This window comes from Kitasatospora sp. NPDC101157, from assembly GCF_044768255.1.
Taxonomy (GTDB): Bacteria; Actinomycetota; Actinomycetes; order Streptomycetales; family Streptomycetaceae; genus Kitasatospora.
The window spans coordinates 65,849-258,654 of record NZ_JBIWPL010000001.1 but is presented as its reverse complement, the minus strand read 5'-3'; the positions used below and the strand labels follow the sequence as shown (position 1 = coordinate 258,654).

The 192,806-nt window shown below is 72.7% G+C and carries 172 protein-coding genes and 4 tRNA genes; 59 read left to right on the top strand and 117 right to left on the bottom strand.

Annotation, left to right across the window (positions count from 1 at the left end):
- Nucleotides 1-118: 118 nt before the first annotated feature.
- The 8 genes from ACIRVF_RS01200 to ACIRVF_RS01165 all read right to left on the bottom strand — a co-directional run bounded on the left by ACIRVF_RS01200 (nt 119) and on the right by ACIRVF_RS01165 (nt 6,443).
- Entirely contained in the window at nt 119-904 is a 786-nt protein-coding gene (locus ACIRVF_RS01200; RefSeq protein ID WP_402812001.1) for a hypothetical protein, read from the bottom strand.
- Entirely contained in the window at nt 894-1,415 is a 522-nt protein-coding gene (locus ACIRVF_RS01195) for a SigE family RNA polymerase sigma factor (RefSeq protein ID WP_402811998.1), read from the bottom strand. The genes ACIRVF_RS01200 and ACIRVF_RS01195 overlap by 11 nt, the downstream gene beginning before the upstream one ends.
- 94 nt (nt 1,416-1,509) lie before the next feature.
- Nucleotides 1,510-1,833, bottom strand: coding sequence for a hypothetical protein (locus ACIRVF_RS01190; protein WP_402811995.1), 324 nt, complete (start codon nt 1,831-1,833; stop codon nt 1,510-1,512).
- A 139-nt stretch (nt 1,834-1,972) separates the two neighbouring features.
- On the bottom strand, nt 1,973-2,551 hold the full coding sequence (pth, locus tag ACIRVF_RS01185) for an aminoacyl-tRNA hydrolase (protein WP_402811993.1): 579 nt from the start codon (nt 2,549-2,551) through the stop codon (nt 1,973-1,975).
- A gap of 123 nt (nt 2,552-2,674) precedes the next feature.
- Complete coding sequence (locus ACIRVF_RS01180; protein WP_402811990.1) at nt 2,675-3,262, bottom strand: 50S ribosomal protein L25/general stress protein Ctc; 588 nt, start codon at nt 3,260-3,262, stop codon at nt 2,675-2,677.
- A 322-nt stretch (nt 3,263-3,584) separates the two neighbouring features.
- The gene (locus ACIRVF_RS01175) at nt 3,585-4,562 is read right to left on the bottom strand and encodes a ribose-phosphate diphosphokinase (protein WP_402811988.1); all 978 of its coding nucleotides are present in this window, start codon (nt 4,560-4,562) and stop codon (nt 3,585-3,587) included.
- A gap of 201 nt (nt 4,563-4,763) precedes the next feature.
- Nucleotides 4,764-6,218, bottom strand: a complete 1,455-nt coding sequence (gene glmU / locus ACIRVF_RS01170; protein WP_402811985.1) for a bifunctional UDP-N-acetylglucosamine diphosphorylase/glucosamine-1-phosphate N-acetyltransferase GlmU — start codon at nt 6,216-6,218, stop codon at nt 4,764-4,766.
- A gap of 154 nt (nt 6,219-6,372) precedes the next feature.
- A tRNA-Gln gene (locus ACIRVF_RS01165) sits at nt 6,373-6,443 on the bottom strand.
- Between the two features lie 266 nt (nt 6,444-6,709).
- Here ACIRVF_RS01165 and ACIRVF_RS01160 point away from each other — a divergent pair.
- Together ACIRVF_RS01160 and ACIRVF_RS01155 are read left to right on the top strand one after the other, a co-directional pair.
- The gene (locus ACIRVF_RS01160) at nt 6,710-7,702 is read left to right on the top strand and encodes an acyl-CoA desaturase (RefSeq protein ID WP_402811983.1); all 993 of its coding nucleotides are present in this window, start codon (nt 6,710-6,712) and stop codon (nt 7,700-7,702) included.
- A 218-nt stretch (nt 7,703-7,920) separates the two neighbouring features.
- Entirely contained in the window at nt 7,921-8,523 is a 603-nt protein-coding gene (locus ACIRVF_RS01155) for a TetR/AcrR family transcriptional regulator (RefSeq protein ID WP_270151038.1), read from the top strand.
- A 109-nt stretch (nt 8,524-8,632) separates the two neighbouring features.
- Here the strand turns inward: ACIRVF_RS01155 and ACIRVF_RS01150 are convergent, their stop codons facing one another.
- Nucleotides 8,633-9,424 (bottom strand): methyltransferase domain-containing protein, encoded by a 792-nt coding sequence (locus ACIRVF_RS01150; protein WP_402811979.1) that lies wholly within the window; start codon nt 9,422-9,424, stop codon nt 8,633-8,635.
- A 110-nt stretch (nt 9,425-9,534) separates the two neighbouring features.
- Between ACIRVF_RS01150 and ACIRVF_RS01145 the strand changes: the two genes are divergently transcribed.
- Nucleotides 9,535-10,032, top strand: a complete 498-nt coding sequence (locus ACIRVF_RS01145; protein ID WP_402811976.1) for a MarR family winged helix-turn-helix transcriptional regulator — start codon at nt 9,535-9,537, stop codon at nt 10,030-10,032.
- Between the two features lie 15 nt (nt 10,033-10,047).
- Here the strand turns inward: ACIRVF_RS01145 and ACIRVF_RS01140 are convergent, their stop codons facing one another.
- From ACIRVF_RS01140 to ACIRVF_RS01120, 5 genes are all read right to left on the bottom strand, one after another.
- Entirely contained in the window at nt 10,048-11,010 is a 963-nt protein-coding gene (locus tag ACIRVF_RS01140; RefSeq protein WP_402811973.1) for a LuxR C-terminal-related transcriptional regulator, read from the bottom strand.
- Nucleotides 11,011-11,301: 291 nt separating this feature from the next.
- Nucleotides 11,302-12,264, bottom strand: coding sequence for a UDP-glucose 4-epimerase GalE (gene galE, locus ACIRVF_RS01135; RefSeq protein ID WP_402811970.1), 963 nt, complete (start codon nt 12,262-12,264; stop codon nt 11,302-11,304).
- Nucleotides 12,265-12,454: 190 nt separating this feature from the next.
- Nucleotides 12,455-13,123, bottom strand: a complete 669-nt coding sequence (locus ACIRVF_RS01130; protein WP_402811967.1) for a LuxR C-terminal-related transcriptional regulator — start codon at nt 13,121-13,123, stop codon at nt 12,455-12,457.
- A gap of 178 nt (nt 13,124-13,301) precedes the next feature.
- Nucleotides 13,302-13,377 (bottom strand) — tRNA-Thr (locus tag ACIRVF_RS01125).
- Nucleotides 13,378-13,579: 202 nt separating this feature from the next.
- Nucleotides 13,580-14,002, bottom strand: coding sequence for a winged helix-turn-helix transcriptional regulator (locus ACIRVF_RS01120; protein WP_402811964.1), 423 nt, complete (start codon nt 14,000-14,002; stop codon nt 13,580-13,582).
- 154 nt (nt 14,003-14,156) lie between these two features.
- On the opposite strand from ACIRVF_RS01120, the gene ACIRVF_RS01115 reads away from it, so the two are divergent.
- Nucleotides 14,157-14,753 (top strand): flavodoxin family protein, encoded by a 597-nt coding sequence (locus ACIRVF_RS01115; RefSeq protein WP_402811961.1) that lies wholly within the window; start codon nt 14,157-14,159, stop codon nt 14,751-14,753.
- Nucleotides 14,754-14,773: 20 nt separating this feature from the next.
- Here the strand turns inward: ACIRVF_RS01115 and ACIRVF_RS01110 are convergent, their stop codons facing one another.
- The 7 genes from ACIRVF_RS01110 to ACIRVF_RS01080 all read right to left on the bottom strand — a co-directional run bounded on the left by ACIRVF_RS01110 (nt 14,774) and on the right by ACIRVF_RS01080 (nt 24,385).
- Complete coding sequence (locus ACIRVF_RS01110) at nt 14,774-16,108, bottom strand: MFS transporter (protein WP_402811958.1); 1,335 nt, start codon at nt 16,106-16,108, stop codon at nt 14,774-14,776.
- Nucleotides 16,109-16,211: 103 nt separating this feature from the next.
- Complete coding sequence (gene mycP / locus ACIRVF_RS01105) at nt 16,212-17,378, bottom strand: type VII secretion-associated serine protease mycosin (RefSeq protein ID WP_402811955.1); 1,167 nt, start codon at nt 17,376-17,378, stop codon at nt 16,212-16,214.
- A gap of 283 nt (nt 17,379-17,661) precedes the next feature.
- Nucleotides 17,662-18,885: a S8 family serine peptidase gene (locus tag ACIRVF_RS01100; protein WP_402811952.1), complete on the bottom strand. Its 1,224-nt coding sequence runs from the start codon at nt 18,883-18,885 to the stop codon at nt 17,662-17,664.
- A gap of 292 nt (nt 18,886-19,177) precedes the next feature.
- Entirely contained in the window at nt 19,178-20,455 is a 1,278-nt protein-coding gene (locus ACIRVF_RS01095) for a S8 family serine peptidase (RefSeq protein ID WP_402811949.1), read from the bottom strand.
- 191 nt (nt 20,456-20,646) lie between these two features.
- On the bottom strand, nt 20,647-21,996 hold the full coding sequence (locus tag ACIRVF_RS01090; protein WP_402811946.1) for a S8 family serine peptidase: 1,350 nt from the start codon (nt 21,994-21,996) through the stop codon (nt 20,647-20,649).
- Between the two features lie 99 nt (nt 21,997-22,095).
- Nucleotides 22,096-23,766: a WXG100 family type VII secretion target gene (locus ACIRVF_RS01085; protein ID WP_402811944.1), complete on the bottom strand. Its 1,671-nt coding sequence runs from the start codon at nt 23,764-23,766 to the stop codon at nt 22,096-22,098.
- A 40-nt stretch (nt 23,767-23,806) separates the two neighbouring features.
- Nucleotides 23,807-24,385 carry a hypothetical protein gene (locus ACIRVF_RS01080; RefSeq protein ID WP_402811941.1) on the bottom strand — a complete coding sequence of 193 codons (579 nt, stop codon included), beginning with the start codon at nt 24,383-24,385 and terminating at the stop codon, nt 23,807-23,809.
- A gap of 318 nt (nt 24,386-24,703) precedes the next feature.
- Between ACIRVF_RS01080 and ACIRVF_RS01075 the strand changes: the two genes are divergently transcribed.
- On the top strand, nt 24,704-26,593 hold the full coding sequence (locus tag ACIRVF_RS01075; protein WP_402811939.1) for an FUSC family protein: 1,890 nt from the start codon (nt 24,704-24,706) through the stop codon (nt 26,591-26,593).
- Between the two features lie 22 nt (nt 26,594-26,615).
- On the opposite strand, the gene ACIRVF_RS01070 is transcribed toward ACIRVF_RS01075, so the two are convergent.
- The 7 genes from ACIRVF_RS01070 to rsmI form a co-directional block, all read right to left on the bottom strand.
- Entirely contained in the window at nt 26,616-28,430 is a 1,815-nt protein-coding gene (locus ACIRVF_RS01070) for an ABC-F family ATP-binding cassette domain-containing protein (protein WP_402811937.1), read from the bottom strand.
- Nucleotides 28,431-28,550: 120 nt separating this feature from the next.
- Nucleotides 28,551-29,468, bottom strand: coding sequence for a 4-(cytidine 5'-diphospho)-2-C-methyl-D-erythritol kinase (locus ACIRVF_RS01065; RefSeq protein ID WP_402811934.1), 918 nt, complete (start codon nt 29,466-29,468; stop codon nt 28,551-28,553).
- Nucleotides 29,465-30,346: a 16S rRNA (adenine(1518)-N(6)/adenine(1519)-N(6))-dimethyltransferase RsmA gene (rsmA, locus tag ACIRVF_RS01060; protein ID WP_402811931.1), complete on the bottom strand. Its 882-nt coding sequence runs from the start codon at nt 30,344-30,346 to the stop codon at nt 29,465-29,467. Before rsmA ends, ACIRVF_RS01065 begins: the two co-directional genes overlap by 4 nt.
- A gap of 59 nt (nt 30,347-30,405) precedes the next feature.
- The gene (locus ACIRVF_RS01055) at nt 30,406-31,284 is read right to left on the bottom strand and encodes a TatD family hydrolase (protein ID WP_402811929.1); all 879 of its coding nucleotides are present in this window, start codon (nt 31,282-31,284) and stop codon (nt 30,406-30,408) included.
- Nucleotides 31,284-32,903: a methionine--tRNA ligase gene (metG, locus tag ACIRVF_RS01050; RefSeq protein ID WP_402811927.1), complete on the bottom strand. Its 1,620-nt coding sequence runs from the start codon at nt 32,901-32,903 to the stop codon at nt 31,284-31,286. Before metG ends, ACIRVF_RS01055 begins: the two co-directional genes overlap by 1 nt.
- A 122-nt stretch (nt 32,904-33,025) precedes the next feature.
- Nucleotides 33,026-33,460: a hypothetical protein gene (locus ACIRVF_RS01045; protein WP_402811924.1), complete on the bottom strand. Its 435-nt coding sequence runs from the start codon at nt 33,458-33,460 to the stop codon at nt 33,026-33,028.
- Between the two features lie 236 nt (nt 33,461-33,696).
- Nucleotides 33,697-34,566 (bottom strand): 16S rRNA (cytidine(1402)-2'-O)-methyltransferase, encoded by an 870-nt coding sequence (rsmI, locus tag ACIRVF_RS01040; protein WP_402811922.1) that lies wholly within the window; start codon nt 34,564-34,566, stop codon nt 33,697-33,699.
- Nucleotides 34,567-34,671: 105 nt separating this feature from the next.
- On the opposite strand from rsmI, the gene ACIRVF_RS01035 reads away from it, so the two are divergent.
- Both ACIRVF_RS01035 and ACIRVF_RS01030 read left to right on the top strand, forming a co-directional pair.
- Nucleotides 34,672-36,456 carry a dolichyl-phosphate-mannose--protein mannosyltransferase gene (locus tag ACIRVF_RS01035; RefSeq protein ID WP_402811919.1) on the top strand — a complete coding sequence of 595 codons (1,785 nt, stop codon included), beginning with the start codon at nt 34,672-34,674 and terminating at the stop codon, nt 36,454-36,456.
- 199 nt (nt 36,457-36,655) lie between these two features.
- Nucleotides 36,656-38,407: a penicillin-binding transpeptidase domain-containing protein gene (locus ACIRVF_RS01030; RefSeq protein WP_402811917.1), complete on the top strand. Its 1,752-nt coding sequence runs from the start codon at nt 36,656-36,658 to the stop codon at nt 38,405-38,407.
- A gap of 117 nt (nt 38,408-38,524) precedes the next feature.
- Here ACIRVF_RS01030 and ACIRVF_RS01025 read toward each other — a convergent pair whose 3' ends face one another.
- From ACIRVF_RS01025 to ACIRVF_RS01000, 6 genes are all read right to left on the bottom strand, one after another.
- Nucleotides 38,525-39,931, bottom strand: a complete 1,407-nt coding sequence (locus ACIRVF_RS01025; protein WP_402811914.1) for a glycosyltransferase 87 family protein — start codon at nt 39,929-39,931, stop codon at nt 38,525-38,527.
- A 128-nt stretch (nt 39,932-40,059) separates the two neighbouring features.
- The gene (locus tag ACIRVF_RS01020) at nt 40,060-41,544 is read right to left on the bottom strand and encodes an amino acid permease (RefSeq protein ID WP_402811911.1); all 1,485 of its coding nucleotides are present in this window, start codon (nt 41,542-41,544) and stop codon (nt 40,060-40,062) included.
- Nucleotides 41,545-41,794: 250 nt separating this feature from the next.
- Nucleotides 41,795-43,303, bottom strand: a complete 1,509-nt coding sequence (locus ACIRVF_RS01015; protein WP_402811909.1) for a penicillin-binding transpeptidase domain-containing protein — start codon at nt 43,301-43,303, stop codon at nt 41,795-41,797.
- Entirely contained in the window at nt 43,303-44,640 is a 1,338-nt protein-coding gene (locus ACIRVF_RS01010; RefSeq protein ID WP_402811906.1) for an FtsW/RodA/SpoVE family cell cycle protein, read from the bottom strand. Before ACIRVF_RS01010 ends, ACIRVF_RS01015 begins: the two co-directional genes overlap by 1 nt.
- Nucleotides 44,641-44,795: 155 nt before the next feature.
- The gene (locus tag ACIRVF_RS01005; protein WP_402811903.1) at nt 44,796-45,479 is read right to left on the bottom strand and encodes an ABC transporter; all 684 of its coding nucleotides are present in this window, start codon (nt 45,477-45,479) and stop codon (nt 44,796-44,798) included.
- On the bottom strand, nt 45,476-46,333 hold the full coding sequence (locus ACIRVF_RS01000; protein WP_402811901.1) for an ATP-binding cassette domain-containing protein: 858 nt from the start codon (nt 46,331-46,333) through the stop codon (nt 45,476-45,478). The genes ACIRVF_RS01005 and ACIRVF_RS01000 overlap by 4 nt, the downstream gene beginning before the upstream one ends.
- A gap of 169 nt (nt 46,334-46,502) precedes the next feature.
- On the opposite strand from ACIRVF_RS01000, the gene ACIRVF_RS00995 reads away from it, so the two are divergent.
- The 3 genes from ACIRVF_RS00995 (at nt 46,503) to ACIRVF_RS00985 (ending at nt 49,247) form a co-directional block, all read left to right on the top strand.
- Entirely contained in the window at nt 46,503-47,831 is a 1,329-nt protein-coding gene (locus ACIRVF_RS00995; RefSeq protein WP_402811899.1) for a VWA domain-containing protein, read from the top strand.
- A 2-nt stretch (nt 47,832-47,833) separates the two neighbouring features.
- Complete coding sequence (locus ACIRVF_RS00990) at nt 47,834-48,700, top strand: peptidase (protein ID WP_402811896.1); 867 nt, start codon at nt 47,834-47,836, stop codon at nt 48,698-48,700.
- A gap of 112 nt (nt 48,701-48,812) precedes the next feature.
- Nucleotides 48,813-49,247, top strand: coding sequence for a universal stress protein (locus ACIRVF_RS00985; protein WP_402811893.1), 435 nt, complete (start codon nt 48,813-48,815; stop codon nt 49,245-49,247).
- On the opposite strand, the gene ACIRVF_RS00980 is transcribed toward ACIRVF_RS00985, so the two are convergent.
- The 10 genes from ACIRVF_RS00980 to ACIRVF_RS00935 all read right to left on the bottom strand — a co-directional run bounded on the left by ACIRVF_RS00980 (nt 49,237) and on the right by ACIRVF_RS00935 (nt 58,815).
- A complete protein-coding gene (locus ACIRVF_RS00980) occupies nt 49,237-50,856 on the bottom strand; it encodes a DUF2079 domain-containing protein (protein WP_402811890.1) in 1,620 nt (539 codons plus the stop codon). The genes ACIRVF_RS00985 and ACIRVF_RS00980 overlap by 11 nt on opposite strands.
- 26 nt (nt 50,857-50,882) lie before the next feature.
- Nucleotides 50,883-52,241: a glycosyltransferase 87 family protein gene (locus ACIRVF_RS00975; RefSeq protein WP_402811887.1), complete on the bottom strand. Its 1,359-nt coding sequence runs from the start codon at nt 52,239-52,241 to the stop codon at nt 50,883-50,885.
- Nucleotides 52,242-52,485: 244 nt separating this feature from the next.
- Nucleotides 52,486-52,559 (bottom strand) — tRNA-Ala (locus ACIRVF_RS00970).
- 70 nt (nt 52,560-52,629) lie between these two features.
- On the bottom strand, nt 52,630-53,631 hold the full coding sequence (locus tag ACIRVF_RS00965) for a hypothetical protein (protein WP_402811884.1): 1,002 nt from the start codon (nt 53,629-53,631) through the stop codon (nt 52,630-52,632).
- Nucleotides 53,632-53,793: 162 nt separating this feature from the next.
- Nucleotides 53,794-54,366 carry a GNAT family N-acetyltransferase gene (locus ACIRVF_RS00960; protein ID WP_402811881.1) on the bottom strand — a complete coding sequence of 191 codons (573 nt, stop codon included), beginning with the start codon at nt 54,364-54,366 and terminating at the stop codon, nt 53,794-53,796.
- Between the two features lie 38 nt (nt 54,367-54,404).
- Nucleotides 54,405-54,908, bottom strand: coding sequence for a molybdenum cofactor biosynthesis protein B (locus ACIRVF_RS00955; RefSeq protein ID WP_402811879.1), 504 nt, complete (start codon nt 54,906-54,908; stop codon nt 54,405-54,407).
- Nucleotides 54,905-55,345 (bottom strand): cyclic pyranopterin monophosphate synthase MoaC, encoded by a 441-nt coding sequence (gene moaC, locus ACIRVF_RS00950; RefSeq protein WP_402812930.1) that lies wholly within the window; start codon nt 55,343-55,345, stop codon nt 54,905-54,907. Before moaC ends, ACIRVF_RS00955 begins: the two co-directional genes overlap by 4 nt.
- A gap of 224 nt (nt 55,346-55,569) precedes the next feature.
- Nucleotides 55,570-56,907, bottom strand: a complete 1,338-nt coding sequence (gene glp, locus ACIRVF_RS00945) for a gephyrin-like molybdotransferase Glp (RefSeq protein ID WP_402811877.1) — start codon at nt 56,905-56,907, stop codon at nt 55,570-55,572.
- Nucleotides 56,908-56,934: 27 nt separating this feature from the next.
- Nucleotides 56,935-57,855, bottom strand: coding sequence for a UTP--glucose-1-phosphate uridylyltransferase GalU (gene galU, locus ACIRVF_RS00940; protein ID WP_402811874.1), 921 nt, complete (start codon nt 57,853-57,855; stop codon nt 56,935-56,937).
- A 51-nt stretch (nt 57,856-57,906) separates the two neighbouring features.
- Nucleotides 57,907-58,815 (bottom strand): GGDEF domain-containing protein, encoded by a 909-nt coding sequence (locus ACIRVF_RS00935; RefSeq protein ID WP_402811872.1) that lies wholly within the window; start codon nt 58,813-58,815, stop codon nt 57,907-57,909.
- Nucleotides 58,816-58,876: 61 nt separating this feature from the next.
- On the opposite strand from ACIRVF_RS00935, the gene ACIRVF_RS00930 reads away from it, so the two are divergent.
- Nucleotides 58,877-59,452, top strand: coding sequence for a 5-formyltetrahydrofolate cyclo-ligase (locus tag ACIRVF_RS00930; RefSeq protein WP_402811870.1), 576 nt, complete (start codon nt 58,877-58,879; stop codon nt 59,450-59,452).
- Nucleotides 59,453-59,514: 62 nt separating this feature from the next.
- Here the strand turns inward: ACIRVF_RS00930 and ACIRVF_RS00925 are convergent, their stop codons facing one another.
- Nucleotides 59,515-62,235: a penicillin acylase family protein gene (locus tag ACIRVF_RS00925; protein WP_402811867.1), complete on the bottom strand. Its 2,721-nt coding sequence runs from the start codon at nt 62,233-62,235 to the stop codon at nt 59,515-59,517.
- A 327-nt stretch (nt 62,236-62,562) separates the two neighbouring features.
- Between ACIRVF_RS00925 and ACIRVF_RS00920 the strand changes: the two genes are divergently transcribed.
- The 5 genes from ACIRVF_RS00920 to mscL all read left to right on the top strand — a co-directional run bounded on the left by ACIRVF_RS00920 (nt 62,563) and on the right by mscL (nt 67,288).
- Complete coding sequence (locus tag ACIRVF_RS00920; RefSeq protein ID WP_402811865.1) at nt 62,563-64,047, top strand: potassium/proton antiporter; 1,485 nt, start codon at nt 62,563-62,565, stop codon at nt 64,045-64,047.
- Nucleotides 64,048-64,435: 388 nt separating this feature from the next.
- Nucleotides 64,436-65,788, top strand: a complete 1,353-nt coding sequence (locus ACIRVF_RS00915) for an MFS transporter (RefSeq protein ID WP_402812928.1) — start codon at nt 64,436-64,438, stop codon at nt 65,786-65,788.
- Nucleotides 65,789-65,913: 125 nt separating this feature from the next.
- Entirely contained in the window at nt 65,914-66,243 is a 330-nt protein-coding gene (locus tag ACIRVF_RS00910; protein ID WP_402811863.1) for an FmdB family zinc ribbon protein, read from the top strand.
- A 325-nt stretch (nt 66,244-66,568) separates the two neighbouring features.
- Entirely contained in the window at nt 66,569-66,841 is a 273-nt protein-coding gene (locus ACIRVF_RS00905; RefSeq protein WP_402811861.1) for a hypothetical protein, read from the top strand.
- Between the two features lie 30 nt (nt 66,842-66,871).
- Nucleotides 66,872-67,288 (top strand): large conductance mechanosensitive channel protein MscL, encoded by a 417-nt coding sequence (gene mscL / locus ACIRVF_RS00900; RefSeq protein WP_402811858.1) that lies wholly within the window; start codon nt 66,872-66,874, stop codon nt 67,286-67,288.
- Nucleotides 67,289-67,341: 53 nt separating this feature from the next.
- Here the strand turns inward: mscL and ACIRVF_RS00895 are convergent, their stop codons facing one another.
- Both ACIRVF_RS00895 and ACIRVF_RS00890 read right to left on the bottom strand, forming a co-directional pair.
- Entirely contained in the window at nt 67,342-67,611 is a 270-nt protein-coding gene (locus ACIRVF_RS00895; RefSeq protein ID WP_402811856.1) for a hypothetical protein, read from the bottom strand.
- A gap of 146 nt (nt 67,612-67,757) precedes the next feature.
- Nucleotides 67,758-68,729, bottom strand: coding sequence for a sigma-70 family RNA polymerase sigma factor (locus ACIRVF_RS00890; RefSeq protein WP_402811853.1), 972 nt, complete (start codon nt 68,727-68,729; stop codon nt 67,758-67,760).
- A 423-nt stretch (nt 68,730-69,152) separates the two neighbouring features.
- On the opposite strand from ACIRVF_RS00890, the gene ACIRVF_RS00885 reads away from it, so the two are divergent.
- Nucleotides 69,153-70,190, top strand: a complete 1,038-nt coding sequence (locus ACIRVF_RS00885) for a phosphatase PAP2 family protein (protein ID WP_402811850.1) — start codon at nt 69,153-69,155, stop codon at nt 70,188-70,190.
- A 10-nt stretch (nt 70,191-70,200) separates the two neighbouring features.
- Here ACIRVF_RS00885 and ACIRVF_RS00880 read toward each other — a convergent pair whose 3' ends face one another.
- From ACIRVF_RS00880 to ACIRVF_RS00870, 3 genes are all read right to left on the bottom strand, one after another.
- Nucleotides 70,201-70,404 carry a hypothetical protein gene (locus tag ACIRVF_RS00880; RefSeq protein WP_402811847.1) on the bottom strand — a complete coding sequence of 68 codons (204 nt, stop codon included), beginning with the start codon at nt 70,402-70,404 and terminating at the stop codon, nt 70,201-70,203.
- A 324-nt stretch (nt 70,405-70,728) separates the two neighbouring features.
- A tRNA-Arg gene (locus ACIRVF_RS00875) sits at nt 70,729-70,801 on the bottom strand.
- A 117-nt stretch (nt 70,802-70,918) separates the two neighbouring features.
- Nucleotides 70,919-73,321: a serine hydrolase gene (locus tag ACIRVF_RS00870; RefSeq protein WP_402811845.1), complete on the bottom strand. Its 2,403-nt coding sequence runs from the start codon at nt 73,319-73,321 to the stop codon at nt 70,919-70,921.
- 298 nt (nt 73,322-73,619) lie between these two features.
- Here ACIRVF_RS00870 and ACIRVF_RS00865 point away from each other — a divergent pair, with 298 nt between their 5' ends.
- From ACIRVF_RS00865 to ACIRVF_RS00855, 3 genes are all read left to right on the top strand, one after another.
- Complete coding sequence (locus ACIRVF_RS00865; protein ID WP_402811842.1) at nt 73,620-74,360, top strand: GPP34 family phosphoprotein; 741 nt, start codon at nt 73,620-73,622, stop codon at nt 74,358-74,360.
- A gap of 533 nt (nt 74,361-74,893) precedes the next feature.
- The gene (locus ACIRVF_RS00860; protein ID WP_402811840.1) at nt 74,894-75,757 is read left to right on the top strand and encodes a helix-turn-helix domain-containing protein; all 864 of its coding nucleotides are present in this window, start codon (nt 74,894-74,896) and stop codon (nt 75,755-75,757) included.
- Nucleotides 75,754-75,963, top strand: a complete 210-nt coding sequence (locus ACIRVF_RS00855; protein ID WP_402811838.1) for a DUF397 domain-containing protein — start codon at nt 75,754-75,756, stop codon at nt 75,961-75,963. The genes ACIRVF_RS00860 and ACIRVF_RS00855 overlap by 4 nt, the downstream gene beginning before the upstream one ends.
- Before the next feature lie 143 nt (nt 75,964-76,106).
- On the opposite strand, the gene ACIRVF_RS00850 is transcribed toward ACIRVF_RS00855, so the two are convergent.
- A complete protein-coding gene (locus tag ACIRVF_RS00850) occupies nt 76,107-77,222 on the bottom strand; it encodes an ADP-ribosylglycohydrolase family protein (RefSeq protein WP_402812925.1) in 1,116 nt (371 codons plus the stop codon).
- 180 nt (nt 77,223-77,402) lie between these two features.
- Complete coding sequence (locus tag ACIRVF_RS00845; protein ID WP_402811836.1) at nt 77,403-79,976, bottom strand: bifunctional FO biosynthesis protein CofGH; 2,574 nt, start codon at nt 79,974-79,976, stop codon at nt 77,403-77,405.
- A gap of 196 nt (nt 79,977-80,172) precedes the next feature.
- Between ACIRVF_RS00845 and ACIRVF_RS00840 the strand changes: the two genes are divergently transcribed.
- Genes ACIRVF_RS00840 through ACIRVF_RS00830 form a run of 3 tightly spaced genes read left to right on the top strand, consistent with a single transcriptional unit; the run spans nt 80,173 to nt 83,389 of the window.
- Nucleotides 80,173-81,432, top strand: coding sequence for an outer membrane lipoprotein carrier protein LolA (locus ACIRVF_RS00840; RefSeq protein ID WP_402811834.1), 1,260 nt, complete (start codon nt 80,173-80,175; stop codon nt 81,430-81,432).
- A gap of 3 nt (nt 81,433-81,435) precedes the next feature.
- Nucleotides 81,436-82,527 carry an ABC transporter ATP-binding protein gene (locus ACIRVF_RS00835; RefSeq protein WP_402811831.1) on the top strand — a complete coding sequence of 364 codons (1,092 nt, stop codon included), beginning with the start codon at nt 81,436-81,438 and terminating at the stop codon, nt 82,525-82,527.
- Nucleotides 82,514-83,389, top strand: coding sequence for an ABC transporter permease (locus ACIRVF_RS00830; protein WP_402811828.1), 876 nt, complete (start codon nt 82,514-82,516; stop codon nt 83,387-83,389). Before ACIRVF_RS00835 ends, ACIRVF_RS00830 begins: the two co-directional genes overlap by 14 nt.
- A 23-nt stretch (nt 83,390-83,412) precedes the next feature.
- Here ACIRVF_RS00830 and rarD read toward each other — a convergent pair whose 3' ends face one another.
- Complete coding sequence (gene rarD, locus ACIRVF_RS00825) at nt 83,413-84,405, bottom strand: EamA family transporter RarD (protein WP_402811826.1); 993 nt, start codon at nt 84,403-84,405, stop codon at nt 83,413-83,415.
- Between the two features lie 144 nt (nt 84,406-84,549).
- Nucleotides 84,550-85,398: an SDR family oxidoreductase gene (locus tag ACIRVF_RS00820; RefSeq protein WP_402811824.1), complete on the bottom strand. Its 849-nt coding sequence runs from the start codon at nt 85,396-85,398 to the stop codon at nt 84,550-84,552.
- Nucleotides 85,399-85,496: 98 nt separating this feature from the next.
- Here ACIRVF_RS00820 and ACIRVF_RS00815 point away from each other — a divergent pair, with 98 nt between their 5' ends.
- Nucleotides 85,497-85,895, top strand: coding sequence for a winged helix-turn-helix transcriptional regulator (locus ACIRVF_RS00815; RefSeq protein WP_402811822.1), 399 nt, complete (start codon nt 85,497-85,499; stop codon nt 85,893-85,895).
- Between the two features lie 10 nt (nt 85,896-85,905).
- Here the strand turns inward: ACIRVF_RS00815 and ACIRVF_RS00810 are convergent, their stop codons facing one another.
- Entirely contained in the window at nt 85,906-86,673 is a 768-nt protein-coding gene (locus tag ACIRVF_RS00810; protein ID WP_402811818.1) for a TetR/AcrR family transcriptional regulator, read from the bottom strand.
- A gap of 42 nt (nt 86,674-86,715) precedes the next feature.
- On the opposite strand from ACIRVF_RS00810, the gene ACIRVF_RS00805 reads away from it, so the two are divergent.
- Nucleotides 86,716-86,907 carry a DUF6011 domain-containing protein gene (locus ACIRVF_RS00805; protein WP_402811815.1) on the top strand — a complete coding sequence of 64 codons (192 nt, stop codon included), beginning with the start codon at nt 86,716-86,718 and terminating at the stop codon, nt 86,905-86,907.
- Between the two features lie 23 nt (nt 86,908-86,930).
- On the opposite strand, the gene ACIRVF_RS00800 is transcribed toward ACIRVF_RS00805, so the two are convergent.
- On the bottom strand, nt 86,931-88,991 hold the full coding sequence (locus ACIRVF_RS00800) for a hypothetical protein (RefSeq protein WP_402811812.1): 2,061 nt from the start codon (nt 88,989-88,991) through the stop codon (nt 86,931-86,933).
- Between the two features lie 237 nt (nt 88,992-89,228).
- Between ACIRVF_RS00800 and ACIRVF_RS00795 the strand changes: the two genes are divergently transcribed.
- Nucleotides 89,229-89,951, top strand: coding sequence for a chitinase (locus ACIRVF_RS00795; protein ID WP_402811809.1), 723 nt, complete (start codon nt 89,229-89,231; stop codon nt 89,949-89,951).
- A gap of 194 nt (nt 89,952-90,145) precedes the next feature.
- Entirely contained in the window at nt 90,146-90,646 is a 501-nt protein-coding gene (locus ACIRVF_RS00790; RefSeq protein WP_402811806.1) for a hypothetical protein, read from the top strand.
- A gap of 6 nt (nt 90,647-90,652) precedes the next feature.
- On the opposite strand, the gene ACIRVF_RS00785 is transcribed toward ACIRVF_RS00790, so the two are convergent.
- Entirely contained in the window at nt 90,653-91,621 is a 969-nt protein-coding gene (locus ACIRVF_RS00785; protein WP_402811804.1) for an oxidoreductase, read from the bottom strand.
- A gap of 228 nt (nt 91,622-91,849) precedes the next feature.
- On the opposite strand from ACIRVF_RS00785, the gene ACIRVF_RS00780 reads away from it, so the two are divergent.
- Both ACIRVF_RS00780 and ACIRVF_RS00775 read left to right on the top strand, forming a co-directional pair.
- Complete coding sequence (locus ACIRVF_RS00780; protein ID WP_402811801.1) at nt 91,850-92,398, top strand: GNAT family N-acetyltransferase; 549 nt, start codon at nt 91,850-91,852, stop codon at nt 92,396-92,398.
- Between the two features lie 93 nt (nt 92,399-92,491).
- Nucleotides 92,492-93,208, top strand: a complete 717-nt coding sequence (locus ACIRVF_RS00775; protein WP_402811798.1) for a DsbA family oxidoreductase — start codon at nt 92,492-92,494, stop codon at nt 93,206-93,208.
- Between the two features lie 3 nt (nt 93,209-93,211).
- On the opposite strand, the gene ACIRVF_RS00770 is transcribed toward ACIRVF_RS00775, so the two are convergent.
- On the bottom strand, nt 93,212-94,327 hold the full coding sequence (locus ACIRVF_RS00770; protein WP_402811795.1) for an alpha/beta hydrolase: 1,116 nt from the start codon (nt 94,325-94,327) through the stop codon (nt 93,212-93,214).
- 173 nt (nt 94,328-94,500) lie between these two features.
- On the opposite strand from ACIRVF_RS00770, the gene ACIRVF_RS00765 reads away from it, so the two are divergent.
- Nucleotides 94,501-95,043: a hypothetical protein gene (locus tag ACIRVF_RS00765; protein ID WP_402811792.1), complete on the top strand. Its 543-nt coding sequence runs from the start codon at nt 94,501-94,503 to the stop codon at nt 95,041-95,043.
- 10 nt (nt 95,044-95,053) lie between these two features.
- Here ACIRVF_RS00765 and ACIRVF_RS00760 read toward each other — a convergent pair whose 3' ends face one another.
- Nucleotides 95,054-95,503 (bottom strand): hypothetical protein, encoded by a 450-nt coding sequence (locus ACIRVF_RS00760; protein ID WP_402811790.1) that lies wholly within the window; start codon nt 95,501-95,503, stop codon nt 95,054-95,056.
- 205 nt (nt 95,504-95,708) lie between these two features.
- Between ACIRVF_RS00760 and ACIRVF_RS00755 the strand changes: the two genes are divergently transcribed.
- Nucleotides 95,709-96,539 carry a GNAT family N-acetyltransferase gene (locus ACIRVF_RS00755; protein ID WP_402811787.1) on the top strand — a complete coding sequence of 277 codons (831 nt, stop codon included), beginning with the start codon at nt 95,709-95,711 and terminating at the stop codon, nt 96,537-96,539.
- Between the two features lie 120 nt (nt 96,540-96,659).
- On the opposite strand, the gene ACIRVF_RS00750 is transcribed toward ACIRVF_RS00755, so the two are convergent.
- Nucleotides 96,660-97,301, bottom strand: a complete 642-nt coding sequence (locus ACIRVF_RS00750; protein WP_402811784.1) for a TetR/AcrR family transcriptional regulator — start codon at nt 97,299-97,301, stop codon at nt 96,660-96,662.
- 420 nt (nt 97,302-97,721) lie between these two features.
- Here ACIRVF_RS00750 and ACIRVF_RS00745 point away from each other — a divergent pair, with 420 nt between their 5' ends.
- The 3 genes from ACIRVF_RS00745 (at nt 97,722) to ACIRVF_RS00735 (ending at nt 100,259) form a co-directional block, all read left to right on the top strand.
- Nucleotides 97,722-98,069: a DUF6542 domain-containing protein gene (locus ACIRVF_RS00745; protein WP_402811782.1), complete on the top strand. Its 348-nt coding sequence runs from the start codon at nt 97,722-97,724 to the stop codon at nt 98,067-98,069.
- Entirely contained in the window at nt 98,062-99,723 is a 1,662-nt protein-coding gene (locus ACIRVF_RS00740; protein ID WP_402811779.1) for an LCP family protein, read from the top strand. Before ACIRVF_RS00745 ends, ACIRVF_RS00740 begins: the two co-directional genes overlap by 8 nt.
- A gap of 155 nt (nt 99,724-99,878) precedes the next feature.
- Nucleotides 99,879-100,259, top strand: a complete 381-nt coding sequence (locus ACIRVF_RS00735; RefSeq protein WP_402811777.1) for a VOC family protein — start codon at nt 99,879-99,881, stop codon at nt 100,257-100,259.
- 146 nt (nt 100,260-100,405) lie between these two features.
- Here the strand turns inward: ACIRVF_RS00735 and ACIRVF_RS00730 are convergent, their stop codons facing one another.
- The 20 genes from ACIRVF_RS00730 to ACIRVF_RS00635 all read right to left on the bottom strand — a co-directional run bounded on the left by ACIRVF_RS00730 (nt 100,406) and on the right by ACIRVF_RS00635 (nt 124,725).
- Nucleotides 100,406-101,512 (bottom strand): 2-oxoacid:ferredoxin oxidoreductase subunit beta, encoded by a 1,107-nt coding sequence (locus ACIRVF_RS00730; RefSeq protein WP_402811774.1) that lies wholly within the window; start codon nt 101,510-101,512, stop codon nt 100,406-100,408.
- A complete protein-coding gene (locus tag ACIRVF_RS00725; RefSeq protein WP_402811771.1) occupies nt 101,509-103,506 on the bottom strand; it encodes a 2-oxoacid:acceptor oxidoreductase subunit alpha in 1,998 nt (665 codons plus the stop codon). The genes ACIRVF_RS00730 and ACIRVF_RS00725 overlap by 4 nt, the downstream gene beginning before the upstream one ends.
- A gap of 259 nt (nt 103,507-103,765) precedes the next feature.
- Entirely contained in the window at nt 103,766-104,428 is a 663-nt protein-coding gene (locus ACIRVF_RS00720) for a response regulator (RefSeq protein WP_380411650.1), read from the bottom strand.
- 71 nt (nt 104,429-104,499) lie between these two features.
- Nucleotides 104,500-105,510 (bottom strand): polyprenyl synthetase family protein, encoded by a 1,011-nt coding sequence (locus ACIRVF_RS00715; protein ID WP_402811769.1) that lies wholly within the window; start codon nt 105,508-105,510, stop codon nt 104,500-104,502.
- Between the two features lie 251 nt (nt 105,511-105,761).
- Nucleotides 105,762-107,399, bottom strand: a complete 1,638-nt coding sequence (gene nuoN, locus ACIRVF_RS00710) for an NADH-quinone oxidoreductase subunit NuoN (protein WP_402811767.1) — start codon at nt 107,397-107,399, stop codon at nt 105,762-105,764.
- On the bottom strand, nt 107,396-109,030 hold the full coding sequence (locus tag ACIRVF_RS00705; protein ID WP_402811765.1) for an NADH-quinone oxidoreductase subunit M: 1,635 nt from the start codon (nt 109,028-109,030) through the stop codon (nt 107,396-107,398). Before ACIRVF_RS00705 ends, nuoN begins: the two co-directional genes overlap by 4 nt.
- A gap of 34 nt (nt 109,031-109,064) precedes the next feature.
- Nucleotides 109,065-110,960 carry an NADH-quinone oxidoreductase subunit L gene (gene nuoL / locus ACIRVF_RS00700; RefSeq protein WP_402811763.1) on the bottom strand — a complete coding sequence of 632 codons (1,896 nt, stop codon included), beginning with the start codon at nt 110,958-110,960 and terminating at the stop codon, nt 109,065-109,067.
- 14 nt (nt 110,961-110,974) lie between these two features.
- Nucleotides 110,975-111,274 (bottom strand): NADH-quinone oxidoreductase subunit NuoK, encoded by a 300-nt coding sequence (gene nuoK / locus ACIRVF_RS00695; RefSeq protein WP_030235394.1) that lies wholly within the window; start codon nt 111,272-111,274, stop codon nt 110,975-110,977.
- Nucleotides 111,271-112,155, bottom strand: a complete 885-nt coding sequence (locus ACIRVF_RS00690; RefSeq protein WP_402812922.1) for an NADH-quinone oxidoreductase subunit J — start codon at nt 112,153-112,155, stop codon at nt 111,271-111,273. Before ACIRVF_RS00690 ends, nuoK begins: the two co-directional genes overlap by 4 nt.
- Nucleotides 112,155-112,757 (bottom strand): NADH-quinone oxidoreductase subunit NuoI, encoded by a 603-nt coding sequence (nuoI, locus tag ACIRVF_RS00685; protein ID WP_402811760.1) that lies wholly within the window; start codon nt 112,755-112,757, stop codon nt 112,155-112,157. The genes ACIRVF_RS00690 and nuoI overlap by 1 nt, the downstream gene beginning before the upstream one ends.
- A gap of 6 nt (nt 112,758-112,763) precedes the next feature.
- Nucleotides 112,764-114,104 (bottom strand): NADH-quinone oxidoreductase subunit NuoH, encoded by a 1,341-nt coding sequence (gene nuoH, locus ACIRVF_RS00680; RefSeq protein WP_402811757.1) that lies wholly within the window; start codon nt 114,102-114,104, stop codon nt 112,764-112,766.
- Complete coding sequence (locus ACIRVF_RS00675) at nt 114,101-116,689, bottom strand: NADH-quinone oxidoreductase subunit G (protein WP_402811755.1); 2,589 nt, start codon at nt 116,687-116,689, stop codon at nt 114,101-114,103. The genes nuoH and ACIRVF_RS00675 overlap by 4 nt, the downstream gene beginning before the upstream one ends.
- A complete protein-coding gene (gene nuoF, locus ACIRVF_RS00670; protein WP_402811752.1) occupies nt 116,686-118,047 on the bottom strand; it encodes an NADH-quinone oxidoreductase subunit NuoF in 1,362 nt (453 codons plus the stop codon). The genes ACIRVF_RS00675 and nuoF overlap by 4 nt, the downstream gene beginning before the upstream one ends.
- Entirely contained in the window at nt 118,047-118,946 is a 900-nt protein-coding gene (gene nuoE / locus ACIRVF_RS00665; RefSeq protein ID WP_402811749.1) for an NADH-quinone oxidoreductase subunit NuoE, read from the bottom strand. Before nuoE ends, nuoF begins: the two co-directional genes overlap by 1 nt.
- A complete protein-coding gene (locus ACIRVF_RS00660) occupies nt 118,943-120,274 on the bottom strand; it encodes an NADH-quinone oxidoreductase subunit D (protein ID WP_402811747.1) in 1,332 nt (443 codons plus the stop codon). Before ACIRVF_RS00660 ends, nuoE begins: the two co-directional genes overlap by 4 nt.
- Complete coding sequence (locus ACIRVF_RS00655) at nt 120,274-120,987, bottom strand: NADH-quinone oxidoreductase subunit C (protein ID WP_402811744.1); 714 nt, start codon at nt 120,985-120,987, stop codon at nt 120,274-120,276. Before ACIRVF_RS00655 ends, ACIRVF_RS00660 begins: the two co-directional genes overlap by 1 nt.
- On the bottom strand, nt 120,984-121,538 hold the full coding sequence (locus ACIRVF_RS00650) for an NADH-quinone oxidoreductase subunit B family protein (RefSeq protein ID WP_030286559.1): 555 nt from the start codon (nt 121,536-121,538) through the stop codon (nt 120,984-120,986). The genes ACIRVF_RS00655 and ACIRVF_RS00650 overlap by 4 nt, the downstream gene beginning before the upstream one ends.
- A gap of 187 nt (nt 121,539-121,725) precedes the next feature.
- Entirely contained in the window at nt 121,726-122,085 is a 360-nt protein-coding gene (locus ACIRVF_RS00645; protein WP_030060100.1) for an NADH-quinone oxidoreductase subunit A, read from the bottom strand.
- An 835-nt stretch (nt 122,086-122,920) separates the two neighbouring features.
- Nucleotides 122,921-123,616, bottom strand: coding sequence for a response regulator (locus ACIRVF_RS00640; protein WP_402811740.1), 696 nt, complete (start codon nt 123,614-123,616; stop codon nt 122,921-122,923).
- Nucleotides 123,613-124,725: a sensor histidine kinase gene (locus ACIRVF_RS00635; RefSeq protein ID WP_402811738.1), complete on the bottom strand. Its 1,113-nt coding sequence runs from the start codon at nt 124,723-124,725 to the stop codon at nt 123,613-123,615. Before ACIRVF_RS00635 ends, ACIRVF_RS00640 begins: the two co-directional genes overlap by 4 nt.
- A gap of 198 nt (nt 124,726-124,923) precedes the next feature.
- Here ACIRVF_RS00635 and ACIRVF_RS00630 point away from each other — a divergent pair, with 198 nt between their 5' ends.
- A complete protein-coding gene (locus ACIRVF_RS00630; protein WP_402811736.1) occupies nt 124,924-125,511 on the top strand; it encodes a hypothetical protein in 588 nt (195 codons plus the stop codon).
- Between the two features lie 13 nt (nt 125,512-125,524).
- Here the strand turns inward: ACIRVF_RS00630 and ACIRVF_RS00625 are convergent, their stop codons facing one another.
- Both ACIRVF_RS00625 and ACIRVF_RS00620 read right to left on the bottom strand, forming a co-directional pair.
- Entirely contained in the window at nt 125,525-126,502 is a 978-nt protein-coding gene (locus ACIRVF_RS00625; RefSeq protein ID WP_402811734.1) for a DMT family transporter, read from the bottom strand.
- 176 nt (nt 126,503-126,678) lie between these two features.
- Complete coding sequence (locus tag ACIRVF_RS00620) at nt 126,679-127,344, bottom strand: CatB-related O-acetyltransferase (protein WP_402811731.1); 666 nt, start codon at nt 127,342-127,344, stop codon at nt 126,679-126,681.
- A gap of 93 nt (nt 127,345-127,437) precedes the next feature.
- Between ACIRVF_RS00620 and ACIRVF_RS00615 the strand changes: the two genes are divergently transcribed.
- From ACIRVF_RS00615 to ACIRVF_RS00605, 3 genes are all read left to right on the top strand, one after another.
- Nucleotides 127,438-128,112 carry a TetR/AcrR family transcriptional regulator gene (locus ACIRVF_RS00615; RefSeq protein ID WP_402811729.1) on the top strand — a complete coding sequence of 225 codons (675 nt, stop codon included), beginning with the start codon at nt 127,438-127,440 and terminating at the stop codon, nt 128,110-128,112.
- A gap of 224 nt (nt 128,113-128,336) precedes the next feature.
- Complete coding sequence (locus ACIRVF_RS00610; protein ID WP_402811727.1) at nt 128,337-129,047, top strand: peptidylprolyl isomerase; 711 nt, start codon at nt 128,337-128,339, stop codon at nt 129,045-129,047.
- 106 nt (nt 129,048-129,153) lie between these two features.
- Nucleotides 129,154-129,597 (top strand): MazG-like family protein, encoded by a 444-nt coding sequence (locus ACIRVF_RS00605; RefSeq protein WP_402811724.1) that lies wholly within the window; start codon nt 129,154-129,156, stop codon nt 129,595-129,597.
- Nucleotides 129,598-129,630: 33 nt separating this feature from the next.
- Here the strand turns inward: ACIRVF_RS00605 and ACIRVF_RS00600 are convergent, their stop codons facing one another.
- The 7 genes from ACIRVF_RS00600 to ACIRVF_RS00570 all read right to left on the bottom strand — a co-directional run bounded on the left by ACIRVF_RS00600 (nt 129,631) and on the right by ACIRVF_RS00570 (nt 138,169).
- Complete coding sequence (locus ACIRVF_RS00600; RefSeq protein WP_402812919.1) at nt 129,631-130,920, bottom strand: geranylgeranyl reductase family protein; 1,290 nt, start codon at nt 130,918-130,920, stop codon at nt 129,631-129,633.
- 274 nt (nt 130,921-131,194) lie between these two features.
- Entirely contained in the window at nt 131,195-131,890 is a 696-nt protein-coding gene (locus ACIRVF_RS00595) for a demethylmenaquinone methyltransferase (protein ID WP_402811721.1), read from the bottom strand.
- Nucleotides 131,891-132,037: 147 nt separating this feature from the next.
- Nucleotides 132,038-132,634, bottom strand: coding sequence for a hypothetical protein (locus tag ACIRVF_RS00590; protein WP_402811718.1), 597 nt, complete (start codon nt 132,632-132,634; stop codon nt 132,038-132,040).
- A gap of 309 nt (nt 132,635-132,943) precedes the next feature.
- Nucleotides 132,944-133,675 (bottom strand): imidazolonepropionase-like domain-containing protein, encoded by a 732-nt coding sequence (locus ACIRVF_RS00585; protein ID WP_402811715.1) that lies wholly within the window; start codon nt 133,673-133,675, stop codon nt 132,944-132,946.
- A 74-nt stretch (nt 133,676-133,749) separates the two neighbouring features.
- A complete protein-coding gene (gene mqnC, locus ACIRVF_RS00580; protein WP_380411597.1) occupies nt 133,750-134,970 on the bottom strand; it encodes a cyclic dehypoxanthinyl futalosine synthase in 1,221 nt (406 codons plus the stop codon).
- Between the two features lie 194 nt (nt 134,971-135,164).
- On the bottom strand, nt 135,165-136,883 hold the full coding sequence (locus ACIRVF_RS00575) for a serine/threonine-protein kinase (RefSeq protein ID WP_402811711.1): 1,719 nt from the start codon (nt 136,881-136,883) through the stop codon (nt 135,165-135,167).
- A gap of 371 nt (nt 136,884-137,254) precedes the next feature.
- Nucleotides 137,255-138,169, bottom strand: coding sequence for a menaquinone biosynthetic enzyme MqnA/MqnD family protein (locus ACIRVF_RS00570; protein ID WP_402811708.1), 915 nt, complete (start codon nt 138,167-138,169; stop codon nt 137,255-137,257).
- 420 nt (nt 138,170-138,589) lie between these two features.
- Here ACIRVF_RS00570 and ACIRVF_RS00565 point away from each other — a divergent pair, with 420 nt between their 5' ends.
- Nucleotides 138,590-138,793 (top strand): cold-shock protein, encoded by a 204-nt coding sequence (locus tag ACIRVF_RS00565; protein WP_030287184.1) that lies wholly within the window; start codon nt 138,590-138,592, stop codon nt 138,791-138,793.
- Nucleotides 138,794-139,141: 348 nt separating this feature from the next.
- Here the strand turns inward: ACIRVF_RS00565 and ACIRVF_RS00560 are convergent, their stop codons facing one another.
- Nucleotides 139,142-140,491: a dicarboxylate/amino acid:cation symporter gene (locus ACIRVF_RS00560; RefSeq protein WP_402811705.1), complete on the bottom strand. Its 1,350-nt coding sequence runs from the start codon at nt 140,489-140,491 to the stop codon at nt 139,142-139,144.
- A 476-nt stretch (nt 140,492-140,967) separates the two neighbouring features.
- Between ACIRVF_RS00560 and ACIRVF_RS00555 the strand changes: the two genes are divergently transcribed.
- Nucleotides 140,968-142,197: an MFS transporter gene (locus tag ACIRVF_RS00555; RefSeq protein ID WP_402811702.1), complete on the top strand. Its 1,230-nt coding sequence runs from the start codon at nt 140,968-140,970 to the stop codon at nt 142,195-142,197.
- Nucleotides 142,198-142,339: 142 nt separating this feature from the next.
- Here the strand turns inward: ACIRVF_RS00555 and ACIRVF_RS00550 are convergent, their stop codons facing one another.
- The 4 genes from ACIRVF_RS00550 to ACIRVF_RS00535 all read right to left on the bottom strand — a co-directional run bounded on the left by ACIRVF_RS00550 (nt 142,340) and on the right by ACIRVF_RS00535 (nt 145,874).
- Entirely contained in the window at nt 142,340-143,335 is a 996-nt protein-coding gene (locus tag ACIRVF_RS00550) for a LacI family DNA-binding transcriptional regulator (RefSeq protein ID WP_402811699.1), read from the bottom strand.
- A gap of 162 nt (nt 143,336-143,497) precedes the next feature.
- Nucleotides 143,498-143,842, bottom strand: coding sequence for a DUF4229 domain-containing protein (locus tag ACIRVF_RS00545; RefSeq protein WP_402811696.1), 345 nt, complete (start codon nt 143,840-143,842; stop codon nt 143,498-143,500).
- Between the two features lie 134 nt (nt 143,843-143,976).
- Nucleotides 143,977-144,504 carry a GNAT family N-acetyltransferase gene (locus ACIRVF_RS00540; RefSeq protein WP_402811693.1) on the bottom strand — a complete coding sequence of 176 codons (528 nt, stop codon included), beginning with the start codon at nt 144,502-144,504 and terminating at the stop codon, nt 143,977-143,979.
- A 32-nt stretch (nt 144,505-144,536) separates the two neighbouring features.
- The gene (locus ACIRVF_RS00535; RefSeq protein WP_402811690.1) at nt 144,537-145,874 is read right to left on the bottom strand and encodes an MFS transporter; all 1,338 of its coding nucleotides are present in this window, start codon (nt 145,872-145,874) and stop codon (nt 144,537-144,539) included.
- 134 nt (nt 145,875-146,008) lie between these two features.
- Between ACIRVF_RS00535 and ACIRVF_RS00530 the strand changes: the two genes are divergently transcribed.
- Nucleotides 146,009-146,992 (top strand): GlxA family transcriptional regulator, encoded by a 984-nt coding sequence (locus ACIRVF_RS00530; protein WP_402811687.1) that lies wholly within the window; start codon nt 146,009-146,011, stop codon nt 146,990-146,992.
- A 522-nt stretch (nt 146,993-147,514) separates the two neighbouring features.
- Here ACIRVF_RS00530 and ACIRVF_RS00525 read toward each other — a convergent pair.
- A complete protein-coding gene (locus tag ACIRVF_RS00525; RefSeq protein ID WP_402811684.1) occupies nt 147,515-147,988 on the bottom strand; it encodes an ATP-binding protein in 474 nt (157 codons plus the stop codon).
- Nucleotides 147,989-148,673: 685 nt separating this feature from the next.
- Here ACIRVF_RS00525 and ACIRVF_RS00520 point away from each other — a divergent pair.
- Together ACIRVF_RS00520 and ACIRVF_RS00515 are read left to right on the top strand one after the other, a co-directional pair.
- Entirely contained in the window at nt 148,674-149,369 is a 696-nt protein-coding gene (locus ACIRVF_RS00520; protein WP_402811681.1) for a sigma-70 family RNA polymerase sigma factor, read from the top strand.
- The gene (locus ACIRVF_RS00515) at nt 149,366-150,565 is read left to right on the top strand and encodes a zf-HC2 domain-containing protein (protein ID WP_402812916.1); all 1,200 of its coding nucleotides are present in this window, start codon (nt 149,366-149,368) and stop codon (nt 150,563-150,565) included. The genes ACIRVF_RS00520 and ACIRVF_RS00515 overlap by 4 nt, the downstream gene beginning before the upstream one ends.
- A 107-nt stretch (nt 150,566-150,672) precedes the next feature.
- Here ACIRVF_RS00515 and purU read toward each other — a convergent pair whose 3' ends face one another.
- Together purU and ACIRVF_RS00505 are read right to left on the bottom strand one after the other, a co-directional pair.
- Nucleotides 150,673-151,539 carry a formyltetrahydrofolate deformylase gene (gene purU / locus ACIRVF_RS00510; RefSeq protein WP_402811679.1) on the bottom strand — a complete coding sequence of 289 codons (867 nt, stop codon included), beginning with the start codon at nt 151,537-151,539 and terminating at the stop codon, nt 150,673-150,675.
- 116 nt (nt 151,540-151,655) lie between these two features.
- Nucleotides 151,656-152,171, bottom strand: coding sequence for a hypothetical protein (locus tag ACIRVF_RS00505; protein WP_072654783.1), 516 nt, complete (start codon nt 152,169-152,171; stop codon nt 151,656-151,658).
- A 173-nt stretch (nt 152,172-152,344) separates the two neighbouring features.
- Between ACIRVF_RS00505 and ACIRVF_RS00500 the strand changes: the two genes are divergently transcribed.
- Entirely contained in the window at nt 152,345-153,646 is a 1,302-nt protein-coding gene (locus ACIRVF_RS00500; protein WP_402811676.1) for an ABC transporter substrate-binding protein, read from the top strand.
- Nucleotides 153,647-153,698: 52 nt separating this feature from the next.
- Here the strand turns inward: ACIRVF_RS00500 and ACIRVF_RS00495 are convergent, their stop codons facing one another.
- Complete coding sequence (locus ACIRVF_RS00495; RefSeq protein WP_402811673.1) at nt 153,699-154,871, bottom strand: hypothetical protein; 1,173 nt, start codon at nt 154,869-154,871, stop codon at nt 153,699-153,701.
- A gap of 172 nt (nt 154,872-155,043) precedes the next feature.
- The gene (locus tag ACIRVF_RS00490) at nt 155,044-156,420 is read right to left on the bottom strand and encodes a transcriptional regulator (RefSeq protein ID WP_402811670.1); all 1,377 of its coding nucleotides are present in this window, start codon (nt 156,418-156,420) and stop codon (nt 155,044-155,046) included.
- 305 nt (nt 156,421-156,725) lie between these two features.
- Between ACIRVF_RS00490 and ACIRVF_RS00485 the strand changes: the two genes are divergently transcribed.
- Nucleotides 156,726-157,430, top strand: a complete 705-nt coding sequence (locus ACIRVF_RS00485) for a bifunctional DNA primase/polymerase (RefSeq protein WP_402811667.1) — start codon at nt 156,726-156,728, stop codon at nt 157,428-157,430.
- Between the two features lie 409 nt (nt 157,431-157,839).
- Here the strand turns inward: ACIRVF_RS00485 and ACIRVF_RS00480 are convergent, their stop codons facing one another.
- Complete coding sequence (locus tag ACIRVF_RS00480; protein ID WP_402811665.1) at nt 157,840-158,532, bottom strand: metal-dependent transcriptional regulator; 693 nt, start codon at nt 158,530-158,532, stop codon at nt 157,840-157,842.
- A gap of 221 nt (nt 158,533-158,753) precedes the next feature.
- Here ACIRVF_RS00480 and ACIRVF_RS00475 point away from each other — a divergent pair, with 221 nt between their 5' ends.
- The 3 genes from ACIRVF_RS00475 (at nt 158,754) to ACIRVF_RS00465 (ending at nt 161,512) form a co-directional block, all read left to right on the top strand.
- Complete coding sequence (locus ACIRVF_RS00475; RefSeq protein ID WP_402811662.1) at nt 158,754-159,518, top strand: sugar isomerase domain-containing protein; 765 nt, start codon at nt 158,754-158,756, stop codon at nt 159,516-159,518.
- Between the two features lie 208 nt (nt 159,519-159,726).
- Nucleotides 159,727-160,635: a DUF4231 domain-containing protein gene (locus ACIRVF_RS00470; RefSeq protein WP_402811659.1), complete on the top strand. Its 909-nt coding sequence runs from the start codon at nt 159,727-159,729 to the stop codon at nt 160,633-160,635.
- A gap of 22 nt (nt 160,636-160,657) precedes the next feature.
- A complete protein-coding gene (locus tag ACIRVF_RS00465; RefSeq protein WP_402812913.1) occupies nt 160,658-161,512 on the top strand; it encodes an alpha/beta fold hydrolase in 855 nt (284 codons plus the stop codon).
- Between the two features lie 4 nt (nt 161,513-161,516).
- Here the strand turns inward: ACIRVF_RS00465 and ACIRVF_RS00460 are convergent, their stop codons facing one another.
- Genes ACIRVF_RS00460 through ACIRVF_RS00450 form a run of 3 tightly spaced genes read right to left on the bottom strand, consistent with a single transcriptional unit; the run spans nt 161,517 to nt 168,028 of the window.
- Nucleotides 161,517-162,479 (bottom strand): 2-hydroxyacid dehydrogenase, encoded by a 963-nt coding sequence (locus ACIRVF_RS00460; protein WP_402811656.1) that lies wholly within the window; start codon nt 162,477-162,479, stop codon nt 161,517-161,519.
- 30 nt (nt 162,480-162,509) lie between these two features.
- Nucleotides 162,510-166,508: an FxSxx-COOH system tetratricopeptide repeat protein gene (fxsT, locus tag ACIRVF_RS00455; RefSeq protein WP_402811654.1), complete on the bottom strand. Its 3,999-nt coding sequence runs from the start codon at nt 166,506-166,508 to the stop codon at nt 162,510-162,512.
- A complete protein-coding gene (locus ACIRVF_RS00450; protein WP_402811651.1) occupies nt 166,505-168,028 on the bottom strand; it encodes a TIR-like protein FxsC in 1,524 nt (507 codons plus the stop codon). The genes fxsT (ACIRVF_RS00455) and ACIRVF_RS00450 overlap by 4 nt, the downstream gene beginning before the upstream one ends.
- Before the next feature lie 198 nt (nt 168,029-168,226).
- Between ACIRVF_RS00450 and ACIRVF_RS00445 the strand changes: the two genes are divergently transcribed.
- Complete coding sequence (locus ACIRVF_RS00445; RefSeq protein ID WP_402811648.1) at nt 168,227-168,424, top strand: DUF397 domain-containing protein; 198 nt, start codon at nt 168,227-168,229, stop codon at nt 168,422-168,424.
- A gap of 2 nt (nt 168,425-168,426) precedes the next feature.
- Here the strand turns inward: ACIRVF_RS00445 and ACIRVF_RS00440 are convergent, their stop codons facing one another.
- The gene (locus tag ACIRVF_RS00440; protein ID WP_402811646.1) at nt 168,427-169,356 is read right to left on the bottom strand and encodes a helix-turn-helix transcriptional regulator; all 930 of its coding nucleotides are present in this window, start codon (nt 169,354-169,356) and stop codon (nt 168,427-168,429) included.
- 56 nt (nt 169,357-169,412) lie between these two features.
- Here ACIRVF_RS00440 and ACIRVF_RS00435 point away from each other — a divergent pair, with 56 nt between their 5' ends.
- On the top strand, nt 169,413-169,889 hold the full coding sequence (locus tag ACIRVF_RS00435) for a hypothetical protein (RefSeq protein ID WP_402811643.1): 477 nt from the start codon (nt 169,413-169,415) through the stop codon (nt 169,887-169,889).
- Nucleotides 169,886-170,440: an NIPSNAP family protein gene (locus tag ACIRVF_RS00430; protein WP_402811641.1), complete on the top strand. Its 555-nt coding sequence runs from the start codon at nt 169,886-169,888 to the stop codon at nt 170,438-170,440. Before ACIRVF_RS00435 ends, ACIRVF_RS00430 begins: the two co-directional genes overlap by 4 nt.
- Before the next feature lie 158 nt (nt 170,441-170,598).
- On the opposite strand, the gene ACIRVF_RS00425 is transcribed toward ACIRVF_RS00430, so the two are convergent.
- The 3 genes from ACIRVF_RS00425 to ACIRVF_RS00415 form a co-directional block, all read right to left on the bottom strand.
- Entirely contained in the window at nt 170,599-171,126 is a 528-nt protein-coding gene (locus ACIRVF_RS00425) for a hypothetical protein (RefSeq protein ID WP_402811639.1), read from the bottom strand.
- A 161-nt stretch (nt 171,127-171,287) separates the two neighbouring features.
- Nucleotides 171,288-171,539: a hypothetical protein gene (locus ACIRVF_RS00420; protein ID WP_402811636.1), complete on the bottom strand. Its 252-nt coding sequence runs from the start codon at nt 171,537-171,539 to the stop codon at nt 171,288-171,290.
- Nucleotides 171,536-171,907: an ATP-binding protein gene (locus tag ACIRVF_RS00415; RefSeq protein WP_402811633.1), complete on the bottom strand. Its 372-nt coding sequence runs from the start codon at nt 171,905-171,907 to the stop codon at nt 171,536-171,538. Before ACIRVF_RS00415 ends, ACIRVF_RS00420 begins: the two co-directional genes overlap by 4 nt.
- Before the next feature lie 153 nt (nt 171,908-172,060).
- On the opposite strand from ACIRVF_RS00415, the gene ACIRVF_RS00410 reads away from it, so the two are divergent.
- The 5 genes from ACIRVF_RS00410 (at nt 172,061) to ACIRVF_RS00390 (ending at nt 174,739) form a co-directional block, all read left to right on the top strand.
- Nucleotides 172,061-172,930, top strand: coding sequence for a helix-turn-helix domain-containing protein (locus ACIRVF_RS00410; protein WP_402811631.1), 870 nt, complete (start codon nt 172,061-172,063; stop codon nt 172,928-172,930).
- 2 nt (nt 172,931-172,932) lie between these two features.
- Complete coding sequence (locus tag ACIRVF_RS00405; protein WP_402811628.1) at nt 172,933-173,127, top strand: DUF397 domain-containing protein; 195 nt, start codon at nt 172,933-172,935, stop codon at nt 173,125-173,127.
- Between the two features lie 80 nt (nt 173,128-173,207).
- Nucleotides 173,208-173,768, top strand: coding sequence for a GNAT family N-acetyltransferase (locus tag ACIRVF_RS00400; RefSeq protein WP_402811625.1), 561 nt, complete (start codon nt 173,208-173,210; stop codon nt 173,766-173,768).
- A 59-nt stretch (nt 173,769-173,827) separates the two neighbouring features.
- The gene (locus tag ACIRVF_RS00395) at nt 173,828-174,265 is read left to right on the top strand and encodes a DUF3574 domain-containing protein (protein ID WP_402811622.1); all 438 of its coding nucleotides are present in this window, start codon (nt 173,828-173,830) and stop codon (nt 174,263-174,265) included.
- 75 nt (nt 174,266-174,340) lie between these two features.
- Entirely contained in the window at nt 174,341-174,739 is a 399-nt protein-coding gene (locus ACIRVF_RS00390; protein ID WP_402811619.1) for a hypothetical protein, read from the top strand.
- Nucleotides 174,740-174,908: 169 nt separating this feature from the next.
- Here the strand turns inward: ACIRVF_RS00390 and ACIRVF_RS00385 are convergent, their stop codons facing one another.
- The 8 genes from ACIRVF_RS00385 to pdxH form a co-directional block, all read right to left on the bottom strand.
- A complete protein-coding gene (locus tag ACIRVF_RS00385; RefSeq protein WP_402811616.1) occupies nt 174,909-176,006 on the bottom strand; it encodes a serine hydrolase domain-containing protein in 1,098 nt (365 codons plus the stop codon).
- Nucleotides 176,007-176,109: 103 nt separating this feature from the next.
- Nucleotides 176,110-176,778 carry a DUF4097 family beta strand repeat-containing protein gene (locus ACIRVF_RS00380; protein ID WP_402811614.1) on the bottom strand — a complete coding sequence of 223 codons (669 nt, stop codon included), beginning with the start codon at nt 176,776-176,778 and terminating at the stop codon, nt 176,110-176,112.
- Between the two features lie 240 nt (nt 176,779-177,018).
- Entirely contained in the window at nt 177,019-177,792 is a 774-nt protein-coding gene (locus tag ACIRVF_RS00375; protein ID WP_402811611.1) for an aminoglycoside N(3)-acetyltransferase, read from the bottom strand.
- A gap of 135 nt (nt 177,793-177,927) precedes the next feature.
- The gene (locus tag ACIRVF_RS00370) at nt 177,928-180,336 is read right to left on the bottom strand and encodes an FxsB family cyclophane-forming radical SAM/SPASM peptide maturase (protein ID WP_402811609.1); all 2,409 of its coding nucleotides are present in this window, start codon (nt 180,334-180,336) and stop codon (nt 177,928-177,930) included.
- Between the two features lie 46 nt (nt 180,337-180,382).
- Nucleotides 180,383-180,580: a hypothetical protein gene (locus tag ACIRVF_RS00365; protein WP_402811606.1), complete on the bottom strand. Its 198-nt coding sequence runs from the start codon at nt 180,578-180,580 to the stop codon at nt 180,383-180,385.
- A 255-nt stretch (nt 180,581-180,835) separates the two neighbouring features.
- Nucleotides 180,836-184,729, bottom strand: a complete 3,894-nt coding sequence (fxsT, locus tag ACIRVF_RS00360; protein WP_402811603.1) for an FxSxx-COOH system tetratricopeptide repeat protein — start codon at nt 184,727-184,729, stop codon at nt 180,836-180,838.
- On the bottom strand, nt 184,726-186,144 hold the full coding sequence (locus ACIRVF_RS00355; RefSeq protein WP_402811601.1) for a TIR-like protein FxsC: 1,419 nt from the start codon (nt 186,142-186,144) through the stop codon (nt 184,726-184,728). Before ACIRVF_RS00355 ends, fxsT (ACIRVF_RS00360) begins: the two co-directional genes overlap by 4 nt.
- Before the next feature lie 90 nt (nt 186,145-186,234).
- The gene (gene pdxH, locus ACIRVF_RS00350; protein WP_402812910.1) at nt 186,235-186,867 is read right to left on the bottom strand and encodes a pyridoxamine 5'-phosphate oxidase; all 633 of its coding nucleotides are present in this window, start codon (nt 186,865-186,867) and stop codon (nt 186,235-186,237) included.
- Nucleotides 186,868-187,284: 417 nt separating this feature from the next.
- Between pdxH and ACIRVF_RS00345 the strand changes: the two genes are divergently transcribed.
- Complete coding sequence (locus tag ACIRVF_RS00345) at nt 187,285-188,385, top strand: citrate synthase 2 (RefSeq protein WP_402811598.1); 1,101 nt, start codon at nt 187,285-187,287, stop codon at nt 188,383-188,385.
- 162 nt (nt 188,386-188,547) lie between these two features.
- Nucleotides 188,548-189,666 (top strand): phosphoserine transaminase, encoded by a 1,119-nt coding sequence (gene serC, locus ACIRVF_RS00340; protein ID WP_402811595.1) that lies wholly within the window; start codon nt 188,548-188,550, stop codon nt 189,664-189,666.
- Nucleotides 189,667-189,927: 261 nt separating this feature from the next.
- On the opposite strand, the gene thpR is transcribed toward serC, so the two are convergent.
- Nucleotides 189,928-190,515 carry an RNA 2',3'-cyclic phosphodiesterase gene (gene thpR, locus ACIRVF_RS00335; RefSeq protein ID WP_402811593.1) on the bottom strand — a complete coding sequence of 196 codons (588 nt, stop codon included), beginning with the start codon at nt 190,513-190,515 and terminating at the stop codon, nt 189,928-189,930.
- Between the two features lie 46 nt (nt 190,516-190,561).
- Between thpR and ACIRVF_RS00330 the strand changes: the two genes are divergently transcribed.
- The gene (locus ACIRVF_RS00330; RefSeq protein WP_402811591.1) at nt 190,562-191,080 is read left to right on the top strand and encodes a GNAT family N-acetyltransferase; all 519 of its coding nucleotides are present in this window, start codon (nt 190,562-190,564) and stop codon (nt 191,078-191,080) included.
- Nucleotides 191,081-191,182: 102 nt separating this feature from the next.
- Here the strand turns inward: ACIRVF_RS00330 and ACIRVF_RS00325 are convergent, their stop codons facing one another.
- The gene (locus ACIRVF_RS00325) at nt 191,183-192,472 is read right to left on the bottom strand and encodes an MFS transporter (protein ID WP_402812907.1); all 1,290 of its coding nucleotides are present in this window, start codon (nt 192,470-192,472) and stop codon (nt 191,183-191,185) included.
- Nucleotides 192,473-192,806: the final 334 nt, after the last annotated feature.

Below are 192,806 nucleotides of genomic sequence, written 5' to 3'. Positions count from 1 at the left end.
GGGGTGGGCGGGGCGGCCCGCCACGGGCACCCCGGCCGCCCCCGCCCCCTGCGGCCCCCCCCCCCGGGCTGGGGGGCGGGGGGGGCCCCCCGGGGGCCCCCCCCCCCCCGACGCCGTTTCAGGGACCGACCGAGACCAGGTGTCCGTACTCCCGGACGATCTCCGCCCGGGCGGTCTCCGCCTGCGGGGTGTGGACGATCACCCCCTTGCCGTCCAGGCCGATCTCCACCCACGCGATGTGCACGCCCCTCGTCGCCGCCCAGTCCCCGGCCTCCGCGCGGATCTCCTTGGCGAGCGTCAGCTGCGAGGGGTACGAGGGCGCGGCGACGAACCGCAGCTGCACCGCGGGCCACTCGGCCACGACCTGCGACACGGCGGCGTCCAGGCCCGTCGGGCCCGGGTTGCGCATCACCACCAGCGTGCCCGCGGCCGTGTCCAGGCAGGTTGCGAAGTAGTGGTCCCCGTACTCCTGCCGCGCCATCCGCTCGACCGCCTGGCCCGCCGCCACCAGGTCCGTCCTCCCCGGCCGGTCCGACGCCGGTGCCGAGGACGGCCCGCCCTTGCAGCTCAGGACGGCCTTCACCCGCTCGTCGGTCTCCGCCCCCCGCAACGGCATCCCGTTCCCGGTCGGGGACGCGGTCGGGGACGCGACCGCGAGCGCCGCCGGCCCGGTGACCGCACCGCCACCCCCACCGCCCCCACCGCCCAGCTGGGTCAGCGCCCCCCCACCGGCCGCCAGCACCGCCAGCACCCCCGCCGCCACCCCCCGCAGCGCCCGCTGCCGCCGGGCCCGCCGCCGCCCCGCCTCGCGCAGTTCGGCCAGCGGCGGGCTGCCGCCGATCCCCGCCGCACGCGCCCCGAGCCGGATCGACAGCTCGCCCTCGAACTCGTCCTCAGCGGCCACGTCCCACCAACTCCCTCGCCGGTTCCAGTTCCTGCCGAAGCGCCTTGATGCCGCGCGCCAGGTGGGTCTTCGCCGTGGTCACCGAGCACCCCAGCTCCACCGCCACCTGGGCGACGGGCAGGTCGAGGTAGTAGCGCAGCACCACCGCCGCCCGCTGGCGTCGCGGCAGCCCGGCCAGCGCCGCCGCCAACTGCCCGTCCCGCTCGGCCTCCTGGGCCGCCGGACCGTCCGGCGGGGTGGACGTCAGCACCTCGCGTCTGGTCCGCCGCCACCGTGAGACGTGGGTGCGGACCATCGTCCTGCGGACGTACCCCTCGGCCGCCCCGGGCTCCCGGATCGCCGACCGCTTCGGGTACACCCGTGCCAGGGCGTCGTGCAAAAGGTCCCGGGCGTCGTGGACGTCCCCGGTGATCAGGTACGCCCCCCGCAGGAGGGCCTGGTACCGCGCCGCGACGAACTCGTCGAACGGGTCGGATCCGGAACCCCCCGGGCGCATCGATTCGCGCTTCATACCCTCACGACGCACCGGCCGCCGGAAACGGATGACAGGGACGACGAAGGGCCGGTGCCCACTTCCGTGGACACCGGCCCCTCACCTCACGTTGCTACTCCGCGGGCTCGCCCGCGCGCCGGCGCTTCAGCCACAGCGCCGCTCCGCCGGCCGCGACCACCAGGCCGCCGCCGACCGCCAGCAACCCGGCGTCGGGGCCGACCGAATCGCCCAGCACCGGGCTGAACTGCGCCGCCGCGGGCTCCGGCGTGACCGCCGGATCCGGCTCGGCCACCGGATCGGCGTGCGCCACCGCACCGCTGGACAGCAGCATCCCCGCCGCCCCCAGCGCACCGGCGGTGCCCATCCGTCGTCCGAGCTGCTTCAGCCGGACCACCCGGAGCCGTCGAAGTCGGCGGACCGGACGCAATCTCCGCATCGAGAACTCCCCAGGACCCGTTCGCGTACCAGGGCGACGGTATCCGATCCCGCACAGGCTTCTCACACGGATTCAGGTTTGGCGGGGCAAGCGTTGTACGACTGTTGTGTACCCGGCACATCGTGCACATGACGGACCGTCAGGAGTTGTACGTGCCCTGCGCCCGCTCCAGCCCCTCGGACAGCAGCGCCTCCACCGCGTCCGCCGAGCGGTCCACGAACCACTCCAGCTCCTTGCGCTCGGTCGAGGAGAAGTCCTTCAGCACGAAGTCCGCGACCTCCATCCGGCCCGGCGGGCGGCCGATCCCGCAGCGCACCCGGTGGTAGTCCGGGCCCAGCGACTTGGTGATCGACTTCAGCCCGTTGTGGCCGTTGTCCCCGCCGCCCAGCTTCAGCCGCAGCGCCGCGTAGTCGATGTCCAGCTCGTCGTGGACGGCGATCAGCGCCGAGGCCGGCACCTTGTAGAAGTCCCGCAGCGCCGTCACCGGCCCGCCGGAGAGGTTCATGAAGGACATCGGCTTGGCCAGCACCACCCGCCTGCCCGCCAACCGCCCCTCGGCGACCTGCGCCCGGCTCTTGTGCGCCTTGAACTTGGCGCCCATCCGCTGTGCCAGCAGGTCCACCACCATGAAGCCGATGTTGTGCCGGTTCCTGGCGTACTGCTCCCCCGGGTTGCCCAGCCCGACCACCAGCCAGGGCCCGTCGTAATCCTCCGCCATGCCTCTCTTCTCTCCCTCGCGCTCGACTCCGCGCTCGACGTCATCATCCCGGACACACCGCTGCCCCGGCCGCTCCAGAGGAGCGACCGGGGCAGCGGTCAACAGCAGTGGGGACTACGAGGCTCAGGCCTCGGCGCCCTCGGCCTCGGCGGCCTCGTCCTCGACCGGGGCGGCCTGGGCGGCGATGACCTGCAGCACGACGGCGTCGGCGTCGACGGCCAGCGAGACGTTGGCCGGCAGGGCGATGTCCTTGGCGTGGATGGAGGCACCGGCCTCCAGGCCCTCGACCGAGACGGTGACGGCCTCGGGCAGGTGGGTGGCCTCGGCCTCGATCGGCAGGGCCTGCAGGACGTGCTCCAGCAGGTTGCCGCCGGGGGCGAGCTCGCCCTCGGTGTGGACCGGAACCTCGACGGTGACCTTCTCGCCACGCTTGACCAGCAGCAGGTCGACGTGCTCGATGGTGCGCTTGATGGCCTCGCGCTGGACGGCCTTCGGCAGGACGTACTCGTCCTTGCCCTCGATCGGAACGACCAGCAGGGCGTTCGGGGTCTTGAGGGCCATCATCAGGTCGTGGCCGGGCAGGTTCAGGTGAACCGGGGCGTGGCCGTGGCCGTAGACGACACCGGGGACGAAGCCGGCGCGGCGGGCGCGACGGGCGGCACCCTTGCCGAACTCGGTACGGGTCTCGGCGGCAAGGCGGATCTCGGACACGACTGCACTCCTCGTGAAGACTGGCGCGGGGGTGCAGGCAACGCGAAAAACCGCCGGGACCACACCCTCAGTACGTTCGGGGGTCACTCGGCGGAAACGGCCTCTGCCGGCGGACGGAATCCGCTACCGGCAGCGCGTCGATCACGGTGTCGGTGCCCGTCGAGCAGGCACACGGCATCCCTCGCCGAGCAGTTTCACGAGTCTAACCGCACCGACCCCCTGCCGCGAAATCGGCTCCCTCCCGGGGGAACGGCGGCGGCCCCGGACCGTGGGTGGTCCGGGGCCGCCTGCGCGGGGCTTCGTCAGTGCACGCCCTCGAAGGTCAGTGCACGCCCTCGAAGAGGCTGGTGACCGAGCCCTCCTCGAACACCTCGCGGATCGCGGCGGCGATCGACGGGGCGATGGACAGCGTGGTGATCTTGTCCAGCTGGAGCTGCGCCGGGGTGGGCAGCGTGTTGGTGAACACGAACTCGCTCACCCGCGAGTTCTTCAGCCGGTCGGCGGCCGGGCCGGAGAGCACGCCGTGGGTGGCGGCGACCAGGACGTCCGCGGCACCGTTCTCGAACAGCGCGTCGGCCGCGGCGCAGATCGTGCCGGCGGTGTCGATCATGTCGTCGACCAGGACGCAGACCCGGTCCTTGACGTCACCGACGACCTCGGCCGACAGGATGGTGTTGGCCTGGGTCATGTCGCGGCGCTTGTGGATGATCGCCAGCGGGGCGTCCAGCCGGTCGCACCACTGGTCGGCGACCTTGACCCGGCCGGCGTCCGGCGAGACGACGGTCAGCTTCGAGCGGTCCACCTTCCCGCCGATGTAGTCGGCCAGCAGCGGCAGCGCGAACAGGTGGTCCACCGGGCCGTCGAAGAAGCCCTGGATCTGAGCGGTGTGCAGGTCCACGGCCATCAGGCGGTCGGCACCGGCCTGGCGCAGCAGGTCGGCGACCAGGCGGGCCGAGATCGGCTCGCGGCCCAGGTGCTTCTTGTCCTGACGGGCGTAACCGTAGAACGGCAGGATCGCGGTGATGCTCTTGGCGGAGGCCCGCTTCAGAGCATCGATCATGATCAGCTGTTCCATGATCCACTGGTTGATGGGAGCCGTGTGGCTCTGCATCACGAAGCAGTCCGCACCGCGGGCCGACTCCAGGAAGCGGACGTAGATCTCGCCGTTGGCGAAGTCGAGGGCCTTGGTCGGGACCAGCTCGGTCCCCAGCGCCTCGGCAACCTCCTTCGCCAGTTCCGGGTGGGCACGGCCGGAGAAGAGCTTGAGCTTCTTCTCACCCGACGTCGTGATCCCGCTCACTGCACCGTCTCCTCGCGTTGCGGACGCTGAATCCCACTCCCGAGGAGGGCAGGCGCAGCCCGCACCCACGGGGGATCAGGGAATTGTCGGTACGCCTGGACACGGGCGGTAGGCCCAGTGGCGCACGTATGTCCCCAAGGTTACGCGCCCGCGCAGAAACCGTCCGCCCCGGGACCGTCCGGCCGGCCCCGGGCCCGCCGGTCAGGCCTCGCCGGCGCCGTCCACCGCGGCCTTCGCGGCCTGGGCGGACACCGTCCCGGGGCGCTTGCGCTCGACCCAGCCCTCGATGTTGCGCTGCTGCGCGCGGTTCACGCCGAGTGCGCCGGGCGGAACGTCGGTGGTGATCACCGAGCCCGCGCCGGTGTAAGCGCCGTCACCGACGGTGACCGGCGCGATGAACATGTTGTCCGAGCCGGTGCGGCAGTGCGCGCCGATGACCGTGCGGTGCTTGTTGACCCCGTCGTAGTTCACGGTGACCGAGGCCGCGCCGACGTTGGTGCCCTCGCCGATCGTGGCGTCGCCGATGTAGGAGAGGTGCGGCACCTTGGCGCCCTCGCCCAGCTCGGAGTTCTTGATCTCGACGTAGGTGCCGACCTTCGCCTTGCGGGCCAGCTTGGCGCCCGGACGCAGGTAGGCGTACGGGCCGGCGGCGGCCAGCTCGCCGATCTCCGCGCGGTCGGCCGTGGTGTTGCTCACACGGGCGCCGGCGCCGACCAGGGTGTCCTTCAGGGTGGAGTTCGGTCCCACCTCGCAGCCCTCGCCCAGGTGGGTGGCGCCCTGCAGCTGGGTGTTCGGCAGCACGACGGCGTCCGGCTCGTACGTCACCTGGACGTCGACCCAGGTGGTGGCCGGGTCGACCACGGTGACGCCGGCGCGCATCGCCCGCTCCAGCAGGCGGTCGTTCAGCAGCCGGCGGGCCTGCGCCAGCTGGACCCGGTCGTTGATGCCGAGGATGTCCCGGTGGTCCTCGGCGACCACGGCACCGACCCGGTGACCGGCCTTGCGCAGGATCTCCAGGGTGTCGGTCAGGTACTCCTCGCCCTGCGAGTTGTCCGTGGTGAGCTCGGCCAGCGCCTCGGTGAGCAGCTTGGCGTCGAAGGCGAAGACGCCCGAGTTGATCTCGGCGATCGCGCGCTGGGTGGCGGTGGCGTCCCGCTCCTCGACGATCGCGGCGACCGTGCCGTTCTCGTCGCGCAGGATCCGGCCGTAGCCGAAGGGCTCCGGGACGACGGCGGTCAGCACGGTGACGCCGTTCTGCTGCGCCTCGTGCGACTTCGCCAGCCGGCGCAGGGTGTCCCCGGTCAGCAGCGGGGAGTCCCCGGCGGTGACGATCACCGTGCCGTCCAGCGTGACGCCGTCGGCGGCCAGCGCCTCCAGCGCGGTGCGGACCGCGTGACCGGTGCCGTTCTGCTCCTCCTGCACCACCGGGCGCACGCCCGGGTAGTGCGCCGCCAGGTGCTCCTCGACCTGCTCGCGCTGGTGCCCGACGACCACGACGAGCTGTCCCGGTGTCAGTTCCCCGGCCGCCGAAACCGCGTGACCCACCAGCGAGCGCCCGCACACCTCGTGCAGCACCTTGGGCAGCTTGTTCGACTTCATCCGGGTCCCGCCACCGGCGGCGAGCACGACAACGGCGGCAAGCGAATTGGCACCCATGCGGGGAGGCTCCTCATTAGGTTCACAGAGAGGGCAGAGCAGGCCAGAACGCGGGTCCGCACATGTGCTCTGGCAGTTCGAGGATAGTGCGGGGCAGCCGACCGGAATGCCAGCGGCCCGGCCCGCGCATGCCCGCCCGCGGCCGTACTCAGTGCTCCCGGAGGAGGATTCGAACCCCCATAAGCTGGACCAAAACCAGCTGTCCTGCCCTTAGACGATCCGGGACCGGAGCGCCCGCCGCCGGAGCCCCGACGGCGCGCTGGGCCAAGACTACGGGGTAGCGCGCCTCACATCTACCACCCGTGCCGACCGTCCGGGCCCGCCCCGTCCCGGCACGGCGGCGGTCCGGGGTTCATCCATCCAGTCGGGTGAATTCACCCGAGCGCCGCGCGGCCGTGTGTTCCGCCGACCACGGAGTGCAACCTACGATGCCGTAAGTTACGCCAACGTAGGTTCCGCTGTCCCGTTCCCGGGACGCCGAAGGGATGCCCATGACCATCCAGGCCGGCGAGGAGCGCGCGGGGGCCGCCGCGCTTCCCGATGCCCCCTCCGATCCCTCCGCCGACGCCGCCACCCGGCTGTCCGCCACCCGCGGCGGGGAGAAGCAGGGTCTCGCCGAGCGGATCGCGCTCGCCCTGTTCATCCTGGTGCCGTTCGCCGCCCTGGTCGCCGCCGTACCGGTGGCCTGGGGGTGGGGACTCGGCTGGACGGACGCGGCGGTCACCGTCGCCATGTACTTCCTCACCTGTCACGGCATCACCATCGGCTACCACCGGTACTTCACCCACGGCGCCTTCAAGGCCTCCCGCCCGATGCGGCTGGTCCTGGCGGTCGTCGGCAGCCTGGCGGTCGAGGGCCCGCTGGTGCGCTGGGTGGCCGACCACCGCAAGCACCACCGGTTCAGCGACAAGGACGGCGACCCGCACTCGCCGTGGCGCTACGGGGAGAGCGTCCCGGCGCTGGTCAAGGGCCTGTGGTGGGCGCACATGGGCTGGATGTTCGACGAGGAGCAGACCCCGCAGCTCAAGTACGCGCCCGACCTGATCGGCGACCCGGCCATGCGGCGGATCTCCCGGCTGTTCTGGCTCTGGACCACCATCTCGCTGCTGCTGCCCGCCCTGGTCGGCGGCCTGGTGAGCCTCTCCTGGCAGGGCGCGCTGTCCGCCTTCTTCTGGGGTTCGCTGGTCCGGGTCGCGCTGCTGCACCACGTCACCTGGTCGATCAACTCGATCTGCCACGCGGTCGGCCGGCGCCCGTTCCGCTCCCGGGACCGCTCCGGCAACGTCTGGTGGCTCGCGGTGCTCTCTTGCGGCGAGTCCTGGCACAACCTGCACCATGCCGACCCGACCTCGGCCCGGCACGGGGTGCTGCGCGGGCAGATCGACTCCTCGGCCCGGCTGATCCGCTGGTTCGAGCTGGCCGGCTGGGTCCGGGACGTCCGCTGGCCGGACCCGCAGCGGATCGCCGCCCGCCGCGCGGCATGAGGCGGCGCTTCCAGCATGATGTAGGGGTGAACGGGAGCAGCGCAGACAGCACAGGCGGTCACCACAGCACGCGGACGGACGCGGCGCCCGGAACGGCGCCGGCCCGTCCGCGGGCCGCCGCTGCGGCGGGCGCGGCCCCCGACGGCGGCGCCGAGAGCGCCGCGGACCCGGGGCCAGGTACGGCGCCCGCCCCGCGCCGACGGGGCGGGCGGGTCCGGATGACCGGCAAGCAGCGCCGGGAGCAGCTGCTGGAGATCGGCCGCACGGTCTTCGCCGAGCGCGGCTACGACGGCACCTCCGTGGAGGAGATCGCCGAGCGCGCGGGCGTCTCCAAGCCCGTGGTGTACGAGCACTTCGGGGGCAAGGAGGGGCTCTACGCGGTGGTGGTGGACCGCGAGATGCAGCTGCTGCTGGACATGGTGACCGGGGCGCTCACCGGCGGGCACTCGCGCGAGCTCCTGGAGCAGGCGGCGTTCGCGCTGATGGACTACATCGACACCTCGACGGATGGCTTCCGGATCCTGGTCCGGGACTCGCCGGTGGCCCAGTCGACCGGCACCTTCGCCTCGCTGATCAGCGACATCGCGACCCAGGTGGAGGACATCCTCGGCCTGGAGTTCAAGTCCCGGGGCTTCGACGCCCGGCTGGCCCCGATGTACTCGCAGATGCTGGTTGGGATGGTCGCGCTGACCGGCCAGTGGTGGCTGGAGGTCCGCAAGCCGGACAAGGCGACGGTGGCGGCGCACCTGGTGAACCTGGCCTGGCACGGGCTGGAGGGTCTGGAGCGCCACCCGAAGCTGGTCGGCGACCGCAGGGCCTGAGGCCCGGCCGCCCCGCTGTTCGCCCGTCGCCCGCCCCGCTTTCCGCCGCCCGCTTTTCGCCGCTCCGCTACCCCACCGCTCCGCCGCCCCACCGCCCGCCACTCCGCCGTTACCGCTTCACTCCGACCGCGAAGATCCGCCGGAACGGGAAGACCGTCCCGTGCGGCCCGGCCGGGTAGGCCTCGCGCAGCAGCCGCCCGTACTCGGCGAGGAAGGCGGCGCGGTCGGCCGGGTCGGTGAGCCGGCCGAGCACCGGGCGCAGCGCGGTCCCCTTGACCCACTCCAGCACCGGGTCCGGCCCCGGCAGCAGGGTGCTGTAGGTGGTCTCCCAGACGTCGACGGCGCAGCCGGCCCCGGCGAGGGCGTCGAGGTACCGCTCCGGCCGGTGGACGCCGGTGCGGACGGCGTCGGTGCCGAGGGTGTCGCGCCAGCGGGGGCTGCGGCGCAGTTCGGCGAGCAGGGTGTGGCTGGGGGCATCGAAGTTGCCGGGCACCTGGAAGGCGACGACCCCGCCGGGCTTGAGGGCGTGCGCCCAGCGGGCCAGCACCGCCAGGTGCCCGTCCACCCACTGGAGGGTCGCGTTGGAGGCGATCAGGTCCGGTCCGGCCGGGGCCGGGTCGTAGTCGCGGGCGTCGGCGAGCAGGTACTCGGCGGTGGGCTCGCCCTCGGTGCGGGCGGTCTCCAGCATCGGGGCGGAGTTGTCGACTCCGGTGATCCGGGCCCGCGGCCAGCGTTCGCGCAGGACGGCGGTGGAGTTGCCGGGACCGCAGCCGATGTCGAGGACCGTCGCGGCGGGCTCGTTCGGCAGGGCGGGGACCCGGGCGAGCAGGTCGCGCAGCGGGCGGGTGCGTTCGTCGGCGAAGCGCAGGTACTGCGCCGGGTCCCAGACGGGGCTGGTCATGGCTCACCTCGCAGGTATCTCGATATCAAGATATCCCTCGTAGCCTCGCTGCCACATTTCTCGATGTCAAGAGACTTCACATCGACACATCCACCGATACACTGATCGTCATGGAGGACGAGGTCGACAGGCTGGTCGCAGCGTGGCGCCGGGAGCGCCCCGACCTCGACGTGGGGCCGCTGGAGGTGCTCAGCCGGGTCAGCCGGCTCGCCCGCCACCTCGACCGTGCCCGCCGCACCGCCTTCGCCGAGCACGGCCTGGAGCCCTGGGAGTTCGACGTCCTGACCGCCCTGCGGCGGGCCGGCTCCCCGTACCAGCTCTCCCCCGGCCAGCTGCTCACCCAGACCCTGGTCACCTCCGGCACCATGACCAACCGGATCGACCGCCTCACCGGCAAGGGCCTGGTCAAGCGCCTGCCCGACCCGGACGACCGCCGCGGCGTGCTCGTCCGGCTCACCGACGACGGCCGCGACCGCGCCGACCAGGCGCTGGCCGGCCTGCTGGCGCACGAGCGCGAACTGCTCGCCCAGCTCAGCTCCGGCCAGCAGGGCGAACTCGCCGCCCTGCTGCGACTGCTGGTCGCACCGTTCGACAACATCCCGGGCTGAGTAGCGCCGGCCCCGCTACGGGGCCGAGGCGACGGACGGCGGCACCGCCGACTCCGCGGGACCGACCCCGGCCCGGCGGGCCACCGCGACGGCGGCCAGCGTGGAGTGCACTCCCAGCTTCCCCAGCACGTTCTGCATGTGGGTGCGGACGGTGTGCGGCGACAGGTAGAGCCGCTCCGCGACCGCCTGCCGGCCCAGGCCCGCCACCATGCAGCGCAGGATCTGCTTCTCCCGCGGCGTCAGGGTGTCGACCAGCCGCTCGCTCTCGGTGCGGTCCCGCCGGGCGGTGGTGAGCTCGCGGATCACCCCGGTGAGCAGCGCGGGCGGCAGGTGCGTCTCGTCCCGCAGCACCCCCCGGACCACCGCCAGCAGCCGGGCCAGCGAACTCTCCTTCGCCACCCAGCCGGTGGCGCCCGCGTGCAGCGCCCGGGCGGCGCGGTGCGGGTCGTCGGCGGTGGCCAGCACCACGGCGCGCAGCCCGGGGTGGGCCCGGCGGAGCCGGCCGAGCAGGGCGATGCCGTCCGGCGGCGGGGCGGCGGGCCTGAGCTGGTCGGCGCGGGCCTGGTCGGCGCGGGCCTGCTCCGTGCGCAACTGTTCCGTGCGCAGTTGCTCCGCCGGGCGGGCGAGGACTCCCGGGACCGCGGGCGCGGCGACCGGGCGGCGCGGCGGCGGTACGGCTTGGGGCGGTACGGCCTGGGGCGGTACGGCCGGGGGCGGACGGCGCCGGGCCTCCTCGGCCGGTTCCCCGCCGGTCCTGGCCCGGCCGCCCGGCCCGGTGGCCTCGGCCCCCAGGTCGGCGTCGATCAGCGCCACGTCGTACGGCCGCCCCTCGGCGGCGGCCCGCTCCAGCGCCCGCTCGGCGGCGGCCGCGCTGCCGGCCGCGCCCACCTCCACGTCGGGCTCGGCGGCCAGGGCCGCGGCCAGCGCCTCGGCGAAGATCCGGTGGCCGTCGACCACCAGGACCCGGATCCGCCCCATCGTCACTACCCCCTGCTCAGAGCGCCCGAGCCCGGGAGCGGGGGACCGGTCCGGCGCCCGCGTTCCGGACCCTCCGCTCCGCCCGCCCACCGGTGGCCGGTGCGGCCGAAAGGGCGCCGGCCCCCACCGGTACCGCACTCAGCGTACGGGCCGGGAAACGCTCCCGTGGCGATTCGGTGAGGTTTTGTCAGGAGTGGCGTGAGCGGCCCGGCCGGCCGGCCGGACGGCTCGCGCGAGCTGTCCAACTGACCGGCCGGTACGGGTGGTTGGCCCTCGCGGGACCGACCGCCGTCAGCTGCCGTTCTTCTCCAGGGTGAACTTCCAGGCGTCGGCGACGATGTCGTCCAGGTTCGGGCGGCGCGGCGTCCAGCCCAGCGCCTCGTGGGCGCGCTCGGCGGAGGCCACCAGCACGGCCGGGTCGCCGGCCCGGCGGCCCGCGACCTGCACCGGGATCTCCCGGCCGGTGACGCGCTTGACCGACTCGATCACCTCGCGCACCGAGAAGCCGCTGCCGTTGCCCAGGTTGCAGATCAGGTGCTCGCCCGGCTTGGCGGCGTCCAGCGCCAGCAGGTGGGCGTCGGCCAGGTCCGCGACGTGGATGTAGTCGCGGATGCAGGTGCCGTCCGGGGTCGGGTAGTCGTCGCCGTACACCGCGATGTGCGGGCGCTGACCGAGCGCGGCCTGGAAGACCAGCGGGATCAGGTGCGACTCGGGGTCGTGGCGCTCGCCGTAGGCGCCGTACGCGCCGGCCACGTTGAAGTAGCGCAGCGAGACGGCGGCCAGGCCGTGCGCGACGGCCTCGCTGGTGATCATGTGGTCCATGGCGAGCTTGCTGGCGCCGTAGGTGTTGGTCGGCGAGGTACGGGCGGTCTCGGCGATCGGCACGGCCTCCGGCTCGCCGTACACGGCGGCGGTGGAGGAGAACACCAGCTTGCGCACACCCGCCGCGCGCATCGCGGTGATCAGCTCCAGCGAACCGGCCACGTTGTTGCGCCAGTACTTCTCCGGGTCCACGACCGACTCGCCGACCTGCGAGGAGGCGGCGAAGTGCAGCACGCCGTCGAAGGAGCCGTCCAGCACCTCACCGGCCTCCTGGATCCGGCCCTCGACGAACTCGGCACCCGCCGGAACGCCCTCGCGGAAACCGGTCGAGAGGTCGTCCAGGACGGTCACCTGGTGCCCCGCCTCCAGCAGGTGGGCGGCCACCACGCTGCCGACGTAGCCGGCGCCACCCGTGACCAGGTACTTACTCATGATGAGACCTCCAGCGGGCGATGGTCCGCCCGGTCGGCGGCGCCATCGAAGGAATGCGAACGACTGGGGTCAATTGTCCCTGCCCGGCGGGGTGCCCCCGACCACCGGGGTGGCCGCTCCCGCGCATTCTCACCCAGTCCTCAGCCGGCCTCCACGGACGGCTCCGGCCGCCTCCGACGGCCTCCTCCGCTCAGCCGTCGGCCATCCGCTCCAGCAGGCCGGTCCGCGCGGCCACCGCGGCCGCCTCCAGCCGGGTGCGCGCCCCCAGCTTCATCAGCACGCGCTGGACGTGGGTACGGGCGGTGCTCGCGGCGATCCGCATCCCGGCGGCGATCGCCGCCGTGTCCTCTCCGTCCGCGATCCGGGCCAGCACCTGCACCTCACGGCGGGTCAGCAGCCGCAGCAGCCGGACCGACTCGTCGTCCGGCTCGGCCACCGGGCGCAGCAGTTGGTCGAAGGCCCCGCGCAGGACGTCCACCGCCACCGCGGCCTCGCCCGCCCGGGCCCGTCCGATCGCCCGCTCGACCACCTCGATCCGCTCGTCGCTCGGCACGTACCCCGCCGCTCCGGCCGCGAACGCGCAGGCCACACCGCGGAGTTCACCGACCGGCCCGAGCACGATCACGGCCACCTCGGGTCGCTCCCGGCAGATCCGGCGCAGCCCGTCGAAGGCGCCCGGCTCACCCGGCGCGGACACCCCCAGCAGGCACACCTCGGGCCGCCGCCCGGCGACCAGGTCGGCGGCGACACCGGCCGGGGAGCCGACCGCGAGCACCCGGTGGCCGCGCAGCTGGAGCGCGGTGGCCAGCGCCTCGGCCAGCAGCCGGTGGTCGTCGACCACCACGAGTCGAACACCCATGACGCCCTCCCGGTCGGGGCCCGGCTCGCGCCCGCACCCCCTCGGGCGGGCGGCCGATGACGCACCATCACAGCGCATTCCGTACCCGACCCGCTAGGCCACCGCGTGTCGCCGGGACCGGGGCGCGCCCGGGCCGGGGAACGCGAAAGACCCCCGCCGTGAGGCGAGGGTCTTTCAGTGGAGCCCCCATGCGGAATCGAACCGCAGACCTTCTCCTTACCATGGAGACGCTCTACCGACTGAGCTATAGGGGCTTGCCGGGTTTGTTTTCCCGGGCCGGTCGAACAAGGAAGACATTACACGGCCGTCGACCCGAAAGGGAAATCGGCTCCGGTCCGCCCCCGTGACCGCCGTCCGGTCGGTCCGGGTCGCCCGGCCTGCCCGACCTGCGCGGCCTGCCCGGCCCGCGCCGCCCGCCCGGTCGGCCCGGTCGGCCCGGTCGGCCCGGTCGGCCCGCTAACGGGACCCTTCGGGGTGCGCCGCGTCGAACTCCTCGCGGGCCGCGAGCATCTGCAGAGCGCGCCGCTCCGTCCACTGGCCGAGCGGGGTGACCAGCTCGGCCAGCTCCCGGCCGAGCGGCCGCAGGTCGTAGACCACCCGCGGCGGAGTCTCCGGGAAGACGGTGCGGAGCACCAGGCCGCTGCGTTCCAGGTTGCGCAGCGACTGGGTGAGCATCTTGCGGCTGACCCCGCCGACCCCACGCTGGAGCTCGGAGAAGCGCTGGGGCCCGCAGGCGGAGAGGCTCATCAGGATCAGCAACGACCACTTGTCGGCGAGCTCGGCGAACATCTCGCGGCTGGGGCAGAGCTGGGCGAAGACGTCGAGCTCCTGCTCCCCCTGCGGTCCGGCCCCGGTGCGGGCTGTTTCCTCCGTCGTCATGCGGTCCAGGGTAGTCCCGCGGTCTCCGATCCGAACCTGGTCTCCCATCCACCCTTGGTCTCCGATGGAGACCTGGTCTATATTGGAGACCGTTCGACCGGCCGTAGCCCGCCCGGACCCGCATCCGTCCCTCCGCCGCACAGGAGTGCCCCGCATGACCGCCATCCGCCCGACCGTCGCCCTCGCCTACCACTCCGGCTACGGCCACACCGCCGTGATCGCCGAGGCCGTCGCCCGCGGCGCCGCCGCCGCCGGGGCCGAGGTCGTCTCGATCGCCGTCGACACCATCACCGAGGAGCAGTGGGCCCAGCTGGACGCCGCCGACGCGATCGTCTTCGGCTCCCCCACCTACATGGGCACCGCCTCCGGCGCCTTCCACGTCTTCGCCGAGGCCACCAGCAAGCGCTGGTTCACCGACGCCTGGAAGGACAAGGTCGCGGCCGGCTTCACCAACTCCGCCTCCAAGAGCGGCGACAAGGCCAGCACCCTCGGCTACTTCCAGACCCTCGCCGCCCAGCACGGCATGAACTGGGTCAACCTCGGCCTCAAGCCGGGCTGGAACGCCACCACCGCCAGCGAGAACGACCTCAACCGCCTCGGCTTCTCCAACGGTGCCGCCGCCGCCTCGCCGTCCGACGCCGGCGCCGAGGCCGTCCACAAGGCCGACATCGCCACCGCCGAGCACCTGGGCGAGCGGGTCGCCCGGCACACCGCGATCGTGCTGGCCGGCCGCGCCGCCCTGGCCGGCTGACCGCGCCGCCCCTCGTACGGCTACGCCGCCGGGTCCGCCCCCAGAACGGGCGCCCGGCGGCGTCCGCCGTCCACCGCCGACAGCTCCGCACCGGTCGTGTCCGGCAGCGCCCACAGACAGCCCAGGGCCAGCATCCCCAGGACAGCCAGGTACCAGCCGGCCGGCTGCGCCGTCCCGTACGCCGCCGTCAGCCTGGTCGCCACCAGCGGCGTCGTCGCCCCGCCGACCACCCCGCCCAGGTTGTACGTCAACGCGGCCCCCGTGTAGCGCACCCGGGTCGGGAACAGCTCCGGCAGGAACGCCGCCAACGGGCCCAGCAGACCGCCCAGCACCACCATCGCCCCGGCCAGCGCCAGGAACATCAGCGGCCGGCGCACCGTCTCCAGCAGCGGGAACAGCACCAGCGACCACCCGGCCGCCAGGCCCGTCGCCCACCGCAACGTCCGCCGCCGGCCCCAGCGGTCACTGAGCGAGGCGCTCAACCACACCGTCACGGCGCCACCCACCGCCCCGGCCAGCAGCATCGCCAGCACCACCGTGCTCGCCACCCCGAGGCCGGACGTCGCGTACGCCAGCGCGTAGGTGGTGGTCAGGTAGAACAGCGCGTACCCGACCGTGATCGCCCCGCAGCCCGCCAACACCGGCCGCCAGTGCTCGCGCAGCACCTCCACCACCGGCGGACGGTCCCGCGGCACGTCCGCCCGGAACAGCGGCGACTCCACCAGCCGCAACCGCACGAACAGCCCCACCGCCACCAACGCCAGCGAGGCCAGGAACGGCACCCGCCAGCCCCACGCCCGGAACGACCCCTCGTCCAGCGCCAGTTGGAGCGCCAGGAACCCGCCGTTCGCCAGCACGAACCCGGCCGACGGCCCCAGCTGCAGGAACCCCCCGTACCGCCCGCGCCGCCCGGCCGGCGCGTTCTCCGCGATCAGCAGCGCCGCCCCGCCCCACTCCCCGCCCAACCCGACGCCCTGGCACACCCGCAGCACCACCAGCAGCACCGGCGACCACCACCCCCACACCGCGAAGCCCGGCAACAACCCCACCGCCGCCGTCGCCAACCCCATCAGCAGCAACGACACCACCAGCATCGCCTTCCGGCCCACCCGGTCCCCGAAGTGCCCGAACACCACCGCCCCCAGCGGCCGGGCCAGGAACGCCACCGCGTACACCGAGAACGCCGCCAACAGCGCCCCCACCGTGCCCAGTCCGGGAAAGAACACCGGCCCGAACACCAACGCGGCCGCCGTCCCGTACAGGAAGAAGTCGTAGAACTCGATCGCCGTCCCGATCAACGCCGCAGCCGCCGCCCGCCGCAACTGCCCGACCCGCCGAGCACCCTCCGCATCCATACCACCCACCCTCGCCACCACCCGGTCCCCCGACCAGCCCCCACCCGAGTGACCCCAGCGCACACCCCAACCCCCCGCGCCCCACCCCGCGCACCGCGCGCCGCTACCTCGCGCCCCGCAGCACCACGATCAGCCGCCGGACCAGCAGAGCCACGATCACACCCGCCGCAACAACCACCACCACGATCACCGCAATGGCCACCGGCCAACTGAGGCCGGAGTTCGCACCGCCGGTGTCCACCGCGGCCACTGCGTCCGACGAAGAGCCGCCCGTCGGCGACGCGACCGTCGGCGACGGACCGGCAGGGGTCGCGGTCGGCAACGGCGAGGCCAGGAGTGCGGACGACGGAGTCGGCACAGGCACGTCGCCCGGAAGCGGCGACACATCCGCCGGTCCGGGATCGCCGGGATTCGTCAGCGCGATCCTCGGCCGGACCGCGCCCCACCCTGCGCTGTCCGTACGGCTGTTGCCACCATTTGGTCTGCCGGCCGTGTTGATAAGCACTCGAAGGACCTGATTCGCGGTCCACTCCTTGTGAACCGCCCAGACCAGTGCCGCCGAAGCGGACACCAGAGCCGCAGCAGCAGACGTTCCATGGCGCTTGCAGTAGCCGGTGGAGCCCGTGCAGGCGTCGACCACATCTATGCCGGGGGCCACGAACGCGACATGCGGCCCCGTCTGGGACTCCTCCGTCACTGTGCCGTTCCGGTCAACGGCTCCGACGCCGACGACGTTGGGCAGCGCAGCCGGATACATGACGAGGTTCCCGTCCTTCGCGGAGTTCCCGACACTTGCGACCACGAGCACCCCCTTCGCCCTCGCGGCCGCAAGAATGCGATTCAACTTGGCAACGTTCTCCGGAGTGGCGTTGACCGCCGCGCTCTCCTCCGAAATGCTGATGACCTTCGCGCCCTGGTCAACCGCATAGTTCACGGCCTGACCGACCTCATCGAGGAAGTCGGACGAGATGGAAGCCCCCAGGGACCGGTCCGATCCGTCATTCATCTTCAGGGGAAGAATCTTGGCCCCCGGCGCCAATCCGTAGGCACCCGTCCCGCCGCTGCTCCTGCCGGTTCCGGCGATCAGACTCGCCATCTCGGTGCCATGCCCGTCCACGTAGGACCCCACGCCGCCGGGGCTACCGCTGAAGTCCTTACCCGGAAGGAACTGCCCCGCCAGATCCGGATGATCGAGTTTGAACCCGCCGTCGATCACCGCAACGGTGATCCCCTCCCCCTTCGAGGTCTTCCACATCTCCGGGGCATGCATAGCCTCCAGGTGCCACTGATCCTCACGGATCGAGTCACTTGCGCATGCCGGCGCCGCGACGGGGCCCCCCACGATTCCTGCCGCCAAAAGCGCCGAAGCGGCAACCCGCCAGCACCGTCGCCCGTTCGTCCGCCCCATCACAACTCCCTGCCAATCCCTCCGCCAATGGCGAAGCGTGCCCCCAACAGATCTGCCCGGCCACTGGGTGCGCCCAGTGGCCGGGACGGCACAGACGATGCCGCGCGAAGTACCGCAGGCCCGCGACGTCAGATCCGACGACCGGCTACCGCGCGTACGGGTTGTCCTCCGGCGGCATCGACGACTGGTGCGCCGGCGGAGACGGCAGAGTCGCCGCGCCCACCGGCTGCTGCGGAGGCACCAGCGGCACAGCCGCCTTTCGCCGCCTCACCACAGCGAACACCACCCCGGCCACCACCAACAGCCCGGCCACCACGCCACCCACGATCAGGAGTGCGCTGCTCGACCCGGACGGCGCCTCAGCCTTCGACTGGGCAGGCGGCGCACCCGCCGCCACATCGCTTGGGCTTCCAATAGAGCCCGGTGTCGATGAAGTGGGAGCGGACGAACTCGCCGACGAAGACGGGCTCGCCGTCGCCACCGGAGTTGCCGTCGGAACCGGAGACACATCCGCCGGGCCAGGATCCCCCGGATCCGTCAACGCAACCCGGGGGCGTACAGAGCCGTAGCCGCCGAGATCGTTACGAACAGACCCGTCATGCGGCGTTCCCGCAGTGTTGACAAGAACCCGCAAGACCTGATTCGCAGTCCACTCCCTGTGAACCGACCACACCAACGCAGCCGACGCAGAAACCAGAGCAGCCGCATCGGATGTGCCGTGGCTCTTGCAATATCCGGTATCAGCAGCACAGGCTGCGACAATATCCATGCCCGGAGCGGTGAGAACCACCTGCGGACCCTGCTCGGATTCCGCGGTCACTACAGCATCGTGATCGAGAGCTCCGACACCAACGACGTTTGGCAGGCCTCCCGGATAGGAGACAGGGTTTCCTGACTGCGCCTGGTTCCCGACACTTGCCACGACCAGCGCCCCCTTGGCCCTCGCCTGCGCGAGGATGCCAGTCAGCTTTACCACATCATCCGAAGTGAACCTGACCGCATCCATGCCTTGCGAGATATTGATGACCTTTACACCGTGATCGACCGCGTAATTCACCGCCTGGCCAATCTGGTCAAGGAAGTCGCTTGGGGAGACCCCAGAGAATGAACCATTATTGATCTTAAGTGGAAGAATCTTGGCACCAGGCGCCAGGCCGTAAGCTCCCGTCCCTCCGACACTTTCGCCAGTCCCGGCGATCAGGCTCGACATTTCCGTACCGTGCCCGTCACCGTAGGACCCTACGCCACCGGAGCCGCCGCTGAAATCTTTGCCCGGCAGGAACTGCCCCACCAGGTCTGGATGGTCCAACTTGAAGCCACCATCGATCACCGCAACAGTGATCCCTTGCCCCTTGGAGATCTTCCACATCTCCGACGCATGCATGGCGTCCAGGTGCCACTGCTTCTCTCGAATCGATCCGTCCGCAGCCGCTGACCCTGCAATCGGGCCGACTACGACTCCCGCCGCCAGAACCGCCGCGATTGCAGCCCGCCAACGCATTCGCACGTTCGTCCACCCCATCACAACTCCTCGTCGTCTCCCCCTGCGCCCAGGGACGCATGCCCGAATAGGTCTGCCCGGCCACTGGGCGAACCCAGTGGCCGGGCAGACGATGCCGCGCGAAGTACCGCAGGCCCGCGGCGTCAGATCCGACGACCGGCTACCGCGCGTACGGGTTGTCCTCGGGCTGCACCGACGGCTGCTGCGACGGCGGAGGCGGCACGGCCACCGCGCCCCCCGGCGACACAGCCGCCTTCCGCCGCCTCACCACAGCGAACACCACCCCGGCCACCACCAACAACCCGGCCACCACGCCACCCACGACCGGCAGCGCCCTGCCCGACCCGGACGACGCCTCAGCCTTCGGCTGCCCAGAGGGTGCGCCCACCGCCACATCACTCGAGCTTCCGGCTGGACTCGGCATCCTCGACGCCGGAGCCGACGAACCGGCGGACGCAGACGCGCCCGCCGCTGACACGGGGTCCGTAACCGGAACCGGTGACACATCCGCCGGACCGGGATCCCCCGGATCCGTCAGCGCGATCCGAGGCCGAACGACCCCGTATCCGACATCGTTGTTGCGAACCGACCCGTCGGTGGGCTTTCCTGCGGTATTGATGAGAACTCGGAGGACCTGATTCGCGCTCCAGTCCTTGTGCACCGACCAGATCAAGGCCGCTGATGCAGACACCAAGGCCGAGGAATCCGAAGTTCCGTGGCTCTTACAGTAACCAGTCTTGCCGGTACAAGCCTCGATCATGTCCACGCCTGGCGCAGCAAGGATTACCTGCGGCCCCTGCTGGGACTCCGAAGTCGCAACGACATTGCGATCGACCGCACCCACTCCAACAACGTTGGGCAGTGCGCTCGGATACTCAGCCAGGTTCCCCGACTGGGCGGAATTGCCGACACTGGATACGACCAGCGAGCCCTTCTGTCGCGCCCAAGCCAAAGTTTTGTCCAGTTTTTCCACGTCGCCGGGCGAGGCGGACGCCGCAGAAATCCCTTGCGAGACGTTGATAACCTTGGCGCCCTGTTCGACCGCGTACGTAATGGCCTGCCCGATCTGACCGAGGAATTCAGTCGATACCACCGGCCCGACAGTCCCGTTGTTGATTTTTAGCGGAAGAATTTTGGCTCCGGGAGAAAGTCCGTACGCACCTGTACCGCCGTTGGACTTTCCGGTCCCGGCGATGAGACTGGCCATCTGAGTGCCATGCCCATCACCGTATGTACCAACATCACCGGAGCCACCGCTGAAGTCTTTGCCGGGCAGGAACTGCCCCTCCAGGTCTGGGTGGTCCAGCTTGAAACCTCCGTCGACCACGGCAACGGTGATTCCGTCCCCCTTCGAGGTCTTCCACATCTCCGAGGCGTGCATGGCATCCAAATGCCACTGATCGGGACGAATCAGGCCATCAGCAGTCGCGGGGGTCACGACGGGGCCGACCACGATTCCAGCTGCCGCAAGCGCCGCTGCCAAGACCCGCAGACCCGCTCGCGTATTCGTCCGCCCCATCACAACTCCTCGTCAGTCTCCCCGCAGACCGGGAAAGCGTGTCCGAACGGGTCTGCCCGGCCACTGGGTCAGCCCAGCGGCCGGGCAGATGTTGTCGTACGACCGACCGCCTACCTCACGTACGGATTGTCCTCCGGCGGCACCGACGGCTGCTCCGACGGAGGAGGCGGCAGAATCACCGAGTTCATCGGCGGCACAGCATCCTTCCGCCGCCTCAACACCGCGAACACCACCCCAGCCACCACCAACAACCCGGCCACCACGCCACCCACGACCGGCAACACGCTGCCCGACCCGGACGACGCCTCAGCCTTCGGCTGTGACGTCGGCACACCCACCGCCACCTCGGACGGGCCGTCGCCCGGACTCGACGACGACGCAGGAGCTGGCGAAGTCGCAGATGCAGATGGACTCGCCGTGGGCACGGGCGCGACCGGAATCGGCGACACATCCGCCGGGCCGGGATCCCCCGGATCTGTCAACGCGACCCGGGGGCGCACGGAGCCGTAGCCGCCGAGATCATTTCGAACACTCCCGTCATGCGGTTTGCCCGCCGTATTGATGAGAACCCGCAAAACCTGGTTCGCTGACCAGTCCTTGTGCACCGACCAAACCAGCGCTGCCGATGCAGAAACCAATGCAGCAGCATCAGACGTGCCATGGCTCTTGCAATAGCCCGTAGGGGAAGTACAGGCGGCAATCATGTCCAGGCCGGGCGCGGCGAGTGCAACCTGCGGGCCTTGTTCGGACTCAGACGTGACGGATGCGTCGTGATCGAGCGCCGCTACACCCACGACGCCAGGAAGGGCTCCCGGATATTCAACCGGATTCCCCTTCTGCGCTTCATTCCCAACGCTAGAAACTATCAGGACACCCTTCGCCCTAGCTGCAGCGATGATGCTGTTCAGCTTAGCCACGTCCTCCGGCACGGTAGTTCCCGCTTCCATGCCCTGGGAGATATTGATGACCTTTGCGCCCTGCTCGACTGCGTAGTTGATGGCCTGTCCGATCTGCCGCAGAAAGTCCGAGGAGACCAGCGCGCCGACAGAGCCGTTGTTAATCTTCAGCGGAAGAATTTTGACGCCGGGGGCCAGGCCCTGGGCGCCTGTTCCTCCCATGCCCTTTCCAGTTCCAGCGATAAGGCTGGCCATGGCTGTGCCGTGTCCATCGCCGAAGGACCCCACACCTCCAGGGCTGCCACTGAAGTCCTTACCTGGAAGGAACTGACCCTCCAGGTCCGGATGATCAAGCTTGAAGCCGCCATCGATCACCGCAACGGTGATGCCCTGTCCCTTGGACGTCTTCCACATCTCCGGGGCGTGCATGGCTTCCAGGTGCCACTGCTGCTGACGGATGGTGTCCTCAGCAACGGCCGGTGCGACCGGGCCAACTACGACTCCCGCAGCCAGTAGCGCCACAGCAGCAGCCCGCCAACGCACTTGCGCCTCCGTCCGCCCCATCACAACTCCTCGTCAGCCTCCCCGCAGGCCGGGAAGCGTGCTCCGAACAGGTCTGCCCGGCCACTGGGTGAGCCCAGTGGCCGGGCAGACATTGCGGTCCTACTCAATCACGTCCGGGTTGCTGTGCGGCGTACCGCTGGTCCAGGTCTCCTCGTCCTCGTGGAGGTAGTCCGCGCGGTTGCGGCGGTCGCGGTCCTTCTTGCCGCCGTGGCCGCCGGCGCCCGGGGCCATCATGCCGTTCTGCCCGGATCGGGACCCGCCCTCGGCGGCGCCCGCTGCACCTGCACGGTTGCGCAGGCCGGTACCGCCCGGGGTGAACTCCCCACCGGCGGCAGGCCCCTTGCGGCCGCCGACCGTTCCGCCGGCGGTCGAGGTCAGGCCCCGACCGCGCGAGCCGCCGACACCGCCGGCACCGACACCATGGCCGCCGCCCATGCCGGGGTGCATGCCCATCCCGCTGCCCATGGACGATCCGCCGACCCGGCCGCCGCTCGCTGCACCCTCGCGGCCGAAGACCGTTCCGCTGGGCAGGCCCGGGGTGCCGGCCTTGCCGGGAACCGAGCCGCCGTTGAACGGGCCGGTGCGGAGGGGCACCGAGCCGCCGCCCTTGCCCGGGACGCTGCCGATGCCCTTGGTTGGAACGGAACCACCGCTGGTTCCGCCTGGGAAGCCGCCGATGGGCCCGCCGCCCGGCAGGCCGGGCAGACTGCCGGGGCCACCGGGGCCACCCGGGTAGGCGGGAGTTCCGCTGGGGCCGCTCGGCAGGACGGGGCCACTACCGGGACCGACCGGGGAGGTCTGGTCCGGCAGGGTCGGGAGGCTGTCGAGGCCCGTGCCCGGGCGGGTGATCGGGTCCGACGGGTGGAACGGCGGGATCGAGGAGCCCGGGTCCTGCGGTGGCGGAGGCAACTGGCCGCCGCCGTGCGGAGGAACCGGTCCGGTGGGCCCTGACCTACTGGTGTCCCAGGTGCCCGTTCCGGTCTCGTGGTAGGTGGCAGGGTTGGATCCACCGCTGTAGCCACCGCTAGCCGGGCGAACGCTCCCACCTGTGCTGCCAGCGCTTGTTCGTGGACTGCGAATGGCGCCTCCGGAACCGGCATAGCCGCCGCTGGCACCCGAGGCAGTGGTGGAGTCGTCCTTGTTGCTGCTCGAATCAGGCGTCCCCGGAAGCACCACGTTGTCGCCGAGTCCGTTCAGCGTCGTCGTAGCCGCCGCATATGCCTGCGCCAGGTTCTCCATCTGATGGACGGCTTCCTGGTGCGCCTGGTAGACCCGCTGTGACGCGGCCTGGAACTCGGCTTGGGTAACCCAGCCCGGCTTACGCTTCTGCATGATCGAATCGAGGTTCGCGGGGGTTGCCCCCTCGGGCATGAAGCCGGCCGTCGTGTAGGCCGCTTGGTCAACCGTCTGACCCGCGTGCCTGCTGACCGTGTCCATGTCGGTCGTAGGCACCGCTGGCATGGCGACCTTTGCAGTGCTGAGTGCTTCGCCTGCTTGGTGCATGGCATTGCCCGCGCCGGTGGAGTAGGCACCCAACTTCTCCGCGGACTGCTGCAGATTCCCGGCCCACGTCTTGAAGTTCTCTGCAGCCTGACCTTCCCAGTTGACGTTACTGAGATGCGACTTGAGCGCAGCGCTGAGTTCTGTCAGAACACGTCCAGCTGCCTGCAGCTGGGTGCCGCGACTAAGCACCGTCTGGGGGCTGGTGCCGTTTACCATGCCATGAAGGACGGAATGGTCCAGACCTTCAAAATTCGTTTCGCCTGCCACTACTTCCTCCCCGTTCCCCGTGAACCGTCTGCGCCCGCCATCAGAAGTCGTACTTGCCGGCAGGTCCGTTCGTCCCCGTAACACCAGCGCTGCGCGCGACCGCGTTCTGGGCGGCGGTCGCACTGTCTTCGTTGGTCCGGTAGTTGCCTTCTGTGGTCGTGACCGCCTTCTGCATGGCAGTGATCTGCGACACGAAGTCCTTGTGCAGCTTGACGAGCTGGGCGTGAACCTTGCCGTAGGTGCTGGACAGGGAGACCGCTTCCGGGAAGCTGTCAGGGGTGCTGCCACTGACGAAGCTCTGCTGAGTCAAGGTCTGTGCTTCGAGTTTGTACGGCGCTGCCTCCGAACCCTCCATCGCTGCGAGCAGAGCCTCGATCTTCTTCGCGAACACGGTAAGGGTGTCGATCTCGACCTTGACGTCCTGCTTGCCGAAGGCCGCCACCAAGTCGCTGGCGCTGACGCTCGTCTGCGCGGCGCTGACGACGGGGGCGATGTTGAAACCGTGCCCCCAGGGCAGCGGGATCGTCGGCCCGTCCAGCATGAACGGCGTTGCGTCCGGCGTGGCCGGCGGGGTTGTCCCCGCGTTCGCCCCCGCGGTCGGCGTACTCGGATCCGTCACAGCAATCCACCTCTCCCCCGTACGGCCAGGTCCCCGGGCGACTCCCGGGCGCTCCCCGCCGCAACACACCGTCAACTTCTCCTGGTCTTACCGTCTTGGTCGGTTCGACCGCCCGCCCTGAGGGCGGTCCTCCGCCTCAGCCATCGTAGCCACCGCCCCTGTCGGACCGGCAGGGACCTTGCCCTGCCCGGGCTCGATCGGTACGAACTTGACACGTACAACCCGCTTCCGGCCGCTGGGTAGACTGGCCCGGTACGCCCCATCTGCCGCGCAATGTCGCACAGCAGCGACCCGAGGCCGCAGAACGGACGTGACGGCATGCCTGCGCACGAGCAGATCCCGACCCCCTGGTGGGCCCGTGCCGTGCGGCCGGAGCGGCCGCCGGTGCCGGTGGTGCTGATGGTGCGGGCGGCGGTCGGGTTGCTGGTGCCGCTGGCGGCGGGGTTGTGGGCGCACCGGCTGGACCTGGGGGTGTTCGCCGCGCTGGGGGCGATGCACGCGACGATGAACGACCGGGACGAGCCGACGCTGCTGCGGGCGGGTCGGATCGGGTCGGCGGTGGCGGCTTCGGCGCTGGGGATGCTGGTCGGTACGGCGTTGCAGCACGCGCACGTGGGCGCGGCCGGGCTGGGTGCGGGGCTGACGCTGACGGCGTTCGTGTCGGGTGCGTCGAGTGCGACCGGCCCGCGCGGGTCGGCGGCGGGGATGCTGCTGCTGGTGTCGGCCGCGTTGGGCAGTGGGATGCCGTTGCCGTCGCCGTGGTGGGCGGCGGCGCCGATGATGCCGGCCGGTGCCGCTCTGGTCGTGCTGTTGGGCCTGCCGGCCACCGCGCACCGCCGGCCCGCCGCCGATCCGCGCAACCGGGCGCTGGCCGCCGTGTACGAGGCGCTCGGCCGCACCCTCGCCGATCTGGGTACCGCGCGGGGCGCGGAGTCCCGCCGGGTGCTGACGGCCCGGCTGAACCGGTTGCAGGACCTGCTGCCGAACCACGGCCGGGCGGAACGCGCCGGCCTGCGCCCGATGTACGAGGCGGCCCTGGCCGCGACGGAGGCGGCGACCGGCCTGCTGTGGGCCTGGCGGCCCGTGCCGGCGGAGGTGGCCGCGGTGCCGGGGCGGCTGGCGGAGGCGGTGCGGCGGGGCGGCGGCGAGGTGGAGGTGCCGGACTGGCGGCCGGACACCCCGGCCCGGCAGGCGCTGGACGAGGCGCTGCGGGCCGCCGCCGAGGCCGTGGCGGGCCGCCCGGCGCGGATCGGCACCGCTGCGGCGCCCCCGCCGGATCCGTGGCGGCTGCGGGCCGGGCTGCTGTCAGGACCGTCGGTCCGGTACGGCCTGCGGGTGGCGCTGTGCATCGCGGCGGGTTCGGTGGTGACGGCCGACTTCCCGCTGAGCAAGAGCTACTGGGTGCCGATGACGATCGCCTTCGTGCTGAAGCCGGATCTCGGTTCGGTGTTCCTGCGCGCGGTGAGCCGTGCGGTCGGCACGGTGCTCGGTGTGGTGGTGACGGCGGCGCTGCTGTCGCTGACCACCGAGGAGTGGGCGCTGACGGCGATGGCGGCGCTCTGCGTCGCGCTGCTGCCGTACGCCACGGCGGTGCACTACGGGCTGAACACCGTGGTGATGACGCCGATGGCGCTGGTGCTGCTGCAACTCGGCGGGCAGAGCAGCGCGGCCGAGTTCTGGCCCCGGGTGCTGGACAGCGTGCTGGCGAGCGCGGTGGTGCTGCTGTTCGGCTACCTGCTGTGGCCGGAGCGCCCCCGCCACCGGATCGAGCCCCGGCTGGTCACCGCGACGACCGCGCTGCGCGCCTACCTGGACGCGGTGACCGACCACCGGAGGACGGGCGAGGTGTGGCTGCGCCGTACGGCCTACCGGTCGTTGGCGGACGCCCGGGAGGAGGTGCGGCAGGGCCTGGCCGAACCCCCGCCGACCGGCCGGCTGGCCGAGCAGTGGCTGCCGGCCACGGCCGCGCTGGAGCGGCTCGGCGGCGCGGTGGCGGCGTTCGCCGCGCAGATCCGGTACGGCGGACGGGTGCCGGATCCGGCCGAGACGGAGCGGGTCCGCCGGGCGCTGGACCAACTGACCGCGGCGGCCCGGGCGCACCGGCCGCCGACCAGGCCCGCGGCCCGGCCGAGTGCGCCGCACGACCCGGCGCTCAGTGCGCTGGGCCGTGCGGCGGACGAACTCGAACTGCTGCTCAGGAAGCGGTAGTTCGGGCGCGGAAGGCGGCGGTTCAGACCTGCTCGGCCAGCTCCAGCCAGCTCATCTCCAGCTCCTCCTTCTCCTCCCGGACGGCGCGCAGCTGCCCGTCCAGTTCGGCGACCTTGGAGAAGTCGGCGGCGTGCTCGGCGAGTTGGGCGTGCAGCTTGGACTCCTTCTCGTCCAGCTTGGCGATCTGCCGCTCCAGCTTCTGCATCTCCTTCTTCGCGGCGCGCAGGTCCCCGCCGGACAGGGTCTCACCGGCGGGGGCGCCCGAGGCGGCCGGCGCAGGAGTCGCAGCGGCGGCGGTGGCGGCCATCCGCGCCCGCCGCTCCAGGTACTCGTCCACGCCGCCCGGCAGCATCCGCATCTTCCGGTCGCCGAGCAGCGCGTGGACGACGTCCGTGGTCCGCTCGATGAAGAACCGGTCGTGGCTGATGACGACCATCGAGCCGGGCCAGCCGTCGAGCAGGTCCTCCAGCTGGTTGAGGGTCTCGATGTCCAGGTCGTTGGTCGGCTCGTCGAGGAACAGCACGTTGGGCTCGTCCATCAGGAGCCGCAGCAGCTGGAGCCGCCGCCGCTCGCCGCCGGACAGGTCGCCGACCGGCGTCCACTGCTTGTCCTTGCCGAAGCCGAACTGCTCGCACAGCTGCCCGGCACTCATCTCCCGGCCCTTGCCGAGGTCGACCCGCGAGCGCACCTGCTCGACGGCCTGCAGCACCCGGGTCTCCGGGTCCAGTTCGGCGATCTCCTGCGACAGGTAGGCCAGCCGTACGGTCTTGCCGACCTTGATCACGCCGGAGGCCGGCTGCACGTCGCCCTCGGAGGCGTACGCGTCGCGCATGGCGCGCAGCAGCGAGGTCTTGCCGGCGCCGTTCACGCCGAGCAGGCCGATCCGGTCGCCGGGGCCGAGCTGCCAGGTGAGGTTCTCCAGGAGGAGCTTGGGACCGGCCTTGACGGTGACGTTCTCCAGGTCGAAGACGGTCTTCCCGAGCCGGGCGTTGGCGAACTTCATCAGCTCGCTCCTGTCCCGGGGCTCCGGCACGTCCGCGATCAGGGCGTTGGCCGCCTCGATCCGGTAGCGCGGCTTGGAGGTGCGGGCGGGGGCGCCGCGGCGCAGCCAGGCGAGCTCCTTGCGGGCCAGGTTCTGGCGCTTCTGCTCCTCGACGGCCTCGATCCGGGAGCGCTCGGCGCGGGCGAAGACGTAGTCGGAGTAGCCGCCCTCGTACTCGTGCACCTCGCCGTGCTGGACGTCCCACATCCGGGTGCAGACCTGGTCGAGGAACCAGCGGTCGTGGGTGACGCAGACCAGCGCGGAGCGGCGCTTCTGCAGGTGCTGGGCGAGCCAGTTGATGCCCTCGACGTCGAGGTGGTTGGTGGGCTCGTCGAGGATGATCAGCTCCGGGGAGCCGAGCAGCAGCTTGGCGAGGGCGATGCGGCGGCGCTCGCCGCCGGAGAGCGGGCCGATGACGGTGTCCAGGCCGTCGGCGAAGCCGGGCAGGTCGAGGCCGCCGAAGAGGCCTTCGACGATGTCGCGGATCCGGGCGTCGCCGAGCCACTCGTGGTCGGCGCGGTCGGCGATGACCTCGTGCCGGATGGTGGCCTCGGGGTCGAGCGAGTCGTGCTGGGTGAGGACGGCCGGTTCGAGGCCGCCGCTCCAGGTGATCCGGCCGCCGTCGGGCTCCTCCAGCTTGGCGAGCATCCGGATCAGGGTGGTCTTGCCGTCGCCGTTGCGGCCGACGACGCCGATCCGGTCGCCCTCGCTCACGCCCAGGCTCACCGCGTCCAGCAGGGTGCGGGTGCCGTAGACCTTCGTGACGGACTCGATGGTGGCGAGGTTGACGGCCACGTGTGCTGCGCTCCTGGGTTCGGCGGTCGCGGGGCGGCCCGCCCTCGGCGGTGGGCGCCCCCTCTCGGGGGCTCCCCGATCACCCCAGCCTAATGGGCCCGGCCGAGAGCCCCGGACGCGTCAGGAAACCACCGCGGCCCCGGGCACCGGCCCGTACGTGGCGTGCGCGGCCCGGCAGGTGCCGGAGGCCAGCAGGGCCGCGGCGACGGCGGTGGCCGCCTCGGCGTCCTTGGCCAGGAAGGCGCAGGTCGGCCCGGAGCCGGAGACCAGGGCGCCGAGCGCGCCGGCCTCGGTGCCGGCCCGCAGGGTGGCGGCCAGCGAGGGGCGCAGCGAGAGCGCCGCGGCCTGGAGGTCGTTGGCGAGCGCGGCGGCCAGGGCGACGGCGTCGCCCTCGGCGAGGGCGGCGAGCAGCGCCGGGTCGGCGTCGGGGGTGCGGACGTCGGTGTCGCTGGAGCCGGTACCGGCCTCCTCGCGCAGCCGGTCGCACTCGCGGAAGACGGCGGGGGTGGACAGCCCGCCGTCGGCGACCGCGAAGACCCAGTGGAAGGTGCCGGAGACGGCAAGGGGCTCCAGGATCTCGCCCCGGCCGCGGCCCAGCGCGACACCGCCGAGCAGGGCGAACGGCACGTCGGAGCCCAGTTCGGCGGCGAGCTCCAGCAGCGTCTCGAAGGGCGTGTCGAGCTTCCACAGCGCGTCGCAGGCGACCAGCGCGGCGGCGCAGTCGGCGCTGCCGCCGGCCATGCCGCCGGCCACCGGGATGGCCTTGGCGATGTGCAGGTGCACGCCCGGGTCGGCGATCCCGTGGTGGGCGGCGAGCAGCCGGACGGCGCGGGCGGCGAGGTTGCTGTCGTCGAGCGGGACGGCGTCGGCGTCGGGCCCGGAGCAGGTGAGCGTGACGCCCTCGCCCGGGGTCGCCGTCACCTCGTCACCCAGCGCGACGGCGAAGAAGACGTTGGCCAGGTCGTGGAACCCGTCGGCGCGCAGTCCGCCGACCCCGAGCTGGACGTTGACCTTGGCCGGTACCCGTACGGTGATCACTCACTGTCCTTGGCAGGCTTGTGCTCGGCGATCGCGGCGAACTGCTCCACCGTCAGCATCTCGCCGCGCAGCTTGTGGTCGATGCCGGCGGCCGCGAGCGCCTGCTCGGCCCCGGCGGCGGAGCCGGCCCAGCCGGCCAGCGCGGCGCGCAGGGTCTTGCGGCGCTGGGCGAAGGCGGCGTCGACCACCGCGAACACCTCCGTGCGGCTGGCGCTGGTCTTCGGCGGTTCGCGGCGGACCAGCGAGACCAGTCCGGAGTCCACGTTGGGGGCGGGCCAGAAGACGTTGCGCCCGATCGCGCCCGCCCGCTTCACCTCGGCGTACCAGTTGGCCTTGACCGACGGGACGCCGTACACCTTGTTGCCGGGCTTGGCGGCGAGCCGGTCGGCGACCTCGCTCTGCACCATCACCAGGGTCCGCTCGATGCTGGGGAAGGTCGCCAGCATGTGCAGCAGGACGGGCACGGCCACGTTGTACGGCAGGTTGGCGACCAGTGCGGTGGGCGCCGGCCCGGGCAGCTCGGCGACCTCCATGGCGTCGCTGAACACCAGGTCGAAGGCGTCCGCCTTGCCGGGCATCCGGGCCGCGACGGTGTCCGGCAGGTGCTGGGCGAGCACCGGGTCGATCTCGACCGCCGTGACGTGCCGCGCCACCTCCAGCAGCGCCAGCGTCAGCGAGCCGAGCCCGGGCCCGACCTCCACCACCGCGTCCTGCTCTGTCACCTCGGCGGCCCGGACGATCCGCCGCACGGTGTTGCCGTCGATGACGAAGTTCTGCCCGCGCTGCTTGGTCGGCTTCACGCCGAACGCGGCCGCCAGCTCCCGGATGTCGGCGGCGCCCAGCAGGTGGCTGTCAGGGGTGGGGTCGGTGGTGCTCACGCGCCAAGGATACGGGCGCACGGGCCGGCGCCCCGACGCACCGATCCCGCGGAGGCGCCTCAGTACCCGAAGGCCCGGGCGGTGTTCGCCGCGACGGCCGCCGACAGCTCGTCCTCGTGCAGGCCCAGGGTGGCGGCCATCGAGCGCACCGTGACGGGGATCAGGTACGGCGCGTTCGGCCGTCCCCGGTAGGGGTGCGGGGTGAGGAAGGGGGCGTCGGTCTCGACCAGGATCCGGTCGAGCGGGGTGGCCAGCAGGGCGTCGCGCAGCGGCTGGTTGGCCTTGAAGGTGACCGGTCCGGCGAAGGACAGGTACCAGCCGTGCTCGGCGCAGACCTTGGCCATCTCGGCGTCGCCCGAGTAGCAGTGGAAGACCGTCCGCTCCGGGGCGCCCTCCGCCAGCAGGACGGCGATGACGTCCTCGTGGGCGTCGCGGTCGTGGATGACCAGGGCCTTGCCGTGCCGCTTGGCCATCTCGATGTGACGGCGGAACGACTCCTTCTGGATCTCCACGCCTTCCGGCCCGGTCCGGAAGTAGTCCAGGCCGGTCTCGCCGACGGCGAGCACCTGGGGCAGGGCGGCCAGCGCGTCTATCTCGGCGAGCGCCTCGTCCAGCGCCGCCTGTCCGCCGGCGGGCCGCTGCTGCCCGGACCAGCCGTCCGGGTCGCCCAGGAAGATCCGCGGCGCCTCGTTGGGGTGCAGGGCGACGGCCGCGTGCACCTGCTCGTACGAGGCCGCCAGTTCGGCGGCCCAGCGCGAGCCGGGCACGTCGCAGCCCACCTGGACCACCGTGGTGACCCCGACCGAGGCGGCCCGGGCGAGCCCCTCGGCCGGGGTGCCGGCCTGCATGTCGAGGTGGGTGTGCGAGTCGGCCACCGCCACGGCCAGGGGTTCCGGCAGCGGCGGCGGGGTCGACCGGTCGTCGTCCTTGGCGGGCATCAGGAGGCCGGCTTCTCTTCGAGGCGCGGGAACAGGATCTCGCCCTTGGTGACGGTGGCACCGGCGGGCAGCCGGCCCCAGTCACCGGCGGTGGCGACGGGCTGGGCGGCGAGCGCGCCGAGGCCCTCGGCGGCACCCAGGGAGGCCCACAGCTTCTCGGCGGTGGACGGCATCACCGGGTTGAGCAGCACCGCGGTGCCGCGCAGCGACTCGGCGGCGGTGTAGAGGATGGTGGCCAGGCGGGCCTGCCCCTCGGCCGACTCGTCCTTGGCGACCTTCCACGGCTCCTGCTCGGTGAGGTAGCCGTTGACCTGCTTGACGAACTCGAAGACCGCCGCGAGGCCGCCGGCGAAGTCCAGCTCCTCGCCGATCTTCCGGTCGGCGACCTCGACGGCGGTGCGCAGCCCGTCCGCGACGGCCTGCTCGGCGTCGCCGTGCGCGGCCGAGGCGGGCAGCGCGCCGCCGAAGTACTTGCCGACCATCGCGGCGACCCGGGAGGCCAGGTTGCCGAAGTCGTTGGCGAGCTCGGAGGTGTAGCGGGCGGTGAAGTCCTCCCAGGAGAACGAGCCGTCCGTGCCGAACGGGATGGCCCGCAGGAAGTAGTAGCGGTAGGCGTCCACGCCGAAGTGCGAGGTGAGGTCGGTGGGCGCGATGCCGGTCAGGTTCGACTTGGACATCTTCTCGCCGCCGACCATCAGCCAGCCGTTGGCGACGACCCGCTTGGGCAGCGGCAGGCCCGCGGCCATCAGCATGGCCGGCCAGATCACCGCGTGGAAGCGCAGGATGTCCTTGCCGACCAGGTGCACGGAGGCCGGCCACAGCTCGGCGAAGCGCTCCGGGTCGCTGCCGTAGCCGGCCGCGGTGATGTAGTTCTGCAGCGCGTCCACCCAGACGTAGAGGACGTGCTTCTCGTCCCAGGGCAGCGGGACGCCCCAGTTGAAGGTGGAGCGGGAGATCGAGAGGTCCTTGAGGTCCTGCTCGACGAAGCGCAGCACCTCGTTGCGGGCCGAGGCCGGCTGGATGAAGTCGGGGTTGGCCGCGTAGAACTCCAGCAGCCGCTCGGCGTAGGCGGAGAGCCGGAAGAAGTAGTTCTCCTCCTCCAGCCACTCGACCGGCTTCTTGTGGACGGAGCAGAGCTTCTCGTCCTCGGTGGCGCCGTCCAGCAGCTCGGCGGGGAGCTTGAACTCCTCGCAGCCGACGCAGTACGGGCCGGAGTAGCCGCCCTTGTAGATCTCGCCCTTGTCGTACAGGTCCTGGACGAACTCCTGCACCCGGGCGGTGTGCCGCTCCTCGGTGGTGCGGATGAAGTCGTCGTTGGCGATCTCCAGGTGCCGCCAGAGCGGCTTCCAGGCCTCCTCGACCAGCTTGTCGCACCACTCCTGCGGGCTGACGCCGTTGGCCTCGGCGGTCCGCATGATCTTCTGGCCGTGCTCGTCGGTGCCGGTCAGGTACCACACCTTCTCGCCGCGCTGGCGGTGCCAGCGGGTGAGGACGTCGCCCGCCACGGTGGTGTACGCGTGGCCCAGGTGGGGACGGTCGTTGACGTAGTAGATCGGAGTGGAAACGTAGTACGCCGGGGCGCTCGCCCCGGTGGTGCTGTGGTCTGCAGTGGCCGCCATGGTCGGAAAGCTTAGTCGGGCCCGTACGCACCCCTCGACCGCGTTCCGGCCCGGTGGTGCGGCGGGGCCGCCCGCCGCACTGCTCGCGGCGGGCGGCCCCGGGTCCGCGCCCGGTCCGGCGGTCAGCGCAGCAGCCGCGCCCAGAACCGGGCCCAGCGTCCGCGCGGCTTCACGGGCCCGGACACCGCGGGCGTCGCGGGCGGTCCGGCCGGCTCGGCGTGCGCGGGGTAGCCGGGGGCGTGCTGCCAGGGCTGGTCGGCGGAGGCCACCCGGCCCTCGCGCATGATCCGGACGGTGTGGCCACCGCATCCCGGGCAGGTCGGCTTGAGCAGCGGGGACGGTACCCGGACACCGTTGGCGTGGTACTCGAACACGATGTGGCCGTCCTTGGCCACGTGGTGCTCGATGTCGTACGCCTGCTCCCAGCCGTACCCGCAGCGCAGGCACGCGAAGGAGTAGGCCTCCCGCACGGTTTCGACGGGAGTGTGCGCCCGCCCCGCCAGGCCGGGGACGTTCAGCGCGTTGCCACTGCGGGGGCTACCGATCGTGTCGCTCATAGCCAACTCCCACTTGCCCGTCGGGCGCTCGCCCGGCTGGGTCTTCCCATTCCAGGAAATGCCCGGACCGCCCCGGCCGACGCCCCTCTTGTGAAAGCTTGGAGGCGGGTTGGCAAGCCCTATACGAAGGGCCTCCCGGAGCCCCTCCACCAGGACCGAAACTTCAGCTCAGGGGGTGTTTACCGGGGCCTTCTCTCCACGGTACGACTCCCCGTCCGCCCCGCAACCCCCGGGATTCACCCCTTTTTCAGGGCCTCCTCCGAGGCCTCCTTCTTGGCCGCGACCACCGCGTCGAAGACCTCCCGCTTGGGCACGGACAGTTCGACCGCGACCGCCGCGATGGCCTCCTTGCGCCGCTCCCCGGCCTCCTCCCGGACGGCCACCAGCCGGGCCAGCTCGGCCGGGGTCAGCTCCCGGGGCGCGGCCGGCGGGGCGCCCGCGACCACGACGGTGATCTCGCCCTTGACGCCCTCCGCCGCCCAGGCCGCCAGTTCGCCGATCGGCCCGCGCTTGACCTCCTCGTAGGTCTTGGTGAGCTCGCGGCACACCGCGGCCGGGCGCTCCGGCCCGAAGGCCTCGGCCATCGCGGCGAGCGCCTCGGCGATCCGGTGCGGCGCCTCGAAGAAGACCATGGTGCGCGGCTCGGCCGCGATCGAGGCCAGCTGCCGGGCCCGGTCGCCGGTCTTGCGCGGCAGGAAGCCCTCGAAGGTGAAGCGGTCGACCGGCAGTCCGGACAGCGCCAGCGCGGTGAGCACCGCGGACGGCCCGGGCACCGCGGTGACCTTGACGTCCGCCGCCACGGCCGCCGCCACCAGCCGGTAGCCGGGGTCGGAGACGGAGGGCATCCCGGCGTCGGTGACCAGCAGCACCCGGGAGCCGCCGAGCAATGCCTCGACCAGTTCGGGGGTGCGGCCGACCTCGTTGCCCTCGAAGTAGGAGACGACCCGCCCGGCCGGGGTCACCCCGAGCGCCTGGGTGAGCCGGCGGAGCCGCCGGGTGTCCTCGGCCGCGATCACGTCCGCCGTGGCCAGCTCGGTGAGCAGCCGGGGCGGGGCGTCCGAGACGTCGCCGATGGGGGTGCCTGCGAGAACGAGTACTCCTGTCACGGGCCCCATCCTTGCAGTTCCCGGGCGCCTGGGCTTTTGGTGACGATTCGGGCAGCTTCCGAGGGACCGCTCACGCGTACGAGGAGCGCCCCTACGATGTGGCGGATGAACGGCGACACGGCGGCGCAGGCGCCCACTGGTACGGACCACTCCGCGCAGGGCGGTGCCGGCCTGCCGTCCCCCCGCTCACCCGGATCCCCGTCCCCCCTCAGCTGGCGGGAGCGCCTGGCCGGACACGGCTACCGCGCCCGCCCGACCGGCACGCTCACCGAGCGCCTGGTCCCGCCGATGCCGGACGGTCCCGGGGTGACGACGCCCGACGTCCCGCAGTCCCCGGTGCTGCTGCGCCTGGGGATCAGGCTGCCGCAGGGCCTCTGGTACTTCCTGTGCCGCTGGTCCGGCTGGCTGGGCCCGGTCGCGGTGGCGGTGTTCGCCGGGCTGCTGCGGTTCACCGACCTCGGGCAGCCGCACGCGATCATCTTCGACGAGACGTACTACGCCAAGGACGCCTACGCGCTCTGGCAGGGCGGCTACGAGATCAACTGGCCGGAGGACGCCAACACCACGATCATGACGCCGGGCGCGGCCGTCCCGTACCGCGCGACGGCGTCGTACGTGGTGCACCCGCCGGTCGGCAAGTGGATCATCGGCGCGGGCGAGCAGCTGTTCGGCATGAACCCCTTCGGCTGGCGGTTCGCGGTGGCCCTCCTCGGCACCCTGTCGGTGCTGATGCTGGCCCGGATCGCCCGCCGGATGTTCCGCTCCACCCTGCTGGGCTGCGTGGCCGGCCTGCTGCTCTCGGTGGACGGCCTGCACCTGGTGCTCAGCCGGACGGCGCTGCTCGACCTGGTGGTGATGTTCTGGATGCTCGCCGCCTTCGGCTTCCTGCTGCTGGACCGGGACCGCACCCGGGCCCGGCTGGCGGCGCGACTGGGCGGGGTGGCGGACCCGGCGTCGGCCCAGCGGATCAACCTGGGCTGGCGCCCGTACCGGATCGCGGCCGGCGTCTGCGTCGGCCTGACCTGCGCCACCAAGTGGAGCGGCCTGTACGTCGCGGCGGCCTTCGGCGTGCTGACCGTGCTGTGGGACGTCGGCGCCCGCCGGCTGGCCGGGGCCCCGCGCCCGTACCTGGCGGTGCTGGCCCGGGACGTCGTGCCGGCCTTCGTGTCGGTCGTCGTGGTCTCGGTGGCCGTCTACCTGGCCTCCTGGTGGGGCTGGTTCGCCAGCAGCAACGCGCCCGGCCGGGGCGGCTGGGGCCGGGACTGGGCGGTCGGCCGCTCCACCGACTACCCGTGGATACCGGAGGGCCTGCGCGCCCTGTGGCACTACCACTCGACGGTCTACGAGTTCCACACCCACCTGACCGACCCCCACACCTACCAGTCCAACCCGTGGTCCTGGCTGGTGCTGGGCCGTCCGGTGTCCTTCTACTACGAGTCCCCCAAGTACGGCCAGGACGGCTGCACCGCCGCCGACTGCGCCCGCGAGGTGCTGGGCATCGGCACCCCGCTGCTGTGGTGGACGGCCGTGCTGGCGCTGGTCTACTGCCTGTGGCGCTGGGCGTTCCGGCGGGACTGGCGGGCGGGCGCCCTGCTGTGCGGCCTGGCCGCGGGCTACCTGCCGTGGTTCCTGTACCAGCAGCGGACGATCTTCCTCTTCTACGCGGTGGTCTTCGTCCCGTTCCTCGTCCTCGCCGTGACGATGCTGATCGGTGCGCTGATCGGACCGGCCGGCGCCTCCCGGGACCGCCGGATCATCGGCTCCGCGACGGCCGGGCTGCTGGTGCTGCTGATCATGTGGAACTTCCTGTACTTCTTCCCGCTGTTCACGGGGCAGACCATCCCGCTGGAGGACTGGCGCGCCCGGATGTGGTTCAACAGCTGGATCTGAGCCGCCGACCCGGCCGGGAGACGGCCGACACACCGTTCCCCCGGGACGTCCGTACCCGGTCCACGACACGTACCAGATCCGTCACAAGTCCCCGGCGTTTCGTCGGCGTCCTCATCAGGGCTGCCTAGGGTGGTGCACGTACCGCGTTTCCGGCCCCGCCGGTTGCGCCCGGCCGCGAGACCCCTGGGGGATTTGCACCATGCGCAGTGGCGCGAAGATCGGCATCATCACCGGCGTGTCCGTCGTCGTCCTCGCGGGCGGTGGCTACGGGGCGTACAGCCTGATGGGCGGTTCGGAGTCCGGGTCCGGCGACAAGCCCCGCACGGTGGTCGCCGACCCGCCCTCGGCCGACCAGGCGGCGAGCGGTGCGAAGGACTTCCTGGCGGCCTGGGCCTCCGGCGACATCGCGAAGGCGGCCTCGCTCACGGACGACCCGGCGGCCGCCACCACCGCGCTGACCGCCTTCAAGACCCAGGTGAAGCCCAGCGCGCTGACCCTCACCCCGGCCGGTCCGGCCACCCCGCAGGCCTTCGCCTCGGCCACCGGCACGCCCTCCCCGGCCAAGCCCACCGGCGCCGCCTCGGCGAGCCCGTCGGCCACCGGCACCGCCGGCGCGAGCGACTCGCCGTCCCCCGCCCCCGGGCCGACCGGCGTGCTGATGGGCTTCAAGGCCCGCGCAGAGTTCGAGGGCACCAGCCGGGTCTGGGACTACAACGGCTTCCTGAACGTCGTGAAGATGAGCGACAACACCCCAGCCGTGCACTGGGCGCCCTCGGTCATCCACCCCCACCTGTCCGGCAACGAGACGATCGCCACCCAGCAGGTCTTCGCCCCGCCGTCCACCCTGGTGGACCGCAACGGCAAGGCGCTGCAGGGCGCCTCGCTCACCCCCGCGCTGATGGCCAGCCTCCAGGACAACGCCCGCAAGCTGCTGCCGCCGGACCCGAACAAGGACCAGGACGCGGGCAGCGCGGTGGTGATCACCGACCCGTCCGGCAAGACCGCCGCGGACAAGCTGTTCACCATCGTCGAGCCCAAGCCCGGCAAGCCGTTCAAGGTGACCATCGACAACACCCTCCAGGCCGCCGCCGAGAAGGCGATGACCGACCTGGGCGGCAAGCAGGGCTCCATCGTCGCGATCGAGCCGAGCACCGGGCAGGTGCTGGCCTTCGCCAACGCCCCGGCCACCGGTCAGAACCGGGCCTTCACCGGCCTGCTCGCCCCCGGCTCGACGATGAAGATCGTCACCTCGACGGCCCTGCTGGAGGCGGGGCTCAGCCCGGACTCCCCGGTCGCCTGCCCGGAGAAGAGCAGCAACCCGGTGGCGATCCCGAACGACTTCCCCGGCGCCTACCCGGACTACACGCTCCAGAAGGACTTCATGGTGTCCTGCAACACCGCCTTCATCAACCAGGGCCTGACCAGCCTCAAGCCCGAGACGCTCGCCGGCACCGCCAAGGACGTGTACGGCATCGGGCAGGAGTGGAAGACCGGACTGCCGAACGCCGACGGCAGGATCCCGGCGACCCCGGGCAGCAAGGACGAGCAGGCCATGAACTACATCGGCCAGGGCAAGGTCCAGATGAACCCGCTGGCCATGGCCTCGATCACGGCGACCGTCCAGAGCGGCTCGTTCAAGCAGCCGATCCTGGTCGCCGGCCTGCCGCAGCAGCAGGCGGCCCGGCAGATCTCGCCGGACGTCGCCGCCAAGCTGCGCGCGATGATGAACGCCACCGCCGTCGGCGGCACGGCCAGCCAGGTGATGGCCGGGATCACCGACAACGCGGGCGCCAAGACCGGCTCCGCCGAGGTGCAGGGCGCGTCCACCACCAACAGCTGGTTCACCGCCTTCCGCGGCAACCTCGCGGTCGCCGCCGAGGTCCAGGGCGGCGGCCACGGCGTGGACGCGGCCGGCCCGGCCGTCGCCTCGCTGCTCAAGGCCGGCCACTAAGGGCCTGGCACGCACCGGAGCCCGCCCCGCCGTCACCGGCGCGGCGGGCTCCGCCGCGTCACGGCCCGTCGGCAGCCCGGCTCAGCGCCGCGGCACGGCCCCCGTCGGCGGCCCGGCTCAACGCCGCACGGCGGGCGCCGGCACGTCCGGCAGCGGGCGCGGCGGCACCGGACGGCGGCTGCTCCAGCGCCGGGCCGCCAGCCGGGGCCAGATCATCAGCACGGCCGGCAGCGCCAGGTACCCGAACCGCCCCGCCGGGGCGAGCGTGAAGGCGATCGCCAGGCCGGCGGCCAGCAGGTCGGCGGCGGCTATCGCGGAGACCGGTGGCCGGGCCAGCAGCCAGATCGCCACCCCGATCAGGGCCGTGGTCATCAGCGCCAGCGAGACGGAGTGCCCGGTCGGCCCGAAGCCGGCCAGCACCTTGCCGGGCAGCGGGCTGCCGGCCGGGGTGCGGATCGCGGTCATCCCGAGCGGGAAACGCACCACCTGGTCGCGCAGCGCCTGCGGCTGGGTCAGCACCGACGGCAGCAGCACCGCCGCGCTCACCCCGACGCCGATCAGCGCGGTGCGGGCGGCGGGCCGGCGGCCGTACAGCCGCCACAGCAGCAGGACGGCCACCGGTAGCGCGGGCCAGGCGGTCCACTTCAGGCTGCAGGCGAGGGCGAGCACCAGCCCGGCACTGACCGTGCGGTCCCGCTCGGCGAGCGCCATGGCCAGGCAGCAGACCCCGATCAGCGGCAGGTCCACCCCGCCGACGACGAGGGCGAGCGCTATCAGCGGCGAGGCGGTGAGGACGGCCAGCGGCAGCAGCGGTGCCCGGTCGCGGGACGGCCGCAGCAGCCGCCAGGCGCCCAGCAGGCAGGCGACGAAGGTGAGGGCGAACCAGATCCGGGCGTCCCCGGCGACCCGGGCGAAGGCGGTGGAGTTGCCGAGCAGCTGGCGCGGCAGCCCGAACAGGGACATCGCCGGCAGGTACGGGTTGTAGTCGGTGACCACCACCGGGTGCGGGAGGTAGACGTCGCCGGTGGTGAGCAGCAGGTGGGCCGAGCGTTCGACCACCATCACCTCGGACTGGTGCCGGCCGGTCACGGCGAGTAGTCCGAGCGGGGCCAGCACGGCTCCGAGCAGGGCGACCACGGCGGCGGCCTCGGCCGCGTAGCGGCGCGGCAGGGTGAGGCACAAAAGCCCGGCCACGACGTAGGCGGGGGCCGCGACGAGGCCCCAGAGCCGCTGGTTGGCCAGGTCGGAGACGAGCGGGAAGGCGGCGGCCCAGCCGGCCGCGATCAGGCAGCCGAGCAGTTGGACCCAGCGCAGCGAGGCGAGCCGGGCGGGATTCCACCGATCGGGCGTGGGTGGAAAGGTGCTCTCAACACGCTGTCGGGGGAACGGCCGGGTGGAGGAACTCCTCGGCGGCCGTCCCGGTCTGGACGGCGGTTCGGCGCTGATGGACGGGGCCGGCGTTCTGGCGCGGCCGGTGAAGCGGCCGCGCGGGCGGGAGAAGCCGGGCGTGCGGGTGCTCACCATGGTGGAAGGTTATGGGTGCGGGACGGGCCCTGTCGCCATCGCGTCGGGCCGTCGCCCGGGGTTTACGCGCGTAGGGCCGCCCGGTGTCGTACCTGGCGGCGGCCCTTCACGATTGGGTAACGGCACGGTCAGCCGGCGTTGGTCTCGGCCGGGAGCTGCTGTTCGGCCCGCTCCAGCCGGGAGTGCTTGATGCTGTAGCCGAAGTAGACGACCACGGCGACGGCGAGGGCGATCGCCCCGGCCCGGAAGGTGTCGGCGTGCAGGCCGGTGATCAGGTAGATGCAGAAGCCGACGCTGATCAGCGGGACCACCGGGTAGCCGGGGACCTTGAAGCCGCGCGGCAGGTCGGGCTGGGTGCGGCGCAGGATGATCACGCCGACCGAGACCACCGAGAAGGCGATCAGGGTGCCCAGGCTGGTGATGTCGGCCAGGACGTTGAGCGGGATGAACGCGGCCAGCGCGCCCACGCCGAGGCCGACCACCAGGGTGTTCCAGACCGGGGTGCCGGTACGCGGCGAGAGCTGGGCGAAGCGCTTGGGCAGCATGCCGTCGCGGCCCATCGAGTACAGGATGCGGGTCTGGCCGTAGATCACCACGAGGGTGATGCTGAAGATCGAGATGATCGCGCCGACCGCGAAGACGATCGCGGGCCAGCTCTGGCCGGTGATGTCCTGGAGGATCTGGGCGAGCCCGGCCTCCTGGCCGTCGAACTTGTTCCAGGGCTGGGCGCCGATGCCGGCCAGGGCGACCAGGATGTAGAGCAGGGTCACCACCACCAGCGAGATGATGATCGCCAGCGGCAGGGTGCGGCGCGGGTTCTTGACCTCCTCACCGGCGGTGGACACGGCGTCCAGGCCGATGAAGGAGAAGAAGATGCTGGAGGCGGCCATCTGCACGCCGCCGATGCCCAGCGGCATGAACGGGGTCAGGTTGCCGGAGTGGAAGCCGGTGAGGGCGACGCCGATGAACAGCAGCAGGATGAGGATCTTGATCCCGACCATGGCCGCGTTGACCTTCACCGACTCGCTGACGCCGCGGACCAGCAGGAAGCAGACCATGGCCACCAGCAGCAGCGCCGGCAGGTTGAACCAGTGGCCGCCGCCGGGGGCGCCGGAGAGCTGCTCGGGGATCCTGAACCCGAAGGTCAGGTCGAAGAACTTGTTCAGGTACTCGGCCCAGCTCACCGCGATCGCGGAGGCGGAGACGCCGTACTCCATCAGCAGGCAGATGCCGACGCCGAAGGCGACGCCCTCGCCGAGGGTGGCGTAGGCGTAGGAGTACGAGGAGCCCGACACCGGGATCGCCGAGGCCATCTCGGCGTAGCAGAGCGCGGTGAGTCCGGCGGTGACCGCGGCGATCACGAAGGACAGGATGACGGCCGGCCCGGCCTGCGGCACGGCGCTGTTGAGCACGAAGAAGATGCCGGTGCCGATGGTGGCGCCGATGCCGATCGCGGACAGCTGCCAGAGGCCGATCGAGCGGCGCAGGTGGATGCCGGAGCGTCCGCCCTCCTCAGGTGCACCGGCCGGAAGGCCGTGGCCCTCACTCTCCGCGATCAGGGTCGAGACGGGCTTGCGTCGCAGCAGACGCGCACCGAGGGTGTTGCTGGCCAAAACTGCGGTCCTTCTAGGCGAGGGAGGGTGTCCTAGCGGCCGGTCACCGGAGGCACGTGGGAGGTGTCATGGGGGACCAACCGAACAAACATGGGACAGTACCCCGCGAAGACACCAGTGTCGCAAACAAACAATACCGATCGGCGCATTGTACGAATCGGCGCATCAGACATAACAAACCGGACACTTCGCACCCGTTGCATCTCCGACCGGTCTGCTGAACCGTCCAGTTCACGGCGCCTGACCGGCCTCAGCGGCCGAGCACCGCCCGCATCACCGAGCGGGCGATCGGCGCGGCCAGCGCGCCACCCGTGACGTCCGTGGCGTCACTGTCCGCGACCACCACGGCCACCGCGACCGGCGGCACCGCGTCCGAACCGGCCGGCTCGGCCCAGGCGATGAACCAGGCGTACGGCGTACCGCTGTTGCCCACCCCGTGCTGGGCGGTGCCGGTCTTCCCGCCGACCACCGCCCCGGCGATCCGGGCGTTCCCCCCGGTGCCGTGCTCCACCACGTCGATCATCAGTTTCCGCACCTGCGCCGCCACTCCCGGGGTGACCGCCCGCCGGTAGACCTGGGGCTTCATCAGCTCCACCTCGGTGCCGTCGCTCCTGGTCAGCTTGTCCACCAGCTGTGGACGCATCACCGTCCCGCCGTTGGCGATCCCGGCCGCGACCATCGCCATCACCAGCGGGGTGGCCGCCGTGTCGAACTGCCCGATCGAGGAGAGCGCCAGCTGGGACGGGTCCATCGAGGTGTCCACGGTGGACCGGGCCGGGCGCACCGGCACATCGAGCCGCGGGTCGTTGAAACCGAAGCCCTCGGCCGTCTCCACCACCCTGGACAGCCCGGTCCGCACCCCGAGGTAGCCCAGCACGCTGTTGCAGCTGGCGGTCATCGCGGCGTCCAGCGACAGCCCCGGCCGGTCGCAGTCCGCGCTGTCGTTGACCAGCGGCGTGGTCGTCCCGGGCAGCACGTACGGGAAGGGGGCGTCGGTCGGCGCGCCCGGGTCGGTGACCACCCCGGCGGTCAGCGCCGCGGCGGCGGTGACCACCTTGAAGGTCGAGCCCGGCGGGTAGGTCTGGCGCAGCGCCCGGTTGAGCACCGGCTGGTCGGTGTCGGCCTGCAGCCGGTTCCACGCCGTCCGGTCGGCGCCCGAGGAGCCCGCGAAGCCGCCCGGGTCGTAGGAGGGGGTGCTGGCCAGCGCCAGGATCCGGCCGGTGGCCGGCTCGATCGCCGCCACCGCGCCCTTCTGGGCGCCGAGCCCGCTCATCGCGGCCTGCTGGGCCGCCGGGTCGATCGTGGTGTACACGTCCCCGCCGGGGTTCTGCCGACGGGTGAGCGCGTCCCACAGCGACCAGCCGGTCAGCCGGCCGTCGGTGCCGGTCAGCAGGCCGTCCTCGGTGCCCTCCAGCTGGCTGGTGCCGTACGCCTGGGAGGCGAAGCCGGTGACGGCGGCGTACGTCGGGCCGTCGGTGTAGGTGCGCTCGTACGCGTACCGGCCGCCGGAGGGCCGCGAGCCGGTCACCGGCCGGCCGCCGACCAGGATGTCGCCGCGCGGGCGGGCGTAGCGCTCGACGGTGAGCCGCTGGTTGGCCTGGTTGCGGTCGAGGTCCCTGGACTCGAACACCTGCACCCGGGTGGCCTGCACGCACAGCGCCCCGACCAGCAGCAGGCAGAAGGTGGCCGCCCGGCGTCCGGTGACCGAGATCCCGGGCAGTCCCTGCGGGCCGTTGCCCCGCGGTCGGGTCGAGGCCATCAGCCCACCTCCGGCACCGGCGCCGGACGCCGGGCGTCATGGCTCATCCGCACCAGCAGCGCGACGACGATCCAGTTGCTGACCACCGAGGAGCCGCCCTGGGCGATGAACGGCATGGTCATCCCGGTCAGCGGGATCAGCGCGAGCACCCCGCCCGCCACCACGAACACCTGCAGGCCCAGGGTCGCCGCCAGCCCGATCGCCAGCAGCCGCCCGAACGGGTCGCGCAGCGCGATGCCGGTCCGGAAGCCGCGCGAGACCAGCACCGCGTACAGCAGGAACACCGCGACCAGCCCGGTCAGGCCGAGCTCCTCGCCGATGGTCGCGAGGATGAAGTCCGACTTGGCGGCGAAGCCGATCAGCACCGAGTGCCCGTTGCCCAGCCCGGTGCCCAGCTCCCCGCCCCAGGCGAAGGCGAACAGCGACTGGGCGATCTGGTTGGCACCCCTGCCCGCCGCGATCGAGCCCAGCGGGTCCAGCCAGTCCACCACCCGGCTGTGCACGTGCGGCGAGAGCCGGCCCACCGTCACCGCGCCGACCGCCGCCAGGCCCAGGCCGATCGCGATCCAGCCGGTACGCGCGGTGGCCACGTAGAGCATCACCACGAACAGGCCGAAGTACAGCAGGGACATCCCGAGGTCGGTCTCCAGCACCAGCACCCCGACGAAGGCCGCCCAGATCATCAGCACCGGCCCCAGCACCCGCCCGCGCGGCAGCTGCCAGCGCCAGACCCGGCGGCCGGTGAGCGCCAGCGCGTCCCGGTGCACCGCCAGGTAGGCGGCGAAGAAGACGGCCAGCAGGATCTTGGCGAACTCCCCGGGCTGGAAGGACAGCGGCCCGACGACGATCCAGATCCGCGAGCCGTACACCGGCGGGAAGAAGATCGGCGCCACCAGCAGGACCAGCGCCACCAGCGCCCCGACGTACGCGTAGCGCCGCAGCCGGCGGTGGTCGCGCACCAGCAGCAGCACGGCGATGAACAGCGCCACCCCCAAACCCGACCAGAGCAGCTGCGCGGAGGCCGCCTCGCGGCCCGGGGTGGCCCGGTCGAGACGGTGGATCACCACCAGCCCGATCCCGTTGAGCAGCACCGCGATCGGCAGCAGCAGCGGATCCGCGTACCGGGCCCGCCACCGGACCGTGCCGTGCGCCGCCAGGGCGAGCACGCCGAGCGCGGCCCCGTACCGGGCGGCGTCGGCCGGCACCTCGCCGTCGAGGTTCACGCCCACCTCGACGTAGCCGAACACCGCGGTCAGGACGGCGGCCAGCACCAGCACCAGCTCGGTGGTGCGCCGGCTCGGCACCGGCCGGTTCGGCCGGGCGGCGGATCTCGTCACGGCGGAGGGTGTCGCCACGGACCGTCCTGGGAGAGGCGGGGAGTCGAAGCGGCGGACCGGGTACGGGCACCGGCGCCTGGTTCGTCACCCTAACGAGCGTTATCCACAGGTTCGGGTTCTTCGCTGCGGTGTGTCCGCGATTGCGGCCGCCGCCCTCACTCCGGCCGCCGTCCGGCCAGCGCCGCCAGCCCGGCCGCGGCCGCCGTGAACAGGGCGACGGCCAGCAGCGCTTCGCCCCAGGGCACGGCCAGCCGCCCGGTCCGGGCCGCGGTCACCACCCCGCGCACCGCAGCGTTGGCCGGCGAGAACGGCACCACCAGCGCCGCCGCGGACAGGCCCAGCGCCGCCAGGATGCCGTACGGCGCGCGGACCGGCACCGGGCGGTTGCCCAGCGATCCCGCCAGCGCCCCCAGCAGCACGCACGCCACCGAGGTGGCCAGCCCGGCCAGCAGCGCCCGGCCGACGCCCGGATCCTGCTGCGCCCCCCGGTTGACCACCGCCCCGCTGATCCACCACAGCACCGCCACCTCGCCCGCCGCCAGCACCAGACCGGCCGTCAGCGCCGCCAGCAGCGCGCCCAGGTGCACCCGTGCCGGGCCCGCCACCGCGACCAGGCAGGCCCGCGAGGCCGGCGGCTCGGCGGTCAGCGCGCTGCGCACGTACCAGGCGCTCACCGGCACCAGCAGCCCCGCGCCGTAGCCGAGCCCGCCCAGCAGCGGATCACCCGGCGTCACCCCGATCACCATCAGCAGCGCGAACGCCAGGAACGGCGGCAGCCAGGCGTGCGAGCGCACCAGCAGCTCCAGGTGGTACCGGGTCAGCGCCCCGACCTGCCTCACCGCCGCTCCTCCCGTCGACGCACCGCCAGCACCCGTACGGCCGGGCGGCCGAGCAGCAGACCGCGCAGCAGCGCGTCCGAGTGCTCGGCCGCCACCGTCAGCCGCACCGCCGTCCCGCCGAGCGCGGCGGACTCCGGCGCACCGGGCAGCCGCTCCGGCAGCGGGGCACCGTCCGGGACGTCCACCTCGATCTCCATCACCGGCCCGCCTCCGTCCACCGCCCGCGGCGACTCCTCCACCACCGGGCGCAGCCCGCCGTCCGTCCCGACCCGGTAGGCGGCGCTGGTCCGCCCGGCCAGCCGGGCCGGGTCGTGGTCCACGAACAGCACCGCGGCGCCCGCCGCCGCCCGCTCGGCCGCCGCCTCGTCCAGCACCGCCCTGGCCTCGGGGTCCAGCCCGGTCCAGGCCTCGTCCAGCAGCAGCACCCGGGCCTCGGCGATCAGCGCCTGCGCCACCGCGACCTTCTGGCAGGTGCCCTTGGACAACCGGCTCAGCGGGGTGCCCGCCCGGTCCGCGATGCCGAACCGGTCCAGCCACTCCCCGGACCGCCGCCGCGCCACCGCCTCCGACAGCCCGTGCACCCGGCCCACCCGCAGCAGGTACGAGGCGGCGTCGAAGGGCAGCGCCGGCGGGAAGCGCTCCGGCACGTACGCCGCGGCCCCGGACCGCACCACCCGGCCGGTGCTCGGCCGCTCGATCCCGGCCACCAGCCGCAGCAGGGTCGACTTGCCGCTCCCGTTCGACCCGGCGATCCGCACCAACTCCCCCGGCCCGACGGCCAGCCGGACATCGCGCAGGATCCACCGGCCGCCCCGCCCGTACCGCTTGCCGACCGCCGTCAGCTCCGTCCGCACGCCGCCTCCCTCCGCGCCGTACGAAGGCTATCCGCCGCGGGTAAGGCCCGCGTGAGCACGGCGGACGGCAATGGCCCCCGCGCGCGCCGGAGTTCATGACCGGACAGGTGGGGTGCACCGTCCGGTCCCGTTTGGCCCTGACGAACTGATGATCCCTAGGATCGGCCGGGTGAATACCGGACGACGACCGAAGACCAGGCTCGGCAGCCTGCTGGCCGCCCTGGCGATAACGGGCGCCTCGCTGCTCCTCGGCCTGCCCGCCCACGCCGACGAACCCTCAGCCGGCGCCTCCCCCGCGACCCAGGAGGCCCCCAAGGTCGACCTGATCCTGGACGTCAGCGGCTCCATGAACATCACCGACATCCAGGGCAAGAGCCGCATCTCGGTGGCCCAGCAGTCCCTGGGCGAGGTGATCGACGCCCTGCCCGCGGAGACCGAATTCGGCATCCGCACCCTCGGCGCCACCTACCCCGGCAACGACAAGAACCTCGGCTGCCAGGACACCAAGCAGCTCTTCCCGGTCGGCAGGACCAACAAGGTCGAGGCCAAGACCGCGGTCGCGACCCTGCGCCCCACCGGCTGGACCCCGATCGGCCTGGCCCTGCGCGGCGCCGCCCAGGACCTCGGCAAGGGCGACGCCACCCGCCGGATCGTGCTGATCACCGACGGCGAGGACACCTGCACCCCGCCCGACCCGTGCGACGTGGCCCGCGAGCTCGCCTCCCAGGGCATCCACCTGGTGGTCGACACCCTCGGCCTGGCCCACGACGACAAGACCCGCCAGCAGCTGCTCTGCATCGCCAACGCGACCGGCGGCACCTACACCGACGTCCGCACCCCGCAGCAGCTCACCGACAAGGTGAAGCAGCTGGTCGACCGCTCCAACGACACCTACACCGTCAACCCGGTCAAGACCACCGGCACCGACAAGTGCGAGAGCGCCCCGGTGCTCACCCCCGGCGTCTACAGCGACCGGGAGAAGTTCTCCGAGCACCGCGTCTACAAGGTCCCGGTCAAGGCCGGCCAGGAGCTGCGCGCCTCGGTCAGCGTGGGCCTCGACCGCGCGGTGGCCCGGGACTACGGCGTGCTGCTCCAGGCCACCAGCGCCACCGGCCAGGAACTGGTCCGCGGCACCGACGCCGGCAGCGCCCGCACCGACGTGATCTCCACCGGTCTGCGCTGGTCCACCAACGACTCCAAGGGCTACGTCACCGCGAGCCCGACCACCTCGGCCAAGGACAAGGACAAGCCGGACACCACCGTCTGCCTGGTCGTCAGCAACTCGCTGGCCCCCCAGGCCGGCGTCCAGGCCGACCCCGGCATGCCGCTGGAGCTGACCGTGGACCTCGCGTCCGCCTCGCCCGCCCCCGAGGGCGCCGCGATGGGTCTCGGCCGCGGCTGGATCCTGCTGCTCACCCTCACCCTGGCCGGCCTGGTCTTCGGCCTGGTGGCCGGCTGGATCGCACGCTGGCGCATCGCCGTCTGGCGGGAGAACTGATCATGCGTACGACGATCCGCGGCGCCCTCGCCGCCCTCGCCCTGCTGCCCGCCCTCGCGCTGGGCGCCCCGGCCGCCTCCGCCGCCTCGCCGTCCCCGACGGCGACCGCGAGCGGCACCCCGGCCCCGGCCACCAAGGCCGGGACCTCCTTCCTGACCGCGGTCAACCTCTCCCCCGGCCAGGACGCCAACGTCGCCGTCTCCACCGGCGACTACCTGTACTGGGCGTTCGGCGCCTCCGAGGGCCAGACCCCGACGGTCGGCCTGACCGTCAATCTGGCCCCCGGCGCCGACCGGCACGGGCCGCAGACCTGGACGGTCGAGGTCTTCGACGGGCTGCGCCGCCGTCAGGCCTGCACCGCCGGCACCCAGAACGCCACCGGCGACCAGAGCGCCACCAGCCTGACGCTGAACTGCACCCTGCGCGAGATCCGCACCTGGGCCGAGCCGTGGTCAGGCGACCCGCTGCCCGGCACGTACTACGTCCGGCTGTCGGTCACCGACGCCCCGCAGCCCGACCTCGGCCTGGCCGCCACCGCCCAGCTGCACGTCGCCGCCAAGGGCAACGCCGACAACGCCCAGCCCGAGGGCGGCACGCTCAAGGCCCCGCTGGTCCCGCCGGTCGGCGGCGGTGCGAGCACCGCCAAGGCCGCGGCCCCGGTCGCGGAGGAGGAGCACTGGTACACCGGCTGGTTCTCCGGCTGGAACAGCCGCTGGTACTGGACCGTCGGCGGCGGCTTCCTGGCCGCCCTGGCCGGTGTCCTGGGCTACCACCTGACCCGGCACCCGCGCGGCCACCGACCCGGCCACTACGGCGCCGTCCCGCCTCAGGGCTCGCACCAGCACGGCTCCTACTCCGAGCGCCCGTAGGAGGATCCCGCCGCGGGCGGGGAGTTCGAGGACGGACCCCGAGGGCCGGCCGGACACCTTCCGGCCGGCCCTCCGGCGTGTCCGGACGCGCCCGCGTGCCTACGCTCGAACCATGCAACCGCGCGGCCGGATCGTGGTCGGCGTGGACGGCTCCGCGCCCGCCCGCGCCGCCGTCCGCTGGGCGGCCCGCCTGGCCGGCCTCACCGGCGGCCCGCTGGAGGCGGTGGCCGTCTGGGACTTCCCCTGCCTGTTCGGCGAGAACGGCCTCGTCCCGCCCGCCCTGGACGGCTTCGAGACCGAGCGCCGCGCCGCGGAGATCCTCGCCGACACGGCCGCCGCGTGCGCCGTCCCGCTCCGCCGCCTGCTCCGGGCCGGCCCTCCCGGCCCCGCGCTGGTCGCCGCCGCGACCGGCGCCGCCCTGCTGGTCCTCGGCAACCGCGGCCACACCACCCCGCCGGACGTCCCGCTGGGCACCGTCGCCCAGTACTGCCTGCACCACGCGCCCTGCCCGGTGGTGATCGTCCGCAACGAGCGGATCAGCCCTTGAACAGGTTGTGGCCCACGTCGGACGGCACCTCGTCCTGGACCGGCCTGCTGCCCGGCCCCGGCACGTGCTCGCCGGGCACCGGCTCGGTGCTCTCCCGGTGCAGCAGCACCACGCCGCCCTCGGCCCAGAGCTGCCGGTAGCCGTGCGCCAGCAGCAACTCGATCCGGTCGGCCTGCTCCTTGTCCGTCTTGAACGGGAAGGACCGCTTGTCGGACCGGGTCAGCACGTACTCGCGCCCGCGCGGCGTCCCGTCCACCAGCACCACGTCGGTCCGGGCGGTCAGCCTCGGCGCGATCTGGTTGTCCGCCTCCACCGAGGCGCCGTCCGGGATCAGCTTCGCCGCCCGGACCAGCGCGGCCTCGCTCGCCCTGGGCTCCCAGGAGGACGGCACCGCGAGCTGCAGCAGCCCGATCGGCACCGCCGCGACCAGCGCCACCCCGACCGTGCCCAGGCCCAGCAGCCGGGCCCGCCGACGGGTCCGCGCGGGCCGCTCGACGGCGCTCATCCGCCCCAGCACCTCGACCGCGGCGGTCAGCAGGACCGGCCAGAGCATCGAGTCGTAGTGCCGGGCGATCGACCAGTGGTTGGGGTTGCTGGAGAGGATCCGCTCGGCCAGCAGCGGCAGCATGCACAGCACGGTGGCCGAGCGCAGCGGCAGCAGGAACAGGGTGCCGAACAGCCAGAGCAGCAGCAGCGGCTTCAGCGGCTGGTCGAAGGCGGTCTGCACCAGCAGGAACGGGTCGTGCAGCAGGTTCCGCAGCGCGTCGCCGCCGTCATCGCCGAGCGCCTTGTAGTTCCAGTAGTAGCCCGGCTCGCCGCCCATCGCCGGGATCAGCCACTTGATCGCCACCGCCGAGGCGACCGGTCCGCCCAGCAGCAGGCCGATCCCGGTGGAGCGCCCGGCCCGGTCCCCGGTGCGGCGGGTGCGCAGCAGCAGCACCAGCCCGTACGCGCCGACCAGCAGGCCCAGGTCCTCCTTGGTGCAGCACAGCAGCACCGCGGCGAGCACCACCGTGCCGTAGCGGCGGGCCTGGCCGCGCTCCAGCATCAGCAGGGTCAGCGGGACGGCGAAGGCGACCTCGTGGAAGCCGACCCGGGAGGCGACCAGCAGCGGCCAGCCGAGCGCGTAGACCAGCCCGGTCAGGTCGGCGGCCCGGCGGGCGGTGCGCGGCTCGGCGGCGGCGAAGGCGTGTGCGGCGATCCGCCGGATCAGCGGCACCCCGAGCGCGAACAGCAGCGCCTGCCCGATGATCAGCGAGCGGGGGTCGTCCCAGATCCAGTACAGCGGGGCGAGCAGCGCCAGCACCGGCGAGAAGTGGTCGCCCAGCAGCGAGAACCCGGGCGGGAACTCGTGGTGGTAGTACTTCAGTGTGGAGACCGGCAGGTGGAAGTGGGAGTAGCCGCGCACGCCCTGGTCGAAGATGCCGAGGTCGAAGCCGCCGAGCGAGACGGAGGCCCAGCCCTGCATGCCGATGGCGCACATCACCGCGAAGCACAGCACGCCGAGCAGCACCGTGCGCCGGGCGGGCGTGCCCAGGGCGGCCGCGGCCCCGCGGACGGCGGTCGCGGTGGCCAGGGGCGGCGACGGGGTCGCGGTCTGGGTGGTCACGTCGGCTCCGGTCCGTCGCTGGTCTGTCAGGTCCGATTGGTCAGGGCGGGGTCACGGGCGGGGTCGTGATCGTGACGGCCGTCGAGGTCACGGTCGAGGTCGGGGTCGAGCTTGGCGCCGAGCAGTGCCCAGGCACCGGCCTGGGCGTCGACCTCCTGCCGCCGGGCGCGGTACAGCCGCAGGCCGATGACGGCCAGGACGGCGATGCCCAGCGGCGGGTAGATCGAGCCGGGCAGCTGCCAGTACCAGGCGACCCCGCGCCCCCAGCGGTGCGGCACGGTCCACATCACATGGGAGAGGAAGACCACCAGCGTCGCGCCCAGCAGCACCCTGCGCCCGGCACTCCTGGCCTCCGCGGCCAGCAGGGCGATCAGCGGGATGCACCAGACCCAGTGGTGGGTCCAGCTGATCGGGGAGACCAGCAGCGCGGTGAGGGCGGTGCAGACGCCGCCCCAGGCGTCGGCCCGGCGCAGCACCCGGGCGGAGCGCCCGGCGAGCACGGCCACCGCGAGGCCGAGCGCGGCCACCAGCCCGGTGGCGATCAGCCCGGCCGTGCCGGGGTCGTTGGCGTCGAGCAGCCGGCAGACGGCCCCGCGCAGCGACTGGTTGTCCACCAGCACCGTGACGCCGACCCGGCTCGGGTCCCACAGGTACTCGGTCCAGAACCCGTACGAGCCGTCCGGCAGGACGATCCAGCCGATCAGGCCGGCCGCCAGGAAGGTGCCGACGGACACCAGGGCGGCCCGGATCCGGCCGGTGAGGACCAGGTAGACGGTGAACAGGCCCGGGGTGATCTTGATCGCGGTGGCCAGGCCGATGCCCACGCCCTTGAACCGGCCGCGGTCCGGCCGGGTCAGGTCCCACAGCACCAGGCAGAGGATGGCGAGGTTGACCTGGCCGTACTGGAAGGTGGTGTACACCGGCTCCAGCCAGACGCCGAGGCCGGTCGCGAGGATCGTGGCGGCCGGGCGGTGCCGCCGGGCGGGCCAGCCGGCCAGCTTGAGCGACAGGTGGACGGCCAGGCCGAGCAGCGCGTAGTTGCCGAGCGTCACCAGGACGCGCAGCGGGCTCACCCCGAACCAGGTGCTCGGTACGAACAGCAGCGCGGCGAACGGCGGGTAGGTGGCCGGCAGGTCCCAGCCGGGCAGCCGCATCGCGTACAGGTCGTCGCCGTTGACGACGGCCCGGCCCTCGGCCCGGTAGACGAGCATGTCGACCATGTTCGCCCCGTGCACGTGCCGTTGGACGACGAAGGCCGCCAGGGACACCACGGCGACGCAGACCGCCGCGACGGTCCAGGAATTCGGTCTTCCGCTCGCCGGGCCGCTGCCCGGCCCCGCCGGGTCCGCCTGCCGCGTCCACCGTTTCAGACCGAACTCGCGCACCGCGATGGCACCCCGTTGAGATAGACCAGATCGTTCCCTCGTCAGCGTCTGGGCCCACCCACCATAACCGACCCCCCTGAGACTCCCCTGAGTCCCAAAGTGCGTCAGATTCCGGCCGGCGAGGGCGGCGTGAGCTCCGTCACGGGGCGGCTGCCCGCTCCCCCGGAGGCCGCAAAACGCGAAATCCCGCCGGGAGTTGACTCCCGGCGGGATTTGGTGGACCGGTCGGAGCCGGTCCGTTGGGTGGAGCTGAGGGGATTCGAACCCCTGACCCCCTCGATGCGAACGAGGTGCGCTACCGGACTGCGCCACAGCCCCAACGAGAAGAAACTCTAGCACCTTTCGGAGGGGGTCCGTGACCACCCCCTGGTCGGGGTGGTCACGGCGGTCATTCGTTGGCCGCGCGGGGGCGGGGCTCCGGGGCCGGCGCCTCGGCGTACTGGTCGAAGAGCGGGGTGCTGCGGGGCTCGGCGGGGCGCCCGGCGGTCCAGGTGCCGGGGGCCGACAGGTCGAGGCCGCGGGAAACCCGGGGAGCGACCGGCGCGGTGACGTAGGTCGGCAGCGGGACCGGTACCGGCTCCCAGGAGTCCGGGCCGGCCGCACCGCGCTCGCGCATGCCGTCGACCCACTCCTCGTGTTCGGTCGCCTCGGCCACCGCGGAGGCGGAGGCCGCCGTGGCCTCCCCGGCGTCGGCGGCCAGCCGCAGGTGCGGACGGCCGTCGGGCCGCTGCCCGGCCTGCGGGACGGGGGCCGGCTCCGCCTCGACGGGCGCCTCGACCGTCGGCCGGTCGTCCGTCGGCGCCCCGGCGCGCTGCCGCTCGCGCTGGCGCAGCCGCTCGGCCGCCTGGGCGGCCCGGGCCCGGTCGAGCTTCACCTCGTACCGCTGGCGCTCCAGCTTGCGCAGGTGGCCGATGTACAGGGTGAGGAGGAGGGCCGGGACGGCCGGGACCCAGAGGAAGGCGAGGCCGGCCACCGCGGCGACCACCGCGCCGAGGGCGAAGGCCAGGAAGAGGACGGTGACCATCCGGCGCCGGCGGGCCAGCAGCCGCGCCCGGCGCTCGCCGCCGACCGCCCGCAGGGGGGCCGGTCGTTCGGCCGGCCGCTCCGCGGGGGGTTCGGGCTCCCGCGGAGCGGGGTCGACGGAGTCGGTCTCGTCCCGTTCGGGAGGACCGTCGTTGCTCTGCTCGTCGCCGTCACGCGGTTCGTCGCCCAGGGCCCGGGCTGCCCGCCGCTCCAGCGCCGAACGCCCGGCCAGCAGGCGGATGGCGGTGCTGAAGCGTTCCGTCGGGCGCGCCTCGTTGAGTTCGTCCTGCCTGCGGAGCCACATCGGCACCAGATAGGCGGCCCAGGCCCCTACGATGACGGCGTAGATAAGGCCGCTACTGCTCACGATTCACACCGTACGGGCGCCGGGGAAGGCCTGGCAGCAATTTGGCGCGGCGTGTCGTGTGATCAAGCTGATTCTCCGACTATTTTGCCGGTGTTTGTGACGGTCCGCCACCGGGCCGATGCCATATCGATATTTCTTTCGAACATATATTCAATTAGGCGGTTACCGGCCGGAACTGAGCGCCCGCCAGCGCTCCAGCATGCCTTCCGGGACCTCCTCGGCGGTCAGGGCGTAGACCAAGTGGTCCCGCCAGTCGCCGTCGATGTGGAGATAGCGCGGGCGGATTCCCTCCGAGCGGAAGCCGAGCTTTTCCACCACCCGTCGGCTGGGGGCGTTCTCCGGGCGGATGCAGACCTCGATCCGGTGCAGTCCGAGGGTGTGGAAGCAGTAGTTCACCGAAAGCGCCACGGCGGTCGGCATGATGCCCCGGCCGGCCACCGCCTCGTCGATCCAGTAGCCGATGTTGGCCGAGCACATCGAGCCCCAGGTGATCCCCCCGACGGTCAACTGGCCCACCAGCTGGCCCTTGTAGAGCACCACGAAGGGCAGCATCCGGCCGGCCGAGGCCTCGCCGCGCAGGAAGCGGACCATCTGCCGGTACGTCGGGCGGGGGCCGACGGCCTGGCCCGCCGGGCCGGGCGGCACGGTGGCCTCCCAGCGGCGCAGCCAGTCCCGGTTGCGGCGGCTCACCTCCTGCCACTCGCGCTGGTCGCGCGCCCGGATCGGGCGCAGCACGACCTCCCCCTCCTGGAGTTCTACCGGCCAGCCGGCGTTCAGTGCGCTCTCCCGGAAGCTGGTGCGTCGGGCCGGGGGTGGTCCCCGCCGCCGAGCTGGTCGACGGCGTGGGCGAGCAGCGGCTCCAGGACGGCCAGACCGTCCTTGACGCCGCCGGTCGATCCCGGCAGGTTGACGATCAGGGTACGTCCGGCGAGCCCGGAGAGCCCGCGGGAGAGCGCCGCGGTGGGCACCTTGTCGCGGCCGTGGGCGCGGATCGCCTCGGCGATGCCGGGGATCTGCCGGTCGATGACCCGGGCGGTCATCTCGGGGGTGAGGTCCATCGGCGAGATGCCGGTGCCGCCGGTGGTCAGCACCACGTCGTACCCGGCGGCGACGGCCTCGCGCAGCACGGCCTCGACCGGCTCGCCGTCCGGGACGACCCGTGGGCCGTCCACGGTGAAGCCCATCGCGGTCAGCCCGGCCACCAGCAGCGGGCCGCCCCTGTCCTCGTACACCCCGGCCGAGGCCCGGTTGGAGACCGTCACGGCGAGCGCCTTCATGCGCCCACCTCCGGCGCGAACCAGTCGCCGCTCTTGCCGCCGGTCTTGCTGAGCACCCGGACGGACTCGATGGCGGCGCCCTTGTCCACCGCCTTGACCATGTCGATCACGGTCAGCGCGGCGACCGTCACCGAGGTCAGCGCCTCCATCTCGACGCCGGTGCGGTCGGCGGTCCTCACGGTGGCGGTGATCTCGACCGCGTCGTCCGCGACGGCGAGGTCGACCTTGACGCCGGAGACCGCGATCGGGTGGCAGAGCGGGATCAGGTCCGGGGTCCGCTTGGCGCCCATGATCCCGGCGATCCGGGCCACCGCGAGGGCGTCCCCCTTGGGCACGCCCTCGCCGCGCAGCAGTTCCACCACCCGCGGGGAGACCCGGACCCGGCCGGCGGCGACGGCGGTGCGCGCGGTGGTGTCCTTCCCGGACACGTCGACCATCCGGGCGGCGCCCTGCTCGTCGACGTGGGTGAGTCGGTCGCCGGGGTTCGGTGTCGTCACGGGTAACTCCAGGGGCGCGCAGGTCGAATACCGCGCTACGGTACCGCTCGTCGGCCCGCCCGCTCGCCTCCGGGCGCTCTTGACCCGACACCGACGGCCGGCGCTCCCCCGGCTCGGGGCGGAACCCGCACGCCGGGTGCGGCAGCCGCTCCCCTCCTGGACCGTCAGGAGTCCAGCAGCAGCACGTCGACCTCGCTGCCGGCCGGCAGCTCGGTGGTGTCCTCGGGGACGGTGATCAGGCAGTTCGCCCGGGCCAGTGCGCCGACCAGGTGCGAGTCGGCGCCGCCGACCGGCTCCACCGTGCCGTCGGCCGCCGAGTAGCGGCCGCGCAGGAACTGCCGGCGGCCCGCCGGGGAGCGCAGCGCGGACGGGCAGAGCGCGCGCACCACCGGGCGGTGGACGTCGGCCGCGCCCAGCATGGTGCGGATGACCGGGCGGACGAAGAGCTCGAAGGAGATGTAGGCGCTCACCGGGTTGCCCGGCAGGGCGAGCAGCGGCACCCCGGCCGCTCCGCCGATCCGGCCGAAGCCCTGGGGCTTGCCGGGCTGCATCCGGAGCTTTCGGAAGTCGACACCCCCGTAGGACTCGAAGACCTCCTTGACCACGTCGTACGCGCCGACGCTGACCCCGCCGCTGGTGACGATCAGGTCGGCCCGGCCGAGCTGGTCCTCCAGGACGGCGCGCAGCACGTCCGCGTCGTCGGGGACGCCGCCGACCCGGTAGGCGATGGCGCCGGCCTCCTGGGCCGCCGCGGTGAGGGTGAAGCTGTTGGAGTCGACGATCTGCCCGGGCCCGACCGGCTCGCCGGGCTGGACCAGCTCGCTGCCGGTGGAGAGCACCACCACCCGGGGGCGCGGGCGGACCTTCACGGTGGCCCGGCCGACCGCGGCGAGCAGGCCGAGCTGGGTCGGGCCCAGCCGGGTGCCGGCCTCCAGGACGGTGGTGCCGGCCGCGACGTCGCTGCCGCGGCGGCGGATGTGGGCGCCCTCGGCGACCGGGCGCAGCACCCGGACCTCCTCGTCGGCGACCGGCGCGGTCATCGCGGCGGCGGCCGTCCCGGTGCCGGTGCCGCCGTCGGTCCACTCGACCGGGGCGACGGCCTGGGCGCCGGGCGGCAGGGGTGCGCCGGTCATGATCCGGGCGGCCTGGCCGGGGCCGACCTTGGGCAGTTCGCCCGCGCCGGCGGCGATGTCGCCGATCACGGTGAGCACCGAGGGGTAGATGTCGGTGGCGCCCTCGGTGTCCGCGGTGCGCAGCGCGTAGCCGTCCATCGAGCTGTTGTCGAAGGGCGGCAGGTCGCCGTCGGCGACCACGTTCTCCTCCAGTCGGCAGCCCTGGGCGTCGAGCAGCTGGAGCTCGATCGCGGGCAGCGGGCCGACCGCGGCCAGCACGTCGGCGCGGTGCTCGTCCACCGTCCAGAAGCGAGGAGCCGCCGGTGCCCGGTCCGCGGACCCGTCGCAGCAGGCTGCGGGGGTGGTGCTGTGTTCCGTGGACCCGGTCATCGGCGGCTCGCTCTCTGTGTGGGGAGATCAGTCCTGCAGCTCGGTGCCGACGAACTCCCGCAGCCAGGAGCGGAACTCCGGGCCCAGGTCCTCGCGCTCGGCGGCCAGTCGGACGATAGCGCGCAGGTAGTCGGCGCGGTCGCCGGTGTCGTAGCGGCGGCCCTTGAAGAGCACGCCGTGCACCTGGCCGCCGGCCTCGGGCTCGCGGGTGGTCAGCTCGCGCAGGGCGTCGGTGAGCTGGATCTCGCCGCCGCGGCCGGGCGGGGTCTCGCGCAGCACGTCGAAGACCAGCGGGTCCAGGACGTAGCGGCCGATGACGGCGTAGTTGGACGGGGCCTCGCCGGGCTCGGGCTTCTCGACCAGGTCGGTCACCTGGAAGACGTCCTCGCCGAAGCCGTTCGCCTTGACGGCGGCGCAGCCGTAGAGGTGGATCTGGGAGGGGTCGACCTCCATGAGGGCGACGACCGAGCCGCCGAGCTCCTGCTGCACCTCGATCATGCGGGCGAGCAGCGGGTCGCGCGGGTCGATCAGGTCGTCGCCGAGCAGGACGGCGAAGGGCTGGCCGGCGACGTGCTGCTCCGCGACGGAGACGGCGTGGCCGAGGCCCTTCGGGTCGCCCTGGCGGACGTAGTGCATGTTGGCCAGCTCGACGGACTCGCGGACCCGGCGCAGGCGGTCCTCGTCGCCCTTGCGGACGAGCAGCTCCTCCAGCTCGTAGGCCCGGTCGAAGTGGTCCTCCAGCGCGCGCTTGTTGCGGCCGGTGACCATCAGTATGTCCGACAGGCCCGCGGCGGAGGCCTCCTCGACGACGTACTGGATCGCCGGCTTGTCGACGACGGGCAGCATCTCCTTCGGGGTGGCCTTGGTCGCCGGAAGGAAGCGGGTGCCCAGTCCGGCCGCGGGTACCACGGCCTTGGTTACCGGAATTCGGGAGGTGGTCGTCGTCATGCGTTTACCTTACTCAGGCACGTTTTCGCCCGGCCGAGCACGGTCGGACGGCTAGGACAGCACGTCCCGGGGCACGGCCACAGTGGCAGGCGTATGGGAAGCGACCGGTTGGGCCAGGGGGTCCCCGCCGGTACAGGCCGACAGACTACCCGGCTTTCCCGAACGGTCACGTTCGGCAGTCGACGGCCGCTCCGGGGCCGCTGCGGCCTGTTCACGGGGCCCGCCGGAGGGCTGTCCGGGGCGCGGTGCGATCCGCCAGCAGTCGCCGCCGGCCGCCCGCGCCGCGGCCAGCGCGGCGTCGGCGGAGCGGACCAGGACGGCCGCGTGGGTGCCGTCCTCGGGCAGCACGGCGATGCCGACGGCGGCGGTCAGGCCGTTGCCCCCGGCGGGGCGGGGCGCCCGGGTGCCGGAGGACCAGTCGAGCAGCAGGTGCCGGCGGACCGACCAGACCAGCCGCTCGGCGACCTGCACCGCGCCCTCGGCGCCGGTGTCGGGCAGCACCACCAGGAACTCCTCGCCGCTGTAGCGGCCCAGGGTGTCGGCCCGGCGGATCTCCATCGCGAGCCGCTGGGCGAGGTCGCGCAGCACGGCGTTGCCGCGGGCGCGGCCGTGCTCGGCGATGACCGCGTCGAAGCCGGCGATCTCCAGCAGCAGCACGGCCAGCGGGCGCGGGCCGTCGGCCTGGTCGGTGTGCTCGGCGCGGCGGGCCCGTTCGATCTCCCGGTCCAGGGTGAGCTGCAGGTGGCGGTAGTTCCAGACGCCGGTGAGCGAGTCGCAGGAGGCGGTGCGCTCCAGCTCGGCGCAGCGCTCCTCCAGTTCGGCGATCCGGCCGTTCAGCCGTGCCCGGTCCTCGGCGGCCTCGGTCCGCTCCCGGCGCACGCGCAGTCCCAGCACGGTGGCGCCGGCCAGTGCGGGAGCGCTCAGCGCGGCCAGGGCGTGGACCAGCAACGGGGTGGACAATCGGGGCGCCCTTTCTCGTGTCAGGCTCTGCGCGTCACGGTTTTCGGACGTGGAGGATCCGGTGCACAACGAGAAGAGCGACCTGAGGACACGGCTGTTGACGCGGCGCCGTGCGCTCACCGCGGAGGGACGCGCCGAGGCGGCCCAGGCGCTCGCCGGCCACGCCTGGGAGCTGGCCGCGCCGGGCTCCACGGTGGCCGCCTACGTCTCGGTGGGCGCGGAACCCGGGACCAGGCCGCTGCTGGACGCGCTGCGGGAGAGCAGGGTGCGGGTGCTGCTGCCAGTGCTGCTGCCCGACAACGACCTGGACTGGGCCGAGTACACGGGGCCGCAGGCACTGGCCCCGGCCGGGCGGGGACTGCTGGAGCCGGTCGGGCCGCGGCTCGGGCCGGAGGCCGTGACGGGCGCCTCGGTGGTGCTGCTGCCGGGTCTGGCGGTGGACCGGGGCGGGCTGCGGCTGGGCCGGGGCGGCGGCAGCTACGACCGGGTGCTGGCCCGGCTGGGCCGGGCGGGGGTGCGGCCGGTGCTGGCCGTGCTGCTGTACGAGCACGAGTTGCTGGACCGGGTGCCGGCCGAGCCGCACGACCTGCCGGTGGACCTCGCGGTCACGCCCTCGGGGGTGCGGGCGCTCGGCTGAGACGGCGGCGGCCCCGCTCCCCGGGAGGGGAACGGGGCCGCGGCGCGCGTGCCGTACGGGCGTCAGCCGGTGGTGAGCACCAGCTTGTGCTGGGTGGCCTTCTCGACCGCGTCCGGGGTGAACGCCCAGGTCAGCAGCTTGCCCTTGAGCCAGAGGTCGGTCTGGTCGTTGTAGTTCGCGTGGAAGGCGTGACCGGACTCGCCGCCGACGTTGATCCAGCGCGAGGAGTCCAGGTCGTTCAGGTCGACCACCATCCGCATCGACGGGATCCAGTCCACCTGGTAGCCGGCCGCCGCGTTCCAGCCGGCCGCGTCGACCGCCGCCGAGCCGCCGGAGAGGCGGTACGGGCCGCGGTTGAGCAGCTTGTGGACGGCGCCGGAGGCGATCGAGGAGTTGTCGGTGCCGAGGGTCTGCTCGCGCAGCTCCAGCTTGTGCAGGCGGCCCCAGCTCCAGGTGGAGATGTCCTTGCCGAGCAGCGAGGTCAGGTCCTGCCGGGCGTTCTTCATCGCCTCCTTGAGCAGGTTGTCCAGGCCCTTCTGCTCCTTGTGCTGGGAGTCGATGTACGTCCACCACGAGCTGTCGGGCTTGTCGAGCTGGGCCCGGACGACCTCGGTCCAGCGGTCGCCGCCGTCCGGCTGGGCCTTGCCCGGGTCGCGGGTGCCGCACTGGGTGACGATCTTGCTGGAGCTGTCCGGCTTGGTCGGGTCGTCCTGCTGGCGCACCAGCAGGCAGTTGTCCTTGGCCCGGATGTCGGCCGGGAACTTCTGGCCGAAGGCGAGGCTGAGCAGGTTGCGCCAGACGCCGTTGTAGTAGGCCGCGGCGGCCGAGTCGGCGTCCTGGTGGTAGTTCCAGTCCTTCAGCAGGTCCTGGGCCTGGCGCACGTACGGGTCGTCGATCTGCTGCTTGAGCAGCAGCGGGACCAGCGTCTTGGCCATGGTGCTGGTGTTGTCCAGCTGGAGGGTCTGCATGTCGTCCGGCGAGATCTTGCCGTTGTTCTTGAGCAGGCCCTCGATCTGGTCGGTGATCTCCTTGGCCCGGGTGCCGTACTCCCAGTCCTTGGTCAGGTTGTACTTGTAGTTCGGGTCGACCACGGCCTGGTTGGCGGTGACGATGTAGCCGACGGCCGGGTTGAAGCTGTACGGCAGGGCGGTGAAGGGGACCGGGTCCGGCTTCCACTGGTAGGACGAGTCCCAGCCCGGGGCGGGCATCGAGCCGTCGCCCTTGCCGCGCACCGGGATGACGCCGGGGGCCTGGTAGCCGATGTTCTTGGCGTCGGCGTAGATCAGGTTCTGCGCGGGGACGGCGAAGTCCTTGGCGGCGTTCCGGAAGTCGTCCCAGTTCTTCGCCCTGTCCAGCTCGAAGACGGCGTCCATGGTCTTGCCGGGGCTGAGCGCCGTCCACTGCAGGGCGACGCCGTAGCCGCCGGTGCCGCGGTCGGGGGCGGAGCTGCCGTTGGGGGCGTATTTGCCGACGTTCTGCTGCTCGGTGCTCGTGTCGGAGATGAGCGGCGCGCCCGTCCTGGTGGTGCGGACGGTGATGGTGCGGTCCTCGCCGCCGGCGACCTTGATGGTCTCCTTGCGGAGGTCGAACTTCTCGTCCTTGCCGTCCACCTGGTAGGTGTCCGGACCGGTGACCTTCTCCAGGTAGAGGTCGCTCACGTCGGCGCCCAGGTTGGTGAAGCCCCAGGCGATGTCCTTGTTGTGGCCGATCACCACGCCGGGCATGCCGGCGAAGGTGAAGCCGGAGACGTCGAACTGGCAGGCCGACGAGACGGTCCGGCAGTGCAGGCCCATCTGGTACCAGACCGAGGGCAGGCCGGGGCCGAGGTGCGGGTCGTTGGCCAGCAGCGGCTTGCCGGTGGTGGTGTGCGAGCCCGCGACCACCCAGGAGTTGGAACCGATGCCCTGGCCGGGGCGGCCGAGCAGCTGCGGCATCCCGTCGATCCGGTCGGTGAGGCCCTGGACCAGCGCCTTGGTGGTGGTCGCGCCCTGGGCGGTGCCCCCACCGGCGGTCGCACCGGGCTGGGTGGAGCCGTCGGCCGGGCGGTAGGTGTCGCCGCTGACGGTGCCGGTCTTCACGATCGTGCCGTTGCGGGAGTACGGGTACTCGGGGTACAGCTCGGCAATCTTGTCCGGACCGAAGTCCTGGGCGAGCAGCGAGCGGTCGATCTCCTCCTGGAGGTTCCCGGAGAGGTTCCAGGCCATCGCCTTGAGCCAGGCCACCGAGTCCACCGGGGTCCACTGCTCGGGCTTGTAGCCGCTGTTGACGGCGCCGAGCATGGTGTACTCCAGCGAGGCCTTCTCCCCGCCGGGGTGCTCGGCGAGCCAGGCGTTCACGCCGTCCGCGTAGGCCTGGAGGTACTTCTTGGTCTCCGGCGAGAGCTTGGTGTCGTACTCCTTCTGCGCCACCTGGCGCCAGCCCATGGTGCGGATGAAGGAGTCGGTGTCGACCTGGCTGTCGCCGAACATCTCGGAGAGCCGGCCCGCGGTGACGTGCCGGCGGACGTCCATCTCCCAGAAGCGGTCCTGGGCCTGGACGTAGCCCTGGGCGCGGAACAGGTCCTCGGAGGTGTCCGCGTACAGCTGCGGGATGCCGTTGGCGTCGCGTTTGACGTCGACCGGCGCGCTCAGGCCCGCCACCTTGACCGAGCCGTCCACCTCCGGGAAGGACGCACGGACCGCGGTGACCCCGCGGTAGCCGCCGTAGCCGACGCCGGCCACCAGCAGCACGACCAGCACGATCACGATCAGACGGGCGCGCCGGAACTTCTTCGAGCGGGGCATCTGGGTCCTTGCGGTCCTGACTTCGGGGCGGGCGGGCGTGTCCAGGGCCTGGGGCCGTGACAGGGAACCACATTAGGCCGAGTCGGCGGAGGGCTGTGAACGGGGGACCAAACTAAAGATATGGCAAAATGTTAGACTGAGTAACGATCCGCAACAGGAGCATTGACGACTTCTTAGCGGGCCGGTGCCCGACAGCACCCGTCTCTGTACACACGGAACACCCCCCGCACCACTGATACCGCCGCATCAACCGCAACACCCGCACCACCTGACAGCCCTGCACCACCTGACACCCCGCCCGCCCATGCCTGCCCGAGGTGCCACTGCGTGAACGTCGCCCATCTGAACCAGCTCCTGCTCGAAGCCTCCGTGATCCTGCTCTTCGCAGTGGTCGCCGTCCGGTTCTCGACCCGATCAGGACTGCCCAGTCTGCTGATCTACCTCGGGATCGGCGTGGCACTGGGCCAGGACGGGATCGGCGTCACCTTCAACAACGCCGAACTGACCCAGGTGCTCGGCTACGCGGCGCTCGTGGTGATCCTGGCCGAGGGCGGCCTCAAGACCAACTGGCGCGACGTCAGACCGGCGATGCCGGCGGCCACCGTGCTGGCCACCGTCGGCGTCGGGATCAGCGTCTTCGTCACCGCGGCCGGCGCCCACTGGCTGGTCGGCCTGGACTGGCGGACCTCGCTGCTGCTCGGCGCGATCGTCTCCTCCACCGACGCCGCGGCCGTCTTCTCGGTGCTGCGGATGGTCCCGCTGCCGCACCGGCTCACCGGCCTGCTGGAGGCCGAGTCCGGCTTCAACGACGCGCCCGTGGTCATCCTGGTCGTCGCCTTCGCCTCCGCCGGCGAACTGGACACCTGGTACGTGCTGCTCGGCACGATCGTCGCCGAACTGGCGATCGGCGCGGCGATCGGCCTCGCCGTCGGCAAGCTCGGCGCGTTCGCGGTCAAGCACGTCGCGCTGCCCTCCTCCGGCCTCTACCCGATCGCCGTCGTGGCCCTGACCGTGCTCGCCTACGCCGGCGGCTCGCTGCTGCACGGCTCCGGCTTCCTCGCCGTCTACATCAGCGCGGTGATCCTCGGGAACTCCAAGCTCCCGCACGGACCGGCCGTGCGCGGCTTCGCCGACGGGCTGGCCTGGATAGGGCAGATCGGCATGTTCGTGCTGCTCGGGCTGCTCGCCGCGCCCGAGAGCATGGGCGACGCCGTGGTGCCCGCGCTGGTGATCGGCGCGGTACTGGTCTTCGTGGCCCGGCCGCTGTCCGTGGTGCTCACGATGACCCCGTTCAAGGTGCCCGGCCGCGAACAGGCCCTGCTGAGCTGGGCCGGGCTGCGCGGGGCGGTGCCCATCGTGCTGGCCACCATCCCGGTGGTCTCCGGCGCCCACGAGGCCCAGGACGTGTTCAACATCGTCTTCATCCTGGTCGTCGTCTTCACCCTGCTCCAGGGTCCGACCCTGCCCTGGATGGCCAAGCGGCTGAAGATCGGCGAGGGCGCGATGGGGCAGGACCTCGACATCGAGTCCGCGCCGCTGGAGAAGCTGCACGGGCACCTGCTGGCGGTCACCCTCTCGCCGACCTCGCGGATGTCCGGGGTGGAGATCAGCGAGCTGCGGCTGCCCAAGGGGGCGGCGGTGACCCTGGTCGTGCGGGAGGGCAACTCCTTCGTGCCGGACAAGGCGACGATGCTGCGCGGCGGGGACGAACTGCTGGTGGTCACCACGGACGAGGTGAGCGAGGCGGCGGAGCGGCGGCTGCGGGCCGTGGACAAGGGCGGCAAGCTGGCCGGGTGGCTGAACGGGCGGTGACGGGGCCGGGCGGTGACGGGTGGGGCCGGGGCCGCCCGACCGGGCCGGTGGCGCACGGGTGGCCCGGTGGCCGCGGGTCGGGCCGGTGGCGCAGGGGTGACCTGTGGCGCACGGGTGATCTGGCGGAATCTACGCGCGTAACTGTATGCTGGTTCGACTACGCCGTATAACTACCGTTAGACCACCCCCAGCATCTGCCTGACGCAGAGTTGGCGCGACCGCTCGGCGGCCGCGGTCCGGCCCCGGCCCACCAGGCCCGGCCGGCCCGGTATCTACCCCGGTCGACGCGCGAGAGGACGACTCTCGGCGCCGTCGGGGCCACCCCATGCCCTGCCGCGCTACCAGGCAGCAGGAAGGACCGACCGTGACGGCCCGCCGAACGGTCGAGATCGCCGCGGACCCCACCCCGGACACCGCTCCGGACACCGCGGCCGGCACCCCCGACAGCGCGACAGCACCGGCCAAGGTCGGCTACGGCGCGCTGCTGCGCACGCCCGGCGCCTGGACGTTCCTGGTCCCCGCCTTCGTCGCACGGCTGCCCTACGCGATGCTCAGCATGGGCATCCTGATGCTCGTCGAGAACACCTACGGCTCGTACGGCACCGCCGGCACCGTCACGGCGATCGCCGCCGTCGCCCAGGCACTGATCGGCCCGCAGACCGGGCGCCTCGCCGACCGGTACGGGCAGGCCGCCGTCCTGGTCCCGACCGTGGTGGTGCACGCCGCCTCGGTCGGCCTGCTGATCGCGCTGGCCCTCGGGCACGCGCCGGTCTGGTGCCTGCTCCTGGCCGCCGTCCCGGCCGGCGCGAGCGTTCCGCAGATCGGGGCGATGGTCCGGGCCCGCTGGATCGCCACCATCGGCGCCGAGGGCGCCTCCGCCTCCTCGGCGGCCAAGGTGAGCACCGCGTTCGCCTTCGAATCGGTGACGGACGAGTTCACCTTCGTGATCGGCCCGATCCTGGCCGCCAAGATCGCCACCTCGGTCAACCCGTCCGCCGCGCTGATCACCGAGGCCGCCCTGACCTTCGTCGGCGGCCTGGTCTTCGCCGCCCGGCGCCGCACCGCGCCGGCCCGGACCGCCCCGCAGCCCGGCGCGCGGCGCGCCTCCGCGCTGGCCTCCCCGGGCGTCCGGCTGCTGGCCGGCGTGATCCTCGGGGTGGGTGCCGTGTTCGGCGGGATGCAGGTCTCGGTCAACGCCTTCGCCGACTCGGTCGGCCAGCACGGCGCCGCCGGCACCGTGTACGGGATCTTCGCCGGCGGCTCGATGGTGGCCGGCGTGCTCTACGGCGTCATCGCCTGGCGTCGGGCCGTCCGGCACCGGATGGTCATCAGCTACGCCCTGCTGGTGGTGGGCTGCTCGACGCTGTGGGCGATGCCCGACCTCGTCACGCTGTCGATCGCCGGACTGTTCTGCGGTCTGGCCATCGCCCCGACCCTGATCAGCGGCTACACCTTGGTCGAGACCCTGGTCGAGGACGGCGCCAAGACGGAGGCCTTCACCTGGCTGACCGGTGCCATCGGCCTGGGCCTGGCCGTCGGCTCGATGGTGGCCGGTCGGCTGATCGACTCCCACGGGCCGTCCGCCGGGTTCCTGGTGCCGCTGGCCGGCGCCGGTCTGGGGCTGGTCGCGCTGGTGTCGATGCGGCACCTGCTGGTCGCGCCGGTCAGGAGCGGTCATGTGGTGGCGGGGTCCGGCGAGCGCGCCGCCTCGGCAGAGCTGGTCGGCGCGGCCAAGGGCTGAGCGATCGGTCGGACGCGGCCCGTACCGGCTCATCTCACACCGGATTCGCTGGACTGATCCAACGGAATACCGCATCATTGACCATCGTTAGCACTCATCAGGCGAGAGTGCCAGGAGGAAGACAAGTGCCCACGTACCAGTACCAGTGCACCGAGTGCGGCAACGGCCTGGAGGCGGTGCAGAAGTTCACCGACGAGGCGCTGACCACGTGCCCCGACTGCCAGGGACGGCTCCGCAAGGTCTTCTCGGCCGTGGGCGTCGTGTTCAAGGGCTCGGGCTTCTACCGGACCGACAGCCGCTCGTCCTCCAGCAGCTCGGTGGGCGCGGGTTCGTCCGCCGGCTCCTCGACGTCGTCGTCGACGTCGGGTTCGTCGAGCGCTTCCGGCTCCTCGGGTTCGTCCGGCTCGTCGAGCACCTCCAGCTCGACCAGCAGCCCGGCTCCGGCCGCGAGCTGAGCTCGGCTCCCGGAGGTTCCGGGAGCTCCTGAGGCTTCACGGGAAGGCCCGTCGGCCCCGCTTCGCGCGGGGGCGGCGGGCCTTTTCGCGTCCCGCGGTGCCCGCGTGGGGGATCTCCGTCAATTCTCGAAGGTCGGACCCACTCGTGTGAGTGTACGAAGTTGTCCACAGGGGCGGGGTTGTCCACAGGTTGTGGGAACCGGCTTTCCGGCGGTGGCACGAGCGCGCATCGTGTGGGTCACCGGGCGGTGATCCACCGCCCGGCGTCCCACCGCACGTGACGACCGACCGCACGTGACGACCGACCGAGTCCGGAGGTGCCCCGATGACGACCATGGGCCTGTCCGTTCCACTGCCCGCGCCCACCGTGCCGCCGCGGCAGGAGGTGCCGAGCTTCCCGCCGATCCGGCGGGGGTGCGGCGGGTGGCACCGCTGGCGCCGGGCCGTCCGGCGCCGGGCCGGGGTGCCCGCGCTGGTGCTGCTCGCGGTGGCCGCGGCGCTGGCGTTCGGGCCCGCGCGGGCCGGACTGCCGCCGCCCCCGGAGGGCGCGGTGGGCCGTACGGGTTGTCAATCCGGGAATCCGGAGGACCACCCGTGACCTCGGAACGACTTCGTCGTTCGAGGCGGCATGAAAGGCTTCAAGGAATTCCTGCTGCGTGGAAATGTCGTCGAACTCGCCGTCGCCGTGGTCATCGGCGCGGCCTTCACCAACATCGTCAACGCCTTCGTCAAGGGCGTGATCAATCCGATCGTCGGTGCGTTCGGGACGAAGGACCTGGCGTCCTACAGTTCCTGCCTCAAGGGGCCCTGCGAGGTGAGCGCCGCCGGTGAGGTCACGTCCGGCGTCCTCATCCTGTGGGGATCGGTCCTCAGCGCCGCCCTGCAGTTCCTGATCACCGCCGCCGTCGTCTACTTCGTCCTGATCGTGCCGATGAACCGAATGGCGGCCAGGCGCAAGACGGTCGCCGAGGAGGCGGCCGAGGCCGAGGCCAAGGAGGTCCAACTGCTGACCGAGATCCGCGACGCGCTGGTCACGGCGCGCTAGTCCCCCGGCTACCCCGTCCCGTTACCCCAGCACCCCACCTCCGGACAGACCCTCTAGTCCCCGTGGTGCGGCGGGCGCTGGCTCAGGTACCAGTCCAGCCCCCGCCCACCGCTCTCCCCGGCCCCGGGGCGGTCGCCCCAGCCGGCGTCGGTGTCGTCCCGGGACTGCTGGTCCAGGGGGTCGCGGAAGACCAGGCGGGCCTTGCCCGCGGCCGGGCGCCGGCCACTACGGGCCTTCGGCTGCCCCTGGTCCCGATCCTCCTGCCCCTGTTCTCCCTGACCCTGACCCTGACCCTGTTCCTGTCCCTGCCGCTGCTCGCTCACCCTGCCCACTCCCTGCCGATCCCCTGGTTCGTGCCTCTGGCCCGTCCCTCCAGCCTAAGAGGCCCGCGACGCGCCGCGGGCCCTGGTGCGGAGCGCTCCGCATCAGGGCCCGGGTGGCGGTCGACCTCGGCCGTCGGCCTCGGCCGTCAGGCGGCTTCGAAGCCCGCGTGGTCGGCGATCTTCTTCAGTTCGGCCAGCGCGTGCTTCTCGATCTGGCGGATCCGTTCACGGGTGAGGCCGTGCTGCTTGCCGACCTCGGTGAGGGTGCGCTCGCGGCCGTCCTCCATGCCGTAGCGGGAGCGGATGATCGAGGCCGTGCGGTCGTCCAGCCGACCGATCAGGTCGTCCAGCTCCTCGCGGCGGAGCATGACCATCACGGCGTCCTCGGGGGACGTCGCACCGGTGTCCTCCACCAGGTCGCCGAACTGGGTCTCGCCCTCGTCGTCGACCGACATGTTGAGGCTGACCGGGTCCCGCGCCCAGTCCAGCACGTCCTTGATCCGGGCCTCGGTGGTGTCCAGCTCGGCCGCGATCTCGGCCGGCTCCGCCTCGCGGCCCAGTTCCTTGGACTTCTCACGCTGCACCCGGCGGATCCGGCCGAGCTCCTCGACCAGGTGCACGGGCAGCCGGATCGTGCGGGACTGGTCGGCGATCGAGCGGGTAATCGCCTGCCTGATCCACCACGTCGCGTAGGTGGAGAACTTGAAACCCTTGGCGTAGTCGAACTTCTCGACGGCTCGCACCAGGCCGGCGTTGCCCTCCTGGATGAGGTCCAGCAGCGGCAGACCGCTGCGCGGGTAGCGGCGGGCGACCGCCACGACCAGACGGAGGTTCGAGCGGATGAAGACGTCCTTGGCGCGCTCGGCGTCGGCGGCTATCGCCTCCAGCTCCTCGCGCGTGACGCCCTCGGGGAGGTCGCCCTCGTCCAGCATGTGCTGGGCGTACACGCCGGCCTCGATCCGCAGCGAGAGCTCGACCTCCTCGGCGGCATCGAGCAGGGGCGTCCTGGCGATCTCGTCGAGGTACATACCGACCAGGTCGCGGTCGGCCTCAAGGTTGGTCGGGCGGGCCGCGCGAGTCCGGTCGGCCCTGTCGCGAACGACGGCACGGGTGGCCATGCTTGCTCCCTTTGCTGGAATTTGCCGAGGTCTGCCTGCCTGCCCCGAGAGGGCAAGAAGTGCGGGCCCCGAAGGGCTCACACATAACGATCCAACGAACAGATTCCGGACAACATTCCCAAGTCGCTCAGATTCTTCCCGGCAATGCAGTATCCTGCCGGTTTTCACCCGGCTTTGGACACTGGGTGACCGGTCGAACACTTCACGTGCCCGTTCGCGACCTACCGTGGAGCGCTCTTCACCAGCCGCACACGTGATCGCCGCCCCTTCCTTGAACAGCCGGGCGGTCGCGCACGTTCCCGTGCGCCCCCCGGTTTCCGCCCGCGCCCACGCCCCGGCGCACGCAGGTCCTCCGCACAAAAGATGCCGAATCGCTATCACCCCAGCTCCCGATCGGCACAGGACGCTGGGAAGGTACCAGGCATGCACCTGACCAACAGCACGACTTCCGTCACTGTGCGTCAGCGTCGCCTCCTCCGGGACGCGTCGCTCGCGCTGGGCTGCGCCGCGCTGTTCTGCCTCCTGGCGACGCTGGTGACGGGCCACTGGCACCCCCTGTACCAGTTCGACCAGGACTGGACCAGCGAACTCCACGACTACGCACGGGATCACCGGATCTGGACCGCCGCGGTGCAGACCCTCTCCGACATCGGCGGCCCCGTCACGATGCGTGCACTGCTGGGTATCGCAGCCGCCTGGCTCTGGCTGATCGGCGCCCGGGTGCTGGCCGGCTGGACGGCTGCCCAGGCCCTGGTCGGCTGGGGCTGCCAGTGGGCGCTCAAGCTGGCCGTCGGCCGGCAGCGGCCCGCCTTCTCCGACCCGGTCTCGCACGCCGGCGGCCCGGCCTTCCCCTCCGGGCACGCGATGGCCTCGGCGATCACCTGTGCCGTCCTGGTCGGCCTGCTCTGGTACCGGGTCGACCGCCGCGGCCGGACCGCCGCCTGCTCGGTGGCCGCCGCCACGGTGCTGACCATCGGCTGGACCCGGACCGCCCTCGGAGTGCACTGGCCCAGCGACGTGGTGGCGGGCTGGCTGGCCGCCGGCGTCGTGCTGGGCGTCGTCACGGCCGCGATCGAACTGTGGCGCCCGGGCGCCCTGGCCCGGGACGTACGTCGGGTCAACTGGCGCACCAGGCCCCGGGTCCAGCGGGTCATCGTCCCGTACGTCCGGCCCTCGCGCCCCGACGGCCCGCACGCTGGCGGCCCGCTGGCCGACGCCCCGCTGGATCACGACCCGCTGGACGACGGACTGCTGGATCACGACCCGCTGGCCGCCGACCGGCCGGACGGCGCCGGGTCGGACGCGCCCGGCCGGGACGACCCCGCCGACCGCCCGGACGCACCGGTCCACCGAGGCGGCGGACCGCTGGGGCAGCCGTCCGCCGAGGCGGCGGGGCCCCCGGCGAGCCGCCCCGGAAACGCCGCAGGCCCTCCGCCGGATCGGCGGAGGGCCCAGGGGTGAGCGGCAGCGGTCAGGCCTTGCCCGGGATGGTCCGCACGGTGCGCCAGGCGTAGGTGAGCAGGGCCGCGGTCAGCAGCAGGAAGACCGCGCTGGGAACCACTTGGGCCTCCCGGAAGTAGCCGTTCGGCTGGTACTCGACCGTCACGCCACCGTCGGCGAGCCTGGTCAGCGCGGTCTGGTGCCCGTCCAGGACGGCGATCTGGTAGTCCGTCACGCCCCGTCCGAAGGTGGCGGTGGTGGTGGGCGCAGCGGCTGCGCCCTCCGGGCGGTGACTGGGTGTACCCCCGGCGGTTCTGTCACCCCGGGAGCACAAGAAGAAGGGATGGTTCCGGAATTCCCGTGAATCCGCTCGGCCGCCGGCCGGGGCCCGGCCAGGCCTTTCCGCCGGAACCGGCGGCTCCTGGCGGTCGCCCTCCGGCGGATCTGCCGCTACCCGCGCTTGACCGAGTCGTCACGGGCGGCCGGCGGGAGGCGGAAACGCCACAGGCCCTCCGTCCCCGGAGTGGGGAGGAAGGGCCTGTGAGCTGCGGTTCTGTTGTGCCCCAGACAGGAATCGAACCTGCGACACCGGCTTTAGGAGAGCCGTGCTCTATCCCCTGAGCTACTGAGGCGTGGCCGGTCGGTGACCAGGCCGTTCACAGCGTACCGGATCGGGGGTGGGCGGGGGACGGCGAAGGGGGAGCCGGGCGGGCCGGCTCCCCCTTCGGGCCGTCGGGGAGGGGGAGGGATCAGAGGAGGCGCAGCAGGCGCGACTGGATGGACGGCGGGTTGAGGTCGGACTGGAGGGCCACCGGGACCTCCGACTTTCCGTCGCCCGAGCCCACGCGCAGCGTGCCGATCTCCTTGCCCGCCTTCTCGTTGTGGTGGAGCGCGGCCGGGTCCAGGGTGATCGTGCCGGTGACGCCCGGGAAGCCGGCCACCACGAGGTCCTTGGTCGCGACGACCGGGACCTTGCCGCCGAGGCCGTCGTCCACGGTGCCGACGACGTCGCCCTTCTTCACCACGGTCTGGCCGGTCAGCCCGTTCTGGGCCGCCTGGATCTGCTTGCCGCTGACCTTGAGCACGGTGGGCAGGATGCCGTCGCCCGGGTTGGGCGAGGTGGCCTGCTGGCCCAGGGTGACGCCGAGGATCATTCGCTTCACCCCGCCGATCTCCTTGTAGGCGGCCCACATCAGGCAGCCGCCGGCCGGGGTGCTGGAGCCGGTCTTGACGCCGATGACACCGGTCTTCGGGTTGATCAGGTTGTTGGTGTTGGAGATCTTCACGTTGTTGAACGTGGTGTCCGGGGTGGAGACGATCTGCCGGAAGATGTCGTCCTTCATGACCTGCTCGGCCAGCTTCAGCTGGTCCTTCGCGGTGGACTTGGTGTCCGCGTTGAAGCCCGCCGGGTCGGCGTAGGTGGTGTTGGTCATGCCGAACTTGGCCGCGGTGTCGTTCATCTGCTTGACGAACGCCTCCTCGGAGCCGGAGTGGAAGCGGGCGAGCAGCCGGGCCACGTTGTTGGCGGACGGCAGCATCAGGAGTTCCAGGGCCTGGTACTCGGTGAGTTCCTGACCCGCGGTGAGCGTCACCCGGGACTCGTCGCTGTTGCCGGACTCCTGCGCGGCCTGCGGGTCGACGGTGATCTTGGGGCCGCTCTCCCCCTTCTTCAGCGGGTACTTCTGCAGGATCAGGTAGGCGTTCATCACCTTGGTGACGCTGGCGATCGGGGCCGGCGTCTCCTGGCCCGAGCTGCCGAGGCTGCCGACGCCGACCACCTCGGCCGCGGACTGGCCCTTGGCCGGCCAGGCGAGGTCCAGCGGGTCGCCGGTGAAGTTGAAGGTGCCCGCGGTCGTCATCCGCATCTTCGGGTCCGGCAGCGGGCGCAGCAGCTGGGCCACCACGACCGCGCCGAGCACCACGGCCAGGAAGACCGTCCAGATGGTGATCCGCTTGAGCGCGCGGCGCAGCGGCGAGACCGGGCGGGCGTTGAGGGTGGCCAGGACCTCCATCGCCTCGGCCGTGGTCTCGGGCGAGGGCTGGGGAGCGGGCTGCGGGGAGGGCAGCGGCTCCGGCCGGGGCAGCGGCGGGACGGGCGGCAGCGGCGGGGGGCCCGGGGCCGGAGCCGACTCGGGTTCAGGGAGGCGCTTGGGCACCGGCTTCGGCTCGGGCACCGGCTTCGGCACGGGGGCCGGCTCGGGCGCCTGAGCAGGCTCCGGGGGCTCGGGGACGGTCCCTGCGGCGGGGACGGTGCCGGCAGCCGGGGCGGGGGTCGCGGGGGCCGCGGGGGCGCGCAGCGGCTCGGGCTTCTCCAGCTTCTCGGTCCGGTCCGACCCGGCCACCTTCTGAGCCGGCTCCCCCTTCTTGGTCAGGGCGAGGGTCGCGGTGGCGCCGGCGGGAGAGTCGGCCTCGGCGCCGTCGCCCTTGCCCGCGTCCGCGTCCGCGTCGGTGTCGGCGGAGGAGTCGGCGTCGGTGGCGGAGTCGGCGTCGGTGGCGGAGTCGGCGTCGGGCGTGTCAGGCGTGTCGGCCGCGCCGTCGGCCTTCTCCGCAGCCTTCTCGTCGGCCTTGTCCGCAGCCTTCTTCTCGGCCGTGTCTCCCGCAGCCTTGTCGTCAGCCTTGTCGTCGGCCTTCTCGGCCGCCACCCCCGTCGTCCGCATGGCGAGACGCGGGTCGGCGCCGGGCGGTCGGCCGCCGGCTGCCTTCGCTCCGTCAGTCTTCGGCGAGTCCTTCTCATTCTCCGCCGCATCCTCGGAACTGTCGCCGCCCGCAGGCTTCAGCAGTTCCGCGGGCAGCCGCAGCGCGGTGGTCTTGTTGTCCACCGGCAGCCGCAGCATCGTCGTCCGACTGTCCACATCGTGGACACGCAGCTGTACGGTCGAACCGCCCTCGGCGCCGCCCTTCGGCGTGTCGGCGGATGCCTCGGCCGAGGCCTCGGCGGGCGTGTCAGCGGGTGCTGCCCCTGCGGACGCCCCGGTCCCGGCCCCCGCCCCGGTCCCCGGCACCTCCTCCGCCGAGGTGTCGGCCGGACCCTCCGCGGACACGTCCGCGGCAGCCTCGGCTGACGCCCCGGCAGCCGGCGCACCGGTCCGTTCGCGTTCGCGGTCCTGCTCCCGCTCGCCGTCCCTCAGCACCCTGTCGGGGGACTCGCCCACGTATCCCAGCCTCCTCAACGCCCGGCGGGGCACCGGCAGACCCGATTTCGGGAAGCCGACGCCCCGCCCCGTGTACCTGTACAGTCTCCGCCACCGACGGTCGATCCAGCCGCGCACACCCCGCCCGACCGGCGCGTATTGCCGCCGCACGGCCGCACCGCGGTCTGTTCAAGAGTCAGACGCCGGGCTTGAGGCCCCCGGTTCCGCGCCTTCACCGCAAGGTCACGATTCGGAGGCGTACTCGACAAGCCCGTGTGAGAGGCGTCACCCTGTCTCTCATCCACGCGGGGAGGCTTGGATGGGCAAGAGCCGCAGAACTGTTCCCGAGGAACTCTTGCTGCTCGCTTTGGACCCGACCACGGGTACCACGGCGCAGCCGCAGACCCTCGACCTCGGACTCGCCGGGGCGCAGCTCGTCGAGCTGTCCCTGGCCGGACGGATCGTACCGGAGGGCGACCGGATCGCCGTCGTGCTCGCACGGCCGACCGGCGACCCGACCCTTGACCACGCACTGGAGCTGCTGCGACGACGCGGCAGTCCGGTCCGCGCGGCGCACTGGATCGGCGGGCCCCGGCTGGGGCTGCGGCAGACCTACCTGGCGCACCTGGAACGCTGCGGCATGGTCACGGCCGTGCCGGGGCAGGTGTGCGGGGTGCTGCCGACGACGCGTTACCAGGCGTCCGACGACTGCACCAACGCCGCGATCAAGCAGCGGCTGGACACCGCGATCCGCACCGGCGTGCCGCCGGACCCGCGGACGGCCGCGCTCGCGGCCCTCGCCCACTCGGTGGGCCTGGGCAAGCACCTGTACCCGGGCAACGAGGGACGGTCCTCACGGTCGCGGCTGCGCGACCTGATCCGGTACGACCCGCTGGGCGGGATGGTCGCGCACGCCGTGATGGACGTGCAGAACGGCCTGCCGACGCAGCAGAACCGTTCTTCCCAGAGTTCCGGGGCCGCCACCGGCCGCTCCGGCGCCCGTGCCGGAGGCCGGACCACGGGCGGGCGGGTCACCGCTCCGCGGGTCGCGGTCCGCTGACCCGAACCGCCGGCGGCGCGCCCGGCAGCGGGCGGCCCCCCGTTCGCGCCCCTCGGAGGCGCTGAACCACCGTCCGCACGACACTGCATGACACCGCATGACACCGCACGGCACCGTACTGCACGGCACGACACCGCATGGCACCGAACGGCACTGCACTGCACGGCGCGACACCGTGCGACAGCGTGCGACTCCGCACCACCGGCAAGACCGGCACCACCAGCAGCACCGAGGGGCGGTCGCCCCGCGACGCAAGTCGCCCGGCGACCGCCCCTCTGCCGTTCCCGGAGGCCCGTCGGGGTCCTCCGCCCACTACCGGTTCGAGTCACCGAGCCGCATTACCACCTGGGAGCCACCGCTGTCTCACGGACGCGCTTTTCCGATGATCTGTTCTACTGCGCTGCTGTGATTCCCCGGCGCCGAGCTGGCCCAAGGTGACATGCTGCTCCGAGTCAGGGGGGTTGGTCCCAATGTCCGATGTGTTCCGAGGGCTGCCGTTCCAACGATCACCAGAGGTTCGGCCGGAGGTCGACGTGTCCGCGAACATCAATCCCACCGTGCGCCGCCGACGGCTCGGCTCGGAGCTGCGCAAGCTCCGCGAGGGCCTCGGGATGACGGCGGAGGAGGTGGCCGGCCGGCTGATGGTCTCCCAGTCGAAGATCAGCCGACTGGAGAACGGCCGCCGCAGCATCAGCCAGCGCGACGTGCGCGACCTCTGCGACGTGTACAACGTGACCGACGAGCAGATGCGCAGCAGTCTGATGGAGATGGCCAAGGAGTCCCGCCAGCGCGGCTGGTGGCACGACTTCAACGACATGCCCACGCCGTACAGCGTCTACATCGGCCTGGAGGCGGAGGCCTCCTCGATCCGCGCCTACGAGTCCTCGTTCATCCCCGGCCTGCTGCAGACCGAGCAGTACGCCCAGGCGGTGGTCGAGGGCACCCAGCCGGACACCGACGCCACCGCGGTGCAGCGCCGGGTGCAGGTGCGGATGAAGCGCCAGGAGCGGGTCCACGGCGAGAACCAGCTCGGCAGCCTGTGGACCGTCATAGACGAGGCGGCGCTGCGCCGCGAGGTGGGCAGCCGCGAGATCATGGCCCGGCAGCTGCGGCAGATGCTGGAGCTGAGCCTGCGCCCGAACATCACCATCCAGGTGATCCCGTTCTCGCACGGCGCCCATCCCGGTATGACCGGGACATTCTCCCTGCTGGAGTTCCCGGAGTCAGCCGATTCCACAGTTGTCTACTTCGAAGGTGTGACGAGCGATCTCTACCTGGAGAAGGAGGCCGATGTGCGCCGTTATACCGGTCTCTACGACTACCTGAGAGCGGCCGCGCTCGGTGTCGCGGAGAGCCGGTCGCTGATAGCCGACATCGAAAAGGGATACCACGAATGATCAACCCCGCCGAGCACGGACCACGTTGGCGAAAGAGCAGTCACAGCGGAGGCCAGGGCGCCTGCGTGGAGATCTCCGGACCGGCCGCGGGAGCGGTGGCGGTCCGGGACTCGAAGGACCCGGCCGGACCGCAACTGCGCTTCTCCACCGAGGCCTGGAACGCCTTCGCGTCGGCCGCGGCGACAGGGGCCTTCGGCGAGGTCTGAGGGTCCCGGGTCCGAACCGGATCCGTGCTCGGCCCAGTTGCCCGTAGCGGTGTCCGTCGCCCCGAGCGGCGGTCGGCGCCACGGGCAACTGCCGTGCCGGGAAGTCCCCGTCACAGCGCCGCCGTCCCTCACGGCACCACCGCTCAGTGCTCCACCGGGTAGCGGGCGGCCCAGTCGGCCCCCTCCGGCGTCCGCCGGTCGTGCAGTTCGGTCCCGTGCATCAGCTCCAGCGCGAAGTCGTCGGCGAGTTCCAGGATCGCCCCGCGCCCCTCCACCCCCGCGACCAGGCCCGGCGGCAGCGCGGTGTCACCGTGCAGCACCCCGAGCAGGTTGCCGCAGATCGCGCCGGTGGAGTCGCTGTCCCCGGAGTGGTTGACGGCCAGCAGCAGCCCCGAGCGCACGTCGTGGGCGACCAGCGCGCAGTAGACCGCGATGGCCAGCGCCTCCTCCGCCACCCAGCCCTCCCCCAGCGCCTCCACCCGCTCGGCGGACGGTTCGCCGGCCCGCACCGCGTCCAGTGCCGCCCGCAGCGCGGCCGTGGTCTCCTCGTGCGCCTGCCGCTCGGAGAGCAGGGCCAGCGCCAGGTGGACGCCCTCCTCCAGGGTCCCGCCGCGGGCCACCGACTGGACGATCACCGCGAACGCGCCCGCCGCGAGGTAGCCGGTGGGGTGGCCGTGGGTGAGCACCGAGCACTCCACCGCGAGCTGGAACACCAGGCCCGGCTCCCAGGTGGTGAGCAGCCCGAACGGCGCCGCCCGCACCACCGTGCCGCAGGCCTTGGAGTGGGGGTTCTTGGGCCGTTCCAGGGTGCCGAGCCGCTCGCCGTCCGGCCCGCTGAGGCCGGTCAGGCAGCCCTGGCCGGGGGCGCGCCGGGCGTACAGCCACTCCTCGCGGCCGAGCCAGCCGAGGCCCGGGCGGCGCTCGTCCGGGCCCCAGTCGCGCTGGGTGGCGGCCCAGCGCAGGTAGGCCAGGTGGAGGTCGGTGGGCGGGTGCCAGCTGCCGGTGTCACGCCGGATGTGGGCGCGGATCAGGCCGTCCACCGTGAACAGGCTGAGCTGGGTGTCGTCGGTGACGGCGCCGGTGCGCCCGTACGCGGGCACGTAGCCGGTGACGCCCTGCGGTCCGTGCTGGGCCCGGATCCGCTCCAGCGGCTCGAACTCGACGCCGGCGCCGAGCGCGTCACCGATGGCACCGCCGAGCAGGCAGCCGCGCACCCGGCTGCGGAAGTCCTGCTGCTGGGCTCGTGACCACAGTGGCATCACGACGGGGCGCCTTTCGTCGGGGTGGGGGCCGGGCCGCGCGACGCACGGCCGTGGCGCGCGCCCTGGCACTGTATTCGAAGGCGCGAGCGAGACGACGGCGTCCCTCGTACTTCGGTTCCCCGCCCCGGCCGCTCCCGGAGGACGATCCCGCGAGCGGCCGGGGCCCCGCGGCCGGCCTCAGTCCAGGACGGGCAGCAGCTCCGGAAGGTGCCCGTCCGAGGCCAGTGCCGCCGCCCGGCGCTCGGCCGGGACCTCGCCGTACAGGGTGGTGCGCTGGCGGTGCGGACGGCCCGCGGCCTCGGCGATCGCCTGGAGGTCGCGCACCGACTTGTAGCTGCCGTACGCCGAGCCGGCCATCCGCGAGATGGTCTCCTCCATCAGCGTGCCGCCCAGGTCGTTGGCGCCCGAGCGGAGCATCTCGGCCGCGCCCTCCGCGCCGAGCTTGACCCAGCTGGTCTGGATGTTGGGGATGTGCGGGTGCAGCAGCAGCCGGGCCATCGCGACCACCGCGCGGTTGTCCCGGGCGGTCGGGCCGGGGCGGGCGATGCCGGCCAGGTAGACCGGGGCGTTGGTGTGGACGAACGGAAGGGTGACGAACTCGGTGAAGCCGCCGGTGCGTCGCTGGATGTCGGCGAGCAGCCGCAGGTGGCCGAGCCAGTGCGCGGGAGTGTCCACGTGCCCGTACATCATGGTGGAGGAGGAGCGGATGCCCAGCTCGTGCGCGGTGGTGACCACCTCGACCCAGGTCGCGGCCGGCAGCTTGCCCTTGGTGAGCACCCAGCGGACCTCGTCGTCGAGGATCTCGGCGGCGGTACCCGGGATGGTGTCCAGGCCGGACTCCTTGGCGCGCTGCAGCCAGTCCCGGATCGAGAGCCCGGTCCTGGTGGCGCCGTTGACCACCTCCATCGGGGAGAAGGCGTGCACGTGGATGCCGGGGACGCGCTCCTTCACGGCGCGGGCGATGTCGAAGTAGGCGGTGCCGGGCAGGTCCGGGTGGATGCCGCCCTGCATGCACACCTCGGTGGCGCCCACCTCCCAGGCCTGGGCGGCCCGTTCGGCGACCTGCTCCAGGGAGAGGGTGTAGGCGTCGGCGTCGGTGCGGCGCTGGGCGAAGGCGCAGAAGCGGCAGCCGGTGTAGCAGACGTTGGTGAAGTTGATGTTCCGGGTGACGCAGTAGGTGACGTCGTCGCCGACCGCGTCCCGGCGGACGTCGTCGGCGATCCGGCACAGCGCGTCCAGGGCCGGGCCGTCCGCGTGGAACAGCGCCAGCGCGTGGTCGTCGGTGAGCCGGGTCGGGTCGTCGGCGGCCACCGCCAGTGCCTCGCGCAGGTCCCCGGCGAGGCGTTCGGGCGCGCCCTTGGCCAGCACCTGCTCGCGCAGCACCTCCCAGTCGCCGTACACGTCCTCGAAGTCGGCCCGGCGGTCGCCGGTGCGGCCCTCGGTGTCGACGGCGGTGTGCAGGTCGGTCCGGCCGTACGCCTCCGGCAGGTCCTCGGGCTCCTGCCAGGGGAGGCCCCGGACGGTGGCGTCCGGGTTCGCCAGGCCGGTGGCCGGGTCGGCCAGGGCGCGGACGTGCGGCAGCACCCGCGGGTCCAGCCAGGGCTCGCCGCGCAGCACGTACTCGGGGTAGACCGCCAGGCGCTCGCGCAGCTCGAAGCCGGCCGCGGCGGAACGTTCGGCCAGACGGTCGATCTGCGGCCAGGGGCGCTCGGGGTTGACGTGGTCCGGAGTGAGCGGGGAGACGCCGCCCCAGTCGTCGATGCCGGCCGCGATCAGCCGCTCGTACTCGCCGTCCACCAGGTTCGGCGGCGCCTGGAGGCAGGCGGTGGGGCCCAGCAGGTGCCGGGCCACCGCCACCGTGGCCACCAGCTCGTCGAGTTTGGCGTCGGGCATGCCGCGCATCGCCGTGTCCGGCTTGGCGCGGAAGTTCTGCAGGATCAGCTCCTGGACGCCGTGGTAGGCCCGGGACACCCGGCGCAGCGCGAACAGCGACTCGGCGCGCTCCTGGTGGGTCTCGCCGATGCCGATCAGCAGGCCGCTGGTGAAGGGGACGGAGCTGCGGCCCGCGTCCTCCAGGACCCGCAGCCGGACGGCCGGTTCCTTGTCCGGGGAGCCGTGGTGGGGGCCGCCGGGCTCGCTCCACAGCCGGGTGGCGGTGGTCTCCAGCATCATGCCCATCGAGGCGGAGACCGGCTTGAGCCGCTGGAAGTCCGTCCAGCTCAGCACCCCGGGGTTGAGGTGCGGGAGCAGCCCGGTCTCCTCCAGGATGCGCACGGACATCGCCCGGACGTAGGCGATGGTGTCGTCGTAGCCGTGCGCGTCCAGCCACTCGCGGGCCTCGGGCCAGCGGTCCTCGGGCTTGTCGCCGAGCGTGATCAGGGCTTCCTTGCAGCCGAGTTCGGCCCCGCGCCGGGCGACCTCCAGCACCTCGTCCGGGGACATGAACATCCCGTGGCCGGCCCGGCGCAGCTTGCCGGGGACGGTGGCGAAGGTGCAGTAGTGGCACTTGTCGCGGCAGAGCCGGGTGAGCGGGATGAACACGCTCTTGGAATAGGTGATGACGCCGGGGCGGCCGGCCGCCTCCAGGCCGGCGTCGCGGACCCGGGCGGCACTGGCGCACAGGTCGCTCAGGTCCTCGCCTCTGGCCTGGAGCAGTACGGCGGCCTCGGCGAGGTCGAGGGCGACGCCGTCCCGGGCACGGCGCAGGGCGCGCCGCATCGCGTTAGCGGTCGGGGGGTTGCTTGCGTCCATGGCGGTTCCGTCCATGGCGCGACCCTACGTCAGGGTGGTACGTCGGTAGGACACAACCCTGAGGCCGTCTCAGGGTCGGTGTACCCACCAGGTTCACCTCGAAGTGACCCTGCAGGGCGATGACGCGGCGACGGCACCGGCCTCTAATGGAGGAGCAGTGCCAATCGAACGCGTTCGCAGAGGAGTTGAGTGCGCCATGACCAATGAGACGGCGGTGGACGACCAGGTGGGCGACGGGGTGCCGTACCACTCACGACGGCGCACCCTGGTACGGGCCGGGGTGCCGCTGGCGGTGGGCGCGGTGATCGCCGCCGGGGTGGGGCTGGTGCCGGCGCTGGCCGCCGACTCCCCGCCGAGCCTGCCGCAGCTCTCGGCCGAGCAGGTGGTGGCCAAGGTGCTCGGCTCCGACACCCAGGCCCTGTCCGGTACGGTCTCCGTCTCCACCGACCTCGGCCTGCCCAGCCAGCTGCTGGGCGCCGCGGCCGGCGGCCTCGGTGCGGCGGCCGGGCACGGCGGCGACCAGGGCCAGGCGTCGGCGGACCCGCAGTCCAAGCTGCTGGGCCTGCTGGGCGGCGACCAGACCCTGCGGGTCGCGGTGGACGGTCCGGACCGTCAGCGGGTGGACCTGATGGAGAACATGGCGGGCTACACCCTGGTCCGCAACGGCGACCAGAGCTGGGCCTGGGACAGCACGACCAACACCGCCCTGCACACGACCGGGCGTCCGGCCGAGCACGGCAAGGCCGACGCCAAGGCCCCGAAGGCGCCGCCGGCCGGGGTGCCGACCACCCCGCAGGAGGCCGCCGAGAAGTTCCTCACCGGGAGCGCCGGCACCACCTCCGTCACCGTCGCCGGCACGGCGAACGTGGCGGGGCAGAAGGCGTACCAGCTGAGCGTCAGGCCGACCCAGTCCGGCTCGACGATCTCCGAGGTGCGGATCTCGGTGGCCGCCGACAACGGGGTGCCGCTCGCGGTGGTGGTGAAGTCCACCGACGGCTCCACCGTGCTGGACGTCCACTTCACCGACGTGTCCTTCACCGCGCCGGCCGCCAAGACCTTCGACTTCACCGCCCCCAAGGGGGCCAAGGTGACGGAGAAGAAGGCGGACGAGGCGGCCAAGGACGCCAAGGATGCCAGGGGTGAGCAGGGCGACCGGGGCACCCAGGGCAAGGGCCATGACGGCGTGAACGTGATCGGCGAGGGCTGGACGGCCGTGGTCTCCACCCAGCTGCCCGCCGCCGTCGAGGCGCCGAAGGGCGAGGACACCGGCAAGAAGGGCAAGCAGCACGGCCGGTCGATGAACCCGCAGGCCCTGGTGAAGTCGCTCGGCAAGCCGGTCGGCGGCGGCACCCTGATCAGCACCAAGGTCGTCAACGTCCTGCTCACGGACGACGGCCGGGTCTTCGCCGGTGCGGTGACCCTGCCGGTCCTCCAGCACGCCGCCGGGGTGAACTGACGGATGACCGAGACTCCCGTAACGGGGGACGTTACGGAGTCGGCCGGGGGTCCGGGCGCCGCGTCGCGCCCGGCCCCCGTTCCTTCCAGCTCCCCCAGCTCCCCCAGCTCCCTCAACTCGCCCGGCTCCCCCACCTCCTCCGGCTCCTTCCGCACCGACGACGTGATCAGGACCCGTGGCCTGACCAAGCGCTTCCGCGGCGGTCAGCTCGCCGTGGACGGCCTGGACCTGACCGTGCCGCGCGGCTCCGTCTTCGGCTTCCTCGGCCCCAACGGGTCCGGCAAGACCACCACCATCCGGATGCTGATGGGCCTGATCGCCCCCACCTCCGGCGCGGCCACCGTGCTCGGCGAGTCGATGCCGCAGTCCGTCGCCACCGTGCTGCCCCGGGTGGGCGCGCTGATCGAGGGGCCGGCCCTGTACGGCTTCCTGTCCGGCCGCGACAACCTGGTCCGCTTCGACGCCGCCGACCCGACCGCCGACCCGCGCACCCGGCGTCAGCGGGTCGAGACCGCCCTGGAGCGGGTCGGGCTGAGCGCCGCCGCGGGCAAGAAGGCCCGCGCCTACTCGCTGGGCATGAAGCAGCGCCTGGGCCTGGCCGCCGCGCTGCTGCAGCCGCGTGAGCTGCTGGTGCTGGACGAACCGACCAACGGCCTGGACCCGCAGGGCATGCGGGAGATCCGGGCGCTGGTCCGGGAGGTCGCGGCGGAGGGCACCACGGTGTTCCTCTCCTCGCACCTGCTGGACGAGATCGAACAGGTCTGCACCCACGCGGCGGTGATGTCCCGGGGCCGGCTGGTGGTGCAGGGCACCGTCGCCGAGCTGGCCGCCCGGGCGCAGGGCCGGCTGGTGGTCCGCACCCCCGACGTGGCGCAGGCCGCCGAGGTGCTGGCGGCCCACCAGGTGGGCGCGCTGGTGCCGGGCGAGGGCCGGGTGGACGGCGAGCTGGGCGCGAGCGGCGACGAGGCGCTGCCCAAGCTGTGCGCGGCGCTGGTCGAGGCCGGGGTCCGGGTGCACGGGTTCGGGCTGGAGCGGGGCACGTTGGAGGACGCCTTCGTGGCGCTGACCGGGGAGGGCTTCGATGTCGCAGGCTGAGACGGCGCTGGTGGTCGGCCGCCGGCCGCAGACCGCCTCCGGGTTCCTGGCGCTGTTCCGAAACGAACTGCACCTGACCTTCCGCCGGATGCGGACCAAGGTGCTGCTGGGCATCCTGGCGGCGCTGCCGATCCTGATCGGGGTGATCGTCAAGCTCAACACGGACAGTCCGCGCGGCGGTGGCGGCGGGGCGCCGAGCTTCATCGCACAGACCACGCAGAACGGGCTGTTCCTGGTGTTCACCGCGCTGGCGGTGGCCCTGCCGGTCTTCCTGCCGATGACGGTCGGCGTGGTCGCCGGGGACTCGGTGGCGGGCGAGGCGGCCACCGGGACGCTGCGCTACCTGCTGGTCGCCCCGGCCGGGCGGACCAGGCTGCTGGCCGCCAAGTTCACCGCCGGGCTGGTGTTCTGCCTGGCAGCCACCGCGGCGGTGGCGGTGACGGCGCTGGCCACCGGCGCCACCCTGTTCCCGCTCGGCGAGGTCACGCTGATCTCCGGGGACACCATCGGCTTCACCGACGCCCTGCTGCGGGCGGTGCTGGTGGCCGGGGTGGTCGCGGTCTCGCTGGCCGGGCTGGTGGCGATCGGGCTGTTCGTCTCCACCCTCACCGGCAGCGGCATCGCGGCGATGGCCGCGACCGTCGGGCTGGTGATCACGGTGCAGATCCTGGACGCCTTCCCGCAGCTGGACCCGGTCCGGCCGTTCCTGTTCACCCACTACTGGATGAGCTTCTCGGACCTGCTGCGGGAACCGATGTACTGGGACGGGGTGTGGAAGGACCTCGGGCTGCAGGCCGCCTACGTCGCGGTGTTCGGCTCGGCCGCCTGGGCCCGGTTCACCAGCCGTGACATCAGCGCGTGAGCGACATCAGCGCGTGAGCGGCGTCAGCGCGTGACGGCTTCCTCGACGGCCGCCGTAGGGGCCGCCTCCGTCGGGGCGGGTGGCGGCACGGCCGCGGCCCGCCCGGCGCGGTCGGTCCGCACCTGGCGCAGCGCGTCCCAGGTGAGCAGGGCGAGCGCGGCCCACACCAGGGCGAAGCCGGCCCAGCGCGCCGGCGGCATCGACTCGTGGAACACCGCGACGCCGATCAGGAACTGGAACACCGGCGCCAGGTACTGCAGCAGGCCCATCACGGTCAGCGGCACCCGGACGGCGGCCGCGCCGAAGAACAGCAGCGGAATCGCGGTGATCACCCCGCTGAGCATCAGCAGCCCGGAGTGCCCCCAGCCGTACGAGCCGGCCACCGTGTGCCCGAAGGTGCCGCGCCCGCTGACCTCCAGGTAGACCAGGTAGCCGAGGGCGAAGGGGAACATGAAGGCGCTCTCGGCGGCCAGGCTCTCCAGCCCGCTCAGCCCGACCTGCTTCTTCAGCAGGCCGTAGGTGGCGAAGGAGAGCGCCAGGGTGAGCGCGATCCAGGGCAGCTGCCCGTAGGCGATGCTCAGCACCGCGACGGCGGCGGCGCCGATGCCGACGGCCGTCCACTGCACGCCGCGCAGCCGCTCCTTGAGCACCAGGACGCCGAAGGCGATGGTGACCAGCGGGTTGATGAAGTAGCCGAGGCTGGTCTCCACCACGTGGCCGCTGTTGACGGCCCAGATGTAGACGCCCCAGTTGACGGAGATCACCGTGGCAGCGCCGGCCAGCATGGCGAGCCGGCGGGGCTGGCGCAGCAGCGGGCGTATCCAGCCCCAGTGCCGCTGGGCGACCAGCAGCAGCACGACCGCGACCAGGGACCAGACCATCCGGTTGGCCAGGATGTCGTCGGCGGCGCCGGGCTCCAGCAGCGGCCAGAAGAGGGGGAAGAGCCCCCAGATCCCGTAGGCCGCCATGCCGTACCAGAGGCCTCGGCCGCTGTCCCGCTGGTTCGTCTGTGGCATGCCGAGTGCCCTCCCGCGCGTGTGTCGTCCTGGCGACGGTAGCGGGCGGGAGGGCAGGCTGTCATCTCCGTTTCCGGATTTTGGTCATGACATTGCTTGAATGCTGGGACGCGCCCGGCGTTCTCGCAGGTCACCTCGGTCGTCCTAGGCACCCAGCGCCGCGCGGACGGACTTCGCCAGCGGGACGGTCGGGCGGCCGATCAGCCGGGCCAGCTCGCCCGGGGTGCCGGCCAGCTCGCCGCGCGCGATGCCCGCGTCCACGTCGACCAGCGCCTCGGCGAAGCCCTGCGGCAGGCCCGCGCCGACCAGGACGTCCAGGTGCTCGGCCGGGGTGACGTCGCGGTGCTCGACCGGCCGGCCGGAGGCCTTCGCCAGCTCGGCGGCCAGCTCGGACAGGCTCCAGGCGACGTCACCGCTCAGCTCGTGGGCACGGTTCTGCTCGCTCCCGTCGAGCAGCACGGCGACCGCCGCGTCGGCGTAGTCCCGGCGCGGGGCGGTGGCCACCCGGCCGTCCCCGGCGCTGCCGAGCACCACGCCGCGCTCCACCGTGCCGGCCGCGTCGCCCAGGTAGTTCTCGGTGTACCAGCCGTTGCGCAGGAAGGCGTACGGGAGGCCGGAGGCGAGGATCAGCTCCTCGGTCGCCTTGTGCTCGTCGGCCAGCCGGAAGGTCGCCGCGCCGAGGATGCTGGTGTAGGCGAGCAGGGCGACCCCGGCCGTCCGGGCGGCCTCCACCACGGCCCGGTGCTGCGGAACGCGGCGGCCGACCTCGCTGCCCGAGATCAGCAGCACCCGGTCACCGGCGGCGAAGGCGCCGGCCAGGCTCTTCGGCTCGTCGTAGTCGACCACCCGGACGTCGACCCCGCGCGCGGCCAGGTCGGCCGCCTTCCCGGCGGAGCGCACGGCGATCGCCACCTCGCTCGCGGGGACCTTGGCCAGCAGGCCCTCGACGACGAGGCGGCCGAGCTGGCCGGTGGCTCCGGTGACGACGTACATGGGGTGCTCCTTCTCGTGGGCGGTTCGCTGACCTCGGAACTCACCCTAGGGATGGCACTAACCTTTCGAAAGTACGCACTTCAAAGTACGGTACTGGCATGGAGGTAAGTGGAATGCGGACGAGCGAGCTTCCCCCGGCGAACGTCTTCGACCGGATGTGCCCGTCCCGGGGCGTACTGGAGCACGTCACCAGCCGCTGGGGCGTGCTCGTCCTCGGCGCGCTGCGCGAGCGCGGCCACCGGTTCAGCGAGCTGCGGCGGCGGGTGTCGGGGGTCAGCGAGAAGATGCTCGCCCAGACCCTGCAGACGCTGGAGCGGGACGGCTTCGTGCTGCGCGAGGCGCACCCGGTGATCCCGCCCAGGGTCGACTACAGCCTCACCCCGCTCGGCCGGGAGGCGGCGGAGCTGGTCGCGGCGCTCGCGCACTGGTCCGAGCAGCGGGTGGGCTCGGTGGTCGCGGCCCGCGAGGAGTACGACGGGCGGCCCACCGCTCCTTGAGTCGGGCGGGCTACCGCTCCTTGATCAGCGCCGCGAGCCCGTCCAGGACACGGGCCAGGCCGAAGGCGTAGGCGTGGTCCGGGCTGTACGCGCCGCCGTGCGCCTCGCCGGCGGCGGCGCCGACCCGGGCGGCGACCGGGTAGCGCTCGGGGTCGAACACCCGGGCCAGCAGGTCGGCGTTGGCCCGCCACCACTGGGCGTCGGTCAGCGCGCTGTCCTGCTGGGCGGCCCGCTCGTCGGCGGCCATCCGGGCGCAGGTCTGGACGAAGCCCAGCAGGTGGGTGAGCGCGGCGTCCAGCTCGACGTCGGGCAGTCCGGTGCCCTCCAGGGCGCGCAGCTCGTACTCGTACTTGGCCATCAGTCCGGGGCCGAGCGGCGGGCGGCTGGTGGACACGGCGGCGACCCACGGGTGGGCGCGGAACAGTGCCCGGTTGTCGTCGGCGACGGCGGTGACCCGGGCCCGCCAGCCGTCGTCGGCCGGAGTGCTGCGGGGCATGGTGGCGTAGACGGTGTCCAGCATCAGGTCGAGCAGTTCGGCCTTGCCGGGCACGTAGGTGTAGAGGGCCATCGGGGACAGCCCGAGCTCCTGGGCGACCCTGCGCATGGTGACGGCGTCCACGCCCTCGGCGTCGGCCAGGGCGATGGCGGCGACGGCGATCTCACCGGTCGAGCGGGCCTGCTTCGGGCCGCGCCGACCGGGCTTCTCCTCGGCGGTCAGCCCCCAGAGCAGGGCGAGGGTGCGCGCCGGGTCTCCTGCGCTGCTGCGGTCCGTGGCCATGCGCAGGATCCTTTCACGGCCGGCGGCCGCTAACGTCTCCCCATGACCAGCCCTGAGCCACTGCCCGGCACGGACACCGACCGGACCCTGCGCCCCCGGGTGACCTGTCGGCGCTGCCACCGGCCGCTGCACGACCCGGAGTCGCGGATGCTGCGGCTGGGGCCGGAGTGCCGCGATCCGGCGGAGCGGGTCGCGCGGTTCGACGTGGAGCAGGAGACGCTGCCGGGGGTGTAGCCGGCGCCGGGGTGCCCGGGTGTCTAGGAGCGGCCGAAGAGGCGGCGGATCAGGCCGGGGCGGGGCTGCTGCACGGGTTCGGCCGTGCCGGGCTCCTCGCCCGCGCCCTCCGGCTCCGCAGCGCGCGGGGCGGCGTCCTCGGCCACGTGGGGAGCGCCGTCGGCCTCGCGCGGGGCGGCCTCGGTGCCTTCGGAGCCCTGGGCCCCTTCGGAGTCCTGGGTGCCTTCGGGGTCCTCGGCGCCTTCGGAGTCCTGGTTGCCTTCAGGGTCCTTGGCGTCCTGGGCGTCCGCCTCGTCCCGCAGGCGCCGGGCGGTCTCGCGGTCGTCCGGCCGGGTCCACGGCGCGGCCAGCACCAGGGCGCAGTACGAGCGCAGGATCGTCACCACCCGGCTGCGGCTCGCCCGGGCGCTGTAGTGCAGCCGCTGCCGCAGCAGTTCGGCGATGTCGGCGCGGGCCTCCGGGTGCGTCCAGCCGATCGCGACCAGGGCGAAGCCCGCCGCCTCGACCACCCAGTCCTCCGGCCCGAGCAGCAGGTCGCGCAGCACCCGGCGGCGCTCGGAGCCCTCCCAGGGCTGGTCGGTGCGGTGGTGGGCGATGCCCAGGCAGGCGAAGGCCTGGACGGCGCGCACCCACAGCTCGGGCTGGTGGGCGAGCAGCACGCGGCCGAGCTCGTCCTCCCGGGGCAGCGGCGGGTGGACGAGCACGCCGAGCAGTTCGTCCAGCGGAAGCCCGGCCAGCCGGACGGCGTGGTCGTAGGCGGCGGGGACGGTCGGCCAGACGATCTCGGCGGTGGCGCGGAGGAGTTCGGCGCTGGACGGGGCGGGCGCGGCGACGGCCGGGCGCGGGTCGGTGCCGTCCCAGGACCAGATCCGGGTGGTGGGCTCGGTCAGCGGCAGCCGGGGGTCGGGCTCGCCGACGGACCGGTAGGAGACCGTGGAGCGCGGCAGCGCGAGGTGCAGCGCCAGCACCGAGCTGGGCGGCTCGACGGCGGAGGCGGTGCAGTCGATCTCGGTGTCGCGGTCGGTGCCGTCCGAACCGAGCACCAGGTGCAGCACGTTGACGGTCGCCTCGGTGGCGCCGGGGACCATGCCGAGCCAGGGCTCGCGGTGACTGAGCCGCTCCAGCAGGTCCTGGGCGTACTCGTGGTCGGGGTGGTCGCGGTGGTGGTCGGCGAGGGCGAGCAGGTGAGCGGCTTCGCCGTCGACGGCGAAGCGCAGCCCGTGCAGCGCGGGGGCGGCCTTGGGGTGGTCCGGCTCGGTGGCGAGGACGCGCTCCAGCCAGGGCAGGCCCTCGGCGGGGCGGCCGAGGGTGCCGTACAGCTCGGCGACGTCCACCGCGAGGTAGCTGCTGGAGTTGCCGTCGTCCGGCGCGACCCGGACGAGTTCGGCCTCCCAGACGGTGAGCGCCTCCTCGGGGCGGCCGTCGGCGCGCAGGGCGTTGCCGAGCATCACGGAGGGCAGGTAGCCGGGGGCCAGTCGGTGGGCCCGCTCGGCGAGTTCGACGGCGCGGGCGGTGGCGCCGAAGCGGCGGGTCAGGCCGGAGGCCATCGCGAGTAGCAGCGGGTGCTCGGGGTGGCGCTCGGTCACGGCCCGCAGGAAGCGCTCGAAGGGCCGTACGGCGTCGGCCAGTTCGGTGGACAGCGGGTCGGGCAGCGCGCCGGCGGCGCGGGCCACCGCCTGGGCGACCGCGTCCGGGTCGACCAGGGCGGGCAGGTCCTCGCGGGCGAGCCAGGCGGTGTGCGCCCAGGGGCGGGCCGGCTCGTACTGGATCGCCGAGGCGAGCAGGCCGACGGCGGTGTCCCAGTCCCCGGCGGCGGCCTCCACGTGGGCGCGGCAGACGACGGTGCCGAGGTAGACCTCGCCGTCCAGCGGGAACAGCTCGCGGGCCGCGGCGGGGCCGCCGACGGCGGCGCACAACTCGGCCAGCGCTTCGTGCAGTTCGGGCAGCTGGGGGGCGGCGAGGATCGCGTCGGAGAGGTGGTCGGCGGCGTGGGCGAGGTCCCCGGAGTCGATCGCCAGCCGGGCGACGGCCACCTCGCCCTCGGCCGCCAGCCGCTCGTCGCCCTCGTCGTCGGTGTGCGCCATCCCTGTCCCCCGGGTCCGCTCTCGGCACGTGCGCGGACGAGGGTATCCGGTGCGTACGACAGGCGGATGATCACCCTGCGGTCAGCGGCGCCCCGATCCCTCGATCGGATACGACCCGTACGAGTGGTTCAGACCTCGGAAGGACGCGGTCCGCGCGTGTCGCCCACCACGATGGGGCGGTGGTGATCCGGGAGCGAATCACCGCTCCGCGGACGACCCCTGACTCCTTGCGAGGAAATGATGAAGTTCCCCCGCGCCCTCTCCGCGGCCGCCTCGGCCGCCGTCCTGAGCACCGTCGCGCTCACCGGGCCGACGGCCGCCCCGGCTTCCGCCGCAGGCTCCTTCGTGGTCAGCGAGGCCCAGTTCAACCAGATGTTCCCGAACCGGAACCCCTTCTACACGTACCGGGGCCTCACCGACGCCCTCGGCGCCTACCCCGCGTTCACCACCACCGGCGACACCGCCACCCGCAAGCGCGAGGCGGCCGCGTTCCTGGCCAACGTCAGCCACGAGACCGGCGGCCTGAGGTTCGTCGTCGAGCAGAACACCGCCAACTACAGCCACTACTGCGACACCACCCAGCCGTACGGCTGCCCGGCGGGCCACAGCGCCTACTACGGGCGCGGGCCGCTGCAGATCAGCTGGAACTTCAACTACAAGGCCGCGGGCGACGCCCTGCGCATCGACCTGCTGCACGACCCGTCCAGGGTGGAGAAGGACCCGGCCGTCGCCTGGAAGACCGCGCTCTGGTTCTGGGACACCCAGAAGGGCGCCGGGACCATGACGCCGCACGACGCCGTCGTCAACAACAGGGGCTTCGGCGAGACCATCCGCAGCATCAACGGCGACCTGGAGTGCAACGGCAGGAACCCGGACGAGCGCAACGACCGGATCAACCTGTTCCGGAAGTTCGTCGGGGTGCTGGGCACGAACACGGGCGGCGGCAGCATCTCCTGCTGAGCCCGGCCCTCGGGGGCACCGTGGGCAACGTGCCCCGTGAGGGCATCGTGGCTCTCATGGCTCTCGTGGCTCTCGTGGAGCAGGAAGTCGGGCCGGCCGACTTCCTGCTCCGGGCGTCAGCCGATCGGGTGAGGGATGTCAGTGACGCCTGATCCACTGCCCCCAGGATTCGAGACGAGGGGGTGGCCGCCGGAATGGGTGTGCTGACCGACTACTTCCGGGCGCCCGGGGCTGCGGCCGTCGTGCGGGCGCTGGAGCTGACCGGGGGCGCGCGGCCCGAGTTCGGCGAGGCCTCCGAGGGGGCCTTCGACGGTGTCATGGCCAAGGGCGTCGATCCCGGCGTCCTGCTGGGGCAGCTCGTCGCGGCGATCCGGGCGGAGCCGTGGCGGGTCGACCTGGTGGAGGACGCGGCGGTCTGGCCGACCACTCCGCAGCCCGGCCCGGACGGCCCCTGGAGCGAGGACGACCCCTGGTCGACCGGCCCGTGGGTGACCGAGCTCGACGACGCCGCCCGGGACGCGCTCGCCGAGGTGCGCGACGACCGGATACCGGCGGCCGTGGCGCGGTGGGCCGAGGCCGCGGAGTGGCACGGCGCCGATCCGGCGGATCTGCTGCCGCTGGCCGAGGACTTGATCGCGCTCGCCCGCCGGGCGCGTACGGCGGGCGAGCGGCTGTACTGCTGGATCTGCCTGTAGCGACGCTCAGCCCGTGATCGGCGTGGCACCGGTCGCGGCGAGGGAGAGGTCCCAGAGGCGGGCCGCCGCGTCGGGGTCGAGGGCGTACGGGCGGACGCCGCCGTCGTCCATCGAGTCGCCGGGGGCGGCGACGCGGGCGACCTCGCAGTCCTCCAGGTAGAGGCCGCCGCGGCCGTCGAGCAGCGGGGAGGTGGCCGCCCAGAGGCCGGTGGCCGCACCCTGGGAGGGCGACTTGAAGTCTGCACCGACGACGGTGCCGTGCTCGTCGACCCAGCCGCGGTCGATCTGCTCCCGGAGCGTCATCTCCCGCTGGAGACCGGTGATGATCTTGCCTGGGTGGAGCGCGAAGGCCCGCACGCCGTCGGCCCGCCCGAGCGCGTCGAGCCGTGCGGCGAACAGGACGTTGGCGGTCTTGGACTGGCCGTACGCGAGCCACTTGTCGTACCCGGTGCGGAAGTGCGGGTCGTGCCAGCGGATGTCGGTGAGGGCGTGCCCGGCCGAGCTGTTGACCACCACCCGGGCGCCGTGCGCCGCGAGCAGCGGGTGGAGTTCGCAGGCGAGGAGGAAGTGCCCGAGGTGGTTGGCGGCGAACTGGCCCTCCCAGCCCGGGCCGACGCGCCGCTCCGGGGTGGCCATCACACCCGCGAGGGCGAACAGCAGGTCGAGCCGGTCGGTGGAGCCGCAGATCCGCGCGGCGGCGGCCCGGACGCCGTCCGGGTCGGCGAGGTCCATCGGGACGACCTCGCAGCCGTCGAACGGCCGCAGCGCGGCGCGGGCGGCGTCCGGCCGGCGGGCCGGGACGATCACCCGGGCACCGGCCGCGCTCAGGGCCCGGGAGGTCTCCAGGCCGAGGCCGGAGTAGCCGCCGGTCACCACGGCGGTCCGGCCGGAGAGGTCGATTCCGGCCATCACGTCCTCGGCGGTGCTGACGGCGGAGAAGGGCGAGCCCAGCGGCTGCTGATCGGTGGTGGTCATGGCCGGAACGGTAGGAGCTGGACCGCGGTCCAGCTCAAGTCGCCGCCCGGTCTTGGGGGATCTCCCGCGTGCCCCGAGCCGTCGCGGCCCCCTCGCGACGGCGCCGGAGGAGCCGTCGGGCACCCCGTACCGGCTGTCCCCGGGGCCGGTGGACGCGGCGCCGGAGGAGCTGGAACGCTGGACGGCTGGGGATCTCGTGTCGGCCTTCGCACCGGAACGGTAGGAACGATGAGCAGTTCGATCGAGTGGGCCGGCGACCCGGTGTCGTTCCGGCCCGCGGGCGGCGAGCACACCGAGGAGGTGCTGGGCGTGCTGGACGAGGCGGCCGGCTGGCTGGGCGGCCGGGGCATCCGCCAGTGGCCGGTCAGCTTCTCGCCCGCGTGGGTGGCCGGGGCGATCGAGCGCGGTGAGACCTGGCTGGTGGACGTCGGCGACAAGCCGTCGGGGACGGTCACCCTGGACTGGGCCGATGCCCTGTGGGCGGACGTGGGCGGGACGGCCGGCTACGTGCACCGGCTGGCCGTGCGCAGGCGGGCGCGCGGCCTGGGCGGGGTGATCCTCGACTGGGCCGAGGACCGGGCGCGGCGGCGCGGGGTCGACGCGCTGCGGCTGGACTGCGTCGCCCACAACCGCTCGCTGCGCGACTACTACGAGGGGCGCGGCTTCGTCCACCGCGGCGACGCGCCCTGGCCCGGCATCCCCGGACAGCCGAAGCGCGAGGGCCCGGTGCTCTGGATGAGCCGCTACGAGCGGCCGCTCGCCGGATCCCGCACCTGAACGTTTCAGGACGAGAAATATTCAGGTGGCCGTCGGCGTTCCGGAGGGCGTCGGCGCGGAAGGACCGCGCGTGGCCGGAAGGAGTGCAGCGCCGTGCGCGTGGAGATCTGGAGCGACATCAACTGTCCGTGGTGCTACATCGGCAAGGCCCGGTTCGAACAGGCCCTGGCCGCGTTCCCGCACCGCGCCGAGGTGGAGGTCGTCCACCGCTCCTTCGAGCTGGACCCGCACGCGCCGCGCGCGGCCCGTCCGGTGATCCCGCTGCTCGCCACCAAGTACGGGATGAGCCTGGAGCAGGCCGAGGCGGCCGAGGCCCGGATCGCCGAGAACGCGCGCGGGGAGGGCCTCCCGTACCTGGACGGCGGGCGGGACGCCGCGAACTCCTTCGACATGCACCGGCTGCTGCACTTCGCCAGGGCGCACGGCCGCCAGGCCGAACTGCTGGACGCGCTGTACCGGGCCAACTTCGCCGAGGAGCGGTCGGCCTTCGACGCCGGACGCCTGCTGGAGCTCGCCGTCGGGTCCGGGCTGGACGGCGAGGCGGCGGCCGCCGTGCTGGCCGATCCGGAGGCCTACGCGGAGGCGGTGCGCGAGGACGAGGCGACGGCGAGCGCGATGGGCGCGACGGGCGTGCCGTTCTTCGTCCTGGACCGGCGGCTCGGGGTGTCCGGCGCCCAGCCCGCCGACACCTTCACGCGGGCGCTGGAGCAGGCCTGGGCGAGCCGGGTGCCCTCGCCGCTGATCCAGGTCGGCGCGCCGGGCGACGAGCAGGCCTGCGGGCCGGAGGGCTGCGAGCTGCCCCCGCGGTGACGCTCAGCCCTTCCCGACGGTCTGGGTCAGCCAGGTGAACACCGACGGGACGAGCGGCTCCCAGGTGGACGTCAGGTGCGGGCCGTTGACCTCCACCGGGGTGACGGCCGTCGGCGCCTTGGCGTTCTTCTGGAGCGCCAGGGCGTCCTCGTAGCCGTCGCCCTTCTTGCCCGTCACGTACAGGGCGACGTCGGGCGGCGTCTGGGCGTGCTGCAGCAGGTAGACCGGGTTGGAGACCTCGCGCAGGTGCGGGTCCTTGGCGGTGAGCGAGTCCGACTCGCCCGCCGGGTCGTTGTACCCGGACAGGCTCACCCCGGCGTGGTACCGGTTCGGGTGCCCCAGGGCGAGCCGGGCGGCGCAGTGCCCGCCCGCCGAGTAGCCGGCCACGGCCCAGCGCTCGGGGCCCGGCTCGGCGCGGAAGTTGTCCAGCACCATCTGCGGCACGTCCCGCGCCAGCCAGGTCTCGGCGTTGACCTTGCCCGGCACGTCCGCGCAGCCCGTGTCGACGTGCCCTTCGAGCAGCACGACCCGCGGCGAGACCAGGATGAACGGCGCGACCTGCCCGGACTTCATCAGCGGCGCCAGCTGCCTGGACACGTTCATGCTGCCGAACCAGGCGCTGGACGAGCCGGGGAAACCCACGAGCAGTTCGACCACCGGGAACTTCTTGTCCTTGTAGGCCGGGTCGTCGTACTGCGGCGGCGTCCAGACCAGCACCTCGCCGTCCACCCCGGAGACCCGGCCCTTCAGCTCGGTCGTCCTGACGTCCTTCGGCACGGCCTTGTCGTCCACCGAGGTGAACTGCTGGGCCACCTTGGGCCGGTCGGGCGCGTTCGCGGCCGCCGTCGCATCCGCCGGGGGCGGGACCGGCACGGCCCGGACGTGGCTCCCGGTACCGAGCAGGTCGTCCCAACTCCCGTACAGCTGGTTGTCGTCGTTGACCACCACGAACACCAGCGTGACGGCCGTGAGCTGTGCGAAGGCCACCATCAGCAGGCGGCCACCGAAGCGCACCGGCCGGGGGCCGCGCACCCGGTTCCACAGGTACATCAGGAGGCCCACGGAGAGCGGGACGAGGAGGACGGAGAGGACGAGGAACGCCGTGCCGGTCAGCTTCACATCAGCTCATACGGACGGCGGCTGCTGTTCGGTTGCGTCCCGGCCCGACATACGTCGCAGGAAGTCGGACGGGCCGACTTCCCGCTCCGCAGGCCCGTCAACGCCGGCGGGACGCGCCCTCGGCCGGGTGAAGCTCGGCGGTGTACGCACGGACGGCCGGTATCTGTTGGCGCATGATCACCGCACGTGGGTGGCTCCGCGCAGCCACCGCCCTCCTGAGCGCCGCCGCCGTCGTCATCCCCGCCGCCGCTCCGGCCCCCGCCGCCGGCCGGCTCGCACCGAACGACTACGGCAACTGCGGCGTCGAGAACGGCTACGTCTACGCCGACCACACCCCTGTCAACGGGCTGCTGGCCGAGGGCGGTTGCCTCGCCCCCGGCGGCCGGGTCCTCAACGAGGACGGCTGGACCGCGGACCTCGTCTACCAGCCGGACGGCAACCTCGTGCTGTACCGGTCCGACGGACAGCCCCTCTGGGCCAGCAACACCGCCGGCCAGCTCGCCTTCCGCGCGAGCATGCAGGACGACGGCAACTTCGTGCTCTACCAGCCGGACGGCTCGCCGTACTGGGCCACCGGGACGAACCGCTGCCGGGCGTCCTACGAGATCAACCAGGTGCACGTCCAGAGCGACTGGAACGTGGTGATCTACCGCTACGAGCGCGGCACGGACAACCACCAGGCCATCTGGGACATCCGGGGGACCGCGCACTGCTGACGGAAGGCCGTCAGTCGTAGAAGAACTGGCGGAGGTCCTCGACGGAACCCGGCCCGAAGAGGAAGGCCTCCGCCCTGACGACCTCGGCGACCGGCGGCGGGCCGTCCGCCGGGAGGCTGCGCAGCCAGATCTCGCCCTGCTCTCCGACCGCGTACACGGCGGAGAGCAGGGCCGCCATGCCCGCGGGCCGGGGCGGGGCCGTGCCGGTGACGGGCACCAGCTCCCAGCCGCCGGCCTGCGCGGCGAGCCGCAGCACGGCGGCCCAGCGGACGATGCGGCCCAGTCGCGCGCGCCAGGCGAGTTCACCGGGCGTGGACGGACAGCCGACGGCCGCGGCGGCGATGTCGTCGACGATCCGGCGCTCGCCCTCGGTGCGGATCCACCGGCCCTCCTGGGAGTCCTCGACGACGGCGCCCCACCACTCCCAGGCGCCGTCCATGCGCTGCTCGAACCCGTCCACGAGGCGAGGGTGTCACACCGGCGAGCGGGGGCTGAGACCGGGCCGGACCCGCCGCACATCCGCTCCGCACACGCGACCCGCGACCTGTGACCCGCGACCCGGACCAGCAGCCCCGGGGCGACACCCCCTCAGGAAAGGCGGAGGGCCCGGGGACGGCGGTCCGCGTGTCGGCGCCGACACGCGGACCGGTCCTATCCTCGACCGTGTGCCCCTCATCAGCCTGCACGACCGCACCGCGCTCGCTGAACGGTTCCGGACCGACCCCGCCCTGCACCTGTTCGAACTCGGCGACCTGGACGACACCTTCTGGCCCAACACCGCCTGGTACACGGCCGACCCCGACCGGGGGCCGGTGGCCCTGCTCTACACCGGTGGCGACACCCCCGTCCTGCTCGTCTTCGCCCGGCCCGCCGCCGTACCGGCCGTGGAGGAACTGCTGGACGCGCTGCGCCCCTTCCTGCCGCGCCGCTTCACCGCCGGGCTCCCGGACGGGGCCGAGCGGGCCCTCGCGCCCGACTACGCCGCCGAGCGCCGCACCCCGCTGCTGCGGATGATCCTCCCGGACACCACCGTGCTCCCCGCCGAACTCCCCCACCGGCCCGAGCCGTTGACCCTCGCCGACCTGGACGGACTGCGCACCCTGCTGGCCGAGGCCTACCCCGAGTCCTGGTTCGACCGGCGGCTGCTCGCGAACGGCGGCTACGTCGGCATCCGCGAGCACGGCCGGCTGGTGGCCGCCGCCGGGGTGCACGTGCACTCCCCCGTCCACCGGGTCGCCGTGCTCGGCAACGTCGTCACCCACCCCGACGCCCGCGGCCGGGGCCTCGCCCGCTCCTGCGTCACCGCCCTGTGCCGCCGCCTCGCCCCGACCACCGACCACCTGGGCCTCAACGTCCGCACGGACAACGCCCCGGCCATCGGCCTCTACCGGAAACTCGGCTTCACCGCGGTCACGACCTACACCGAACTGGTCCTGGAAGCAGCCCAGTTCGCGGACCTGACGAGGCAGCGGGCGACTCGGAGGCCTCCGAGGTGATGCCGATCGGCACCTCGGCAAGGGCGTCGACCGGAAGTGACGCGGGACGGCCGACGGGCCGGGCGGCGTCGGACCGCCCCGCCCACCGGCCGGCCGGTCACCCGCCCACCGGCCGGCCGGTCACCCTGCCGCCGGCCCGCCGTGGATCCGCAGGAAGGCGTCCACGCCCGCCGCGGCGATCCGCTCGACCTCGTCCGCGGCCACCGGCAGGGCGCCCCAGAAGGAGCGCTCGGCCACGCCGTGGAAGGTCAGCAGGGTGAACTGCTCGGCGGCCAGCTCCCCGTCCTCGACGGCCAGCAGCCCGCGGTCGGTGAGCGCCGCGAGGTGCCGGGCGAGGTCCCGCTGGGAGGCCACCGGACCGGCCTCCAGCCACGCCTCCAGCACGTCCGCCGGGATGTTGGTCACCTCGGCGCGGATGGCCCGGCCGAGCGCCCCGTGCTCGCCCGCGGACAGGACGGCGTTCGCCCGCTCGACCGCGAAGTCGATCAGGTCGCGGCGCAGGTCCACCACCCGGTCGAGGTACTTCGCCATCAACTCCCGGATCTGCTCGGTCAGTTCCGCCGAGTTCCGGAGCGCCACCGACAGGAAGAGGGTCTCCTTGTCGGCGAAGTGGTTGTAGACCGTGCGCTTGGACACCCCGGCCTCGGCCGCGATCGCGTCCATGCTGGCCCGGACGTAGCCCTCGCGCCCGAAGACCGTCGTCGCGGCCCGGGTGATCGCCTTGCGCTTCTCCGGTCGCCCCGCTCCGCCTGTGGTCGCCACGGCCCTCCTCCTTCTCCGTCGGCACCCTCGCCGACCGATCGAAAACTGCTCGGTGTAGTGTATGCAGACCCGTTCCCGGGCGGACTTGCCACCGAACAGGCGTGCTCTATGCTGCGTACGATCTCTACACCTCTGTAGAGCGAAATCCGAAAACGTGCCTGCCCCCGAGCAGCGACGGGAAGCCCGGAACGGGAACCGGCCGGCCGAACACCGGCGTCCCGTACTGGCAGCGCCGCTACCGCCCTTGCACGGCGGATCCGGCGCAGCGCCGGGGCGGCGCGCGAAGCACGGGACACCGGGGGTGAGTGAGTGGCGGGGCAGCGAGGACGGTCGTCCGACCAGGGTTCACGACGGCGGACGGCGAACCGCCCCAGCGGCCCCGCGAGGCCCTTCTCCGGCGGCCCGACCCTGCCCGGGGTCGTGGCGGTGGGGCTGCCGCTGGTGGGCGCCGTGGTCGACGAACTCTCCGGGCCGGGCATGGGCGTCGCCTTCGCGGTGTGCGCGGTGCTCGGTACCGGCCTGGCGGCCGGGCTCAGCACCCGCCGCGGCTGGTGGTGGGTGCTCGCCGCCTCCCCGCTGGTCGTGCTCGGCGTGACGGCCGCGGTCGAGTTCTCCGCGAACTCCGAGAAGTACCGGGGCAACGCCCTGGCCACCGGCTCCGCGAAGTGGGTGGTGCACGGCTTCCCGGTGATGGCGCAGGCCGCGGTCGCGGCCCTGCTGGTGATGGTGGCCCGGGTGGTCATGGACCGGAGGAGGCAGCATGGCTGACGAGCGCGAGCAGCAGGAGGCCGGCCGGCCCGCCGCCCGCAGGGGCCCGGACGCCCCGGCGGGGCGCCGCGGCTCCCCGCTGCTGATCGCCGCGCGGGCGATCGCCGGCACGGCGGGCTTCGCGGTGTTCGCCGCCAGCGGCGTGGTCTGGTACGAGTACACGTCGCTGACCGACGGGATGACCACCTCCAACGCCATCTCGGAGACCAAGAAGGACGCCCCCAAGCACCTGGACAACTCGGTCAACCTGCTGCTGATCGGCCTGGACAGCCGCAAGAACATGGACGGCTCCGACCTGCCCCCGCAGTTCGTCCAGGACGAACTGCACGCCGGCCACAGCTCGGACGTCGGCGGCTACAACACCAACTCGCTGATCCTGCTGCACATACCGGCGGGCGGCGGCAAGGTGCAGGCGATCTCCATCCCGCGCGACGACTACGTCATGACCTACAACGGGGACGGCACCCAGCAGGGCATGCACAAGATCAAGGAGGCCTACGGGATCGCCAAGGAGAAGGTGAACCCCGGCCTGCAGGCCAAGGGCCTCAAGGGCGCCGACCTGGAGAAGGCCGGCCGCGACGCCGGCCGCGCGGCCACCATCCGCACCGTGCAGAAGTTCCTCGACCAGCCGGTGGACCACATCGCCGAGGTCAACCTGATGGGCTTCTACGACATCGCCAAGGCCGTCGAGCCGATCCAGGTCTGCCTGACCCACGACACCAAGGACCCGGCCATGGAGGGCCAGGGCTCCGGCGCCGACTTCAAGAAAGGCATCAACACCCTCAACGCCTCCCAGGCGCTCGCCTTCGTCCGCCAGCGCCACAACCTGGACGACGGCAAGGGCAACACCGGCGACTTCGCCCGAACCCACCGCCAGCAGGCCTTCATCTCCTCCGTCGTGCACAAGCTCAAGCAGGACGGCATCATCAGCGACATCGGCAAGCTCAAGGACCTGTTCGGCGTCGTCCAGAAGGACCTGGTGATCGACAACGAGTGGAACGTCCTGGACTTCGCCCAGCAGGCCCCGGCACTGACCGGCGGCAACGTCGAGTTCAACACCCTGACCTTCGACGGCTTCGGCACCCGCAACGGCCAGGACGTCAACCTGGTCACCCCGGCGAAGATCCAGAAGGTGGTCAAGCAGCTGTTCGGCTACGCCGACGCGGCCGCGCCCGCCGCCCCGGCCGACGGCGCCACCGACTCCCCGACCACCGAGGCCCCCGCCCCCTCGCCGACCCCGACCACTCCGGCCAAGGCGGCCTCCCCGGCCACCGTCGACGTGTTCAACGGCTCCTCGGCCGCCGGGGTCTCCTCCGCCGCCGAGTCCAAGGCCCTGGTGGCGATGGGGTTCAAGGAGGGCAAGGCCGGTCCGGCCGCCGGCAAGCCGAAGAGCACCACGGTCATCTACGGCAAGGGCGCCAAGGACGCCGGCGACCAGATCGCCGCCCGCTACGGCGTCACCGCCACCGAGTCCGCCACCGTCCCCGCCGACCACGTCGCGGTCACCCTCGGCAGCGGCTTCACCGGCGTCGCCTCCGACAAGCCCACCGCTCCCACCGGCCCCGCCCCCAGCGGCGACCCGGCCGCCAACCTGCCCATGCAGGGCCCCGGCGTGGACGCCGGGTCCGACGGCGGCATCCCCTGCGTCTTCTGACCCGACCGGCACCGCACCGAGGGAGGTCCCCGCCCGGGGGCCTCCCTCGCGCCTTTCCCGCGACGCCATCGGGCCGAACCCTGGCGCAATTCTCCGTACTATGTATAGTGTACTGCGTACGGAATAACCGTGCGCCATGACGAGAGGGCTCCGCCATGCAGATCACCGACACCGCCGTCTCCCTGACCGTCGAGGACACCGACACCTCCGCCGCCTTCCTCCGGCGGCACTTCGGCTACACCGAGCAGATGTCCGCCGACGGCTTCGTCTCGCTCGGCCACCCGGGCGGCGGGGTCAACGTCGTCTACCTGCGGCGCGGCCTGGAGGTCCTGCCCGAGGAGCAGCGGCACCGGACCGCGGACGGGGTCGCCCTGGCCTTCGTGGTCGGAGACATCGCCGCCGAGGAGCGGCGGCTGCGCGAGGAGGGGGTCGCGATCACCCTGCCGCTGCGCGAGGAGCCGTGGGGCGAGAAGCTGTTCCAGGTCACCGACCCGAACGGGGTCGTGGTCGAGCTGGTCGAGTGGGTGAAGCGGTAGCCGTCCCCAACGCGGGGCGCCCCCGCCTAACGTCCCCAGCGCGGGGCGCCCCCGCCTGACCGTCCCCGGAACGGGGGGCGCCCCCGCCCCGGAGGACCGGGACGGGGGCGCCGAACTCACCGCGGCGAACTCGCCGCGCCGGGCGGTCAGTCCACCGTCCAGGTGTCGCCGCCCGCCAGCAGCGTCGCCAGGTCGCCGGGGCCGGTCCGGTCGACGGCGGTGGCCAGCTGGTCCGCCATCAGCTCGTCGTAGACCGGGCGCCGGACGTCCCGCAGCACGCCGATCGGCGTGTGGTGCAGGGTGTCCGCGTCGGCGATCCGGGAGAGCGCGAAGGCGGTGGCGGGGCCGGCCGCGTGGGCGTCGTGCACCACGACGTCCGCCTCGTTGCCGGCCGTGACCGGCGCCACGAACAGCTCGCCGTCCGGGCCCCGGAAGACACCGTTGCCGCCGTCCGCGCCGAAGCGGATCGGCCGTCCGTGCTCCAGCCGGATCAGCGCCTCGTCCCGGGTGCCGGCCTCCTTCAGCACCTCGAAGGCGCCGTCGTTGAAGATGTTGCAGTTCTGGTAGATCTCCACCAGCGCGGTGCCCTCGTGCTCGGCCGCCGCCCGCAGCACCGACTGGAGGTGCTGACGGTCGGAGTCGATGGTCCGGGCGACGAAGGAGGCCTCGGCGCCGATCGCCAGTGACAGCGGGTTGAACGGCGCGTCCAGCGAGCCCATCGGGGTGGACTTGGTGATCTTGCCGAGCTCACTGGTCGGTGAGTACTGACCCTTGGTGAGGCCGTAGATCCGGTTGTTGAACAGCAGGATCTTCAGATTGACGTTCCGCCGCAGGGCGTGGATCAGGTGGTTGCCGCCGATCGACAGCGCGTCGCCGTCCCCGGTCACCACCCACACGCTCAGATCCCGCCGGGAGGAGGCCAGCCCGGTCGCGATCGCCGGCGCCCGGCCGTGGATCGAGTGCACCCCGTAGGTGTTCATGTAGTACGGGAAGCGCGAGGAGCAGCCGATCCCGGAGACGAACACGGTGTTCTCGCGCTTGACGCCGAGCTCCGGCATGAAGCCCTGCACCGCCGCCAGGATCGCGTAGTCCCCGCAGCCGGGGCACCAGCGCACCTCCTGGTCGGTCTTGAAGTCCCGGGCGCTCTGCGGCGCTTCGGCCTTGGGCACCAGCCGCAGGGACGGGAAGCCACGCTCCTCGGAGCCGACGTCGCTCACGCGCCCGTCGATGCTCCGCTCGCTCCGCTCGCTCATCGCTGGTCCTCCTCGTCCAGGCTGCCGATCGCCGCCCACAGCACGTCCGCCAACTGCGCCGCCTTGAACGGCAGTCCGCGCACCTGGTTGTAGGACTCCGCGTCCACCAGGTACTTCGCCCGCAGCAGCAACGCGAGCTGCCCGAGGTTCATCTCGGGCACGATGACCTTCTCGTAACTGCGCAGCACCGCACCCAGGTTGGCCGGGAACGGGTTGAGGTTGCGCAGGTGTGCCTGGGCGACCTCGCCGCCGTCCGCGCGCACCCGGCGCACCGCCGCGGTGATCGGGCCGTACGTCGAGCCCCAGCCGAGCACCAGCACCCGGGCGTCGCCGGTCGGGTCGTCGACCTCCACCGGCCTGACCGTGATCCCGTCGACCTTGGCCTGCCGGGTGCGGACCATGAAGTCGTGGTTGGCCGGGTCGTAGGAGATGCTCCCGGTGCCGTCCTGCTTCTCGATGCCGCCGATCCGGTGCTCCAGACCGGCCGTGCCGGGCACCGCCCAGGGCCGGGCCAGGGTGTGCGGGTCCCGCAGGTACGGCCAGAAGGCGCCGTCCTCGCGGTTCGGCTCCGTCGCGAACTTCGGGTCGATCTCCGGCAGTTCACCGACCTCGGGGATCCGCCACGGCTCCGAGCCGTTCGCCAGGTAGCCGTCCGAGAGCAGAAACACCGGGGTGCGGTAGGTCACCGCGATCCGGGCCGCCTCCAGCGCCGCGTCGAAGCACTCGGCGGGCGTGGCCGGGGCCACGATCGGCACCGGCGCCTCGCCGTTGCGCCCGAACATCGCCTGCAGCAGGTCCGCCTGCTCGGTCTTGGTCGGCAGACCGGTGGACGGGCCGCCGCGCTGGATGTCCACCACCAGCAGCGGCAGCTCCAGCGACACCGCCAGGCCGATCGTCTCGGACTTCAGCGCCACGCCCGGGCCCGAGGTCGTGGTCACCCCGAGCGCCCCGCCGAAGGCCGCGCCGAGCGCCGCGCCGATGCCGGCGATCTCGTCCTCGGCCTGGAAGGTGCGCACCCCGAAGTTCTTGTGCTTGGACAGCTCGTGCAGGATGTCCGAGGCCGGGGTGATCGGGTACGAGCCCAGGTAGAGCGGCAGGCCGGAACGCTCGGCGGCGGCGATCAGCCCGTAGGACAGCGCCAGGTTGCCGGAGATGTTGCGGTAGCGCCCGGCGGGCAGCTTGGCCGGCGGCACCTCGTAGGAGACCGCGAAGGACTCGGTGGTCTCGCCGAAGTTCCAGCCCGCCCGGAAGGCGCTGATGTTCGCCTCCGCGATCTGCGGCTTCTTGGCGAACTTGCCGCGCAGGAAGGCCTCGGTGCCGTGGGTGGGCCGGTGGTACATCCAGGACAGCAGCCCCAGGGCGAACATGTTCTTCGCCCGCTCGGCGTCCTTGCGGGCCAGCCCGCTGTCCTTGAGCGCCTCCAGGGTCAGCGTGGTCAGCGGCACCTTGTGCAGGTGGAAGCCGTCCAGCGAGCCGTCGCCCAGCGGGTCCGCCGGGTAGCCGACCTTCGCCAGCGCCCGCTTGGTGAACTCGTCGGTGTTGACGATGATCTCCGCGCCGCGCGGCAGGTCCGGCAGGTTCGCCTTCAGCGCCGCCGGGTTCATCGCCACCAGCACGTTCGGGGCGTCGCCCGGGGTGAGGATGTCGTGGTCGGCGAAGTGCAGTTGGAAGGACGAGACGCCCGGCAGCGTGCCGGCGGGCGCCCGGATCTCGGCCGGGAAGTTCGGCAGCGTGGAGAGGTCGTTGCCGAACGCGGCCGTCTCCGAGGTGAACCGGTCACCGGTGAGCTGCATGCCGTCACCGGAGTCGCCGGCGAACCTGATGATCACCCGGTCGAGTCTGCGAACGGGCTTGCCACGCCCGGGCGGCGGGCTGCCCGGGGCATGCGGACCGGCGGGCCCGGCCGCTCCGGGGCGCTGCGCACCGCTGCCGGTGCGGGCCCCGTCGCCGTCCGATCCGTCCACTGCCTCTGACTGATCGACCTGACTGGTCACTGCCGCGGACCTCCTCGTGGGCACACCACCGCGAGCGCGGCCCCGTGCCCCGTCCGCCTGGTGCACCGCTCGCATCCTATGCGCGCGCACACGAGCCCGGCCGGAACTCCGGCAGGAATTTGCGCCCGCCCGCGGTTCACGCCGCACCTTCGACAACGGTCGGCCGCCGGAGATCATTCCGGGTACAAAGCAGTGCGCCGCGACGGGGCCAAGAAGGGCCCCCGGGCCGCGGGCGGGAGCGCCCGGGGAACCGTCGCGGTCAGGAGTTGAGGTAGGTGAGCACCGCCAGCACCCGGCGGTGGTCCTCCGGGCTCTGCGCCAGGCCGAGCTTGAGGAAGATGTTGCTGACGTGCTTCTCCACCGCGCCGTCGGAGACCACCAGCTGCTTGGCCACCGCCGCGTTGGTGCGCCCCTCCGCCATCAGCCCGAGCACCTCCCGCTCGCGCGGGGTGAGGTTGGCCAGGACGTCGCCCTTGCGGCTGCGGCTGAGCAACTGCTGCACCACCTCCGGGTCCAGTGCGGTGCCGCCCTCGGCGACCCGCACCACCGCGTCGGCGAACTCCCGCACCTCGGCGACCCGGTCCTTCAGCAGGTAGCCGACGCCCCGGGTGGAGCCGGCCAGCAGCTCGGAGGCGTACCGCTCCTCCACGAACTGCGACAGCACCAGCACGCCCAGCTGCGGGTAGCGCCCGCGCAGTTCCACGCAGGCGCGCAGGCCCTCGTCGGTGTGGGTCGGCGGCATCCGCACGTCCGAGACCACCACGTCCGGCAGGGCGTCGGAGGCCGCCAGGTCGTGGACGGTCTTCACCAGGGCGGCGCCGTCCCCGACCCCCGCCACGACCTCCAGGCCGCGGTCGGTGAGCAGCCGGGTCAGGCCTTCCCGCAGCAGTACGGAGTCCTCGGCGATGACGACGCGACGCATGGTGACCTTCCGGGCAGGCGTGAGCTGACGGGAGCCAGTCTCCCCCATCCCGGCGGCGCCGTGGGCCGGGATCACATCGTGCGGATGGCCACCGCGTCGCACAGGCCGTCCAGGGCCGCCTTGGCCGCGCAGTCCGGCAGCGGGGCCAGCAGCGCCCGGGCCTCCTCGGCGTGCCGCAGGGTCTCCCGGCGGGCGCGCTCCAGCGCGGGGTGGGCGCGCAGCAGGCGCAGCGCCTCGGCGTGCAGGGCGTCGTCGGAGAGGTCCTGGGTGAGCAGTTCGCGCAGCCGGGTGTCGTCCGGGTCGGCCGGGTCGGCCGGCATCTGCTGGAGCAGCAGGGTCGGCAGGGTGGCGACGCCCTCGCGCAGGTCGGTGCCGGGGGTCTTGCCGGACTCGTCGCCGTCGCTGGCGATGTCCAGCACGTCGTCGGCCAGCTGGAAGGCGATGCCGATCCGCTCGCCGAACTCGCCGAGGGTCTCCACCAGCCACGGCTCGGCGCCGGCCACCAGCGCTCCTATCCGGCAGGAGACGGCGATCAGCGATCCCGTCTTGCCCTCCAGCACGTCCAGGTAGTGCAGCAGCGGGTCCCCGTCCGGGCCGGGGCCACGGGTCTCCAGGATCTGACCGGTGACCAGCCGCTCGAAGGCCTCGGCCTGCATCCGCACCGCCTCCGGACCGAGGTCGGCCAGCACCTGCGAGGCGCGGGAGAACAGGAAGTCACCGGTGAGGATGGCCACCGAGTTGTCCCAGCGGGAGTTGGCGCTCTCCGTCCCGCGGCGCACCGGGGCCTCGTCCATCACGTCGTCGTGGTACAGCGTGGCCAGGTGGGTCAGCTCGACCACCACCGCGGCCGGCACCACGCCGGGCGCCCCCGGGTCGCCGAACTGGGCGGCGAGCAGCAGGAGCAGCGGGCGGAAGCGCTTGCCGCCGGCCTCGATCAGGTGGCTGGCGGTGACGGTGATGAAGGGGACGTCGCTCTTGACGGCCTCGGAGAGCGCCGCCTCCACCGCCTCCAGTCCGATCTGGACGTCCCGGGTCAGGTCGCGGTCCTGCACGCTGAGCCCGAAGGGTCCCACGACGGTCACGAAGACCACTCCTCTGTCCCTGGTCGATCTAGCGGCCTGGTCCCTGAGTGCCGCCGCTGGCCATACAGGCAGGGTATCCGGTCGCGAGTGGATCACTGCACGGGCGTGCGGATCCTGTCATGCCCGAGCCGGAAGGCCTGGTCAGGACCCCTTTGGGGGCGAAGCGGCGGTGGGGGCGAATTCGTCCGGGAACAAAGGCCGGAGATCGGCCCGGAACCCGGACCGATCTCCAGCCAACCGCCCGGTGACGGTCAGTACGCGAACAGCGAAGCCTTGGAGGCGAGGTCCAGGAAGTACTGCGGCAGCAGACCCAGGCCCAGCGTCACCAGCACCCCCACCCCGATCGCCGTCGCCGTGAAGGCGCTCGGGATCGCCACCGTCGGACCGCCCGGCTTCGGGTCGGAGAAGAACATCAGCACGATCACCCGGATGTAGAAGAACGCGGCCACCGCCGAGCTCAGCACACCGACGATCACCAGCGGCGTCGCGCCGCCGGCCGCCGCCGCCTGGAACACCGCGAACTTCCCGGTGAACCCGGAGGTCAGCGGGATCCCGGCGAAGGACAGCAGGAACAGCGCGAACACCGCCGCCACCAGCGGCGAACGCCGCCCCAGCCCGGCCCAGCTGGACAGGTGGGTCGCCTCGCCCTTGGAGTCCCGCACCAGGGTGACCACGGCGAAGGCGCCGAGCGTCACGAAGGAGTACGCCGCCAGGTAGAACAGCACCGAGGACAGGCCCTGCTTGTTGACGGCGATCACCCCGGTCAGGATGAACCCGGCGTGCGCGATCGAGGAGTACGCCAACAGCCGCTTGACGTCCTGCTGGGTCACCGCCAGCACCGCGCCCACCACCATGGTCAGGATCGCCACGCCCCACAGCACCGGCCGCCAGTCCAGCCGCAGCCCCGGGAAGGCCACGTAGAACAGCCGCAGGAACGCCCCGAAGGCCGCGACCTTGGTCGCCGAGGCCATGAACCCGGTCAGCGGGGTCGGCGCGCCCTGGTAGACGTCCGGCGTCCAGGAGTGGAACGGCACCGCGCCGACCTTGAACAGCAGTCCCACCGCCAGCATCGCCAGACCCATCAACAGCAGCACGTCGCTCTGGGTGCTGCTCAGCTGCGCCGGAGTGGTCATCGCCTTCCCGGAGATGACGTCCGCGATGTCGCCGAGCTTCACGCTGCCGGCGTAGCCGTACAGCAGCGCCGTGCCGAACAGGAAGAACGCCGAGGCGAAGGCGCCGAGCAGGAAGTACTTGACCGCCGCCTCCTGGGACAGCAGCCGGCGGCGCCGGGCCAGCGCGCAGAGCAGGTACAGCGGGAGGGAGAAGACCTCCAGCGCCACGAACATGGTCAGCAGGTCGTTGGCGGCCGGGAAGAGCAGCATGCCGCCGACCGCGAACATGGTCAGCGGGAACACCTCGGTGGTGGTGAAGCCGGCCCGGATCGCGGCCCGCTCCTGCTCCCCGCCCGGGGTGGCGGCCGCCTGGGCGGCGAAGGCGTCGGCGGGCTCGCCGCCGGCCTTCGGCTCCAGCCTCCGCTCGGCGTAGGTGAGCACCGTGACGACCGCGACCAGCAGGATCACGCCCTGGAGGAACAGCGCCGGGCCGTCCAGCGCGACGGACTCCATGGCCAGCAGGTCGATCCGGGGCGCGCCGTGGCCCTGCGCGGCCAGCGCCACCACGGCGGCGAAGGCGCCGACCAGCGCGACCAGGGCGAGCGAGACCTGGGTCCAGTACCGCAGCCGCCGGGGGACGAACGCCTCCACCAGGACGCCGGCCACGGCGGCGCCGAACACCACCAGCATCGGGGAGAGCTGGCCGTACTCGATGTGCGGTGCGGGAATGCTCGGGGTGTTGCCGCCGGCGGCGGCGAGCACTGCGCTGGCACTCACTTCTGCTCACCTCCTGAGGTGGCGGCGACCGGGTGGGCCGGCGCCGGGTCGGTCCGGTGGACCTGCGAGAGCGTCGCGTCCACCGAGGGGTTCACCAGGTCGGTGAGCGGCTTGGGGTAGACGCCGAGCAGGATCGTCAGCGCCACCAGCGGTGCCACCACGGCCAGTTCGCGGATCTTGAGGTCGGGCATCGAGCGCACGCCCTCCTTCACCGGGCCGGTCATGGTGCGCTGGTACAGCAGCAGCGCGTACAGCGCGGCCAGCACGATGCCCACGGTGGCGATCACGCCGATCGCCGGGTAGCGGGTGAAGGTGCCCACCAGCACCAGGAACTCGCTGACGAACGGGGCCAGGCCCGGAAGCGACAGGGTCGCCAGACTGCCGATCAGGAACGTCCCCGCGAGCACCGGGGCGACCTTCTGCACCCCGCCGTAGTCGGCGATCAGCCGCGAGCCGCGGCGGGAGATCAGGAACCCGGCCACCAGCATCCACGCGGCCGTGGAGAGGCCGTGGTTGACCATGTAGAGGGTCGCGCCGCTCTGGCCCTGGCTGGTCAGGGCGAAGATGCCCATGATGATGAAGCCGAAGTGCGAGATCGAGGCGTAGGCGACCAGCCGCTTGATGTCCTTCTGGCCGATCGCCAGCAGCGCGCCGTACACGATCCCGATCAGCGACAGCACCAGGATCGCCGGGGCGAAGGTCTTCGAGGCGTCCGGGAACAGCCCCAGGCAGAAGCGCAGCATCGCGAAGGTGCCGACCTTGTCCACCACCGCGGTGATCAGCACGGCGGTGCCGGCCGTGGCCTCGCCCATCGCGTTCGGCAGCCAAGTGTGCAGCGGCCACAGCGGGGCCTTCACCGCGAAGGCGAAGAAGAAGCCGAGGAACAGCGCGTTCTGGGCGGTGCCTGAGAGCTTCAGGCTGCCGTCGGCCACCGCGCCGGTCAGGGTCGGCAGGTCGAAGGTGCCGAGGCCCTGGTCCTGGGCGACCACGTACAGGCCGATCACCGCGGCCAGCATCACCAGACCGCCGAGCAGGTTGTACAGCAGGAACTTGACGGCCGCGTAGGAGCGCTGGCGCGCCGACTCGGGGCCGCCCGCCCGGTCGCCGAAGCCGCCGATCAGGAAGTACATCGGGATCAGCATGGCTTCGAAGAACACGTAGAACAGGAAGACGTCGGTGGCGTAGAAGGAGACGATCACCATCGCCTCCACCGCCAGGATCAGGGCGAAGAAGCCCTGGGTCCGCCGGCGCCGCTCGAAGGTGCCGGGGTCGACGGTCCCGTCCGGCGCGGCCGGGCCCGGATCGGCGTCGTGCCAGGAGGCCAGCATCACCATCGGCACCAGCACCGCCGTGAGCAGGGCGAGCACCGCGCCGATGCCGTCCACGCCGAGCGAGAAGGTGATGCCGAAGGAGCGGATCCAGCTGTACGACTCGGTCAGCTGGTAGCGGGCGCCGTGCGGGTCGAAGCGCAGCGCCACCGCGGCGGCCAGCGCCAGGGTGACGGCCGAGACGGCCAGCGCGACGGTCTTGGTGGCCCGGCGCCGGGCCTCGGTCGCCCCGGCGGGCAGGGCGGCGGTCAGCACCGCGCCGGCCGCCGGGACGGCGCAGGTGGCGGTCAGCAGGGCGCTCACGGCCGCACCCCCCGGGTGGAATGTTGGCGATGCATCAGACGGACCTCATCAGGAGAGTCGAGGCGACCAGCACCAGCGTGCCGCCGAACATGGAGAGCGCGTACGAGCGGACGAAGCCGTTCTGGACCCGCCGCAGCCGGCCGGACAGACCCCCGATGGCGGCGGCCAGGCCGTTGACGAAGCCGTCCAGGCCGCGGCTGTCGAGGAACACCAGGGTCGCGGTGAGCGCCGAACCCGGCCGCACCAGCACGGCGTGGTTGAAGTCGTCCTGCAGCAGGTCGCGGCGGGCCGCCCGGGTGAGCGGGGAACCGACCGGCGGCACCACCGGGACGGGCGAGCGCCCGTACATCACGTACGCCAGTCCCAGGCCGACCAGCATGCAGACCGTGGTCAGCCCGGTGACGGTCCAGGAGCCGAGCGGCGAGTTGCCCTCGCTGTGCCCGGTGACCGGCTCCAGCCACTTCAGGAAGGAGTCGTTGATGTCGAACAGCGCGCCCGCGAACACCGAGCCGAAGGCCAGCAGCACCATCGGGATCACCATGGTCTTCGGCGCCTCGTGCGGGTGCGGCAGGTTGCCCTCCGCGTCGGGCTGCCAGCGCTCCTCGCCGAAGAAGGTCAGCAGCATCACCCGGGTCATGTAGAACGCAGTGACCGCCGCGCCGACCAGCGTGCACAGGCCGAGGATCCAGCCCTCGGTGCCGCCCTCGGCGAAGGCCGCCTCGATGATCCGGTCCTTGGAGAAGAAGCCGGACAGGCCGGGGAAGCCGATGATGGCGAGGTAGCCGAGGCCGAAGGTGGCGAAGGTCCAGGGCATGTGCTTGCGCAGGCCGCCGTAGTGACGCATGTTCACCTCGTCGTCCATGCCGTGCATGACCGACCCGGCGCCGAGGAACAGCCCGGCCTTGAAGAAGCCGTGGGTCACCAGGTGCATGATCGCGAAGACGTAGCCGATCGGGCCCAGCCCGGCCGCCAGCACCATGTAGCCGATCTGCGACATGGTCGAGCCGGCCAGCGCCTTCTTGATGTCGTCCTTGGCGCAACCGACGATCGCACCGAACAGCAGCGTCACCGCGCCGACCACCACCACGGCGGTCCGGGCGTCCGGCGCCAGGTCGAAGATCGCCGCGGAGCGGGTGATCAGGTAGACCCCGGCGGTCACCATGGTGGCCGCGTGGATCAGCGCCGAGACCGGGGTCGGGCCCTCCATCGCGTCGCCGAGCCAGGACTGCAGCGGCACCTGCGCCGACTTGCCGCAGGCCGCCAGCAGCAGCATCAGGCCGATCGCCGTCAGCTTGCCCTCGCTCGCCTCGTGCACCGCCCCGAAGACCGGGGTGAAGGCGAAGGAGCCGAACTCCGCGAACATCAGCATGATCGCGATCGACAGCCCCATGTCACCGACCCGGTTGACGATGAAGGCCTTCTTCGCCGCCGTCGCCGCGCTCGGCTTGTGCTGCCAGAAGCCGATCAGCAGGTACGAGGCCAGGCCCACGCCCTCCCAACCGAAGTACAGCAGCAGGTAGTTGTCCGCCAGCACCAGCAGCAGCATGGCGGCCAGGAACAGGTTCAGGTACGCGAAGAAGCGGCGCCGGCGCTCGTCGTGCGCCATGTAGCCCACCGAGTACAGGTGGATCAGCGTGCCCACCCCGGTGATCAGCAGCACGAAGGTCATCGACAACTGGTCCAGCCGGAACGAGACGTCCGCCTGGAAGGCGTTCACCGACACCCAGCTGAACAGGTGCTCCGTCACCGCCCGGTGCTCGGCGTCACGGCCGAGCATGTCCGCGAAGAGCACCAGGCCGAAGCCGAACGAGAGCGCGGCGAGCGCGGTGGCCAGCCAGTGGCCGAACCGGTCCAGTGCCCGGCCGCCGAGCAGCAGCAGGGCGGCGCCGGCCAGCGGAGCCGCCACCAGCAGCGGAATGAGAGAGTTCACCGAAGGTCCTCCGCCTACAGCTTCATCAGGTTGCTGTCGTCGACCGAAGCGGAGTGCCTGGTCCGGAAGATGGACACGATGATGGCGAGGCCGACCACGACCTCGGCCGCCGCGACCACCATCGTGAAGAAGGCGATGATCTGGCCGTCCAGGGTCCCGTGCATCCGGGAGAACGTCACCAGCGCCAGGTTCGAGGCGTTCAGCATCAGCTCGACACACATGAACAGCACGATCGCGTTGCGCCGGATCAGCACTCCGGACGCCCCGATGGTGAACAACAGGGCCGACAGGTACAGGTAGTTGACCGGGTTCACTGCGCGTCCTCCTCGCCGCTCTCGTGGTTCGGCACCGGTTCCAGGGACTTGCGCGGACCGCCCACCGGGGGCCGCTCCGAGGACGGACGGCCCAGCCAGTCCGCCGTGCTGTTCTCCAGCTCCGCCATCCGCCGCAGCATCGCCTGGCTGACGTCCCGGACCTGGCCGCGCTCGCGCAGCGTCGCCATCACCGAGTCCTCGGCGACCGTGCCGTCCGGCAGCAGCGCCGGCACGTCCACCGCGTTGTGCCGCGCGTACACGCCCGGCGCCGGCAGCGGCGGCACCTGGACGTTGTCCCGCACCCGCTGCGCCGCCAGCTCGCGCTGGGTCTTCGGCGCCTTCACGTGCTCGCGGTGGGTCAGCACCATCGCGCCGATCGCCGCGGTGATCAGCAGCGCGCCGGTGACCTCGAAGGCCCACACGTACCGGGTGAAGATCAGCCGGGCCAGACCCGGCACGTTGCCCTCGGCGTTCGCCTCGGCCAGCCCGGTGAAGTGGCTCAGCCTCGCGTTGGCGATCCCGGCGATCAGCAGCACTCCGAAGCCCAGCCCGCACAGCACCGCCGCGAACCGCTGGCCCTTCAGCTGCTCCCGCAGGGAGTCCTCGCTGGTCACGCCGACCAGCATCACCACGAACAGGAACAGCATCATGATCGCGCCGGTGTAGACCACGATCTGCACCACGCCCAGGAACACCGCCCCCTGGGCCATGTAGCAGACCGCCAGCGCCAGCATGGTGGCCGCCAGGCACAGCGCGCTGTGCACGGCCTTGCGCATCAGCAGCATGCCCAGCGCGCCGCCGACCGCGATCACCGCGAGCACCCAGAACTGGACGGCCTCACCGGTGGAGGTCGTCCCGCTCGCCGCCGCCAGATGTGCGATCACGGCCGCACCTCCTTCTCCCGGTCGGTGCGCTCCTGCTGGACCGTCCCCGGCGCCGCCGCGGTGACCTCGCCCCGGTAGTAGGCGCCCTCGTCGGTGCCCGGGAAGATCGCGTGCGGGGTGTCGACCATGCCCTCGGACAGGCCCACCAGCAGCTGCTCCTTGGTGAAGATCAGGTCCTTGCGGGAGGAGTCGGCCAGCTCGTACTCGTTGGTCATGGTCAGCGCCCTGGTCGGGCAGGCCTCGATGCACAGCCCGCACAGGATGCAGCGGGCGTAGTTGATCTGGTACACCGCGCCGTAGCGCTCACCCGGGGAGTAGCGCTCCTCGTCCCGGTTGTCGGCGCCCTCCACGTAGATCGCGTCGGCCGGGCAGGCCCAGGCGCACAGCTCGCAGCCGACGCACTTCTCCAGGCCGTCGGGATGCCGGTTCAGCTGATGGCGGCCGTGGAAGCGCGGAGCGGTCGGCTTCTTCTGCTCCGGGTACTGCTCGGTGAGCCGCTTCTTGAACATGGCCTTGAAGGTCACGCCGAAACCGGCGGCCGGGCCGAGGATCGACGGCCGGTCGGCCCGCTCGGGCCGGCCCGTCTGGTCGGACGACATCGCGGATCAGCTCCCTTCGGAATGGTCGGCCCCGTTGAGGGCGTCCTGGAGTTGCTTCGGGGCACGGCCGGGACGGCGCGGCACCGGCGGGAGCACCTGGCCGGGCAGCGGCGGCACCGGGTACCCGCCCGCCATCGGGTCGAACTCGCCCCTGGCCGGACCGTCCCCGGGCGCCTCGGCCTCCACGGGCTGCTTGCGCAGGAAGTCCCGCACCAGCGCCAGCAGCAGGACCGCGCCCACCGGCGCGCCCACGTACAGCACCACCTGGCCGAAGCCGTACCCCTCGTTGCGCAGCGCCCGCACGCTCGCGATCAGCACCAGCCACACCAGCGAGACCGGGATCAGCACCTTCCAGCCCAGCTTCATGAACTGGTCGTAGCGGAACCGGGGCAGCGTGCCGCGCAGCCAGATGAAGAAGAACAGCAGCAGCTGGATCTTCAGCGTGATCCACAGCATCGGCCACCAGCCGTGGTTGGCGCCCGCCCAGAACGCCGAGACCGGCCACGGGGCCCGCCAGCCGCCCAGGAACAGGGTCGAGGCCACCGCCGAGACCGTCACCATGTTCACGTACTCGGCCAGCATGAACATCGCGAACTTCAGCGAGGAGTACTCGGTGTTGAAACCGCCCACCAGCTCGCCCTCGGCCTCCGGGAGGTCGAACGGCGCCCGGTTGGTCTCGCCCACCATCGCGATGACGTACACGATGAACGACACCGGCAGCAGCGCCGCGAACCAGGTCGGCTGCTGGTGCGCCACGATCTCCGAGGTCGACATCGAACCCGAGTAGATGAACACCGCCGCGAAGGACAGGCCCATCGCGATCTCGTAGCTGATCATCTGCGCCGAGGAGCGCAGCCCGCCCAGCAGCGGGTACGTCGAACCCGAGGACCAACCCGCCAGCACGATCCCGTAGATGCCCACCGAGGCCGTCGCCAGCACGTACAGCAGCGCCACCGGGAAGTCGGTCAGCTGCAGCGGCGTCCGGGTGCCGAAGACCGACACCTCGTTGCCGGGCGGACCGAACGGGATCACCGCGAAGGCCATGAACGCCGGGATGGCGCAGACGATCGGGGCCAGGACGTAGACCACCTTGTCCGAGCCCTTGACCACCAGGTCTTCCTTCAGCGCCAGCTTCACGCCGTCCGCCAGCGACTGCAGCAGGCCCCACGGGCCGTGCCGGTTCGGCCCGATGCGCAACTGCATCCAGGCCACCACCTTGCGCTCCCAGACGATCGCGACCAGCACCGTCAGCACCAGGAACGCGAAGCAGAACACCGCCTTCAGCAGCACCAGCCACCACGGGTCCTGGCCGAAGAAGTGGAGCGTCTCGTACGGCTGCGAAGTCATCGGACCTCCCCTTCCCGGGGCTCGGAACCGGCCTCGTCGCCGGTGCCGGTGCCCTGGCCGCTGCCGGTGCCGGCCACGGCCACGGCCACGGCCACGGCCTGATCGAGTTCGGCCGCGGCGATCGTCACCAGGTGGCCGACAGTGGTGCCGAGCGCGCGGTGGGCACCGCCCGGCGTGGAGTTGAGCGGGATCCAGACCGTGCGGTCCGGCACCGACTCGGTGATCTCCAGCGGCAGCACCAGCGAACCGGCCGGGCCGGTCAGCCGCAGCGCGCCGACCGCCCGCGCACCGGCCTCCACCGCACCGGCCTCCCGGGCACCGACCTCCTCGGCGGTGGTCGGCGAGATCCGGGCGACCGCCCGGTGCCGGGTGCCCGCCAGGTGCGGATCACCCTGCTGGAGCGAGCCCTCGTCCAGCAACAGGCGCCAACCCGCCAGCACCGCCTGGCCGGTGGCCGGCCGCGGCAGCACCGCCGGGTGTGCCGCGGGAGCGGCCGCCCGGTCGCCCCGCCACGGCTCGAAGCGGTCCAGCTCCAGCCGGGCCGCCCGTACGTCCGCCAGGCCCAGCCGGTGGCCCAGCGCGTCCGCCAGCATCGTCAGCACCCGCAGGTCGGACTGGAGGTGGCGGCCCATCTGCTGGTCCGGCTTCAGCGCGGCCTCGAACATCCGCACCCGGCCCTCCCAGTCCAGGAAGGTGCCCGCCTTCTCCGCCACCGCCGCCACCGGCAGCACCACGTCGGCCCGCTCGGTCACCGCCGACGGCCGCAGCTCCAGCGACACCACGAACGCCGCCGCCAAGGCCTCCGCGGCCAGCGCCGGATCCGGCAGGTCGCCCGGATCCACCCCGCCGACCAGCAGCGCATCCAGGTCGCCCTGCACGGCCGCGGTCAGGATCTGACCGGTGTCCCGCCCCGGACGCGAGGGCAGCTCCGCCACCCCCCACACCGCGGCCGCCTCCGCCCGGGCCGCCGCCGCGGCCACCGGACGCCCGCCCGGCAGCAGGCCCGGCAGCGCACCCGCCTCCACCGCCCCGCGCTCGCCCGCCCGGCGCGGCACCCAGGCCAGCTCGGCCCCGGTCGCGTGCGCCAGCCGCAGCACCGCCGTCAGCGCACCCGGCACCGACGCCAGCCGCTCACCCGCCAGGATCACCGCACCCGGCCGGCGCAGCAGCTCCGCCGCCCGGCCCGCGTCGTCGTTCAACGGCTCGCCGGCGGCCAGCGCCGCGAACCACTCCGGCTCGGTGCCCGGAGCCGCCGGCAGCAGCGCACCGCGCAGCTTCGCCAGCCCCCGGGAGGCGAACGCCGCCACCGAGAACACCTTCAGGCCCCCCGCCCGGCTCGCCTTCCGCAGCCGCAGGAAGACGATCGGCGACTCCTCCTCCGGCTCGAAACCCGCCAGCAGCACCACCGGGGCCTGCTCCAGCCGCTCGTAGCCCACCCCGGTGCCGTCCACGTCCACCCCGCGCCCGGCGACCGCCGCGGCCAGGAAGTCCGCCTCCTCACCGCTGTGCGGGCGGGCCCGGAAGTCCACGTCGTTGGTGCCCAGCACCACCCGGGCGAACTTCGCGTACGCGTACGCGTCCTCCACCGTCACCCGGCCGCCCGCCAGCACACCCGTACGGGCCCCGCGCAGCCCCTCCGCCGCCCGGGCCAGCGCCTCCGGCCAGGACACCGGCACCAGCTCGCCGTCCACCCGCACCAGCGGAGTGGTCAGCCGGTCGCGCTGCTGGGCGTAGCGGAAGGCGAACCGGCCCTTGTCGCAGTTCCACTCCTCGTTCACCGCCGGGTCCTCGCCCGCCAGCCGGCGCAGCACCTTGCCCCGCCGGTGGTCGGTGCGCTGGGCGCAGCCCGACGAGCAGTGCTCGCACACGCTCGGCGAGGAGGTCAGGTCGAAGGGGCGCGAGCGGAAACGATAAGCCGCCGATGTCAGGGCGCCCACCGGGCAGATCTGGATGGTGTTCCCGGAGAAGTACGACTCGAAGTCGTCCCCCTCACCCGTACCCACCTGCTGCAGCGCCCCGCGCTCCACCAGGTCGATGAACGGGTCACCGGCGATCTGCTGGGAGAACCGGGTGCAGCGCGCGCACAGCACGCAGCGCTCCCGGTCCAGCAGCACCTGGCTGCTGATCGGCACCGGCTTCTCGTAGGTGCGCTTCATCCCCTCGAAGCGGGAGTCCGCGTCGCCGGTGGACATCGCCTGGTTCTGCAGCGGGCACTCACCGCCCTTGTCGCAGACCGGGCAGTCCAGCGGGTGGTTGATCAGCAGCAGCTCCATCACGCCGCGCTGCGCCTTCTCGGCCACCGGCGAACTCAGCTGGGTGCGCACCACCATGCCCTCGGCGACCGGGATCGTGCAGGAGGCCACCGGCTTGCGCTGGCCCTCGATCTCCACGATGCACTGCCGGCAGGCGCCGGCCGGGTCCAGCAGCGGGTGGTCGCAGAAGCGCGGGATCTGGGTGCCGATGGTCTCGGCGGCCCGGATCACCAAGGTGCCCTTGGGGACCTTCACTTCGACGCCGTCGATGGTGAGCGTGACCAGTTCGACCGCGGTGTCGTTCCCGGAGGCGGTCGGCTCGGTGATCGTCACGCGTGCACCTCCCTTTCGGTGGCGGACTGGTGGCCGGGGCGGGGGCCGTCGGCCCAGACGGTGGAGGCGGCCGGGTCGAACGGGCAGCGGCGCTCGGCCAGGTGCTGCTCGTACTCGGCCCGGAAGTACTTGAGCGAGGAGACGATCGGGCTGGCCGCGCCGTCGCCCAGCGCGCAGAAGGACTTGCCGTTGATGTTGTCGGCGATGTCGAGGAGCTTCTCCAGGTCGCCCTCGACGCCCTCGCCCGCCTCGATCCGCTTCAGCAGCTGGACCAGCCAGTAGGTGCCCTCCCGGCAGGGGGTGCACTTGCCGCAGGACTCGTGGGCGTAGAACTCGGTCCAGCGGGTGACCGCCCGCACCACACAGGTGGTCTCGTCGAAGACCTGCAGCGCCTTGGTGCCGAGCATCGAGCCGGCCGCGCCGACGCCCTCGTAGTCCAGCGGGACGTCGAGGTGCTCGTCGGTGAACATCGGGGTGGAGGAGCCGCCCGGGGTCCAGAACTTCAGCCGGTGGCCGGCCCGGACGCCGCCGCTGAGGTCCAGCAGCTGGCGCAGGGTGATCCCGAGCGGTGCCTCGTACTGGCCCGGGTTGGTGACGTGGCCGGAGAGCGAGTACAGCGTGAAGCCCGGGGACTTCTCGGTGCCCAGGCCCTTGAACCACTCCTTGCCCCGGGCCAGGATCGCCGGCACCGAGGCGATCGACTCGACGTTGTTGACCACCGTCGGGCAGGCGTACAGGCCGGCGATCGCCGGGAACGGCGGCCGCAGCCTCGGCTGGCCGCGCCGGCCCTCCAGCGAGTCCAGCAGCGCCGTCTCCTCGCCGCAGATGTACGCGCCGGCGCCGGCGTGCACGGTGATGTCGAGGTTCACGCCGGAGCCGAGGATGTCGCGGCCCAGCAGCCCGGCCTCGTACGCCTCGGCGACGGCCGCGTGCAGGCGGCGCAGCACCGGGACGACCTCGCCGCGCAGGTAGATGAAGGCGTGGTCGCAGCGGATCGCGTAGGAGGCGATCACCATGCCCTCGATCAGCGAGTGCGGGTTGGCGAACAGCAGCGGGATGTCCTTGCAGGTGCCCGGCTCGGACTCGTCGGCGTTGACCACCAGGTAGTGCGGCTTGCCGTCGTTCTGCGGGATGAACTGCCACTTCATCCCGGTGGGGAAGCCCGCGCCGCCGCGGCCGCGCAGGCCGGAGTCCTTGACCAAGGCGATCACGTCGTCCGGGGGCATGGCGAGGGCCGCCTTGAGGCCCTCGTAGCCGTGGTGGCGGCGGTAGGTGGCCAGGGTCCACGGGCGGCTGTCGTCCCAGGGGTCGGACAGGACGGGGGTGAGCAGCTTCTCGGCCGGCTCGGCGGAGGTCATCACGCTTCGGTCCCTTCCTGGCCGTCGGCCTTGCCGTTCTTGCCCGGCTCCTCGTGGCGGGGCTCGTGGTTGAGCTCCTCGTGACGGGGCTCGTGGTTGAGCTCCTCGTGACGGGGCTCGTGGTTGAGCTCCTCGTGACGGGGCTCGTGGTTGAGCTCCTCGTGACGGGGAGCCTCGTGGCGGGGGGAGACGACCTTGGCGCCCGGGGTGCCGGGCAGGGCCTCACCGCGCGCCAGCCGCAGGCCCGCCAGCGAGGGGGCGCCGCCGGCGCCGGACTCGTCGTTGGCGCCGGGGCGCTCGTCGGGGAAGCCGGCCAGGATCCGGGCGGTCTCCTTGAAGCCGCACAGCCGGGCGCCGCGGGTCGGCCGCACCTCGCGGCCGGCCCGCAGGTCATCCACCAGCTGCCGGGCGCTCTCCGGCGTCTGGTCGTCGAAGAACTCCCAGTTGACCATCACCACGGGGGCGTAGTCGCAGGCGGCGTTGCACTCGATGTGCTCGATCGAGATCCCGCCGTCCTCGGTGGTCTCGTTGTTGCCGATCCCCAGGTACTGCTGGAGCTCGGCGAAGATCTGGTCTCCGCCGAGCACCGCGCACAGCGTGTTGGTGCAGACCCCGACGTGGTACTTCCCGGCCGGGCGCCGCCGGTACATCGTGTAGAAGGTGGCGACGGCGGTGACCTCGGCGGTGGTGAGGCCCAACTGCTCGGCGCAGAAGCGGATCCCGGTCGGGCTGACGAAGCCCTCCTCGGCCTGCACCAGGTGCAGCAGCGGCAGCAGCGCCGAACGGGCCTGGGGGTAGCGGCCGATCAGCTCGGCGGCGTCGGCGGCCAGCCGGGCGCGCACCTCCTCGGGGTAGGGCGGGGCCGGCAGCGCCGGCAGTCCGAGTTCGACGTTGGTCACCGGTCCACGCCTCCCATCACCGGGTCGATCCCGGCCACCGCGACGATCACGTCGGCCACCTGGCCGCCCTCGCACATCGCCGCCATCGTCTGCAGATTGGTGAACGACGGATCCCGGAAGTGGACCCGGTACGGGCGCGTCCCGCCGTCGCTGACCACGTGCACGCCCAGCTCGCCCTTGGGCGACTCGATCGCCGCGTACGCCTGGCCGACCGGGACCCGGAAGCCCTCGGTGACCAGCTTGAAGTGGTGGATCAGGGCCTCCATCGAGGTGCCCATGATCTTGCGGATGTGGTCGAGCGAGTTGCCCAGGCCGTCCGGCCCGACGGCCAGTTGGGCGGGCCAGGCGATCTTCTTGTCGGCCACCATGACCGGGCCCGGGCGCAGCCGGTCCAGGCACTGCTCGACGATCCGCAGCGACTGCTTCATCTCCTCCAGACGGATCAGGAAGCGGCCGTAGGAGTCGGCGGTGTCCGCGGTGGCGACCTCGAAGTCGTAGTCCTGGTAGCCGCAGTACGGGTCGGTCTTGCGCAGGTCGTGCGGCAGGCCGGTGGCACGCAGGATCGGGCCGGTGGCGCCGAGGGCCAGGCAGCCGGCCAGGTCCAGGAAGCCGACGTCGACCAGGCGCGCCTTGAACACCGGGTTGGCGGTGGCCAGCTTGTCGTACTCGTGCATCCGGGAGCGGAAGGTGCGGACCGCCTCGCGGATCTGGTCCACCGCGCCCGGGGGCAGGTCCTGGGCCAGGCCGCCGGGGCGCACGTACGCGTGGTTCATGCGCAGGCCGGTGACCAGCTCGAAGACGTCCAGGATCAGTTCGCGGTCCCGGAAGCCGTAGATCATCAGGGTGGTGGAGCCGATCTCCATGCCGCCGGTGGCCAGGCAGACCAGGTGCGAGGCGATCCGGTTGAGCTCCATCATCATCACCCGGATGACGTTGGCCCGCTCCGGGACGTCCTCGGTGATGCCGAGCAGCTTCTCGACCGCCAGGCAGTAGGCGGTCTCGTTGAACAGCGGGGTCAGGTAGTCCATGCGGGTCACGAAGGTGGTGCCCTGGACCCAGCTGCGGAACTCCATGTTCTTCTCGATGCCGGTGTGGAGGTAGCCGATGCCGCAGCGGGCCTCCTTCACCGTCTCGCCGTCGATCTCCAGGATCAGCCGCAGCACGCCGTGGGTGGACGGGTGCTGGGGGCCCATGTTGACGATGATGCGTTCGTCGTCGGCCCGGCCGACCGCCTCCACCACCTCGCCCCAGTCGCCGCCGGTGACGGTGAAGACCCGGCCCTCGGTGGTCTCGCGGGCGTCTGCTTCCTCGTAGTGCTGAGTACTCATCAGCTGTACGACCTCCGCTGGTCGGGTGCCGGGATCTGGGCGCCCTTGTACTCGACGGGGATGCCGCCGAGCGGGTAGTCCTTGCGCTGCGGGTGGCCCAGCCAGTCGTCCGGCATCATGATCCGGGTGAGCGCCGGGTGGCCGTCGAAGACCAGGCCGAAGAAGTCGTAGACCTCGCGCTCGTGCCAGTCGTTGGTCGGGTAGACGCTGACCACGGAGGGGATGTGCGGGTCGGCGTCCGGCGCGGTGACCTCCAGCCGGATCAGCCGGCCGTGGGTGATCGAGCGCAGGTGGTAGACCGCGTGCAGCTCGCGGCCCTTGTCGCCGGGGTAGTGCACCCCGCTGACGCCCAGGCACAGTTCGAAGCGCAGCGCCGGGTCGTCGCGCAGGGTGCGCACGGCCTTCAGGAGGTGGACGCGGTCGAGGTGGAAGGTCAGCTCGCCGCGGTCGACCACGGTCTTGTCGATCACCTCGGCCGGGTCCAGGCCCTGCTCCTCCAGGGCGCCCTCGAACTCGTCGGCCACCTCGTCGAACCAGCCGCCGTACGGGCGTTCGCTCGGACCGGGCAGCACGATCGGGGCGGTCAGGCCGCCGAAGCCGGAGGTGTCGCCGCTGCCCCGGGTGCCGAACATGCCCTGGCGCCGGCCGACCACCTCGACGGGGATCTCGCGCACCGGCTGCTCGCGGCGGGTCTCGGGTACCTGCTCGTTCATCGCAGCTGCCCCCGCATCTCGCTGACCGGGGTGGCCTTGAGGGCCAGGGCCTCGCCGAGTTCCTCGGCGCGGCGCCGGTTCACGCCCAGCGGCTCGTGCTGGATCTTGTCGTGCAGCTTCAGGATGGCGTCCATCAGCATCTCCGGGCGGGGCGGGCAACCGGGCAGGTAGATGTCCACCGGGACGATGTGGTCGACGCCCTGGACGATCGCGTAGTTGTTGAACATCCCGCCGGAGGAGGCGCAGACGCCCATCGAGATGACCCACTTCGGGTTGGCCATCTGGTCGTACACCTGGCGCAGCACCGGGGCCATCTTCTGACTCACCCGGCCCGCCACGATCATCAGATCGGCCTGCCGGGGGGAGCCCCGGAAGACCTCCATGCCGAACCGGGCCAGGTCGTAGCGGCCGGCGCCGGTGGTCATCATCTCGATCGCGCAGCAGGCCAGACCGAAGGTGGCCGGGAAGAGTGACGCCTTGCGCACCCAGCCGGCGGCCGTCTCCACGGTCGTGAGCAGAAAGCCGCTCGGCAGCTTCTCCTCGATTCCCATCAGATCCCTCTCAATGCCCTCAAGTCCTCTGGTACGTCCGGCGCTGCGCCCGGGGAGCCTCCGGGGTGCGCCCGGGGAACCCGGGAGAACGTCCGGGGAGCCCGGGGAGGACGTCCGGCTCGTTGGAGCTTGTCCGCTCGTTCACAAGGGCGGCGGCGCCGCCCCCGGCTCAGTCCCGCTCCAGGGCTCAGTCCCACTCCAGGCCGCCGCGGCGCCAGACGTAGGCGTAGGCGACGAAGACGGTGGCGATGAACAGGAGCATCTCGACCAACCCGAAGATCCCCAGCGCGTCGAAGGTCACCGCCCAGGGGTAGAGGAAGACGATCTCGATGTCGAAGACGATGAAGAGCATCGCCGTCAGGTAGTACTTGATCGGGAACCGACCGCCGCCCACGGGCTGCGGGGTCGGCTCGATGCCGCACTCGTACGCCTCCAACTTGGCCCGGTTGTAGCGCTTGGGGCCGGTGAGTGAGGCCATCACGACGGAACCGACCGCGAACGCCGCCGCGATGGCACCGAGTACGAGGATCGGCGCGTAGGCATTCATAGCCCCCGCTCCCTCCGTCCAGTCGTCCTTGACTGCAGATCGGAACCGACGGGTCACGCTGAGGTGAACCCGCGTCCCAGTTCCCGAGATCCACCTCATGTGAGGCAGTTCACAAAGCCTGGAACGAGCGCATCCTATGCCCGGTGGCTTGTGATCTGCGACACGCAGTTCGTCGCCATCTTTGTGATCTACGACACCATGTGAATGGTGGCGAATGTGAACATGCCCAGAGTTGTCAACGCAAAGGAGTCAAATGGTCACAAGCAGTCGCATTCATCTTTGAAGCGGCTGGTCAGGGACGAGTTCCTATATCAACTATGCGTCGGCGATGGCAAATTTCCGGGCGTCATGTTGACGTGTTATGGCGGCTCACTCGGAGGGGTGGCGGAGGGAGGAACGCTTGCTTGACCCTTCGTTCACAAGGGCGCGAAGTTGTCGTGGGGTTCCCCTCCCCCTCCCCCTCCCCCCGCCCGCCGCCCGCCGCCCGCCGCCCGCCGCCCGCCGCCCGCCGCCCGCCGCCCGCGCCAGGGTTGCCCACCTGCTGCCGGGCTCACGTGCGCTGAGCCGGCCGGTCTCAGCGCCGAGCTGCTGCGCGCTCGCAGCTCCGGCAACGTGCGGGTGGGGCCCTGGGGGCCTGCCCTCGTCCTCGCCCTCCTCCTCCGCCTCCGCTATCGCGGCTCCGCCGCCCGTTGCGGGCAGGCCCTACCTTTGGTGCGGCCCTCAAATCTCTCGGCCCGCCTCCACCTCTCGCCTTGCCTTCCTCCCGTTGTCAGGGCTCGCCCTTGTGCGGGCCTCCTCCAGTGATCCGCTCTCGCTCCGCGGGCCAGGCAGCCGGTTACCGGTTACTGGCTGCCTGTTCCCACACCCAGGCCGCGACGCCCACCCGGTTGCGGGCGCCGAGCTTGCGCTGGATGTTGGCGAGGTGGTTCTTCACCGTTCCCGGTGAGATGAAGAGCCGGGCTCCGATCTCGGCGTTGGTCGCTCCGTCGGCCACCAGCTCAGCGATCTCCCTCTCCCTCTCGGTCAGTTCCTCCACCGGGCCGGCTATCAACGGACCCGGTACGCCTGCTGCCGTCGCGGGCCCGGGTGCCGGGCTGGATCCGGGCAGCGCCATGTGCTGCAGCAGCCGGACCGTGATCTGTGGACTGATCAACGCGTCCCCGGCCATCGCCGCTCGGACTGCCTCGATCAGCAGTACCGGCCCGGAGCGCTTCAGCAGGAAGCCCGCCGCACCGTGCCGCAAGGCCGTATGGACGTACTCGTCCAGGTCGAAGGTGGTCACCACGATCACCTTGCACTGGCCGGCCAACTGCCTCGTGACCTCCAGACCGTCCAGCTTCGGCATCCGGATGTCCGCGAGCACCACGTCCGGTCGGAGCCTCTTCGCCTCCTCCACCGCTGCGGCGCCGTCCGCCGCCTCAGCCACCACCGTCATGTCCGGTTGGACATCCAGGATCATCCGGAACGCGCTTCGGACATCGGCCTGGTCATCTGCGACCAGGATCCGGATCGACCTCGCACTGTTGCTCATCCGCTCTTCTCCCCTGCACCCGCACTGGTCCTCTTCGGGGTCTCCGGACGCCCCCGTTCCACCGGCCCGGCCAACGGCAGCCTCGCCGCCACGCGCCAGGCCTCCTGCCCGTCCGGACCTGCCTCGAACGCACCGCCAAGGGCCTCCACTCGCGCTGCCAGTCCTGGCAGCCCGCTGCCGCCGCCACGACGGGGGCGGGCAACCGGGGCGGGCGGGCGGCCGTCGTTGGTCACAGTCAGCTCCAGCCATTCACCGGCGCGGCGGGCCCGGATCTCGACCCGGCGGGCGCCCCGGGTGTGCCGTCGGATGTTGGTCAGCGCCTCGACGACGATGCGGTGGACCGTCCCGCCCACCTCGCGCGGGACCGGCTGCTCCGGCAGCTCCAGCTGGACCTCGGCCCCGTCTGCGGCTGCGAACTGCTCCGCCACCTGAACCAGTTCCGCGAGGCCCGGCTGTGGATTGCGTCCAGCCACCTCCTCGTTGCGAAGCAACTGCACGGTTCGGTCCAACGAGGCCAGGGCCCGCTGCCCCGCCTGCTCTATCCGCTCGAACATCTCGGCCGTCCGCGCCGGGTCGACGGAGGCCAGGTACGCCCCCGCCTGTGCCTGGGCGACCATGCCGCTGACATCGTGCGCGACGAAGTCGTGGAGGTCATGGGCCAGTTCGATCCGCTGAGCCCGCCTGGCCTCGGCGACCGCGCGGGCCCGGCCCTCGTCCAGACCACGCAGGTAGAGCCCGATCAGCACCGTCGGCAGGGACAGCATCGATCCGAACCCGAAGAGCGTGAGCGCGTCGACGGGCCCGTCGAACCGGGATGGCCAGAGCGCGACCGCTCCGCACGCCGTCCACGCGGCCGCCGCACACCGCGGGCCGTCCTCTGCGCGCAGGCTGAGGACCACCGCCAGCAGCAGGCCCGCCAGTTCGGCCAGCCCGACCAGCCCGGCCCAGCGGTCCGCCTCCGTCCAGTGGCCGGCGAACCAGACGACGACCGAGACCGCCACCGACACCGCGCCCAGCACGGTGGCCACCGCCGCCGATCCGTAACGCCCGCGGAGCAGCCAGGCCGGCAGCAACAGGGCCGGGACGGCCAGGGACAGGAGCTGAGTCATCGTCACCGCCTCTCGTGGACTCTTCGACTGCCGTCACAGTACGACGGGCCACGGCGGGTCCACCTGTGCCGATCGGCATATTTCACAGGCCGGTTGAGCAGCGGGAACAGCCCGATCGGCACTGCCGTGGGCCCCTGGTGGACCTCCAGTCTTGAGTCATCGCACCGGCCGATGGGGTCGGGCCGGAAGGAGCGCACCATGTCGAAGCTCGTGTTCAACGCCCGTGCCACTGCCATCCACCGAGCCGGTGCCGACGGCACACCGGGCGTTGCCGTCGAGGCCGCACCCCGCTGGGCCCAACTGGCCGCCAAAGCGGCCGCCCTGAGCGCCGTCCCCTCGGGGGTGTGGCGGATCGTCTTCGGCTTCGGCGTCCCGGTCGGCTTCAGCGGGGCGACGGCCGCGGCCTACGGGGCGCACCAGCCGGGTTGGGGCACGGTCTACTGCGTGGTGCTCAGCGCCTTGGCGGAGGCACTGGCCTTCCTGACCCTCGGCCTGGTCCGGCCCTGGGGGCTGGTGGCGCCCCGGTGGCTCCCGCTGATCGGCGGCCGCCGGGTCCAGCCGCTCGCGGCGATCGTGCCGGCCCTGCTGGGCTCGGCGATACTCACCGCCCTCGGTTTGGAGGGGTTGTTCGGCCGCTGGGCCCACAACCTGGCCGAGCCGGATGCGCCGCACGGATTCGCGGGCCTGGTGATGACGGCCGCGTACCTGCCCCTGGTGGCCTGGGGCCCGCTGCTCGGCGCGGTCACCGTCGACTACGCCCGTCGGACGCTGTGGCGGCGCCGGTGACCGCGACGACGGATCACGCCGGGGTCGGCTCCCGCGTCTGCTCCCCGGTGCTCGCGTTGGCCGCCGCGTCTGTCCCCTCCTCGCCCCTGGTCGGGAGCGGTGCGGGGGCGGTGCGCCGGCCCCACTCGGTGGCGACCAGGACCAGGGCCCCGCCGAGCAGGGCGAGCGGGCCCATCCGGTTCCCGGCGACGGTGATGCCGAAGAGCGCGGCCCAGAGCGGTTCGGTACCGAGCAGCAGGCTCACCCGGGACGGCGAAGTGGCCCGGACGGCCCACATCTGAACGAAGAAGGCGAAGAGTGTGCAGAACAAGGACAGGTGCAGCAGCCAGGCCCACTGGCCGGCTCCGTACGCGAGCGCGACAGTCCACGGGGCGGGCCCGACGGCGAGTGCGACGACGGCGAACACTGTGGTGGCAACCGCGAGTTGGATCCAGGTGACGGCGAGCATGTCGGTGTCGCGAACAGCCCTGGTGCGGGCCATGGCGAGGACGTACGCGGAGCGGACGAGGGCGGCGCCGAGTACCAGGAGGTCGCCGAGCGTCGGAGGGCGCAGTCCGCCGTCGCCGGTGAGCAGGGCGACGCCGAGGACGGCCAGTCCGGCGGCCGCGAGGAAGGCTCGCGGTGGTGCGGTCCGGCCGAGGGCGCTCTCGCCGAGCGGGGTGAGCACCATGGCGAGGCTGATGATCAGCCCGGCGTTGGTGGCCGAGGTGTGCACAGCGCCGTAGGTCTCCAGCAGGAAGATCCCGCTGAGGACGAGGCCCAGTGCGGCGCCGCCGAGCCACTCGGCGCGGGTCAGTCTCCGCAGGGCCTGCCACGCCGCCAGCCCGAGCAGCGGCAGCACCAGCCCGAAACGCAGCACGAGCATCGCCACGACCGTTCCGGGCTCGGCCACCTTTTGGACGGCGAGGAAGCTCGATCCCCAGACCACTGCCACGAGCAGGACCGGCAGATCACGAAGAACCGATGAGGATGAGGACATGGAGGCAGGCATGAGGAGGATCCCTCCGAGCGAACGGAACCGGCGGGTGCGAGGACCGTACGGCGTCGGACGGACCCAGGAGCTGGGCGTGTGGCTCAGCGGCGGACGGGGTGAGGGCTGGGGCAAGGGGGCGCCATCCTCGCGCACCGGGCCGCCGGTGATCAATGCCCCGGCCGGGTGCCAACGGGTCAGGAGGCGAGGAGGCCGTTCGCGTCGGCGATGGCCTCGATGTCGGCTGGGGTGCCGGACATGATGGCTCGGAGGTGCTCGGTGACGAGTTCGACCGGCCAGTCCCACCAGGCGGCGCGGAGCAGGCGTTCGATGTCGGCATCGTCGAAGCGGTGCCGGATCGGGCGGGCGGGGTTGCCGCCGACGATCGTGTAGGGCTCAACATCGGTGGTGACCATCGCACCGGCCGCGATGATCGCTCCGTCGCCGATTCGGACGCCGGGCAGGACGGTGGCACCGAAGCCGAACCAGACGTCGTTGCCGACCACGGTGTCGCCCCGGCTGGGAAGGCCGGTGACGATGTCGAGGGTCTGCTCCGTCCAGCTGCCGCCGAACATCGTGAAGGGGAAGGTGGACACACCGATGGTCGGATGGGCAGCCCCGGCCATCAGGAAGCGGGTTCCGGTGGCGATCGCGCAGTACTTGCCGATCACCAGCCGTTCGGGCCCGTATGCGTAGAGGACATTGCGCTCCTCGAAGCGGGTGGCCCCGTCGGGGTCGTCGAAGTAGGTGTACTCACCGACCTCGATCCTCGGGTCGGTGACGAGCGGGCGCAGCAGGACCACTCGGTCGTGGCCGGCGAGCGGGTGAAGAGTGGTCGGGTCGGGGATGACGGTGGCGGTCACACAGCTCCTCTCGTAATGCGACTTCAGTCGCGTTACGATGAGCATGGCACGACCGCCACCCCGCAGCAAGTGTTAATGCGACTGGAGTCGACTTTGAGCGAGGCCGCCCACCCCGACCGGCAATTCCGCACGCCGTCTCCGCGCCCGGGCGGCCGCAGCGCCCGCGTCCGAGCGGACGTGGTAGCCGCCACGCTCGCCGAGGTCACGGAGAAGGGCTACGACGGACTCACCGCCGAGGCGGTCGCGACCCGGTCCGGCGTCCACAAGGCGACCATCTACCGACGCTGGGGCGGGGTCGACGGCCTGGTCGCCGATGCGCTGACCGCCTCGGCCGACCAGCCCTGGCCCCTACCCGACACCGGAGACCTCCAGGAGGACCTCCGCCGGATCACCGAGGAGGTGTTCACCGTCTTCACCGACCCCGAGCAGAGCCCTACGCCCACCGCGTTGATCGCCGCCGCCCAACGCTCCGACACCGGCGCGGCGGCCCTTCGCCAGTTCTTCGCGGCCCGCCACCGCCAGGCCGCCGTGGTCGCCGAACGGGCCGTCGCACGCGGCGAGTTGCCGACCGGGACGGACGGCGCCGAGGTCATCAGGGCCGCCACCGCGCCGCTCTACTACCGGCTGTTCGTCACCGGCGAACCACTGGAAGCCGGCACCGCCGAGCGGGCCGCCGACGCCGCCGCCCTGGCAGCCCGCGCCGGGCTGTTCACCTCCGCCCGGACCGACCGGGAACCCGACTCCGCACCGAAGGCCCCCACCCCGTAGCCGCGAGTCCGGCGGCCCCGCAAGCCCACAGGCCCGAGCCCCAAAGCCCAAAGGCCCAAGGCCCAAGGTCCGCAGGTCCAAGGTCAGCAGGCCCGCAGGCCCGCAGGCCGGACCAGCCGGCCTCCCGGGCACACAGCTGGCCAACCATCACCACCACGCGAACAATGGAGTCCCAGCCGCCCCGCCCCCTACCGGAGACCTACCCGGCCGTGGATGATGCCTCCATGACAAGCATGCCGTCCACCACCCCACGGAAGGCCCGTCACGTGAAGCGCAGGCACTGGGCGCTGGTCGCCGCCGCCACCGTCCTCCCGCTCGCGGCGAGCACCGGCACCGCCGTCGCGGCGCCGTCCGGCGCCACCCCCGCCCAGAGCGCGGCCTGCACCTACGCGCCCGCCGTCCCGGCCGACAACTTCAAGGGCATCCCGGTCTTCGACGCCCAGAAGGCCGCCCGTCCGTACCACGCGACCCTGCGGACCAACCAGGGCCCGATCACCTTCGAGGCGCTGACCGACAAGGCGCCCTGCACCACCTTCTCGTTCCGGTTCCTCGCCGAGCACGACTACTTCGACCGCACTCACTGCCACCGCCTCACCACCCAGCGGATCTACGTACTGCAGTGCGGGGACCCGACCGGGACGGGCAGCGGCGGCCCCGGTTACTCCTTCCCGGACGAGAACCTGACCGGCGCCACCTACCCGGCGGGCACCGTGGCGATGGCCAACGCCGGTCCGAACACCAATGGCAGCCAGTTCTTCATCGTCTGGAAGGACACCAAACTCTCCCCCGCCTACACCCCCTTCGGCCGGGTCACGGCCGGCCTGGACGTCCTGCAGAAGATTGCAGCCGCCGGCGAGGACGACCAGAACGGCCCCGGCGACGGCTACCCCAAGGTCCCCGTGAACATCCGCAACGTGAAGATCGGCAAGCACTGACCGGCGGCCGACCGGCGGGAGGGCCGGGCGCAGCCGCCCGGTCCCACCCCCCGTTGCCGCTCCCGTACGGTGGCAGCACCAACGACACCGCAGGGAGCAGCACCGCATGGACAGCCGGATCTGGGAGAGCGTCGACCACCTGGTCGCATGGCTGGACGAGCACAGCACGCAGTCGCCGCAGGAGGAGCGCCTGCTGCGGCTGCTCAAGCTCTCCGAGGAGGTCGGCGAGGTCGGAGCGGCGGTGATCGGCGCCACCGGTCAGAACCCGCGCAAGGGCGTCACCCACACCTGGGAGGACGTCCAGCACGAGCTCTGCGACGTCGTCTTCAGCGCCCTCGTGGCCCTGCGGACACTAACCCCCGACGCCGCCCGGGTGTTCGCCGAACGCCTGGCCTACGTCGAACAGCGCTCCGCCGCCTCCCGGCGCCCGCTCGACGGGTCCGAGGAGGCGGCGGATGAGGCGGCGGATCAGATGGCGGATGAGAAGGCGGAGGAAACGGCGGGCGAGGAGGCGGGGAGGACGGCAAAGGAGACGGAGGCGAAGGCCTGAGCGCCCCGGCACCCGCCGTCAGGCACCCGCGCATCAGGCGTTGGGCGCGACCTTCGCCAGCCCGTTGATCACGCGGTCCATCGCGTCGCCGCCCTTCGGGTCGGTGAGGTTGGCGAGCAGCTTGAGGGTGAAGCGCATCAGCAGCGGCCGGGGCAGGCCGTGCTGGGCGGCGAGCTGCATCACCTTGGGGTTGCCGATCATCTTCACGAACGCGCGCCCGAGCGTGTAGTAGCCGCCGTACACGTCCTTGAGGATGCGCGGGTAGGCCTGCAGGGCGCGCTCGCGGCCGCCCTCGGTGAGGCGGGCGTGGGCCTGCACGATGACGCCGGCGGCGATCTGGCCGGATTCCATCGCGTAGGCGATGCCCTCGCCGTTGAACGGGTTGACCATGCCGCCCGCGTCACCGACGAGCAGCAGGCCGCGGGTGTAGTGCGGCTGCCGGTTGAAGGCCATCGGCAGCGCGGCACCGCGGATCGGTTCGGTCATGTTCTCGGGGGTGTAGCCCCACTCCTCCGGCATGCCGGCGCACCAGGCCTTGAGCACCTCTCGCCAGTCGAGTTCGCCGAACGCGGGCGAGGAGTTGAGGATGCCGAGGCCGACGTTGGACGTGCCGTCGCCCATGCCGAAGACCCAGCCGTAGCCGGGCAGCAGCTTGCGCTGGCCGCCGCGGGTGTCCCACAGCTCCAGCCAGGACTCCAGGTAGTCGTCGTCGTGGCGCGGCGAGTTGAAGTAGGTGCGGTAGGCGACGCCCATCGGGCGGTCCTCGCGGCGGTGCAGGCCCATGGCGAGCGAGAGCCGGGTGGAGTTGCCGTCGGCGGCGACCACCAGCGGGGCCCGGAAGGTGACCGGCCGCTTCTCCTCGCCGAGCTTGGCGGTGACACCGACGATCCGGCCGGTACGGTCGTCCAGGACCGGCCCGCTGACGTTGCAGCGCTCGTAGAGCCGGGCGCCGGCCTTCTCGGCCTGACGGGCCAGCAGTTCGTCGAAGTCGGCGCGCTTGCGGACCAGGCCGTAGTCCGGGAAGGAGGCCAGCTCGGGCCAGTCCAGCTCCAGCCGGACGCCGCCGCCGATGATGCGCAGGCCCTTGTTGTGCAGCCAGCCGTTCTCGGTGGAGACGTCGATGCCCATGTCCACCAGCTGCTTGGTGGCGCGCGGGGTCAGGCCGTCGCCGCAGACCTTCTCGCGCGGGAATGCGGTCTTCTCCAGCAGCAGCACGTCCAGCCCCGCCTGGGCGAGGTAGTACGCGGTCGTGGAGCCGGCCGGGCCCGCGCCCACCACGATGACGTCGGCGGTGCTCTCGACCGTGCTGTCCGGCTTCGTCAGATCGGCTGCGGTCTCGGACACGTGGACACACTCCTGGAGCTGCGGCGGGGGATGGCGGCTTTTGTCTCCGGCAGTCTAGTTCCGCTCACGCCACCGGAGTCGCCCGCGCCCCGACGCGGGACGGGACCGGACGGGACCGGACGGGACCGGACGGGACCGGACGGGACAGGGCCGGACAGACGGAACGGGACGGGCGACGCCGAACGGACCGGGCGGCGCGGAACGGGACGGGCAGCACGACCCGCCACCCGCCCTCACCCCACGCCCGCCCCCGCTACGCGGACTTGTACCCGCGGTGCAGCGCGACGATCCCGCCGGTCAGGTTCCGCCAGGCGACCTTCGACCAGCCGCTCTCCTGCATCCGGGCGGCCAGCGCCGGCTGGTCCGGCCAGGCCCTGATGGACTCGGCGAGGTAGACGTACGCGTCCGGGTTGCTGCTGACGGCGGTGGCGACCGGCGGCAGCGCGCGCATCAGGTACTCGGTGTAGACGGTCCGGAACGGCGTCCAGGTCGGCGTGGAGAACTCGCAGATCACGAGCTTGCCGCCGGGCTTGGTGACCCGGTGCATCTCGCGCAGCGCCGTCTCCGTCTCCTGGACGTTGCGCAGCGCGAAGGAGATCGTCACCGCGTCGAAGGTGTCGTCCGCGAACGGCAGCCGGGTGGCGTCGCCGGCGGTGAGCGGCAGCTCGGGGTGGCGATGCTTGCCCTCGGTCAGCATGCCGACCGAGAAGTCGCACGGGACGACCTTGGCCCCCGCCTCGGCGAAGGGCAGCGAGGAGGTGCCGGTGCCGGCCCCGAGGTCGAGCACGAGGTCCCCCGGTCCGGCGTCGACCGCCTCGGCCACCGCCCGGCGCCAGGCGCGGGCCTGGCCGAGGGAGAGCACGTCGTTGGTGAGGTCGTACTTGGCCGCGACGTCGTCGAACATGGCGGCGACTTCGTGCGGCTGCTTGTCCAGGGAGGCTCGGGTCACGCCCCCCATTCTTCACCCTGTGACGGGCGTCCCGACCAACGGGGCACACCGGGAGAGCACCACGGGCCCGACCGGCACGAACCCGACCACCGGCCGCCCTGCCGATCCACCGACCGGCACGAACCGACCGCCGACCGCCCCCACCGGTCACCCGCCCTGGTGCGATCCCCGCCGCCCGCCCGCGCGCCGCCTGCGCCGGGAGCGCTTGCCCTGGGTTATCGCGGGCATCCCCTCGGCCAGCGCCCCGGTCGCCAGCGCGAGGTTGGCAGCCAGCCGGCCCTGCCCGGCACGGACCGCCAAGGCCCGCCGGTGGCGCCGGATGCGCAGCACGCAGATCAGGAACAGCACGACGGCGACCGGCACGCTGAACCGGGCCAGCCCCACGCCGACCGGCTGGGGGTAGGTGTCGCCGCAGACCCGTACGGCTCCCGGGTCGTCGGCCGCGTGCTCCAGGCAGACCGGGTCGCCGACCTTGGCGCCGTCGGCGAGCGGCAGCGCGGCCGCGGTGTGCGGCTGGCCGCTCACTTTGTAGCTGACGGCGCTGTACGTGCCGCCGCCGGTCGGCAGCTGGGTGACGACACCCTCGACTCTCACCGGATGGGCCGCGATCCGGTCGGCCTGGTCGGCCTGGCGCCAACCGAGCAGGCACATCCCGACGGCCAGCACGGCGCTGAGCACGGCGGCGAGGTACCAACCACGGCCCAACCGCGGGGATCGCGGCGGGGGGACGGTCGCGGTTCGCATGGTTCCTGTCCTGGCTTGCCTCCGGGGCCGGGGACACGGCCCCGCCGCCCGCGGGCACGGGCGGTGGTGTGGTGACGGTACGGAGTGAGCTGTCCGGGATCGTATCCGCTGGCGGGCCCTCAGGTCACGGCGAAATGGCAATCACCCCCCTGGGAGAGCGCGGCAGTTCGGGTGCACACGAAGCAAGTTCCGTACGCGCCAAGGCAATCCGAATACTGATGAGTACGTCACACCGGCCGGTCACGGTCACTGACAGCCGCCCACCGGCCTCAGGTCACCGGCTCCCGCCGAGGGGTCACCGCCGAGGGGTCACCGCCGCCGGTACACCAACCGCCCGCCCACCACCGTCGCCAGGCACCCACCGGGCACCGGCCGCACCCCACCCGCACTCTCCCCGGGCAGCACCGCAAGCACCGGAAGCTCCGACAGAACCGGAAGCTCCGGCAGCGCCGGCAGAACCGGAAGCGCCGACGCCATCGGGAACACCGCGAAGTCCGCCCGCCCACCGGCCGCCACCCGGCCGTGCACGGCCAGCGCCAGCGGCAGCACCGCCAGCGGGTCCAGCGACCCCGCGCCGGCACCGGAGGCCCCCGGCAGCGCCCCCAGCCCCGAACGCGCCACCGCCGTCCGCACCGCGGCCCGTTCGAACGGCCCGGCCACCGCCGTCACCCCGTACCCGAGCATCCGCTGCAGCCCGCGTCGCGCGCTCGCCCCGTACCGGGTCTCGTCGGTGCAGCCCACCAGCCCGTCCGCCACCGGCTCGACGCCGATCTCCTCGCGCGGGTCCGGGTGGTAGTCCCGCTCCAGCAGCCGCTGCCCCCAGGGGTTGCGCAGCCCGGGCGTGAGCACGGCGGCCGCGCCCCAGTCCCGCACCCGCGCCGACGGGTGCGCCGCAGCCAGCTCCCTGTACGGCCCGACGGCCTCGACCAGTTCGCCGCGCACCACCACCGCCCCGTCGGCGAAGGACGGGACGGTGGGATCGGCCGGGTCGGGCAGCACAAGGGCCGCCCGGTGGAGGGTCAGCACCGGTTCGGGCTCCAAGGACTCGACGAGCCCCCCGGCAAAGAACTCCAACGGGCTCGATGGACGCGAAGAACGCGCAGGACGCGCAGGACTCAGTTGTCCAGGATCTTCAGCTCCGGGTGCGCCGTGCCGCCCTCGATCGCCGTGGAGGCGATGTGCGAGGCGACCCGCGGATCGACCGGGTCGTTCGCCGGGTCGTCCAGCACCCGCAGGTGCTCGTACGTGGTCGAGCGCTGTGCCGGGACGCGGTCGGCGGCGCGGATCAGGTGGATCAGCTCGGTCAGGTTGGAGCGGTGCTTGGCACCGGCGGCCGAGACGACGTTCTCCTCCAGCATCACGGAGCCGAGGTCGTCCGCGCCGTAGTGCAGCGACAGCTGGCCCGCCTCCTTGCCGGTGGTGAGCCAGGAGCCCTGGATGTGGGCGACGTTGTCGAGGAACAGGCGGGCGATCGCGATCATCCGCAGGTACTCGAAGACGGTGGCCTGGGTCGAGCCCTTCAGGTGGTTGTTCTGCGGCTGGTAGGTGTACGGGATGAAGGCACGGAAGCCGCCGGTGCGGTCCTGCACGTCGCGGATCATCCGCAGGTGCTCGATCCGCTCGGCGTTGGTCTCGCCGGTGCCCATCAGCATGGTGGAGGTGGACTCCACGCCGAGGCCGTGCGCGGCCTCCATGATCTCCAGCCAGCGCTCGCCGGACTCCTTGAGCGGGGCGATCGCCTTGCGCGGCCGCTCCGGGAGCAGCTCGGCGCCGGCGCCGGCGAAGGAGTCGAGGCCCGCCTTGTGGATCCGGGTGATGGCCTCCTCGATGGAGACGCCCGAGATCCGGGACATGTGCTCGACCTCGGAGGCGCCCAGCGAGTGGATCACCAGCTGCGGGAACTCGGCCTTGATCGCCGAGAAGGCGCGCTCGTAGTACTCCACGCCGTAGTCCGGGTGGTGGCCACCCTGGAACATGATCTGGGTGCCGCCCAGCTCGACCGTCTCCGCGCAGCGGCGCAGGATCTCGTCGAGCTCGCGGGACCAGCCCTTGTCGCTCTTCGGCGGCACGTAGAAGGCGCAGAACTTGCACGCCGTCACACACACGTTGGTGTAGTTGATGTTGCGCTCGATGATGTACGTCGCGATGTGCTCGGTACCCGCGTAGCGGCGGCGGCGCACCGCGTCGGCGGCGGAGCCGAGCGCGTGCAGCGGCGCGGACCGGTAGAGGTCGAGCGCCTCCTCCGGGGTGATCCGGCCGCCGGCGGCGGCCCGGTCGAGCACGGCCTGCAGGTCGGTGCTGGACGCATCGAGGGTGGTCGCTGCGAGCTCGGTCACCTGACGGCCTTCTCTCTCTCAAGTGCTACTGGGGTACGGCCGAACCAGCCTACGCCAGGCCTTTCGGGCGCCCGCGTCAGCCCGCTGAACTGCGCCGCAGCCCGCCGGGGCGTGCCCCGCCTCACCTCCCCAACCCTCAGTCCCTCACCCTCCTCACCCCTTCGCCCCCTCACCCCTTCACCCTCCTCACCCCCTCACCCCTTCGCCCCGTCCACCCTGCGCATCGTCCCGGTGGGGTTCCCCGCCGCCGGGTCGGCGGAGGTGAAGCGGATCGTCCCGTCGGCCTGGAGGGTGAGCGTCTCCGTGTCGGAGCCACCGGTGCAGGCGCCGGGGATCGACGACTTCACCAGCCGGGACTGGAACACCAGCACGGTGTCGGAGACCGACCGGAGCGTCCAGGCGCCCTCACAGCTGATCGAGATCAGTCCGGAGAGGGCGTTGCGGCTGGTGGTGGCTTCCTGACCGATCGCCGCCTGGCGGACGGTGAGCGTGGTGGTGCCGCCGGGCAGTCCCTTGTCGGTCACCATGTCGCCGCTCCAGGTGCCCAGGAACGCCGCCGGCACTGCGCTCGGGCCGCCCGTCGCACCCACCGCGCCCGTCGCACCCGTCGCGGACGACCCGCCCGTCGCACCGGCCCCGGACGGCGACACCGTGGCGACGGCCGACACCGTAGTGGCGGCCGACACGGAAGCCGAGGCCGACGGCCCCGTCACCACCGGGTCCGGCCGATGGGTCATCGCGTACAGCCCGTACCCGCCGCCCCCGAGCACCGCGGCCACCAGCACCGCCGCCCCCGCCAGCCCGGCCCGCCGCGTCCATGGATCCGTCCGCCCCCTGCGCACCGGCTCGGGCTCCGGCACCGCCCGTGGCACCGGACGGCCCCCCGGAACCAGGGTCGGGGTCCGCACCACCTCGGCCCCGCCCTCGGCCCCGCCCTCGGCCCCGCGCTCGGCCCCGCGCTCGGCCCCGCGCTCGGCCGCGCCCTCGCCCCCGACCGGGCCCGCTTCGGCCCCCTCCAGGTCCAGCAGCTCCACCGCGCTGCGTCCCACCCCCGCCGCCAGCGCCGCCGGCAGCCAGTCGCCCCGCGGCAGCCGGGCGGCGGCCGCGCCGTCCGGGTCCAGCTGCGCGGCCAGCCGCTGCGGGGTGGGCCGGGCGGCCGGGTCCTTGGCCAGGCAGTCGAGGACGACCGACCGCAGCCCCTCGGGCAGCCCGGTCACGTCCGGTTCCTCGTGCAGCACCCGGTAGAGCAGGACGGCCGCGCTGACGCCTTCGCCGAAGGGGTGGACGCCGCTGGCGGCGAAGGCCAGGACGGCGCCGAGCGAGAAGACGTCGCCGGCCGGTCCCACGGTCTGTCCGTTCGCCTGCTCGGGTGACATGAAGCCGGGCGAGCCCACTACATAACCCGAACGAGTGAACCCGCTGGTCGCGTCCAGGGCCCTGGCGATCCCGAAGTCGATCATCCGCGGTCCGTCCAGGGTGAGCAGCACGTTGGAGGGCTTGACGTCGCGGTGCACCAGGCCGAGCCCGTGCACGTGGGCGAGCGCCCCGGCGAGTCCGACGCCGAGGGCGCGGACGGACACCTCGGGCAGCGGCCCGTGCTCCTGGACGGCGTCGGCGAGCGCGGGGCCCGCGACGTAGCCGGTGGCGACCCAGGGCTGCTCGCCCTCGGTGTCGGCGTCCAGGACGGGCGCCGTCCAGGTGCTCCCGACCCTGCGGGCGGCGGCCACCTCCTGGCGGAAGCGGGCGCGGAACTCCGGGTCGTCCGCGAGTTCGGTCCGCACCACCTTGACCGCGACGGTGCGGCCACCGGCCGTCCGGCCGAGGTAGACCCGGCCCATCCCGCCCGAGCCGAGCCGCCGCAGCAGCCGGTAGGCGCCCACCCGGCGCGGATCGTCCGACCCCAGTGCCCGCATGCCCCGCACGCTCCCCTCGCACGCGCACGCGCGGCTCCGGGCGGGTGCCCGGCCGCGTACGCCGCTCCCGAACCGCACCCCGCGCAACTCTGCCGGACGCGCCTCGGGAGCAGACCGTACCGGGCCGGGCGAACCGCCGTCCGGCCGTCACGACCACCGACCGCCCGACCGCACCCGACCCGCCGGGCCTCCCCTCTGACCCGCGACTCCGACCCGCGACTCCGACCCGCGATTCCGACCCGCGATTCCGACCCGCGACTCCGACCCGCGATTCCGACCCGCGACCCACCCCGCCGCCGGGCCCATCCCCCGACTGCCTCCCGACTGCCTCCCGCCTACCGCCCGACTGCCTCCCGCCTACCGCCTACCGCCTACCGCCCGACCGGCAACGCCGCCGGCTCCAGCAGCCGCACCGCCACGTCCGGCGCGAAGCCGCTGTCGTGCGCGACCCGCCGGGCGAACTCGGCCACCCCGGCCAGCTGCCGCTCACCGAGCGAGAAGTCGAGCGCCTCGCTGAAGTACCGCTCCAGCACGTCCGCCCCGAAGGCCTCCCAGCGGGCGGCCTGCTCGGCGACCTTGGCGGCCTCCACCAGCGACAGGTCGCGGGACTCCAGGAAGGCCCGGTGGACGGCCGCGGTGAGCTCGGGGCGGCGCTCGGCGAACTCGCGGCGCACGGCCCAGACGGCGAAGACGAACGGCAGCCCGGTCCACTCCTTCCACATCTCGCCGAGGTCGTGGACGGTCAGCCCGAGGTCGGCGGCCTGCCCGAGGTAGGCGCGCAGGGCCGGGTCGCCGATCAGGACGGCGGCGTCGGCCTCGGCGAGCATCGCGCTGAGGTCCGGGGGGCAGCTGAAGTAGTCCGGGCGCACGCCTTCGCGCTCCTCCAGGAGGAGCCGGGCGAGCCGGACGGAGGTGCGGCTGGTGGAGCCGAGGGCGACCCGGCGGCCGTCGAGGTCGGCGAGCGGCACCTTGCTCACGATCAGGCAGGACATCACCGGGCCGTCGCTGCCGACCGCGATGTCGGGCAGGACAAGCAGGTCGTCGGCGTTGCGCAGGTACTCCACGCAGGTGATCGGCCCGATGTCGAGGGAGCCGCCGACGAGCTGGTCGCTCAGCTTCTCGGGGGTGTCCTTGGTGAGGTCGAGGTCGAGCAGGTTCCCGGTCCTGGCGAGGCCCCAGTAGAGGGGGACGCAGTTCAGGAACTGAATATGGCCGACCCGCGGCCTGACCGGGGTGTTCCCTTCGGGCTCGTCGGGCTCCCGCTTTTGCGCGTCCGGTGCTGCCACTGCGCCGCTCCCTTGCTGTTCGTGCGCTTCCCCGCAGCGTATGCCCGCTGTTCACGACGGCCCGCACCGGCCACCCGACACGCGCGGGAACGCCCCTCGTCAGAGCCGTGCACGCCTCCAACGCGCCTTCCAGCGCCCGCTCCCAGCGCTCTCCCGGCACGTTCCCGGGGGCGTACGACACGCCCCGTCCGCAGGGCAAGTGACCCCTGGTCGTCACAGCGGCCGCATGCTAGCGTTGCCCTCAGTTGCAGTTTGATTCCCCTTGCAGTACTTGAAGCCTGCGGAGCATGTAACCGCGGGCTTTTTGTAGTTTTTCAGCAATATCGAAAAACTTCGGACTCGTCCGGAGGCAGGGCGATCAGCGCAGCGGACCGGGGACCACACGGTGTGGCCCCCGACACGCATCGCAAGGAGAACGGCATGGCTCAGGGAACCGTCAAGTGGTTCAACGCTGAGAAGGGCTTCGGCTTCATCGCCCAGGAGGGCGGCGGCCCCGACGTCTTCGTCCACTACTCCGCCATCAACGCGAACGGCTTCCGTTCGCTGGAGGAGAACCAGGCGGTCACCTTCGACGTCACCCAGGGTCCGAAGGGCCCGCAGGCGGAGAACGTCACCGCCGTCTGACCATCCTCTGATGTTCTGATCGCTCGGGACCCCTTCGGGTCCGCCGGCGGCTCCCGACAGCCGTCACCATGAGCACAAGAGCAGCACCCAAGGGGGCCTGCCCATCGCGGCGGGCCCCCTGCCTTTTCCGGGCCTCCCGCCTCCTCCCGGAGGCGCACCGGGAAGGGGTGACGAGGAACGCCGAAGGGCCCTCCCCATCGGGGGAGGGCCCTTCGCACACCCAGCGGTGAACTGGCCGGGACAACCGGACCGGGAGACCCGGGCGGCCAGGAGACCCGGGCGGCCCGAAGACCCGGGCGACCGGAAGACCCGCCCGGCCCGAAGACCCGGACGGCCCGAAGACCCGGATCAGGCCGTGACCGCGCCCTTGGCGTCGGCCAGGACCGGGACGGCGGCCTTCGGCGCGTCCTCCTCGTACAGGTCCCCGGAGGGGTTGTTGTACGCGGCCACGTCCAGGATCCGCTCCCGTGCCGCGACCACGATCGGCACGACCACCTGACCGGCGACGTTGGTCGCGGTCCGCATCATGTCCAGGATCGGGTCGATGGCGAGCAGCAGGCCGACGCCCTCCAGCGGCAGGCCCAGGGTGGACAGGGTCAGCGTCAGCATGATGATCGCGCCGGTGAGGCCGGCGGTCGCGGCCGAGCCGACGACCGAGACGAAGGCGATCAGGATGTAGTCCTTGATGCCCAGCTCGATGTTGTAGACCTGGGCGACGAAGATCGCGGCGACGGCCGGGTAGATCGAGGCGCAGCCGTCCATCTTGGTGGTCGCGGCGAACGGCACCGAGAAGGAGGCGTACTCGCTCGGGACGCCGAGGCGCTCGGTGACGCGGCGGGTGACCGGCAGGGTGCCGACCGAGGAGCGGGAGACGAAGGCCAGCTGGATGGCGGGCCAGGCGCCCTTGAAGAAGTGCAGCGGGTTGAGGCCCGCGGCGAAGCGCAGCACCAGCGAGTAGACGACGAACAGCACCAGCGCGCAGCCGACGTAGATGTCGAGGGTCAGCGTGGCGAAGGGCTTGAGCAGGTCCCAGCCGTACTTGGCGACGGACTTGCCGATCAGGCCGAGGGTGCCGAGCGGGGAGAGCCGGATGACCCACCACAGGGCGGTCTGGGTCAGTTCCAGCACGGTCTCGCTGAGCTTGAGGACCGGCTCGGCCTTGGTGCCGAGCTTGATGATCGCGGCGCCGACCACGACCGCCATGAAGACGATCTGCAGGACGTTCACCTTGACGAAGGCGTCGACGATGTTGGTCGGGAAGATCCCGGTCAGGAAGTCGATCCAGGTGCCCTTGGAGTCGAGTGCCTTGAGGCCCTCGGTCTTCAGGTTGGTGCCCTGGCCGGGGTTGGTGAGCAGGCCCAGGCCGAGGCCGATGCCGACCGCGACCAGCGAGGTGATCATGAACCAGAGCAGCGTGCGGGTGGCCAGCCGGGCCGCGTTGGTGACGTTGCGCAGGTTGGCGACGCTCACCACGATCGCGGTGAAGACCAGCGGTGGCACGGCCAGCTTGAGCAGCTGGACGAAGATCTTGCCGATGGTCTCCAGGGTGGTGGCCAGCCAGGAGATGTCGGCGGCACGGGCCAGGTAGCCGAGGCCGACGCCGAGCACGAGGCCGGCGACGATCTGCACCCAGAACGGCGTCTTGCGGATGCGGGCGAGCACGGACGGCGACGAGGTCGCCTCGGGCGCTGTGGACATGGGGGTGCGACTCCGGGGGAGGGCGTTGCTGACGGTGGGGTGTGGGGCGGAGGAGGCGGCACGGCACGGGGCCGGACGTGGGAGAGGCTCGGGCCCCGGTTCAGGGGCGTGCCGCCGCGGTACAGCTCATGCCCGTACAGCCCATGGCGCGACAACGGCGCGGGCTGTCCACAGCACCGGTCAGAGCACACGGGCGGGCGGCTCCGGGCCGCGGGCCCGGGCCGTGCATCCGCAGTGCGTCTGAGGTGGTCACGGTCGATACGTTAGCAGTAAAGGTTTGAGATGTTCAAAGTAGTTGTTTGAGGTGGGGCCGAATCCCGAGCCCGCCCCGGGGTGGGATCCGGACACGAACGATGCTGACGCCCCATCAGCCCAGCGCCCCGACCGGATTGACCGACCAGCAGTTATACGTATAACTTTGATGGAGTCCCGGCCCTCCCAGCCCTCCCCTGCCCAGACACCGGAGAAGACCACCGATGGGCTATCTCGCCCTGCTCCGCGCCCCGCACGTCACCCGACTCCTGCTCGGCACCCTGCTCGGCCGCCTGCCCGCCGGTATGACCGCCCTGGTGATCGCCCTCGCCCTGCGCGAGGCCGGCGTCCCGTACGGCCGGATCGGACTGGCCACCTCCGTCTACGCGCTCGCCGCCGCCGTCGGCGGACCGGTGCTCGGCCGGATCGTCGACCGCACCGGGCAGCCCCGCGTCCTGCTCGCCTCCGCCGTCGTCGCCGGCGGCGGGTACGCGCTGCTCGCCCTCGCCCCCGGCTCCCCCGTCGCCGCGCCCCTCGGCGCCGCCGTCGCCGGCCTGGCGATGCCACCGCTGGAACCCTGCCTGCGCTCGCTCTGGCCGGACGTGGTCGAGGACGAACAGCTCGACACCGCGTACGCCTTCGACTCCGCCTCCCAGCAGATCCTCTACGTGGCCGGGCCGCTGGCCGTCGCCGGGATCGCCGGGCTGTTCAGCCCGGTCGCCGCACTCTGGGTGGCCGCCGGACTCGGCCTGGCCGGCGCCCTGGTCGTCGCCACCGCCGCCCCCGCCCGGGCCTGGCGCGCCCCCGCCCGCGAGAAGTCCGCCGGACTGCTCGGCCCGCTGCGTTCCCCGGGCCTGGTGCTGCTGCTGATCGGACTGGCCGGGGCCGGCTGGGCGGTCGGCGCGCAGAACGTGCTCTTCATCGCCTACGCCGAGCGGCACGCCGGCGGACTGCCCGGCGGCGGGGGCACCCTGCTGGCCCTGGCCGCGCTCGGCGGCCTGCTCGGCGCGCTGGCCTACGGCATGGTCAACTGGCGGCGGAGCACCGCCACCCGAACCTGGCTGATGGCCCTCGCGATGGCCGCCTCGTACCTCCCGCTGGTGACGCTGCCCGGCCCGTACCCGATGGCCGCACTGGCCTTCCTCTCCGGCATCGTGCTCGCCCCGCTGCTCGCGGCCGCCTTCGTGCTGGTCGCCGAACTCGCCCCGACCGGTACGGTCACCGAGGCCTTCGCCTGGCTGGTGACCCTGTTCGCCACCGGCAACTCGCTCGGCTACGCCGTCTCCGGCCACCTCGCCGAGGACTCCTCGCTGCGCCCGGTCGCGGTGTGCGCGGCGGGCGGGATCGCGCTCGGCGCACTGGTGCTGTTCGGCGCCCGCCGCTGGTTCCGCTCCGCGCCCGCGGTCACCTCCGGAGTGCCCGTCGAGCCCGCCGAGCCGCTCCCGGTGGGCTGACCGGCCCGCCCCACAGACGACTGCGCCCGCCGGGGGTCTGGCCGGCGGGCGCAGTCCTTTCGCCGTAGGCGGAGGCGGAGGCGGAGGCGCAGTCCCGGTCGCAGCCGCCGCAGCCCCAGCCCCAGTCCCAGTCCCAGTCCCGTCAGGGTCGCGCCGGGGCCGTCGAGGAACGCTGCACCAGGGCGGTGGCCAGCGGCGCCACCGGCTCCACCCGCTCGCCGCGCAGCAGTCCGGCGAGCGCCGCCGCCCCCGCCCGGCCGAGCTCCTCGCCGGGCAGGTCGACGGTGGTCAGCGGCGGGGCGAGCAGCCCGGAGACCGCGACGTTGTCCATGCCCACCACGGAGAGGTCGTCCGGCACCCGCAACCCCCGCTCGGCGGCGGCCTGGTAGACCCCGGAGGCGACCACGTCGTCGTCGCAGATCACCGCGCGCGGGCGGTCCGCCCGCTCCAGCAGCTCCCCCGCCACGCTCCGCGCGGCCGCGTACCCCTCGTTCAGGCTCACGCCCAACTCCACGACCTCCAGGCCGAGTTCGCGCACGGCCTGCTCGAAGGCGGCCTGCCGGACCCGGAAGGTGTACGCGGCGTGGGTGGAGCGCAGGTGCCCGATCCGGCGGTGCCCGAGGGCGGCCAGGTGCTCGACGGCGGCCCGCATCCCGCCGGCCACGTCGAGTTCGACGGTCGGGCGGGCCCGGTCGGTGCCGGGATCGGCGTCCAGGAAGACGGCGGGGGTGTCGGGCGGCAGCTCGCCGAGCTGGCTGTCGTCCGGGGAGCAGATCAGCAGGCCGTCGAAACGGCCGGCGGTGGCGGCCTCGGCGAGGGTCTCGCTGCCCCAGCCGGAGCTGACCACGACCGCCAGGCCGTGCCGGCCGGCCTCGTGGTGGACGCCTTCCAGCACTCGGCCGAAGAACGGGCCCTGGAGGTTCGGCACCGCCAGCATGATCATCCCGCTGCGGCCGAGCCGCAGTTGACGGCCGGCCGCCTGCGGGCGGTAGCCGAGGCTGCGGGCGGCCTCGCGGACCCGTTCCCGGGTCGCCTCGGAGACCCGGCGACCGGCCTCGGCACCGGAGAAGACCAGCGAGACGGTGGCCTGGGACACCCCGGCGAGCCGGGCCACGTCCCGCCCGGTGGGGCGGCGCACGGGGGCCGGCCACGTCCCGGCGTGCCGGTCGGCACCGGCGGGCCGGTCGGCACCGGAAGGCTCAGCGACTTCGGCGGACCCGTCCGCCTCGACGGCCCCTTCGGCACCGGCGGGCCGGTCGGCCCGGGAAGGATCAGCAGCCACGGCGGGCGGCGCCCGGCGTCAGCTCTGCCCGGCGGTGGCCGCGCGGGCGGCGTCGTCCGCGGCGTCCTCCTCGGCGTTCTGGCTGGCGATCCGATCGGCGGTGCGGCTGCGCATCCCGGCGACCTTGGTGGTGATCTGGGAGGACATCTCGTCGCGCTGCTTGCTCAGCAGCACGTAGCTGAGCGGCGCGGAGGCGATCGCGGCCAGCAGGACCAGGAAGACCACCCCGGCCTCGCCGCTCACCGGGATGACCCCGAAGTGCCCCAGCAGCAGGGCCACCAGCAGGCAGCCGAGGAAGATGCTCGCCCGCATGGAGGTGTAGCGGAGCGTGGCGTGCGACTTCTGCGGGCCGTTGCTGCTCACTGGGACACATCCTTCTGGTTCGCGCCGGGGCGGGACTTCCAGTCAAGCATGCCTGACACCCGGCTCGGGCCAGGGGTCCGCCGCTCCTCGCCGGGGAAGCCCCCGACGGGTCCCCGGCCGGCCCCCGGCCGGGTTCAGCGCAGGTCCAGCCACATGGTGACGTCGTCGCGGTCGTCCCCCGGGGCGACCCGGATCGCGGCCGGCACCCGGCCGACCTCCCGGTAGCCGCAACGGGCGTAGAAGCGCTCCAGTCCGAGGCCGCCACGCGCGGTGAGCCGCAGCGCCTCCAACCCCCAGGCGCGGGCGACCCGTTCGGCCTCGGCGAGCAGTTCGGCGCCGTGGCCGAGGCCCTGGAAGTCCGGGTGCACCATGACCCGCTTGAGCATCCGCCAGTGCTCCATCGGTCCGAAGCGCATCGACGCGAAGAACAGCACCCCGACCAGCCGGCCGGTCGCGCTCTCGTGCGCGACCAGCAGCCGGTCGGGGCCGTCCGGGTCGACCCCGGCGAACTGGCGGTCGGCGGTGTCCCGGACCTCCTCCTCGGTGACCGGGGCCACGAAGCCGACCGCGCCGCCCGCGTTGGTCACGTCCGTCCACAGCCGGACGACGGCGGTGCGCAGGTCGGGGTCGAGCTTCGGATCCAGGGTGAACGTGAGCGCCATGAAGCGGAGCCTAGCCGTCCGCTCGAACGCGCTTACGAGAGGGCGGGCACGGCCCGATCGGTCGGCCGACCGGTGCCCAGCGCCAGGCAGAGTCCGACCGCGACCGCGCACAGCGCGCCGGCGCCGTACCAGGTCAGGTCGTAGTTGCCGAGCGCGTCGCGGGCCAGTCCGGCCAGTCCGGCGACGACGGCCGCGCCGACCTGGTGGGCGGCGAGCACCCAGCCGAAGACGATCGGGGCGTCCTCGCCGAAGTGACGGCGGCACAGGGCGACGGTCGGCGGCACGGTGGCGACCCAGTCCAGGCCGTAGAAGACCACGAAGGCGAGGATCGGCGGCTGTAGCGAGCCGGCGAGCAGCTGCGGCAGCAGGAGCAGGGACGCCCCGCGCAGCCCGTAGTAGACGGTGAGCAGCAGCCGGGAGTCGACCCGGTCGGTGAGCCAGCCGCTGAAGACGGTGCCGACCACGTCGAACAGGCCGATCAGGGCGAGCAGGCTCGCGGCGGTGGTGACGGGCATGCCGTGGTCGTGGGCGGCCGGGATGAAGTGGGTGCCGACCAGGCCGGCGGTGGTGGCGCCGCAGATCGCGAAGGAGCTCGCCAGCAGCCAGAACGGCCGGGTGCGGGCGGCGTCGCGCAGCACCCGCAGGGTGCGGGCCAGGGCGCGGGCGTCCCGCACCGGCTCGGGCGGCGCCTCGGTGGCGCCGTACGGGAGCAGGCCGAGGTCGGCGGGGCGCTCGCGCATCAGCAGCAGGACGGGCACGGCGACGGCGCTGGCGGCGAGCGAGACCACGACGACGGCCGAGCGCCAGCCGTGCTGCTCGACCAGCCAGGCGCCGACCGGCAGGAAGACCAGGTTTCCCGCTGCTCCGGCGGCGGTGAGCACACCGGTGACCAGTCCCTGACGGGCCTGGAACCAGCGGCCGGTGATGGTGGTGGCGAAGGCGCCGGCCATCGAGCCGCTGCCGAGTCCGACCAGCACGCCCCAGCACAGGACCAGCTGCCAGGGCTGGCGCATCAGCATGGTGAGGCCGGCGCCGACCGAGATGGTCAGCAGTGCGCAGACGACCACCAGGCGCACGCCGAAACGATCCATCAGGGCGGCGGCGAAGGGGGCGGTGAGGCCGTAGAGGGTGAGGTTGACGGACGTGGCGCTGGAGATCGTCCCGAGCGACCAGCCGAACTCGTTGTGCAGGGCGTCCATCATCAGGCTGGGCGTGGAGCGGAAACCGGCCGAGCCGAGCAGGACGAGCAGGGCGACGGCGGCGACCACCCAGGCGTAGTGCACCCGGGGGCGCCGGCCGGGGCCGGATGCGGGGGCGTTGGAGGCGTTGGAGGCGGCGGAGGGGGTGGCGATGGCACTGCGTTCGGTCACGTGGACGAGTCTCCCGAGCCCGCGCCGCCCGGACGAGTGGCCTGGATGACAGCTTTCGCAAGGATCGGGCCACCCCCTCGCGTACCCTGGCCCGGACGCGCCCCGCTCCGGTCGGGGCCCCGGGGAGGAACGGCATGGCGCACCTGGTCGCGGTACTCGCCCTGGAGGGCGCGATCGCCTTCGAACTCGGCATCCCCGCAAGGATCTTCGGCAACGCCAAGGACGACGCCGGCCGCCCGCTGTACGAGGTGGCCACCTGCACCCTGGACGGCGGCCCGGTCGCCACCAGCGCCGACTTCCGGATCGCGGTCGACCACGGGCCCGAACTGCTGGAGCGGGCCGACACCGTGGTGCTCCCGGCCTCCCACGACTCCGACCCGGACCTGGCGGACGCCCCCTTCACCCCCGAACTCGCCGCCGCGCTGCGGCGGATCCGGCCCGGTGCCCGGCTGATGTCGATCTGCACCGGCTCCTTCCTGCTGGCCGCCGCCGGACTGCTGGACGGCCGCCCGGCCACCACCCACTGGCGCTACACCGAGCTCTTCGCCCGGACGTACCCGAAGGTCCTGCTGGACCCTGACGTGCTCTACACCGACGACGGTGACATCCTCACCTCCGGCGGGGTCGCCGCCGGAGTGGACCTGTGCCTGCACGTGGTGCGCCGCGACCACGGCAGCGCGGTGGCCAACGCGGTGGCCCGCAACTGCCTGGTGCCGCCGTGGCGCGACGGCGGCCAGAAGCAGTACGTGGAGGCCCCGAGCCCCGTGACCGTCGGCGGCACCGGCACCGGTACCGGCACCGCGGCCGTCCGGGCCTGGGCGCTGGAGCACCTGGAGGAGCCGCTGCCGCTGCGCCGGCTCGCCGACCGGGCGGGCATGAGCGTGCGGACCTTCACCCGGCGCTTCCGCGAGGAGACCGGCGCCAGCCCGGGCCAGTGGATCACCACCCAGCGAACCGAGCGGGCCCGCCAGTTGCTGGAACGCACTGACCTGACGATCGACCAGGTCGCCCGGCGTTCCGGCTTCGGCACCGCGGCCTCGCTGCGGCTGCAGCTGCGCGGACGGCTGGACGTGGCGCCGAGCGCCTACCGGCGCACCTTCCGGGCCGCCCCGGCGTAGCGCCGGCCGGACGGCGGTTCCCGCGCGGACCCGGGGCCCGGGAGCGGAGGTCCGGGGCCCGGACACGGGAGCCGGAGCACGGGAGCCGGAGGCCGGAGGCCGAGAGCCGGGTGAAGCTGAGTGAACCCTGGGAAGAGGCTGACGCCTGGCCGGAATCCGCCCCTCCGGAGCGACGCGCCGGACGGCGGCCGACCGCGTGCGCGTCGAGCGCAGCGTGGCGGGCCGCCATCCGATCGCGGCGCACGGGCCCTGAACCCGCGCCGCGCCCTCCGCACTCGCCGAGGAGCGGGCCGCGCCCGGCGGTCCACGATCCCCCCTGCTGACGCGATCCCCCTGGACAGCAGCACCGTGGCGCGGACGGACGTCCCCTCGGCGTCCCCTCGCAACGGAGAGCCGCACCCAAGCGTGATCAGTCGGATACGTCACGTCAATGGCTAGTCCGAAATTCGGAATGGTTGCGTCAGCTTTCGGCCGGTGATCGCCGGCGCGTCCGCGCTGCCGCCCCGACCGGCCCGGAAGCCGCTATTGAGCCAATGCCGCCCAGTCCACCCCGGCCATCGGGTCCACCGGCCGGGCCCGGGTGTCGATCTCGCACCAGACCCGCTTGCCCGTTCCGTCCGGGTACCAGCCCCAGCGCTCGCAGAGCAGCTCGACCAGTTCCAGCCCGCGTCCGTTGGTCGCGTCCTCGTCCGCACCGGCGTGCCGGGGGACCGGGGCGGTCCGGCTGGCGTCGGCCACCTCCACCCGCAGCAGACCGGACGGGCCGGCCTGCGCGGAGTCGTCGGCCACCGGCAGGCAGAGTCTCAGCACGGCCGGACAGCCGGTGTGCACGACGGCGTTGGTGACCAGTTCCGAGACCACCAGCACCACCGTCTCGGCCATCGGCGCGTCCGGGTCCACTCCGTGGTTCAGCAGCCGGGAGCGCACCCACCGGCGGGCCCGGCCGACCTCCGAGGGGTCCGCCTGCACCGCAAGCTGTACCTGAAGAACCTGCACCGCTCCACCACCCGCACTCGCAGTTCGGCCAACGTCCCGATCGGGCCGGATCAGCCGGCCGGCGGGGCCCTCGCTCTTCGCCCGGTGCCACCCGGGGCTCGCCCGGGCGTTCGCCGACCCGTCCACCCGCGCCACTCGCCCGCGCCAACTCGTCGGTCGCGCACAGGTCGCGACACGAATACGCCTCAGGATGGGTGGGCGGGCGGACGGCAGCAAGCGCTTCGGGCATATTCCGGCGATCGGGGGACAGGGCAGTGCATACTGTCCCGTTCACTCTCGCGAGCCTCGCACCGGCGCTCGTCCGGCCCGGGCCGACACCGGTCCCGCTCAGCGCGTGTCGGACACGCCCTGGCGGGAACCTACCGCCGGACAACCCCGCCACCCCGCCCGCCACTCGCGAACCACCCGTGCGACATATGTCCAGCGGGGGTCGAACAGCGGCACCGGCGGACGGTCCCCCGACCGGACCGTCCCGCCGTGTGACGATCCGCCGCCGGGAACCATCGGGATCGGCCGCGACCCGCCGCACCCCCCGCGCCCCTCCACGAGCCGCAACCGGGTGCCCCGGGCAATCGCCGAACCACGAGGAGGGGTTCCGTTCTTGCCCGATTCACTCCCGCCGCCGACCGGCCACGGGATACCGTGGGGTAACGCCAAGCGAACCGGGCAGGGAGGGTGGTTCCTGATGGCCACCCCGGACCGGATCCCGCGCTGGGACGAGCAGTTGCAGCGGCGTCTCGCCCGCGGCGAGGAGACCGCGCTCGGCGAACTCTACGACCGGCTCTCGCCGATGGTGCACGGCCTGGCCGGGCGGATACTCGCCGACCAGGCGGCCGCCGCCCAGCTCACCCGGGAGATCTTCGCCCACGTCTGGGAGCACCCCCAGGACTTCGACCCCGCCCAGGGATCGCTGCGCTCCTGGCTCGGCGCGCTCACCCACCGCCGTGCGGTCGAACGGCTGCGGGCGCGCCGCGGCGCCGAGCGGGCGCCGGAACGCGGCCCCCGCGCGAGCGAGGAGGAGATCCGCGCCGTGGCGACCGCCGCGCGCATGCAGTACGTGGTGGACTCCCTGCCCCAACCCCTGCGTGAGACCATCGCGGTGACGTACTACGACGGCCGCACCTACCAGGAGACGGCCCGGCTGCTCGGTATCAGCGAGCAGGCCGCCAAGCAGCGGATGCGGCTCGGCCTGGAGCTGCTGGCCACCGAACTGGCCGACGAACGCGCCCGCCAGGAGCCCGGCGCGGAGCACCGGGGCGGGCACGGCGACCTGCACCGCGACCTGCACCGCGGGCAGCAGCACGGCGAGGCGGGGGAACGCGGCGGCGGGGACGGCAACGGGGGCGGTAACGGCGACGTGGACGGGGGCAGGTGGACATGAACGAGGAGCGGCACGACGCCCTTCGCTCGCTGCTCGGCGCCTGGTCCCTCGGTGCCTGCCCGCCCCGCGAGTCCGCCGAGTTGGAGCAGCACCTGCGCGGCTGCGCGGAGTGCGCCGAGGAGGCGGCCCGGCTGCGCGACGCGGCCGGCTGGCTCTCCCTGGACGAGCCGCTGGACCAGCCCGGTTCGCTGCGCCAGCAGGTGCTGGACTGGTGCCTGGCCCGCCGACCGGCCGAACTGCCCGTTCCCGCCTGGGGGATGCCGTACACCGCGGAGACCGCCAAGCTCGACGCGCTGCTGCGCGACCTCGGCCCCGAGGAGTGGCAGGAGGTGGCCGAACTGCCGTGGCACGGCGGCGCCGAGCTGCTGCGTCCGGCCGAGGTGCTGGGCCGGCTGACCGCGGTGGACGGCTTCCTGGCACTCGCGCTCGGGCTGCCCGACCCCGTCCCGGTGGCCGCCCCGTCCGCACCGGTGCCGGCACCGCCGGCCGGGCGCCGGGTGCCGCCGCAGGAGCCGGCCGCCCCGGTGCCGCGGGTGCCGCCGCAGGGCGGCCCGTACGCCGCGGTCACCACGCGCACCGCCCGGCTGCTCGCCGACCAGTCCGGGCTGCCGCCGCAGTCGGTGCGCGCCCGGTGGCGCCAGCAGACCCACGACCTGGTGCGCAGCGCCGCGCTGGCCCCGCAGGGCAGCACCCCGGTCGACCTCGGCTTCGCGGTGCTGCCGCTGCGCGACGCCTTCGTGGACCGCGCCCTGGAGTGCTACGTGCACGGCGAGGACGTGGCCCGCGCGGTCGCCTACCCGTACGACCCTCCGGCGCCGCAGCACCTGCGGCAGATGGTGGAGCTGGTGGTCCGGCTGCTGCCGCGGGCACTGGCCGGGCTGCGGGCGGCGCGCCCGGAACCCGCCGGAACGCCGGGCGCGGCGGGCGCAGCGGGCGCGGCGTCCGCGCCGGGGGCGAGGCGGCTGCGGCTGGTGGTGGACGGTCCGGCGGCCGGCGAGTGGCTGGTGCCGCTGGACGGCGAGCGGGCCGGGCCGCCCGGCGGCGAGCCGGTGGCCTCGATGGTGCTGGACGGCCTGGAGCTGTGCCAGCTGGCCGCCGCGCACCGCGACCCGGACCGGCTGCCGGTGGGCGAGCACGGCGACCGGGCCGCGGTGCGCGAGGTGCTGCACGCGCTGCCGCTGCTGTCACGCCCCTGAGGGCCCCGGAACTCCGGGAGCCGCGAGAACACGGGCCCCGCGAGAACACGGGAGCCGCGAGAACACGGGACCCGGGAGGACCCGGGCCCCGCGAGGACCCGAGCGGCTCAGGCGAAGACGACGGTCCGGCTGCCGTCGAGCAGCACCCGGTGCTCGCTGTGCCACTTGACCGCGCGGGCCAGCGCCTGGCACTCGACGTCCCGGCCGAGCGCGACCAGCTGGTCCGGGCTGATGTCGTGGGTGACCCGGGCCACCTCCTGCTCGATGATCGGGCCCTCGTCGAGGTCGGCGGTGACGTAGTGCGCGGTGGCGCCGATCAGCTTCACGCCGCGGGTGTGCGCCTGGTGGTACGGCTTGGCGCCCTTGAAGCTCGGCAGGAAGGAGTGGTGGATGTTGATCACCCGGCCGGACAGCTCGGTGCACAGCTCGTCGGAGAGCACCTGCATGTAGCGGGCCAGCACGACCAGTTCGACGTTCTCCTTCTCGACCAGGTCGAGCAGCTGCCGCTCGGCCTCGGCCTTGGTGTCCCTGGTGACCGGGATGTGGTGGAAGGGGATGCCGTAGCTCTCGGTCAGGTCCCGCAGGTCGGTGTGGTTGGAGACCACCGCGGCGATCTCCACCGGCAGCGCGCCGATCCGGGTGCGGTAGAGCAGGTCGTTCAGGCAGTGCCCGAACTTGCTGACCATAAGGACGATCCGCATCCGCTGCTCGGTCGGGTGGATCTGCCAGTCCATCCCGAAGGAGGCGCCGATCGCGGCGAAGCTGGCCCGCAGCTTGTCGGCGGTGACCGGCTCGGGGGCGGAGAAGTGCACCCGCATGAAGAACAGTCCGGTGTCCCCATCCCCGAACTGCTGGCTGTCGATGATGTTGCAGCCGGTCATGAAGAGGTAGCTGGAGACAGCGTGGACGATGCCCTGCTTGTCGGGGCAGGACAGCGTGAGGACGTACTGGGCGCTGGCCGGCTGCTGTTCCACTGGGGGTATCCCGTCCTGAGGTCGTGCGAGTTCGTGAATGGTCCAGCGTGTCACATCCTGGACAGTGGCCGCCCCGCTGCCCGTACTGCGGGACGCCACCGCCCGGCGGACGGGCCTCAGACCTGGGTCAGGATGCGCAGCACGTCCAGGGACCGGGGGGCCGCGTCCGGGTCCTCCCCGTCGCCGACGGCCAGGGCGACGTGGGCCTCGCGGGCGGCCCGGACGGTCTCCGGCCAGCCGGGGTGGCCGAGGTAGGCGGAGGCGGGGGCGTCCGCGCCGACCTCGTGCAGCATCTGCACGGCGCGCAGCACCGCGACGTCGACCAGGGCGGCCTCGGCGGAGTCACGGAAGATCGTGCCCACGTACTTCTCGGCGGACCAGCGGTCCAGCCAGGTGTCCTCGACCAGCCGGTAGACGGCGTCGGTCACGTCCCCGTAGCCCTCCCGTCCGGCCAGCCAGGCCTCCTGCTGGAAACCGGGGTCGGACAGCATGTGCAGCGCCGAGCGCAGTCGGGCTCGCCAGCGCCACCAGGGCAGGTCGTTGAGCGGCATGCCGCCCATCGTGCTGGAGCGGTGGCCCGGACGAGAAGTGTTTCGGGCGGACCGGTGCGAAGAATCTGTGCTGACGGACATGGTGAACGATCGTACGTTCCCCGTCTGTTCGTGCTCCACTCGCGATCTACACGCGTACCCCTTCGGATTTCAGCCTCCGTTGGCCGAGCGTTCGCATTTCTGCCCTCTCGCCTTGCGGCTCCGGGTCTTGGCTGTTTCCGGTGCGCCGGACGGCGCCCAGAGAGGGAGGACCGATGACCAGCCGAAGGGACTCGTTCCAGGACCGTCCCACCATGGCCCGGCGCCGCCGCCGGCGTCCGATCGCCGCCGCGGTGACCGCCGCGGCGCTGTTCCCCACCCTCTTCTCGGCCTCCGCGTGCGGCGGACCGGCCGATGCCTCCACCAACGCCGACGACCTGACGGTGATGACCTGGGCCCCGTCCGGCACCGGGTCCGCGGACCGTCCCGGCATGACCGCGCTGGCCGACTCGATCGGCCGGGACGTCAACCTGAAGGGCGGGCTGAACGGCCGCAAGCTGCACGTGATCACCTGCAACGAGCACAACACCGCGGACGGTGCCAAGGCCTGCGCCCAGCAGGCGGTGGACGCCAAGGCGGTCGCGGTGATCGGCTCCTACAGCCAGTGGGGCGACGCCTTCATGCCGGTGCTGGAGCGCGCCGGCATCCCGCTGATCGGCGGGTACGGCCTCTCCCAGCCGGAGTTCTCCAGCCCGCTGTCCTACCCGGTGGACGGCGGGATGCCGGCGCTGATCGCGGGCAGCGGCCGCCAGCTGGTCGAGGCCGGCTGCAAGTCCGTCGCGCTGATCCGCCCGGACACCCCGGCCGGCGACAACCTGCTCGGCTACCTGGGCAACGCGCTCAAGCCCGCCGGGATGAAGCTGCTGGACGTCAAGGCGCCCGAGCAGTCCTCCGACTACACCGCGGTGGCCCGCAAGGCGATCGGCAGGGACGAGCCGGGAAGCTGCGTCACCAGCGCGATGGCCGCCGAGCCGACCGGCAACCTGCTGGACGCCTACCGGCGGCTGACCCCGAGGAACACCCGGATCGCCTCGGTGATCGGCAGCGTCCAGCAGTCGGTGGTCGACTCCACCGGCGGCGACTCCGGCCCGCTGGCCGGCGCGTTCGTCACCAGCTGGTACCCGCCGGAGTCGGCCAAGATCTGGGACGGGCTGCGCTCGGTGGTGCGCTCCCAGGCCGCCGACGGGCACAGCATCGACGTCGCCGACCCGGGCGTGCAGACCACCTGGGTCGCCTACGAGGTGTTCCGGGTGGTGTCCGAGAAGCTGGCCGCGGCCGGGAAGCCGGTCGACTCGAAGTCCGTGACCGCCCTGCTGGACAGCGGCGAGGGCATCGACGTCGGCCTGACCCCGCCGCTGAACTGGGGCACCACCAACATGCTGCCCAGCACGGAGTCGCCGCGACTGGTCAACACCTGGATCACCTACCAGGTGGTCAGGAACGGGCGGATCACCCTGCAGCAGCCGGGCTTCGTGGACGTCCGCTGGGTGCTCACCGGCGGCCGGCCGCCGGCCTGAGCCGAGGCTTCCCGAGGGGCGGGCGGTTCCCCGGCCCGCCCCTCGGCGGCTGCTACAGGTCGCCGTCGCCGCGGCTGGGCAGCCCGGTCTGGGTGGCGATCGCGTTCCACAGCGTCGAGGCCTGCTTCTTCGCGGTGGTCGCCGTGCCGCTGGCCTGCACGGCGTTCTTGTAGTGCTGGTTGCCGGTGTCCGGCTTCTTCGGGTCGCAGGAGGACTGGGCGTCGGTCGCCCAGGCCGCGTACTCGTCGTCGGCCTGGGCCGAGGCCGTCCAGGCGGCGTTGAGCTGATCGACCAGCTGCTGGCCGCCGGGCAGCTTGTCGGTCTTCAGCTGGCCGAGCTTGGTCTGCAGCTCGCGCCGCTTGCCGGCCGCGGCGGCCAGGGCCTGCTGCGATTCCGGGAGCTTGTCGCACTTCTGCACCGAGGCGACCGCGGAGACGACCGAGCTGCGGCTGTCGCTCGCGGTGCCCAGCAGGTCGGACAGCGGCTGGGCCTGGGCCTTGACCTCCGGGTCGACGGCGGCGGCGGAACCGCTCGCGCTGGCCGTGCCGGGGGCCGTGCTGCCGGTGGCGGCGACCGGTGCGGTCTTGTGGCCGGACTTGCCGGTGTCGTCGCCGCCGCTCATCAGGACGGCGACCAGGACCCCGGCCGCGGCACAGCCCGCCACCACTGCGCCGATGATCAGCTTGTTGGAGGAGCGGCCGCCGCGGCCCGGGCGGCCGCCCTGGGTCGCGTCCGGGTCGGCCTGGCCGTAGCCGCCCTGCCCGTAGCCGTCGGTGGGGTAGCCGTCCTGGCCGTAGCCCTGCGCCGGGTAGCCGGACTGCTGGAACTGCTGCGGCTGCTGCAGTGGCGGCTGCTGCTGCGCGGCCGGCGGGTACCCCTGGTAGCCGGGCGCGGCCTGCGGCGGGACGCCGTAGCCGGGCTGCGGCGCGGGGTAGCCACCGCCCTGGGGGTCGCCGGCCGGGTACGGCGGCAGGTGCTGGGTGGCCGGCGCCGGGTCGGCCTGCGGCGGAACGCCGTAGCCGGGCTGCGGCGCGGCACCCCACTGCTGCTGGGTGTGCGCGCCCTCGCCCAGGTACTCCGGCTGACCGGACGGCTGACCCACCGGCGGCACGGCCGTGGGGCCCTGCGGCTGGCCCGGCTGGCCCTGGGGCTGGCCGGGCTCGGGGCGGAACAGGTCGTCCAGGTTGAAGTCACCCGAGTTGGGGTACGAGCGGCGCTGACTCAACGCGATTCCTCACCTGTGCAGGACCGCGCACAGTCGGCGGACCACATCTCGTCGGTTCTTGGGAGCATCACAGTTCCTTGGACGTCGCGCCCACGCTACCGGTTCACCTCACCGGGTGACCACGCGGGCGGGACAATCCCACCGCTCCCGCCGCTCCCCGCGCGGGCGCTCCTCAGGCCGCCTCCGCGTCCGCCCTGGCGTGGAACTCGCGCACCACCCGCTGCTCCCGGTAGGGCTCCAGCCGGCGCCGGAACTCGTCCAGGTACTCCACGCCCCGGTTGGAGCGCAGCCCGCTGAGCAGCCGCACCGCCTGGGCGCCCGTCTCGCAGGCGCGTTCCAGGTCGCGCTGCTGGAGCTGGGCGGTGGCGAGCAGTACGAGGTCCACCGCGCGTCGGCGCACCCGGGTCGGCGGGTGCAGGTCGAGCGCCCGCCGGGCGTAGTGCTCGGCCGGACCGGCCTGTTCCAGGTCCCGGTGGCAGTGGGCGAGTTCGTCGGCGAGATAGGCGTCGTCGAAGTGGGCGATCCAGTCCGGGTCGTCCTCCGGGCGGCGCTTCTCCATCATCTCCAGCGCCTTGGCCGACACCGCCTCGCAGGAGCGGGCGTCGCCGAGCAGGGCGTGGCCGCGGGCCTCGGCGGCGTAGAACATCGCCATCGCCGTCGGGGTGGCGACCGCCCGGGCGCCCTCCTGGGCGGCGCGGGCGAGCTGGGCGATCTCCCGCGGGTTGCCGAGGGTGGCCGCCAGGTGGCTCATCGAGGCGGCGAGGACGTAGCCGCCGTAGCCGCGGTCGTCGGCGGCCTGAGCGAGCCGCAGGGCCTGGATGTAGTAGCGCTGGGCCAGCCCGGGCTGCCCGGTGTCCACCGCCATGTAGCCGGCGAGTTCGGTCAACCGGGCCACCGCGGCGAAGAGTTGGCGGCCGGTCTCCTCCCGGTAGGCGCCGCCGAGCAGGCCGGAGACCACCGAGTTGAGGTAGTGCACGACGACCGGACGCACGTGCCCGCTGCCGAAGCGGTGGTCCAGGTCGACCAGCATCGCGGTGGTCGCCTTGATCGCGGCCACGTCCGTCGGACCGACCCGGGGGCCGCCGGTGCGGGCCACCACCGGGTCGGGCGGGGTGATCAGCCAGTCCCGGCTGGGCTCGACCAGCGCGGAGGCGGCGACCGTCGCCCCGGTCAGGAAGTCCCGCCGGCCGACGTCACTGCGCCACAGCTCGCACACCTGCTCCAGGGCGGCGCCGATGGTCGGCGCGAACTGCAGCCCGATGCCGGAGCTGAGGTTCTTGCCGTCGGCCATGCCGATCTCCTCGACCGACACGCTGCGGCCGAGCTTGCGCCCGAGGGCCTCGGCGATCACGGCCGGCGCCTGCCCGCGCGGCTGCTGACCGCGCAGCCAGCGGGCGACGGAGGTCTTGTCGTAGCGCAGGTCCAGTCCGTGCTCCGCGCCGCACAGGTTGACCCTGCGGGCCAGGCCGGCGTTGGAGCAGCTGGCCTCCTGGATCAGCTGCTGCAGGCGCTCGTTGGGCTGTCGTGCGACGAGTGGTCTCGCGGCCATTGGGCTTCGCCTCCCCACACCCTCCGGTCCCGGCCGGCGGGCGACGATGTGCTGATCTGTTGCCGACTGTCCGACCGTCCAAGGAATCTGACACCAGGTTAGCGATCAGCAACGCCAGCGGGATACCCACGGTGACGAACCGCACCCCCCGCGCGCCCTGGGAAATGCTTCCGTGCGCCCCCGCTGCGCCTGCCTCCGCCCGCACCAACTCGCTTGAGTCACCGGTTCGGGTGACATTGCCGGGATGCGGCCGACCGGGGCCCCCCGGGCCGTAACCAGCCTCACGCACGGTAGTTGAGCAGCCCGTGGAAGACATCCCCGACGCCCCCGGCCAGAACGAGAACGCCGGCCTGCCCCCGCTGCTGATCGAAGCCGTGGGCTACGCCGAGAACCGCCACTGGGAGGTGGCCCCGGGCGCCTGGCTGATCGACGGCGACGGGCCCGCCCGCTGCTCCTGCGGCGACCCGCGCTGCGCGCTGCCGGGCGCCCACCCGATGGACGCGGACTGGGCGCGCAAGGCGAGCGCCGGGCCGGGCGCGGTGCGGCGCTGGTGGACCGAACGGCCCAGGGCGTCGATCCTGTTGCCCACCGGCCGGTCCTTCGACGTGCTGGACGTGCCGGAGACCGCCGGGTGCCTGGCGCTGGCCCGGATGGAGCGGATGGACCTCCAGCTCGGCCCGGTCGCGGTGCTCCCGTCCTCGCCCGGGCGGGTCGGGCGGCGGCTGCACTTCCTGGTGCTGCCCGGCGTCGCGGCCAAGCTGCCGGAGATGCTGCGCAAGCTGGGCTGGCCGCCCGGGCGGCTTGACCTGGTCGCCCGCGGCGAGGGGGACTGGACGGTCGCCCCGCCGTCGCGGATCGGCTCCACCGGCTACGCCCAGTGGGCCCGCTCCCCCTCCGAGTCCAACCGCTGGCTGCCGGACGCCGCCGAGCTGATCAGCCCGCTGGCCTACGCCTGCGGCCGCGAGGCGCCCGCCCAGCAGTTCCAGCCCGCCCAGCCGGCCGGGGTCTGACCCCGGCGGTGGCCTCCGGATCCTGCCGCCCTGAGCCGATCGGGTGAGGGCGAGCAACGCGCGACACAACGCGCGCGAGTGACGGGCCTTGTCTCCCACCGGAGACGGGGCCCGTCATACGCATGTGCGGATAAGGCCTCGGTCTACCCGCTGGTCAACCGGCAAAGCCCCTCGTACGAGTGACAGCGCTCAAGGATTGCCATGATCGGCCGAGGGGAGGAATTGCGGTGCGAGGGGACGCCGGAAGGGTCGCTCGGACGGGGAAGCCGGGCGAGGCGGTGGAGGGGACGGGAGGGAGCGGGAGGGGCGGAGGGGAACGGGAGGGAACCGGGGAGGACGGGAAGGGCCCGCTGCACGGGGAGCAGCGGGCCCTGACCGTCGGTACGGAGGAAGCGGCCGGGCCGGGGCCTCAGGCCTGGGCGACGAACACGTGCTGGGCGATGTCCTTGCCCAGCTCCGCGGCGTTCTCGCCGCTGCCGACCAGCACGCCGCCGACGCCGGTGGTCACCTTGACCGTGGAGCCCGGCCGGATGCCGGCCCGGCGCAGGGTGCTCATCAGGGCGCTGTCGGTCTGGATCGGCTCGCCGATCCGGCGGACCACCACGTCCGCCCCGGTCTCGCCGGGCTTGACGGAGTCCAGCGGGACGAGCGCGGCGTCGAAGCCCTCGCCCTCGGCCTTGGTGTCGCCGAGCTCGTCCAGGCCCGGGATCGGGTTGCCGTACGGGGACTGGGTCGGGTGGCCGAGCATGGCGAGCACCTTGCGCTCGACCGTCTCGCTCATCACGTGCTCCCAGCGGCAGGCCTCCTCGTGCACCTGCTCCCACTCCAGGCCGATCACGTCGACGAGCAGGCACTCGGCGATGCGGTGCTTGCGCATGACGCGCACGGCGAGCCGGCGGCCCTCCTCGGTGAGTTCGAGGTGGCGGTCCCCGGCGACCTGGAGCAGCCCGTCGCGCTCCATCCGGCCGACCGTCTGGCTGACCGTGGGGCCGCTCTGTTCCAGGCGCTCCGCGATCCGGGCGCGCATCGGGACGATGCCCTCTTCCTCCAGCTCCAGGATGGTGCGAAGGTACATCTCAGTGGTGTCGATCAGCCCAGACATCGCCGCTGGCTCCGTTCTTCGGTGTCCTCACCGCCAATTCTGACGTACCGCACCGACAACCGGGCCCGCCCGGGGTGTTCCGGTAGCGGTTTTCGTTCCTGTTGACAGCGGTACCGCCGGGGCGCGACCGTGCTCGCCGTAGCTTTCTCCACTGGCGGTCCGGACCACCCCCGCCGCCCCACCCGGCCGGCTCCCTCACCGGCAGAGAGCGAAGGCAACCGATGAACGACCTGGTCGGCAGGTACTTCGACGCCGCGATCGCCCACCTGAACCGGGTCCGCGAGGAGGAGGCCGACGGCATCGAGGCGGCGGCCGCCCTGCTGGCCGAGGCGATCGCCGAGGGCCGCCGGGTCTTCACCTTCGGTGCCGGACACTCCTCGCTGCCGGCCCAGGACGTGGTCTACCGGGCCGGCGGGCTGGTCCCGGTGAACCTGCTGAACGTTCCCGGGACGGCCGGGGTGACGACCGTGCCCGCGCCGCTGTCCAGCGCGCTGGAGCGGGTCTCCGGGCTCGCCACCTCGGCCCTCGACCTGACCCCGGCGACCAGCGGGGACCTGCTGTTCCTGATCTCGCTGTCCGGCCGCCAGGTGATGCCGGTCGAGCTGGCCCGGCACGCCCGGGACCGCGGGCTGAAGGTGATCGGGGTGACCTCGCTGGCCTACCCGGGCGAGGTGCCCTCGGCGCACCCCTCCGGCACCTACCTCAAGGACCACTGCGACGTCGTGCTGGACAGCAAGATCGCGGTCGGCGACGGCGAGCTGTCCCATCCCGGCGCCGAGACGTCCTTCGGCCCCGTCTCCACCATCGTCACCAGTGCGCTGATGCAGGCCGTGGTCGCCTCGGCGGTCGGGCGGCTGGCGGACCGGGCGGCCGCCGGGGAGGCCCCCGCGCCGCCGCTGTTCCGCTCCGGCAACGTCCCGGGGGGCACGGAGTGGAACGCCAAGCAGATGGCCGACAACGCCGGGCGCGTCTTCTACGCCTACTGACCCCGTCCACCCGCTGACACCCGCCATGACCCCGCGTGCCGGCCCGGCCACGGAACGTACCGGACAACTCACCGGACCTTCCCGGCCATTGCCGACCGCCCCGGCCCGCGCCAGGCGTACCGGGAAGCCGCCCGGGGCAGGAGAGCGGAGGGACCGGAGCGACGGGTGGGGGCCGAGCATGGCGTCTGGTGCGGGACGGACCGGGTGGGTGAGCGAGCGGGAACTGCTGCCCGAGTTCTTCTGGGCCGCCGACGCGGCCTCGCTGCGCGGCCAGCGCCGCGCGGTGCTGCTCTCGGCCTGGGAACTGGCGCTGCTGCTGGTCGCCGCCGCGGCCGGCTCGGCCGACGGCGAGCCGTGGGCGTGGCCGGCCGCCGTCGGCTACCTGGGCGCGATGGCGCTGGCGGTGGTGATCAGCCGGCAGAACCCGCAGGGCCTGTGGTACGAGGGCCGGGCGGCCGCCGAGTCGGTGAAGACGCTGGCCTGGAAGTTCGCCGTCCGGGCGGACGCCTACCAGCCGCCGCCGCGCAGCCTGCCGGACGCCGAGGGCCTGTACCGCTTCCAGCTCACCCGGGTGCTGGGCGCCTTCCGGGACGGCCCGGTGGCCGTCCCGGCGCCAGGGGTCGAGCTCGCCGGAATCACAGCGGCCATGCGCGACCTGCGCGGGCAGCCGCTCGCGGTGCGCCGCGAGGTGTACCTGAACGAGCGGATCCGGGTGCAGCACGACTGGTACCGCAGCAAGGCCCGCTACTGCGCCCGCGCCGGGTACTGGACCGGCGTGCTGGGCGTGCTGCTGCCGGCGCTGGGCCTGGCGCTGGCGGTGCTGCGGGCGCTCGGCGCGTTCACCTACGACGCGCTGGGCACGGTCTCGGCGGTGGCCGCCTCGGTGACGGCCTGGGCGCAGCTGCGCCAGTACCGCCCGCTGGCCGCCGCGTACGGTCTGGCGGCCGAGGAGCTGGAGCTGATCCGCCTCCAACTCGCCCGGCTGGACCTGGAGTCGACGGACGCCGAGGAGATCTGGGCCCGGCTGGCCCGGGACGCCGAGGACGCGGTGTCCCGCGAGCACACCACCTGGCAGGCCCGCCGGGAGGTGCGCACCACCACCGACCGGGAGCACTGAGGAGGAACGCGTGGCGTTACGGATGGTCAAGACGTCGGACGGCCGGGCCCTGGCCGTCGAGTCCCTCGGCGACCCGCGCGGCCGCCCGGTGTTCCTGCTCCACGGCATGCCCGGCAGCCGGGTCGGCCCGCACCCGCGCAGCACCGTGCTGTACCGGCTGGGGGTGCGGCTGATCTCCTACGACCGGCCCGGCTACGGCGACTCGACCCGGCTGTTCGGCCGCCGGGTGTCGCACGCGGCGGCCGACGTGCGCACCATCGCGGACGAGTTGGGCCTGGACGGCTTCGCGGTGCTGGGCCGTTCCGGCGGCGGCCCGCACGCGCTGGCCTGCGCCGCGCTGCTGCCGGAGCGGGTCAGCCGGGTGGCGGTGCTGGTGGGGCTGGCGCCGCGGAACGCGACCGGTCTGGACTGGTACGCGGGGATGACCCCGTCCAACGTCCGTGCCTACCGGGAGGCCGAGCGCGGGCACGGCCGGATCGCCGACACGATGGAGTTCCGCTCCCGGCAGATCAAGGACGACCCGGTCCGGCTGCTGAACGGGCTGCGCACCGAACTCACCGGTACCGACCGGGAGGTGGTGGCGGACAGCGGGCTGCGGCGGATGCTGCAGAGCAACTACCGGGAGGCCTTCCGGCACGGCGCCGACGGCTGGATCGACGACGTGCTGGCCTTCACCGCCGACTGGGGCTTCGACCTCGGGTCGATCGCGGTGCCGACCTGGCTGTGGCACGGCGCCGACGACCAGTTCTCGCCGGTCGACCACTCCCGCTGGCTGGCCGACCACATCCCTGGCGCCGAGCTCTTCCTGGAGCCCGGCGCCGCGCACTTCGGGGCGTTCCGGGTGATGACCACGGCCCTGGCCTGGGCGGCCGGTTAGCGGGCTAAGACTTCACCGGCGTCAGGGGCTCGGAACCGTCCAGCACCGCGAGGATGTTGTCCACCGCCAGGCCGCCCATCGCCTGCCGGGTGCGGACGGTGGCGCTGCCCAGGTGCGGGACCAGCACCGCGCGCTCCTGGGCGAGCAGCGCGGACGGGACGTCGGGCTCGTGCTCGAAGTTGTCCACGGCGGCGGCGAACAGCGCCCCGGACTCCAGCGCGGCGGCCAGCGCCTCCTCGTCCACCACGCCGGCGGTCATGCTGACCACCACGGCCCCGGGCGGCAGCATGGCCAGTCGGCGGGCGTCCAGCAGGTGCCGGGTCTCCTCGGTGCACGGGCAGGTGACGACCAGCACGGTGGAGGTGGCGAGCAGCTCCTCCAGCGGCTTCCACTCGGCGCCGTGGGCCTGCTCGGGCGGCAGTTCGCGGCGGTTGTGGTAACTGACCGGCATGTCGAAGGCCTCGGCCCGGCGGGCGACCGACCGGCCGATCCGGCCCATGCCGAGCACGCCGAGCGGGGTGCCGGCCAGTTCCAGGCCGAGCAGGAAGTTGGGGCCCCAGGTCCAGGGCGTGCCGGAGCGCAGCAGCCGCTCGCCCTCGCCGAGCCGGCGAGTGGCGGCCAGCAGCAGCGCCCAGGCGGTCTCGGCGGTGGCGTTGGTGAGCACGCCGGGGGTGTTGGTGACCACCACGCCGCGTTCGGCGCAGGCCGCCAGGTCGATGTTGTGGTAGCCGACGGCGTGGTTGGCGACGATCTCCAGCTGCGGCCCGGCCGCGTCCAGGAACTCGGCGTCGACCCGGGTGTTCAGGGTGGTGAGCACGGCCCGTCGGCCGCGGACGGCGTCGAGCAGTTCGGCCCGCTCCAGTTCGAGGTCGTGCTCGCTGCAGGTGGCGGCGTACCGGGCGGTGAGCCGTTCGAGGACGCCGGGAGCGGGGCGCCGGGTGACCAGGACGGGGGGCGGGGTATCCATGGTTTCGCAGGCTACCCCGCCCCTCCCCGGTCACACCGGCTGCGGCTCCAGGTCGCGGTTGATCCGCTTCCAGCCGCGCGCGGACACCGTGTTGGGGTGCTCCTCGCCGAACTGGCGGATCAGCTCGGAGATCGCCCGGGCGCGCAGTTCGGCGGCCTGGGTGTGCCGGCCCGCCGCCCGCAGGGTGATCGCCAGGTTGGCCTCGCAGGCCACCGCGTCGGGGTGCTGCGGGGAGTACCGGGCGCACAGTCCCGCGTACGCGGCCCGGCCGAGTTCCTCGGCGAGTTCGGTCTGCCCGTCGTCGCCGTAGGCGTTGGCCAGGTTGATCATCGCGTTGAGGGTGTACGGGTGGTCCGGCCCGGCCGAGCGGGTCAGGCCCTCGACGGTGGCCCGGCCGGTTTCGATGGCGCCCTGGACGTCGCCGCTGCCGCGCAGGTAGATGCCGAGGTTGTTGGCGCAGGCCAGGGTGAAGGGGTGGTCGTCGCCGAACAGCCGCCGGTGGCCGTCGTAGACGGTGGCGCACAGGTCGCGGGCGGCCTCCTTGTCGCCGAAGGCGCTGTGGTCGGCGGCCAGGTTGAGCGCGCAGGCCAGCGCGTCGGGGGCGTCGGCGCCGTAGCGCTCCAGGTAGCGCTCGTAGGTCTCCTTGGTGATCCGGCGGGCCTCGGCGAGCTGGCCCATCCGACGCAGTGAGACGGCCAGGGACTTGGCGTTGCGCAGGCTCTCGGGCAGGCCCGGGTCCAGTCCGTCGCCGAAGTCCGCGGTGACCTCCTGGAGCAGTTCGGCCGAGCCGCGGTAGTCGCCGAGTTCGCGCAGGTCCCGGGCGAGGGCGGACTTGGTGATGAGGGTGTACGGGTGCTTGGGTCCGAGCACGGCGGTGCGCCGGTCCAGGGTCTCCTGGTCGAGTTCGCGGGCGGCCTCGCTCTCGCCGACCAGGCGGTAGTCGATCGCCAGGTTGTTCGCCATGGAGAGCGTGCGCGGGTTGTCGTCCCCGAACAACTCGCGGAACTGGTCGAGGATCTCCCGGTCGAGGTCGAGCGCGGCCTGGAAGCGGCCGAGCGCCCGGCGGTCGGCGCCGAGTGAGCCGGCCGTCATCAGGGTGTACGGGTGGTGCTCGCCGAGCAGCGCCCGCTGGCGCTCCAGGGTGGCTTCGTCCAACGCCAGCGCCTCGGCGTAACTCCCCTGGGAGCGAAGCACGTTGGCGAGCTGGAAGCGCAGCAGCAGGGTCTGCCGGTCGTCCTCGCCGAGCTTGCTGGTCCACTCGGCGTCCAGGGCGTGGCCGAGGTCCCGGGCGCGGTCGAGTTCGCCGCGCTTCCACAGGTAGCGGACGCGGTCGATGAGCAGCTGGCGGGTGTCGGCCTCGTCGCAGTTGTGGGCCTTGGAGGGCGACAGGTGGGGCCAGATCTCGTCGAAGGCGGGCCAGTTGGCCGGGTCGTCGGTGTCGCCGAGGACGGGCCGGGCGCCGGTGAGGATGCGGTGCACCTCGTGGACGGCCGTCTCCTGCTCCTCGTCGCTCATCCCGGCCCGGATCACCGCCTGGACGAGCCGGTGCACCTGGAAGCTGTTGCTGCCGGCGTCGACCTTGGCCAGGGCGTAGCGGCCGATCGCCTGGATGACCTTGCCGAGCATGAACTTGTCGCTGAGGTCGGCGTCGTACTTGACCAGCGCCCGGATCATCTGGTCGCTGTAGAAGAGGTTCATGGAGATCGGCTCGGGCGCGAAGAAGGCGCACAGCTGGAGCAGCCGCACGGCGGCCGGGGACTGCTGGCGCAGCCGTCCGATCGAGACGTTCCAGGTCGCGGCGACCGGGGTGGGGTAGTCGGTGGGGTGGTCGACGGCGAGGGCGCGGGCGGCCTCGGCGTGCAGCTGGTTGACGTAGGTGTCCACCGGGGTGCCGGTGGTGTCCAACCAGGCGGCGGCCACCTCGACGGCCAGCGGCAGGTCGCCGACGGCCTCGGCGACCCGGTCGGCGTCCGCCCGGGAGAGGCTGCGGGCGCGCCGGCACAGGTGCTCGACGCTCTCGCCGCGGGTGAAGACGTCGACCTCCAGCGCCTCGGCGTGCCCGGTCCAGGCCTGGTTACGGGAGGTGACCAGGATGTGGCCGGAGCCGCCGGGGAAGAAGCGGCGGATCTCGCTGGGCTCGTCGGCGTTGTCGAAGATCAGCAGCCAGCGGGAGGTGGGCACGCCGCGGCGCAGCGCCTCCCGGGCGGCCTCGGCGGCCTCGGTGACGGAGTCGCCGACCCGCAGGCCGAGGCGGCGGGCGAGTTCGGCGAGCGCGGGGGCGACCAGCTCGGTCTGCTCGGCGTCGATCCACCAGACCAGGTCGTAGTCGGACATGAAGCGGTGGGCGTACTCCAGGGCGACCTGGGTCTTGCCGACGCCGCCGAGCCCGTACAGGGTCTGCGGGGTGGGCAGGACGGCCGCCATGCCGCCGCGCAGCTGGTTGCGCAGCTGCTCCAGGACGGCGGCGCGGCCGGTGAAGGAGGGGTTGCGCGGCGGCACGTCCCACACCGAGGGCTTGCTGCCGGGGAAGCGCGGGCCGCCGCTGGGGGCGTCGCCAAGCGGGGCGTCGCCGCGGCCCAGCGCCCGCAGCAGGCTCTGCACGGACTGCGCCTCGTCGCGGCCGACCAGGTCGACCGGGTTGCGGTTGCTGAACGGCGCGGTGAGCCGGACGTCGCCGACGCGCACCGGCAGCAGCTGGCGCCGGGTGCCGGAGGGGTCGGAGTTGACCACCGACTCCCACAGCGCCCGGGCCTGCGGGGAGCGCTGGTAGGCGGGCGAGAGCACGGCGACGGTGCGGTAGGCGGAGTCGATGCCGCGCTCGGTCTCCTCGCGCGGGTCGGTGCCGGCGCTGAGGTCGCGCGGCAGCACCCGGAAGCCGGCCCGGGTCAGCACCGATTCGATCCAGTCCGCCCACATCCGGTCCTCGGGCACGTAGGACAGGTAGAGGTCGGCGGGGACGGACGGGCGGCGGCGGGTGAAGGCGTCGACGTAGCGCAGCCGCACCTCCTCGTCGATCGGCGGCAGTCCGGTGACCCGCCCCTCGGTGATCACGGAGGTGAGCCGCTCGCAGGCGGCCAGCATCGAGGTGGGGGTGCCGGTCTGGTCGCCGAAGGTGGCGAGGATCTCCTCGTAGGCGTAGAAGGGCCGGTACGGGATCTCCACCGAGCCCCAGTAGCCGGCGAGTTCCTCGCCGCCCAGGCCGGCGGGCAGGCCGTCGAAGCGCACCCGGGCGAGGGCGCGGCCGGCGTCGGCCTTCTCCTTCTCGCCCTCGTCGATGCGCATCGGGACGGGCAGGATGCGGATGCCGCGGTCGCGGTAGCGGTCGTGGATGTGCTGGGCGATCCGGGAGGCGCCGTCGATGGACTGGTCGCTGAGGGTGAAGCAGACCACCAGGTCGTCGGGCATCTGGACGGTGCAGATCTCGGCGATGTCGGACAGGCCGGTGCGGGAGTCGATCAGCACGTAGTCGTAGCGCTTGGACATGTCGGCCTTGAGCGCGTCGAAGAACTGCCCGCCGTCGAAGCGGTCGTAGAAGATGTCCCAGTCGAGGTGGGTGACGGCCTCGGAGTAGTCGCGGTTGAACTGGCCCGCGGAGAGGAAGTCCAGGCTGCCGCCGGACGGGAAGTGCGGCCAGGACAGCGACAGCGCGTGCGGGTGCACCCGGGCGAAGTCCAGGTGCCAGCCCTCGGCGTGCTCGACCGGGCGCAGCGCCTCCTCGCGGTACTCGGCGATGAGGTCCATCATCCCGGTGGTGCCGGCCAGGGAGGCCGGGTCGAGGAAGGGGTGGAAGAACTTGGCGAGGCCGGGGGCCTCCAGGTCCCAGTCCACGGTGAGCACCCGGAAGCCGTTGGCGGCGAGGATCCAGGCGGTGTTGGCGAGGGCCATGGTGCGGCCGGTGCCGCCCTTGTAGGAGTAGAAGGTGATGATCCGGCCCTGGCGGTCCTGCTCCGCGGCCCGCCGGGCGGCCTCGCGCGCGGCGGCGAGTTCGGCGGCGCCGATGCGGAAGTTCCTGGTGGTGTTGTCACTCATCGGTACGGTCCTCCCAAGGGCGCCATCCCAGCATCGGGGTCATCGCCGTCGTCACGGTCGTCGCGGGTGTCGCGGTGGTCGTTGTTACGGGCGTTGCGGTGGGTGCGGTCGTCGCTGTTCCGGTCGTCCCCGCCCCGGTCGTCCCGACCCCGGTCGTCCCGGCCTCCTTCGTCGCGGCTTCCTTCGCCGGGATCGGGGTCGCGGTCGAAGGGGTCCGAGCCGTACTGGTCCGGCCGGTGTCCGCCGAAGCCGTCCGGCCCGTAGGCCCCCGGTCCTCGCCGAAAGGCCTCCCGCAGGCTCGGCCGGGGCGTCGGCGGTTCCTCGGGTTCGGCTCTGGTGCGGCCCTCGAAGGCGTACTTCGCCTTCATCGCCGCCCGGGGCAGCGCGTCGTCGAAGTCCTCCAGGGTGCTCAGGCCGGTCGGGCCGGTCACCCCGAGGAAGCTCGGGCGGCCGGCCCGCCGGGTGATCCGCAGGGTCTGGTCGCTGAGCTCGACCAGTTCGCGGCCGCCGCCGTCGCACTCGGGGTCGTCGCTGTTCCACGGCTCCAGCACGCTCACCCAGGTGGCGTCGCAGCGGTCGAAGCGGCGGACCAGCTCGCGCCGGTGCGGGTCGCGCAGCGCCCATCGGTCCAGCAGCAGCAGCCCGGGGGCCTCGGCATTGCCCTCGATGATCGACTCCACCTCGTCGTCGAACTCGTGCACGGTCGGCTGGAACCCCAACTGCCGTGCCAGGCGGACCGCGTGCTGGGCGATCGGCGAGCCGGCCGGGCGGTAGGGGTGCCAGTCGGTGCGCCGGAGGCCGTAGAAGTCGGGGTTGCGGTCGGGCGGCAACTCGCCCTGGTGGTAGCTGAGCACGGAGATCCGCAGCTGCCTGGTCGGGGAGGTCACGTTGAAGGCGCTGGGCAGCGCGTTGAAGTCGAGCCGGCGCCCGACCGGGATCACCGTCTCCTCCGCCACCTGGACGATCCGCGCGGCCAGCCGGTGCACGGCCAGCTCGTAGGCGGCGCGGAAGTAGCTGAGCTTCATCAGGGCGTACAGGCCCTCGGTGGCGTAGTCGGGCCCGAACCCGGCGTGGTTGAACTGGAGTTCGCTGGCCACCTTGGGCAGCCGGTAGCGGCTCATCGGCGCCCACAGCACCGGGACGATGCCGCTGGTGCGCTCGGCGTCGATGGTCGCCGGGTACACCGGGCGGCGGGTGAAGGCGTGCCACTCCTGGCCGCACGGAACGCTGTTGAAGTAGCGGGGCGAGTACAGCGGTACGAAGACCCGGCAGCTCGCCAGCTCCTCGGACAGCCGCTCGGCCCACAACTCGCCCTGGTGCATGGACTCGTCCATGAATCCGACCGGCACCCCGGCCGGGACGGTGGTGAGTTGCAGCACCGCCTCGCAGAGGTCCCGGTACAGCTGTCGCACCCAGTGGTTCGGGTCACCGGCACCGCGCGCACCGGACTTGGGGGTGTGCGCGTAGGAGAGGAAGAAGTACGGCCGGGCCTCGTCCTCGTCCCAGCCACGGTCGTTCACACGCGCCTCCCCCGGGCCCGTCGGCAACCTGGTTCCCGCAGCCCCCGTGCGGCGGGGTCTCAGTGTAGGAACGACTGACGCCCCAATGGAATAGCACAACGACCCGCACGAATTGACATGACCGAAACGATGCCGCTGTGTTCTTTCGTTGAGCAGTACCCTCGTTGCGGCCGCCGTGAACGATCAGGAGGGGTACGCATGGAGCAGCTCAACTGGCAGAGGTCGAGCTTCAGCACCGACCAGAGCAACTGGCTGGAGATCGCCTCCGAGGGGGAGTTCGTCTACATCCGCGAGTCCGACAATCCCGAGCTGGTCGTCACCACCACCCGCACCAAGCTCAACGCCTGGATCCTGGGCGCCAAGGACGGCGAGTTCGACCACTTCGTCGGTCTCTGAGCTCAGCCCCGGTAGCGGGCGGCGAGCGTCCGGACCGTCTCCGCGATGCGGTCGCGGAGGTCGGCCGGCTCCAGGACCTCGACCTCGGCGCCGAGCCGCAGGAACTCCCCGTGGGCGTGGTCGACCGACTCGATCGGCACCCGGGCCCGCGTCCAGCCCTCCTCCACCGGCGTCACCCCGAGGCGGCGGGCGCCCTCGGCCGTCAGCCGCACCAGCGCCTCACCGGTGTGCAGCCGGGCGCGGAAGTCCGCCAGGTAGCCCTGCCAGTAGGCGGCCAGATCGAAGCCGCCCGGTACGGTGAACTCCTCCTCCTGATCGCCGAGTTCGATGATCTGGTCGGCCCGGTAGGTGCGCGTCCCGGACGGCCCCCCGGCGACCAGGTACCAGCGGCCCGCCTTGAGCACCAGCCCGTACGGCTCCACCCGCCGCTCGATCTCCTCCGGCGCCCGCCAGCGCCGGTACCGCAGCACCACCGCCCGCCGCGCCCACACCGCGGCGGCGACGGCCGCCAGGTGCGGGGTCTCGTCCGCGTCGCCGTACCAGCCGGGGGCGTCCAGCAGGAAGCGCTCCTGGATCCGGCCGGCGTGGTCGCGCAGCTCGGCCGGGAGAGCCGCCCTCAGCTTGAGCTGGGCGGTGGCGAGCGCCTCGCCGAGGCCCAGTTCGGCGGCGGTGCCCGGGAGCGCGGCGAGGAAGGCGGCCTGCGCCTCGGCGGCCGTCAGCCCGGTGAGTCGGGTCCGGTACCCGTCGACCAGCCGGTAACCGCCCGCGTGCCCGGCCTCGCCGTACAGCGGGATCCCGGCGGCGGCGAGCGCCTCGACGTCCCGGTAGACCGTGCGGACCGAGACCTCCAGCTCCCCGGCCAGCTGCTGGGCGGTCATCCGGCCCCGGTTCTGGAGCAACAGGAGCAGGTTGACCAGTCGGCTCGCGCGCATGCCGCCCAGTATCCACTGACACCGGTTGTCAGTGGAGTGCCCCTAGCCTGCGGCGCATGAACGACTTCGACTTCCTGCACGGCTCGTGGGACGTGGCCAACCGCCGCCTCACCGCGCCGCTCGGCGGCGGTGGCACCTGGGAGGAGTTCCCCGGCCACTCGGTGATCCGGCCGCTGTTCGGCGGGGGCGGCAACATCGACGAGATCGTCTTCCCGACCCTCGGCCGCCGGGGCGTCACCCTGCGGCTGTTCGACCGCGCGACCGGGCAGTGGTCGATCCACTGGTCCGACAGCCGGACCGGCCGGCTGGACCCCCCGGTGATCGGCGGCTTCACCGGCGACCGCGGCGACTTCCACGGCGAGGACACCTTCGACGGCCGGCCGATCCGGGTGCACTTCACCTGGTACCGGCTCGGCCCGGACACCGCCCGCTGGGAGCAGGAGTTCTCCGCCGACGGCGGCCGCAGCTGGGAGCTCAACTGGACCATGGATCTCTCCCGCACCGGTCCTGCCCTGGACGGGCTCGGCGCATGAACCTCGTCGTCGAACTGCGCCGGTACACACTGCACCCCGGCGCCCGCGAGACCCTGATCGAGTTGTTCGAGCGGGAGTTCGTGACCGGCCAGGAGGCGGTCGGCATCACCGTCGGCGGCCGCTTCCGCGACCTGGACGACCCGGACCGCTTCGTCTGGCTGCGCGCCTTCCCGTCGATGGCGGAGCGCCGCCGCGCGCTGGAGGCGTTCTACTACGGCCCGGTCTGGCGGGAGCACCGCGACGCGGCCAACGCGACCATGGTCGACAGCGACGACGTCCTCCTGCTGCGCGGCCCCGGCTTCGCTCTTCCCGCCGACGGCCGCGAGCTGCGCGCCACCATCTGCCACCCCGCCGACCCGGCCGCCTTCGACACCTGGGCCGCCCGGCACCTGCGTCCCGAGCACGCCCTTCACCGCACCGAACACGCCGAGAACGACTTCCCCCAACTCCCCGTCCGCACCGGCGAAGACGCCCGCCTCTGGTTCGGCCCGGCCGAGGAGCCTCCGCCTTGGCCCCACCAGCACCTCCACCTGGCCCCCGTGAACGGCTAGGGGCGGGTGGCGTGGGAAGTCGGCTGGGTCGACTTCCCACGCAACTTGCCCTGCCGCCGACCACCACCACCTGGCCCCCGTGAACGGCCATCGGCGGGTGGATCAACGGCCGCAAGCCGCGCGCGTCCCTGGAGCGAGGACCTCAGGCCCCCTCGCCCTCAGGCCCCGACGAGTTCCGCGAGTTCGTCGGCCGACTCCGGGGTCAGCCGGTAGAACCCCTGGAGGCTGACGAACCGCTCAAGGCGTCCGTCCACCACGTACTTCAGTCCCCTGGTCTGGTTCCGGCGGTTGCGCCAGGTCAGGCGCGGCAGGAGGTCACCCGGTATCCGCTGGTCGAAGCGGATCGGGGTGGCCTCCACGTGGACGGCATCGGCGCCGCAGCCGCCGGCACCGAGCATCCACCAGTCGGTGTGCCCGGGGAACGCCGGATACCGCCAGCCCTCCGGCTCGGCGCCGCAGCACTCGCCGCGTTCCCGGTCGACGATCCGCATCCGGCTCACCACGAACACCTCGTACTGCTTGACGTGCAGCGCGTACACCTCGTCCCCCGCGCGGGCACCCGACCAGGCGGGCAGCGACTGGTGCACCCCGCTGAAGGCGACGGGCGGCCGCTGACCCACGCGGCCCTCCTTGCGCAGTTCGCGGCAGGTGTCCTGGGTCCACAACACGGTGTAGGCATCTGGCATGCCGCTGAGCATAGGAACGCGTACCGACATCGGTGCGGGCCCCGCTTGCGGACGGGGCCCGCACGCCCATCACCCCGTGTGGCACTCCCGGAACCGCTGAGAGCAAACTTGGCACCCTCCACCGAGCGCGGCAGCCACGAGGATGAGGAACAGCGGCCCGGTCACCCTCGCCGTCGAGTCCGCTTGAACTCGCGCAGCAACGCGAGGAGGTTGATCACGGTACTGGCCGGGACATTGCCGAGGTTGACGAGCACCCGGCCGTTGATGATCTGCTCGCCCGGCTTCGCGGACGGCCAGAGGAGGCCGAACTCGCGCCCTTCGGCGCGGAGTTCCACGATCAGTTCGGTGAGCTGGGGGCCGGTGAGGTGGTGGATCGCCGGGTCGGCCGGGTGGATGGGGTGGAGGGCGTTCACGCGAGCAGGCCGTCCACCTCGAACCAGACCCGCTTGCCGAGCTTCAGCGGTTCGGCACCCCAGCGGTGGGTGAGCCCCTCAACCAGCTGCAACCCCCTTCCGGACTCCGACAGTTCGGTGAACGCTCGGCGCTGCGGCAGCTCGGAGCTGCGGTCGGCGACGACCACACGGACGGTGCCACCCTCGGCGCTGATGGCGACGGCGGGCGAGGGGGTTCGGCCGTGCCGCCAGGCGTTCGAGATCAGCTCGACGAGGGCGAGTTCGGCGTCGGCGATGGAGGAGCGGAGGTACCCGGCGCGCTCCATGACGTCGCGCAACACCTCGCGCGAGACGGTGAGGGAGGGGGAGTTGAGGTTGGGGTCACACATGGGGGAGTCTCCCAGCGGTGTAGTCGAGACGCACCGGAACACCCACGGTGCGTGGTTGCTAAGACTTTAGGGCCAAATCCCAGAAGTCTTCAACACGTTCTGCACTCGGACCTACACTTTCCGTAGGCAAGGGTCTTCGAGGAGGAGACGTTCATGGGCTTCAGCAATGGGGTCAACGAGCGGCAGCGGCGACTTGGCGAGGAACTTCGCCGAGTGCGGGATGCCGCAGGTCACTCCGCATCAGAGGTCGGAGAGGCACTGGGCGTGAAGGGGCCAAACGTCAGCCACATCGAAGCAGGCAGGATTGGTCTCACACTTGAACGCCTGAACACCTGGCTCGACCTGTGCGAGGTCACGGACGCCGAGTACCGGGCCGGCCTCACTTCCATGAGTGAGAGCACGGGGAAGGGCTGGTGGACGGAGTTCAAGCGCCACGTCACTCGCAGCGCACTCGATCTGGCCGAGGCAGAGGCAACCGCAACCGCCCTGGACAACTACGAGTCTCTCCTGATCCCGGGGCTGCTGCAGACCAAGGCCTACAGCGAGGTCATCCAGGGATACAACGATACGAAGGTCGAGTTCCGACACGAGCGCCACAAGGTGCTCACTGGCAACAACGCGCCGCCATACCGCGCCGTGATTCACGAAGCGGCCCTGCACATGATGTATGGAGGACCAACGGTCATGCGGGACCAGCTGAACCATCTGATCGAGATGAGCCAGCTACCCAACGTGACGATTCAGATTCTTCCGTTCGACTGCACCACCTACGCTTCCAACGACACTCCGTTCCTGCTCATTCGCGGTGCTCATGCACGGCTCGACACCGTTCTGCTCGAACACCCGCATGGGTCAGACTTCATCGGCGACCCCGAGGTCGTGACAACATTTGACCGGAAGTTCGACCGACTCAGGGGCCTGGCACTCCCTCCCCTGTCTGCCGCGACTTCAGCGCCATCGCCAGCCCAGCGTGACTCACTGGGATTGATCCAGCACATCCGCTACAAGGTCCAGGGAAGATAGCCATGCACCAGCTCAACTGGCAGAAGTCCAGCTTCAGTAGCGACCAGGCCAACTGTGTCGAAATCGCCTCTGCCGGCGAGCTGGTATACATCCGCGAGTCCGACGACCCCACCACCGTCGTCACCACCACCCGGGCCAAGCTCCACGCCTGGATCAGCGGCGCCAAGGCCGGCGAGTTCGATCACTTCACCGCCTGACCACTCCCCCGCGCCCCGGCCCGTCGCCGGGGCGCGGATATCCGGTGGCACACCCCTCACCGGGCAGCCAGGATCACCGCATGCACGTCTTCCTTGACACCGCACGACTCGCGCTGCGCCCGTTCACCGAAGCGGACACCGATCACCTCCATGCGCTGGACAACGACCCCGAGGTCATGCGCTTCATCAACGGTGGTGCGCCGACGAGCCGGGAGGCCGTCGAGACCCGGGTCCTGCCGCGTCTCCTCCACGACCACCCCTGCTTGGGTACCCGTGGCTTCTGGGCCGCCGAGGAGAGGGCCACCGGCCACTTCCTCGGCTGGTTCGAGTTCCGTCCCCTCGACGACGACACCCCCGCCGTCGTCGAACTCGGCTACCGGCTGAACCGGACCGCCTGGGGCAGGGGTTACGCCACCGAGGGCTCGCGCGCGCTGATCGACAAGGGCTTCACCGACCTCGGCGTCGAGCGGGTCACCGCCAACACCATGGCCGTCAACTCCCGTTCCCGGCGCGTGATGGAGAAGTCAGGCCTGTCGTTCCTCCGGAACTTCACCGGCGACTGGCCGGACGCGATCCCCGGCTCCGAACACGGCGAGGTCGAGTACCAGCTCACCCGCGCCGACTGGCGGCAGGGCCGGTAGCCGTCACCCGTGCGGCCGAACCAGTGCATCCCCCGGCCCGTCCGGCCGTTGATCCCGTCATGGAAACGAGAACCTGGGCCGGGCTGCTCGCCGGCGCCGCCGTGCTGATGACGGGGGCGGCACTCGCCCCGGTCGCCGGTGCGGCGGGCACCCCGACCGCGCCGCACGATCCTTACACCCGGACCGAGTTGTTCTTCGGCACCGAGCGACCCGACGGCGGTCCCGCCGTCACCGACCAGGAGTTCCAGGACTTCGTGGACTCGGTGATCACCCCGCGCTTCCCCGACGGCCTCACCGTCGAACAGGCACGCGGCCAGTACCGCGACCGCTTCGGCGTCATCGAGCACGAACGCTCCTACCTGGTCACCCTGCTGTACCCGACCCCGCAGGCGAAGCCCGCGGGCGCAGCCGTCGAGGAGATCCGCCGCAGCTACGACCAGCGCTTCCAGCAGGAGGCCGTCGGCCGGGTGGACGAAGCGGTCAAGGCATCGTTCTAGCCGGGGCCTGGTTCGTGAGCGTCCCGGGGTGGAGTCGTTCACGGCCCGGCGCAGGCGTCGGGAAGGATGCCGGACATGGAAGGAACCTTCAAGCTGCTCCGACAGACCAGCCGATGGACGAGCTTCGCCCACGTCACGATGAGCGGAGAGGCGTCGGCCGAGCCCGCTGTCCAGATGGGCGCGGACGTGTTCGGGTGGCGCGTTCGGTCCCACGGGCCCACCGTCGGTGCCGTCCAGGCCGGCGATGAACAGGTTCGAGCAGAGGCACTGGACGGAGCGCGGTACGCGCTGGCGCAGCTTCCCGAGGAGAGTCGCGGGCTGTCCGTGTCCGTCGTCGAGATCGTGACATCGCCGGTCGACACGGGCCCTGGCGACGTGAAGTTCGCAGCGGCGCACGCCGTATGGGCGATGGTCGGCCGGCAGCCGGACCGGCAGCCGTGGATCGATGACAACGGTGCCCCTGTCTTCCCCTAGCAGGCCCAGGAGACCGGCCGCCACAGCTCAGCCGCGCGGCCTGTCCGTCCGGAGACCGTGCGCACCCGGCGGGGGTCCCGCCGCGCAGGGAGTCGGCCCCGTCGACTTCCTCCGCATCTCGCTCCGGTGATCCCCGGTGATCCCCGGTGGCCGGGCGAGGCACGGGGAGTCAGCGGCAGAAGACCGCATTGATCAGCCCGTTGAGCGCCTTCGGGAACTCCTGCGCCGGGTCCGCGTCCGAATCGCCGGTGGTCAGCCCGGCGGTGAGGGTCCGGCTCCCGTCCGGGGAGCCGATCATCAGCGCACCGTAGCCGCCGGGGGCGCCGCCGTTGTGGTGGACGATGGTGACGCCTCCGCTCTCCGGTCCCAACTGCTGGACGAACAGCCCGAGTCCGTAGCCGAGCGCGCCGTGCGGCGTCCGCATCTCGTCCAGCAGTGCGGCCGGCAGGAGCCTGCCGCCGAGCAGGGCGGCGAAGAAGACCTGCAGGTCGCGGGTGGTGGAGATCATGTCCCCGGAGCCGGTCAGCAGCGAGGAGTTCTGTCGGGAGACGTCCACGACCTTCCATTCCTCGCCGTCCTGGTAGCGGTAGTAGCCGTGGGCGTGCGGGCCGGGGATGTCCGGCGAGTCGCCCGGCACCAGGGTGTCCCGCAGCCCGAGCGGCCGCAGGATCCGCCGCTGCATCTCCTCGGCGTACGAGCGGCCGCTGAGCGCCTCGACCAGCAGCACGGCCAGGGTGTAGTTGGTGTTGGAGTAGCTCTGGCCGGTGCCCGGCTCGAACCGGGCCGGCTTCGACAGCGCGAACCGCACCAGCTCGTCCGGCCGGTAGTTGTGGAACCGGTTCTCCACCCACGGCTTGCCGGTCGACGGCAGCCCGGGCACGAACGTGCCCTTCTCGTCGAGCTCGCCGGTGCAGTTGTAGAGGCCGCTGGTGTGCTGGAGCAGCATCCGCACGGTGATCCGCCCGTCCAGGCCGAACCGGGGGAGGTGTTCGGCCACTCGGGAGTCCAGCTCGATCATGCCGTCGGCGACCAGGTGCAGCACCAGGGCCGCGACGAAGGTCTTGGTGCTGCTGCCGATCCAGAACTGCCCTTCGGTGGACGGCTTCGCGCTCTCGCCCAGCCTGCTCACCCCCGCGCTGCCGACCCACTCCCCGTGCTCGCCGCTCCCGTCGTGCACGCGCATCTGTATGCCGGCGAAGCCGACGTCCACGACGTCCTGGATGGCCTTCTGGAGGTCGGGGCGGTCCTGGGCGGTGCTGTCACTCATGGTCGGTCCTTCTTCCTTCCGCTGGTGGTACGGCTCGGAGACTTCGGGCGGTTCGGAGGTGCGGGCGGTTCGGAGGTGCGGGCGGTTCAGAGGTGCGGGCGGTTCAGAGGCTGCGGGCGGCGATGTCGCCGTAGCCGGTGGTGGCGTGGACGGTCAGGCCGGGGGTGCCGTCGGCGTTCTTCAGGGCGTTGTGGATCCGGCCGTGGCCGGTCCCGGCGTCGAGGGCGGCGGAGACCCCGCGGGCGGCGCCGACCTCGATCTGCCCGTACTCGGTGCGCAGGGTGACGGTGCCGCCGACGGCCTCGGCGACCCGGAGGTCGCCCTTCTGGGTGCGGATCTCGGCGGCTCCGCCGAGCCGGCCGACGGTGATGTCCCCGGCCTGGAGGGCGAGATCGGCGCCGGCGGTCTCGTCGAGCTTGACGGTGCCCTGGGCGGCCCGGAGGGTGACGTCCCCGAGTCGGCCGACACCCCGGAACTCGCCGAGCGCGGCCTTGGCGTCGACCCGGGAGCCGGCGGGCAGCTGGACGGTCACTTCGGCGGTGCCGGAGTTGCCGAGGACCCGGTTCTCGGCCTCCGGGGCGTGGATCCGCAGCACGCCGTCGGCGTACGCGATCTCGATCCGCTCGGCGGCCTTCACGTCCCGGCTGCTGCCGGAGTCGGCGGGCCGGACCTCGACCACGGTGTCGGTGCGGTCCCCGGCGATGAACCGGATGTGGCCGGCGGGGATGTCCAGGACGGCCGAGACCGGGGCGGGGGTGGCGAACTTCTGCATCGTGCGCTCCTTCTCTTCCGCGGCGTCGGCCCCTTCGGCCCGCCGCTTTCTGATGAAGGAAACGCTACGTTGCGTTCGACCATCAGGCAACACACTCACTACTCGGAATCGGCATCACCGCAGGCAGAAGGCATGAATTCATTGCAACGATCCTGCGAGGAATGCAACGAAGCCCAGTCCATTCATTGCAATGGACTGGGCGTGAACGCTATGACAGGTCGTCAGCGGGGCTGTCCGCGGTCAGCCCCGGGCGTGACGCAGGAACCCGTCGGCGAGGTCGACGGCCTCCCTGACGGGCACCAGCCGGCAGTCGGCCGTCCCGATCCGCGCGCTGGAGATCCCGGCCGCCGCGCCGAGCACCCGCTCCCCCAGCTCGGCGAAGTGCAGGTCGTCCAGTTCGGGTGCCCGGAACGCCGTCCAGCCGTCCGGGGCCACGCACCGGTACTCGCGCAGCGGCACACCGGGCTGGCGCAGGTCAGCCAGGTGGAAGGCGGTGAACCGGGCCATCCCGACGCCGAGCATCAGTACCCGGGCGTCCAGCTCGTAGAGCCGCCCGAGCGGGGACTCCGGACCCAGGTGGGAGGTGAGCGGGTGACCTGCCGTGATCTCCTCCGCCCGGGGGCCGAGGGCCGCCCAGGAGGTCTGCGGATGGCCGCTGCGCAGGGCGCCGGGCCGGGTGCGGACGGCCTCCGAGAGCACCCCCATGCTCGGGGACGCCGGAGTGACCGCCGGATCGAAGCGCGGCATCCGCGCCCGGTAGGCCTCGACCTCCGCCGGAGAGAGCCCGGCGACGGCCTCCTGGTGGATCCGCGAGGTCGAGGAGTTCTCGGGCGTGGCGGTGTACGCCACCAACGTCCCTTCCGGCCCCAGGACTTCGCACAGGGCGTCGACCACGCCCCCAGCCCCGCCCTCGACCGGCCCGAGCGCCCGCAGCGAGGCCTGGACGTGCAGCACCATGCCCGGCCGGACGCCCAGCCGGGCGAACCCCTCGACGAGCGAGGCAGTGGAGATCACCGGCAACCCTCCCAATTCCCCCTCGGACCACGACGCTTCGCGTCCGGAGGTCGAAACTTCCTGTCAGGCCTCGGCGCTTCCCGTCAGACCACGACGCTCCCCCTCAGACCTCGGCACTCTCCTCGCAGTTCCCCGTCAGACCTCGACCGACCGCAGCCGCCCGCCCGCGTCGCGTTCCCGCCGCACCCGCTCGGCGTCCCGCTCGGCCGCCGCCGGCAGCGGCACCGCGAGCCACGGCTCGACGCTCTCCCGCATCCCCTCCGCGAACCGCACCCCGAGCCCGGTCAGCGCGCCCGACTCGGCCAGCCGCTCGACCGCCTCCGCCGTGTACCGCCGCCACAGCGCGAACTGCGCCCGCGCCCGACCGGCGGCCTCCCCCGCCAGGCCGTCGTACGCGGCCGTCCGGGTGCCCCAGTACTCGGTCACCGCGAGGTGCGCGTACGTGCCCTGCAACAACCCCTCCAGCGGGCGCGGATCGGGCCGCCAGGGAGCGAAGTACAGCCGGTCGTCGGCCCGGTCGTGGAGGTCGAACAGATCCAGCACCGCCCCCAGCTTCACGTGCTGGAACTCGTGCGCGAGCAGCAGCGCCAGGGTCGGCGCCGTGGCCGGCCGGGCGATGCCGACCGCCCCGTACGCCTGGCGCGCCGCCGAGCTGACGTCCCGGCCCGCCGGTCCCGGCCGCAGCGGGGTCACCGTCCCCAGCCCGGCCCGGATGCCCTCCGCGTAGCCGGGCAGGTCGCGTCCGAGGAGCTCCCAGGCCTCCCGCAACGCTCCGGTCCAGCCGAGCAGTTCGGCCTCCGGCAGCCGCTCGGCCACCGGGTGGTCGTGGCTGTCCCGCAGCGGGTCGACGTCCTCCAGCGCGACCGTCCAGCCCCCGGCCAGTCGGACCCGCCGCAGCGGCTGGTCCAGGGCCGTGCGCACCGAGCCGTCGGCGGCCCGCACCTCGAAGCCGTCCGCCCGCCCGGTGACCACCGCCTCGCCGTCCGGCACCGCGACCCGCCCCAGCGTCGGCAGGTGCAGCCAGCCGTCCCGCACCGGCACCGCGACCGCGTCCCCCCGCCCGGCCCGCACCGCCGCCGCGGCGGCCAGCGCGGCCAGCGGCCCGAGCCCGACCGCCAGGTCCCCGGCCAGCCGCCGCGCGGCCCAGGCCCGGGCGTACGGGTGCGCCAGCACCGCGTCCACGGCCGCGGGCGCCACCCCGTCGAGCTCCGACAGCAGCTCCCAGGCCTCCGCCCGGCCCTGCCCGGAGGCGTCCCAGGCGGCGGCCAGCATGGCGCGGGTCAGTGCGAGTTGGGAGCGCCCGAGGGCGGCGACGGTGTCAGCACTCCCGTACCCCCGGGCGAGCTCGTCGAGCTGGGCGGGAGCGAGCGCCGCCGACAGCTGCGGCTCCCCGCCCTGGGCCGGAACGGTGGTCGGCTCCGAGGGCGAACCACCGCTGCCCGCAATGCCGTTGATGAGCGTCATGAGGTCACCGCAGTAGACGGAGGGATTGTCGAAGCCAGTGTCCGCCCGGTAGCGGTGGGCGTACAACCCGCCCCCGCAGGAGCGCACCACCGGGCAGGCCCGGCAGGCCGCGCTCAGCCCGGCCGGACCGGACTGCCGGGCGGCGATCCCGGGGTGCCGGGCGAGGTCGTCGAGGCTGTGTGCGAAGACGTTCATCCCGGTGGCGGGCGCCCCGTCGTACGCGGTCTTCAGGCTGTCCGCCTGCTCGAACGTCCCGTCCGTCTCCAGCACCGCCAGGTCCGAGGGCTCCAGCCCCAGCGACTCGGTCAGGCTGGACAGCCCCCGCAGCGTCCGGTGCACGGATTCGAAGGTGCGCACGGCGAACGGCCGCCCGTCGGCCTCCCACAGCCGGTGGACGGCCAGCAGCCAGTCCGCGTACGGCGCATCCCCGCCCCCCGGGAGCCGCTTCGGCGGCTGCTCCCAGGTCGCGTGCGGCAGCAGGAAGTCGACCGCCGGCGGCCGCAGTTCGGCCAGCGCCCGGTACACGGCCACCGGGTCGTTCTCGATGTCGACGGTGCACAGCAACCCGGCGAACAGGTGCCGGTACTCGGGCTCGTTCAGCAGCCCCACCGCCCGCAGCACCTGCGGATGGCTGCTCCGTCCGTCGGCGAACCGCCGGTGCCGGTCGTTGGCGGCCCTGTCGCCGTCCAGCGAGATGCCGACCTTGACGTCCAGCTCCGCGAACAACGCGCAGAAGGCGTGCGACAGTTGGACACCATTGGTGTGGATGCGCAGGTCCAGTGCGCAGCCGGGCGGCAGCGCCGCCCGCAGCGCCTCGGCCGCGTGGCGCAGAACGTCCGGGCCGGCGAGCAGGGGCTCTCCCCCGTGCAGGACGACCCGGACAGCGGACAGCCGGTGGGCGGCCGCATGCTCGCCGATCCGCCCGGCGACGGCGTTCAGGACGTCGCCACCGATGACCTTGGGGCGTCGTCGCCAACTGGTGTCGGCGTGCTCGTACACGTAGCAGTGATCGCAGGCGAGATCACACCGGCTGTGGACTTTCACCACGAACTGGCTGAAAGGCAGCGTCGTTGGCGTCATGGTCGATCGGATCCAGGGAGGCGGAGGCCGACGGCGAACCTTTCGATCAGATGGACGAGTTGAAGGCCGCGACCGGCACACCCGCTCCGGCGTCGGGGAGGGCTCGTCGGATCCTGGCGGAGAGTTCCTCGGCGCCGAGCCGGGCGAGCTCGGCCAGTGATGGCCGAGTTCCCTCTGGGGAGCCCTGAGTCTCCTGAGGCTCTGTCAGTTCGGCGAGGGGCATGGTGTCCAGTGCGGGTGTCATGTTCGATTCTCTTCCACGATGGGGGTTAGAGAGAAGCACCGCCGGGTATATACCTCGGCTTGGTCGCAAGGGTACTGCTCGCCTGCACGTCACGAGGCGCCCTTACACAGCCCTAAGTGCCCCTTACCCCCTTCATGCTGCGTCGTCGCGCCAAAAGTTCACCCGTTCAGCGGTCGCGTACGGGCACCTGACCGGCGCATAGCCCACGCTCCGGTCTCCCCGGTCCCCTCGGGCGCCGTCAGCCGGGGTCTGCGATCACACCGGCGGTGCCTCCACGAACACATCGGCCCGCCCGGCGGTGCCGGGCTCGCCGGTGTCCCCGTCGGCCCGGTTCCGTGCCAGGTTCTCGAACGCCGCCCGGGCGTCGGGGTGCTCCGGCCCCAGCGACTCGGCCAGCACCGCCGCGGCCTGTTCGCCCAGCGACCGCGCCCCGTCCCGGTCCCCGGCCGCCAGCAGCGAGTTGGCGTGGTTCAGCAGTGCCGCCCCGACGTAGCGGTGGCGCTCCCCGAGCTGTGCTCGCAGCCCTTCCAGCACCCTCCCGGACAGCGCCACGGCCTCCTCCGTCCGCCCGTCCCGCCGCAGCAGTACCGCGAGGTTCCCGGCGGCCAGCAGGGTGGTCGGTGACTCCTCACCGAGGCGGGCCCGGTGATATTCGAACACCCCCGTGGCCAGCTCGACCGCGCGTCCCGTCTCGCCCAACGCGCCGAGGTCGGCGGCGAGGTTCCCGGCGGCGGCCGCGGTCTCCGGATGGTCGGCGCCGTGCCGGGCCAGCAGTCGGCGGTGCGTCTCCTCGTCGGCGCTCCTCGCCTCCTCGTACTGGCCGAGCCGCAACAGCGCGCCGCCGAGGTGGCGCCGGATACGGAGGGTGCCGTCGTGGTCCTCGCCGAAGCGCCCACGGGAGCGCTCGACGGCATCCGCGAGCGCCGCGAGCGCCTCCTCGTAGCGACCCGTCTCACGCAGGACCCGGGCCCGGTTGAGTTCGGAGGCCAGGGTGAACAGGTCGTCCTCGCCGAGAGCCGCCCGCTGGCGCGCCAGGGCGGTCGAGTGGCCCTCGAAGGCGCTGTCGAGATCACCGGACAGGAAGTCGGAGACGGCCAGGTTGTTGAGACTCATCATGGTGCGCGGATGGTCCGGCCCGAGGGCCCGCTCGGCGGTCGCCAGCGTCTGCCGGTCGAGCTCCTGCGCCTCGGCGTAGCGGCCGAGCTGGCGCAGGTCACCACCGAGCCCCGCAGCCGCGGCGATGGTGTGCGGATGGTCGGGGCCGAGCAAGTCGGTCAGCCGCTCCCGGACCTCCCGGTCGGTCCGGTACGCCTCCAGCGCAGCTCCCTGGAGCCGCAGCACGTTGCCGAGTTCGACCCGCAGCAGCAGCGCCGCCAGCTCCTCCGTGCCCCAGGCGGCCAGCGCCTTCCCGGCCAGCTCGCGCGCGGGCTCGGACAGCCCCCGGTGGCGCAGGTAGCGGACCGACGCGGTGACCCACCGCCGTACCTCCGGATCCGCGCTCCCGACCGCCCCGGACGGCCCCAGGTGCGGCAGCAGCGCCGCGAACCGGGGCCAGTTCTCCGCCTTGTCCGGGCTGCCGTCGCCGACCAGCGCCAGGGCCCGCTGCACGGCACCCCGGACGGTCGGCCGGTCGGCCTCCGCCACCTGGTCGCGCAGCAGCGCCTGGACGATCCGGTGCACCCCGAGCGTCCCCCCGCCCTCGGCGTCGTAGCGGACCAGGCCGTACCGGTTCACGGTGCGCAGGATCTCCCCGATCGCCAACCGCTCGTCCCCCTCCTGCACCGGCCGGATCATGCCCACGGCCGGTTCGCTGTAGAAGACCTCGATCGGTATGGCGTCCGGTCCCAGGAAGCCGCAGAGTTCCAGCAGCCGCATCGCCGGGGCGTTGATCCGGCGCAGGTCCGCACCGGCGATCCGGGCGGTGGCCGCGATGGCCGCCGGACCGTCGCCCGGGACGGGCCGGTCCAGCACCTCGGTGAGCGCCCGGTCGAGCGACTCCAGGTAGGTGGCGGCCGGCATCGGGGTCTCCTGCAGCCAGCGCGCGGCCTGGTCGACGGCGAGCGGCAGGTCCCCGAGCCGGTCCGCGATCGCCTCCGCCTCCTCGGCCGGGATCCCGGGATTGAGGCGCAGCAACAGCCGCACGCTCTCGCTCCGGTCGAACACCTCGACCTCGGTGCGGCCGGGGTGCCGGGCCCAGTGCCGGTTGCGCGAGGTGACCAGTACGTGTCCGTCGGCCGTTCCCGCCGGGAGCCAGGGCGCGAGGCCCTGCGGATCCTCGGCGTTGTCGTAGACCAGCAGCCAGCGGCCGTGCGGTCGTCCCCGGTCCAGGTGGCGCAGCAGCTCTTCGGCCGCGCGCTGGATGTCGTCCCCGGTGGGCAGACCGAGGGCGGTGGCCAGTTCGGCGAGCTGCCGGGGGACGTCGGCGGGTTCCTCGGCCCGGATCCACCAGGTCACGTCGTACCCGGCGCCGAAGCGGTGCGCGTACTCGGCGGCGGTCTGCGACTTGCCGACCCCGCCCATGCCGTACAGCACCTGGACCGGTGCGCGGTCGGCCGGGCCGGTGAAGCGGTCGCGCAGCCGGTCGAGCAGTCGGCCGCGACCGGTGAAACCGGGGTCCCGCGGGGGCAGCGCGTGCACCACCGGGCGTCCCCGGGGGGAGCGGGCGGGCGGCACGGGCGTCTCCTCCACCTCGACCCAGCGGCCCACCCCGGGCGGCGGCCCGAGCAGTTCGAACAACCGGGAATCCACCGACTCGGCCGGGCCGTCGGCGAGTTCGAGCACCGACCGCCCGCCGAACGGTTCCGGCAGCGGCTCGTCGGCCACCGACACCACGGCCAGTGCGCCTCCGTCCCCCTCCTCGAACCGGCGCCACAGCTCGGTCGCCCGCGGCAGCGCCAGGTACTCCGGCGACAGCAGTGCCAGCATCCGCCCGTCCCCGTCGAGCGGCCCGTCGGCCTCCGGCAGCGGACGGGAGGGGTCCGGCGGGACGGCCGCGCTGTGCAGCGTGGCCAGGTAGCCGAACCCGGTCAGCACCGCGGCCGCCCACTCCGCCCACATCCGGTCCCCCGGGGCGTAACTCACGTACAGCCGGCGGGACCTGGTCCGGCCCGGCCGTAGGTACGCCGCGTACAGCCGACGGCGGACCCGGTCCGGCACGGGGCGCAGCTCGCGCACCCGGCCGTCGGTGAGCCACGCCGCCAGCCGCTCGTACGCGCCGAGCAGGCTGCGGTGCTGCCGGGGCCGGTCGGCCACGGTGGCGGGAACCTCCTCGTAGGCGTAGAAGGGCTTGTAGGGCACCTCGACGTCCCGCCAGTACGCCTCGGTGCGCTCGCTGCCGAGCCAGCGGTCCAGATAGGGGGCGAAGGCGTCCCGGACGAAGTCCCGCCCGGCGGCGAGTCCGGACCGCTCGGTCTCCTCGACCCGCATCGGCACCGGGAGGACCCGGATGTCCCGCGCCTCCGCCCCGGCGATGGCGCGGGCGGCGTCGACGCCGCCGCGGATGCTCTGGGCGCTCAGGGTGAAGCAGTCGACGACGGTGTCGGGCATCAGCACGGTGCAGATGCCCGAGGTGTCGCTGACACCGGTCCTGCTGTCGATCAGCACGTAGTCGTACGCGACGGTCCACTGCTCGCGCAGGGCGTTCAGGAACTCCGCGCCGCGGATGTCGCTCCGGGTGTAGAAGCTGCGCCAGTTGAAGCTGGTGACGGCCGCCGAGTAGGCGCCGTCCTGTCGCCCGGCGGGCATCAGGTCGAGGCGGCCGCCGGCCGGCAGGTCGAGGGCGAGGCCGCACAGGTGTGCGTCGAGCCGCCCGGGTGCGGCGAGCCACTCGCGCGGCCCGAGACCCGGAGCCCTGGCGGCGCGTGGCAGGGCCTGGTCGACGTAGGCGCGCAGCAGGTCGATCAGACCGGGCGTCCCCCGCAGTTCGGGGTCGACCAGCAACGGGTGGTAGTAGCGGTGCAGGCCGGGGGCTTCGAGGTCCCAGTCCACGGCCAGGACGCGCAGGCCCTGACTGGCCAGGATCCAGCCGAGGTTGGCCAGGGCCATGGTGCGGCCGGTGCCGCCCTTGAAGGAGTAGAAGGTCACGATCGAGCCGCTCACGGGCGGGGCCGCCACCGCGACGACGGTCGGCTGGGCCTGGTCGGCACTCATGTCTGCGGCTCTCCTCGGCTCGGCCGGTCGGCGACGGGCGACGGATCGATGACGGCTCCGGGCTGGTGGACCCGCCCCGGCGGGTGGACGGCGGGCGCCGGTGTGCCGGCCGCGCGCGGCCGCGGTCCTCGCGGCCCGGGAACCGGCCCGGCCGGAACGGCCAGCCCGGGCAGCGTCGGAGCATCCGGCTCCAGTCCGAACGAGGCCCGGACGGCGTACGGGTCGTCGTCGCCCTCCGCCTCGTCCAGCAGGCGGTTCTGGGCGACCGTCACGGCCCGCAGGAGCTCGCTCTCGAAACGTTCCCGCGGCACCCTCACCCGGAAGAGCGGCTCCGGCCCGGCGCGGTGCAACCAGTTGCGCGGGAACACCGCGCGCACCCCCTCCCAGAGCTGCGCGCGGTCCGGCCCTTCGGACGGATCGTCCGTCCCGACCGGTACCAGGACCCCGGTGACCGGGTGGTTCTGGTCGTCGTACTCGCGCAGTGCCTGCCGGTACGGCTCCCGCCCCGCTGCCCAAGGGTCCACCAGCAGCACGCTGACCTGGTTGTCCTCCCGGGCCCGGTCGAGGTCCCGGGCCAGCCCCGGACCGATCTCGGCCATGGTCGTGACGTGCCCGGCCCGGGTGATCACCCGCTGGGCCTGTGCCACCAGGGAGGGCGTGACCGGCGGGTGGTACGGCGCCCAGTCCCAGGGCTGCGGGCCGTACCACCCGCCGCCGGGCGGCTCCACCGGCGGTCCGCCGCTCCTCGCCGCCCGTCCGGCCGCCACGAACAGCCGGACCAACCCCGGTCGGGCCGACGGCGGTTCGGTCGCGGGCACCGGGAAACAGCCCTCCACCCGGCCGAGGTCCAGGGCCGGTGATTCACCGAGGTACTGTCCGGCCGCCTCCCGCACCCGCTGGGCGATCACCCTGACCACCTGGAGGTACTCCGCTCCGTACGGATCGGCGCGCAGCAGGGCCCGTAACCCGCCGACGGCGTAGGCCTCGCCCAGGTCGTGCTGGAGGTACTGGATCCGCAGGACCTCGGCCGGCAGCTCGGCGGGCGGCGGCTCCCAGAGCACCGGAATCAGGGCGGGCACCGTACGACCGGTCAATTCCTGGTGCCTGAGCACCCGTTCGTTGAAAGCGGTCCATTCCTTGCCGCAGTACGCGCTGGCGAAGTACGCCGGGGAGTACAGGGCGACCAGCGTGCGGCAGCTGGCGACCCTCCCGGAGAGCTGCTGCTCCCAGTCGTCGCCGAGCCGCAGCCGCTCGGTGTCCCGGTAGCCGAGTCCGTCCGGGCCGGCCGCCGGCTCCAGCCGGGCCAGTTCGTCCTTGAGATCGCTGAAGAACTGGTCCACGAAACCACCGCCGGCCTGATGGTCCCGGTGCGCGTAGCTGAAGAAGAAGAACGGCTCCACGGCACCCCCGGCCACAGCCTGCTCGGTCGACCAGGCCTACCGTACCGGCGAGTTGGGCGGAGTCGGTGGGGTTCCGGCGAAGCGCCGGTTCGGGCCGCCCCGTGGTCACGGGCAGAGGCGCTCCACCCGCCAGCCCGTCGGGGCGGTCGGGTCGGCGAGGTAGCGGAGGCGGTCGTGCAGGCGGTTCTCGCGGCCCTGCCAGAACTCGACGCTCTCCGGGACGACCCGGTAGCCGCCCCAGAACGGCGGGACGGGCACGCCCTCGCCCTCGGGGTAGCGGCGCTCCAGGTCGGCGTAGCGCTGTTCGAGGACGTCGCGGCCGCTGACCGGGCTGGACTGCTCGCTGGCCCAGGCCCCGAGCTGGGAGCCGTGCGGGCGGGTGCGGAAGTAGGCGGCGGTCTCGTCGCGGCCGACCTTCTCGACCCGCCCCTGGACGATGACCTGGCGGGCCAGCGCGAGCCAGGGGAAGAGCAGCCCGGCGTACGGGTTGACGGCGAGCTCGGAGCCCTTGCGGGAGCCGTAGTTGGTGAAGAACACGAAGCCGCGCACGTCGTAGCCCTTGAGCAGCACGGTCCGCGAGCTGGGCCGGCCCTGGGCGTCGGCGGTGGAGAGCACCATGGCGTTGGGCTCCACCACCCCGGCGCCGTCCGCCTCCAGGAACCAGCGGGTGAACTGGGCGATCGGCTCGGGCGCGAGCTGCTCCTCGGCCAGGCCCTCGTGGGTGTAGTGCTTGCGCATCACGGTGAGGTCCGGGCCGGGGCTGGCCTCCTCGGCCAGGGTCCGGGTGGCGGGGCTCAGGGGCGTCGACTGGGCGCGTTCCGGGGTCTGCACGCCAACATCATCCCGTACGACAAGCAACCGGCACCGCTACCTCCGGACAAACCCCGGTCGGAGATATGGTGACTCGCCACCGCTTGGCCGCCCGCCGTACGGGGAATTGTCCGGAACCGGGCGTTTGGTTCCGGGAATCCCCCGGGCACGACCGACCCTCGGCGGAGAAGTCAAACGGTCCCACGGGAAACATCACCGCGGTGGTGTATGGCGCAATGCACCCCGTGCCTGTCACTCTGGCACCGAGTGCCAACCACGATTCGGTCACTGGCGAGCCGCCCCACCACGGCGGAGCGCCGATCGCAGAACTGAAGGAGCCGTCGCATGTCCGATTTCGTACCCGGGCTTGAGGGAGTCGTCGCGTTCGAGAGCGAGATCGCCGAACCCGACCGTGAAGGCGGCGCCCTGCGGTACCGCGGTGTCGACATCGACGACCTGGTCGGCCACGTCTCCTTCGGCCACGTCTGGGGCCTGCTCGTGGACGGCAAGTTCAACCCCGGCCTGCCGGCCGCCGAGCCGTTCCCGATCCCGGTCCACTCCGGCGACATCCGGGTCGACGTCCAGTCCGCGCTCGCCATGCTCGCCCCGGTCTGGGGCCTCAAGCCGCTGCTCGACATCTCCGCCGAGCAGGCCCGCGACGACCTCGCCCGCGCCGCCGTGATGGCGCTGTCGTACGTCGCCCAGTCCGCTCGCGGCCAGGGCCTGCCGATGGTCCCGCAGAGCGAGATCGACAAGGCCGAGACGGTCGTCGAGCGCTTCATGATCCGCTGGCGCGGCGAGCCGGACCCGAAGCACGTCAAGGCCGTCGACGCCTACTGGACCTCGGCCGCCGAGCACGGCATGAACGCCTCCACCTTCACCGCCCGGGTCATCGCCTCCACCGGTGCCGACGTCGCGGCCGCGCTCTCCGGCGCGGTCGGCGCGATGTCCGGCCCGCTGCACGGCGGCGCCCCCTCCCGCGTGCTCGGCATGATCGAGGAGATCGAGCGCACCGGCGACGCCGTCAAGTGGGTCAAGAACGCGCTGGACAAGGGCGAGCGCCTGATGGGCTTCGGCCACCGCGTCTACCGCGCCGAGGACCCGCGCGCCCGCGTGCTGCGCCGCACCGCCAAGGAGCTCGGCGCGCCGCGCTTCGAGGTCGCCGAGGCGCTGGAGAAGGCCGCGCTGGAGGAGCTGCACGCCCGCCGCCCGGACCGGGTGCTCGCCACCAACGTCGAGTTCTGGGCCGCGATCATGCTGGACTTCGCCGAGGTCCCGGCGCACATGTTCACCTCGATGTTCACCTGCGCGCGCACCGCGGGCTGGTCGGCGCACATCCTGGAGCAGAAGCGCACCGGCCGCCTCGTGCGCCCCTCCGCGCGCTACATCGGCCCCGGCCCGCGCCGCCCCGAGGAGATCGAGGGCTGGGACGCCATCGGCCACTGAAGGCGCTGAGCGCGCCGGGCATCCGGCCGCGAAAGCACCCCTGACCAGCGGGTCCGGCTCCGGCCGGGCCCGCTGTTCGCACCCCTGCACACTGTCCAGATCACGGTCTCAGCGGGCGGACGGCCGTTACCCCGCGGGCCCCCCGGCCGGTAGGCTGCGCGCGTGGCTCAGATCCAGATCCCCGCTGACATCAAGCCCGCAGACGGCCGTTTCGGCTGCGGACCGTCCAAGGTGCGCCCCGAGGCCCTGAGTGCCCTCGCCGCCACCCAGACCTCGCTGCTCGGCACCTCGCACCGCCAGGCCCCGGTCAAGAACCTGGTCAAGCGCGTGCGCGAGGGCGTGAGCAGCCTCTTCTCGCTGCCGGAGGGCTACGAAGTCGTCCTCGGCAACGGCGGCTCCACCGCCTTCTGGGACATCGCCGCCTTCGGCCTGGTGCGGGAGAAGTCCCAGCACCTGGACTTCGGCGAGTTCTCCTCGAAGTTCGCCTCCTCGGTCAAGGCCGCCCCGTGGCTGGCCGAGCCGACGGTGATCAAGACCGCCCCGGGCACCCACCCGCTGCCGGTCGCCGAGGCGGGCGTGGACGTCTACGGCCTCACCCACAACGAGACCTCGACCGGCGTCGCGATGCCGATCCGGCGCCCGGCCGGCGCCGACGAGGGCTCGCTGGTGCTGGTGGACGCCACCTCGGGCGCCGGCGGCCTGCCGGTCGACATCACCGAGACCGACGTCTACTACTTCGCCCCGCAGAAGTCCTTCGCCTCCGAGGGCGGCCTGTGGCTGGCCACCTTCTCCCCGGCCGCCCTGGAGCGCGCCGCCGAGATCGCCGGCTCCGGCCGGTACGTCCCGCCGTTCTTCTCGCTGCCGACGGCCATCGACAACTCGTCGAAGGACCAGACGTACAACACCCCGTCGATCGCCACCCTGTTCCTGCTGGCCGACCAGCTGGAGTGGCTGAACGGCAACGGCGGGCTGGACTGGGCCGTCGCCCGTACGGCTGATTCCTCGTCCCGGCTGTACTCCTGGGCCGAGAAGTCCTCCTTCGCCAGCCCGTTCGTGGCGAACCCGGCCGAGCGCTCCCAGGTGGTCGGCACCATCGACTTCGACGAGTCGGTGGACGCCGCCGCGGTCGCCAAGGCACTGCGTGCCAACGGCATCGTGGACACCGAGCCGTACCGCAAGCTGGGCCGCAACCAGCTGCGCATCGCGATGTTCCCGGCGATCGACCCGGCGGACGTCGAGGCGCTCACCCACTGCATCGACTACGTGGTCGAGCAGCTCTGACCGCCCGCGAACACGGCTGAGGGCCACCGCCTGCGGGCGGTGGCCCTCAGCCGTTCCCGGCCTGCTCGCCGGCCCTCGGCCGTTGCCTGCCTACTTGCCGACCAGTGAGCTGATCAGTACGACGACCAGCAGCAGCACCAGGGTGCCGGAGACGATGCGCATACGAGTCTTGGGATCCACGGTCAACGAGCGTACCTCCGGCTCACACCCACACGAATCCGAGCCCCTGGGCTCGCACCACGCCGGGCGGATCCGGGAGCCTCAGCTCCAGTCGGCCAGCGGCCAGGAGCGCAGCGACTCGTAGTGGGCGAAACCGCCGTCCAGGTCGCTCTTCACCAGGTGCAGCTCGGCGGCCTCCCACTCCGGCCCCCGGTAGTCCGCCAGCGCCGCCGCCAGGACGTCCAGCTCGGCCGCCGCGACCCGCTGGACGGCCCGCCGGTGGCCGCGCGAGGAGCCGGCCCGGGCCAGCGTGAGGTGCGGGTGGAAGGCGAAGGCGTCGGTCTCCCCGGTCAGCTCGGCGGTGGCCGCGGTGACGGCCTCGGCGAGCCTGCGCAGCGCCCAGGTCTGCCCCTCGACCCCGGCCCACAGCACCCGGTCGCCGAACCGCCCCGCGCCCGCGATCCGCAGCCGGTGCACCGGGTGCACCTCGGCGACGGCCGCCAGGCCGGCCTCCAGCTCGGGCAGCCGCTCGGCCTGCACCTGGCCGAGGAAGGCCAGGGTGAGGTGCCAGCCCTCGACGGTGGTCCAGCGCAGCCGGTCCGCCCCGGGCAGTCCGCGCACCGGCGCGACCGCGTCCGAGAGCCCCTGCAACGCCACGACCGGCGGGAGCACCGCCACGAACAGCCTCATGGACCAATCTTCCCGCGATCTGCCGTTTGGGGTAGAACGGTTGTCCATGAAGATCCGCACCGGGGGTCCCGCGGACGTCCCCGACATCCTGTCCCTGCTCGACGGCGCCGTCTCCTGGCTGGCCGCCCAGGACCGCACCGGGCAGTGGGGCGACCAGCCGTTCTCCACCACCCCGGCCCGGGTGGAGCACATCGAGCAGTACGCCGCCGAGCCCTTCCTGATCCGCCTCGCGGTGGACGACGAGGGCCGTACGGTCGGCTGCTGCGTGCTGTCCGAGGAGCGCGGCAAGTACATCCCCGCCGTGGACGAGCGCGAGCTCTACGTCCGCAACCTGGTCACCGACCGCAGCCGCAAGGGCTCCGGCATCGGCGCCGCGCTGATCGCCGACGCGATCGAGGAGGCCCGCCGGCGCGGCATCGGCCTGCTGCGGGTGGACTGCTACGCCGGCGCCGACCGCAAGCTGGTCGGCCAGTACCGGGCGCTCGGCTTCACCGAGACCGTGGGCTTCGAGGTCGAGCAGCCCACCGGGACCTGGCCCGGCCAGGTGCTCGAAATCCGCCTCTGACCCCGCAGTCCCCTCCGAGGTCACAGTCCTTCTCCGAAACGGCACTTGACGGGACGTCAGGAAACCCCGGAAGCGCACTTCCGGGGTTTCCGGGCGCAGTCGTCAGCAGGCGGGGACCAGCTCGCCCTTGCCCGCCGCGGCGGTGCGCGGCACGAAGGCCACCACCCGACCGCCGCGACCGGGGCGCAGCTCGAACCGCACCCGCAGGTCCGCGCTGCGGGCCAGCACCAGGCCGACCGCACCGGCCGCCAGCGCGGACACCACGCCGCAGGCCAGCAGGCCGAGCCGGGGCCCGTACGAGGCGGTGACCCAGCCGACCACCGGGGCGCCGATCGGCGTGCCGCCGGTGAAGACCAGGACCAGCAGGCCCATCACCCGACCGCGCATCTCCGGGTCGGTGGCCAGCTGCAGGGTGGAGTTGACCGAGGTGTTGAAGCTCAGCCCGAACACCCCGATCAGCGTCAGCAGCAGCGCGAAGGTCCAGTAGTCGGGCGCGAAGGCCGCGACGACCTCCAGGGTGCCGAAGGCCAGCGCCGCACCGACCAGCCGGCGCAGCCGGGGCGCACCCCGGCGGGCGGCGAGCAGCGCGCCGGCCAGCGAGCCGACCGCCATCGCGGTGTTCAGCAGGCCGTACTGCCCGGCGCCCACCTTGAAGGTGTCGTACGCGAAGCCGGACAGCAGCGTCGGGAAGTTGAACCCGAAGGTGCCGATGAACCCGGCCAGCACCATCGGCCAGAGCAGCTCGGGCCGCTCCTTCACGTAGCGCAGGCCCTCGCGCAGCTGGCCCTTCTCGCGGGCGATCGGCTCGGTCGGGCGCAGTTCGCCCTCCCGCATCGCGAGCAGCCCGCCGATCACGGCGGCGAAGGACAGCGCGTTGACGGCGAACGCCCAGCCGCTGCCGACCGCGGCGATCAGCAGGCCCGCGACGGCGGGGCCGACCAGGCGGGCGGTCTGGAAGTTGGCGGCGTTCAGGCTGACGGCGTTGGCGAGGTCCTTGGGCCCGACCATCTCGGAGACGAAGGCCTGCCGGGTCGGGTTGTCGACCACGGTGACCAGGCCGAGCAGCAGTGCGAAGGCGTACACGTAGTACGGCGTCACGATGTCGCCGATGGTCAGTACGGCCAGGCCCGCGGCGAGCAGGCCCATGGCGCCCTGGGTGTAGATCAGCAGCCGGCGCTTGGGCATCCGGTCGGCGAGCACGCCGCCGAACAGGCCGAGCAGCAGCATCGGCAGGAACTGCATGGCGGTGGTGATGCCGACCGCGAGCGGGCTGCCGGTCAGGCTCAGGACCAGCCAGTCCTGGGCGATCCGCTGCATCCAGGTGCCGGTGTTGGACACCACCTGGCCGGCGAAGTAGTAGCGGTAGTTGCGAACGCGCAGGGAGGAGAACATCCCCCTGGGCCGGGTGAACTCGGCTCCGGTGGGAGACGCGGCCGATTGGGCTCGGCGCTGAGCGGCGGGGTCCGCCGCGGTGCGTTCGTCGGGGTCGTCGTCGCCGTTGCCGGGCAGTCCGCTGGGGGCGGGGGCCTGGGCGTCGGCGGCCGCGGTGCTCTCCGCGGCGGGGTCGGTGGTCGGGTCGTCGGTACGGATGGCGGCGGCGCTGGCTGCGGCCGGCGGTGTCACGGTGGTCTCCCCTCGCGGCGGGGGGGGGGCCGGGGGGGGGGGCGGCCCGCGCCGCGGGGCGCGGGGGGGGGGCGTTGGTCGTCGAGCAGCCGTGACACCCCGC

Excerpts from the sequence above, each read along its gene's own strand:
- ACIRVF_RS00810 (WP_402811818.1), bottom strand. The coding sequence starts at position 86,673 with ATGGCCACGGACCGCAGCAGCGCAGGAGACCCGGCGCGCACCCTCGCC.
- ACIRVF_RS00660 (WP_402811747.1), bottom strand. The coding sequence starts at position 120,274 with ATGAGTACTCAGCACTACGAGGAAGCAGACGCCCGCGAGACCACCGAG.
- ACIRVF_RS00985 (WP_402811893.1), top strand. The coding sequence starts at position 48,813 with ATGCAACCGCGCGGCCGGATCGTGGTCGGCGTGGACGGCTCCGCGCCC.
- ACIRVF_RS00565 (WP_030287184.1), top strand. The coding sequence starts at position 138,590 with ATGGCTCAGGGAACCGTCAAGTGGTTCAACGCTGAGAAGGGCTTCGGC.
- ACIRVF_RS01110 (WP_402811958.1), bottom strand. The coding sequence starts at position 16,108 with ATGGATGCGGAGGGTGCTCGGCGGGTCGGGCAGTTGCGGCGGGCGGCG.
- ACIRVF_RS00530 (WP_402811687.1), top strand. The coding sequence starts at position 146,009 with ATGGCGCACCTGGTCGCGGTACTCGCCCTGGAGGGCGCGATCGCCTTC.
- ACIRVF_RS00805 (WP_402811815.1), top strand. The coding sequence starts at position 86,716 with ATGACCAGCCCTGAGCCACTGCCCGGCACGGACACCGACCGGACCCTG.
- ACIRVF_RS00640 (WP_402811740.1), bottom strand. The coding sequence starts at position 123,616 with ATGAGCAACAGTGCGAGGTCGATCCGGATCCTGGTCGCAGATGACCAG.
- ACIRVF_RS00610 (WP_402811727.1), top strand. The coding sequence starts at position 128,337 with ATGACAAGCATGCCGTCCACCACCCCACGGAAGGCCCGTCACGTGAAG.
- ACIRVF_RS00445 (WP_402811648.1), top strand. The coding sequence starts at position 168,227 with ATGGAGCAGCTCAACTGGCAGAGGTCGAGCTTCAGCACCGACCAGAGC.
- ACIRVF_RS01150 (WP_402811979.1), bottom strand. The coding sequence starts at position 9,424 with ATGACCAGCCCCGTCTGGGACCCGGCGCAGTACCTGCGCTTCGCCGAC.
- ACIRVF_RS01035 (WP_402811919.1), top strand. The coding sequence starts at position 34,672 with ATGAACGGCGACACGGCGGCGCAGGCGCCCACTGGTACGGACCACTCC.
- nuoF (WP_402811752.1), bottom strand. The coding sequence starts at position 118,047 with ATGACCTCCGCCGAGCCGGCCGAGAAGCTGCTCACCCCCGTCCTGTCC.
- ACIRVF_RS00460 (WP_402811656.1), bottom strand. The coding sequence starts at position 162,479 with ATGGATACCCCGCCCCCCGTCCTGGTCACCCGGCGCCCCGCTCCCGGC.
- ACIRVF_RS00490 (WP_402811670.1), bottom strand. The coding sequence starts at position 156,420 with ATGGCCGCGAGACCACTCGTCGCACGACAGCCCAACGAGCGCCTGCAG.
- ACIRVF_RS00850 (WP_402812925.1), bottom strand. The coding sequence starts at position 77,222 with ATGCCACTGTGGTCACGAGCCCAGCAGCAGGACTTCCGCAGCCGGGTG.
- moaC (WP_402812930.1), bottom strand. The coding sequence starts at position 55,345 with ATGGTCGACGTGTCCGGGAAGGACACCACCGCGCGCACCGCCGTCGCC.
- ACIRVF_RS00405 (WP_402811628.1), top strand. The coding sequence starts at position 172,933 with ATGCACCAGCTCAACTGGCAGAAGTCCAGCTTCAGTAGCGACCAGGCC.
- ACIRVF_RS01100 (WP_402811952.1), bottom strand. The coding sequence starts at position 18,885 with ATGTGGAAGATCTCCAAGGGGCAAGGGATCACTGTTGCGGTGATCGAT.
- ACIRVF_RS00800 (WP_402811812.1), bottom strand. The coding sequence starts at position 88,991 with ATGGCGCACACCGACGACGAGGGCGACGAGCGGCTGGCGGCCGAGGGC.
- ACIRVF_RS00410 (WP_402811631.1), top strand. The coding sequence starts at position 172,061 with ATGGGCTTCAGCAATGGGGTCAACGAGCGGCAGCGGCGACTTGGCGAG.
- thpR (WP_402811593.1), bottom strand. The coding sequence starts at position 190,515 with ATGAGGCTGTTCGTGGCGGTGCTCCCGCCGGTCGTGGCGTTGCAGGGG.
- ACIRVF_RS00735 (WP_402811777.1), top strand. The coding sequence starts at position 99,879 with ATGCAGATCACCGACACCGCCGTCTCCCTGACCGTCGAGGACACCGAC.
- ACIRVF_RS01140 (WP_402811973.1), bottom strand. The coding sequence starts at position 11,010 with ATGGGGCGGATCCGGGTCCTGGTGGTCGACGGCCACCGGATCTTCGCC.
- ACIRVF_RS00365 (WP_402811606.1), bottom strand. The coding sequence starts at position 180,580 with ATGACACCCGCACTGGACACCATGCCCCTCGCCGAACTGACAGAGCCT.
- ACIRVF_RS00515 (WP_402812916.1), top strand. The coding sequence starts at position 149,366 with ATGAACGAGGAGCGGCACGACGCCCTTCGCTCGCTGCTCGGCGCCTGG.
- ACIRVF_RS00840 (WP_402811834.1), top strand. The coding sequence starts at position 80,173 with ATGACCAATGAGACGGCGGTGGACGACCAGGTGGGCGACGGGGTGCCG.
- ACIRVF_RS00990 (WP_402811896.1), top strand. The coding sequence starts at position 47,834 with ATGCGTACGACGATCCGCGGCGCCCTCGCCGCCCTCGCCCTGCTGCCC.
- ACIRVF_RS00785 (WP_402811804.1), bottom strand. The coding sequence starts at position 91,621 with ATGACCACCACCGATCAGCAGCCGCTGGGCTCGCCCTTCTCCGCCGTC.
- ACIRVF_RS01160 (WP_402811983.1), top strand. The coding sequence starts at position 6,710 with ATGACCATCCAGGCCGGCGAGGAGCGCGCGGGGGCCGCCGCGCTTCCC.
- ACIRVF_RS01090 (WP_402811946.1), bottom strand. The coding sequence starts at position 21,996 with ATGGGGCGGACGGAGGCGCAAGTGCGTTGGCGGGCTGCTGCTGTGGCG.
- metG (WP_402811927.1), bottom strand. The coding sequence starts at position 32,903 with ATGGCGGCCACTGCAGACCACAGCACCACCGGGGCGAGCGCCCCGGCG.
- ACIRVF_RS00635 (WP_402811738.1), bottom strand. The coding sequence starts at position 124,725 with ATGACTCAGCTCCTGTCCCTGGCCGTCCCGGCCCTGTTGCTGCCGGCC.
- ACIRVF_RS00890 (WP_402811853.1), bottom strand. The coding sequence starts at position 68,729 with ATGGCCACCCGTGCCGTCGTTCGCGACAGGGCCGACCGGACTCGCGCG.
- ACIRVF_RS01075 (WP_402811939.1), top strand. The coding sequence starts at position 24,704 with ATGCCTGCGCACGAGCAGATCCCGACCCCCTGGTGGGCCCGTGCCGTG.
- ACIRVF_RS00815 (WP_402811822.1), top strand. The coding sequence starts at position 85,497 with ATGGAGGTAAGTGGAATGCGGACGAGCGAGCTTCCCCCGGCGAACGTC.
- ACIRVF_RS00345 (WP_402811598.1), top strand. The coding sequence starts at position 187,285 with ATGTCCGATTTCGTACCCGGGCTTGAGGGAGTCGTCGCGTTCGAGAGC.
- ACIRVF_RS00885 (WP_402811850.1), top strand. The coding sequence starts at position 69,153 with ATGCACCTGACCAACAGCACGACTTCCGTCACTGTGCGTCAGCGTCGC.
- ACIRVF_RS00655 (WP_402811744.1), bottom strand. The coding sequence starts at position 120,987 with ATGAACGAGCAGGTACCCGAGACCCGCCGCGAGCAGCCGGTGCGCGAG.
- fxsT (WP_402811654.1), bottom strand. The coding sequence starts at position 166,508 with ATGAGTGACAACACCACCAGGAACTTCCGCATCGGCGCCGCCGAACTC.
- mscL (WP_402811858.1), top strand. The coding sequence starts at position 66,872 with ATGAAAGGCTTCAAGGAATTCCTGCTGCGTGGAAATGTCGTCGAACTC.
- ACIRVF_RS01015 (WP_402811909.1), bottom strand. The coding sequence starts at position 43,303 with ATGGCCTCGACCCGACCGCGGGGCAACGGCCCGCAGGGACTGCCCGGG.
- ACIRVF_RS00425 (WP_402811639.1), bottom strand. The coding sequence starts at position 171,126 with ATGCCAGATGCCTACACCGTGTTGTGGACCCAGGACACCTGCCGCGAA.
- ACIRVF_RS00430 (WP_402811641.1), top strand. The coding sequence starts at position 169,886 with ATGAACCTCGTCGTCGAACTGCGCCGGTACACACTGCACCCCGGCGCC.
- ACIRVF_RS01190 (WP_402811995.1), bottom strand. The coding sequence starts at position 1,833 with ATGCGGAGATTGCGTCCGGTCCGCCGACTTCGACGGCTCCGGGTGGTC.
- ACIRVF_RS00540 (WP_402811693.1), bottom strand. The coding sequence starts at position 144,504 with ATGGCGCTCACGTTCACCCTGGATCCGAAGCTCGACCCCGACCTGCGC.
- fxsT (WP_402811603.1), bottom strand. The coding sequence starts at position 184,729 with ATGAGTGCCGACCAGGCCCAGCCGACCGTCGTCGCGGTGGCGGCCCCG.
- ACIRVF_RS00390 (WP_402811619.1), top strand. The coding sequence starts at position 174,341 with ATGGAAGGAACCTTCAAGCTGCTCCGACAGACCAGCCGATGGACGAGC.
- ACIRVF_RS01155 (WP_270151038.1), top strand. The coding sequence starts at position 7,921 with ATGACCGGCAAGCAGCGCCGGGAGCAGCTGCTGGAGATCGGCCGCACG.
- ACIRVF_RS00955 (WP_402811879.1), bottom strand. The coding sequence starts at position 54,908 with ATGAAGGCGCTCGCCGTGACGGTCTCCAACCGGGCCTCGGCCGGGGTG.
- ACIRVF_RS00505 (WP_072654783.1), bottom strand. The coding sequence starts at position 152,171 with ATGTCCGTCAGCACAGATTCTTCGCACCGGTCCGCCCGAAACACTTCT.
- ACIRVF_RS01030 (WP_402811917.1), top strand. The coding sequence starts at position 36,656 with ATGCGCAGTGGCGCGAAGATCGGCATCATCACCGGCGTGTCCGTCGTC.
- ACIRVF_RS00605 (WP_402811724.1), top strand. The coding sequence starts at position 129,154 with ATGGACAGCCGGATCTGGGAGAGCGTCGACCACCTGGTCGCATGGCTG.
- ACIRVF_RS00560 (WP_402811705.1), bottom strand. The coding sequence starts at position 140,491 with ATGTCCACAGCGCCCGAGGCGACCTCGTCGCCGTCCGTGCTCGCCCGC.
- ACIRVF_RS01145 (WP_402811976.1), top strand. The coding sequence starts at position 9,535 with ATGGAGGACGAGGTCGACAGGCTGGTCGCAGCGTGGCGCCGGGAGCGC.
- ACIRVF_RS00465 (WP_402812913.1), top strand. The coding sequence starts at position 160,658 with ATGGTCAAGACGTCGGACGGCCGGGCCCTGGCCGTCGAGTCCCTCGGC.
- ACIRVF_RS00380 (WP_402811614.1), bottom strand. The coding sequence starts at position 176,778 with ATGCAGAAGTTCGCCACCCCCGCCCCGGTCTCGGCCGTCCTGGACATC.
- ACIRVF_RS00625 (WP_402811734.1), bottom strand. The coding sequence starts at position 126,502 with ATGCCTGCCTCCATGTCCTCATCCTCATCGGTTCTTCGTGATCTGCCG.
- ACIRVF_RS00780 (WP_402811801.1), top strand. The coding sequence starts at position 91,850 with ATGAGCAGTTCGATCGAGTGGGCCGGCGACCCGGTGTCGTTCCGGCCC.
- ACIRVF_RS00845 (WP_402811836.1), bottom strand. The coding sequence starts at position 79,976 with ATGGACGCAAGCAACCCCCCGACCGCTAACGCGATGCGGCGCGCCCTG.
- ACIRVF_RS00590 (WP_402811718.1), bottom strand. The coding sequence starts at position 132,634 with ATGCGAACCGCGACCGTCCCCCCGCCGCGATCCCCGCGGTTGGGCCGT.
- nuoI (WP_402811760.1), bottom strand. The coding sequence starts at position 112,757 with ATGTCGTCCGACCAGACGGGCCGGCCCGAGCGGGCCGACCGGCCGTCG.
- ACIRVF_RS00865 (WP_402811842.1), top strand. The coding sequence starts at position 73,620 with ATGGGCAAGAGCCGCAGAACTGTTCCCGAGGAACTCTTGCTGCTCGCT.
- nuoH (WP_402811757.1), bottom strand. The coding sequence starts at position 114,104 with ATGACTTCGCAGCCGTACGAGACGCTCCACTTCTTCGGCCAGGACCCG.
- ACIRVF_RS00645 (WP_030060100.1), bottom strand. The coding sequence starts at position 122,085 with ATGAATGCCTACGCGCCGATCCTCGTACTCGGTGCCATCGCGGCGGCG.
- galU (WP_402811874.1), bottom strand. The coding sequence starts at position 57,855 with ATGACGACGACCACCTCCCGAATTCCGGTAACCAAGGCCGTGGTACCC.
- ACIRVF_RS01045 (WP_402811924.1), bottom strand. The coding sequence starts at position 33,460 with ATGAGCGACACGATCGGTAGCCCCCGCAGTGGCAACGCGCTGAACGTC.
- ACIRVF_RS00480 (WP_402811665.1), bottom strand. The coding sequence starts at position 158,532 with ATGTCTGGGCTGATCGACACCACTGAGATGTACCTTCGCACCATCCTG.
- ACIRVF_RS00415 (WP_402811633.1), bottom strand. The coding sequence starts at position 171,907 with ATGTGTGACCCCAACCTCAACTCCCCCTCCCTCACCGTCTCGCGCGAG.
- ACIRVF_RS00855 (WP_402811838.1), top strand. The coding sequence starts at position 75,754 with ATGATCAACCCCGCCGAGCACGGACCACGTTGGCGAAAGAGCAGTCAC.
- pth (WP_402811993.1), bottom strand. The coding sequence starts at position 2,551 with ATGGCGGAGGATTACGACGGGCCCTGGCTGGTGGTCGGGCTGGGCAAC.
- ACIRVF_RS00730 (WP_402811774.1), bottom strand. The coding sequence starts at position 101,512 with ATGAGCGAGCGGAGCGAGCGGAGCATCGACGGGCGCGTGAGCGACGTC.
- ACIRVF_RS00650 (WP_030286559.1), bottom strand. The coding sequence starts at position 121,538 with ATGGGAATCGAGGAGAAGCTGCCGAGCGGCTTTCTGCTCACGACCGTG.
- pdxH (WP_402812910.1), bottom strand. The coding sequence starts at position 186,867 with ATGCGCAAGCACTACACCCACGAGGGCCTGGCCGAGGAGCAGCTCGCG.
- ACIRVF_RS00835 (WP_402811831.1), top strand. The coding sequence starts at position 81,436 with ATGACCGAGACTCCCGTAACGGGGGACGTTACGGAGTCGGCCGGGGGT.
- ACIRVF_RS01120 (WP_402811964.1), bottom strand. The coding sequence starts at position 14,002 with ATGACGACGGAGGAAACAGCCCGCACCGGGGCCGGACCGCAGGGGGAG.
- ACIRVF_RS00795 (WP_402811809.1), top strand. The coding sequence starts at position 89,229 with ATGATGAAGTTCCCCCGCGCCCTCTCCGCGGCCGCCTCGGCCGCCGTC.
- ACIRVF_RS00925 (WP_402811867.1), bottom strand. The coding sequence starts at position 62,235 with ATGCCCCGCTCGAAGAAGTTCCGGCGCGCCCGTCTGATCGTGATCGTG.
- ACIRVF_RS00905 (WP_402811861.1), top strand. The coding sequence starts at position 66,569 with ATGACGACCATGGGCCTGTCCGTTCCACTGCCCGCGCCCACCGTGCCG.
- ACIRVF_RS00500 (WP_402811676.1), top strand. The coding sequence starts at position 152,345 with ATGACCAGCCGAAGGGACTCGTTCCAGGACCGTCCCACCATGGCCCGG.
- ACIRVF_RS01025 (WP_402811914.1), bottom strand. The coding sequence starts at position 39,931 with ATGGTGAGCACCCGCACGCCCGGCTTCTCCCGCCCGCGCGGCCGCTTC.
- ACIRVF_RS00720 (WP_380411650.1), bottom strand. The coding sequence starts at position 104,428 with ATGCGTCGCGTCGTCATCGCCGAGGACTCCGTACTGCTGCGGGAAGGC.
- ACIRVF_RS01130 (WP_402811967.1), bottom strand. The coding sequence starts at position 13,123 with ATGGGTGTTCGACTCGTGGTGGTCGACGACCACCGGCTGCTGGCCGAG.
- ACIRVF_RS00820 (WP_402811824.1), bottom strand. The coding sequence starts at position 85,398 with ATGTACGTCGTCACCGGAGCCACCGGCCAGCTCGGCCGCCTCGTCGTC.
- ACIRVF_RS00385 (WP_402811616.1), bottom strand. The coding sequence starts at position 176,006 with ATGAGTGACAGCACCGCCCAGGACCGCCCCGACCTCCAGAAGGCCATC.
- ACIRVF_RS00830 (WP_402811828.1), top strand. The coding sequence starts at position 82,514 with ATGTCGCAGGCTGAGACGGCGCTGGTGGTCGGCCGCCGGCCGCAGACC.
- ACIRVF_RS00325 (WP_402812907.1), bottom strand. The coding sequence starts at position 192,472 with ATGTTCTCCTCCCTGCGCGTTCGCAACTACCGCTACTACTTCGCCGGC.
- ACIRVF_RS00475 (WP_402811662.1), top strand. The coding sequence starts at position 158,754 with ATGAACGACCTGGTCGGCAGGTACTTCGACGCCGCGATCGCCCACCTG.
- mycP (WP_402811955.1), bottom strand. The coding sequence starts at position 17,378 with ATGCATGCCCCGGAGATGTGGAAGACCTCGAAGGGGGAGGGGATCACC.
- glmU (WP_402811985.1), bottom strand. The coding sequence starts at position 6,218 with ATGGGTGCCAATTCGCTTGCCGCCGTTGTCGTGCTCGCCGCCGGTGGC.
- ACIRVF_RS01195 (WP_402811998.1), bottom strand. The coding sequence starts at position 1,415 with ATGAAGCGCGAATCGATGCGCCCGGGGGGTTCCGGATCCGACCCGTTC.
- ACIRVF_RS00520 (WP_402811681.1), top strand. The coding sequence starts at position 148,674 with ATGGCCACCCCGGACCGGATCCCGCGCTGGGACGAGCAGTTGCAGCGG.
- ACIRVF_RS00575 (WP_402811711.1), bottom strand. The coding sequence starts at position 136,883 with ATGCGGGCACTGGGGTCGGACGATCCGCGCCGGGTGGGCGCCTACCGG.
- ACIRVF_RS00435 (WP_402811643.1), top strand. The coding sequence starts at position 169,413 with ATGAACGACTTCGACTTCCTGCACGGCTCGTGGGACGTGGCCAACCGC.
- rarD (WP_402811826.1), bottom strand. The coding sequence starts at position 84,405 with ATGCCACAGACGAACCAGCGGGACAGCGGCCGAGGCCTCTGGTACGGC.
- glp (WP_402811877.1), bottom strand. The coding sequence starts at position 56,907 with ATGACCGGGTCCACGGAACACAGCACCACCCCCGCAGCCTGCTGCGAC.
- ACIRVF_RS00790 (WP_402811806.1), top strand. The coding sequence starts at position 90,146 with ATGGGTGTGCTGACCGACTACTTCCGGGCGCCCGGGGCTGCGGCCGTC.
- ACIRVF_RS00630 (WP_402811736.1), top strand. The coding sequence starts at position 124,924 with ATGTCGAAGCTCGTGTTCAACGCCCGTGCCACTGCCATCCACCGAGCC.
- ACIRVF_RS00330 (WP_402811591.1), top strand. The coding sequence starts at position 190,562 with ATGAAGATCCGCACCGGGGGTCCCGCGGACGTCCCCGACATCCTGTCC.
- ACIRVF_RS01055 (WP_402811929.1), bottom strand. The coding sequence starts at position 31,284 with ATGCCCGCCAAGGACGACGACCGGTCGACCCCGCCGCCGCTGCCGGAA.
- ACIRVF_RS00370 (WP_402811609.1), bottom strand. The coding sequence starts at position 180,336 with ATGACGCCAACGACGCTGCCTTTCAGCCAGTTCGTGGTGAAAGTCCAC.
- ACIRVF_RS00440 (WP_402811646.1), bottom strand. The coding sequence starts at position 169,356 with ATGCGCGCGAGCCGACTGGTCAACCTGCTCCTGTTGCTCCAGAACCGG.
- ACIRVF_RS00400 (WP_402811625.1), top strand. The coding sequence starts at position 173,208 with ATGCACGTCTTCCTTGACACCGCACGACTCGCGCTGCGCCCGTTCACC.
- ACIRVF_RS00740 (WP_402811779.1), top strand. The coding sequence starts at position 98,062 with ATGGCTGACGAGCGCGAGCAGCAGGAGGCCGGCCGGCCCGCCGCCCGC.
- galE (WP_402811970.1), bottom strand. The coding sequence starts at position 12,264 with ATGAGTAAGTACCTGGTCACGGGTGGCGCCGGCTACGTCGGCAGCGTG.
- ACIRVF_RS00555 (WP_402811702.1), top strand. The coding sequence starts at position 140,968 with ATGGGCTATCTCGCCCTGCTCCGCGCCCCGCACGTCACCCGACTCCTG.
- ACIRVF_RS00395 (WP_402811622.1), top strand. The coding sequence starts at position 173,828 with ATGGAAACGAGAACCTGGGCCGGGCTGCTCGCCGGCGCCGCCGTGCTG.
- ACIRVF_RS00765 (WP_402811792.1), top strand. The coding sequence starts at position 94,501 with ATGATCACCGCACGTGGGTGGCTCCGCGCAGCCACCGCCCTCCTGAGC.
- ACIRVF_RS01115 (WP_402811961.1), top strand. The coding sequence starts at position 14,157 with ATGACCGCCATCCGCCCGACCGTCGCCCTCGCCTACCACTCCGGCTAC.